Source organism: Sphingomonas sp. FG14 (assembly GCF_057809675.1).
In genome coordinates, this window is sequence record NZ_JBMDKK010000002.1 from 226,552 (window position 1) to 455,054 (window position 228,503).

A 228,503-nucleotide genomic window follows, 5' to 3' on the forward strand; every position below is an offset into this window, starting at 1 on the left:
GCCGGGTAGTCGCCGCCGGCGGCACCCGCGACCAGACTGTCGAGCGAACTGCCGTCGAAGCCAAGCTCCTTCATCAGTCCGTCGATCACCGGGGCCTGGGCACGATAACGCAGCGCCGCCGCGACCGCGCTGTTGGCAAGATTGCGGTCGCCGCCCGAACCGTCGTCACTGGCGCCGCCCACGCCCGCCGAACCGCCCTTGCCGGTCAGTCCATCGACCTGGACGATCTTGATGCTGTCGATCGCCTCCATCGGCTTCGCCGCCTCGCGCACCACTTCGGGCAGCACCTTCAGCAGCGCGAGCTTGGTCTGGAGCGAGATCTGGTTGGATGACAGCAGGTTCGCCGCTTCGTTGACGGCGCGCTGGCCTGCGGCTTCCACCTCGAAGCGCACGCGCGCCGCCTCGGCCCGCAGCTTCTCCGCTTCCGCCTCGCCGCGGGCGGCCTCGCGAACCGCCTCGGCGCGGTCGGCCGCGGCCTGCTTCTCGGCATCGGCCTGAACCTTGATGCCGATCGCCTGGCGCTCGGCTTCCTTCGACGCCTCGATCAGCTCGATCTTCTTGGTGCGCTCGGCGATCTCGGATTCTCGCGCGGTCGACACCTGTTCCTCGGCGGCGACGGCGGCGGCGCGGGCCTTGTCGGCCTCCGCCCGCGCCTGGCTTTCCTCGCGGCTCTTGTTCTGCACAGCGATCTGCTGTTCCTGGCGGGCGAGTTCGATCGCCTGCTCCTGCGCGATCCGGGCTTGCTGCACGGCGCGATCCGCCTCGATCTGCGCGGAATCGGTCACCTGCTTGGCGGCGATACGCGCCTGATCGGCCTCGCGCTGGCGCTCGGCCTGCTGGCTGGCGACGACCGAGATCTGCTCGGCCCGGCGCATCTCGACCTCACGCTCTTGCTCCAGCCGCGCGAACTCTGTGTCGCGGCCGATCAGGAAGGACTGGCGCTGCGCCTCGAGATTCTTGGTCTCGATCTGGACGCGCGTATCCTGCTCGATGTCGTTGCGCGATTTCTTGCGCATCTCGATCTGCTCGGTGAGCTTGGTCAGGCCTTCGGCGTCGAAGGCGTTGTTGGCATTGAAATGCTCGATCGAGGTCTGGTCGAGACCGGTCAGCGACACCGATTCCAGCTCAAGCCCGTTCATCGCGAGATCGGCGGACGAAACCTGCTGCACCTTCTGCACGAAATCGCTGCGCTGTTCGTGAAGCTGGTTCATCGTCATGCCCGCCGCGACCGAGCGCAGCGCATCGACGAACTTGCCTTCGACCAGCTCCTTCAGCGCTTCCGGGTTCATCGTGCGCAGGCCGAGCGTCTGTGCCGCGACCGCGATCGATCCGGCATCGGGGCGGACGCGGACGTAGAATTCGGCCTTCACGTCGATCCGCAGACGGTCGAGCGTGATGAGCGCATCGGCATTCTTGCGTTCCACCGCCAGCCGGACGGTGTTCATGTTCACAGGCATGGTCTCGTGGAAGACGGGCAGCACCAGCGCGCCGCCGTTCATCACCACCTTCTCGCCGCCGAAGCCGGTGCGGACGAACGCGATCTCCTTCGATGCGCGCTTGTAGAGCCGGGCGATGATGATGCCGAGCGTGATCAGCGCGACCAGGCCGATGCCCGCATAGATGAGGATGGGAAGCATGCCGCTGCCGCTTTCGACGATCTCGTTCATGGGGTCAGGGATCCAGTTGTGGGAGGTGGGTACGACCCGCGCTGATCGCGCGGAAAACATGGTCCTCGCGGCGGACGAGGATGATGTCCTCGCCCTCCGCGAAGCTTTGTCCGGCATTGTCGGGCTCAGCCATCACATAATGGGCCTGGCCGTGCTGGTCGAAAACGCGCGCGCGCGCCGGCGAGCCCCGCGCCGCGCGCCCGGTCACGATCACGGCGCTGCGGCCGACCAGGCTTTCGAGCGGAACCGCCGTGGTTTCGTCATGCGGCAGGATGCGTGCGATCGGGCGAGAGAGCAGGCCCGTCGCCGGCAGCGCCGCGACCGCTGCGGCGATCCCCGCCAGCCATGGCGACAATGTCTCGTCGGTCAGCGACACCGCGAGCTGCTGGAGCGACAGGCCGATCACGCCGAACATGCAGAGGAAGACGACCAGCAGCATCAGCAGCGGCAGCCGGCCGACACCCAGCCAGCCCAGCAGGTCGCCGTCCAGATCGGCGTGCGAGTCGAGATCGACCGCGCTGCCGCCCAGGCCGATCGCCTCGACGACGCCGATCAGAACCATCAGGACGAGTGCGGAGGTGAAGACGACATTGTCGCCTGCAAGCATGAACGCCAACGCCGAAGTCATCACGTCTCCCTGTTCAGGCGAGACTAGAACGCGGATGACCGATTCTCAAAACGAAACCGGACATGGGCCTGTATCATGCGCCCGTCAGTCCCGCATTCCTTCGGGGTCGCGATATTTGAGCTCCAGGAACTTGCCCTGCGTCGCCAATGAATCGAGATCGCCGGCCGCGATATTGCGGGTCATCTCGGCGATCTCCTCGTCGATCAGCTTCAGCCCCTCGGTCAATTGCTGGTCCGGGGTCTGGCCGTTCGACTGGCGTTCGCGGCGCAGCGTTTCGGGCACGCGCTTATAGCCGTTGACGAGATCGGGCAGATGCTCGGTCAGGATCTTGCGCACTTCTTGCGCGGCGGGTTCGCGCGGATCGAGCGTCTGGAGCTGCGGCCCCAGCGTCTCCAGCCGCAGCCCGATCTGGTCGAGCTGGTTGGCGGCGGGGGCGGGCAGGGCCTTGCGCTGGCTGGACAGCCAGACCTCGGTCTGCGCGGGCAGATATTTGAGGTCAGTATTGACCAGCGTTTCGGTGCTCGCCTCCGGATATTGCGGATAGATCAGCAGCAGCAGCGCAGCGGTGATGAACAGGCCCAGCGCGACCAGGAAGCCGCTGTCTCCGATCGGTCCCACGGCCAGCCCGAAGATCACCGACGCGATCAGGATCGCGCCGCCGGCCATGATGACGCGCCCGATCTTCTTGATCAGGAAGGCGCGCTTGCGCTGGCGTGCGCGATGGGCCAGCCGCTGCGCCTGAGGCGACAGGCGGTGGAGCAACTCGCTGGACCGCTCGATCTGGCGGTCGACATCGGTCATCGGCTTATCCCTCCAGCGCGGTCAGCGTCGAGTTCGATCCGCCGCCCGACGACGCCGACTGGGCGGCGCCTTCGGCCCGGGCGATATAGCCCTTCGACTTCTCGACCTCGTTCGACAGCGTGTTGACCGTCTGCTTCATCGAATCGAGCGCCTTCAGCTTGAAGGTGTCGATATTGTCCATCGTGTCGTAGATGTTCTGGAACGCGCGCTGCAGCGTCTCCAGCGGGATGGTGCTCGCCGCCGCCTGTTCGTGGATCTGGGCGGTCTGGTTCTTCAGCATCTCGCCGGTGCCGTCGATGATCCTGGCGGTGGTCGTGTTGAGCGCGGTGATCTGTTCCAGCACCAGCTTCTGGTTGGTCAGCGCCTGCGCCACCGTCACGGCGGTGCGGAGCGCGCCGACGGTGGTGGTCGACGCGCGATCGACGCCCTTCACCAGTTCGACATTGTTCTTCTTGACCAGGTCGAGCGCCAGATAGCCCTGCACCGTCACCGCCATCTGGGTCAGCAGGTCCTGGGTGCGCTGGCGGACGTAGAACAGCGCGGTCTCCTTGATCGCCTTGGCTTTCGCCGGATCGGTCGATTCCAGCTCCATCGCCTTGGCTTCCAGCTTGGCGTCCATCGTCTTGGAGATGTGGATCATCTGTTCGAGCCGGCCCATCGCCGCCCACAGATTCTGCCGTTCCACCGCGATCGCGGCATTGTCCTTCAGCAGCTCGTCCTTGCCGTTGGCCAGCTTGACCAGGATCGTCGAGATATGGCTCTGCGCCGATTTGTAGCCGTCGAAATAATTGCGGATCTTCGAACCGAACGGGATGATCCCGAACAGCTTGCGCGGCGCCATCAGGTCGCCCTTGCTGCTGGGATCGAGATCCTCGATCGTGCGGCGCAGCTCGGCCAGGTCGGCGCCGACGCCGGTTTCCTGATCCATGGCGCGCACCGGCCGGTCGAGGAAACGGTTGGACTGGCCCGCCGCCTCCATGATCTCCTTGCGGCCCATATTGGTGAGCTGGTCCACCTTCGCGCCGAATTCGGGGCTGTTCGCGTCCTGCGCGATCAGGTCGGCGATGAAACCGTCGACCTTCTCGTCGAGTTTCGATTTCTTCTCGTCCTCGATCGGAACGAGCCCCGCCGCCTTTTCGGCGGCGATGGGCGCAACGGGCTCGGGTGCGGTCAGCTTGAGCTCTTCCGCGACCAGTGTTTCGGTAGCCATTCAAAATATCTCCTGCCCTTGCGCGCCCAAGATGGAGGGAAATGCTGTGTTGTTCAAGCATGACGGTGCGTGTCGGCACGGCGATGCGCGGTCCGGGGCTTGCGGCATCCGGCCGCGCCGGGCCATAGCGCCCCCATGTCCACGGTCCGTATCCTCGTCGACGCCGATGCCTGCCCGGTGAAGGACGAGATCTATCGCGTCGCCTGGCGGCTTGAAGTGCCCGTCACGGTCGTCAGCAACGCGCATCTGCGTGTTCCCGATCATCCGCTGATCGCGCGCATCGTCGTGAGCGACGGTTTCGACGCGGCGGACGACTGGATCGCGGAGGCGGCGGATGCCCGCGCGGTGGTGGTCACCGCCGACATATTGCTCGCCGACCGCTGCCTGAAGGCGGGAGCGACGGTGATCGCGCCCAACGGCAAGCCCTTCACCACCGCCTCGATCGGCGGTGCCGTCGCGACGCGCGCGATCATGGCCGATCTGCGTGCCGGCATGGGCGCGAATATCGGCGGCCCGCCGCCCTTTTCGAAGGAAGATCGCTCACGCTTCCTCCAGTCGCTGGATACCGCGCTGGTGCGACTGAAAAGGGGATAGGGGCTTACCCCTTCCCGCAACGCAGCAAATCGGCTATGGGCCCGCGCTGAAACGCATTCCCAGCATCGGAACCATCAATGAGCCTCCGTAACGTGGCCATCATCGCGCACGTCGATCATGGCAAGACCACCCTCGTCGACCAGCTCTTCCGCCAGTCCGGCACCTTCCGCGACAACCAGCGTATCGAAGAGCGCGCGATGGATTCGAACGACCTGGAAAAAGAGCGCGGAATCACGATTCTCGCCAAGTGCACGTCGATCGAATGGGAGCATGGCAGCGAGAAGACGCGCATCAACATCGTCGACACGCCCGGCCACGCCGATTTCGGCGGCGAGGTGGAGCGCATCCTCTCGATGGTCGACGGCGTCATCCTGCTCGTCGATTCGTCCGAAGGCGCGATGCCGCAGACCAAGTTCGTCACCGGCAAGGCGCTGGCGCTGGGCCTGCGCCCGATCGTGGTGGTCAACAAGATCGATCGCGCCGACGAGCGCACCCAGGAAGTGCTGGACGAGGTGTTCGACCTGTTCGTCAGCCTGGATGCGACCGACGAACAGCTCGATTTCCCCGTGCTCTTCGCTTCGGGCCGCAACGGCTATGCGAGCGAGGATCCGTCGGCGCGCGAAGGCACGCTGACCCCGCTGTTCCAGAAGATCGTCGATCATGTTCCCGCACCGTCGGCCGATCCGAACGGTGCGTTCAAGTTCCTGGTGACCTTGCTCGATCGCGACAATTTCCTTGGCCGCATCCTGACCGGCCTGGTCTTTTCGGGCTCGGTCAAGACCAACATGCCGATCCACGCGCTCGACGCCGAGGGCAAGGTGGTCGAAACCGGCCGCGCGTCGAAGATCATGGCGTTCCGTGGCCTTGAACGCGTGCCCGTGGACGAGGCGAAGGCGGGCGACATCATCTCGATCGCCGGCCTCACCACCGCGACCGTCGCGAACACCATCGCCGATCCGTCGGTCAGCGAACCGCTCCACGCCCAGCCGATCGATCCGCCGACGCTGTCGATGCGTTTCGCGGTGAACGATTCGCCGATGGCGGGCCGCGAGGGCACCAAGGTGACGTCGCGCATGATCCGCGACCGCCTGTTCCGCGAAGCCGAATCGAACGTCGCGATCAAGGTGACCGAGGCGGAGGACAAGGACAGCTTCGAGGTCGCCGGCCGTGGCGAACTCCAGCTCGGCGTGTTGATCGAGACGATGCGCCGCGAGGGTTTCGAACTCGGCATCAGCCGCCCGCGCGTGCTGTTCCGCGAGGGTGAGACCGGTGGTCGCGAAGAGCCTTACGAGACCGTCGTGATCGACGTGGACGAGGAATATTCGGGCACCGTCGTCGAGAAGATGTCGATCCGCAAGGCGGAACTGACCGATATGCGTCCGTCGGGTGGCGGCAAGACCCGCATCACCTTCTCCGCCCCCTCGCGCGGCCTGATCGGCTATCATGGCGAATTCCTGTCCGACACGCGCGGCACCGGCATCATGAACCGGCTGTTCGAGAAATACGGCCCCTACAAGGGCAATATCGAGGGCCGCGCCAATGGCGTGCTGATCTCCAACGGCGCGGGCGAGGCCAATGCCTATGCGCTCGGCCCGCTCGAGGAGCGCGGCATCCTGATGGTGGGTGTCGGCGAGGCGCTGTACGAGGGCATGATCATCGGCGAGAACGCCAAGCCCGAAGACCTCGAAGTCAATCCGATGAAGTCCAAGCAGCTCACCAACTTCCGGGCGAGCGGCAAGGACGATGCGATCCGCCTGACCCCGCCGCGCAAGCTGACGCTGGAACAGGCGATCGCCTATATCGACGATGACGAGATGGTGGAGGTGACGCCCAAGTCGATCCGCCTGCGCAAGCGCTACCTCGATCCGCACGAGCGCAAGCGCGCCAGCCGGGCGAAGCAGGCGGCCTGAGGCCGATGCGTCGCGGTCGATGAGGCCGCGGCGCACCTTGCACGAGGATCAGTAGCGCCAGCCTTCCGGGTGCGGCGTGACCGACGCGCCCAGGTCGATCATCACTTCGTCGACATAGCACCAGCCCCACGGATCGGGCGGGTCGTAACTTTCCATGACCGGATGGCCGGTGTCGTGGAAATGTGCGGTTGCATGTTTGCCCGGCGACTGGTCGCAGCAGCCGACATGACCGCACACGCGGCAGATGCGCAGGTGAACCCAGCGCCCGCCCTGTTCCAGGCATTCGGCGCAGCCGTCGCTGCCCGGCGTGACGTCGGCGAACCGGTCGAGATGCGTGCAGCCGGACATGGCATGAGCGTCGCTTAATGCCTGCTCGATTGCAAGACGCGGGATCGTTACCTTCCGCGCCCATGACCGAATCGATCCAGCGCGACCCCAGTGATCCCCTTGCCCGCGAGGCGCAGACATTCCCGGTGCTGCCGGCCGAGATGATCGCGCGGATCGCGCCCTTCGGCACGGAGGAGGCCGTCGGCGACGGCGACTATCTGTTCCGGCGCGGCGACCGGACGAGCGAGTTCTTCGTCATCCTCGACGGTGGCGTGAACGTGTTCGATCACGACGATTGCGGCACTGTTCGCCTCGTCGTCTCGCACCGCACCGGGCAATTCACCGGTGAAGTCACCATGTTCAACGATGCCAAGGCGCTGGTTTCCGCCCGAACGGCCGGCGACACCCGCGTCCTGCGGGTGGCGCGCGCCGATTTCCGCCGGCTGATCACCGCCGAGCCCGACATTGGCGAGATCATCCTGCGCGCCTTCATCCTGCGCCGCGTCGCGCTGCTGTCGCAGGGGCAGGGCGGCGTGACCCTGGTCGGCCCCGGCCATTCGGCGCAGATGGTGCGCCTGAACGCCTTTCTCACCCGCAACGCCTATCCGCATCGTACGATTGATACCGAGGCGGATGACGAGGCGGCGGGATTCCTGGCGCATTTCGGCGTTTTGGCGGACGAATTGCCCGTGGTGATCTGCGACGGCAGGGTGCTGCGCAATCCGAGCAACCATGCGCTGGCCGATTGCATCGGCATCGCCGCGCATATCGATCCCGATCATGTCCATGACGTCGCCGTGGTCGGCGCTGGGCCGGCCGGCCTGGCGGCGGCGGTCTATGCGGCATCGGAGGGTCTGGAAACCGTCGTGATCGAGGGCACGGCCCCGGGCGGGCAGGCGGGGACCAGTTCCAAGATCGAGAATTATCTGGGTTTCCCCACCGGCATCTCGGGGCAGGCGCTGGCCGGGCGCGCGCAGGTTCAGGCGCAGAAATTCGGCGCCAGGCTCGCCGTGTCGCGGGAGGTTTCCGCGCTCGAATGCGCGGGCGCCGGAGAACCCTATCGGCTGACGCTCGCCGATGGCGCTTCGGTGCGCGCGCGTGTCGTCGTGATCGCCACCGGCGCGCGCTATCGCAAGCTCGACCTGCCCGATTATGCGCGCTTCGAGGGAGCGGGCATCCATTATGCCGCCACCGCGATGGAGGCCGGCCTGTGCGCGGACCAGCCGGTCGTGGTGGTCGGCGGCGGCAATTCCGCCGGGCAGGCGGCGATGTTCCTCTCGCGCGCGGCGTCGCATGTGCACATGCTGGTGCGCTCGCGCGGGCTGGCCGAAACCATGTCGAGCTATCTGATCGATCGGATCGCGGCGTCGGACCGGATCACCCTGCATACCCATTGCGCCATATCCGAGCTGCATGGCGATCAGTCGCTCGATGCGGTCACCTGGTGCGACAGCCGGACGGGCGAGGCGCGGGCACAGGCGCAGCCCGTTGGCGCGCTCTTCGTCATGATCGGCGCCGTCCCCAGCACGGACTGGCTCGGCGACTGCCTCGATCTGGACGATGCTGGCTTCGTCTGCACGGGAGACGGCGGCTCGCCCTATGCGACCACCCGGCCGGGCATCTTCGCGGTCGGCGACGTCCGCTCGGGGTCGGTCAAGCGCGTGGCGTCGGGCGTGGGCGAAGGATCGGTGGTCGTCCAGGCGATCCATCGCCATCTGGAATCGGTCGCGCGTTAGTCGGCCGATAGCAGCGAGACCGTGAAGCGCGCGCCGCCGCCTTCGCGATTTTCGGCGACGATCTCTCCGTCATGCGCCTCCGCGATATTGCGCGCGATCGACAGGCCCAGCCCGATTCCGCCCGTTTCCCGGCTGCGCGACGGTTCCGCGCGAACGAAGGGATCGAACAGGCTGGCCGCGAGCGTGGCGGGAATGCCTGGCCCGTCGTCCTCCACTGTCACGCAGATCCTGCCATTCCCGATCGCGGCGCCGATCCGCGCATTTCCGCCATAGCGCAGCGCGTTATCGACCAGATTGGCGAACAGGCGGCGCAGCGCGGCGGGATCACCCGTCATCGGAAGACGCGCCGCGACGTGGCGCTCGATGTGCGCCCCTGTGATCGCCATGTCGTCGGCAAGCCTCTCGAGCAGCGGGGCGAGGTCGAGCGCCATATGCGGCCTGCTTTCGCCGCGCGCGAATTCCAGCACGCTCTGGATCATCGCGCGCATCTCCTCGATATCGGCGATCGCGCGTGCTCGCTCGGCGGCGGGCAGCCGCTCGATCCGGAACGCGAGGCGCGTGAGCGGCGTGCCGAGATCGTGCGTGATCGCCGCCAGCATCGTCGTACGCTGGGCGACATGGTCGACCAGCCTTGCGCGCATCGCGTTCAGGGCCTGTGCGACGCGCGCGATCTCGGGCGGGCCGGAAATATCGGCGGGCGCGCCATGCCGGTTCACGCTGACCGCGTCCGCCGCTTCGGCGAGCCTCGCCAGGGGCCGCGTGATCGCGCGCGCGACCACCCATCCGATCAGGGTGAGCAGGATCAGCGTCGCGGTCATCGCGGTGATGGTCACGAGATGCCAGCGGGTGAGCCAGGGTTCGGGTCGCGTCGTCGCGACGCGCCATCCGGTTCCGTCCCTGATCGCGACGGTGAAGCTGCCGCGCAGATCGCGGCGGCCACCATGCCGGGTCCAGGCGCGCACGGCGTCGGCGGGTTGGTTCAGGCGCCGGGCCAGCTCGGCTTCCAGCACCGGATTGCGGAACTCGCCGTCACGGGGTGTGGGCGGCGCGGTGCTTCGCATGATCAGCGGCGGCCGCCCGGGCCCCGGCACCCGCTCGCCGGCAAGCGCGACCGCCAGATCCTCGGTGCGATAGGGGGCGGGCTTGGGCGGCGGGCCGTTGAAGGTGATCGCGAAATTGACCAGCGCGGCCAGCAGCACGCACGCGGCCACCAGCAGCACGATCCGGCCGGTGATGGCGCCGCTGGGACGAACCCCCATCGGACCTCAGCCGCGCCTGACCGCAGGGGCGAACAGATAGCCCTCGTTGCGCAGCGTGCGGATCAGATCCTCTTCACCCGCGCGCGCGAGTTTGCGCCGCAGGCGGCTGATCTGGACATCGATCGCGCGATCGAACGAGTCGCCGTCGCCCCGCCAGGCCAGATCGAGCAGCATGTCTCGGGTCAGCACGCGGCGCGGACGCTCGGCAAAGGCGAGCAACAGGCGGAACTCGCCGCTCGTCAGCGTCACCGGCGCGCCATCCGGATCGGTCAGCGTGCGGGCGGCCGGATCCATCCGCCAGCCAGCGAAGCGCAGCATCGGCGGTTCGGCCATGCCCGCGGCGCGTTCGTCCCGCCGCCGCAGGACCGCCCTGACGCGCGCCAGCAATTCGCGCGGATTGCATGGCTTGGCGAGATAATCGTCGGCGCCCAGCTCCAGCCCGACGATCCGGTCCACATCGGTGCCCATGACCGAGAGCATGATGACGGCGGGCATCGTCGCCGGATCGAGCGAGCGGAGGATCGACAGCCCGTCCTCACCCGGCATCATCATGTCGAGCACGATCAGGTCGATGGGCCGGGCGGACATCGCCGCGCGCATCGCCTTGCCATCGGCGGCCCGAGCGACGTCATACCCATGATCGGACAGGAAATCGCCGATCACCTCGCGGATGCCGGGATCGTCGTCGACCACAAGGATATGGTTGTTCGAATTCACATCTGGGCCGATCGCATGAGCAAGCGTTTCGACCATGATTCCTACCCCCCAGGCAATGGCTCCGCAATGATCCGTCCCCCACGGATCGATCGCGGATCAGGTGGCGACGCCGATCGTCGCCGTCGCGGTATAGCCAGCCGCGACGCCGCCCGTGGCGGTCAGCGTCATCGCGGTCATCTGCGCGCTGCTATTGTCGCCGAACACATTGTCCGACGCGATCGTCGTGCGCGCGTAATTGGTCGCGCTCGTCGAATAGCCGGTGCTGGCATAGACGGTGGCACAAGCGGTCGCGGGCATGGCGAGCTGTGAGATCAGCACCGCGTAGCGGCCGCCGGTGGCGTTGCCGATGCTGGAAAAGACCTCGAAATGGATATGCGGGTAGCGTCCCGAATAGCAGCCGGGGAAGATGGTGGTGAAGGTCACCTGGCCATTGGCGTCGGTCACCTGCACGCCGCGCAGATAGCTTTCGGCGGGCAGGTCGTAGAGCGAATAACGTCCGTCGCGATCACAATGCCACATATAGATCGCATAGCCGGCCAGCGGCGCGCAGCTCGCATTGGCGTTGACCACGGTCAGGGTGATCGTCAGCAGCACGCCTGCGGCCTGTGTCGTCGATCCGATGAAGCTCGACCTGATGTCGCTGCGGATCACGCCGCTGGAGGTGAGCACATTGGATGTGGCGCCGCTCGATGTGTTGGTGCCGTCCGCCGGATAGGGGCCGTTGGTTTCGACGGCGTAAGCGGTGCAGCTTCCCGCCGGGGTAGGCGTGGGAGTCGGCGTTGGCGTTGGCGTTGGTGTGGGCGTAGGTGTCGGCGTCGGCGTCGAGATGATCGTGCCCGTGCCGCTGTCCGATCCGCCGCCGCATCCCGAAACCAGCGCGGCGGTGCCCGCCGATGCGAAGAGGGACAGTGCCCGCCTGCGGCCGATCAGTTTTTCTCCGATCGTCGCCAGGTCGTGCGCCAGTCCGCGATCATGGTCCTCGACTCTTTCCATCGCCATGCCCCTTTGGCCGTTGATGGGCCGGGGATGGCAGGCTTGTCGTGCGCGCGTATGTCCGCCGCCCGTCGGGATGTTTCACTATGTTTCAGCCGGCGTTCCTGTCGGCGCGATGAATATCTCATTTGAAACCGGTTCAGGTGGCCATGCGTAGAGTCTGTCTGATCCGGGCGTTGCGTGCCGAGTCGTGCCGTGACCCCCGCGAGGCGACGGAAGGAGACACAGGATGAACTCGATGATCGTGAAGGCGACGTCGATCGCGCTGGGCGCGGCGACGCTTGCCATGGCCGCGACGCCTGCGGAGGCGCAGCGGCGTTATGACCGGTATGACCGTTATCATCACCGCGACCGTGGCGGCGCCGCGATCGCGGCGGGCGTGGCCGGGCTCGCGATCGGCGCCGCGCTGGCGTCGAACAATCGTTACGACCGCGGCTATTATTATGATCGCGGCTATTACGACGATCCCTATTATTACGACCGGCCGTACCGATATCGCGGTTATGATCGCGGTTATTACGATCGGCCCTATCGTTACCGGGGCTATGATCGCGGCTGCTACACCCGCCGGGTGTGGGATCCCTATTATGGGCGCCGCGTGCGCGTCCGCTACTGCCGTTGACGAGGCTGGGGCGGCTGTTCTGTCCGGAGCATTTTCGAGTTGACGGTCCAGGGTCGACGGCCCGGAAAATGCGACCGCGAAAGACAAGAGCGTTGCCGCTCATCGCGGAAACGATAACGCCCCGTCCTTGATCGCCGCGCCCGCCCCACTCCCTGGGCGGGCGCGGTTTCGTTCGGGCATCGACGTTTTCACTTGATGGTTTAGACGGGTATCGTCGCGATCCGGAATCGACGAGGGAGTATCGATGCAGCCTGTTCTTCAGAGCCTTGTCGCGGGCCTGCCCGTTTTCCTTCTCCACCTCGCGGTGTCGCTCGCCGTCTTCCTGTTCGCGCTCTCCACCTATTTGTGGCTGACGCCGCACAAGGAAATGGAATTGATCCGCCAGGGCAATACGGCGGCGGCGGTGTCGCTGGGCGGCGCCGCGCTTGGCCTCGCCATTCCGATGGCTTTCTGCCTGGGCAATTCGATCAATGTCTGGGATATCGTGATCTGGGGGGCGGTGACGTTGTTCCTTCAGGTGCTCGCCTTTCGGGCGGTCGATCTGGTGCTGCACCATCTGCCCAAGCGCATCGAGCATGACGAGGTGTCCGCCGCGATCTTCCTCGCATCGATGAAGATCTCCGTGGCCATGCTGATCGCGGCGGCAGTTTCCGGCTGATGGCATCCGGCCGGCGCGGCGGCTGCGCCTTTCCCATCCTGCTCGCATTGTTCATCGGCGCCGTCCTCACCTTCGATGGCGAGCGCGATGCGCCGGATGTCGAGGTGCGCCGGCCCGCGATACCGGAAGCGGGCGCGAATGGAGAGATTCCCGTGCTGCCGCCGTCGGAGATGGCGCCGCAATATGGCATCGAGGATCCGGGGCCGCCGCGCGACAGCCAGGGGACGGCCTTCGCGATCGCGCGCAACGGATTGTGGCTGACCGCCGAGCATGTCGTGAACGGGTGCAATCTGATCGGTCTGGCGACCACGCCCGACCGGGCCGAGCGTGTCGACCGCGTGGTCGCCAGCGCGGTGAGCGACGCGGCGATCATCGCGGACGGTTTGCCGAGCAGTGTCGCGTTGCCGCTGGCGCGCGAGATTCCGCGTCGCGGGGACGACGGTTATCATATGGGCTTTCCGGCCGGGCGCCCGGCCGTGATCCACAGCCGGTTCATCGGCGAAGCCAATGCGGTGCGCGCGGGCGGGACGGCGCAACCCATCCTCGCCTGGGCTGAAGTCGATCGCATGCCGGAGTTCGACCACACGCTCGGCGGCATCAGTGGCGGCCCGACGCTCGACCGGTCCGGCCGCGTCGTCGGCATCAATTCGGCGTCGAGCGACCGGCGGGGCAGGGTGCTCACCACGCATCCGGCGCAGGCGATCAACCTTGTCCGCGCGAGCCGCACCTCGGCCGCTCCCGATCCGGTCACGCCCATCGCGGATAACAATGCCGCCGTGTCGCGCTTCGTCTCGCTGGTGCGCGCGGGCGCGATCCGTCAGGTCTTCTGTGAAGTCACGGGCTGATCATCCCGGCGCGCCGCATTCAAGCTTGCCGCCATTGACGATGACGGCCGCATCCCTCTAGGGATCGCGCCATCATCTCATCGGGACAATATTCAGTGAGCGACACCCCTCCCGACCGCCTCTCGGTCGATCCGGACAGCCCTTTCCACGTTCCCGCGCTGTTGCAGCGCGGCATCGGCATCCGCTTCAAGGGCGTCGAGAAGACCAATGTCGAGGAATATTGCATTTCCGAAGGCTGGATCCGTGTCCAGGCCGGCAAGACGCTCGACCGTCGCGGCAAGCCGCTGACGATCAAGCTCAGCGGCCCGGTAGAGGCCTGGTTCGAGGCTGGCGAAGAAAACGATCAGGATTCGGCCACCGATCAGGCCTGATAGCGGGGCCTGTCTGGCCTGGCTTATCGTGACTCGTCCGGAAGAATAGCATCCGTCACCGGCGCTCGACCGGCGGTGGCGATTTGCGATGTCCGAAAAAATATCCCCGCGAAAGCGAACCTGTGCTTTGCCTTGTTAGCGGGGGCTCGGGCGAAGGGGCTCGACTTTCGCGGGGAGGACGGTCCCGATCAGTTCCGGAGGCCGTCGATCAGCGTGCCGATGCTGGCCAGCCGATTCTCGGTGAACTGCAGCTTCCTGGCCGGGGCGGGCGCGGCATCGCCATCGTCGTTATCGGCATAGATGAAACCATAAGCGGGATAGGCGGTCAGGCCGATATCGCCCATCGGCGCGTACCACACCTTCACCTTGCTCCAGTCGCCCGCCTCGGAAACGTCGATCGCGCGAACGTTCCGCTCGATCGCACCGCCGCGCGACCAATTGGCATGGGTCAGCAGCACTTCGCGCTCGGAAACGATCTTGCTGACCATCGCGACATGGCCGACGCGCATGCGACCGAATGACTTGAGCGCGAGCACCGATCCGATCTTCGGCTCGTGGCCGCGCTCATACTTGCCTGCTGCCTGGTCCCACCAGGTGTTCGCGTTGCCGCGGATCTGGATCCCGGAAACTTCGCGGGCATAGGGTGCGCACTGCCAGAATTGCGCGGAAGCGGGCGAGACCGCGGCGAACGCCGCGCCGAGAACAGCCAGTGCGCCAAGAAGCGCCTTTGCAGCTCGCGATGTCATCGAATCCCCCTTTGCGTCCCTGCCAGCTTGCTTGCCGGGAAGTTCGCCGGGGGAAAATAGGGGCAAGCGCCGAAACGAGCCGTCTTGCGGCGAGATGTTGGGAGTCCGGGATGAGCGGCCGGAACGCCGTGCGCTTAGTCACAGCCCGGCCGCCTTTCCGGGGGAATGTGTCAGCGTGGCGGGCCGCTCAACCCCGCCGCCGCGCGGAGATCGCCGGCCTTCATCAGCCGGCCGTCATGCATCACGACTTCGACATGGCGGAGGTCGCCGATCTGTTTCGACGGATCGCCCGAGACGAGGAACAGGTCCGCGCGCTTGCCCACCGTCAGCGATCCGGTTTCGGTGCCCATGCCGAATTGCGTCGCCGGAATGATGGTCGCGGTGGCGAGCGATTCCGCGGGGCTCAATCCCGCTTCGACATAGAGTTCCAGGTCGCGGACGAGCTCGATGCCATAGCCGTCCGTGCCGGCGACGATCGGAATGCCGCGATCGTGCAGTTCCTTCACCATGCGTTTGTACGCGCCGATGCCCTTTTCGATCTGTGCGGCGGAAACCTCGGGCGTGGGTGCGAGCCCGCCGCCGCGCAGCCCGCGATCGACCTGGGGCGGCAGGGTGCCGGCGAAGGGGCGATACGCGGGGGGCAGTTCGCCGCGCGGCATATAATCGCCCTCGAAGGTCGCGACGGTCGGGTCGACGGTGATCTTGCGACGCGCGAGCTCGGCCAGGAACGAGTCCATCGGCTCTGCCTTGAAGTCGAGGGCGGGGCCATAGCGATAAGGGCCGTAGAAGCGCTGCAACCCGTTCGACTGGTCGATCACCGATTGCGGCATGCCCTGCATGATCACCCAGTTGATATGGGTGATCTCGTCATAGCCGTCGGCGACAGCTTCGGCGGGACGGCGCGTGCGCTGGATATGGCCATGGACACGCAGGCCCAGCCGGTGCGCTTCCGTCGCGATCGGCTTGACCAGCCCGGGATCGAGCGTGCCGTAGAGCTTCACGCCGAAAAAGCCGAGCTGCTTGGCGCGGCGGACCGCCGCCAGCGCGCTCGCTTCGTCGGAAACCGTGACGGCGCCCTGGGCGGCGAGCGGACCGGCACCGTCGATCAGCATGGAGGGCACGCTGTGCGGCCCCAGCAGCGTGCCCGCCTCTATGCGTGCCCGCCGCGCCGATCCGGTTTCGACATCATTGCCGGGGTCACGGACATTGGTGATGCCCTGCGCCAGCAGCAACGGGCCGGTGGCGTCGTCGCCATAATGCATATGGCTGTCCCACAGCCCCGGCACGAGCGTCTTGCCCGCGCCGTCGAAGACCGTCGCACCCGCCGGGATCGTCACCGAAGCGGCCGGCCCCACCGCGACGATGCGGCCCTTGTCGGCAACCAGGCTCATGCCGTCGCGAAATGCCCGCTGCTCGGCATCGTAGAGGCGCACATTGCGGAAGGCGACGGGCGCGGTAGCCCTGGGTGCGATCCTGGCGAGCAGCGCGGGAGCCTGGGCGGCCAGCGCCTCGTCCTGCGCCTTCATCAGCGCGGGCGCGGCCGACTCCCATCCATCGGGCAGGAAGGCCAGGTAGCTCGCCATGCCGAAGAAGCGGTCGCCATCGAACCAGACGGGCATGGGTGACAGGCTGAAGCCGCCAACCGCATAGGCGGTCAGCGTCTTGCTCCCCTTCCCGTTGGAGATCGTCGCCCTGGTCAGTTCCGTGATCGTCGCGCGGCCGGAGGGGCCGAGCGGCAACGTGCCGCCGGGCGCCTTGCGCAAGGTTTCGACGGCGTGGGCGAGGATGTCGATCGTGCCGCCAAAGGGCATGTAGAGCGTGCCGGCGGGGGCGGGCGGGCCGCTGTCGATGGGCGTCCTGTATCCCGATCTCCCGGAATAGCTTTCGGCGGCATTGCCCTGCGGCGTATTGCCCCGGATCTCGATCGTCTCGAACCCGCCATCGGGCGCGAGCGTGAAGCGCTGGTCGATCTCCGTCTTGAAACCGCGCAGCAACAGGCTCTGGCGTGACCAGCGACTGCCGTCGGCCGCCGTCCACAGGCTGATCTCGCCATGCGGGCCGGCGCTGGAGGTGATGCGCCATTTGCGCGCGTCCGCCGGTGGCTTGGCGAGCGCTGCCTCGGCGAGGCCGGCTTCCGCCGTTTGTTGCTTGTCGCCATGCGCGGCGGCGGGGGAGGCGATGGCGATCAGCGCGGCCATGGTTGCGAATATGACGGGTTTCATGCGTGGCGCCCTCCGGTTCGGATATGCCGCCTTGGTCGCACGAAACAAGCGGGCGTCGCAATCGCGCCGGGGCCACAAAGAAAAACCCCGCCGGAACGATCCGGCGGGGTCTCTCGAAGCTAGTTCGGCGAGGGGCTTATCCGCGATCTCGAAGATGCTGACGCATCCTCGATCGGTTCGCTCAAGCGCCGCGCGGGCTTCGCTTTACGCCTCGGCGCCGTCCTCGCCGTTGGTGTCGGCCACGACCACGGCCAGCGGATCGTCGCCGGTATCGGCTTCGACGGGCTGACGCAGTTCCGCCTCATGCTCTTCCGCCGCCGAATTGGGGGCGATCAGGCTTTCCTGCCAGGCGCGCTGGCTGGCGCGGAGCGCGGCATCGCGGCTGGAGGCGGTGACGCGCATGCGGTTCATGCCCGCGCCGGTACCGGCCGGGATGAGGCGGCCGACGATCACGTTCTCCTTGAGGCCGATCAGCGTGTCCGACTTGCCCTGGACGGACGCCTCGGTGAGCACGCGGGTCGTTTCCTGGAAGGACGCCGCGGAGATGAACGAACGCGTCTGGAGGCTCGCCTTGGTGATGCCCAGCAGCACCGGCTTGCCCTGAGCGGGACGAAGCCCGTTCGCCAGCTTGGCGTTGATCTCGTCCATTTCCTCGCGATCCACCTGCTCGGCAGCGAGCAGGGTGGTGTCGCCACCGTCGGTGATCTCGACCTTCTGCAGCATCTGGCGAACGATCACCTCGATGTGCTTGTCGTTGATCTTCACGCCCTGGAGTCGATAGACTTCCTGGATTTCCGACACGAGATATTCCGCCAGCGCCTCGATACCGAGCACTTCGAGGATGTCGTGCGGATCGGGCGAGCCGCCGATCAGGTTGTCGCCGCGCTTGACGTAATCGCCTTCCTGCACGTCGATGACCTTGGACTTCGGCACCAGATACTCGACGACCTCGCCGCCATCCTCGGGCTGGATGCCGATCTTGCGCTTCGCCTTATAGTCCTTGCCGAAGACGACGCGGCCAGAGACCTTCGCGATGATCGCGTTTTCCTTGGGCTTGCGCGCTTCGAACAGTTCGGCGACGCGCGGCAGACCACCGGTGATGTCGCGGGTCTTGGCAGCTTCGCGGCTGGCGCGTGCGAGCACGTCACCGGCCCTCACTTCCTGGCCATCCTCCACCGAGAGCGTCGTGCCCGGCGTCAGCATGTAGCGGCCGGCCTCGCCCGACGCCGCGTCGAGCAGGGTCAGGCGCGGACGCAGATCCTCCTTCGAACGGGTCGGCGCGCGATATTCGATCACGACACGCTGGGTGATGCCGGTGGCTTCGTCGGCCTGTTCGGTCAGCGTCTTGCCGTCGATCAGATCCTGATACTTCACGATGCCCGGGTTTTCCGTGATCACCGGCATGGTGAACGGATCCCATTCGGCCAGACGATCGCCCTTCGACACCTTCGCCTTGTCCTCGACCAGCACATAGGCGCCGTAGGGCAGGCGATGCACCGCGCGTTCGCGGCCTTCGGAGTCGATGATCGCCAGTTCACCCGAACGCGCCAGGACGACGCGCCGGTTGCGCTGGTCGACGATCACGCGAAGATCGCGATACTCGACGGTGCCGTCCGAAACGGCCTCGAGGTTCGACTGCTCGTTGAGCTGCGCCGCGCCGCCGATGTGGAAGGTACGCATGGTGAGCTGCGTACCCGGCTCGCCGATGGACTGCGCCGCGATGACGCCGACGGCTTCACCGATATTGACCGGCGTACCGCGTGCGAGATCACGCCCGTAGCACTTGCCGCAGACGCCCTGCGTCGATTCGCAGACGAGTGGCGAGCGGATCTTGACCGACTGGATGCCGATCGCTTCGATCGCGGCGATCATCGGTTCGTCGAGCAGCGTGCCTTCGGGAATCAGCACCTCGTTGCTCTTGCTGTCGACGATATCCTCGGCCGTGGTGCGGCCCAGGATACGCTCGCCCAGCGACGCGATGGTGGAGCCGCCCTGAACGATGGCCTTCATCTCCAGCGCGCGCTCGGTGCCGCAATCCTCCTCAATCACGACGCAGTCCTGCGACACGTCCACGAGACGACGGGTCAGGTAACCCGAGTTCGCGGTCTTGAGCGCGGTGTCCGCCAGGCCCTTGCGGGCGCCGTGGGTCGAGTTGAAATATTCAAGGACGGTCAGGCCTTCCTTGAAGTTCGAGATGATCGGCGTCTCGATGATCTCGCCCGAAGGCTTGGCCATCAGGCCGCGCATGCCGGCGAGCTGCTTGATCTGTGCGGCCGAACCACGGGCGCCGGAGTGCGCCATCATGTAGATGGCGTTGATCGGCTTCTCGCGGCCATTCTCGTCCTTCTTGACGGCCTGGATTTCCTTCATCATCGCCGCGGCCACCTGGTCACCGCAACGGCTCCAGGCGTCGATCACCTTGTTGTACTTTTCCTGCTGGGTGATCAGGCCGTCCTGATATTGCTGCTCGTAATCCTTCACCAGATCGCGCGTCTCATCGACCAGGCCGATCTTCTCGCCCGGGATGATCATGTCGTCCTTGCCGAACGAGATGCCGGCGCGGAACGCGTGGCGGAAGCCCAGCGCCATGATGGCGTCGGCGAACAGCACGGTCTCCTTCTGGCCGGTGTGGCGATAGACGATGTCGATGACGTCGCCGATTTCCTTCTTGGTCAGCAGGCGGTTGACGGTCTCGAACGGCACCTTGTGGCTCTTCGGCAGCGTCTCGCCCAGCAACATGCGGCCCGGCGTCGTCTCGAAGCGCTTCAGATAACCATTGCCCTGCTCGTCGGTCTGCGGGACGCGGCTGATGATCTTGGTGTGCAGCGTCACCGCCTTGGCGTTCAGTGCCTGATGCACTTCCGCCATGTCGGAGAGCAGCATGCCCTCACCCGGCTCGTTCTCCTTCATCATCGAAAGATAATAGAGACCCAGCACCATGTCCTGCGACGGCACGATGATCGGCTTGCCGTTCGCGGGCGACAGGATGTTGTTGGTCGACATCATCAGGACGCGCGCCTCGAGCTGCGCTTCCAGCGACAGCGGAACGTGCACGGCCATCTGGTCGCCGTCGAAGTCGGCGTTGAACGCCGAGCAGACCAGCGGGTGAAGCTGGATCGCCTTGCCCTCGATCAGCACCGGCTCGAACGCCTGGATGCCCAGGCGGTGAAGCGTCGGCGCGCGGTTGAGCAGCACGGGATGCTCGCGGATCACCTCGTCCAGGATGTCCCAGACTTCCTTGCGCTCCTTCTCGACCCACTTCTTCGCCTGCTTCAGGGTCATGGAGAGACCCTTGGCGTCGAGACGGGCGTAGATGAAGGGCTTGAACAGCTCGAGCGCCATCTTCTTGGGCAGGCCGCACTGGTGCAGCTTCAGTTCGGGACCGGTCACGATCACCGAACGGCCCGAATAGTCGACGCGCTTGCCGAGCAGGTTCTGGCGGAAGCGGCCCTGCTTGCCCTTGAGCATGTCGGACAGCGACTTCAGCGGGCGCTTGTTGGCGCCGGTGATGGTGCGGCCGCGACGGCCATTGTCGAAAAGCGCGTCGACGGCTTCCTGAAGCATGCGCTTTTCGTTGCGGACGATGATGTCCGGCGCGCGCAGCTCCATCAGCCGCTTCAGGCGGTTGTTGCGGTTGATCACGCGGCGATACAGGTCGTTCAGGTCCGACGTCGCGAAGCGGCCGCCGTCCAGCGGCACCAGCGGGCGCAGCTCGGGCGGAATGACCGGGATCACTTCCAGGATCATCCATTCGGGGCGGTTGCCGGAATCGATGAAGCTCTCGACCACCTTCAGCCGCTTGATGATCTTCTTCGGCTTCAGTTCGGACTTGGTCTCGGCCAGTTCCTTGAGCAGGTCCTCGCGCTCGCCGACCAGGTCGAGTTCCTCGAGCATGCGGCGCACGGCCTCGGCGCCGATGCCGGCGCTGAAGGCGTCCTCGCCATATTCGTCCTGCGCGTCGAGCAGTTCGTCCTCGGTGAGGAGCTGATACTTCTCGAGCGGGGTCAGGCCGGGCTCGATGACGATATAGGCTTCGAAATAGAGGACGCGCTCAAGCTGCTTGAGCTGCATGTCGAGCAGTAGGCCGATGCGCGACGGCAGCGACTTCAGGAACCAGATGTGCGCGACGGGGGCGGCCAGTTCGATATGGCCCATGCGCTCGCGGCGGACCTTCGAAACGGTCACCTCGACGCCGCACTTCTCGCAGACGATGCCCTTGTACTTCATGCGCTTGTACTTGCCGCACAGGCACTCGTAATCCTTGATCGGGCCGAAGATGCGCGCGCAGAACAGGCCGTCACGCTCGGGCTTGAACGTGCGGTAGTTGATCGTCTCGGGCTTCTTGATCTCGCCGAACGACCAGGAACGGATGCGTTCCGGGCTGGCGATCCCGATCTGGATCTGGTCGAAAGTCTCGGGCTTCGCGACCGGATTGGCGAAATTGGTCAGTTCATTCATGTTTCAGTCCCTTACGAAGGGTCAAATCTCTGGGCGGGGGGAAGGGCGCCGTCCGTTTCCAGCCGGCGCCCGTTCCGTCATTCCGCCGCCTCGGCCAGGCCGTCGTCCTGTTCCTCGATGCTCTTCAGCTCGACGTTCAGGCCCAGCGAGCGCATTTCCTTGACGAGCACGTTGAAGCTCTCCGGAATGCCGGCCTCGAACGTGTCGTCGCCCTTGACGATCGCTTCGTACACCTTGGTGCGGCCGACCACGTCGTCGGACTTCACCGTCAGCATCTCCTGCAGCGTATAGGCGGCGCCATAGGCCTGGAGCGCCCAGACCTCCATCTCGCCGAAGCGCTGGCCGCCGAACTGCGCCTTGCCGCCCAGCGGCTGCTGGGTGACGAGCGAGTAGGGCCCGATCGAACGCGCGTGGATCTTGTCGTCGACCAGGTGGTGCAGCTTCAGCATGTAGATGTAGCCGACGGTCACCTTGCGGTCGAACGCGTCACCGGTGCGGCCGTCGAACAGCTCGACCTGGCCGGACGGATCGAGACCCGCCAGCTCCAGCATGTCGGCGACGTCGGACTCGCGGGCGCCGTCGAACACCGGGGTCGCCATCGGCACGCCGCCGGTCAGGTTGCCGGCCAACTCGATGATCTGATCGGGGTTCCGGGCTTCGATCTCGGCGACATAATGTGCGCCATAGACCGTCTTCAGCCGATCGATCACCACCTGCGGCGCATTGCCGCCGGTGCCGTTCGGATTGGCCTCACGCCATTGCTCCAGCGCGCCGGAGATCTGGCGGCCCAGGCCGCGCGCGGCCCAGCCCAGATGCGTCTCGAAGATCTGGCCGACGTTCATGCGCGAAGGCACGCCCAGCGGGTTCAGCACGATGTCGACGGGGGTGCCGTCTTCCAGGAAGGGCATGTCTTCCGCCGGCAGGATGCGGCTGATAACGCCCTTGTTGCCGTGACGGCCGGCCATCTTGTCGCCCGGTTGCAGCTTGCGCTTCACCGCGACGAACACCTTGACCATCTTGAGCACGCCCGGGGGCAGCTCGTCGCCGCGCTCCAGCTTCTCGCGGCGGTCCTCGAACTTCTCGTTGATGAGCTTGACCGCCTCGTCATACTGGGCCTTCACGGCTTCCAGATCGGCCTGGCGCTTGTCGTCCTGGACCGCGAACTTCCACCATTCGTGGCGCTCGACTTCCTCAAGCAGCGACTCGTCGATCTCGGAGCCCTTCTTGACGCCCTTGGGGGCGGCGGTCGCGACCTGGCCGAGCAGCATTTCCCTCAGGCGGCCATAGCTGGCGCGATTGAGGATGCCGCGCTCGTCGTCCGAGTCCTTCTTCAGGCGCTCGATCTCCTCGCGCTCGATCGCCATCGCGCGCTCGTCCTTGTCGATGCCGTGGCGGTTGAACACGCGGACCTCGACGATCGTGCCGGCGACGCCCGGGGGCAGGCGCAGCGACGTGTCGCGCACGTCGGACGCCTTTTCGCCGAAGATGGCGCGGAGCAGCTTCTCTTCCGGCGTCATCGGGCTTTCGCCCTTCGGCGTGATCTTGCCGACCAGGATGTCGCCCGGCTCCACCTCGGCGCCGATATAGACGATGCCGGCCTCGTCGAGGTTGCGCAGCGCTTCCTCGCCGACGTTCGGGATGTCGCGCGTGATGTCTTCAGGCCCGAGCTTGGTGTCGCGAGCCATCACCTCGAACTCCTCGATATGGATCGAGGTGAAGACGTCGTCCTTCACGATCCGCTCGGAGATCAGGATGGAGTCCTCGTAGTTGTAGCCGTTCCAGGGCATGAACGCGACGAGCGCGTTGCGGCCCAGCGCCAGTTCGCCGAACTCGGTCGACGGACCGTCGGCGATGATGTCGCCTTCGTTGACGATGTCGCCCACCTTCACCAGCGGACGCTGGTTGATGCAGGTGTTCTGGTTGGAACGCTGGAACTTCATCAGCGTGTAGATGTCGACGCCCGACTTGCCGGCCTCGACATCGCCGGTGGCGCGGATCACGATGCGGGTCGCGTCGACCTGATCGACGATACCGCCGCGCTTGGCGCCGATGGCGGCGCCGGAATCGCGCGCGACCGTCTCTTCCATGCCGGTGCCGACGAACGGCGCCTCGGCGCGGACGAGCGGCACGGCCTGACGCTGCATGTTCGATCCCATGAGCGCGCGGTTGGCGTCATCGTTTTCCAGGAACGGAATGAGCGACGCCGCGACCGATACGAGCTGCTTGGGGCTCACGTCCATCAGCGTGATGTGATCGCGCGGCGCCATCAGGAACTCGCCGGCCTCGCGGGCGGAGATCAGATCCTCGACGAAGCCGTTATCGGCATCCAGCTCGGCGTTGGCCTGCGCGATGGTGTGCTTCGCCTCTTCCATCGCCGACAGGTAGACGACTTCCGTGGTGACCTTGCCATCGATGACCTTGCGGTACGGCGTCTCGATGAAGCCGTACTTGTTGACGCGGCTGAAGCTCGCCAGCGAGTTGATCAGACCGATGTTCGGGCCTTCCGGCGTTTCGATCGGGCAGATACGGCCATAGTGCGTCGGATGGACGTCGCGAACCTCGAAGCCCGCGCGCTCGCGGGTGAGGCCGCCCGGCCCGAGCGCCGAGACGCGGCGCTTGTGCGTCACTTCGGAGAGCGGGTTGGTCTGGTCCATGAACTGCGAGAGCTGCGACGAACCGAAGAATTCGCGCACCGCGGCGACCGCGGGCTTCGCGTTGATCAGGTCGTTGGGCATGACGGTCGAGACGTCGACCGAGCTCATGCGCTCCTTCACCGCGCGCTCCATGCGGAGCAGGCCGATGCGGTACTGGTTCTCCAGCAGCTCGCCGACCGAACGGACGCGGCGGTTGCCGAGATTGTCGATATCGTCGATTTCGCCCTTGCCGTCCTTCAGGTCGACGAGCGTCTTGACGACGGCCAGGATATCCTCGGTGCGCAGCGTCGTCACCGTGTCCTCGGCGTCGAGGTCGAGGCGCATGTTGAGCTTGACGCGGCCGACGGCCGACAGGTCGTAGCGCTCCGGATCGAAGAAGAGGCCGGCGAACAGCGCTTCGGCGGTCTCGCGCGTCGGCGGTTCGCCGGGGCGCATGACGCGATAGATGTCGCTGAGCGCGTGGTCGCGATCCTCGGCCTTGTCGGCCTTCAGCGTGTTGCGGATCCAGGGGCCGGTGTTGACGTGGTCGATGTCGAGCAGTTCGATGCGATCGACGCCGGCCTTGTCGAGCTTTTCGAGATTGTCGGGCGACACTTCGTCGCCGGCCTCGATATAGATCTCGCCGGTCGCCTCGTTGATCAGGTCGAACGCCGAATAGCGGCCGAAGATCTCCTCGGTCGGGATCAGGAGCTGCTCAAGCCCGTCCTTCTGCGCCTTGTTGGCGGAACGCGGGCTGATCTTCTGGCCGGCGGGGAAGACGACCTCGCCGGTCTTGGAATCGACGACGTCGAATGCAGGCTTCTGGCCGCGCCACTGTTCCGGCGTGAAGGGGATCACCCAGCCGCCTTCGCCGCGAACGAACGTCACCTTGTTGTAGAAATAGCCGAGGATGTCCTCGGAATTCAGGCCGAGCGCATAGAGCAGGGCGGTGACGGGCAGCTTGCGCTTGCGGTCGATGCGGACGTTGACGATGTCCTTGGCGTCGAACTCGAAGTCCAGCCACGAGCCGCGATACGGGATGACGCGCGCGGCGAAGAGATATTTGCCCGAGGCGTGGGTCTTGCCGCGGTCATGGTCGAACAGCACACCCGGCGAACGGTGCATCTGGCTGACGATGACGCGCTCGGTGCCGTTGATGAAGAAGGTGCCGTTCTCGGTCATGAGCGGCATGTCGCCCATGTAGACGTCCTGCTCCTTGATATCGAGCACCGAGCGGGTTTCCGTGTCGGCATCCACCTCGAACACGATCAGGCGCAGCGTCACGCGCATCGGCGCCGCATAGGTGATGCCGCGCTGACGGCATTCCTCGACGTCGAACTTGGGATCTTCCAGTTCGTAATTGACGAAATCGAGCTCGGCGGTGCCGGCGAAGTCACGGATCGGGAAAACCGAGCGCAGCGTCTTCTCAAGGCCGGAGACATAGCCGATCTTGGGATCGGAGCGCAGGAACTGCTCGTAGGATTCGCGCTGAACCTCGATCAGGTTCGGCATCTGCACCACTTCGTGGATGTTGCCGAAAACCTTGCGGATGCGCTTCTTCGCGGTGCTCGGGAGGGGAGCTGCCTTGGTCGCCATGTCGGTTTTGCCCTATCGGTCGGTTGCGTCAGTCAGAATTCTTGGGCGCAAAAACGCCAAAAGCCGCAGTCTTTCCTTCTGGAAAAACAGCAGCTTCGGCGTCCTGAAACCCCAGCCAATCCATTCGTCCGATGCACTGCGCGACGGCGCATCATTTCCCGAGAGGCTGTGGTGAAGAGGCGCGATATAGGAGTGCGTGTCCGCCATGTCAAACCACGATGGTTTTTCAGCCGGGCCTCGTGACGGAACGATCCACCGCAGTTTGTGCGACGAGCGGAGCCCGGACCTCCACGAAAATCGTTGTCAGCCTGTCATGAAACAGCATTCGAACCCCCATCGCCACGCGATTGCCATGCTGTTGGCGGCCGTCGCGCTCCCCGCAACCCCGTCTTTCGCGCAGGATATCCAGCCCTTGCCGGTGCCCGCGCAGACCGTGCCTCCGCCGGTGGCCACGTCGATGCCCGCGCCCGCGCTGCGCGTCACGCCGCCGCCCATAGTCTCGGTCGCGCCCACCCAGGCGCCTGTCGCCGAGGCCGAGCAGCCGGCGGCGGCGCCGCCGCGCCGTTCGGTCGAACGCCCCGCTCCGCGTCCGCGCGTGCGTGAGGTTACGCCCACGGCGCCTGTCGCGGCAGCCACGGTCGCCGCCCCGGCTGCCGCCGCACCCGCGCTCACGCCTGTTCCGGTACCAGCGGCGCCGGCCGCCGAGATCGCGCCGCAGCCGATCGAGCCGGTAGCGACCGGCCCGGTGGCCGCCGACCCCGTCGTTCCAGCACCGGTCGAAACCGGAAATGCGCCGTGGCTCTGGCTGGTGCTGGGGCTCGCGGTGATCGGCGCGATTGCCGGGCTGCTCGCCTGGCGCCGCCGTCGTGAGGCCGAATATGAAGGCGTCGAGGGCTATTTCGACGGGGAATATGAGGAGCCCGTGCCGCAGCCTGTCGCCGCGCCCTTTGTCGAGCCCGTGCCCGATGCGATGACGGCGGCCGCGCCGGTCGTGCCGGCGGCGGCGCTGCATGTTCCTGCCGCTACCAGGCCGGATCTGGTCGTCGCTGAAACGCGTTCGACCGATCCGATCGGCGAGATCGACAAGGTCTCGGTTGGTGAACCCGACAGCGCGGATATCGACGCGATGGTCGCGGCATCGGATGCCCCGGTGGGCCGGCCCTGGCTGGAACTGATGATGCGCCCGATGCGCGCGGGCACCAATCGTGACGACGCCGTGGTCGAATTCGAGCTGACCGTCAGCAATGCCGGCGACGTCCCCGCCCGCGACGTGCGCATCTCGACATGGATGTTCGCCGCCGGCTCGGCGCAGGAATCGGAGATGGAGCAACTGCTGATCGATCCGCCCGCCGGGGCGAAACTGTCCGAAGTCACGCTCGCGCCGGGCGACGGCACCCGCATCGAGGCGGCGATCGCGCTCCCCACTGATCACGGCGTCGATGGCAGCGTGCTCCCGGTGCTGGTCGCCGATGCGCGTTACAGGCTGCCGGGTGGCGGGGAAGGGCGCACATCGGCATCCTTCGAAATCGGGCTGGCGCGCGGTGAAGCGATCGAGGGTTTTTCGACCGACCGCCCCACCGGCATGCACGAGGACATTGATGCACGCCTTCATGCGGAGCCACAGCACGCCTGAGGATCCTGGACGGCGTGACGCACAAGAAAGGGGCGGCCCCTTGCGGAGCCGCCCCTTCCATGTCCGTTCCAGCCGAAACTGGAGGCGTACGTGCGAACTTACTTCAGTTCGACAGTCGCGCCGGCCTCTTCGAGCTGCTTCTTCAGCTTCTCGGCTTCGTCCTTGCCGATGCCTTCCTTGATCGCCTTCGGAGCCGACTCAACCAGCGCCTTGGCTTCGGTCAGGCCCAGGTTGGTGATCGCGCGGACTTCCTTGATGACGTTGATCTTCTTGCCACCGTCGCTGACGAGGACGACGTCGAACTCGGTCTTCTCTTCAGCAGCCGGGGCGGCGGGGCCACCAGCAGCCGGCGCGGCCGCAACAGCAGCAGCGGCCGAAACGCCCCACTTTTCTTCGAGGAGCTTCGAGAGCTCGGCGGCTTCGAGAACGGTGAGGGCCGAGAGATCGTCAACGAGCTTGTTCAGGTCTGCCATGTGTAGTCTCCATATGCGGGCATCTGCCCGCCATTCGGGTTTCAGTCAGGTGATCAGGCGGCTTCCTTTTCCGCATGCGCGGAAAGGACGCGGGCGATCTGAGCCGCCGGTGCCTGAGTGATGGTCGCGAGCTTGGTCGCGGGCGCAACGATGAGGCCCACGATCTTGGCGCGCAGTTCGTCAAGCGAGGGCAGCGCTGCGAGCGCCTTGATTCCCTCTGCATCGAGAAGCGTCTCGCCCATCGCGCCGCCCACGATTTCCAACTTGTCGTTGGTCTTCGCGAACTCCACGATCACCTTCGCAGGTGCCACCGGATCGGCGGAGGTGCCGAGCGCCGTCGGGCCCGTCAGCAGGTCGCTGATGGGGGCGTAGGCGGTGCCCTCGATTGCGAGCTTGGCAAGCTTGTTCTTCGCGACCTTGTAGCTGGCGCCAGCGTCGCGCATCTTCGTCCTGAGCGCCGTGGACTGTGCCACGGTGAGGCCGAGATTGCGGGTGACAACCACCACGCTGGTCTCGGTGAAGGTGCGGTTCAGCGTTGCGACCAGCTCGGCTTTTTGAGCACGATCCATGCCATTCTCCACTATGCCCGCCGGAAATCCGGCAAGCGGCTAAACCCGCGGCAAGCCACGGGCGGTACAAGTCCGAGGGGAATGGTCACCTGCCTGTCGGCAGAAGCCCGGCGGGCGCATATGCGCGACGCGGGCGGAAAACTGTTCCCCGTCTAGGCTGGATATTAAGAAGGCCGAATCGCCTTCACCAACTGTCTCGGACGGCATGACCATCGGGCAAGCCCAACGATCAAGGCGCGGCGCATAGCAGATTCGGGGGCAGGGTCAAGGAGAAGCGGCCCGATTCCGCGAAGTCGGGCTTCTGCGGGGCCTCGACAGGCTCAGCTCAAACGGCGTGGGGATCATGTGCCATGCCCATGGCGCGCGCGATGAGAGGCTGTCCCCACCAACAAAAAAGGCCGGAGCTTGCGCCCCGGCCTTCTTGTTCCTGGCATGGTCGCCGGCTTACGCCGCAGCGACTTCCGCCGTGTCGACCTTGACGCCGGGGCCCATCGAGGAGCTCAGCGCGATCTTGCGAACATATTTGCCCTTGGCGCCCGAGGGCTTGGACTTGATCACCGCATCGACCAGCGCGTCGAAGTTCGCGCGCAGGTCCTCGGCGGGGAAGCTCGCCTTGCCGATGCCGGAATGGATGATGCCGGCCTTCTCGACGCGATACTCGACCTGACCGCCCTTGGCGGCCTTCACGGCCTCGCCGACATTGGGGGTCACGGTGCCGAGCTTCGGGTTGGGCATCAGGCCCTTGGGGCCCAGCACCTTACCGAGGCGGCCGACCAGGCCCATCATGTCCGGGGTGGCGATGCAGCGATCGAACTCGATCTTGCCGCCCTGGACGATCTCGAGCAGGTCTTCCGCGCCGACGACATCGGCGCCGGCGGCCTTGGCTTCCTCGGCCTTGTCGCCACGGGCGAACACGCCGACGCGAACGGTCTTGCCGGTGCCCTTGGGCAGGGTGACGACGCCACGGACCATCTGGTCCGCATGGCGGGGATCGACGCCCAGGTTCAGCGCGAGCTCGATGGTCTCGTCGAACTTGGCGTTCGCGTTCGCCTTCACCAGCGCGATCGCCTCGTCGACGCCGTGCAGCTTGTCACGGTCGATGGTCTCGGCGAGCTTCTTCGCCTTCTTGCTCTGAAATGCCATTGGTTCAGCCCTCCACCACTTCGAGGCCCATCGCGCGGGCGGAGCCTTCGATGATCTTGGTCGCTGCCTCGATGTCGTTGGCGTTCAGGTCCTTCATCTTCACTTCGGCGATCTCGGCCAGCTTGGAGCGCGCGATCTTTCCGGCGGAAACCTTGCCCGGCTCCTTCGAACCCGACTTGAGGCCCGCGGCCTTCTTGATCAGGTACGTCGCCGGCGGGGTCTTGGTCTCGAAGCTGAAGCTGCGATCCGCATAGACGGTGATGATCGTCGGGATCGGCATGCTCTTTTCGAGATCGCCGGTCGCCGCGTTGAACGCCTTGCAGAATTCCATGATGTTCACGCCGCGCTGACCCAGGGCAGGGCCGATCGGCGGGGAGGGGTTGGCGGCGCCCGCGGGCACCTGGAGCTTGATATAGCCCGTTATCTTCTTAGCCATTGTCCATTCTCACTCTGTGATAGGGTTCGGCGCGACGGCCTTGCCCTGTTTCAAGCTTAGCGGTTCGACGGGACGCCGAAGCGCCCCTCCCGCAGGCATTCGGGGGCAGGCCCCCAAATTCTTACTTGGCGCGCTCGACCTGCTCGAAATCGAGCTCGACCGGGGTGGCGCGGCCGAAGATCGAGACCGAAACCTTGACGCGGTTCTTCTCGAAATCCAGTTCCTCGACAATGCCGTTGAAGCTGGCGAAGGGGCCGTCGAGCACCTTGACGCTGTCGCCGATCTCGTAATCGACCTTGATCTGGTGCTTCGGCGCCGCGGCGGCTTCCTCCTTGGTGTTGAGGATGCGCGCGGCTTCCGCCTCGCTGATCGGCTGCGGCTTGCCCGACGATCCGAGGAAGCCGGTCACCTTCGGCGTGTTCTTCACCAGGTGATAGACGTCGTCGTTCATCGACAGCTTCGCCAGCACATAGCCGGGGAAGAACTTGCGTTCCGACTGGATCTTCTTGCCGCGGCGAACCTCGGTCACGGTCTCGGTCGGCACCTCGACGGATTCGACGAGCGCTTCGAGCCCCATGCGCGTCGCTTCGGCCATGATCGAGTCACGGACCTTGTTCTCGAAGCCCGAATAGGCGTGGATGATGTACCAGCGCGACATGCGTTTCCCTATTAGCTCCGGCTCAGCCGATCAGGCTGAGCAATGCGCGGACGATGGCGCTGAACGCCGAATCGATCCCGAAGAAGAACAGCGCGAGGATCGTCGTCATGATCAGGACCATGACCGCCGTCATCACGGTTTCCTTGCCGGTCGGCCAGACGACCTTCGCCGTTTCGGCCCGTACCTGCCGGATGAACTCGCCGGGATTGACCTTCGCCACTATTCGAGCCTTCGAAAAAGTTCATCGATACCAACGACAAATGGCCACCAAGCGCTTTCCGTGTCTTTCGACCGGAGCGCCCCGTGACCTCTCTGTCGCATCCCGGGCCATTATACCGCGCCGCCAATCGTGGCAAGCGTGGCAGGGGCAGAGGGACTCGAACCCACGACCCTCGGTTTTGGAGACCGATGCTCTACCAGCTGAGCTATACCCCTAGGACCGGGAAGACGGGCGACATAGCGAGGGACACGGGCGGACGCAAGGGCTGGAAACACCTGTAAGCAGATCAGGCGGCGGCGCGGCGCTGCTGCGCGCGCGTCATCAGCTTGCGGGCTTCTTCCGCGACCATCGGCTTGCCGAACAGATAGCCCTGTACCTTGGTGCAGCCGAGCTCGCGGATCATCTCGAACTCCTCCTCGGTCTCGGCGCCCTCGGCGGTGGTGGTCATGCCAAGGCTGTCGGCCATGGCGACGACCGCGCGGATAATCGCCAGGCTCTCCGCGCTTTTCTTGGCGGCGCCCTGAACGAAGCTGCGATCGATCTTGATCGTCGAGAACTGCGTCTTGCGGAGATAGCCGAGCGAGGAATAGCCGGTGCCGAAATCGTCGAGCGCCAGCCGGACGCCCAGGCCCAGTATCTGGTCGAGGATCGCGATCGCCCCGGTCCCTTCGCGCAGGAACACGCTTTCGGTCACCTCCAGCTCCAGGCGGTGCGGCGGCAGGCCGCTGTGCGACAGGGCGGAGATCACGGCGGTCACGAAATTGGGATCGCTGAGTTGTTCGGCCGAGACGTTGACCGCGACGCGGACGGTGGGCGGCCAATTGACCGCTTCGTCGCACGCGGTGCGCAGCACCCATTCGCCGATCGGCGCGATCAGGCGCGCATCCTCGGCCACGGTGATGAACTTGTAGGGCGGGATCACGCCCATTTCGGGATGCGTCCAGCGCAGCAGCGTCTCGAAGCCCTCGATCGCCGAATCGTCGGCGGAAACGACCGGCTGGTAGACGAGGTGGAATTCGCCCTTTTCGAGCGCGCTGCGCAGCGCGATCTCAAGCGTGCGGCGTTCCTCGGCATTGGCGTGAAGCTGCGGCTCATAACAATTATGCTTGCCGCCGCCCGCATCTTTGGAGCGGTAGAGCGCGAGATCGGCGCTGCGGATGAGCATTTCGGCGGTGCGCCCGTCACGCGGGCCGATGGCGCTGCCCACGCTCGCGCCGATATAAAGCGTGTGCTGATCCACCTCATAGGGGCGCGTCAGCGCCTCGATGATCGCATGGGCCAACGTATCGACGCGATTCTGGTCGCGCACGTCGAGCAGCACCACCGCGAATTCGTCGCCGCCCAGCCGGCCGCACAGTTCATTCTCGGTCATCAACTGGCGCAGCCGCTCCGCGACGCGGCTGAGCAGCCGGTCCCCGACCGGATGGCCGAGCGTGTCGTTGACCGCCTTGAAGCGATCGAGGTCGATCATCATGAAACCGCACTGGCTGCGCCATTGCTCGGCATGCTGCATCGCGCGCGCCAGCGTCTCGTTGATCATCATCCGGTTGGGCAGGCCGGTCAGCGTGTCGTAGCGCGCCAGGCGATTGATCTTGTCGGCCGAATCGCGTTGCGCGGTCACGTCGGATCCAACGCCGCGGAAGCCCAGGAACGCGCCGCGATCGTCGAAGCGCGGCGAGGCGGACAATTCCCACCAGCGCGTCGCGCCCGCGATCTTCACCGGCAGGATCAGATCGGCGAAGCTCTCGCGCCGTTTCAGTTTCTCGGCCAGTTCGCGCAAGCCCGATGCGAAATTGCCGGCTTCCCAGCTTTCGCCCGCCAGGATGCGGAGCAACTGCTTGCCTTCCAGTTCGGCGAGATCGACGCCCAGGGCGGAGGCGAAGCGGGGCGAGACATGGGTCAGGCAGCGCGCGGCATCGGTCTGCCACAGCCAGTCGGCGCCCGTATCCTCGAATTCGCGCAGCAACAGGCTGACCACTTCCTTCTTCTCGGTCAGCGCCTGATCGGACACCAGCGATTCGATGAAGCGCTTGCCGCTCAGAAAGGCCATGCCGGCCAGCATCACCGTGAACAGCAGGTTCGCGCCGGCGAGCATCGTCAGGCCGAGGTTGAGCGCCATCGCGCTGAGTGCTCCGCCCGCCACGGCGATGAACAGCATCGTTCCCAAGGGCGCGACCGTCAGCACCAGCGCCGATGCCGCCGCGAGGCTGCTGAGCACCGACCAGACTACCAGCACCTCGTTGATCCCGCCCTTCACGAAGAACAGGGGCGGCACAGCCCAGAGCATGCCCGACGCGAACAGGGCGATGGTCTCGCGGTGCAGTTCGGTGCGCGTCGCCGTTCGCAGTTCCCAGCCGCGCACGCGCCATTTGCGCGATGCGATGTGCAGGCCCAGCGCGACGATGGCGAAACCCCAGCCATACAGGATAACCGGCCGAACCACCGTGGCATGCGCCACGCAGATCAGCGTCGCACCGCCCAGCACCGCCAGGAAGCGGATCAGCGCGCATTTATACAGGGCGTTGAGCTGGGCGGCGCGAATCGCGCCCCAGTCCAGCCGCTTGTCCTCGGTCAGGCCAAGCGCTGCCGCCCAGCCGATCCGTGGCGCCGTCTCATCGATCTGCGTATTCTGGTCCACGCCAACCGGTTAACCGGCAACTGGTTAGCGATCGGTTGAGAAACGCCAAAAAATCGCCCGACGGGCGCTTTTCCGGCCGCCAGGGTTCAGGCGGCGATATCGAGCGGCTGGATCTCGCCGGAAAGATAGAGGTTGCGGGCCTTGGCGCGGCTGAGCTTGCCCGAGCTGGTGCGGGGCAGGGTGCGCGGCGGCACGAGTTCGACGACGCAGTTCATGCCGGTGATCGAGCGGACCTTGTCGCGGATCTCGTCGCGCAGGCGCGCGCGCTCGCCATTGTCCGAGGTGCGGCACTGGACGAGCACCGCGGGCGTTTCCTCGCCGCCCGGCGTGGTGATCGCGAAGGCGGCGATGTCGCCGGACTTGAAGCCGGGAAGCTGCTCCACGGCCCATTCGATGTCCTGCGGCCAGTGGTTCTTGCCGTTGATGATGATCATGTCCTTCGCCCGGCCGACGATATAGACATAGCCGTTCGACATGTAGCCCATGTCACCGGTATCCAGCCATCCGTCCTTCAGGCAGGCGTCGGTCGCTTCCTGATCGCGGAAATAGCCGACCATCACCGACGACCCGCGACACCAGACCTTGCCGATCGCGCGATCGGGAAGCGGCGTGCCGTCTTCCTCGCGGATCTGCACTTCCATGTCGCGGCACGGCTTGCCGCAATTGACGACGGCGCGATACCGCTGCGGGCGATCGGCATTGCCGATCGCGCCCGAAAGCTCGGTCTCCTCGACCAGCTCGACGACGATGCCTTCGCCCGGCGGCATGATCGAGACTGCGAGGGTCGCTTCGGCAAGGCCATAGCTTGGCACGAAGGCGGATGCCTTGAAACCGGCGCTCGCGAATGCGTCGACGAAGCTCTGCATCACGTCCGGACGGATCATGTCGGCGCCATTGCCCGCGATCCGCCAGCGCGACAGGTCGAACCGGTCGGTGTTGGTCTGGCTCGAGATGCGGCGCGCGCAGATGTCGTAGCCGAAGGTCGGCGAATAGCTCATCGAGGTGCCGGGATTGCGGCTGATCAGATCAAGCCAGGCGAGCGGACGGCGCGCGAAATCCTCGGTCTTCAGATAATCGGTCGAGACCTGGTTGGCGATGGGCGACAGGAAGCAGCCCACCAGTCCCATATCGTGATACCAGGGCAGCCACGAGACGCAGCGATCGCTGTCCTGCAACTCCATGCCATGCGAATGGGCGGCCAGATTGTCGAGCAGGGCGCGATGCGTGATCGCGACGCCATGCGGGAAGCGCGTCGATCCGCTCGAATATTGGAGATAGGCGATATCGCCCTCGTTCGCCTGCGGCAGCGTGACGGGCTCGGCGGCGGCGCCGCCGAAGCTTTCCCAGTCCACGCCCTCGACCTCGCAAGCCGTGGCGGCGTCACCGGCCATGCCCGCCAGTTCCGCGGGATAGAGCAGCATCTTCGCATCGGCGCTGCGGAGCTGGACGCTGAGCTGGTCGACATAGGAATCGCGGCCACCGAACGATGTCGGCAACGGCAGCGGCACCGGCCACGCGCCGGCATAGATGGTGCCGAAGAACAGCGCCGCGAATTCGGCGCCGGTTTCGGCGACCAGGGCGATGCGGTCTTCCGGTTTCACGCCATGCGCGATCAGGCGATAGGCGCAGTCGAGGGCATCGCGGCGCAGCTCGGAAAACCGATAGGCGCGCACCAATGTGCCGCGCGCATCGTGGAAGTTCAGTCCGCGCACGCCCTGGGCGGCATAATCGAGCGCTTCGCCCAGAGTATCGAAATCGGAATAGCGGCGCGCGAGATTGTCCTCGATCGGCGTCGGCTCAAGCATATTCATTCCTGCGACCTTAACAGCGGAAATCCTGGGTTCGGCGAGCTCCAGCATCTTCCTTGCTCTCATTCTTCCCGGCTTCGCGCGCATTACTCGCGCCGTCCGCACAGGATTTCCCCACCATGAACCTGCTTTCTTAGCGCAGTGGACGCGTTCAAAATCCGGCTCGACTGTGGCATAAACATGGCGGTGACCAAAGAGAAGCGCAGAGCCCCAAGACCGCTGGATGCCGAAATGCTGCGACAGCTTGCGCTCAGCCATGTCGCGCGATACGCCACGACCCGCGCGAAACTGCGATCCTATCTGGCGCGCAAGCTGCGTGAACGGGGCTGGCAGGGCGACGATGCCCCGTCGGTCGAGGCGATCGTGGAGCGGATGGCGGCGCTCGGCTATGTCGATGATCGCGCCTTTGCCGAGACGCGAGCGGCCGGGCTGGCGCGCAGGGGATATGGGCCGCGCCGGATCGCGGACGCGCTCAGAATGGCGGGTATCGACGAGGCGGACGGGGAGGCGGCACGCGAAGCAGCCGGCGCGGCGGCCTGGGATGCTGCGCTCGCCTTTGCCCGCCGCCGCCGGATCGGGCCCTTCGCCACCGATTCGCTTGTGCCTGGTCTCGCGCGCGACAAGGCGCTCGCCGCATTGATCCGGGCCGGACACGCATTTGAAATCGCAAGGATTCTCGTCGATTCCGAGCCTGGAGAAGTCCCCGAAGCCCCGAATTGAAACAATTGTGCTTCCCCGGTTTCGGAAACGAACGGAATTGTGTTACGCCATGGGTTGGAGACTCATTCTTGGGGGAGATGGGCTCGCGTGCAAGAGTCCGGAGCTATGCACAGTGAAGCGCAGGGCGCGGACCCGCCGATCGAGGAGATCGGGGGGAGCATTGTCGCAACCGAAGTGCTGGAAAAGCATGACGGCACGATGAAATGGTTCGATTCGACGCGAGGCTTCGGCTTCATGGTGTCGGATGACGGCGCGGGCGACGTGCTGATCCACTTTTCGGTATTGCGAGATCACGGGCGGCGCAGCCTGCCTGAAGGGACGCGGGTGAGTTGCCTGGCCGCGCGCCGCAATCGCGGCCTGCAGGCGCGGGAGATCCTGTCCTTCGATCTGGATACGGCGGTCGTGCCCGATCCGGAGCGCGTGGCGCCGGAACGGCGCGACCGTCTCGATCCGGCCGACATGATCGACCAGGCGGGGCCGTTCGAGCCGGTGCAGGTCAAATGGTTCAACCGCGTGAAGGGCTATGGCTTTCTGCTGCGCGCGGACGGGGAAACCGACATCTTCGTCCATATGGAAACGCTGCGCCGCGCCGGGCTCGCGGAGGTCGAACCGGGCCAGCCGCTCCGCGCGCGTTGCGTGAGCGGCAACAAGGGGCTGCTGGCCGTTCTGGTCGAGCCGATCGAATAGCGATGAGAGCGGCGTTTCTGGCGGCGGCCTTGCTGGCCGTGACGGCGCTATGCGGCTGCCGGGGCGGGGCGGAGAATGGCCAGGAATCGGGCGGGACCGCGCAAGCCGAGGCGGCGGAACTGCTGCCGCTCTCGATCCGTACCGCGGCGGGTGTTCACAATTTCCGCGTCGAGGTGGCGCGCACGGAGGCCGAGCAGGCGCGGGGGCTGATGTATCGCACCTCGCTGCCGGACGATGGCGGCATGTTGTTTCCTTCCGCGCAGCCGGAACCGAAATCCTTCTGGATGAAGAATACGGTGATCGCGCTCGACATGATCTTCATTCGCCAGGACGGCAGCATCGCGCGGATCGCCGAGGAGACGGTGCCGCAATCGCTCGATCAGGTTTCCTCGGGCGAACCGGTGATCGCGGTGTTCGAAATCGCGGGCGGTCGCGCCGCCGCGCTGGGCATCGCCGAGGGCGATCATGTGAGCTGGCCCGGCGGGCCGGCCGCGAAATAAAGGCGGGCGACGCAAAACGGTTTTCTCCGGCGGCGCCATCGGGTAACGGGAACGCGCAATGGGCATCTTCAAGAACATCTTCACCTGGTGGGAAGGCGCGACCTTCGGCACCGCGATGGGCACCATCTTCGGCGGCGAGCGTGTCGGCGAGGATGCGCTGGGCAATATCTATTATGAGGCGAAAAAGGCTGAAAACGGCCGCAAACGCCGCTGGGTGATCTACAAGGGCGCGAACGACGCGAGCCGCGTGCCGCCCGAATGGCATGGCTGGCTGCACGGCACGCTCGATGCCGTCCCGTCCGAAGCGCTGCCGGCGCCACGGCCCTGGCAGCGTGAGGCGACTCCGAATCTGACCGGAACCGGAAGCGCCTATCGCCCGGCTGGCGCGCTTGAGGCCGGTGGCCGCCGCGCGCAGGCGACCGGGGACTATGAGGCATGGGCGCCCGACGCATGAATCGTCGGCTCGTCGCCGGTCTGGGCGTTGCCGGGTTGATCCTGGCCGGCTGGGGCGCGGCGATGGCATTGCAGAATCAGGCCGAGCCCGCCGCCACAGGCGCCGAAGCGGCCAACGCCGGAACCACGGCCGAGGTGCCTGCCGCGCCCGCACGGGCGAACGCCGGGCCGGCAGCGCCGCCACCTTCGCGCGGAACGACGCCCATGGCCGAGCGCGAGGCGGTGATCGGGCTGCTCAACAAGCGCAATGGCCTGTCGCGCGATCTGCGCATGAAGCCTGGACAGGCATTGCGCGTCGGCGATGTGATCGTGCGGCTGCGCGCCTGCGAACAGACCGCGCCCTGGGAACCCGAGCAGTTGACCGGCGCCTTCGTCCAGCTCGACGTGCGCGGCACGGACGATAAATGGCGCCGTGCCTTTTCAGGCTGGCTCTACAAGGAATCGCCATCGCTCAACATGGTCGAGCACCCGGTCTATGATGTCTGGGCCAAGGCCTGCACGATGCGCTTCCCCGATATCGGAGCGGACACCGAAACCGTTTCGGCCGGCGATTCGGGCGCGAGCCGGTCGAGCGCGCGGAAATCGGGCGGCGGAGCGGCTGAGGAACCGGCGGAAAGCGCGCCGTCCAGCAACGCGACATAATCGTCCCGTGGAATTTCGATCGCCCCCAGCGAGGCGAGGTGATCGGTTATGAACTGGCAATCGAGCAAGCTGTAGCCGCCGACGCGCAGGCGCGCGACGAGATGGGCGAGCGCGATCTTGGACGCGTCGCGCATGCGGCTGAACATGCTTTCCCCGAAAAAGGCACGGCCCAGCGTGATTCCATAGAGTCCGCCGACCAGCACGCCATCATGCCAGGTCTCCACCGAATGGGCATGGCCGCGCATATGGAGCTCGTGGCAGGCGGCCTCGATCTGGGCATTGATCCAGGTGCCGGGGCGATCCGCTGTCTCCTCCGCGCAGGCGGCGATCACCTGATCGAAGGCGGTGTTTACGGTCACCTGGAAACGATCGGATTTCAGCGTCTTGGCCAGCGAGCGCGACAGGTGGAAGCCGTCGAGCGGCAGCACGCCGCGCTTCTTGGGTTCCACCCAGAAGACGCGATCGGCGGCGCGATCGTCCGCCATGGGAAACACGCCGCACCCATAGGCGCGCAGCAGCATGGTCGTATCGAGCGGTTGCACGATTCAAATATGGCGTCCCCCGTCGCGGCAATCAACGGCGAGGTTGAAGCGGGGCGATCAATTCGCCTTGGTCAGCCGGCGCTCTATGCCCTTCCATAGCGTGGAGAAGGCCTGCGCGGCGGGGGAGGAGGGCGCGAAACCGCCGATCGCCGAACGGTGGATCGCCATCTGCTCGACTGCGCTCGCCATCGGGATCACCGGCCAGTCCGGGTGCCTTTCCATCGCGGCACGGTGCAGCGCGCGGCGACGGTCCACCATCGAGAAGACAGGCAGGATCGGTGCGTGACGCCCGCTCTGGCGATCGAGGAAGGACAGGATCTCGTCGAGCGCGCGTTCGGACAGCGGGGAGGGGATGACGGGGGACAGGATGATGTCCGCCGCGCGCATCACCTGCTCGCTGGTCTCGGTCAGGCCCGGCGGGCAATCCAGGATGATGCGATCATAATGTTTCGCCAGCGATTCAAGCAGCTTCGCCAGCCGCTTCTTCTTGTCGAGCGTGAAGAACAGTCGATCGAGGCCGCGCAGCGACGTATCGGCCGCCAGCAGGTCCAGCCGCTCGATGGTCGAAGGGCGGATGAGTTTTTCGGGTTCGACGTCCTTGGCGAAAACGGCCTGGGCGCGATCCTTCATCGCCTTGCCGTCGCCGATCAGATAGCTGGCGCCGCCCTGCGGATCGAGATCCCAGAGCAGGGTCCGCCGCGAGGACTGGATCGCGGAGGACCAGGCGAGATTGACCGCAAGCGTGGTCTTACCGACGCCACCCTTCAGGCTGTACACCGCGATCGTCGCCATTTCCCGCTCTGTCCCCATTCGTCCTCCATCGCTCTAGACGGAAGAAATGTGACAGCTTCGTTGCGGTTGGCAATGCCGCGCGTTGTCTTCAGAGGATTTCGTTGACCGTCTCGATCGGGCGGCAGACGCGGACGCCCTTTTCGGTCTCGACGATCGGACGTTCGATCAGGATCGGATCGGAAATCATCGCGTCGAGCACCGCCGCTTCGCTGACATGGGCGAGATCGAGGTCGCGGGCCAGCGGCTCCTTGCCGCGCAACCCTTGATGCGGCGTGATGCCGGCGCGCTTGTAGAGCGCGGCGAGCGTCTCGCGGCTTGGCGGGGTCTTCAGATATTCGATCACCTCGACGTCGACGCCGGCGGTGTTCTGAAGAATCTCCAGCGTCTTGCGCGACGTGCTGCAACGCGGATTATGCCAGATGGTCGCTTTCATCAGCTTCTCTCTCGTCGTGCCAGCAGAGGCTGGCCTTTCACAGGATATGACGCGATCTGGTCGGCAGACCCCGGCTTTCGCCAGGATGACGATCAAGGGGCGGTGGTGGTTCCATCCTGTTTCGCCAGCCATTCTTCCAGCCATTTGATCGTATAATCGCCCGACTGGAACTCGGGATCCTCGATCAGCGCCTGGTGCAGCGGAATCGTCGTCTTCATGCCGTCAACGACGAATTCCTCCAGCGCGCGGCGCAGGCGGCGGATCGCGCCGGCGCGCGTGGTGCCGTAAACGATCAGCTTGGCGATCATGCTGTCATAATAGGGCGGCACGCGATAGCCGGCATACAGGCCGCTATCGACCCGCACGTTCATGCCGCCAGGTGCATGATAGCTTTTCACCAGGCCCGGTGAGGGCGCGAAGGTCCGGGGATCCTCGGCATTGATGCGGCATTCGATCGCATGTCCGCGGAAGATCACGTCTTCCTGGCGCAAGGTCAGCGGGTGACCCTCGGCGATGCGGATCTGTTCGCGGACGAGATCGAGGCCGGTGATCGCCTCGGTCACCGGATGCTCCACCTGCAGGCGGGTGTTCATCTCGATGAAGTAGAATTCGCCGTCCTCGTACAGGAACTCGATCGTGCCGGCGCCGCGATAGCCCATGTCCGCCATCGCCTTGGCGACGAGCCCGCCCATATGTTCGCGCACTTCGGTGCTGATGACGGGGGAGGGGGCTTCCTCGAGCACCTTCTGGTGGCGGCGCTGCAGCGAACAGTCGCGCTCGCCCAGATGGATCGCATTGCCGTTGCCGTCGCCGAAGATCTGGAACTCGATATGGCGCGGATTGCCGAGATATTTCTCCATATAGACGGTCGCATCGCCGAACGCCGCCTTCGCCTCGCTGCCGGCCTGGGCCATCAGCGTTTCGAGCTGCGACTCGTCGGGAACCACCTTCATGCCGCGTCCGCCGCCGCCAGAGGCGGCCTTGATGAGCACGGGATAGCCGATCTCGGCCGCGATCGCCTTGGCTTCGGCGAGGCTTTCCAGCGGGCCGGGCGAACCCGGCACCAGCGGCAGCCCCAGCGCGCCGGCGGTGCGCTTGGCCTCCACCTTGTCGCCCATCACCCGGATATGTTCGGGCTTCGGGCCGACGAAGATCATGTTGTGGAGTTCGACGATCTCAGCGAAGCGCGCGTTTTCCGACAGGAAGCCGTAACCGGGATGAATCGCGTCGGCATGCGTGATCTCCGCCGCCGAGATGATGTTCGGGATGTTCAGATAGCTTTCGCCGGCGGGCGGCGGGCCAATGCAGACCGCCTCGTCCGCCAGGCGGACATGCATCGCGTCGGCATCCGCCGTTGAATGCACCGCGACCGTCTTGATTCCCATCTCGTGGGCCGCGCGATGGATGCGCAGCGCGATCTCGCCGCGATTGGCGATCAGGAGTTTCTGAATGGCCATGGGATGGCCTACTCGACGACGATCAGCGGCTGGTCGAATTCGACCGGCTGGCCATTGCCCACCAGGATCGCCTTCACCGTGCCGGCGGCCGGTGCGGTGATCGGGTTCATCACCTTCATCGCTTCGACGATGAGCAGCGTGTCGCCGGCTTTCACGGTGCCGCCGACCGAAACGAACTGGGAGGCGCCCGGTTCGGGAGAGAGATAGGCGGTGCCCACCATCGGCGATCGGATGGCATTGGCATGCTCGGCCCCGGCTGGCGCCGCTTCCGCCGCCGGGGTGGCCGCCGGCGCGCTTGCGGCAATCGCAGCCATCGGCGCGGCACTGACGGTCACGGTCCGTGCAACGCGGATCCGGCGGTCGCCGTCCTGAACTTCAATCTCGGTGAGCTTCGTTTCATCGAGCAATTCGGCGAGCTGGCGAACCAGCCCCGCGTCAACCTGCATCGAGCCCCCGTTGGTGGTATCGGTCATGCGACCCTCTTTTTATCCAACATAAGCGCCGCTCCTTGTCAGAAGCGTGCGATGGCGTCCAGCGCCAGGGTGTAGGAAAGCGCGCCAAATCCGGCGATTGTTCCCCTGGCAGCCGAAGCGACGAAGCTTTTGTGGCGGAATTCCTCGCGTTTATGCGGATTCGACAAATGCACTTCGATCACCGGAACCTTGATCGCCTTGATCGCGTCGTGGAGCGCCACCGACGTGTGCGTGAAGGCGGCGGCGTTCAGGATCACCCCTTTTGCCCCCTCGGCATTCGCTTCGTGCAGCCAGTCGATCAGATGGCCCTCGTGATTGGACTGGCGCAGATCGATCTCCAGCCCAAGCCCGCGCGCCTGGTCCTCGAGCGCCGCCGCGATGTCGTCGAGCGTGTCGGATCCATAGATTTCGGGCTCGCGCAGGCCGAGCAGGTTGAGATTGGGTCCGTTGAGGACATAGACGGTGAAGGTTTCGGCCATGGTCGCCTTTCGGGTCAGAAGTCGTAGACGACGCTGGCGCGCGTGACGGTGTCGGTGCCGACCGAACCGGGCAGCGGCTGGCTTTCGTAACGCAGCGAATAGGAGAAGCGCGCCGACAGCTTCGACATCAGCTTGGCGTCGAGCGCGGTGGTGGACTGGATGCTGGTCGCGCCGCTTTCGGTATAGATCGACGCGTCCTGCTTGGCGCGCAGCCCTTCGCGCAGGCGCCAGTCGATGCCGATGGCGCCGCGCCCTGAAAAATTGGCTTCCTCGTTACCGTCGGTGAAGCCGGTATGGCGGAATGCCGGGCCGCCCTCGATGCGCAGGTTGAACGTTTCGCTCTTTGCGAGCTGTATGCCGACGCCCGAACCGACCGACCAGCGCTGGTCGAAGCCGGCGAGGTGGTCGCTTTCGAACTGGGCAAGGCCGAAGGCATAGGCGCGGTCGCTCAGCTTCAGATCGCCCTTGTAGCCGAGCTGATAGAATTCGCGGGTGACCTTGTCGTTCGCCTCTTGATAATCGGCGCGGCCCGTCAGGTTGTGTTTCCAGCGCCCCATGTCGCGCGTCAGCTTGATGCCGGCGGTGATTCCGAACGAATCGGAATTGCCGGTCGTCAGGAAGCCGCCCAGTTCACCTTCGCCATCCCAGATCGCCTCGGGCGGCGCGGCCGCCATGGCGAGCGGGGGAAGCTGCGGTGCGGCCAGGCTGAGTGTGGCGGCCTGCGGCGCGGGCCTGAGCAACCGGGAATCGGACCAGGCGATCAGTTCGATCTCGGCGGCGTCTTGCGGGTTGGTCTGGCGGGCGAGGCGGATGACGGCGGCCAGCGTCTCCGCATTGCCGTCGTCGCGCGCCGCCTCGATCATGGCGCGGACGCCGTCGGGCAATTTGGCCTGGGCGGGCGCCGCCAGGATCAGGCCGCAGAGCAGCGCGGCAGATATATATGGCTTGTGCTTGTCAGGCATCGGTACGGCTTCCTATATGCGCGACCTTCCCGACGCGCAAATCCAGGCGACAATCATGAGCATAGACGGCACCATTTCGATCCGCGTCAATGGCGAACATCGCCGCGTCGCGGGTGGGCTGACGCTTGCCGGCCTCGCCGCCGAGCTTGGCCTCAATCCCGAAAAGGTGGCGGTTGAGCGCAACCTGGAAGTGGTGCCGCGCTCGACGCTCGGCACGGTGCCGGTCGAGGATGGCGACGAGCTCGAGATCGTGCATTTCGTCGGTGGCGGCGATCATGCCGCATCGACCGAGTCGACCAACGACACCTGGACGGTGGCGGGCAAGACCTTCCGGTCGCGCCTGATCGTCGGCACCGGCAAATACAAGGATTTCGAGCAGAACGCGGCGGCGGTCGCGGCATCGGGCGCGGAGATCGTCACCGTCGCGGTGCGCCGCGTCAATGTCGCCGATCCCAACGCGCCGATGCTGACTGACTATATCGATCCGAAGAAGATCACCTATCTGCCCAATACCGCCGGCTGCTTCACCGGCGAGGATGCGATCCGCACGCTCCGCCTGGCGCGAGAGGCCGGTGGCTGGGATCTGGTGAAGCTGGAAGTGCTGGGCGAAGCGCGGACGCTGTATCCCGACATGGTCGAAACGCTGCGCGCGACCGAGGTGCTGGCCAATGAGGGCTTCAAGCCGATGGTCTATTGCGTCGACGATCCGATCGCCGCGAAGCGGCTGGAGGATGCGGGCGCGGTCGCGGTCATGCCGCTGGGCGCGCCGATCGGATCGGGCCTGGGCATCCAGAACCGCGTGACGATCCGGCTGATCGTGGAGGGGGCGAAGGTGCCCGTGCTGGTCGATGCCGGCGTCGGCAGCGCGTCCGATGCCGCGATCGCGATGGAGCTCGGTTGCGACGGCGTGCTGATGAACACCGCGATCGCCGAAGCCAAGGATCCGGTGATGATGGCGCGCGCGATGAAGGCGGCGGTTGAGGGTGGCCGGCTCTCCTATCGCGCCGGGCGTATGCCCGTGCGGCGCTATGCCGATCCGTCGAGTCCGCTGGCCGGGCTGATCTGAACGCGCATCAGGCGGCCGCCGTGGCCACCTGCTGGCTATCGGGCGCACGGCCGTGGATGCGGGCGCGATTCCGGCCCGCGGCCTTGGCCTCATACAGGGCGACATCCGCCGCCTTGTAGAGCGCGGTCCAGTCGTCGGCGGTGGCGAGGTTCGCTTCGGCCACGCCGATCGAGGCCGTGATCCGCAAGCCGCCCGCGCAATCCAGCGCGCGCAGGGCGGTCAGGAAATCGGCGGCGAAGTCCGACGGCCGGCCGGTGGCGGCCATCAGCACCGCGAATTCCTCGCCGCCCAGGCGGCCGACACGGGTGCCCGCTGGCGCGAGAGCCGTGAGCAGCAGCGCGAAATCCTTGAGCACCACGTCCCCGGTCAAATGACCGTGACGATCGTTGACCCGTTTGAAATGATCGATGTCGAGCAGGATCAGGCGATTGGGTTTGCCGTTGCTCGCTTCGATCGCGCCGTCGAGAAAGGCGCGGCGGTTGAGCAGGCCGGTCAGCGGATCGGTATCGGCCAACCGCCGCAAGTCGCTGCGTTCCGCGTTGGCGGCATCCCGCTCACGCTGGATCTGCCGGATACGATAGGCGATTCCCAACGTGCTCACGAGCGATTCGAAGCACATCGAATAGAAAGTGCTGTTGCCCAGCGAGATGCTGCCGGGGATCAGGTCGTAGCCGTTGAGCAATCGCAGCAGCGCGGCGGCGACCGGCACCGCCCAGGCGGCGGCGAAGACCCAGGCCACGGCACTGCCGCGCCGCCAGGCCAGCACGCAAAGCAGCGGCAGGATCGGGATCGCGATCGCGAATGTGCCGTAATAGATGCGGTCCAGCAGCGCGATATGGTTCACCGGGCCCAACGCGAACAGCGCCCCGGCGCCGATCAGCAGCAGGGCGACGTGCGTGGCGATGCGCCGCGCGATCGGCGGCAGGGCCTCGTCCTCGAAGAAGCTGGTGGCGAACCAGAGCACCGCACCGCCCAGGCATGACAGCAGGAAGAAATTGGCACGAACCGCGTCGGTTCCGGACAAGCCCGGGTCGATCAGGAAGATGCCGCCCGACCAGGTCGCGCCATAAAGCAGGATGGTGGCGACGGAGACGCAATAGAGCAGCAGGAAGCGGAAACGGAGCACCGTCCACAGCATCAGGTTATAGGCGAGCATCGCCAGGGCGACGCCGGCGAACAGGCCCCACATCAGCAGATCGATCTTGGCGTCGCGCGCGATACGGCTTTGCCGCGCCATCGAGAAGGAATCCGCCTGGTCGCGGTTGATCCGGCCGCCATCGATGCGGATTGCGATATCGGTGATCGGCGTCGCCCGGACCGGCAACGCGCGGGTCACCATCGCGTTGATCGAGATATGGCGGCCCACCTCGCCGTCATCGACGCTGACCCTGGCGGTCGCGCCGTCGGCATAGCGTGCCACCACGGTCACCCGATCGGCGAAGAAATTCTGCCAGCGAATGGCCCAGGGGTCCTCTGGCGTTCCGGCGAGCGACAGCCCGGAAACGATCCGCCAGCGCGGTGAATCGATGCGGACCTTGCCATAGGGGCCGCATTGCGGCCGCGCCGCCGGCGAAAAGATCGCGTCGATCGGCGTGTCGGCGGGCAGCGCGCAGACGGGGCGCCTGGCGATGACGTCCTCGTCCGCCGCGAGCGCGATCTGCGGGACGAGCACCATGCTCGCCAGCGCAACGATCGCGCGCAGCAGGATCCTGGACATCCCCATCCGCAATGGCTCCCCACAGCCGTTCCCAGCCTCCGGCCTTTAAGGCCGAAACCCTTCGTGGCGGTTAATCGGGCGTGACTCTGCCGATCGATGCCGCGCTTCGTCGCAATCCAGGGAACATCCGCACGTCCATCATTGTTGATGGTTCGGAGTATCGCGGCTGCCTTTCGTGGCCGCCGACAACCGAAGGAGCTCGAAATGGGTGAACTGGTCGACAAGATCAAAGGCAATGCCAACGAAGCCGTCGGCAAGGTGAAACAGGCGATCGGCCGCGACAAGGGCGACGAGCGCCTTGTCGAGGAAGGCGCGCGTCAGGAAGGCAAGGGCAAGGGCCAGCAATTCGTCGGCAAGGTGAAGGGCGCCCTGGGCGACGATATCTGACCAGGTCCGGCTTGATCCCGAAAGGGTCGCGGAAGGCTTCGCTCCATGACGGGGCGGAGCCTTTCGCTTATTCGCCGCGCGATTTGCGGCCGGCCGCCTGAACCTTTTCGAGCGTGTTGCCGCCCGCGCCGATATGCTGGACGTCGGTTTTCAGATGGAGCAGCCGAACGCCCTTCATCGCGCGGGCCTTTTCGAGAGCGGGCGCGAATTGTTCGGTCGTCTCGACAGTGTCCGCCCATGCGCCGAACGCGCGGGCGAACGCGGCGAAGTCGGGATTGACGAGCTGCGTGGCGGAGATGCGATCGGGATATTCGCGTTCCTGATGCATGCGGATGGTGCCATAGGCGCCATTGTCGATCACCAGCACCAGCATGTCGCAGCCATAGCGGACCGCCGTCGACAGTTCCTGGCCGTTCATCAGGAAATCGCCGTCGCCGGCCAGCACGATCACCTGGCGATCGGGGTGGCGCAACGCCGCCGCCACGCCGGCGGGCAGGCCGTAGCCCATGGCACCCGCCGTCGGCGCAAGCTGGCAGACCGGTCCCGCATAATGCCAATAGCGATGCCACCAGCCCGAAAAATTGCCCGCGCCGTTGCAGATGATCGAATCACCAGGCAGCGTCTCGCGCATCGTCCTGACGCACTGGCCAAGATCGAGCGCGGCGCCGTTGGGCTGAACGGTCGACCATTCGAGCCATTCGGCATGCGCCTGCTTGCCGGCGTCGAAATCGAGCAGGTCGTCTTCCCATTGCGCGGCGAGTTCGGCGAATTCGCGCATGTCCGCGCAGATCGGCAGGCAGGTCTTGTAGACGCTGTTGAGCTCGTTGGGGTCCGGATGGACATGGACGAGGGTCTGGTCGGGATGATCGGGGGTGATCAGCGTATAGCCATCGGTCGTCGCCTCCCCCAGTCGCGGACCGACGACGATCAGCAGATCGGCTTCCCTGATCCTCTGGAGCAATTTGGGATTGGGACCATAGCCGAGATTGCCCGCCCAGACGCTGCAATCATTGGGGATCGCATCCTGCCGCCGAAACGCGCTGGCGACGGGCAGGCCGATCCGTTCCGCCCATTGCCGGAAATAGTGCGAGGCGCCCTCGTCCCAGCCCGCGCCGCCGACGATCGCGACGGGCGAGCACGCGTCCTTCAGCAGATCGACCAGCGCCATCATCGCTTCGGGATCGGCGGGCTGGGCGGGGGGCACGACGCGCGGGCGGTCGACCGCCTCCACCACGTCCGTCAGCATATCCTCGGGCAGCGCGATCACGACGGGGCCGGGCCTGCCCGACATCGCCACCGCATAGGCGCGCGCGAGATATTCGGGGATGCGCCGCGCATCGTCGATCCGCGTCGCCCATTTGGCGAGCGGCGAGAACATCGCGGTGAAATCGACTTCCTGGAACGCCTCGCGGTCACGATCGCCGCGTGAGACGTCGCCGATGAACAGGATCATCGGCGTCGAATCCTGCATCGCGACATGGACGCCGATCGAGGCGTTCGTGGCGCCCGGCCCGCGCGTGACGAAGGCGATGCCGGGGCGCTTGCACAGCGCGCCGTCCGCTTCCGCCATGAAGGTGACGCCGCCTTCCTGACGGCAGACCACCGTCTCGATCTCCGGCGTGTCGTGCAGCGCATCGAGCACGGCCAGGAAGCTTTCGCCGGGAACGGTGAAGATGCGATCGCAGCCCTGGGCCACGAGTTGATCGACCAGGATGCGGCCGCCGGTGCGTTGATCTGTCATGTTCCGGTCTTAGCGAGTCGTTCGCTTTCCCTAAAGCCGCAAAAATGGATCTACCTTTGCTTCCAATAGCCTGATCATGATGTAGTCTGGCGCCATGGGGAACACGATCATTGTCATCTTCGGCGCCTTGCTCGCCATTGGGCTGCAACTGCTGTTGATGCGCTTGCTGTGGCGTCGCATGAGATCGGTCAAGGCGCAGGCTTCAAGACCGCGCGGAGGAACTGCCGCAGCAACAGCCCTGGTCCGAACCCATGGACAGCTATGGAGATCATCGCTTTCAACGTAGCTTCACGGTGAATGACGACCTGATCGAGCAAGGTAGCGCGGCGCGAGAGACGCGTTGGCCGATCGACAGGATGTAGCAACGAAAGACTATCGAGCGAGGGAATTGCCGATGCGGATCGTCGCGGACGGATTGCGTTTCCCCGAAGGACCGGTGGCGTTGCCCGACGGCAGCGTCGTGCTGGTCGAGATCGCGGCCGGGCGCATCACGCGGATCATGCCGGACGGCGGCAAGCGCATCGTCGCGGAGCCGGGCGGCGGGCCCAACGGGTTGGCGATGGGGCCGGACGGCAAGCTTTACTGTTGCAACAATGGCGGCTTCGGCTGGGTCGAGGCGGAGGGGTTGCTGATGCCGCACGGCACGCCGCCGGATTATGAAGGCGGGCGGATCGAGCGGATCGACCTTGAGACGGGCGCGGTCGAGACGCTCTATCGCGACGGCGATTTCGGCTGCACCCTGCGCGGCCCCAACGATATCGTCTTCGATGCGCATGGTGGCTTCTGGTTCACCGATCACGGCAAGACCGGCGCGCGTGCCCGCGATGTCACCGGCGTCTTCTATGCGAAGGCCGACGGGAGCCATCTGGAGGAAGTGATCTTCCCGCTGGAGAACCCCAATGGCATCGGCCTCTCGCCCGACGGGGCGACGCTCTATGTCGCCGAAACCTATACCTGCAAGCTCTGGGCGTTCGAGGTGATGGCGCCGGGCATGATCGCGAAGGCGCCGGGGCTTTCGGGCGGCGGCGGACATTTCCTCCATTCGCCCGGCGGCTACACCTATTTCGACAGTCTGGGCGTCGAGGCGGGCGGCAATATCTGCGTCGCGACGATCGGCGCGAGCGGCATCACCATCGTCTCGCCGGCGGGCGAGCCGGTCGATTTCGTGGCGACCGACGATCCATTCACCACCAATATCTGCTGGGGCGGCCCCGACATGCGCACCGCTTATGTCTGCATGTCGGCGACCGGGCGGCTCGCGGCGATCGACTGGCCGCGTCCCGGCCTGAAGCTCAATTTCCAGAGGTGACGATGCTGATCATCGGCAATCATGTATCCCCCTATGTCCGCAAGGTGCTGGTGGCGCTGGCGCTGAAGGGCGTCGATTACGAGATCGATCCGATCGTCCCCTTCTTCGGCGATGACCGGTTCGGCGAGATCAGCCCGCTCCGCCGCATTCCGGTGATGATCGACGGAGACCTGACGCTCTGCGATTCCACGGTGATCTGCGAATATCTCGACGACGCCTATCCGGGCCATCCGCTCAAGCCTGCCGATCCGGCCGATCGGGCGCGGGCGCGCTGGATCGAGGAGTTCGCGGACAGCCGGCTGGGCGACCTGATGATCTGGCGGCTGTTCTTCCAGAAGCGCGTCAAGCCCTTCGTCTTCCGCGAGCCTACCAACGAAGCGCTGGTCGCGCGGACGATCGAGACCGATCTGCCGGTGGCGCTCGACTATCTCGAAGGTCTGATGCCCACGAACGGCTGGCTGTTCGAGGATCGGCCCGGTATCGCCGAGATCAGCCTGGCTGCATTCTTCCGTAATGCTGAGCTCGCGGGCTGGGAGAGCGATGCCGCGCGCTGGCCGCTGCTCACCGCGCTTGTCGAGAAGACGACGGCTTTGCCGGCGTTTCAGGCGCTACGCCCTTGCGAAGACGTGCTGCTGCGGACCCGGCCGTCGGAACAGCGCGCGGCGCTGGCGGAACTCGGCGTGTCGATCGCGGTGGAAACCCATGGCGGCGAGCGGCCAAGGCTGGGGATCATGCCGATCTGAGCGGGGAATTTGCGATTGCATTTTCTGCAATCGTGGTTGCACAGCCGTCCAATTGACCGGTCCCCGGCGGCCCGCCTATGGCGGGCGCCAGGGAAAAATCTCTGGAGAGGCGCACATGAAGAAGCTCTATTCCGACGCGGCCGCGGCACTTGACGGCCTGCTGTTCGATGGCATGACCCTGTGCGCGGGCGGCTTCGGCCTTTGCGGCATCCCGGAGCGTCTGATAGACGCGATCCAGGCATCGGGCGTCAAGGATCTCACCATCGCCTCGAACAATGCGGGCATCGACAATGAAGGCCTCGGCAAGCTGCTGCGCAGCCGCCAGGTCAAGAAGATGATCGCCTCCTATGTGGGCGAGAACAAGGAATTCGAACGACAATATCTGTCGGGCGAACTCGAAGTCGAATTCTGCCCGCAGGGCACGCTGGCCGAGCGCTGCCGCGCCGGTGGCGCGGGTATCCCCGGCTTCTATACCAGGACCGGCGTGGGCACGCTCGTCGCCGAGGGCAAGGAAGTGAAGAGCTTCGACGGCGAAGACTATGTTCTCGAACGCGGCATCCGCGCCGATCTGTCGATCATCAAGGGCTGGAAGGCTGATGAGGCAGGCAACCTGATCTTCCGCAAGACCGCGCGCAACTTCAACCAGCCGATGGCGACCGCAGGCAAGATCTGCGTCGCCGAAGTCGAGGAAGTGGTGCCCGTCGGCAGCCTCGATCCGGACAGCATCCACCTGCCCGGCATCTATGTGAAGCGTCTGATCATCGGCGCGCCGTACGACAAGAAAATCGAGTTCCGCACGGTTCGCGAGCGCGAAGCGGCGTGAAACGGGCGCCGGCCGCGGCGATGCTGGCCTGCGTAGCCGCGCTTGGCGGCTGCGCGACCGCCGGCCCGCCGTCCTCGGCGCCGGTCGCGGCGGCCAGACCGTCGACGCCCGCGCCGGGCTTCCAGTATCTCTACGGCTCCGGCGAGGCGGGCGCGCTTTCGATCCAGGCGTTCCGCGCCTTGCTCGATCACGTCTCCGTGCAGGCGAAGGCCCGGCCGAAGGACAGCGTCGTGCTGGCCGATGGCGCGACGCTGGAGTCGCCGGCTTTCGTGCCGTGCGGTGACAAGCCCTTCGCCGTCGTGTTCGACGTCGACGAGACGCTCGTGCTCAATCTCGGTTTCGAGGAATGGGATGCGCGGCGTGGTGGCGGGCCTTTCGACAGCGCGATGTGGGATCGCTGGGAAAAGACCGGAGCAGGCGCGGTTTCGCCGGTGCCCGGCGCGGTGTTCGCGGTCAATGCGCTGCGTGCGCAGGGCGTTGCGGTGGTCTTCAATACCAATCGCGCCGCCGTCAACGCGGCGGGCACGGTGGCGGCGATCAGGGCGGCCGGACTGGGCGACGCCGTTCATGGCGAAACGCTGTTCCTGTCGGGCGACGACGCCATGGGATCGCGCAAGGATGGCCGCCGCCGGACGATCTCCGCACGCTATTGCGTCTTGGCGCTGGGCGGCGACCAGCTCGGCGATTTTTCCGATCTGTTCAATGCGATCAAATCTGTGCCCGATCGGCGCATGGCGGCGATCCGGGGCCGGATCGCGCAACTCTGGGGGGGCGGCTGGTTCGCCTTGCCCAATCCCGTTTACGGAAGCGGCCTGAAGGGTGGCTTCGAAGACATATTCCCTGCGGACAAGAGGTGGGCCGAGCCCGCCGAAAAGGAGAAGTGAGAATGGCCTGGACCCGTGACGAAATGGCCGCGCGTGCCGCCAAGGAGCTGAAGGACGGCTTTTACGTCAATCTCGGCATCGGCATCCCGACGCTGGTGGCGAACCACATTCCCGAGGGCGTGGAAGTGACGCTCCAGTCGGAGAACGGCATGCTCGGCATCGGGCCGTTCCCCTATGAGGACGAAGTCGACCCCGACCTGATCAACGCCGGCAAGCAGACGATCAGCGAATTGCCCTCGTCGGTCTATTTCTCGTCGTCGGACAGCTTCGCGATGATCCGCGGCGGCCATATCGACCTGACCGTGCTCGGCGCGATGGAGATCTCCCAGACCGGCGACATCGCCAACTGGATGATCCCCGGCAAGATGATCAAGGGCATGGGCGGCGCGATGGATCTCGTGGCCGGCGTCAAGAAGATCATCGTGGTGATGGAGCATAACTCCAAGGCCGGCGATCCCAAGTTCATCCCCGAATGCACGCTGCCGCTGACCGGCAAGAATGTCGTCGATATGATCATCACCGATCTGGCGGTGTTCCAGCGCCCCGATCACGACAGCCCGTTCAAGCTGATCGAACTGGCGCCCGGCGTGACCGCCGAGGACGTGGCCGCGAAGACCACCGCCAACTACGTCCAGTAAAATGGGCGGGCAGTAAAAGAGCGCGCCGGGTTCCGCCCGAACGAAGACACGGTTAGGAGAGCGCCATGCGCATTCTCCTGACCGGATCGTCGGGCTGGCTCGGCCGCTTCCTCGCGCCCCGGCTGCGTGCGGCGGGGCATCGCGTGACGGGCCTGGATGTCGCGCCCGGCGCGGATACCGATATTGTCGGCTCGGTCGCCGATCGCGCGACAGTCGATCGTGCCTTCGCCGATCACGGCATCGAGGCGGTGATCCATGGCGGCGCGCTCCACAAGCCCGATATCGTCCGCTATCCCGCCCAGGCGTTCGTCGACGTCAACGTCACCGGCACGCTCAACCTGCTCCAGGCGGCGGCAGCGGCGGGCAATGACCGTTTCGTCTTCACCTCCACCACATCGCTGATGATCTCCGCGTCGATCCGCGCGGGCAGGGGCGGCGGCACCCGCGAAGCCGCGTGGCTGACCGAGGAGATGGCGCCGCTGCTGCCGCGCAACATCTATGGCGTCACCAAGCTTTCGGCTGAACATCTCTGTCGGCTCCATCATCTGGAGCACGGGCTGAACATCGTCGTGCTGCGCACCGGTCGTTTCTTTCCCGAAGACGACGACATGGCGCACGAGATCGCCGAGAACGGCCCCAACACCAAGGCGAACGAGTTTCTCAACCGCCGGCTGACCGTCGAGGACGCCGCCGAGGCGCATGTCGCGGCGCTCGATCGTGCACCGGCCCTGGGCTTCGAGACCTTCATCGTCGCGGCGCCGACGCCGTTCCGGCACGGGGACTGCGCGGCGCTGATCGCGGATGCGCCATCGGTCGTCGCGCGTTATTTTCCCGAGGCGGCCGCGCTTTACGCCACGCGGGGCTGGACGCTGCCGGCGCATATCGATCGGGTCTATGCGGCGGAAAAGGCGGAACGGCTGCTGGGCTTCCGCTGCCGGACCGATTTTGCCGCGATCCTGGCCGCGCTGGCGGACGGTGCGCCGCTGCCGTTCGGCCACGATCCCGACTATCTGTCCCCGAAGGAGCCGGCATGCGCTACACGCTGATCACCGCGAACCGCAATTATTCGAGCTGGTCGCTCAGGCCCTGGCTGCTGATGCGTATGCTCGGCATCGCGTTCGACGACCGGATCGCGCCCTTCACCAGGCCCGACAATTTCGAGGAATTCAGGCACTTCTCGCCGACCGGGCAGGTACCCGTGCTGATCGATGGCGATCGCACGATCTGGGACTCGTTCGGCATCGCGCTCTACCTTGCCGAGCGGCATGATGGCGTGTGGCCCGCCGACGAGGCCGCGCGCGCCTGGGCGATCTGCGCGACGGCGGAAATGCATGGCGGTTTCGGCGCGCTGCGCAACGATTGCACGATGAATGTCGGTGTCCGCGTCGTTCCCAAGCCGATGAGCGACGCGCTCGCGCGCAATGTCGCCCGGATCGGTGAACTCTGGGCGGAGGGGCTGGAGCGTTTCGGCGGCCCCTGGCTCGCCGGCGATGTCTTCACCGTCGTAGATGCCTTTTACGCGCCGGTCGCCTATCGCGTGCGGACCTATGATCTCGATGTCGGCGCGGCGGGCCGCGCCTGGACCGATCGCATCATCGCGTTGCCGGCGATGCGGGAATGGGAAGCGCAGGCGCTGGCCGAAGCATGGCGTGAGGAAGGTCATGAGGCCGAACTGGCCGCCTGTGGCGCCATCGTCGCGGATCATCGGACCGGCGCATGATCGTGCCCGGCCGCAAGTCGCTCGGCGATGCTGCGCTGGGCGCGCTCGAGGCCGAACTGCTCAACGAGAAGGTGGAGGCGCTGGGACGCGCCGGGCGCGCGGCGCAGGATGCGCTGAAGGCGCTTTCCAATGGCGATCCCGATATGCGCGAAGCACTGCTCGATGCGGCGGCCGGCAAGGTCTGGAGCTTCGTGGTCCAGCGCGAGCTCTGCGGCCTCGCCAATGCCGATGCGGTGATCGCCGATCTCCAGGTTCCACCAGAGGTGGTCGCACGGCTCGGCATTGCGCAGCGAAAGCCCCCGCTATAGCATCGTGCCCGCAATCCGGGGGGAGGGCGACATGGCGACGATGGCGGGCAAGCCGCGCGGAGGGATGACCGCGGAACGGCGCTTCTTCACGATCATGGCCGGGATCACGTTGATCTCGACCTTTATCGGCTTCATGCCGAGCTATTATCTGCGCGGCATCGCGCCGCCCTATTTCCCGTTCCCGCCGATGACGCCGCTCGTCCATGCCCATGGTCTGGTCTTTTCGGCGTGGGTGATGCTCTTCATGGTCCAGACCACGCTGGTCGCGGCCGGGCGCGTCGATATCCACCGCCGGCTTGGCGTGCTCGGCATGGTGCTCGTCGCGCTCATGATCCCGCTGGGCATATGGGTGGGGCTGGCGGGCGTCGGTCGCCCGACCGCGCCGCCGGGAATCGATCCGCTTTCCTGGGCGGCGATGCCGTTGATGGACGTGCCGGTATTCGGCGGACTGATCGTCGCGGCGCTCGTCAACCGCCGCGATCCGCAGATGCATAAAAGGCTGATGCTGATCGCGATGGTCAACATGCTTCAGCCGTCGATGGGGCGGATGCCCTTTCCGCATCCCGTGATCGGCATGTTCCTGCCGATCCTGTTCCTGCTGCCGCTGTTCGTGTGGGACTGGAAGACGCGTGGGCGCATCCATCCCGCGACGCTTTGGGGCAGCCTGATCGTCGTGTCGGTGATGATCGTCCGGCCGATGATCTGGACGACGCAGCCCTGGATGGAGTTCGTGCGCTGGGCGTCCGCCTTCGCGATTTGAGCGCTAAAGCGATGAGCCGAGTCGATTGCGCGGTGAAGCGGGCTGTCATCGGGACGATCCCTGCGCGCCGCGCTTGGCAAGTCTGTGGATAAAAGCTTAGGATTCGAGCCGTCTGATAGAGCCGCAAAGGGCCAGGGTGTCGCTTGATTGATAGGAAGGTCGCCGGGGGGCGCCGCTTGAGATACGGATTACCGCTCATTCTGGGCGTCGTCGCGTGTGGCGCGGTCTACAGCTTCGTCAATGGCGGGCCGACCCGCGCGGCGGATGACGCCGATGTCCAGCCGCCCTCATTCTCCTACACCGCCGCGCTTTCGCCTGCCGCCGCGATCGTCTCCGGGCCTCAGCGCATCGACTATCGTCATATCGACCAGCGGCTTTCTCGCCTCGTCGATAGCAAGGACATGGTCGGGGTGGCGGTCGCGATCGTCGAGAATGGCCAGATCAGCTTCGTCAAAGGCTATGGCGTCACGCAGATCGGCACGTCCGATCCTGTGACGCCGACCACGGTTTTTCGCTGGGCGTCGCTTTCCAAGGGGGTCGCCGGCACGCTCGTTGCCGAGCTGGCGCGTGAAGGCCGGCTGTCGCTCGATACGCCCGTTTCGCAGTTCCAGACGACATTGCGCCTGCCGGGCGGCGGTGAGGATCGCGTAACGGTGCGCGACTTGCTGTCGCAGCGCACCGGCGTCGTCCGCAACGCCTATGACGAAAAGCTGGAGGAAGGGCAGGATCCCAAGCTGATCCGCGCTTCGCTGGCGCAATTGCCGGCATTCTGTTCACCCGGCCAATGCTATACCTATCAGAATGTCGCGTTCGACGCCGCGAGCGAGGTCGTCCAGCGTGTCACCGGACGGCCCTATGGCGATGTCGTGCGCGACAAGCTGTTCCTGCCGCTGGGCATGACCAATGCCAGTGTCGGGCGGGCGGGGCTGGAATCCGCGATCAGCTGGGCGCGGCCGCATCGCAGTCGCGGCCAGATGCTCCAGACCAAGGACGCCTATTATCGCGTGCCGGCGGCGGGCGGCGTCAATTCCTCGATCTTCGATCTCGCGAAATGGATGCGCGCGCAGATGGGTGGGGCGACGTCCGTGCTGCCATCGGCGCTGCTCGACGAAATCCATGCGCCTCTGGTCGCGACGCCGCCGCACGGCCCGCGCGGCGAAGCGGATCGCGCGCTCAACGCCCATGCCTATGGCCTGGGCTGGCGGGACTTCTCCTATGCCGGGCACCGTCAGGTCGGCCATCGCGGCGCGGTTGATGGCTATCGCTCGCTGATCCTGTTCGATCCGGTCGAACGGACGGGGATCGCGATGCTGTGGAATTCGCACAGCAGCAAGCCGGTGGGTCTGCAGCTCGAACTGCTCGACATGTTGTATGGTCTGCCGCGTCACGACTGGATGAAGCTGGACGAAAAATCGTCAGGTCCGGCAGTCACCGTCGCGGCGGCATCGGTCTCGACCTCGCCCGGGCGGACCGGCGGAGGCCGGTGATCCGGCGCACTGGCCACTTGCCCATGCGGCAAAGCGCGCTATGGCCGGACGCATGACCCAAGCCCGCACATTGTACGAGAAGATCTGGGACGCCCATGTCGTGGAACGCCGCGACGACGGCACGTGCCTGATCTATATCGACCGCCATCTGGTTCATGAAGTGACCAGTCCGCAGGCCTTTGAGGGGCTGCGCGCCGCCGGGCGCCCCGTCCGCCGGCCGGACCTTACGCTTGCGGTGCCCGATCACAATCTGCCGACCACCGCACGCCTCGACGCGGCTGGCAATCGCCTTCCCATCGCGGACGCTGAATCGGCCGGGCAGCTCGCCGCGCTCGAACGCAACACCGCCGAGTTCGGCGTGCCCTATATCGACGCGGTCGCCGATCGCCAGGGCATCGTCCATGTCGTCGGCCCCGAACAGGGCTTCACCTTGCCGGGCTGCACCCTGGTGTGCGGCGACAGCCATACCGCCGCGCATGGCGCGCTGGGCGCGCTCGCCTTCGGTATCGGCACCAGCGAGGTCGAACATGTGCTGGCGACGCAGACGCTGCTGCTGAAACAGTCCAAGAGCATGGAGATCCGCGTCGATGGTACGCTGGGCTTCGGCGTCAGCCCCAAGGATGTGATCCTGGCGATCGTTGGCCGCGTCGGCGCGGCGGGCGGCACCGGCTATGTCGTCGAATATACCGGATCGGTGATCCGCGACATGTCGATCGAGGGACGGCTGAGCGTTTCGAACATGGCGATCGAGCATGGCGCCCGTTCGGGCCTGATCGCGCCGGACGAAAAGACCTTCGCCTATCTGAAGGGGCGGCCGATGGCGCCGACCGGCGCGGACTGGGACGCGGCCGTTGCCTGGTGGAAGACACTGCCGACCGATCAGGGCGCGCGCTACGATCGTGTCGTCATCCTCGACGCTGCGGAGATCGCGCCCAACGTCACCTGGGGCACCAGCCCGGAGGATGTCGTGCCGGTGACGGGGATCGTTCCCGACCCCGAGAGCTTCGCCGACGCGTCGAAGCGCGAGGCGGCGCAGAAATCGCTCGACTATATGGGGCTGTCCGCCGGGCAGCGCATGCAGGACGTCGCGGTCGAGAACATCTTCATCGGAAGCTGCACCAACAGTCGGATCGAGGATCTGCGCGCGGCCGCCGCGATCATACGCGGGCGGCATATCGCGTCGGGCATCAAGCAGGCGCTGGTCGTTCCCGGATCGGGACTGGTCAAGCGTCAGGCCGAGGCCGAAGGGCTCGACCGCGTCTTCACCGAAGCGGGCTTCGAATGGCGCGAACCGGGCTGTTCGGCGTGCCTGGGCATGAATCCGGACAAGGTGCCGGCGGGCGAGCGCTGCGCCTCCACCTCTAACCGCAACTTCATGGGGCGACAGGGGCCGGGCGCCAGGACGCATCTGGTTTCGCCGGCGATGGCGGCGGCGGCGGCGGTCACCGGCCGGTTGACCGATGTGCGCGAGTTGATGGGATGATGCCGATATGGCATCTGAACGGGCAAGGGCGGCATGCCGAGACCCGTCGAACAGGGGACGGATGATGAAGCGTGTGATGATCTTGTTGTTCGGCGGCGCATTGCTGAGCGGCATCGCGGCCTATGCGGCCATGGCGAAAACCGAGCCGCGCAAGCCGATCGAGAAGGTGCCGGCCGTTCCAGGGACGCCGAACTGAACATGAACCCGGTATCCACGATCGAGGGGCGGGCCTATCCGCTGGGCCTGAAGAATGTCGACACCGACATGATCATCGCGGCGGCATGGCTGAAGACGATCAGCCGGGCGGGGCTGGGCGAGGGCGCGTTCGAAGCCCTGCGCCGCGAGCCGGGCAACGTGTTCGACGATCCCGAATATGCGGGCGCGCCGATCCTGATCGCCGGCGACAATTTCGGCTGCGGGTCGAGCCGCGAACATGCGGCCTGGGCGATGCTCGATCGTGGTATCACCGCAGTGATCGCACCAAGCTTTTCGGATATTTTCTCGAGTAACGCGTTCAAGAACGGCATGCTCGCGGTTGTGTTGCCACAGGACGCGATCGACCGGTTGATCGAGGTCGCCAAGACCGATCCGATCCATATCGATCTGGACAGCCAGACGGTGACGACGCCTTTCCAGGATCGCTTCGTTTTCGAGATCGATCCGTTCCGCAAGCATTGCCTGAGCAACGGCCTGGACGAAGTGGGCCTGACCCTGGCGATGGACGCGAAGATATCGGCGTTCGAGCGTCAGGTTGCGGCCGATCGCCCCTGGGTGGCCGGAGCGATCGCGGCATGAAGGCGCTGCTTTCCATCGCGGTCGGCGGCCCGGAGACGCTGGTCGTCGAGGAACGCCCCGATCCCGTCGCCGGCCCCGGCCAGTTGCTGGTGGCGGTGCGCGCCTGCGCGGTGAATTATCCCGATGTGCTGATCATCGAGGATAAATATCAGTTCAAGCCGCCGCGCCCTTTCTCGCCGGGCGGCGAGATCGCCGGCGTGGTCGAGGCGGTGGGTGAGGGCGTGACCGGCTGGTCACCCGGAGATCGCGTCATTGCGGTCTGCGGATCGGGCGGCATGGCGGAGAAAATCGCCATTCCCGCCGCCAGCGCCTATCGCCTGCCCGAAGGGCGGAGCTTCGTCGATGGTTCGGCGCTGCTGCTGACCTATGCCACCACCATCCATGCGCTGAGCGATCGTGGCCGCCTGAAGGAAGGCGAGACCTTGCTGGTGCTGGGCGCCGCGGGCGGCGTCGGCCTGGCGGCGGTTGAACTGGGCAAGGCATTCGGCGCGCATGTCGTCGCGGCGGTCTCCAGCGAGGAGAAGGCTGCGGCCGCCAGGCGTGCAGGGGCGGATGATGCGCTGGTCTATGATCGCGGCCCCTTCGATCGGGACGCGTCCAAGGCGCTGGCCGATGCCTTCAAGGCGAAGGTCGGCCCCAATGGCGCGAACGTGATCTATGACGCGGTCGGCGGCGATTATTGCGAGCCGGCGCTGCGTTCGATCGCCTGGGAAGGCCGCTATCTCGTCGTCGGCTTCCCGGCCGGCATTCCCAAGCTGCCGCTCAACCTGACCCTGCTCAAGAGCTGCGACGTCTGCGGCGTCTTCTGGGGGGCCTTCGCCGCGCGCGATCCGCGCGCGAACCAGGCGCATGTCGCGCGGCTGCTGCGGCTGTGGGACAGCGGCCAGATCTCGCCGCGCGTCACCGCGACCTATCCGCTGGAAAAGGGCGGAGAAGCGATCGCGCGCATGGCCGCGCGTGACGTGATCGGCAAGGTCGTGGTCACGATCGGCGACTGATCGCCGGCTACGACGGTCGATATAATTCGATCCAGCCCGCCGTTGCGGTTGCGGCGCTCCATCCCTATGTCCGGTGGAATAGCTTACACGCCATATAAGGATCGCCCATGACCACTTTCGACGATCGCGAACGCGCCTTCGAGACCAAGTTCGCCCGCGACGAGGAAATGATGTTCCGCATCACCGCCCGCCGCAATCGCCTGGTGGGTCAGTGGGCAGCCGAGAAGATGCGCCTGACGCCCGAGGAAACCGACGCCTATGCCAAGGCCGTCGTCCAGGCGGATTTCGAGGAAGCCGGCGACGAGGACGTGATCCGCAAGCTGCTGGGCGACCTGACTTCGGCGGGGCTCGAGATCGACGAGGCCGGCGTGCGCGCGGCGCTCGAGGAAAAGACGGTCGAGGCGCGCCGCCAGTTGATGGAATCGCAGTAATCATGCCGATGGCGGCTGAAGATATCGAGGCGATGATCGTGGCCGCGATCCCCGACGCCAGCGTCGAGATCACCGATCTCGCCGGCGACGGCGATCATTATGCGGCACGGGTGGTGAGCGCGAGCTTTCGGGGAATGCCCCGGGTGAAACAGCATCAGGCCGTCTATGCCGCGCTGGGTGGCCGGATGGGCGGGGTGCTGCACGCGCTTCAACTCACCACCGTGGCGCCCGACTGAGGAGTAATGACATGACCGACGATACCCGCGCCCGCATCGACGAACTGGTGAAAGCCAATCCGGTGCTGCTGTTCATGAAGGGCACGCCGCTCTTTCCGCAATGCGGCTTTTCCAGCCGCGCGATCGCGATCCTCGATCATATCGGGGTCGATTACGAAACCGTGGACGTGCTGCAGGACCAGGGCATCCGCCAGGGCATCAAGGATTATTCGGACTGGCCGACGATCCCGCAGCTTTACGTGAACGGCGAATTCGTCGGCGGATCGGACATCATGATGGAGATGTATGAGGCCGGCGAACTGCATGCGCTGTTCGGCGGCACGGATCAGGCCGCGGCGGGCTGATCCCGTTTTACTTGTCATTCCCGCGCACGCGGGAATGACAATGAATACGCCCTATTGAAGCCCCAGGCCCCGGCTGTTGAGTGCGGCCATCGCGCGCGGATTGCCCTTCGCGGCTGAGGCGCGGAACCATTTGACGGCTTCCGCCTCGTCCTTCTCGACGCCCTGGCCGCTGGCATAGCAGATCGCCAGATTGTACATCGCGCCGGCATGGCCGCGTTCGGCGGCCAGCCGGAACCAGTGCGCGGCCTCTGTTCGGTCCTCCGCCACGCCCCTGCCGTTATAATAGCTGTTGCCCACGTTGAGCATCGCGCCCGAATGGCCGCGCTCGGCCACTTTGCGATACCAGCGCAACCCCTCTGCCTCGTCCTTGGGAACGCCGCGTCCTTCGGAATATTTGGCGCCCAGATAGAACATCGCCGCCGGATCGCCGGCCTCCGCGCGGGACAGCAGCGGCTGGATCGGCGTGTCGATCGAAAGCGCGCCTGGCTTCGCGCCGCCCTTCGGCGCGCTGGTTTGCGCGGTGGCGGGTGGCTGGACGGCCAGCATGGCGAGAATCAGGATAGGGACTGGCCGGGTCATCGAATTTCCGGCGCGATTGAAGACGCCCGCCGATGCCCTGTCAATCGTGGCGCAGGCGGCGCGGCGTTTCGGCGATCGCCACCAGCGGCATCGCGATCGTGAAGGCGAGCACGCCCATCAACGCGCCGATCAGCGGATCGCCGAGCGCGTCGCTGATCAGGAAGGCGAACAGCGCCGTGGCGGCGGCGGCGATCAGGATGCCGCTATGCGATCTGATCGCGCTCATGGCCGGATCGCTTTCACGACATAGGCGGCGAGCGCCGACAATTGACTGCGGGTATAGCCCGCCGACAAGAAGCCCGCGCGTTCGTTGTCGCTGGTCTTGCCGCCGCCGATGCGCAGCAACACCGCCATGCGGCGCAGCGCTTCCAGTCGTGGATCGGCGAGCCGGTTCGGGCGGCGGATCTTGAAGACGGCTTCGAGCAGCCGCCGCAGCCGGCCGGGCGCGGACAGGCTGGCCGCGCCATCGGCGCGCGCCAGCGCGATCACCGCCCATTCATGGCCCTGGAACGCGGCTTGCGATGCGGCGCCGGCGACGGCCGGGGAAAGGCGCGGTTGAGCGAGATCGAGAAAGGCCATCGTCGGGGTCCTGTCGGGATCGGCCCGGCCGGAAAGGGGGAACCGGCCGGGCCTCTTGGGGGCGCTTTCCCAATAGCGCCGCTCCGATCGTTTCATTAGAGGGGTATTCGGATACTTACCGTTTCGCATTCTTTCCTGATGTTGTGGCGGTTGGCATCCAAGCTGTATTATTACAATAATACACTATGGTGATAACGTCAAGCGATTACCGGGAGTTTTGGCGGCGCGCGCGCGGACGCCTATAGGGAGGCATCGAATCAGCCTGTGTTTGGGAGCGCCCGTTCATGAAATTCTTCGTCGATACCGCCGATACCAAGGAGATCGCCGATCTGGCCGCGACCGGCCTGCTCGACGGGGTTACCACCAACCCCTCGCTGATCCACAAGGCGGGCCGCGATTTCCTGGAAGTCGTCAAGGAGATTTGCGAGATCGTCCCCGGCCCGGTTTCTGCCGAAGTGGTCGCGCTCGACCATGAGACGATGATGAAAGAGGCGGAAATCCTCCGCAAGATCGCCGACAATGTCGCGGTGAAGGTGCCGCTGACCATCGATGGGCTGAAGACCTGCAAGGCGCTGACCGGCGACGGCACCATGGTCAATGTCACGCTCTGCTTCTCGGCCAATCAGGCGCTGCTGGCGGCAAAGGCGGGCGCGACCTTCATTTCGCCTTTCGTCGGCCGCCACGACGATGTCGGCTATCCCGGCATGGAATTGATCGCCGATATCCGGCTGATCTACGACAATTACGATTTCGAGACCGAGATTCTCGTCGCGAGCGTGCGCAACCCCATCCATGTGCTCGAGGCTGCGAAGATCGGCGCGGACGTGATGACCGCGCCGCCCGCCGTCATCCGCCAGCTCTTCAATCATCCGCTGACCGACAAGGGCATCGAGGGTTTCCTGGCCGACTGGGCGAAGACCGGCCAGAAGATCGGCTGACGGGCCGCCGTCACGCGAACGGCATCGACAAGTTCGGCGTGACGGCCGCGACCAGTCCGGGCATGAAGTGCATGTGGAAACCCATGCACTCATTCCCCGCTGGCGCGATCATCTGACGCATGGGCGCCGGCGTTCCGCGCATACGGTGCGTGCCTATGTGGCGACGGCCGAGCGGCTGATCGCGTTTCTCCAGGATCATCGCGGCGGTGCGGTCGATGCGGCGATGATCGCATCGCTCGAGGCCGCCGATCTGCGCGCCTTTCTCGCGCTGCGTCGCGGCGACGGGATCGGCAACGCCTCCGCCGCGCGCGAATTGTCGGCGGTGCGCGGCTTCCTCGCCTTTGTCGCCGGAGAAGGCGGTGCCGTGCCGCGCCTGAAGGGGCCGCGCGTCAAGAAAGGCATTCCAAGGCCGGTTTCTCCCGACGAGGCGGTGGCGCTCGCGGAGGATGTGGCGGGGCAGGCGCGGGAGCCCTGGATCGGCGCACGCGACTGGGCGGTGCTGATGCTGCTCTACGGTGCCGGCCTGCGCATCGGCGAGGCGATGGCGCTGACCGGCGCGGTGCTGCCGTTGGGCGAGACGCTGAGCGTCACAGGCAAGCGCGGCAAGACGCGGATCGTGCCGCTGCTCCCGCAGGTGCGGAGCGCGATCGACGCATATCTGGCGCTGTCCCCGCATATGGCGTCGAAGGACCAGCCGCTGTTTCGCGGGCGGCGCGGCGGACCGCTCTCACCCGCGCTTGTCCGCCGCGCGGTCCAAGGCGCGCGGGGGCGGCTCGGCCTTTCGGAACGCACGACGCCGCATGCGCTGCGTCACAGCTTTGCCACGCACCTGCTGGGGCGCGGCGCGGACCTGCGCGCGCTTCAGGAACTGCTCGGCCATGCCAGCCTGAGTTCGACCCAGATCTATACCGCCGTCGATGCCGCGCATCTGATGGACGTCTATCGCAATGCGCATCCGCGCGCCTGACCGGCCGCCGACGCTGGATGACGACGGCGCGGCCTTGCACGCGGGGGCGGCGGGCGACGATATCCTGGGCGCGCTGGAGCGGATCGGTGAGGCACTGCCCGCGGATCGCGCGGGGATCCGGCTGCACGGGCAGGACGGGCTGGCGGAATTGCTGGCGCCCCCGGCCAAGATCGGCGCCGTCGCGGTGGCGGCGCTTGGCGGCGGCGCCCGGCCCGTGCGTGCGATCCTGTTCGACAAGCACCGGGATGCGAACTGGTCGCTCGCCTGGCATCAGGATCGCACCGTCGTGGTCCGTCGGCGGATCGATGTGCCGGGCTATGGCCCCTGGACGGTGAAGACCGGGCTGCAGCATGTCGCGCCGCCCTTCGCGCTGCTCGAACGCATGGTGACCTTGCGCGTGCATATCGACCCGGTATCGCCCGGCAACGCGCCGTTGCTGATCGCGCCGGGTTCGCACAAGCTGGGCCGGATCGCGGAGGCTGACATTGACGCGGTCGTGGCATCATGCGGCCGGATGGCCTGCCTCGCGGATCGCGGCGATATCTGGGCCTATGTGACGCCGATCCTGCACGCATCGGATGTAGCGCGTGCGGCGGGCCGCCGCCGGGTGCTCCAGATCGACTATTCGGCGGATGAGCTCGATGGTGGTCTGGAGTGGCTCGGCGTCTGAAGCGGGTTTCGACGGGGGCTGATGCCGAAACCCGCTTCAGTCTCTGTGCCCTGTCGGATGCTTCTCAGAAATTCACGAGCAGGTTGAGCCGCAGGCGGTTGACCCAGTCGTGCGGCAGGAAGGTGGGCGTGAACAGCGTGGACTTGGGCTTGAAGCGGTAGAAGGTGCCGTTGAGCGTCACATTGGGCATCAGCATATAGTCGATCAGCGCGGTATGCTGCTTGTAGTTGGATGCGAGATCGGTGTTGTCGTGGCTGAACGCGGTCAGCACGGCGTCGACCCCCGCCTGCGCATAGCCATAGCCGACCCGCCAGTCATGCTGGCGGCTGGCGCGGCCGACGAGCAGGTCCACGCCGAAGCCGGTATCCTGGTTGGTGGTGGCGCCGAAATTATGGACATAGTCACCCACGACGCGCACCGGCCAGCGCTCGCCAAAGCCGTTGAACGTAACCGCGCCGATCACGTCGAGCAGGTCGAAATCGGAGAGATAGCGGCCGTTGAGGAAGCGGTTCGTGCGGAAGTCGCCGGCGTCACCGCCGGCCAGGCTGCGAAGCTGATAGTCGTAATAGCCTGCGGCGAGCTCGAATCGCAGCGGCGTGCCGGGCGCGGTCTCGAACTGGAGCTGGCCGCCGATCATGTCGCTGTTGGGGCCGGCGACCGACTCGTCGACGAGGAAATAAAGTCCATTGACCCTGAGCGTCGATCCGCCGCCCAGATCGAAACGATAGGTCGCGGCGACGCCCTGCGGGCTGACATCGCCGTCCCAGACGAGTTCGGTGCGCACGAAGGTCTGCGGGATCTTGCCGGCGGTCACCTGGAGATTGCCGAACGTGCCGCGGATGAAGGCCTGGTCGAGGCTGACCATCAGATCGTCGTTGAAATTGCCCAGGGTGATGTCTGAGCTGTTGGGATCGTCGGGATCGCCGGTGACGAGTTGCCCGCCCACCGAGAGCCAGTCGTTGACGGCATAGTTCGCGCGCAGCCTGGCACGCAGTACGCCGCGATGACGCGTGCGGGCGTCCTGATCGCCCCAATTCTGTTCGTAGCGGACACGGACATCGCCATTGACCGCCAGCCTTCTGGGCGCGGCGGCGGGCGGCTGGCCGGGGGAGGATCCGCCGGCCGGATTGATCGCGGCGGCGGGCGACGGCGCCAGATCGGCGCGCGCGACCTGCTGGCCGGTCGCCGCCGGAATGGGCTGGGTCGTCGATGGCGCGGGCGCCGCGGCGGCGGTCTGCACGGGTGCTGCGGACGGCCGCGCCGAAACCTCGGCAAGCGCGGATTCGAGCTGGCGGATGCGCGCGGCGGATGCTTCCTGCTGCGCCTTCAGTTCGGCGATCTGCTCGCGCAGCATCTGCAGGTCCGCGGCGCTTTGGGCGAAGCCCTGAGTGGGGACGAGGCCCAGGGCAAGCGCGATCGATGTCGCGCCGACCAACAGCCTGTGCTTCAACGTGCGATTGCCGGTCACCCGAATTCTCCCTGTTCGCGCCGCCATGCCCCGCCGGCTCCTGGATCCGGTCCGGTACGGCCGCCTCTATAGGCCGGCGATCCTGACACCAGACTGACGGCGCGAATGCGTCGCGGGGTCCGGTCGCGGATCAGAAACGGCCGGCGAGCACATCGTCGAAGAATTCGCGCGCCTTGCGGACGACGACGGTCACGTCGTGCGCGGCATCGGGCACGATATCGAGCCGGGTCCGCGCGCCATGCGCCGCGAAGGAATCGGCGAGGCTCCGGATCCGCTCACCGCGCGTGCGGCCGGCATCGTTGGCGCCGTCCATGTAGTGGCGATCTCCGGGTGAGAAGGTGATTTCCCACGTCTCCTCATCGGAAGCGCCGACAACGAAATGGACGGGCAGGTCGCGATATTCGCGCGGATCGATCCGGATCCCGAACAGTTCGGCGCAATCGCGCACGCCCACCCACCAGGATCGCTCGAAATCGATGAGCGTCACCGCGCCCGGCGCGCCGATCGATGCCGCGCGAACGCGATCGGGATGCAGGATCGTGAAACGATGGGTGAAATGCCCGCCGCCTGAAAAGCCGAACATCAGCACCTTCGCGCCCGAGACGCCGTAACGCGCCGCGACCTCCTCGATCATGCCGAGCATCACCAGATCGTAGCGGATGTCGCGTTCGGCGATGTATTTATAGCCGCTCATCTCCCCGTCCTGAAAGACGTTCGCCGGAAACAGCGGGGCGAGGACGATGCAATTATGATATTCGGCGAACTCGGCGAACATGTCGCGATAGAGTGACTGCATCCGCCCGGTGCCATGCACCGACACCAGGATCGTCGTGGCCTTGTGATCCGCCCGATCGAAACGGTGCGGCACGTAAAGCGTATAGGAGAAGCGCGGATCGATGGCGGAGGCGTAGATCGTCGTAGGGCCGCTATGATACATGGCGTGCAATCGTGCGGCCTGGCCTGCGCCGTCGTCCTGATCAGACATCGCCGTCGTTTCCCTTCTCTGCGTCCGTCATGATGTCACCGATCGCGATCCGTGTAGTTCCGATCGCGTCGATATAGACGCCCATCGCGTTCTGGCCGAACTCGCGGCGCAGCAATGTTGGAAGGTCCGCGTCGATCTCGGCGGAGTCGAGGTCGACATTGACCGCCGCGCACCGCGTGATCGGCCGCATCACGCTCGCCTGGCCATAGCCCAGGCCGATCACGTCGCCGGCCTGCCAGCCACGTTCCTGCCAGGCGGGCAGACCGGACACGTAAATGTTCGCGCGGAAGCGAAGCGGATCGATCGGGCGGCCAAGCGCGGCACCGAGCGCCGCGACGCTCGCCAGGTTGATGATCGACAGGCAATCCTCACGAACGTCGGAAAACATGTGGTTCGGCGCGGTCACGAGTCGCAGCGGTCCCTTGGCGCGATCATCGACGAACTCCGAAATGAACCGATCGAATTCAGCGATCTCGCCCGGATCATCAAGCGACACGTCGAGAACCGGATCTCCCTTGCTTGAAAGCCTGAGGCGACCCGGCGCCGATCGGAAATCGGCGGCGAGCGCCGCGAGCCTTGGGTGCGTCATCAATGTCGCGAACTTCATCTTGCTCAGATGCACCGGCGCGGCCGGGTCGAACCCGGTCGTACCCAGCGCCATCGCATAAGCGCGATCGCCCGCTATGCCTTGTCCGGCGGTGATGGTCGCATCGGCAAGCCTTTCGCTTCCCAATCCCTTGACCGGATAACGATAGATGCCCTCGATCATTGCCATGATGATTGCCTTGTCATGCCGCCATGGCGACGAGGTGGCCGGGGGCGACCTCGACATAGCGTGGAGAGCCGGATGCATCGGCGATCTCGCCGATCGCGGCCTCGTCGGGCGCGCCGAGATCGCGGTGGCCGATCGCGAAGCCGCCGTCGGCGCGGGCCTCCAGATGCGAAAGCGCCGAAAGCAAGGCACGGGTATAGGCATGGCGCGGGCGATCGAACACCGCCGCGCGCGGGCCGATTTCCACCAGTCGTCCCTTGAAAAGCACCCCGATGCGGTCGGCGAAATGCTCCACCACGCCCAGGTCGTGCGACACGAAAAGGCAGGCGAAGCCGAGCTTCGCCTTCAGATCGAGGAACAGTTCGAGGATCTGCGCCTGTACGGTCAGGTCGAGCGCCGAAACCGGTTCGTCGGCGATGATGAATTGGGGGGCGCGGACGATCGCCCTGGCGATGCTGACGCGCTGACGCTGCCCGCCGGATAGCTGATGCGGAAAACGATCTAGGAAATCGCCGCCCAGCCGCACATTGTCGAGCGCCTGCGCGACCTTGTCCCGCCGTGTCGCGGCGGTGTGGCGCGGATCGAACTTCAGCGCTTCCTCGACGATGGCGCCGATCTTCATGCGAGGGTCGAGCGAGCCGAACGGATCCTGGAAGATGAACTGCACCGGCTGTTCGCCGCGCCGCCGCGCATCGGCGATGGGGGCGCCACGGAACAGGATTTCGCCCGTTTCGACTGGTTGGAGGCCGGCGATGGCGCGGGCCAGCGTCGTCTTGCCCGATCCCGACTGTCCGATGATCGCGAGCGCTTCGCCCGGCGATATGCCGAAGGACACCGTGTCGAGCGCTCTGGCCTGCGAGCGCTGGCGACGCCACCCGGACGGTTTGCCGGGGAAGGCGACGGAAAGGTCGCGCACCTCGATCAACGGCTCGCGACCGTCGGATACGGCGGACGGAGCCTCGCTGGTGATCGGCTGGAGCGTCGCGGCCAGCAGTGCGCGGGTATAGGGATGGCGTGGCACCCGCAGGATCTCGTCGACGCGCCCTGCCTCGACGATCTCACCGCGGCTCATGACGCTCACCGTGTCCGCGAACCCGGCAACCGCGCTCAGATCGTGCGTGACCATAAGCACTGCGGTGCCCTGCGCGCGCGCGGTATCCTTGAGCAGGCCGATGACTTCACTCTGGATGATGGTGTCGAGCGCCGTCGTCGGCTCGTCGGCGATCAACAATGCGGGCTTCATGATCAGCGCGGCTGCGATCATCACGCGCTGCCGCATCCCGCCAGACAATTCGTGCGGATAGCGCTGCATCACCTGGTCGGGGGAGGCAATTCTCAGCCGTTCCAGCATGTCGAGGGCCTCGGCATGGGCGGCGTCGGCCGACAAAGCCTGATGATGCCGCAGTCCCTCGACGAGTTGGATGCCGATGCGCAATGCCGGATTCAGGCTGGAAAGCGGTTCCTGGAAGACATAGCCGACCTGTCGGCCGCGCAGCGCATGGCGGATGGAGGAATCGGCGGGCAGCACGGTCGCGCCATCGAAGGTGATCGTGCCATTGGTGATCATCGCATCCGGCGGCATCAGATCGACGATCGATCGCGCCAGCAGCGTCTTGCCTGATCCGGATTCGCCCACCAGGGCCGCCGTTTCGCCGCTTCGGATTGTCAGGTCGACATTCCTCACCACCGGCAGGTCGCCTCCGCTCGAACGGAAGGCGATCGACAGATTGTGGATCTCGATCAGAGCGGCAGCGTGAATGGGCATGCTCCCAAAGACGAGCGTGACGCGCGAAAACCAGACCTGGCACCCGATATCGGATGCTGACCTATCGCGTGAGCGACTGGGTGGAATGTTCGCCGATCAGGCGCTCGAATTCCGCGGCGTCGCGATCGCGCAAGGCCTTGAGGATCGCAAAATGTTCACGGCTGCTTTCGGTGAGGCCGGCAAAGGTGGAATAGCGTTCGAACGGGCCGCTGATGCAGCATTCGCGAAGATGCTGCACCGTCTGCATCAGCAATTTGCTGCCGCAGAAGGAATTGAGCCGGTTGTGGATGTGGTAATTGGCGAGCCTGAGATCGGCATGGCTGCCCGATGTGATCAACTCGTGAAAGGTCCGGGCGAGTTCCTCCAGCTCATCGATGCCGTCATCGGTGATGTTCGCGATGATCTTGGGCACGGCGGCGCGCTCGAGGATGGCGATCATCTCTGTGATCTCGGCGATCTCCTCGTCGCTGCGGCTGAAGACGCGGAATCCCTGGTTTTTGACATATTCGACGACGCCGCGTTCAGACAGGCTGCTGAGCGCGGCGCGCACATCGGAACGCGTGGCGTTATAGGCGGCTTCGAGTTCCGCCTGCTTGAGCCATTGCCCCGGGAAATAACGGCCTTCCAGAATATGGTCGCGCAGGCGATCGAACAGCGCTTTCGATTTGGGGCGGGTATGAACGTCCAACATCGTCGTCCTTCACTCGTTCACGCCTCACTTACAGGGCGTTGACGATTCGATCCATGATCAGGCGGGTTTGCCCGTTCGACCTTGCCTTGTCGGCGCAACCCTTTTCTTCCGGGGGCGTCGCTTGCGCAGCCACAGCCAGGCACCGGTGACGACCATGGAGAACAGGGTGGCGCCCATCAATGTCATCAAGGTTCCGCGCAGCGGGCCATAAGCCTCGCCGGTGTGGATCGCCAACGGCCATGCCAGGGCGGCGTCCCCGGAAGGGAGGCGGTTGCCATCGGCCATGACGGTGAGCTTGCCCGACCAGCGATCGACATAGCCGATATGATGCGCGCGCGGATTGACCGCATTCTCGGCGATCATGACCACGCCCAGGATGCGATCGCCATCCCCGGCCAGACGGATCTGGCGCAACTTGCCGTCGGGAAAGCGGGTCTTCAGGCGATCGAGCGCATCCTGCCAGGAAAGGATATTGGCGGGGCGGTCGATCTCGGGCCATTGGGCCTCGACCCTTGGCGATACGGTCGCGACCGCGGAGACGACGGGGCGGAGCAATGCGGGCGCGACGAGCGCCATGCCGGTCAGCGCGCTCGCGATGATCAGTATCGCGGACAGCGCGCCGGGCACGACATGCAGATCGCGCAACAGGCGCAGTGAAGGGCCGTGCCAGTGGACGGTGAGCGCGGCGACGAAGCGCCGCGCGCGGGGCCACCAGAGGATAAGGCCGGTGATCGCCATGAACAGCAGTCCCACCGCCTCGATGAACAGGATCACTTTTCCGCTCGCGCCCATCAGCAGCGCGACATGGACGCGCTCGGTGAATTGCAGCGGCGATTGCCCGAGCGAGCCCGATGAGAGGATATGAGCTGTGGCGGGGTCGACGTTCACGACGTCGAAATCGCTTTTTCCAGGCGAGACCGTTCGCACTGTCAGCGGCAGATCATAATGCTGGGGATAGATGATCCGTTCTATCCGGTCGCCCGGTCGCGCGGCATGGATGCTCGCGACGATGCGGTCGAGCGTGGCCGGCCGGCCATTGTCCGCGCGCACGGCATCGCCGAACCAATAGGCCAGCGGCTCCTTGTGCGTAAGGATCAGGCCGGTCAGGGACTGGACCAGCAGCAACAGCCCGAGGGTGAGCCCGATCCAGCGATGAAGCTTGTAGAGAGTCTTGTTCACGGGCCCTTCCGATATCGCCGCAGGTTCGAGCGTCCCGAGTGAAAGGGGCGGGCGTCAGGCCGCCATGCTGTATTCCGTAAAGGATATGCCCAGATACGGGCTGGGCGCTATCCACATCTTCTGCGCCGTCGTATCCATGATCAATGTCGCGACGGTGCCGGAAAGATTGCCACCCGGCCGCGCCTTCGGCGTGCGCAGGATCGCGTCGGGCGCGCCGAAATCGTCGGCCAGGCCCTGTTTGATCAGGTCCAGGTCTATGCTGCCGCGATGCGCGTTCAGATGGTCGAGCAGGCGCTGGTCGCGATAGAGCGATTCAGGGCAGCGCTGAAGGCCGGTATCACGCACCTTGCCCCGTGCGACGGGACATTTGAAATGATTGGCATGGACGAGGATGCCGTTTTCCGGCTGCAGCCAGAAGGCGTCGGACGGCGTTACCTCCAGGCAGACCGCCGAGCCGTCCGGATGGCTGAGCATCAGGCTGTGGGAGAAGGAGATCCGTGTGCTCAGCACCGCGTCGATCGCCGCCGCCAGCGTGTGCGACTGTAGCAGGCGGCGGCGGATCAATGGATTCGGCACGCCCATCACGCCGCAATCCTGATCGCATTGGAGGCCGTTGACCGTCAGCGCGACGCCGGCGCTGTTCATGCCGTGCCGGGCGAGCTGGCCGGCCTCGACGAAGCTCAGCATGTCTGGGCCATTGTCGTTGACGACACGCAGGACCACGGCGGAGCCGGCGCAGCGTGGGTTCCAGTCCCAGTTCTGGCCGTGGAGCAGATGGCCGTCGCTGGTGGCGCCGGGCAGGGCGAGCGCTGCGGTGCATTCCTCCTGAAGCCCAGTCGGCGCGTGATGGACATCCAGCTCGTTGTCGCGCCAGAAGATGATCTCGGTGCGCGCATTGAGAGCGACAATCGCTTCCACAGGCTGACCGCTGCCCTTCGCGATCCCCTCGATCTCGCGATACATTTCGGGGTCATAACCCTCCACCTGCTGGCGGAAGCGCTCGGCATAACCCATCGCCTCGCGCCATCCGATGCCGGCGACCTCGAACGCGTCGCGATAGATGGACAGGCCGACATCGATGCGATCGCCCGCCTGGCGGCCATAGCTGATCCCGCGTTCGAAGGCGGGGCCCTCCACATGGATCAGCGGAAACGGAGTTTGAAGGTCGGTTTGTGTCATCTGTGCTGGGCTCTTCGCGATAATCAGGTGCTTGCGCATGTGGTTGGTTAGACGGAAAGGCGGCTCTGCTTCCGGACCGGTCCGCATAATTTTTTTGATCGCGGATCGATTGCGATCGTGACTGATCCGGCGCAGTCCGGTTTTTGCGTCAGGCACTCGTCCTTCCCAGCGAAACAAGTTGGCCACGATCGGAAGGCCACATCCACAAAGGGGAAAGCGCGATGAAAAAGCTGCTCAATGGCTGTTTGCGTAAACATGTATCGATGACGGCGCTGCTGGCCGCAACGATGCTCTGGGTGCCAGCGGCAGCCTTCGCGGCCGATGACGCGCAGCAGGCGGAGGGGGCGACCGACGACAAGTCGAACGAGGATATCGTCGTCAGCGGATCGCGCCTGATCTCGAGCGTCGATGCCTATCCGGGTTCGGTCAGCCTGATCGACGAGGCCCAGATCGGCAAGCTGCTCGAAACCACGAACGATGTCGCGCAGATCCTTGCCCAATCGGTTCCCGGCCTGGCGCCGCCACAGTTCGATGCGTCGAACTTCACCGCGACGATGCGCGGCCGGCGTATCGCCTATCTGATCGACGGCTTTCCCCAGACGGTGCCGTTGCGTGGCGGTGGGCGCGACATGCGCCTGATCGATCCCGGCGCGCTGGCGACGATCGAGGTCATTCGCGGCGCGACCGCGATCTATGGTCAGGGCGGCGCTGGCGGCTATGTCAACTACATCACCAAGCGGCCCAAGGGCGATGACTGGGAATTCGCGACGGAGCTGGGTTTCGGCACTTCGCTGAGCAATCCGACGTCGGACGGTTTTTCCTATCAGGTGCGGCAATCGGCGAGCGGCAAGCTGGGCGGCGTCGATATCGTCTTCTCGGGCTCCTATGAATCGACGGGTCTGTATTATGACGCGGCGGGCGATCCAATCGCGCCCGATCCCTTCGGCCAGGGCGGGCAGGCCGAGTCCAAGACCTATGCCGCGTTCCTGAAGCTCGGTTACGATTTCGGCGCGAGTAGCCGGATCGAGGCGCTGGTCAATTATTACAAGAACGACCAGACCACCGATTATGTCGGCTGCGCCTGCGCGGTGCCCGGCGGGATGAAGTCGATCGCCACGCTGAAGACCTCGCCCCAGGCGGCCCAGTTCGGCCGTGGTCCGATCGATCCTTTCACCAGGAATGTGTTCGCCGGGCTCAGCTATATCAACGGCGACATATTGGGCAGCAAGCTGACCGTGCAGGGGCTTTACCAGTCCTATCGCGGATCGTTCGCGTTCAACCCCGCTTATGTGCCGTCGGGCGGCACCAGTTCGATCAAGGCAAGCAAATATGGCGTCCGCGCCGAGGTGAATACGCCGCTGTCGACGATATCGGAATCGCTCAAGGGCAAACTGTTGTGGGGCGCCGAATGGGTACGCGACAAGACCGGCGAGCCGCTGATGGAGGATTATAGCCGGCGTAACATGCCGTTCATCACGCTCAACACCTATTCCGCTTTCGCGCAATTGCTGCTGGAGCCGACGGACTGGCTGACGCTGCAAGGCGGCATGCGCTATGATGACGCATCGCTCGAGGTTCCCGACTTCACGATTGTCCAGCAATTCGCGGGCGCGGTCGGCGACTATACGCGGTTGCGTGGCGGCAACCGGGTGATCGGCGGACGGCGCGACTATAACTCGACTGTCTTCAACATCGGCGCGTCGGCGAAAATCGACGATATGGCGACCCTGTTCCTCGCCTTCTCGCAGGGGTTCAGCGTGGCGGATGTCGGCCGCGTGCTGCGTGTCACGACACAGCCTTCGATCGACAAGATCGTCAAGGACCTCAACGCGCAGATCATCGACAATTTCGAGGGCGGTATCCGTGGCGGCGGCGATCATATCCGCTATTCGCTGACCTTCTATTACAACAAATCCAAGCTGGGCTCGACCTTCAACCCGATCACTCTCGATCTGGTGCGCGCGCCGGAAAAGATCTGGGGCGTCGAAGGGTCGCTCGATTTCGATTTCGATCCGGTCCAGTTCGGCGGCACGATCGGCTGGGCCAACAGCAAGCAGGACGCGAACTCGGACGGCATCTACGAAACCAAGCTTGATTTCTGGCGCGTCCCGCCGCTGAAGGTGACGGGCTATGCCGAATATGAATTCGGCCCCGAGTGGCGGCTTCGCGTGCAGGGCATTTATTCGGGATCGGAGAATCGTTTCCCGACCGTGCCGAAATGGACGGTGACGGCCAAATCGCCGATCGACAGTTATTTCACCGCCGATGTTTCGGTGAGCGGCCCGGTGGGGCCTGGCAATCTGAGCGTCGGTATCCAGAATATCTTCAACAAATATTACTTCCCGGTGCTGAACCAGACGGTGGTTCCGTCGCTGGCCTATGGCTACGCCACCGCACCCGGCGCGACCGCTCTGATCAAATATCGCCTGAAATATTGAGGGCCTTCGCCCTCATCGATGCGCCCGGTCGACAAGCGGGACCGAGCGCGCGACACTGAAAAGATTAGGGAGAATAACGCGATGACGTTCCGCCAGATGTCGTGCGCCGTGGCCGCATGCCTTGCCTTCACGGGCGCGCAGCCATTGCTGGCGCAAACCATCCCCAATATCGAGCCGACCGCCGAGGAAGAGAAGACGGCGGCGTTCGAACAGCAGCCCAATGACGTGTTCGTGAAGCTGCTCAAACATCCGCAGGTCGTGGTCGACGGGCAGAAGCTTCACCCGAAATACCAATATTATCTGGAGCAGCGCGCCGGCGACGGGCGCGAGAGCGCCGAGGCCAAGCGCGTTGCGCAGGCGGCGAAGCTGCGAGATCCCGCCGCCGCCGCCAAGTCCCGCAACTCGACCGATCGTAGCTGGACCTTCCGTACCAAAGTCACCGCACCGATGGCGAAGGTGGAGGATCGTGAAGTGGCCGGGCCGAACGGCGCCGTACCCGTCCGCATCTATACGCCCAAGGTGACGGGGCAGCGCGGCCCGCTGCCGGTGCTGGTCTATCTTCATGGCGGTGGCTGGTTGTTCGGCAGCGCCGCCGCTGCCGACCGCGCGGTGCGGCTGATCGCCAACGAAGCGTCCGTGATCGTCGTCTCGGTCGATTACCGCATGGCGCCCGTCAATAAATTCCCCGTCGCCAATCAGGATTCCGAGGCCGCGTTCGATTGGGTCGTCGCGAATGCCACCGCGTTGGGCGGTGATCCCGCACGCGTGGGGATCGGGGGCGACAGTATCGGCGCGATGATGTCCGCGGCGATTTCGCTCAAGCATCTGCGCGAGGGGCGTCCGGGCCCGAGGGTCCAATTGCTCTATTATCCCGCGATCGACATGAGCGAGCGGCAATATCCGTCATATGACCTGTTCCGCATCGGTTATGGACTCGATCTGCCATTCATGGAGATGATGGTCGATCTGGCGTTCGACGATCCCAAGCTGCGCAACCATATCTATGCCTCGCCGATCAATGCCGCGAATTTCAGGGATATGCCGCCAGCGATCATCGCCACGGCGGGTTTCGACCCCATCCGCGATCATGGAAGGGCCTATGCCGAACGGCTGATCAAGGATGGCGTGAATGTGCAATACACCAACTATGCGTCGCTCATTCATGGCTTCATGCAGTTTTCCGGTACGATCGACGACGCCGAGCGCGCCTGTGTCGAAACGGCGCGGCAGTTCGGCGCGCTGATCAGGCAATCGCGCTACGAACCCGGCCGCTGAGCATCGCGCGGCGTCAGCTTCGCGAGACCCGGTAGCGCGACGGCGGCGCACCGAAATGGCGCGCAAAGGCCGTGGCGAAGTGGCTTGGGGTCGCGAAGCCGACGCCGAGAGCGATGTCCGTCACGGGCGCATCGGTTTGACGCAGCAGGCGCGCCGCTTCCTCCAGCCGCGTGCGCAGGACATATTGCCAGGGCGTCAGGCCGAATGCGTGGGTGAAGGCGGCGGTGAAGCGACGTACGTCCATATCGACAAGCGCCGCGAGCGATGACAGCGAATGACGCGCTTCCGTTCGATCCCCGATTGCCTCGACAAGGGCGTTGCGATCGGCCGGGGATAGCCGACGCTTGCCGGAACGAGCGCGTGGAGCACCATAATGTTCGCGCAGGTGCAGTTGCACCGCATCCGTGATGGCATGGGCGGTCATGCGCGCGAGATCGTCGTCAGGCCGCTCGATCAGGTCGGCCAGCCTGGCTGCCGCGCCGAACAGGAAATCGTCGCGGTGGCGCACGCGTGCCTTGATTGGAGTATCGGCAAGCATCGACGCCGGAATGGTCAGTTCGACGAACCGGGCATGTTCGCCTTGTGCCAGCGCGGCATAGCGGCATCCGGCCGGGATCATCCATATGTCGCCACGCGACGGGATGGCTCGGCCCGAGGGGCCGCTGGAGAAGGTGCAGTCCATGCGGTCGAGCCGGCCGTCGAGATGGGCGACGATGGTGTGGTGTTCCTCCTCGAAACACCAATCGGTCGCCGCGCGGAGATTCTCGGTCGCGGCGACGATGCCGATCCTGCCGATCCTGACCTCGCGGCGCCTGACCACCGCGCGCGGCAGGCGGGGGCGGCGGCCGTCCCAGACCTGCAGGGGCGTTTCGCGCAAGCACATCCTCCTCATATCGATGGAGCTGCGCCAGATTACGAAGATTCGCCGGAATACGGAAGCGAGCGCGGTGGATCCGCCCTAGTTTTCGTTGTGCCGCGCCATCGGGAATGGCCGGCGGAACGATGGAGATTGAGCGATGGTCGATCATGGCATTGGCGGAAAAACGGTTCTCATCGCCGGTGGGGGCAAGAATCTCGGTGGCCTGATCGCGCGTGACCTGGCGGAGCATGGCGCCCGCGCCGTCGCCATCCACTACAACAGCGCGGCCTCGGCCGCTGCGGCGGAGGAAACGTTGGCGGCGGTCGAGGCCGCAGGCGCTCAGGCTGTCGCGTTCCAGGCCGATCTGACATCGGCCGCCGCCATCGAGAAGCTGTTCGCCGACGCCATCGCCGCTGTCGGCCGCCCCGATATCGCGATCAACACCGTCGGCAAGGTGCTCAAGAAGCCGCTGACCGAGATCAGCGAGGCCGAATATGACGAGATGGCGGCCGTCAACGCCAAGGCGGCGTTCTTCTTCCTGCGCGAGGCCGGCCGCCATGTGAACGACAATGGCAAGATCTGTACGCTGGTGACCTCGTTGCTCGGTGCCTTCACACCCTATTATGCCGCCTATGCGGGCACCAAGGCGCCGGTCGAACATTTCACGCGGGCGGCATCGAAGGAATTCGGCGAACGCGGCATTTCGGTGACCGCGATCGGGCCGGGCCCGATGGATACGCCCTTCTTCTATCCGGCGGAGGGCGAGGATGCCGTCGCCTATCACAGGTCGGCGGCCGCGCTGTCCGCATTCTCGAAGACCGGCCTCACCGATATCGCGGATATCGTGCCGTGGATTCGGATGCTGGTGTCGGATGGCTGGTGGATGACGGGCCAGACGATCCTGGTGAATGGAGGCTACACGACCAAGTGAGTGTCGCCGGGACTGGCGGCTGATCAGCAAGGCTCGCCGACGATGACATAATCATGGCCGTGCGCGATGCCGTCTCCACGTGCGGCGGCATCGAGCGCCGCCGCCCTGATCCGCTCGCCTCTTGCCGCCAGCGCATCCGCCAGCGCACGATCGGCAAGGCTTGCCAGCCGTGGTTTGCACATGTCGATCTGGCTGTTCACGAAGCGCGCGCGGTAGCGGATCGGAAAGCGTCGCGCGGCGATGGTCCGGAAGCCCGATGCCTGGAGATGGTCGGCCACCCATTGCATGGGATATTCGCGATACGGCCGCTCTCCGGCATGCAGCAGGCAGGCGTCGCGGAACCGGCCGATCTCGCCGATCAGCCGCCCGTCTTCGCTGCCGCTTTCGATGCCGACATAAGGATCGACCCCGACGACATAGAGCCTCCGGCCGGTGATGCGCCTCAGCCGGGCGAACAGCCGGTGCTGGAAATAGGGCGCGAAGCCTTCGATCGCGCCGAGCAGATAATCGGCGAGCACGGTGTCGTAGCGCTCGTTCGCCAGCAGGGCATCGTCCGCCCAATTGCCGAGGACGATCCGGTCCTGCGGTCGGCGAAGCGCGGCGACGGCGTCGCGCACCTGGATCGCATGCCCTTCGGCGCCCGTCACCGCTGTCCAGCGCTCGGTGGCAAGCGAGGCCACCCAGCGGATCGAGTGCGTGCCCGTGCCGGCGTCGAGAAAGGATCCCCAGGGTGCATCGCCCTGAAGATCCTCGATGAAGCGGAACGGGCCGTTCGCTGTGGGTGTCATGCGGGCCTTAGAACGCCGCCCTGAGGCCGAACACGACATTGCGGCCGCGCAGTGGCGACGCGTCCTTGATGAACGACGTGTGGTTATAGGCGAGGGCGTTGGTCAGGTTGGTGCCGCGCACGAACAGTTCGGCGCTGTTGTCTGATCCCAGGTCGAGCCGATAGGCGAGCGTTGCGTTGAGCATGTCGTAACCCGCCGTGCGCGTCTCGAAAGAGGCGATCCGATCCTGACCGAAGACCCGGTAATATTCGGCATTGGCCGTGATCGGCCCCCATTGCCCGTCCACACGGCCGCCCAGTCGTCCGGCCGGGATGCGCGGCAGGTTGCCGCCGCCGTCCTTCAGCTTCGCGCGCACATAATCGCCGAAGACGGTGGCGGCGATGCCGGGTGTGATCTGGTGCCGGATCTCGCCATCGATGCCGGTGAAGGTCGCGTCCGCGCCCACATAGCGGATCAGGCGGAAATCCTCGAAGCTGTCGAGCGTCCGGGCATAGATGTAGTTGTCGAAGTCCTGATGATAGGCACCGATCGTGAAGGTCGTCGCACCCGTCGTCTTGCGCAGGGTGAGGTTGATCGATCTCGCGGTTTCCTCGTCCAGAGACACTTTCGTCGGGAGGCGCGCATTGCCTGTCACCATGCCGATTTCATAGGTGTTGGTCGCCAGATGGATGCCATAGGCGAAGAGTTCCTGCACGCTTGGCGCGCGCTGCGACCGGGCGAGCGACAGCGCCACCGAATAGCCGTCCGCCACGTCCCAGATCGCCGCGCCGGACAGGGAGAATGGGGCGTGCTTCGTCGTCGGATAGCGCGCGTCGGCGGGATCGACGCGCTGCCATTCCTTGCGCGCCGCCGCTTCCAGGCGAACCGGGCCGAGCTGGAGCGTTTCCATCAGGAACAGCGCGGTGCTGCGCGTGTCGGTGTCGATCAGGAACGCTTCCTCGCCCAGTGCGCTGAAATCGCTTTCGGAGCGTTGCACGCCGATCACGCCGCGCAGCCCGCCGATCGGCTTGTGAGTCAGTTCGAAGCGCAGGTCGTGCGCCTTGTTGCGGAATGTCGTCGCCACCTCGTCATGTTCGATCTCGTCATGCTCGTAATCGGTGAAGGACAGGCGGAAGCGGACCTTCTCGATACCGGGCAGCGGATCGTCGTAATCGCTGCGGATATCGAAACGCTCGCTCCGCAATTTCACGAAGGGGATCTCGTCGTCGTGATCATGGTCGTGGTCATGATCATGGTCGTCATGGCTATGGCTGCCGCAATGCAGGCTGGTGCCGTGCGGATGGCAGCCCTCATAATCGTGGCTGTGACCGGGCAGACCATATTCGCTGCGCTGGCGGGTATAGGCGACGCCGAGATAGCCGCGCGGCCCGATCCAGGCGCCGCCCGCGCTGAACGTGGAGGTGTCGTTGTACGATCCGGCGACGCGGCGCGATCCGAATCCGCCGGGCACGCGATAATCGTCGCTGTTGCGATGGACGCCCTCCACGCGGAAGGCGAAGGGGCCGACGCCCGCGGTGATGCCGCCCACCAGCGAGCGTTCCTTGTCGCCCGTGCCCAGCCGCCCCTCTACCACGCCCGACAGGCCGTTGGCGGGCAGGGTGGTCGGCACCTTGTCGTCGAGCAGATTGACCGCGCCGCCGATCGCGCCGCTGCCGTAGAGCAATGTCGCGGGGCCGCGCAGCACCTCGATTCCGCGCAGCAGCAACGGTTCGGTGACGATCGCGTGATCGGGCGATATGGCGGAGGCGTCCTGGATATTGGCGCTGTCCGACAGCGCCTGCACGCGCGGCGAGGTCTGGCCCCGGATCACCGGCCGGCTGGCACCGCCGCCGAAATTCTCGAAATTGATGCCCGGCTGCCCTGCCAGCGTTTCGCCCAGCGTCGCCTGGCGGCGGTGGATCAGATCTTCCCCCGTCAGAGAGAGCACCGGCGTCGCGGTCTGGTCGGCGGTCTGGTCCAGCCCGGACGCCGTGATGACGATCTCGCCGCTGTCGGCGCTGTCGGCGGCGAGCGCGATGCCCGAAGACAGCGCGAGAGTGGAGGCTGCGGAAAGGCGGAGGATGTGAAGGTGCACGATGAAGCCCCGTTTCTGTTTTCTACGGGGGTCTGCTAAGTGATGTTACAACGTAACACAACTTCCTTTGGTCGCGTGGCTAGGGCGGGTGATCGCTGTCTGTCCGGCAGCGTGGGCAACTTCCTCGACAATGATCGTCTGTTCCGGGATCGGTTCCGCCCGGTGGCAGCGGGATCGGCCCCGGATCGACATTGTCTGCTGGGCACGGGCGTCCCGCATGCCTGTGCCGCTATGAATTGAGCGCGCGCAGGTGCGAGGCGCAGTGTTTCTTGGCGCGGCTGATATTCTTTTCCACCGTGCTGATGCAGACGCCCTGCATCTGGGCGATTTCGTGATTGAGGAAACCTTCGGCCCGGCTCTGCCAGAAGATTCGCGAGCAAAGTTCGGACATGCCGCCCAACGCCGCGAAGATTCCGGATATTTCGTTGCGCATGATCAGCATGTCCTCCGGCGAAGGCTCGTCGGCCGCCATGTCGAACGCATCCTCGATCGTTGCCGTGGTCTGGCTGCAGATCTTCCCGCTCGCCGACCGGCTGTGATCGATCAGCAGATTGCGCGCCATGCGAACGACATAGTGGCCGACATTCGAGATCTGCTCGCCATTCTCCACGCCATGGAGCTTCAGGAAGACCTCTTGCGTGATGTCCTCGGCCGTTTCCCGGCAGCCTGTCCGCGCGTGAATATATGATCTCACGCGCGCCGAATGATCAATGAATGCCGAATCTACCCACCCATGCTGAACAGACACTGTTTCCCCCATCCGATAGCGTTGGTTCTTGAGATTTCTCCAACCGGTGGATCGCGGTGCGACAGGCACATCGGCGATCAACGAGAAAAGTCTGACATATAGTCACCAATTTTTCAAATCAAATTGTCTGAGATTAAGACATTGAATATCAATGATATATTTTTCTCTGTGATTTTTTCGTTGCCGGGATGATCGGTGATTCGACCCATGGATTCACCCGAGTCCCGGCGGACGAATGCGGTTGTCCGGTATTTTCGCGGGCCCTTCGTCTTTGTTCCATTGGTCGGCATGTCAGCCTGGCCCAGGGAGGCTCAGAGAATGGTTCAGCGGATGATCGTGCGCGGCATCGCTGCGCTGGGATTTTTGGGAGCGTCGCTCACATCATCGGGCAGCCTGCTCGCCGAGCCCGCGCCGCCCCCCACTCAGGCGGAAGCGGAGCGGCTGGAACTCTACAAGAAGCCGAACAAATGGTTCGAGCAACGTTTGCAGAACCCGCCCGAGATGATCGACGGCAACAGGCTGCACCCGAAGATCCAATATTATCAGGAGCAGCGCGGCCGCAAGGAAGAGGCGATCTCGGCGATGAACGCTTGGTGGGATCAGTTCCAGATTCCCCAACAGCGCCATGACGCCCGGCGCGCGGTCGATCGCACCTGGACTTATCGGACAAAGATCACCGAAGCGATGGCGAAGGTGGAAGATCGGAAGATCCGCGGTCCCGCCGGCGAGCTCAATATCCGCATCTACACACCGAAGACCGATCGGCGCGGGCCGTTGCCGGTGCTCGTATATTATCATGGTGGCGGCTGGATCATGGGCAGCCTGGAGGCCGCCGACCGCGCGACCCGGTTGATCGCCAATGAAGGTGACGTGATCGTCGTTTCGGCGGATTATCGCATGTCGCCCGAGGTGAAGCTGCCGGAGCCGCAAAGGGATGCGCAGGCGGTGTTCCAATGGACCCAGGCCAATGCCGGCAGCTTCGGCGGCGATCCGAGCCGCGTCGGTGTGGGCGGTGACAGCGCCGGCGGGCAGATGGCGATGGTCACGTCGCTGAAGCAGTGGGAGGATGGCAAGATCGTTCCCGCCTATCAGCTGCTCTATTACCCGGTCACCGATCTCAATTACAGCTACAGCTCGTTCGACAAATTCTCGAAGGGCTATGGCCTCGACAAGCATTTCGCCGACAAGATGCTGGAACTCGCGTTGGCGCAGGGCGCGGATCTCAACAATCCCCATCTGTCGCCGATCCGCGCCAGGGATCTGTCGGGCTTGCCGCCGACGATCGTGGTCACCGCCGGCTACGATATATTGCGCGATCAGGGCAGGGCGCTGGCCGACCGGCTGAAAGCCGAGGGCGTGCCGGTGATCTACAGGAACTACGGATCGCTGACCCACGGCTTCATGCAGCATTCGGGCACGATCGATGACGCGGAAACCGCCTGTGTCGAAACCGCCCAGCTCATCGGAACCGGCCTGCGCGGTCACTATCGCGGCGCCTGGTACTGAGCGCGCCGCCGATCATCGTGAAGAACAAGCAAGGGAGACCGGAATGCGTACGATGACGAAGATCTGGTATGGCATCGGCGCCTGCGCCGTGATGAGCGGGGCGGCTTCCGCCGAAACCGCCGCGCCGCCCGCCGCGGCCACGGTCGCCACCACCGCGATGCAGGCGCTGGGTGGTGCGCCCGGTGAGACGGGCAACGAGGCGGGCGCCGAGACCGGCACCGATGATTTCCCCGGCGGCTTCGATCGCGCGCTGGAAAAGGTGCTGGCCGGTGAAGGCGGCGAAGGCGGTCGTGGCTTCACCAAGATGCTGCCGAGCGTGACCTCGCCCGCGCTTCACGCATTCCAGGTGCGCAAGGCGCTGACCGGCAACACGCTTTACGCCAGCGGCGGGAGCGCGCTTCATTACGACAAGTCGGGCACGCTCTCCGGCTGGATGGGAAGCTGGGCGGTGATCTCGCCCGGTGCCTGCCCCACCGGCGTCAGGCTCGGCGAAGATCATTTCAACGGCTCCAAGGGATGCTACAAGCTGACCAAATATCCGGCCAGCGGAAGCTGGGCGATGCAGGGGGACCAGATCTGCCGGACGATCACGGCGAACGGCAAGACCGACAAGACCTGCAGCTATGTTGCGCTGCTGCTCGACAGCTTCGCGCTGTTCGATGGCGAGAAGGGGACGATGAGCGGGAAGGGATACAAGCTGCTCGCCGGCAAGCAGGTGGGGTGACCCGCGCCTGAGCACTGAATTCCGCGATGTCCGGTCGGGTGATCATATCCGATCGGACATCGCCCAGAACATTGCAGCGATGGCCGTGAAATCGTTTCGCGGCCATGGGGCGCGGTACGAACGAGCACGCCATGATCCTTTGCATTGCTGATATACTGACGTCCGACGAACTCGCCGATATCCGCAAGACGCTGGATCGCGCATCCTTCGCGTCTGGCGAAAAGACAGCGGGCTGGGCCGCGCGCGAGGTGAAGCGCAATCTTCAGCTCGAGGCCGACAAGCCTGTGCGTGACCATTTGCAGGCGCTGATCACGGACGCCCTGGCACGCAGCGAATTGTTCGCGCTTGCCGCCGGGCCCAAGACGATCAGCCCGATCCTGTTCAGCCGCTACGAGACCGGCATGGGTTATGGCGATCATGTCGACAATGCCGTGATGTCGGGCAAACCGTCGATCCGGTCGGACCTTTCCTTCACGATCTTTCTGGGCGATCCCGCCGATTATGACGGCGGTGAGCTGTCGATCGAAGATATGCAGGGCACGCAGAGCTTCAAATTGTCGGCGGGCGCGATGCTGCTCTATCCGTCGACCAGTCTGCACCGGGTGGAGACGGTGACGCGTGGCGTGCGATCGGTGGCGGTGGGCTGGGTGCAGTCGCTCATCCGCAGCACCGAACATCGCCAGATGCTGTTCGATCTGGAGACGGTGCGCCGCGAGATGTTCCTCCGCGACGGCAAGACCGCGTCGTTCGACACATTGTCGAAAACTGTATCCAATCTGTGGCGGCTATGGGTCGATCTTTGAACATCGTGCGAATGCTGCGCGATCACGCGCCGGTGATCCTGCCGCTGCTGCTGGTGGGGGGAGGCGCCCTGTGGGCGTTCGGGTCCGTCGCGCCACCCTCTACGCCGTCGGCCTCCATGGGCAGCGAGATCCGCGTCGCGATCAATTCCGACATCCTCAGCACCAATCCGGGCGTATTGCGCGACGGTAATACCGACATGGTGCTTTACCATGTCGGGGAAGCGCTGGTCGGCTATCGCGACGACCTGACGGTGGGGCCACTGCTCGCCGAGCGGATCGACGTTTCGGACGGCGGCCGCACCTATATGTTCACGCTGCGCAAGGGTGTGCACTTCCACAATGGTGCGCCGCTCACGGCGGCCGAGGTGAAATGGTCCTGGGATCGGATGCTGCGCCCCGAAACCGGCTTTCGCTGCCGCGAATTCTATGACGGTTCGGGCGCGGGAGGGTTGAAGCTCGAAGCGGTGCAGGTGCTTGCGCCCGACCGGATCGCGTTCCGGCTGAACAAGCCAAGCGTGCTGTTCCTCGACCGGATGGCCAATCTCCAGTGCCAGACCGCGATCCTGCATCCGTCCTCGGTCGCGCCCGATGGACGTTGGCGCCAGCCAGTCGGCACCGGCCCCTATATGCTTGGCGAGTGGCGCAAGGGGCGGTCGGTGACGCTGACCCGCTTTGCCGGCTATGCAGCGCGCAGCGATCCGCCCAGTGGCGTGACGGGCCGCAAGATCGCCTATGCCGATCGTCTCGTCTTCGTGGTGACGCCGGATCGGATCGCCGCCAAGTCCGCCGTCTATGCGGGCAATATCGACCTGTTGTTCGCTGTGCCGCTCAGTGCCTATCGCGAGGTGACCGCGCGCGCGAAGACGCGGGGCGACATCAACGTCTATCGTCAGCCGACGCTCGACTGGTCGGTGCTGCTGATCCAGACGCGCGATCCCCTGTTGTCCGATGTCCGGATTCGCCGCGCGATCGCCCATGCGATTTCGCCGGCGATGGTGACCACTTTCTCGACGGCGGGTCTCGCCGCCGTCAATCCTTCCGCGACCCAGCATCTCAGCCGGTATCACGGCCCGGTCGAGGATCGATGGCTTGCCTATGATCCGGCGCTCGCGCGGCGAATGGCGCGTGAGGCGGGCTATCGCGGGCAGGTGATCCGCATCCAGGCCAATCGCAAATTCTCTTACATGTATGACAGCGCGGTCGCGGTGCAGGCGATGCTGGCGGCGGCGGGCTTCAACGCGAAGATCGAGATGTATGACTGGGCAACGCAACTCCACAATTTCACGACCGGCAATTTCCAGCTCTCGACCTTCGGCTATTCGGCGCGCAGCCATCCGTCCCTGCTCTACGGCAATTTTGTCGGCTCGAAGGCCGATCGCGCCAGCGTGCAATGGGATGATCCGACGGCACGGGCGCTGGTCGCCCGGCTGGAAACCGCATCGAGCGACGCCGAGATTCAGCAATTGTTGGATACCCTCCACCTCGAAATGGAGAAGCAGGTGCCGATCATCGGCCTGTACAACGATCTTGTCGTCGATATCGCGAGCAGGAAGCTGGAGGGGTACAAGCCCTGGGCCTTTGGCCGGCCGCGACTGTGGGGTGTGAAGGTGCGGGCGCGATGACGGGTTTCCTGATACGCCGGCTGATCGGCGTCATCCCGACGCTTCTGATCACATCGATCTTCATCTTCGCGTTGCTGCGCATGGTGCCGGGCGATCCCGCCGCGCTGCTGCTGGGCGATGTCGGGGATGACGCCCAGCTTGCGGCGATCCGCGAACAGATGGGGCTCGATCGGCCATTGCCGATTCAATATCTGATCTGGCTGAAAGCGGTCGCGACCGGCGATCTCGGCACATCCTTCATGACCGGCGATCCGGTGGGGCCGGCATTGCTCGAACATTTCTGGGTGACGGCGCAGGTGGTCGGCATCGCCTTCGTTCTTGCCGCCGCGATCGCGCTGCCGGCGGGCATCTTGGCCGCCCGCCATCGCGGCCGGACGCCGGATAACGCGATCGTGGCGACCGCGACATTGTTCCTCTCGGTTCCCAGCTTCTGGGTGGGGATGCTGCTGATCATGCTTTTCGGCGAGGCGCTCGGCTGGTTGCCGACCATGGGTTTCGTCGATTTCTCGCAGCGCCCGTCCGAATGGCTGCTGCACATCGTCATGCCGGTGGTCTCGCTCGTCTTCGTCGAGGCGGCGATCCTCACCCGGCTGATGCGCGCGAGCACCATCGAGGTCCTGAGCCAGGACTATATCGCCTATGCCCGCGCCAAGGGCATTCCCGAGCGTGCTGTGCTGTGGCGGCATACGGTGAAGAACGCGCTGTCGCCGACGCTGACCATGCTCGGGCTGATCCTGGGCTCGCTGCTCAGCGGCGCGGCGGTGATCGAGACGATCTTCGGCCTGCCGGGGCTCGGCCGCTTCCTGGTCGATGCGATCTATGCGCGCGACTATCCGGTGGTGCAGGGCACGTTGCTGTTCATCGTCCTGATCTATATCGCGATCAACATCGCGGTGGACCTGATCTATCCGCTGCTCGATCCGCGCGTGAGGGCGCAATGAAGGAATTTGTCCGCCAGATCCGGCGTTCGCCGGCCTATGCGGCCAGTGCCTGCGGGCTGATCGCGATTTGCCTTCTCGCGCTGATCGGATCCTTCTGGACCCCGCTCGATCCGCTGGCGTTGTCGGTCTCCGCGCGGCTCCAGCCGCCATCCGCCACGCATTGGCTGGGGACCGATCCTTTTGGTCGGGACCTGCTGAGCCGATTGCTGGTGGGGGCGGGGGTCAGCATCAGGATCAGCCTGGCGACCGTCACCGTCTCGCTGCTGCTCGGCATATTGATCGGCACATGCGCCGGCTATTTCCGGGGCGCGACCGACAGGATCGCCTCCGCGTTCGTGGATGCGTTCCTCGCCATGCCGGGCATATTGCTGGCGCTGGCGTTGATCTCGGTACTGGGGGCGAGCGAGACAGGCGTGGTGCTGGCGCTGGGGCTTGCCTATACCCCGAACGTCGCGCGCGTCGTACGCGGCAGCGTGCTCTCGCTTCGCGAAAGCGGCTTTGTCGAGGCGGCGCGCCTGTTCGGCCATCCGCATCTGTTCATCATCCTGCGCCATATCGTGCCCAACATGGTCGGGCCGCTGACCGTTCTGGCCAGCGCCTATTTCGCGCAGGCCCTGCTGTCCGAGAGCGCGCTGAGCTTCCTCGGCCTGGGCGTGCCGCCCCCTTATCCAAGCTGGGGCGGCATCCTGGCGGAAAGCCGGCAATTCGTGGCCGACGCGCCCTGGCTGTCGCTATTCCCCGGCTTGCTGATCGTGATGTCGCTGCTCTGCATCAACCTGACGGGTGATGCGCTGCGCGACTATTTCGATCCGCGCATCGCCCGCCGCTGATCCCTCAAAGCTCGAACGGCGTGGTCTGGTAGATCTGGTTGATCCAGTTGCCGAACAGCAGATGGGCATGGCTGCGCCAGCGATTCTCGGGCGTGCGCGCCGGATCGTTTCCGGGGAAATAATTGAGCGGAACCGGCGTGCCCGGCGCGGTGATGCTGTCGCGGTGATATTCATCCGCCAGGCTGGTCGTATCATATTCGACATGGTTGAACATGTGGAGCGACCGGCGCTGCGGATCGTCGAGCAGGCACAGCCCGGTTTCCTCGCTCTCCGCCAATACGGTCATGCCGCTGTCGGCGGGAAGGTCGGCGCGGCGCACCTCCGTCCAGCGTGAGACGGGGATCGAGAAATCGTCGGAAAAGCCGCGCAGATACGGTGATGCCGGCTGGAGGTTGCGATGCCGGAAGATGCCCGATGCCTTCGCGCCCAGCTCGTATTTCGGCATGCCGTGGAAATGATGGACCGCCGCCTGCGCTGCCCAGCAGATGTTGAAGCAGCTATGGACGTGCGTCTGCGTCCAGTCGAGGATGCGGCGCATCTCGTCCCAATATGTCACGTCCTCGAAGGGCAGGCGCTCCACCGGCGCGCCGGTGATCACGAACCCGTCGAAGCGCTCGTCGTTCACGTCGGCCCAGGGGCGATAGAAGGACGCCATGTGATCGGCCGGCGTATTGCGCGCGACATGCTCGGTCAGCCGCACAAGCGTCAGTTCCACCTGAAGCGGCGTCGCGCCGATCAGGCGCGCGATCTGCGTTTCGGTGCTGATCTTGTTGGGCATCAGGTTGAGCAGCCCGATGCGGAGCGGCCGGATATCCTGCCGGATCGCGTCGGCTTCCCGCATCACCATCACGCCTTCCGACTCCAATGTGCGGAAAGCGGGCAAATCGTCGGGAATCTTGATCGGCATCGTCACGCATGTCCTTCAACTGAGAGGACAGACGCTCGTGGCTTGATCCGCTTCGTTGCCGGCTCGGCCACATCCTCCCTTGCGGGAGCGCCACCTTGCCCGGAGTGGCAGGTTGGCGTTGGGCGTCGCCCCAACTCTTGATGTTGGCGCCTATTTAGGACGGGATGCCCCGATTGGCAACGGTGGCCGCGGCGTTAATCCGCGAATGCCTGCATCCTTTCCATGCTGCGCGCGAACTCCGGCAGGAGGACCGCCATCATCGCGGCGATCACGAGCGTCAGCAGAAAAAACCCGTAGATCCAGAAGCGCACGCCGCCGTCGCGCCCACGGAATTGCGCGACATTGCGCAGGCCATGGCCGATCGATGCGAAGATTGGTTTCATGCTTCGCTTGTATCAACGGCGACGGTGCGAGGCCAGGCAAGCCTGATCCGTTCCGGACCTTAAGCCAATGCCCCGTCGAACTGCAGGCGGGCGAGGCGGGCGTAGAGGCCGCCCTGCGCGGTCAGGCTGTCATGATCGCCCTGCTCGACAATCCGCCCGTCCTCCATCACGATGATGCGATCGGCGCTGCGCACGGTGGCGAGGCGGTGTGCGATCACGATGGTCGTGCGGTTGGTCATCAGTCGCTCCAGCGCCTGTTGCACCAGCCGTTCGGATTGGGCGTCGAGCGCCGAAGTCGCCTCGTCGAGCAGCAGCACGGGCGCATCGCGCAGGATCGCGCGGGCGATCGCGACGCGCTGGCGCTGTCCGCCGGACAGTCGGGCGCCGCCTTCGCCCATGAAGGTGTCGAGTCCGTCGGGCAGCTTGCGCAGGAATTCTGCGGCATTCGCGGCCTCCGCAGCCGCCCACAGCGCCTCGTCCGAGGCATCCCAATTGCCATAGCGCAGATTGTCGCGTGCGGAGGCCGCGAAGATCACGGTTTCCTGCGGCACCATCGCGATACGCGCGCGGATATCGGCGGGATCGGCATCGGGCAGCGCCACGCCATCGAGCAGCACGCGGCCGGCATCGGGATCGTAGAAACGCTGGATGAGCTGGAACAGTGTGGATTTGCCCGCGCCCGAGGGGCCGACCACCGCCACCGTCTCGCCCGGCTTCACGGTCAGCGAGAAATCGGCGAGCGCGCTGGTTTCGCGGCGTGTGGGATAGCGGAACTCTACATGATCGAAGCGGATCTCGCCGCGCGCCGGAACCGGCAGCGGGCTTGGCGTCGCGGGGGCCGCGATCACCGGCTTCTGTGCCAGCAACTCCGCGAGCCGCCCGGCCGCCCCCGCGCCGCGCAGCAGGTCGCCATAGACTTCGGTGAGCGCGCCGAACGCGCCGGCGACAAGGCCGCCAGTCAGCACGAACGCGGCGATGGTGCCGCCGCTCATCCGTCCGGCCGCGACGTCGAGCGCGCCCTGCCACATGACGAGCGCGATCGCGCCGAAGATCAGCCCGATCACCGTCGCGGTCATCACCGCGCGCAGCATGATCCGTCGCCGGGCGGTGCCGAATACCGCCTCAACCGCCGCGCCGAAGCGGCCTGCTTCGCGATCCTGCTGGCCGAACGCCTGGACGATCTTCATCGCGCCCAGCACTTCGCTCACCATCGCGCCGACATCGGCGACGCGATCCTGGCTGCTGCGCGAGATCGTCCGCACGCGGCGGCCGAGGATCACGATCGGCATGATCACGACCGGGATGCCGACCAGCAACATGCCCGTGAGCTTGGGCGAGAGGCTGAACAGATAGGCGATGCCGCCCACGCCCATGACGAGGTTGCGCATCGCGACCGAAATGGTGGTGCCAACGAGCTGCTCGATGATCGTGGTGTCCGCCGTCAGCCGCGACGCGATCTCGGACGGGCGGTTCTCCTCGAAGAAGCTTGGCGACAGGCGCAGCAGGTTGCGCTGCACCGCCAGGCGCAGATCGGCCACCACGCGTTCGCCCAGCCAGGAGACGAAGTAGAAGCGGAACGCGGTGGCGATCGCCATCACCACGACGATCAGCAGCAGATACTGGAACCAGCGCCCGATATCGCCGCCGCCGCCCTGCACGAAACCGCGATCGATGATCAGCCGGAAGCTGCTGGGAATGGCGAGGGTCGCGCCGGCGGCGACGAGCATCGCGGCGGCGGCGGCCGCGATATGGCCGGGATAGCGAACCGCCATCCGCCAGACCATGCCGAGATCGCCGAGGTTGCGGCCCGAACGCGACTGCGTTGCGCGGTCGGTCGTGTCGGCCTTTGCTGTGTCGACTGCCCGTTCGCTGACCGTTTCGCTCATGGCGCGGCCCTAGCAGCCCGAACCGGCCCGCTCAATCGAAGCTTTGCGCTTTTGCATTGCAGCAAATGCGCCTAGGTAAAGCGGGAGACAATGTGAAAGTGGATGAATGCTCTACAACGCCTATGAGATGCAGCGCTCGTTGCTGGCCGGGGCCAGCGCGATGGCGCATATGAGCGCGGAATTCCTTCAGAACCCTGCCAACCCCTTCTCTTATTTCGGCGGCGGCCCGATCCTGGCCTCCGCGCTGGACGTTTTCGCGCACGCCTCCGCGCCGCGCGGCAAGCCCGCTTTCGGACTGATCGAAACCGAGATCGACGGGCGCAAGGTGGAGGTGAGCGAGCAGATCGTGCTGCAAAAGCCGTTCGGCCAGCTCAAGCGTTTCGTGCGCGAAGGCGTGGAGGGCGGCCCCAGGCTGCTGATCGTCGCGCCGATGTCCGGCCATTATGCGACGCTGCTGCGCGGAACGGTCCAGCGCATGCTGCCAAGCTGCGACGTCTACATCACCGACTGGCGCGACGCGAAGATGGTGCCGCTGTCGGAAGGCGCGTTCGATCTTGACGATTACATCGATTATCTGATCGCTTTCCTCGAACATATCGGGCCGGGCGCCCATGTGCTCGCGGTCTGCCAGCCTTCGGTGCCGAGCTTCGCCGCGGTCGCGCTGATGAACGCGGACAAGCATCCCTGCACGCCCAAGACGCTGACGATGATGGGCGGCCCGATCGACACGCGCGAGGCGCCGACGGCGGTGAACACGCTGGCGACGCAGCGGCCGCACGCCTGGTTCGAACAGAATGTGATCGCGACCGTGCCGATGCATTATCCGGGCGCCAACCGGCAGGTCTATCCGGGCTTCCTGCAGCTTGCCGGGTTCATGACGATGAACCTGGGCGATCACCTGATGAGCCATTGGGAGATGTTCAAGCATCTCGTTCAGGGCGACGAGGAAAGCGCGGACGCCACGAAGCGCTTTTACGACGAATATCGTTCGGTCTGCGACATGACGGCGGAATTCTATCTCCAGACCATCGATGTCGTGTTCCAGACGCACGCGCTGCCCAATGGTGCCTTCAAGCATCGCGGCAAGCTGGTTGATGCCGGCACGATCACCGACACCGCGATCCTGGCGATCGAGGGTGAGCGCGACGATATTTCGGGCCTGGGCCAGACCAAGGCGGCGCTGACCATCGCCAACAAGCTGCCCGCAGCCAAGAAGAAATATTTCATGGCGCCGGCAGTCGGCCATTACGGCATCTTCAATGGCAGCAAATGGCGCAACACCATTGCGCCGGTGCTCGAAGCCTGGATCGCCAAGTTCGATTGAATCGAAAAGGGGAAGGCGGGAGCCTTCCCCATCTTTCTGAAATCAAGGACTCCGCCGGACTGCGCCTATAGCGTCAGTTCGGCATGCTTGCCGCGCTCCTCCTCGCGGATATCGCCGCCGGTGAGCAGCTTGAACAGGCCCTTCACCGACAGGTCGGCCAGCCAGATCTCCGCATCGTCGAGATCGAAGCGCAGCATCAACAGCGATGGATCGTCGCGGCCGCCGGGATACCAGGCTTCCACCTGTTTCGACCAATAGCGATCGATCACCGCCGGATCGGTCTCCGCCACCAGCGTGCCGCGTATGCAGGCGAACAGGTCGTGCCCCTTGGCGGCGAACTGCGCCATTGCCGGGCCGCCTGGCGCCAGGCGATTGTCCCTGGCGGTATAGAACCAGAAGGCGCTGTCCGCATGTTTGTCGAGCTGGGCCGTCATCGGCACGCTGTGCCGGTGGCCGTCGTCCAGCCCGACCATCAGATAGGGGCTGGCCTCGAATTCCTTCCAGAAACGCTTGCGGATATCGCTGTCGCTGCTCATCGTCGATCTCCTTTTCCAGGCTTATCAAGCGTCTGGCATCACGGGATGTTCCCTGCGGTTGCGCGATAGCCGACGATCTCGAACTCGATGCCGTCGTGATCGAGGAAGTAGAAGCGCCGGCCGGGTTCGTAATCGCCATGCGAGAAGGGGACGAAGCCCAGCGCGATCACGCGCGCCTCGGTGGCGCCGAGATCGTCCACTTCCACGCCGACATGATTGAGCGGTTCGCCCTTGGGATAGCGGGTGTTCCCATGCATGCCGTCCGGACCGGTGTAGAAAGCCAGATAGGCGGAGGCGCTGCCGACATGGATGGTGAAGCCGCCGTCGCGCGCCGGCCCGCGCCAACGCTCCTTCCAGCCGAACAGCTCTTCGGCCATGCGGGCCGAGCGTTCGGGATCACTGACCGTCAAATTCACATGTTCGATCGTCGCTTGCGCCATTTTCCGCTCCTGTATCCGGCCGAGTCCTCGGCCGATCGGGGTTGACGCCATCTCGATGCAACCTAAACCTAAGTTCAGGTCAAGCTTTTTTGAACAGAGAAACGCGATGCGTGCGAGTGATGTGATTTCGATCGGCGACCTGGCGTCGCGCACCGGGGTCGCGGTGTCCGCGATCCGCTTCTACGAAGCGAAGGGATTGCTGCATCCCTATCGAAACGCCGGCGGCCAGCGGCGCTTCCTGCGATCGGATATCCGCCGGCTGTCCTTCATCCTGATCGCGCAGCAGCTTGGCCTCAGTATCGAGGCGATCGGGATCGAACTGGCGAAGCTGCCCGATGGGCGCACGCCCAACGCGGCGGACTGGAAACGGATCAGCAGGGCGATGCGCGTGTTGCTCGATGCCCGGATCGCGCAACTCGCGCGCACGCGCGACCGGCTGGACGACTGCATCGGGTGCGGCTGCCTGTCGCTCGCCAGTTGCGCGCTCTACAATCCCGAGGATCGCGCGGCGGCGCGCGGTGCGGGGCCGCGTTACGTGCTGGGGGACGAGGCGCCGGGCGAACCCGTTTGCCGGTCGGGCGGATAGGCTAGTCTGGACATGGATCGGCGGCGTCCTTGCTGTCGATTCTCGCGCAAGGACACCGCCGATCCGAACTTGTTTTAGAACACCTCGAACAGGCCGGCCGCACCCATGCCGCCGCCGATGCACATCGTCACCACGACATGCTTGGCGCCCCGGCGCTTGCCCTCGATCAGCGCGTGGCCGACCATGCGCGCGCCCGACATGCCATAGGGATGGCCGATCGAGATCGCGCCGCCATTGACGTTGAGCAGTTCATTGGGAATGCTCAGCTTGTCGCGGCAATAGAGCACCTGCACGGCGAACGCCTCGTTCAGTTCCCAAAGGCCGATATCGTCCATCTTCAGGTCGAAGCGTTCGAGCAGCTTGGGGATCGCGAAGACCGGGCCGATGCCCATCTCGTCGGGCTCGGTGCCGGCGACCGCCATGCCGACATAGCGACCGAGCGGATTGAGGCCCTTCTTCTCGGCGAGCCTGGCTTCCATGAGGACGCTGGCCGCCGATCCGTCCGAAAGCTGGCTGGCATTGCCGGCGGTGATGTTCATGCCGGGGCCCATCACGGGCTGGAGCGCGGCCAGGCCTTCCAGCGTGGTTTCAGGCCGGTTGCCCTCGTCCTTGGCGAGCGTCACCTCCTTGTGCGTGACCTCGCCCGTCTCCTTGTTGGTGACGGCCATGGTCGCGGTGGTGGCGACGATCTCGTCGTCGAACTTGCCCGCGGCTTGGGCGGCGGCGGTGCGCTGCTGCGACTGGAGCGAATATTCGTCCTGCGCCTCACGGCTGATGCCGTAGCGCGCGGCGACCGTCTCGGCGGTGCCGAGCATCGGCATGTAGATGTCCTTGTGCAGCGCCAGCAGTTCGCGGTCCGGGGCGACGCGCATCTCCTTGGTCTGGACGAGCGAGATCGATTCGACGCCGCCGCCGATGCACACGTCCATGCGATCGGTGATGATCTGCTTGGCGGCGGTGGCGATCGCCATCAGGCCCGACGAGCATTGCCGGTCGAGCGACATGCCGGAAACGGTGACGGGGAGGCCAGCGCGCAGCAAGGCGGTACGCGCGATATTGCCCGCCTGGCTGCCTTGCTGGAGCGCGGCGCCGAAACAGACATCGTCGACTTCGCCGCCCTCGATCCCGGCGCGTTCCACGGCCGCGCGGATCGCATGGCTACCCAGCGTGGGTGCGGCGGTGTTGTTGAACGCGCCACGATAGGCGCGGCCGATCGGGGTGCGGGCGGTGGAAACGATGACGGCGTCACGCATGGGACTCTCCTTGATCCCCCTTCACCGGATGGAAAGGGGCGGGGTTGCACGGAACATGATATGGGGCGGCGATTGCCGTCCCGCGACAGGTCACACGAAAAACTGGCTGATCCATTCGGCGATGAGCGCCGGCTTGTCCTCGCCCTCGATCTCGACGGTGAACTCGATCACCTGCTGCCACTGGCCCGGGCGCTTCTCGTCGAGTTCCAGCAGCTTGAAACGGCCGCGCACGCGCTTGCCGGAGCGGACGGGCGCCAGGAACCGCGTCTTGTTGCCCCCATAGTTCACGCCCATCTTGACGTCGGCGATCTTGGGGCCGTCCGCCTTCGCCATGAGCAGCGGCATCAGCGAGAGCGTCAGGAAACCATGGGCGATCGTGCCGCCGAAGGGCGTGAGCTTCGCCTTTTCAGGGTCGACATGGATGAACTGATGATCGCCCGTCGCCTCGGCGAACTTATCGATCATCGCCTGGGTCACCTCGACCCAATCGGACACGCCGATTTCTTCGCCGATCCTGGCCTGCAACTGCTGCGGTGTAACGGTGTTCACGCGTTTCCTTTCGTCCGCTCCCGATGGCCGGTGCGCGCGCAATCCTGCCCCGCGCATCGTGCGGCGGGAAAATAGGGTGGGGCGTGGCACAGAGTCAAAAGCGGTGGATTCCGCAACGTCATGCCGCCCGCCTGTCCGGCGGGAGCCGAGTCGAACCCCGCATGTCACTCCGACGCGCGTTAAGGGGTCTTGCGCGTACGTCCTGTCCGGCTTGGAGCCGCCTCCGGTTCGGGAGCGATCAGCTTGGTTTCGCTGGGATAGGGCATGACGAGCGTGCCGTCCGGCGCGGCGGTGAAGCTGGTCTGCGTCGGATAGGCGAATTCGATGCCTTCCGCGTTGAAGCGCTGCAATATGTCGATGCAGACCTTGCTGCGCGCCTCGAACACCTCGTCATAATTTTCGGACAGCACGTCGAACTGCGCTTCATAGTCCAGGCTCGACGCGCCGAAGCCGGTCATGCCGCAGCGGATCATCTGGCATTTGGGGTGGGCCTCGACGATCGCCTTGATCATCGCCGGGATCTCCGCGCACACGTCCGGCGGCGTCTGATAGGTGACGCCGATCGTCAGCACATGGCGGCGGCGATGCAGGCGCGCCATGTTGTGCAGTTCCTTGTTGAGCAGGTTGGCGTTGGAGATCACGACCTCCTCGCCCGAGATCGCGCGCACGCGCGTCGTCTTGAGGCCGATCTGTTCGACGGTGCCTGAAGTCGTATCCCATTTGATCGCGTCGCCGCGCCGGAAGGGTTTGTCGAACAGGATCGAAAGCGCGGCGAACAGGTCGGAGAAGATGCCCTGCGCGGCCAGGCCGATCGCGATGCCGCCGATGCCGAGGCCGGCGACCAGGCCGGTGACGTTGACGCCCAGATTGTCGAGCACGACGATGATCGCGACCGCGAACAAGACCACCGTCACCAGCAGGCGGATGATGCCCATCGCGCTGCCCAGCGCTTCGGCGCGGTGCGCGTCGGTACCCGCGCGATGCTCGATCACGCCCAGCACGATCTCGCGCGCCCAGATGGCCGCCTGGAACACGGCCGAAACGGTGAAGAGGAAAGTGATCGTCCGCGCGACCATGTCGGGCGTCTGCGCATAGCCGGAAACCAGCCGGGCGGAGACCATGATCATGAAGAAGGTGCCGGTCCGCGAGATCGCGCGGCCGATCACGCTCAACCAGCCGGTATGATCTTCCTTGTTGCACAATTTCATGCCCAGCCGGCGCAATCCGACCAGCAGGAAGAAGACACCGGTGGCGATCGCCGCCGCGATCAGGATCTGCAGGCTGTGATTGTCGAGCCAGACCATGCTGTCATGCCATAGTTGGGCGATCGATTTCTCGACATCGACATCGGGCAGAGTCGCGGGTGCGCTCTTGTTGGTGGCGGCCATCGGGGTCTCCTCTTCAGGCGGCGCGCTTGGCCGGGGCTGCCGACAGGCCGTCGAGATAGTCGATCAGCCCGCGTTCGGCGCGGCTCAGATACCGGGTGGCGCGCGGCAGATGCAAGGGCAGGGGATTGCCCTGCTTGCTGGTGGCCAGTTCGGTGAGCGCGGGGTGGACATAGGATTTTCGCGCGATAGCGGGGGTATTGCCCAGCGCGGCGCAAACGGGTTCGAGCAGCGCCTTCAACGGCAAGCGGCCGCCGCTGGCGTGAAGCGCGGCGAAGGCGAGCACGCTGGCGCCCCAGGTCCGGAAATTCTTGGCGGTGAAATCCTCGCCGGAAGCCTCGCGCAGATAGTCGTTGACGTCGGTCGAGGTGACGGCGTGGGCGACGCCGTCGGCGTCGAGATATTGGAACAGATGCTGTCCCGGCAGATCCTGGCAGCGTTTCACGAAGCGCGCCAGCGATGCGTCGGTGATCCGCATCGTCACGTCCTTGCCCGATTTCGCGCGATAGCTCAGCCGCAACGTCGCGCCCTTCACCCTGGCATGGCGGTTGCGCAGGGTGGTCGCGCCGAAGCTCCTGTTCGATCTGGCATAGGCTTCGTTGCCGACGCGCAGATGGCCAAGGTCGAGCAGGCGCACCACGGCGGCGACCGCGCGCTCCCTGCTGATCGCGGTTCGGCGCAGGTCGCTTTCCACGCGCGTGCGGATCAGCGGCAGCACGCGGCCGAAATCGGCGCAGCGATCATATTTCTCATGTTCGCGGCGGGCGCGGAAATCGGGGTGGTAGCGATATTGCTTGCGCCCCTTGTCGTCATAGGCGGTCGCCTGGATATGGCCGTGCGGCGACGGGCAGAACCATGCATCGGCATAAGCGGGCGGCAGCGCCACCGCGTTCAGGCGATCGATCTCGTCGCGATCGGTGATCCGCTTGCCCTCCGGGTCGAAATACCCCCAGGCCCGGCCGATCTTCCTGCGGGTGATGCCGGGCAGGGCATCGTCGACGTAACAGAGCTTGGGCACGCGCACTCCAGGATGGTTTCGCCTTTTTCAACCCACGGTCCGCCCGATCGTTCCGGAACGGAGTCGCGTCGCCACGGGTTCATGGTCCCGATCCATCCACAACGGGAAGACATCCATGCCCAGCATTTCCGACGCGCGAATCCTGATCCTCGCGACTGACGGATTTGAAAATTCGGAATTGTTCGACCCACGCCAGACCTTGATCGACGCGGGCGCGACCGTGCACCTCGCCTCTCCCGATATCGCTCCGATCCGCGGCGTGAAGCACGACAAGGCCGGCGACCGCATAACGCCCGACATGGCGCTCGATCAGGTCGATCCCAATGCCTATGACGCGCTGCTGCTGCCCGGCGGCGTCGCCAATCCGGACCGGCTGCGCATGGAGCGCAAGGCCATCGAGGTGATCCGCGATTTCGCCCATGCCGAAAAGCCGGTGGCGGCGATCTGCCATGGCCCCTGGCTGCTGGTGGAGGCGGACGTGATCCGCGAACGGACGGTGACAGGCTGGCCATCGATCCGGACAGACCTCAGCAACGCCGGCGGCAAGGTGGTGGACGAGCAGGTCGCGACCGACGGCTTCCTGATCACCAGCCGCAAGCCCGACGATATCCCGGCCTTCACCGATGCGCTGATCGAGGCGATCGAGGCGCGCTAGGACAAGGTCGGTACCGTCATTCCGGCTTTCGCCCATTGCTGTCCGGGATTATCTGGCGAGGGGCATGCGCAGGACCGGGGGTCGCGGGGAGAGGGCGGACAGGCTCAATGTCGAGACATGTTCTGGTGTGGCTCCACACCAGGCCAGGTTCATATCGTTGTGCCCACCAGATCCGTTCGGGCTGAGCCTGTCGAAGCCCTGCCTTTTCCTGGGTTCGAGATAGAAGAACAGGGCTTCGACAGGCTCAGCCCGAACGGTTGGGGGACCGGCGCGCTATCTTTATGCCAAGCGCATCGGATATTTCCCACTCAATCGTTCGCTTCCCAAAAATCTCCGACAGCAATGCGCGAAAGCCGGACATAGTCGACCTTAGGGCAATCCTGCGTGTCGTCAGGCGCGAGATTCCGGCTTCGCCAGAATGCCGGTGCGGGCGGGAACAGAAATTTGTTTAGGTTAACGAACTGCCTATCCTAACCAATTGGTGACTCATCTGAACTATGAGGGGCGCGATTGTGGCGATTCCGCGCCATGCCGATCTGTGGAGACCCTCGATGCGCCTGCCCGCGCTGCTCGTCCTCTCGTTCGCCCTTGCCGCGCCCGCCGCGTCGCAATCGGGCAATGCGCCCTTCACCGTCGCCGAAACCGGCCAGTCCTTCGCAACCCTCCAGGACGCGGTTTCTGCGATCGGCGACGGCACGGGCACGATCCGCATCGCGCCCGGCCGCTATCGCGATTGCGCCGTGCAGGAAGGCGGCAATGTCTCGTTCGTCGCGGCCGAGCCCGGCAAGGCGATCTTCGAAAGCGCGATCTGCGAAGGCAAGGCGACGCTGGTCCTGCGCGGGGCGCGCTCGCGCGTCGAAGGCATCGTCTTCAGGCACAATAACGTGCCCGACGGCAACGGCGCGGGCATCCGTATCGAAAAGGGCAATCTCGACGTCGTCAACGCCATGTTCCTCGACAGCCAGTGCGGGATCCTGTCCGCCTCCGATCCGTCGAGCGCGATCCGCATCGTCCATTCCACCTTCTCCGGCCTGGGCAAGGATCCGAACGGCAATGGCGCGCACGGTGTCTATATCGGGGACTATGGCTCGCTGAGCATCGAGAATTCCCGGTTCGATCGCGGCACAGGCGGCCATTACGTCAAGAGCCGCGCGCCGCGCGTCAAGATCCTGGACAGCAGCTTCGACGACAGCCTGGGCCAGCACACCAATTATTCGATCGACCTGTCGAACGGCGCGACCGGCCGTATCGCCGGCAACACCTTCGTGGTGGGGCCGAACAAGGACAATTACTCGACGATCATCACCGTCGCTCCCGAGGGGCGCGAAAGATCGTCAACCGGCCTCGTGGTTGAAGGCAACACCGCGACGGTGGCGCCGGGCTTCAAGAACCGCACCACCCTGGTCGGCAACTGGACCAACGACACGATCATGGTGCGCGGCAACACGCTGGGCGAGCAGGTCGCGGCGCAGGCGTCGCGCTGACGTTCCGGCTATCGCGCGTCCTTCGAGACGCGCGATAGCCAAACTCACCCCGCCATGCGCGATCCGAGATGCGCGGCGAGATATTCAAGGCACGCGATCCGGCGCCACATGCCGCTGTCAGTGATCGCATCCACATTGAAGAAGCGCCGCATCGCCGGAAAATCGAGATCGATCACGCGGCGCATATAATCGGGCTCCAGCAGCCCGCCATGTTCGTCGCCCATCGGGCCGAGCTTGCGGCGGATCGCATAGGTCCGCGCGCGCAGCCAGCTCGGCCGGATGCGCGACGACCATTCCTCGAACAGGTGCCTGCGATTGGGTGGCCCGGCGAAATCATGGCCATAGGCGCTCATGTGCCGCGCGAGCGCGGGATCGATCGCGTTGAGCAGCATCGCCTCGAAACGGCCGGCATGTTTCAGCCGCATCGGCAGCGTCATCGCTTCCGCGACGAGCTGGTGATCGAGGAAGGGCATCAGATAGGCTCCCAGCCGCGCCTCGACGCCGATCTCGCGGCCGAACAGCGCGCGGCAGCGGACGCGCGGATAAACCTGCTCGATCAGCGCGCGCGGCACCTTGCGGTCACGCGACGGCGCGTCGATCGCCTCGGCGATCTTGTCGCCGATCCGCGCCAGAAAGGCATCGGGCTCGAACACCGCGGTCGCGTCACCGGGTGCGAAGCGCGCGAAAAAGGTGCGCGCCACCGCGATCGGGCTGGTCGGGCGATCGGCCAGGAAGAAAAAGTCGCGAAAAATCTCTCCACAGCCGCCTGACGCCGCCAGCCGGCCGCCGGCATGGCGCGCCTGGCGGGCATCGCCATAGCCACCCTCGTCGAAGATATTGCCATAGGTGGGCAGTGCGTCGAGATCGTGGAAATTCGCCTCGACCAGCGCGGGGAACGCCTCGGGATCGGGCGCCGGGCGGCCCTTGTCGACATAGTCGACCGCGAATCCCTCTGCTTCACCGATCGCCAGCGCGATATCGACATCGGCGTCGCCGGGATCGCCATAGACATAGATATAGGGTTTCGAGCCCGCCGCGCGCAGCGAGGCGAGCAGCAGCCGCGAATCGAGCCCGCCCGACAATGGGCAGTTCACCTTGTCGCCGAATGCGCGGACATGGGCGCCGACGATCGACTGGAGACGCTCGACATGGCGCGGCAGCCGTTCCGCCGCGCTCGCGCGCGATGCGGCGCCGGGCAGGGGCTTGTCGATCGTGTGAAGCATGACGCCGTCGGGCGTCAGTTCGACCATCCGGCGCGGCGACAGCGTCTTGAGGTCGGCAAGGATCGTGTCGTCGCCGATCGGGACCACGTTGAACGCGAATTCGTAGACGCCCTGAGGATCGAAGGACAGGCGTGGCAACGCCTTCGCGGCGGCGAGGAACGAGGTGGAGAAGACCCGGTGCTCGCCGTCATGGAAAAGCTGGAATGCCGCGAAATAATCGGAGAGCAGGAAGGTTCGCCCACCCTTGCGCAGCAGCAGAGCGAATTGGCCGCCGATTCGCGACCAGTCGAGCGCGGGCGGCGTCGCGTGATCGAGCAGCGCTTCCAGCGCGGCGCGGCCCATCAGCCCATCGACGGTGATCGTGCCCGCCACGGCGACCATATCGTCGCCGCGCGCGAGGAAGGTCTCCGGGCCGCCATGAACATAGGGGCGGCGCAAGAGCCGCCAGCCAGGCAGCGTCGCTTCGCCGCCGCCCGCGAAACCGTGCAACGCGAACTGCGCGCGCGCTTCGGCCAGCGCGGCCTCGGCGAATGGGCTGCCATCCGCGCGGACAAGGAAGATGCCGGCCATCAGCTCTCCGAAACTTGGGGAAGGGCGGTGGCGCGCGCACGCTTCGCGACGGGCACGAACGCCGCCTCGCGCGCGCGCCGCGTCACATAGGTGTCGAAGCCGATCTGGATCGCGATCAGCATCCAGATGAAGGGCTGGAAGGCGATGCCGACGAACAGAGAGCCGACCAGATAGATGATCTGGGTGTGCTGGAGCGCGATCGCGAGCGGGGCGATCCAGCGCTGGTGATCGGCGGTCTTGTCCTTGTAGCGCCGGCGGAGCATCTCCATCCGGAACAGGCCGATCGCCTGGATGAGCAGCCACAGCGCCAGCCCCGGATACCCCTGTTCGCCCAGCATCTCGAAATAGGCGCTGTGGAAAGCGCGGCCCTGATCGGTCTCCTGCTTCGCCTCGACCGTGGTGTTCCCGCCCGATTCGGTCTTCTTGACGGTCTGGAACGAGATCCGGTTCTCGCGATAGGAATGGAAGCCGCCACCCATCGGATGGTCCTTGGCGTATTCCCAGGTCCAGGCCCAGACGGCGAGGCGGGTGCCCGCGCTTTCGTCGGCCTTGTATTCCTTGATCGTGTCCATGCGCTGGGTAAAGCTGCTGGGCAGCAGCGGCAGCGCGATCAGCCCTGCCAATCCCGCCAGTCCGATCCAGACCATGCGCCGTTTGCTGAAGCGCAGCAGCAGCACCGCCAGCACGCCGATGCAGACCAGCCCGGTGCGCGCCTCGGTGCCGATCGGCATCAGCAGGCAGGCGAAGCAGAGCGCGAGCCCGAACAGGGTGACGCGCCATTCGGGCGGAAAGATCGTGCCGTGCTTCATCATGTACAGGATCAGCGGGATGATCGCGATCGCGACGGTCGAGATGATGCTCGATTCGTAGAGGCCGGAATTGTTGCTGACCATCAGGTTGAGCACGCCATAGCCACCACCGGAGGTGGCGGTCTTGAGGCCGCCGACGATGATGATCGATCCGGCGCACAGGATCATGGTGAGGATCAGCGCCTCGATCCGGAGCTTGGTGTGCAGCGTCAGCGGAAGGAAGGCGGAAAAGGCAAGGCCTTTCCACACCCAGTCCCATTTCTGCGCCGCATCTATCGGGAAGTTCGACCAGGTCATGGTGATCCCGCAATAGATCAGCAGCAGGATGATCAGCCCCTGGCGCGGCGCGAAGCGGGCGTTGGCCTTGTTGTCAGCGACCAGCCAGCCCAGGATCGCGAGCGCCGCCGCGATCATCGAGATCGGAATGGAATTGAGCAGATAATAGGTCAGCCGCTGCGGCGAGACGATATCGATATAGGCATAGACGAGCACGAACAGGAACGGCCGCCGAAAGCCCAGCGCGATGAAAGCCGCGAGGAAACCCAGAAAGACGAGATCACGCACCGAAGCGTTTTCCCGATGAGGGTTTGCCGCCGAATTTCGGCGCGGACACTTCGTCCGGCGGCGGCGGCGGTTCGCTGTCGAGATCGGCGCGGAACAGCAGCCGCCATGCCAGGAGCAGCAGCAGGCCGTGGGTCAGCGCGAGGGAGAAATTGTCGATCACGAAGCCCCGCTTAGCAGAATGCGGTTGACGTCGCGTTAAACCTTGCCGTGCAAAGGAGCAGGCGAAGACGATCCGGGGACAATCAGACGCGTGCGCATCCTGCACATTCTCGACCATAGCTTGCCGATGCACAGCGGATACACCTTCCGTACGCGTGCCATATTGAAGGCGCAGATCGAACTTGGCTGGACCGTTGCCGGGGTGACCGGGCCGCGCCATAGCGCGGCCGGGCCGGATCGCGAAACCGTGGACGGGCTGGATTTCTTTCGCACCACCGCGCGGCCACAGGGGCGGAGCCCTTTGCGCGAATGGCGTGAAATCCGGCTGTTCGCCGACAATATCGATGCGGTGGTGCGCGACTGGAAACCCGATGTCCTGCACGCGCATTCGCCCGTCCTGAACGCGATCGCGGCACAGCGCGTCGCCGATCGTCACGATCTGCCGCTCATCTACGAAATTCGCGCCTTCTGGGAAGATGCCGCGGTCGGCAACGGCACCGGTCGCGAGGGATCGGCGCGCTACCGCGTCACCCGCGCGCTGGAAACGCGCGCGGTGAAGCGGGCGGATGCTGTCGCGGTCATCTGCGACGGTCTGCGCCGGGATCTGGTCGCGCGCGGCGTCGATGCCGGCAAGATCACCGTCTCGCCCAACGGCGTCGATCTCGCGCTGTTCGGCGATCCGCCGCAGCCCGATGCCGCGCTGGCCCGGGAACTGGGGCTGGAGGATGCCGAGGTCGTCGGCTTCATCGGCAGCTTCTACGATTATGAAGGGCTCGACGACCTGATCGCCGCCATGCCGATGCTGGTCGCGGCGCGGCCGCGCGCGCATCTGTTGATGGTCGGCGGCGGTCCGATGGAGGATAGCCTGCGCGCGCAGGCGGAGGCCTCGCCCGCCGCCGATCGCATCCGTTTCGTCGGGCGTGTGCCGCACCAGGAAGTGGAGCGTTATTACGGGCTTGTCGATATCCTCGCCTATCCGCGCAAGGCGATGCGCCTGACCGAACTGGTGACGCCGCTCAAGCCGCTGGAGGCGATGGCGCAGCGGCGGCTGGTCGCCGCATCGGACGTGGGCGGGCATCGCGAACTGATCGAGAATGGCGTGACGGGCACGCTGTTTCGGCCCGACGATCCGAAGGCGCTTGCCGATGCGCTGGCCGGCATGTTCGCCGACCGCGCCGATTGGGAGGCGCGCCGTGACGTGGCGCGCGCCTTTGTCGAGAGGGATCGTAACTGGTCGTCAAACATTTCGCGTTATCTCCCTGTTTACCAACGGCTCGTCGGCCGTTCGCTCTGAAGGATGACATGATGGCGAAAGCCTCTGCCAAGCGTCCGATCCTGCCCATGCCGCTATGGATGGGTATCTCCTGCGGCATCGCAGTCGGGCTGATCGTCATGATGCTGCCGGCGGCACTGCTTGAATCGCTCGTCGAGCAGACCGGCCTGGCTTCGGTGCTGCCCGCCGCCGCGCCGCCACTTGGTCAGACGGCGCGTGGGCTGCTCGCCGCGATTGCTGGTCTGGCGATGGCGGTTTCCTGCTTCGCGCTGTTGCGCGCGCTGGAAGGCTTGCCGCCGATTCGCATCGGCAAGCGTCGTTCGCGGCGCGATCCGGCCGAGGTGATTTTCGATACGGCCCAGCCCGACGACCTGCCCGAGCCGGCGCTGATCGAGGAGCCGCGACGCGGCCCGATCATGGCGGCGCGCGATCTGGGTGCGCCCTTCCATAGCATCACCGCCGACTCGATCGCGCCGAAGGCGACGCCGGAGGTCACCGAGGATCCGCCATTGCTCCTCGAAGCCGAGATGGTCGAACCGGCACCGGTGATCGTCGAGGCGCCGGAGGCGTCACTCATGGCGTCCGAGCCGGCATGGGCGGCCGATGACGCGCTCGAGGCGCCGGAGCATGAAACCGCCCATGTCGATGCCGGTCCCGACAATGGCGACCTTGAAGAGTCGTCCGCGCTTTCGCCGGAAATCGGGCCGATCCCCGTGTCGCCTGCGGCGGTGGAGATCGAGGGCAGCATTCCCTCGCTCGTTCGTCGGCTTGAGACGGGCTTCGAGCGTCGCATGGCGGGGCGCGAAACCGCGCCGGACACCGAGCCCGGCTTTGCCGATGGGCAGCCCGATATCGACGTCGCGTTGCGTGACGCACTCGGCACCTTGCAGCGCATGTCCGCCCGCTCGCGTTGATCGTGGTTCATTCCGGGCGATGAGCCTGGAAGGCCGTGGTCATTCCGCACTGGCCTCCGCTTCGCGCCGATCCATGAAGCGGGCGATTCTTTCCGTCATGCGTGGCCCCGGCTCGCGTCCGTTGCGCAGGTCGATCACCAGCCGGGGATCGCCCACCGCATCGCGTCCGAAGCGCGTTGGCGCTACATTGAAGCGTCGCAGGTGCCGTTCAATCCGTCCCAGCATATGCATTTCATCTCCCGACTCGGTCTTTATAGGAATTTTCTTAGATGATAGGGTATTTCCTACATTGCAAAGGAAACTTCCTATTGCTAAATGTCCGGAATGGAGACGATTGATCCCCGCGCCGCACTGGATGCGCTGATCCGCGAGAGGGGCGACGACATGGCGTCGCTTTCGAAGATGATCGGCCGTAACGCCGCCTATATCCAGCAGTTCATACGCCGCGGTTCGCCCAGGCGCCTGGCCGAGGACGATCGTCGCATCCTCGCGCGCTATTTCGGTGTGTCGGAGGAGCGGCTGGGCGGGCGCCCCGCCGAGGCCGCGCCGGTTCCGGTCGGAAAGGGGCGGGCGCCCCGGCGGGGGCTGGTTTCGGTGCCACGGCTGGAGATTGGCGCGTCAGCGGGGCCGGGGGCCTTTGCCGGCGACGAGCGGCCGCGCCAGCATGTCGCGTTCGAGGCGGAATGGCTGCGCGGGCTGGTCGGCGGCGGACTGGCCGATCTGTCGATCATCCAGGTCGCCGGCGATTCCATGTCGCCGACATTGTCGAACGGTGACGAGATCCTGGTCGATCGCGGCGATGCCGCGACGCGGCTGCGCGACGGCATCTATGTGCTGCGCATGGACGATGCGTTGCTCGTCAAGCGGCTGGCGATCAATCCGGCCGGCCCCAGGCTGGCGGTGCGCAGCGACAATCCGGCCTATCCGAGCTGGCCGGATTGCGCGCCCGACAATGTGGAGATCATCGGCCGCGTGGTTTGGGCCGCGCGGCGGATCACCTGACGATCAGCCTCTGTTGCGGTCAATCAGCCAGGTCGCCAGCGCGATCGCGCCGCCGGCCGCCAGGCCGGCGATCAGGCCGATCGATGCCTGGCCATAATGATTGCCGACAATGACGCCGCCCAGTGCGAGCAGCGCGATCGCTGCGCCGCCGGCGCGCGGAGGGCGTTTGGAGCCTTGCATGCGCGCCGCATGCCACGTCGCGCGGTGATACGCCAGCGCTTCCGGCGCCTCGCTTCCGTTCTCGTGCTGGAACGATCGAGTCCCGCAATGGCACGCCGATCCCGCAATGGCACATGGTAAGGCTTTGATGACCATCGCATTAGGCCTGTTTGCGTCGTGACTCATTTGGCACGGATCGTGATGAGGTGTCCCGACCAGGGAGACTTTGGGGGGAACATCGTTATGGCGTCCACGCCTTTCGTGGATCGCGCGTCGTGGGAAGACGCCGCGCGGTTGATGGCTATCTATGGCACGAACGCGGGTTTCGAGGCGGCGGCGCTCGCCAACCGCAGCCGCGATATCGGGAATGTCCGGCATTTCTGCCGCTGGCGTCAGATCGAGCGGCTGATCGTTTCGCTGTCGCGTCAGACGGCGGACGGATCGCGCCACTGACTTCGCGGCGATCCGCGCCGAACCATTGAAATCCTGCGCTGATCGCGCTGGCGAGCCTGATGCAGAAGGGCTAGGGAAGGACGATGCGTTCCGGTCCTCCGTTGCCCCGTGCCTTGGCCGTCCTGGCCTTGCTCTGTGCGGGCGGGGGCGTGCCGGCTCTTGCACAGGAAGCGGCGCAACCGGCGATAGTGCCGGTGCCGCCACCCGCCATGCCGTCATCCTCGGCCGACGTGCCGCTGGACCCCGAGGCGCCGCTCGCCAATTTTCCCGATCTGGGCGTTGATTGGCCGGATCTGAGCAAGGATGCCGATTTGCCGCCCGACCCGGCGGCCCCCGGGCCGGCGACGCAGACGGACGCGGAAGGCGAGCGCCGTTATTCGGTCAGGCTCGAAGGCCTGGAAGGCGTGACGTCGCCACAGTTGCGCGAACGTTTCGACGCGCTTTCGGCGCTGGAGCAGAATGAGGGCAAGGCGGCCAATGTCGCGCAGATCGATCGTCGCGCGCGTGAGGACGAGGACCTGCTCGCGACGTTGCTGCGCGCCGCCGGCCATTATGACGCACAGGTCGAGACGCGGGTCGAAACCCAGCCCGACGGCCGCATCGTCGTGGTGCTGGATGCCGAGCCCGGCCCCGTCTATCGCTTCACCGAGGTCGAACTGCGCGGTCTCGATCGTGCCGGAGACAAGGCGGAGGCGTTGCGCAAGGCGTTCGGCGTCAAGCCGGAGGACGCGGTGGATGCCGACAAGGTCCTGGCGGGCGAGGATGCGCTGAAGCTGAAGATCGGACGGGAAGGATTTCCCTTCGCCAAGGTTGGCGAGCCGGAGGTCGTCGTCGATCACGACGATCGAACCGCGACCCTGGTCGTGGATATCGATCCGGGTGGGCAGCGCACGTTCGGCCGCGTCACCGTCGCCGACGATCGCGTCTTCAGTGCCCGCCACGTGCAGACGATCGCGCGCTTCGATCCCGGTGACGCTTACGACGCGGCGCTGACCGACGACCTTCGCCGCGCACTGATCCAGACCGGCCTGGTATCGCAGGCCAGGGTGGAAACGGTGCCCGGGCAGACGCCCGACACGGTCGATGTCGCGGTCACGCTGGAACCGGCGCCGCCCCGGACGATCGCGGGCGAACTCGGCTATGGCACGGGCGAGGGCGCCCGTGCGGAAGTGAGCTGGACGCACCGTAATTTCTTCAAGCCGGAAGGCGCGGTCACATTTCGCGGCGTCGCGGGAACGCAGGAGCAATTGCTGAGCGCGACGCTTCGCCGCAGCAATTTCCGCGCGCGCGATCGCGTGCTCAATGCCCAGGTCGCGATCAGCCATGTCGATCGCGATGCCTATGAAGCGAAGACCTTCTCGCTTTCGGGCAGCCTGGAACGGCAGACCAACATCATTTTCCAGAAGAAATGGACCTGGTCAGTTGGCGCCGAACTGCTCGCCTCGCGCGAGAAGGGGATCATCGGCAATGGCGTGGTGCCGGTGGATCGCACCTTCTTCATCGGCGCGTTGCCGGCGACCCTGGCCTATGACGGATCGGACGATCTGCTCAATCCGACCAAGGGTTTCCGCCTGAGTGGCCGCATCTCGCCCGAAGGATCCTTCCAGGCGGGCACCTTCGCCTATTTGAAGACGCAGATCGACGCGAGTGGCTATTTCCCGGTCAGCGACCGCGTCGTCCTGGCGGGGCGCACCCGGCTGGGCACGATTTATGGCGCGTCGCGCGATCGCATCGCGCCTTCGCGTCGTTTCTATGCGGGCGGCGGCGGATCGGTGCGCGGCTATGGCTATCAATCGATCGGGCCGCGCGACCTGAACAACGATCCGATCGGCGGCAAGAGCCTGGCCGAATTCTCGCTGGAAGCGCGCGTGCGCTTCGGCGATTTCGGAGTCGTGCCCTTTATCGACGCCGGCAATATCTCGACCGGCGGCATTCCCAAGTTCAACAACCTGCGGCTCGGCGCGGGCATTGGCGGGCGTTACTACACCAATTTCGGTCCGATCCGCGTCGATGTCGGCACCCCGCTCAATCGGCAGAAGGGCGATCCGCGCATCGCCGTCTATGTTTCGCTGGGCCAGGCGTTTTGAAGCGGGTCGCCAAATGGCTGGTCGGCGGCATCGTCGCGCTGCTACTGCTTGGCGTTGTCGCGATCTGGGCGATCGATACCGGCCCGGGGCATCGTTTCCTGATCGACCGGATCGAACGGATGGCGCCGAAATCGGGGCTGCGCATCCGTATCGGCCGAATCGACGGTTCGATCTTCGGCACCGCGCGGCTGCGTGATCTGCGTGTTTATGACGCGCAGGGCCTGTTGCTCGATTCTCCCGATGTGCGGCTGGACTGGCGGCCGCTGGGCTGGATCGCCAACCGGCTCGACATCCGTTCGCTCCATGCGCCGCTGGCGACGCTGCACAAGGGGCCGAAATTCAATCCGTCGGAAAAGAAGGGCCCGATCCTTCCGGGTTTCGACATTTCGATCGGCTCGCTCAGTATCGATCGGCTGCGCTTCGAGCCCGCGATTTCGGGTCAGCGGCGGATAGGCCGGCTGGTCGGCGCGGCGGACATCCGTTCGGGCCGCGCGAAAGTGGCGCTCGATTCGATGGTCGAGGGCGGCGGCGATCGGCTGGTGCTGATGATCGACGCCGAGCCCGATCGCGATCGCTTCGATATCGAAGCCAGGCTGCGCTCGCCGGACAATGGCGTCTTCGGCGCGATACTGGGCATGAAGCGCTCCATCGCGGCGGATGTGACGGGCAACGGCACCTGGACGGCATGGAAGGGCGAGGCGCGTGCCGATCTTTCCGGCAAACGCGCGATCGACCTTGATCTGTCCGCCGACAAGGGCCTTTACGGCCTGCGCGGCTTCGTCGCGCCGTCGCTGATCAGCCAGGGCAAGGTGATGCGGCTCACCCAGCCGCGCATCTCGGTCGATGGACGGGCGACGCTGATCGATCGCAGGCTCGACGGCAGCCTGTCGCTGGGCTCGCAAGCATTGTCGATCCATGCGGACGGCGCGCTCGATCTGGCGCGATCCGGCTATGACAATGTCCGCATCACCGCCAATCTGCTGCAGCCCGCCGCGCTGTTCCCCAATATGAGCGGTCAGAATGTCCAGTTGCGCGCGATGCTCGATGGTGGCTTCGATGCCGCGCGCTTCGAATATCTGCTGACGGCGCCGCGCGTCGCGTTCGACCAGACCGGCTTCGAAGCGGTGCGTGCGGCGGGAAGTGGCCGTTTGGGCAAGCAGCCGGTCGTCGTGCCGCTCACCCTCACCGCACGGCGGGTGACGGGCGTGGGCGACGTCGCCGGCGGCATGCTCGCGAATCTGCGCGTCGACGGGCTGTTGAAGGTGACGGCCAAGGCGCTGACCGGCGATGGCCTCAAGCTGCGCTCGGACAAGCTGACCAGCACCGTCTCCGTCTTCGTCGATCTGGTGAGCGGCCGTTACGAGGTGACGGTTTCGGGCCAGCTTTCACGCTACCTGATTCCGGGGCTGGGCATCGTCGACGTCAAGACGAAGCTGAGCGTCGTGCCGGGGCCGGGTGGAAAGGGTACGCGCGTCGTCGGCCGCGCACAGGCCTGGGTCCGCCGCTTCGACAACGCGTTCCTGCGCGGGCTGGCGGGCGGGTTGCCGATGGTCGATACCGCGCTGGAGCGCACCCCCGACGGCATTCTCCATCTGCGCGATCTGCGGCTGACCGCGCCAGGCATCCGGCTGACCGGCAATGGGTATCGGCGCAAGGATGGCAGCTTCCATATCGAGGGCACGGGCACGCAATCGCAATATGGCGCGTTCCGCCTGACGCTGGACGGCGCGATCGATCGTGCGAAGATCGACCTGTTGCTGGCACGCCCGATGAATGCACTGGGCTTGCGTGATGTGCGGCTGCAGCTTGACCCCGATGCGCAGGGCTTCGCCTATCAGGCGGCGGGCGCATCGACGCTGGGGCCGTTCACCAGCCACGGCGCGATCCTGCTGCCGGCCGGTCAGCCTGCGACCATCGCGGTGGCCGAACTCAAGGTGTCCGGAACGACCGCGAAAGGCGCGCTGCGCAGCCTGCCGGGCGGGTTTGACGGGCGGCTGGACGTGTCGGGCGGCGGCCTGGACGGTTCGCTGACCTTCGATCCCGTCAACGAGATCCAGCGGATCGCCGTCATGCTCAGGGCCAATGGCGCGCGGTTCGCGGGGCCGCCCGAGCTATCGATCCGGCGCGGCCAGCTCGATGCGGTGGTGCTGCTCGATCCGGACGGCACCACGATCGACGCGACGCTGAACGCGCGCGGGCTCAGGCGCGGCAATGTCGTGCTGGCGCGCCTGGCCGGAAACGCCAAGCTCAAGGATGGCGCAGGACAAGTGCGCGCATCATTCGCCGGCGCCCGTGGCCGCGCCTTCGATCTGCAGACCGTGGCCGACATATCGCCCGATCGCATCTCGCTGATCGGCGAAGGCACGATCGACCGCCGCCCCGTCAAGCTGACCGGTCCGGCGGTGCTGACCCGTGACGGCGCGGGATGGCGGCTGGCGCGAACCGGGCTTGAGTTCGCGGGTGGTTCGGCGACCGTCGCCGGCCTGTTCGGCGAAGGCCCCAATGAAGTGAACGCGACGCTTCAGCGCATGCCCTTGTCGATCCTCGACATGGCCTGGCCCGATCTGGGGCTGAGCGGCATGGCCAGCGGTACGCTGAACTTCAGCCAGGATGCGCGCGCGAGCCTGCCGGTCGGGCGCATGGATCTGCGTATCCGCGGGCTGGCGCGGGCCGGCCTCGTCCTGTCGTCCAAGCCGATCGATGTCGGGATCGCGGCGGTCGTCAACGAACGTGGCGCGGCGGCGCGCGCCATCGCGGCGAGCGGCGGGCAGACGATCGGCCGCGCCCAGGCCCGGCTCTCGCCGCTCGGCGCGGAAGGCGGGATCATGGACCGCCTGTCCACCGCGCCGCTGTTCGGTCAGATCCGCTATAACGGCCCGGCCGATACGCTGTGGCGATTGACCGGCGTCGAGATCTTCGATCTCTCCGGCCCGGTCGCGATCGGCGCGGACGTCACCGGCAAGCTCGCCGATCCGGTGATCCGCGGATCGGTCCGCACCCAGGGCGCGCGCCTGGAAAGCGCGGTGACCGGCACGGTGCTCACCAATGTGAAGGCCAGCGGCCGGTTCGACGACAGCCGGCTCCTGCTCGACGAGTTCAGCGCCAATGCGGGCAGCGAAGGCACGGTGACCGGGCGGGGCAGCTTCAACCTGGCGGCCGCACAGGGCTTCGGCATCGATCTGGCGATGGACGCCAAGAATGCGGTGCTGATCAACCGCGACGATATCGGCGCCACCGTCACCGGCCCGATCACCATCCGCACCGACGGGCGTGGTGGCGTGATCGGCGGCGAGGTCGATCTGGTCCGCAGCCGCTATGTATTGGGCCGCGCGACCGCCGCGTCGACCATTCCGCGCCTCAATGTGAAGGAACTCAACCGGCGCGGCGAGGTCATCGAGCGTCCGGCGGCCGCCGTCCCCTGGCGGTTGGCGATCAAGGCCAATGCCCGCAACCGCCTGATCGTATCGGGATTGGGCCTCGACAGCGAATGGCGGGCGGCGCTCGATATCGGCGGCACCGTCGAATCGCCGGCGATCCTGGGTTCCGCCGAGCTGCTGCGCGGCAGCTATGAATTCGCGGGCCGCAATTTCGACCTCGAGCGTGGATCGATCCGCTTCAACGGCAACAGCCCGCCCGATCCGACCATCGACATTGCGGCGGAAGCGAGCATCCAGGGGCTGAATGCGACGATCCGGGTGACCGGCACCGGCCTGAAACCGGAAATCGCATTCACCAGCGTGCCCGCGATGCCCGAGGATGAATTATTGTCGCGCCTCCTTTTCGGAACGTCGATCACCAACCTGTCGGCGCCCGAGGCGCTGCAGCTTGCGGCGGCGGTGGCGGCGCTGCAGGGCGGCGGCAATGGACTCAATCCGATCAACGCGGTGCGCCAGGCGGCCGGGCTGGACCGGCTGCGCATCCTGCCGGCGGACACCACGACGGGACAGGGCACGTCGATCGCGGCGGGCAAATACATCACCCGGCGAACCTATGTCGAACTGATCACCGATGGGCAGGGCTATTCGGCGACGCGCGTCGAATTCCAGATCACGCGCTGGCTGTCGCTGCTGTCGAGCATCTCGACGATCGGCCGCCAAAGCGTGAACGTGCGCGTGTCGAAGGATTATTGATGACCTGGGGGCGTTCCTTGAATGAAGCCATATGCCGTGCTGGCCGCCTCTCTGCTGGTCTCGATCATGTCGGCGGATAGCTCCGCGACGACCGCCGAGCCCCGGACGGTCATGCGCTGGCCCGATCTGCTGGAGCGGCCGAGGCCCGCGCCGGACCGGACGCTGCATTATGGGGATGATCCCCTGCAAATCGTGGATCTGTGGTTGCCGGCAGGCCAGGGGCCACATCCCGTGGTGCTGATGGTCCATGGCGGCTGCTGGCAGAGCGATGTGGCGGACCGCACCATCATGAACTGGATCGCCGACGATCTGCGCGGGCAGGGAATCGCGGTGTGGAATATCGACTATCGCGGTGTCGATCGCGCGGGTGGTGGCTATCCGGGCACCTTCATGGACGTGGCGGCCGCCGCCGACATGCTCGGGCGCGATGGCGCGCGCCATGGGCTCAAGACCGGCCGGATCGTCGCGGTCGGCCATTCGGCGGGCGGGCATCTTGCACTCTGGCTTGCCGCCCGGTCCGCGCTCCCTGTCGGATCCGCCTTGCGCGGGGCCGCGCCATTGCCGATCCATGCGGCGATCAGTCAGGGCGGGTTGCCCGATCTCCGCTTCTCGTCGAACGCCATCGGCCATGGCTGTGGCACCGACGCGCCAAAGGCGATGGCGGGCGCGGCCAGTCCGGCGCGGCCGGACATCTATGCCGATACCTCGCCGATCGAAATGGCGGCGGGTGGCGCGCGCCAGATTCAGGTGAACACCACGCTCGATCGCATCGCGCCGCCCGCTTATGCGGCGGCTTATGAAGCGGCGTTGCGCGCAAGGAGAGTGGCCGTCCAGACTGTAACCGTCGCGGACGAAGGCCATGTCGAGCTGATTGCGCCCGGCACTCGTGCATGGCAGGCCACCATACCGCTGATCCGTCGTGAATTGGGGCTTTGATCGGGGCGAATTGCACCCATATTGCCGTGAATCGCGGAGCGCGGAGGGCACAAAAGGCACGCCCAGTGCGTTTCACCAACGTAACGAATTACAAAGTGGAGGTTTTTTGAGATGCGTACCCCTGAAGCCGTATCGGCAATGCTCTGCCCCGTCTGCAAGGTCGGGCTTGCGATGAGCGACCGGCAGGGAATCGAGATCGATTATTGCCCGCAATGCCGGGGCATCTGGCTCGATCGTGGGGAGCTGGACAAGATCATCGAGCGTAGCACCGCGGACGTTGCGCCGGCTGCGCGGCCGCAGCAGCAGCAATATCAACAGCCCCAGCCCCAGCCGCCCCAGCAGCGTCAGCCCTGGGGGCAGGATCGTTATTCCGACGATCGTTATCATGGTGGCAGCCACGACCAGCGCCATTACAAGAAGCGCAAATCCTGGCTCGAAGAAATCTTCGACTGAGGATGTCGGATCAAGTCGACGATAATATTGTTCGATATCAATGATAAGTGCCGCGTTGCCTTGGTTCGGCAACGCGGCTTCGAACAAAATCTCACAAAATATGTCGGTTTTGTGAAGGACCGTCGTCTTCCCAGTGACAGCCTGCGGCAACGGACCGCCGGGCCCAGCACAGGGGGTACGAATGATTCGATTTGGCAGCGTGATCGGTGCGTGCGTGGCGATCCTCGCATCGGCCGGCGTTTCGGCGCAGACGACCGACATGGCGCCGGTGGAGGACGAGGCCGAAGCCATCGTCGTGACCGGTTCGCGTATCGACCGCGCCTTCGACGCGCCGACGCCGACCCTGCAGGTGACGGCATCCGACCTCAGCGTCGCGGCGCGGACCAATGTCGCCGCCGCGCTCAACGATCTGCCGCAGTTCCGCGCGACCACCTCGCCGCAGACCACGGGCACCAACACCAGCGCCGGCCAGGCGCCGGTCGATCTGCGCGGCCTGGGGATCAGCCGCACGCTCGTGCTGGTCAATGGCCGCCGTCTTTCGAGCGATAATGATCTCAACGCCATCCCGACCGTACTGATCAAGAGCGTCGATATCGTCACCGGCGGCGCATCTGCCGCCTGGGGCTCGGGCGCCGTCGCCGGCGTCGTCAACGTTACGCTCGACGGCAAGTTCACCGGCGTGAAGCTCGGCGCGCAGGCCGGCATCTCCAGCTATGGCGATGCCGCCGAGCACCGCTTCGAGGGTGCGTTCGGCACGTCGTTTGCCGATGGGCGCGGCCATTTCGTGATCGGTGGCGAATACCTGAACAATGAAGGCGTCATTCCCAAGGTCAGTCGCCCCAATGTCGGTCGCTGGGCGACGATCTCCAACGGTGGCGGCACCTTTATCCTGTCGCCCGATGTCGGCTTCTCCAATGCCGCCTATGGCGGGATCATCCTGTCGGGCGTGCTCGCGGGCAAGGGCTTCAATCCCGATGGTTCGCTGCGTCCGATCAATTACGGCGTGGTCAGCGGCACCAACATGATCGGCGGCGAAGGTCCGTCGAACGACGATCTCAGCCCGCTCGTGACGCCGCAGCGCCGTTACAGCATGGCCGCGCAGGCGAGCTTCGACCTGACCGAAAACCTGACGGTCACCGCCGAATTCCGTCATTCGCGTATGTGGAACAACTATATCTGGTTCGGCGATCACAATCGCGGCAACCTGACCATCAAGTCCGACAACGCGTTCCTGCGGCAGGAAATCCGCGATGCGATGGCTGCGGCCGGGCAGACCAGCTTCACCATGGGCCGGTTCAATTCCGACCTGTCCTATTCGACGATCGATTTCGAGCGGAAGAACACGCAGGCGACGCTCGCGATCGACGGCAAGTCGAGCGACGGCCGCTGGCGCTATGGCGCCTATTACAGCCATGGCCAGTTCGACAACAATATCGACACGCCCGGCTTCTTGCTGACCACCCCCTATGCGCAGGCGGTGGATTCGGTCATCAGCCCCACCACCAACAAGCCGATCTGCCGAATCGCGCTGACCAATCCCAACACCAACTGCGTTCCCATCGACCTGTTCGGCCTGGGGGCGCCTTCGCAGGACGCCATCGACTACGTCACGGGCACGCCCCGGTCGCGGTCGCGCACCAAGCTGGACACGGCGGGTTTCAGCCTGCGCGGCGAGCCGTTCGATCTGTGGGCGGGCCCGGTCTCGATCGCGGTCGGTGGTGAATGGCGCAAGGAATCGATCAACGCCCGCGTCGGCGATCTCGATCTCGCCAAGGCGTTCCAGACCTTCAGCTTCTCGCCCCTGAAGGGCAGCTTCACCGTCAAGGAGGCGTTCGCCGAAATCCTCCTGCCGCTGGCGCGCGACCTGCCCGTGCTCAACAAGCTGGAGTTCAACGGCGCGGCGCGCATCTCGGACTATAACACGACGGGTTCGATCTGGTCGTGGAAGCTTGGCCTGACCAACGAGTTCTTCCCCGGGGTGAAGGGCCGCGTCACGCGTTCGCGCGATATCCGTTCGGCGAACCTGGCCGAATTGTATACCCAGTCGACGACGGGCTACAACACGCTGACCGATCCGAAGACCAACACCAGCGTCTATGTGTTGAACAATGGCGGCGGCAATCCCAATCTGCGGCCCGAAACCGCAGACACCTTTACCGCCGGTTTCGTCCTGTCGCCGCTGTCGCGCCTCAACCTGACGCTCGACTATTATGACATCCGCATCAAGGACGTGATCACGACGATCGCTGCGCAGGACCTGGTGACGCGCTGCTTCAACGGCAATCTCGACCTGTGCGCCAAGGTCGAGCGTGATGCCTCGGGTACGATCGTGCGCACCGTCGCGACCTTCATCAACCTTGCCGAATATCAGACCGATGGCGTCGACGCGGAACTGAGCTATGTCCTGCCGGTCAGCGCGGGCAACCTGACCTTCCGCCTGCTCGGCACCTGGGTTAGCCGCCTCAGCACCAACGACGGCGTCAGCAAGATCGACTATGTGAAGTCGCAGGGCTATTCGTTCGGCCTGGGCGTTCCCGAATGGCGCGTAAACGCCAGCATCGCCTATCAGGACGAGACGTTCGGCGCGCTGCTGCGGGCCCGCTATCTGTCGGCGGGCAATTACAACAGCACCGTCAACCTCGTGAACAACCACATCCCGGCCTATACCTATTTCGATCTTCAGTTGAACGCGCGCATCCCGGTGTCGAGTGGGCCGCAGCTTGAGCTTTATGCCAACGCGACCAACCTGTTCGACAAGGATCCGCCGGTCAGCGCACTCTACTCGCCCTATTACGACGTGGTCGGGCGTTACATCACCGTGGGCGCTCGCGTCCGCTTCTGACGTCAGCTCGCTGACGCCCCCGCCGCCGGCCGGTTCCCTTGCCGCGCCGGCGGCACTTTTTTGCCACCAGAGCGATTTCCAGTCAGATGAATTCATCTGACGACTCGGAAATCGCTGTGAAACAATAGCTTAGAGCGGCCGATCTGATCGCAAACCGCTCTATATCGCTTCGGGAGACGATCCATGATTGCGCGCCGCATCCTCGCCATCGCCCTGTCGACCTCCGCCACTGCCGCGCTGGCGGACGTGCCGAAGCCCGCCGCGATCGTGATCGACGGTCCGCCGCCGGTCACCGATGCGCTGGCGAACGATACGCGGCCCTATCTCGAAGCCCGCAAGGCGGTATTCCAGGGCTGGGATCCGGCCGATCGCTCGATGCTGGTCAAGACACGCTTTGGCGGCACCGACCAGTTGCATGCCGTCGCGGCGCCCCAGGCGATGCGGCGCCAGGTGAGTTTCGAGCAGGAACCCGTCCTTGCCGGCTTTCGTGCGCCGGGCAGGGACCGCACGCTGGTGATTCAGAAGGATGTCGGCGGCGGCGAATTCTATCAGCTCTATCGCCTCGAGAACGGCCGGCCGGTGCTGCTGACCGACGGCAAGAGCCGCAACTGGTTCGGTGCCTGGAGCCGGGATGGACGTCGGATCGGCTACATCTCCACGCGGCGCAATGGCGCCGACACCGATCTGTACGTCATGGATCCGCGCGATCCGAAGACCGATCGGCTGGTCGCGCAGGTCGACGGCGGCGGCTGGAGCATCACGGATTTCTCGGCGGACGGAAAGACCGCGCTGGTCCTCAACCGCAAGTCGATCAGCAACGCCATCGTCCATGAACTCGATCTCGCCACCGGCAAGCTCACGGTGATCGCGGGCGACAAGACGCCCGCATCCTATGTCGATCCGCGCTATGGACCCGACGGCACGATCTGGGTCGCCTCCAGCGTCTCGTCGGATTTCATCCAGCTCGGCAAGCTCGATCGCAAGGGGCGCTTCACGCCGGTCTCGAAGGAGCCGAGATGGGATGTCAGCGACTATGCGATCGCGCCGGACGGCAGCTTCATCGCCTATGCGATCAACGAAGCGGGCGTCAGCCGCCTGCGCGTGATGGATGTGGCGACCGGCAATGCCCGGCCCGTGACCGGATTGCCGGCCGGCGTGATCCCTTATGCCATCGGCTCCGCGATCGAGATCGCGCCCTGGGGTGCGATCGGGCTCAGCATGTCTTCGGCGCGCGTCGCGGGCGATGCCTTCTCGGTCGATCCGAAGACGCTGGCGGTCACGCGCTGGACGGAGAGCGAAATCGGCGGGCTCGATGCCGCGCGCAATATCGAACCCGAACTGGTCGAGGTGAAGAGCTTCGATGGCGAGATGGTCTCGGGCTTCCTCTATCGCCCCGATCCGGCGCGCTTCCCCGGCAAGCGACCGATGATCATGGATATCCATGGCGGACCGGAAGGGCAGGTGCGGCCCGATTATCGCGGGGCCGACAATTATCTGCTCAATGAACTGGGCATCGCATTGTTCTTCCCCAATGTCCGCGGCTCCTCGGGCTTCGGCAAGCGCTTCGTCAATCTCGACAATGGCCCGGACCTGCGCGAGAATTCGGTGAAGGATATCGGTGCGATCCTCGACGCGCTGGGCCGGGACGCTACGCTCGACGCCGGGCGCTTCGCGATCTCCGGCATGTCCTATGGCGGCTATATGTGCTATGCTTCCGCCGTCCACTATGGGGCGCGGATCAGAAGCGCGAGCTGCTATGTCGGCATCTCCAACTTCGTGACTTTCCTGGAAAGCACGCAATCCTATCGCCGCGACCTGCGCCGCGCCGAATATGGAGACGAGCGCGATCCGAAGCAGCGGGCGAAGCTGATCGCGATCTCGCCGCTCACCAGCGTCGACAGGATCAATATCCCGCTCCTCGTCGCGACCGGCGGCAACGATCCCCGCGTGCCCGCGTCCGAGGCAGAACAGATCATCGCGGCGATCCGGGGCAAGGGCGGCACCGCCTGGCATCTGCTCGCGCAGAATGAAGGCCATGGTTTCCACAAGAAGGACAATTCGGACTATTATTTCTGGACCTCGGTCCAGTTCTGGAAGCGGACCCTGCTCGGCGGCGCCGGCAAATGAACATCGCCCGCGCGCTTCTGGTCACGGCCGCCATCCTGTCGGTGGCCCCGCTGCAAGCGGCGCGCGGGCCGTCGCCCAAGGTGGCGGTGGATCACCACGTCCATGTTCATTCGCCCGCGATCCTGGCGTTCCTGCCAGCCTATTGCGCCAGCCCGGGCAGGACGAGCAAATGCGATCCGGAATTCGCCAATCCGCTGACGGTGGACGATCTGCTCGCGGCGATGGATGCGGCGGGGATCAAGCGCGCGCGGGTGATGTCGACCGGCTATCTCGCGGAAAGCCCGTTGATGTCGACCCCCGTGCCCGATCATGCGGAGATCCTGCGCGCCGCCAATGACTTCACTGTCGGCTTGGCCCGCGCCCATCCCGCCCGGCTGGAGGCCTATATCGGCGTCAATCCGGTGACCGAAACCGCCTTGCCCGAGATCGGCCGCTGGAAGGGCGACCGCCATGTCGCGGGCATCAAGCTCCATCTCGCCAATTCGCGCTTCGATTTTCACAAGGCCGAACATGTGTCGATGCTGGCCGGGATATTTCGCGCGGCGGCGTCAGCGCGGCTGCGCATCATGGTGCATATGCGCAACCAGGCGACCGGCTATGGCGCGGAGGAAGCGCGCATCTTCGTGCGGGACGTGCTGCCCGCCGCGCGCGGCGCGAGCGTCCAGATCGCACATGCGGCGGGCTGGGGCGGCGTCGATGCATCGACGCTGGCGGCGCTCGGCGTTTTCGCGGAGGCGTGCGAGCGCGACCGGTCGCTGTGCGGCCGCCTTTATTTCGACCTTGCCGCGATCAAGGTCGGCACCGTCGTGGAAGCGGACAAGACCACGTTGGTCGCGCTGATGCGGCGGATCGGGATCCGCCATTTTATTCCCGCTTCGGATTGGCCCTTCGCGCGCGATCTTTCGGCATATTATGCCGCGCTTCGCACGCTGCCGCTTTCAGATGGGGAGTGGCGCACGATCGCCCGCAACACCGCGCGCTGAGCCGGCGGACAAGAATCTTGTCGGATTCCGCCACCCGCATCGTCTAGGGGGTGAGTAGGGAGCGCGATGAGCCAACTGAGCGAAATGCTGCGACATGTCCGGGCTACTTTGCGACGTCGCGGCGTCGCGGAGCAGGATGCCGATGATCTGGTGCAGGAGGCGTTTCTGAAGGTCGAGCGCTATGAAAAGAAACATGCGGTGCGATCGCAGGAGGCGATGCTGGTCAAGGTGGCGGTGAATCTGTCGATCGACGAGGGACGTCGCGAACGCCGCGCGCCCTTCGCGGCCGCCAATGTCTTCAGCATCGCGGATGCCGCGCCCGATCCGGAACAGGTGCTGCAATCGCAGGCGCGGCTGAAACATGCCGCCGCCGGCCTGGAACGGCTACCCGAGCGCACGCGCCGTATTCTCTTGCGAAGACGGCTCGATGGCGCGAGCTATGCGACGATCGCCGCGGAAGAAGGGATGTCGGTCCCCGCCGTCGAGAAGCAGGTAGCGCGCGCGACGCTGGAGATGATGAACTGGATGGAAAAATGGTGATCCGCTCGAAGGATGAGCGCGCCCGGTTGAACGCGGAGGCATCGGCCTGGCTTGCCAGGCTGCACGGACCCGACGGCGCCAGGGCGGAAGCACCGCTTCAGGACTGGCTGCGCGGCGATCCCGCGCATCAGGAGGCGTTCGAACGCGCGACAGAATTGTGGGAATTGCTGCCGGGCGCGGTCGCCGTTGCCGATACGCGTGCGCGTGCGCCGCGACGTTTCATGCCGTTGGCGATCGCCGCGTCGCTGCTCGCGGTCGTCGTGATCGGCGCGATGACGGTGTATCTGAACCAAGCCCCGGTCTTCGATACGCGCACCGGCGAGCAGCGCAGCGCGACACTCGACGATGGCAGCCGCATCGCGCTCAATACCGACAGCCAGGTGACGGTGCGCTTCGATCGGGAAACGCGGCAGGTTTCGCTCGAACGGGGCGAAGTCTTGTTCGATGTGGCGCATGATGCGCAGCGCCCCTTCGTCGTGGTGGCGGGCGACGAACGGATCCGGGCGCTCGGCACAAGCTTCGTCGTCCGGCGCGATGGAGATCGCGTGCGCGTCACCTTGTTGCGCGGCAAGGTCGAGGTCACGCGCACGGGCACGCGTCCGCAATCGCTCGCGGTCCTGTCTCCAGGCGAGCGTGTGTCGGCCGTGGCGCAGGCGACGCCGGTGCTGGACCGGCCGGCGCTCGATGCGGTCACCGCGTGGCGCCGTGGCGAGATCCTGTTCCGTGATACCCCCTTGTCCGAGGCGGTGGCGGAGGTGAACCGCTATGGCCAGCAGCGCGTGGTGGTGAACGATGCGCGGCTTGCCGGCCTCCCGGTCTCGGGCGTCTTCGCGACCGATGAAGCGGCGGAATTCGCGGCGGCCGTCGCGCAGCTTCACGGTTTGCGGGTGCAACGTGACGGGGAGCTCTTGCTTTTGACGCTCTGAACCTGTCTCGGGATAGCGACGGCTGTTGCGATGCGCTGCCGCACAGATCGGGCGGAGCCATGGGACGGGAGGTGAATGGGTGAGCAGGGGAGGCAGGTTGATCTGGCCGTCCGCTGTCGCCTGTTTCGCGGCATCCGCCGTCACCGCCGAGGCTGCCCCCAAATTCCCGTTCTCGCTGCCGCGCCAGGCGCTTCCCCAGTCGCTCGAGACGGTCGGCACCGTCACGCGTTCGAACATCATCTTCACGCCCAGGGCCGCGAAGGGCCGTATCGCCCCACCGCTCAAGGGGAGCTACAGCGTCGCGGAGGCGTTGCGCCGGCTGCTCAAGGACTCGGGGCTGGCGTTCAGCGTCACAGCCGGCGGCTCTTATGTCATCTCCCAGCGCGCCGACATATCCGGCGGTGAGGAGGGGCCGGTGGATACGCCGGCGTCGACCGAACTCTACGAGGCCGCGCCGATCATCGTCACCGGCTCGCGCATCGATACGCCGGGCTTCGAAGCGCCCACCCCCACCCTGCATATGACCAGGGCGAACCTGGACATCGGCGCCCGGCCGAACGTCGCCGCCGCGCTCAACGATCTGCCGCAGTTCCGGGGCACGATCTCTCCGCAGACATCGGGCACCAACACCAGCGCGGGTGCGGCGCCGGTCGATCTGCGCGGCCTCGGGATCAACCGCACCCTGGTGCTGCTCGACGGGCGGCGCTTCTCGAGCGAGAATGATCTCAACACCGTGCCGACGGTGCTGATCAAGTCGGTCGACATCGTCACGGGCGGCGCGTCCGCCGCCTGGGGTTCGGGCGCGGTGGCGGGCGTCGTCAACATCGTCCTCGACGAGGATCTGGACGGGCTCAGGCTGGGCGGACAGGCGGGCATATCCTCACGCAGCGACGCCGCCGAACATCGTTTCGAAGGGGCGTTCGGGAGCGGCTTCGCGGATGGACGCGGCCATCTCACAGTGGGCGCCGAATATCTGGACAATCAGGGCGTCGTCCCGAAGGCGTCGCGCCCGACGGTGGGGCGCTGGTCGACGGTGGCGGCGGGGAACGGCAATTTCATGCTCACGCCAGACGTGGGCTTCGCGAACGCCGCGCACGGCGGGCTGATCCTGAGTGGTGTGCTCACCGGCAAGGCCTTCAACCCGGACGGATCGTTGCGCGACTTTCGCTACGGCACCGTGATCGGCAACGACATGGTCGGCGGGGAGGGACCGTCGAACGACGATCTCAGCCCGCTCGTGACGCCCCAGCGCCGTTACAGCGCGCTCGGCCGCCTGAGTTTCGCGGTCAGCGACGCCCTGAGGATAACCGCTGAACTGCGCCATTCGCGGATGTGGAACGACTATATCTGGTTCGGCGATCACAATCGCGGCAACATCACCATCTCCGCCGACAATGCGTTTCTGTCCCCCACCATCGCCGCACAACTGCTCGCGGCGGGCGAAACGAGCTTCCGCATGGGGCGGTTCAATTCCGACTTTCCCTTTCCCCGCATCGATTTCGCGCGTTCGACGACACAGGCGACGATCGCGCTCGATGGGAAGATCGGCGGCCATTGGCGCTGGAGCGGCTATTACAGCCGTGGCGAATATCACAATGACATCGACACGCCGGGCTTCATCCTCGCCACCAATTTCAACCAGGCCGTCGATGCGGTGCGCGATCCGGTGACCGGCCGGCCGGTCTGCCGGGTCACGCTCACCGATCCGTCCAGCGCCTGCGTGCCGATCAATCTGTTCGGCGAAGGCGCGCCCTCATCCGAGGCGCTCGCCTATGTCACGGGCACGCCGATGCAGCGGGCGACCACCAGGCTTGACGTCGGCGGCTTCAGCCTGCGCGGGGAGCCGTTCAGCCTCTGGGCCGGCCCGGTTTCGATCGCGGCGGGCATCGAGGCGCGCCGGGAGGCGATCCGGCAGACGGTCGGCGCGCTCGATCTGGCCAAGGCCTTCCGGACCTTCAATTTCGCCCCGATCGCGGGTGGCTTCACGGTCAAGGAGGCGTTCGGCGAAATCCTGGTGCCGGTGGCACGCGACCTGCCGCTCCTCCGGAGATTCGAGCTCAACGCGGCGGTGCGCCTGTCGGATTACGACACCACCGGATCGATCTGGTCATGGAAGCTTGGCGCCACCAACGAATTCTTTCCCGGATTCCGCGCCCGTTTCACGCGTTCGCGCGATATCCGGTCGGCCAATCTGGCCGAACTCTACACCCAGCTCCAGACCGGCTACAACACGATCATAGACCCGCTGAAGGGCGTCAACGTCTATGTGCTCAGCTATAGCGGCGGCAATCCAAACCTTCAGCCGGAGACCGCGAGCACGCTGACCGCCGGTTTCGTCTATGCGCCGCCGGCGATCCCTGGTTTTCACCTGTCGCTGGATTATTACCGCATCCGGATCGACGATGTCATCACGACGGTGCCAGCGCAGGATCTGGTCGTCCGTTGCTTCAACGGCAATCAGGCGTTGTGCGGACATGTCGAGCGCGATGCTGACGGCAATATCCTCTACACCACCTCATCCTATCTGAACCTTTCCCAATATCGGACCCGTGGGATCGATGCCGAACTGTTGCAGAGGCTGAAGCTCGACCGGATCTCCAACCTGCCAGGCGAGATCAGTTTCCGGCTGCTGGCAAGCTGGGTGGACAGCCTGACCACCGACGATGGCGTCAGCGCGATCGAATATGTCGGTTCGCAGGGGAATTCGTTCAGCTTCGGCGTTCCGCGATGGCGGGTGAACGCGAGCATCGGTTATGACAGCGACGATTTCGGCGGGCAGCTCCGCCTGCGTCATATTTCGTCGGGCAATTACAATTCGACGGTGAAGCTGCTCAATAACCGTATCCCGGCCTATAATTATGTCGATCTGCTGGCCCGTGCGCATATCCCGGCCGGACCGGACACGAAGATGGAAATCTACGCCAGCGTCACCAACGTCTTCGACAAACAGGCGCCGAACGGCTCGCTCTATTCACCCTTCTACGATGTCGTCGGACGGTATTTCTCGCTGGGGGCGAGGCTGGGTTTCTGAAGCGCCGGCGGCATCCGGAGATGCCGCCAGTCGCGATGGTTTCAGCCGAGATCGCCGATCACCGACTTGATTTCCATGAACTCGGCCAGGCCGAACTTGCCGTATTCGCGGCCGTTGCCCGACTGTTTGTAGCCGCCGAACGCGACATTGGGATCGGGATTGCCCGCGTTCACATAGACCATGCCGGCGCGCAGGCGGGGGACGAAGGCGCGGGCCTTGGCCGGATCGCCCGATACGACCGCGGACAGGCCGTAATTGGTGTCGTTGGCGATGCGGATCGCGTCCTCGTCATCCTCATAGGGAATGATGGTGACGACGGGGCCGAAAATCTCCTCGCGCGCGATCGTCATGTCGTTGCTGACATTGGCGAACAGCGTGGGGCGAACGAAATAGCCGCGCTCGACGCCGTCGGGGCGGCCGGGGCCGCCGGTGACCAGGGTCGCGCCCTCCGACAATCCCTGCTGGATCAGGCCCTGGATCTTGTCGAACTGCGCCTTGTTGACGACGGGCCCGATATGGCGGCCTTCCGCCTGCGGATCGCCGGTCGCGGTGCGGGCGAGCGCGGCCTTCGCCACTTCCACCGCCTCGTCATGCTGGGATTTGTGGACGAGCATGCGCGCAGGCGCGATGCAGCTTTGCCCCGAATTGAGCATCACGCTCATCAGGCCGGCGGGCACGGCCTTGTCGAGCGGCGCGCCTTCCAGGATGATGTTGGGGGATTTTCCGCCCAGTTCCTGGTGCACGCGCTTGACGGTGTCGGCCGCCGCCTTGGCGACCATGATGCCCGCGCGTGTCGATCCGGTGAAGCTCACCATGTCGATGCCGGGATGTTCGGAAAGCGCGGTGCCGACAGTCGGTCCGTCGCCCTGGATCAGGTTGAACACGCCTGCCGGCACGCCTGCCGCGTCCATCACCTCGGCGAAGATCGCGGCGCAGGAGGGGGCTTCCTCAGACGGTTTCAGGATCATCGTGTTGCCGGCCGCCAGCGCGGGCGCGACCTTGGCCGCGATCTGGTTCATCGGCCAGTTCCACGGCGTGATCAGCGCGACCACGCCGATCGGTTCGTGCACCACCTTGTTGCCGCCGATCGTCTCTTCGAACTCGAAGGCCTTGAGCGCGGCGATCGCCGCCATGAAATGGCCGATGCCCGATCCGACCTGCGCGGTTTGCGCCATCGAGATCGGACAACCCATTTCGGTCGCGATCGCGCGCGCGATGTCGGCGGCGCGCGCCTTGTATTCGGCCAGGATGCGTTCAAGCAAAGCGACGCGCTCGTCGACGCTGGTGCGCGAGAATCCGTCAAAGGCACGGCGCGCGGCCGCCACGGCCTTGTCCACGTCCGCGCGGCTCCCCAGCGTGATCTCGGTGCAGGGTTCCTCGGTGGCCGGATCGATCACCAGATGGCGCGTGCCGCCTTCGCTCGCGACCCATTTCCCGTCGATATACTGGTTGAGATAGCTCTGCATGCCTCGTCCTTTCGCCGCGCGTTTCCGGGTTCCGGCATGAGATGGCGCTTCGACGGGCAAAAGAAAACCCCGGAAGCGCGTGGCTTCCGGGGTCTTTTCAGCTTGACGCTACGGAAAGCGTCAGCCGCTATAGTACATGTCGTATTCGACCGGGCTCGGGGTCATCTCCCAGCGGGCGACGTCCTCGTACTTAAGCTCGATATAGGCCTCGATCTGGTCCCTGGTGAACACGTCGCCCTTCAGCAGGAAGTCCATGTCCGCGCTCAGCGACTCCAGCGCCTCGCGCAGAGACGCGCAGACGGTGGGCACTTCGGCCAGTTCCTCGGGCGGCAGGTCGTACAGATTCTTGTCCATCGGATCGCCCGGGTGGATCTTGTTCTGGATGCCGTCCAGGCCGGCCATCAGCAGCGCCGCATAGCAGAGATACGGATTGGCCAGCGCGTCGGGGAAACGGAATTCGACGCGCTTCGCCTTGCTGCCGGTGCCGTAGGGGATGCGGCACGAGGCGGAGCGGTTGCGGCTCGAATAGGCGAGCAGCACAGGCGCCTCATAACCGGGCACCAGGCGCTTGTAGCTGTTGGTGGTCGGGTTGGTGAAGGCGTTGAGCGCCTTGGCGTGCTTGATGACGCCGCCGATGAAGTACAGGCACATGTCGCTGAGGCCGGCATAGCCGTCGCCCGCGAACAGGGGCTTGCCCTTTTCCCAGATCGAGATGTGGGTGTGCATCCCCGATCCGTTGTCTTCCTTGATCGGCTTCGGCATGAACGTCGCGGTCTTGCCATAGGCATTGGCGACCATGTGGACGACGTACTTGTAGATCTGCATGCGGTCGGCCGTGGTGACCAGCGTGCCGAAGGTCAGGCCCAACTCGTGCTGCGCCGCCGCCACTTCATGGTGGTGCTTGTCGCAGGGCAGGCCCATCTCAAGCATGGTCGAAACCATCTCGCCGCGGATGTCGACCGCCGAGTCCACCGGCGCGACGGGGAAATAGCCGCCCTTGGCGCGCGGGCGATGGGCCAGGTTGCCGGCCTCGTACTTGGTGCCGCTGTTGGTCGGCAGCTCGATGTCGTCGATCTTGTAATAGCTGGTGTTGTAGCCATTCTCGAAACGAACGTCGTCGAACATGAAGAATTCGGCCTCGGGGCCGACATAGACGGTATCGCCGATCCCGATCGACTTCACATAGGCTTCGGCGCGCTTGGCGGTCGAACGCGGATCGCGCGTATAGAGCTCGCCTGTGCCCGGCTCGACGACGTCACAGAACAGGATCAGCATCGGCGTGGCCGAGAAGGGATCGACATAGACGGCGTCGAGATCGGGCTTCAGGATCATGTCCGACTCGTTGATCGCCTTCCAGCCTTCGATCGACGATCCGTCGAACATCAGGCCGTCGGTCAGTTCGTCCTCGCCGATCGCGCCGGCGACCATGGTCAGGTGCTGCCACTTGCCCTTGGGGTCCGTGAAGCGCAGGTCGATCCATTCGATCTCCTGATCCTTCACCATCTTCAAAATCGTCGCGGCGTCGTTGGCCATGTCCTTAATCACCTTCCTGCAAAGCATGTCGGGGCCGGCACGGCGCCGGTAGCCCATTTGACGTTCGGCATTGATCAGATTGCGTCGCCGTCCCGTTCGCCGGTCCGGATGCGCAGCGCGGTCTCGACCGGGATCACGAAGATCTTGCCGTCGCCGATCCGGCCCGTCTGGGCGGCGGATGCGATGGCTTCGACCACACGATCGGCCAGCGAATCCTCGACGACGACCTCCAGCTTCACCTTGGGCAGGAAATCGACGACATATTCCGCCCCGCGATAAAGTTCGGTGTGCCCTTTCTGGCGCCCGAATCCCTTCGCCTCGGTGACGGTGATGCCCGACACGCCGACTTCGTGAAGCGCTTCCTTCACCTCATCGAGCTTGAACGGCTTGATGATCGCTTCGATCTTCTTCATCGGCGCTCCCCGACCTCCCCAATGCTGAACGCAACGCGCGTCTTTCAATAACCGTGCCAATCGGCGATTCGCTCGCCTTGGCCGCATAGCCTATGTCGCACCGCACAATCGCTGCTGCAATATGCAGCATGTCTGCAATATTGCCCAAATTTTGGGCAGGGCTTGCGGATCGTGTCGTGTGCGTCGATCTTTCCGACATGCATGCCCATTGGATCAGCCCTGAAGGCATTCCCGCCGCGACCGTCGCGCAGCGCGAAATCGCGGCGGCGGCGGAGCGTGTTGACCGGATCGGCCCGATCCGGCGCATCGCCGGTGTTGATACGTCGATGAAATGGCGCGACAGCCGCGGCCCGATCCATGCCGCGGTCGCGCCCATGGCCTGGCCGCCTGCCGATCCCATCGCGCCGGCCTGCGCCACGCTGGTGCCCGATATCCCCTATGTTCCCGGCTATCTCGGCTTTCGCGAATGCCCCGCGCTGATCGCGGCATGGGAACGGCTGCCGGACAAGCCCGATCTGGTGCTGGTCGATGGTCACGGCATATCGCATCCGCGCCGCTGCGGCATCGCGACGCATCTGGGCGTGCTGCTCGACGTGCCGACGATCGGTTGCGCCAAGACGATCCTGTGCGGCCGCGTGGAGGGCGAGCTGGGTGAGGCACCTGGCAACCGGGCGCCGCTGGTCGATCGTGGCGAGGTGGTGGGCATGGCGTTGCGCATGCGGGCAAGGGCGCTGCCCATCTATGTCAGCACCGGCCACCGCGTTTCGCTCGATACCGCGATCGACTGGGTGTTGCGGTTGAGTGACGGCCGCCGCCTGCCGCTGCCGATCCGCATGGCGCATGACGCGGCCAATGCGGCGCGGCGCGGCGGCATGGATCAATAGGGCGGGCGATGCAGCCCCTTCGGGCTTTCGGTGAAGATCTCGCAGCCGGTTTCGGTGATACCGATCGAATGTTCGAACTGCGCCGACAGTGTCTTGTCACGCGTCACCGCCGTCCAGCCATCGTCGAGCATCTTCACCGAGGGCTTGCCGATATTGATCATCGGCTCGATCGTGAAGAACATGCCGGGGCGCAATTCGGGGCCGGTGCCGGGGCGGCCGGCATGGACCACCTCGGGCGCGTCGTGGAACAGCTGGCCCACGCCGTGGCCGCAGAAATCGCGGACCACGCCATAGCGGTATTTCTCGGCATGGCTCTGGATGACATGCGCGATGTCGCCCATCCGGTTGCCCGGCCTGGCCTGGTCGATTCCCAGCATCAGGCATTCATAGGTGACGTCGACAAGCCGCTTTGCCTTGATCGGCACGTCGCCGACCAGGAACATGCGGCTCGTGTCGCCATGCCAGCCGTCGACGATCGGGGTCACGTCGATATTGACGATATCGCCGTCGCGCAGCGCCCGGTCTCCCGGAATGCCATGGCAGATCACATGGTTGATCGATGTGCAGCAGCTATGCGTATAGCCACGATAATTGAGCGTCGCGGGAATGCCGCCGCCGCGCAGCGTATGTTCGCGCACGATATCGTCGATCTCGCCGGTGGTGACGCCGGGCACGACATGCGGCACCAGCGCGTCGAGGATTTCCGCGGCGAGCCGGCCCGCCTTGCGCATGCCTTCGAAGCCCGCCGGGCCATGCAGCTTGATCGCTCCGTTGCGCGAGAGCGTGCCGAGATCCTCGGCCATCACATATTCGGTCATGGGGGAGATATAGCGCGCCAGCCGCTCGAAAACAACGAAGACGGTTGTATCCCCGATCGGGTTGAATTAACTTAGTCCGGTGACTTAGTTCAATGGATGAATGGTTATGATCGTGAATGTCCATGAGGCGAAAACGCATTTGTCGCGATTGCTCGACATGGTTCGCGCCGGACAGGAAATCGTTCTGGCAAAGGCAGGCAAGCCTTATGCACGCCTCGTTCCGATCGAGGGCAAGCCGATCGTGCGCAAGCCAGGCGGGCTGAATCTCACTATCCCTGCCGGCGCCTTTTTCGATCCTTTGCCGGATGAAGAACTCGATGCCTGGGAGGGGCGATGAAGCTCCTGCTCGATACCCATGCCATACTCTGGTGGTGGTCCGACGATCCGGCGTTGCCGCCAAGCGCGCGCGCCGTAATCGAGGATGCCGGCAATGAGATTTTCGTGAGCGCGGCGAGCGCGTGGGAGGTGGCAACCAAATTCAGATTGGGCAAATTGCCTGGATATGAAGAGGCGATCGGCCAATATGATGCGTTGATGGTCGCCAACGGCTTTCACCATCTTCCGATCAGTGAGAAACACGCGATCGGTGCCGGCAGCTTTCCGCAACCGCATCGCGATCCGTTCGATCGCATGATCGCCGCACAGGCGCATATCGAAGGTATGGCGGTCGTCAGTCGCGATCCGGCGCTCGCGGAATTTGGCTGTCGACTGCTCTGGTAGCTCTTTCGTGCAAGCCGATCAGGCTCTAAGGGCAAGGCCATGAGCGACGAACGGATCTGGACCGCGGGGCTGTGCGTGATCGGGGACGAGATCCTTTCCGGCCGCACGCAGGACAAGAATGTCGCGCAGATCGGGCTATGGCTCAATCTCCAGGGCATCCGCCTGGCGGAAGTGCGCGTCGTCGCCGATCGCGAGGATGCGATCGTCGAGGCGGTGAATCAACTGCGCGCCCGCAACGATTATCTGTTCACCACCGGCGGGATCGGGCCGACGCATGACGACATCACCGTCGATGCGATCGCCGCCGCGCTCGGGGTCGGCGTGGTCATCCACCCGCGCGCCCGCGCCGCGCTGGAGGCCTATTACGAAACGCGCGGCGGGCTGACCGATGCGCGCCTGCGCATGGCGCGCGTGCCCGACGGCGCCGATCTGATCGAGAATCGCACCTCGGGCGCGCCGGGCATCCGGGTCGGCAATATCTTCATCATGGCCGGCGTGCCCGCCATTACCGCCGGCATGCTCGACGCGCTGACCGGCACGATCGAAGGTGGCCGCCCGCTATTGTCGCATGTCGTCGGGTGCTGGGTCGCCGAAAGCGAGATCGCCGACATGCTGGGCGCGACGGAGCGTGCGCATCCCGGTTGCCAGATCGGCAGCTATCCTTTTTTCCGGGAAGGGCGCACCGGATCCAATTTCGTGATCCGTTCGACCGATCCCGCTTCGCTGGCCGCCTGTGCCGGCGCCTTGACCGTCGCGCTGGCCGCGCTGGGGCGCGAGCCCGTCGATGGCGGTATCTGACCACATATTCTTGCAGGACTGACCGCATGACCGCCCAGATCGATCCGTTCCACGCCATGACGATCAGCACGCTCGCGCACCGCATGATCGCGGAGGGGCGTTCGGTGATCCATATGGAATTCGGCCAGCCCTCCACCGGCGCGCCGGCCAAGGCGATCGCGGTCGCGCATCATGTGCTCGATACCGACGGCATGGGCTATTGGGAGAATCCGGCGCTCAAGGAACGGATCGCGCGCCATTATCTCGAAACCTATGGCGTCACCATCGATCCCGCGCAGTTGATCCTCACCTGCGGCGCGTCGCCTGCCTTCGTGCTGGCGCTGAGCTGCGCCTTCGCGCCCGGTGCGCGGGTCGCGCTCGCCCGGCCCGGCTATGTCGCCTATCGTAACACGCTGAAGGCGATGCACATGGTGCCGCTGGAGATTTCCTGCGGCGCGGAAGAGCGTTTCCAGCTCTCCGCCGCCGCCATCGCCGCGATCGAACCCGCGCCCGACGGCGTGATCGTCGCGAGCCCGGCCAATCCGACCGGCACGATCATCCCCGAGGACGAGATGCGCGCGATCGTCGAGGTCTGCCGCGCGCGCGGCATCCGCATCATCTCCGACGAGATCTATCACGGGCTCACTTATGTCGGCCAGGCGCGCTCGATGCTGCAGGACGAGCCCGAGGCGCTGATCGTCAACAGCTTCTCCAAATATTTCAGCATGGCCGGCTGGCGGCTCGGATGGCTGGTGGTGCCGCCCGCGCTGATCGCGGCGGCGCGCGCGCGGATGAGCAACCTGTTCCTGACGCCGCCCTCGCTCAGCCAGCATGCCGGGCTTGCCGCCTTCGATTGCCGCGACGAGCTGGAAGGGCATATCGAGACCTATCGCCGCAATCGCGACCTGATGCTCGCGGCGCTGCCCGCGCTCGGCCTTACCAGCATCGCGCCGCCCGACGGCGCCTTCTACATCTATGCCGATATCGGCCACCTGACCGACGACAGCCTGGCCTTCTGCACGAAGCTGCTGGAGGACACGGGGGTCGCGACCGCGCCGGGCGTCGATTTCGATCCCGTAGAAGGCAACCGCTTCATGCGCTTCAGCTTCGCGGTTTCCACCGATCGCGTCGAGGATGCGATCGCGCGCATGATCCCTTGGTTCGCGGAACAGGGCGCGCGGGTGGCGGAGGCTCAGCCGGCCTGATCGCCGCGCCGGAGCCCCACGATCGGGCGACTGAGCAATCCCCCGTCGACGGGCAGCGCCGCGCCGTTGACATAGGAAGACATGCCGCTTGCCAGGAACAGGATCGTGTGTGCGATCTCGCCCGGTTGGGCGAAGCGGCCTTCGGGAATCTGCTCGATCCAGGCCTGGCGATAGGCGGGCGCCATGCCGGCGGTCATCGGCGTTTCCGCCATGCCGGGCATCACGCAATTACAGCGCAGCCGGATGCTGGAGAGGGCGGCGGCGGCCGCGACGCTCCTCGTCAGTTGCGCCACCGCCGCCTTGGACGCGCCATAGGCGCCGAGTGCGGGGCTCGGGGCCTCAGCCGCGCTCGACGCGATGTTGACGATCGCGCCCGGTCGATCACGGCCCATATGGCGCAACGCCGCCTGGCAGCCGAGCAATGTGCCCTCGACATTGACGGCGAAGACGCGGCGCCAGTGATCGAGCGAAACCGTTTCGACGCCGGGCCTGTCGCCGGCGCCCGCCGATGCGATGCCCGCCGCGTTGATGAGGATGTCGAGCCCGCCATTCTCGCGGCCGATCGTGCCGAATGCCGCATCCCAGGCGGCTGGGTCGGTCACATCCAGTGCGAGTTCGGCGGCTCCGGGCAGATCGCCGCGCCGGACCGTCGCCCCCTCGGCCTCGAACAGCGCCGCCGTCGCGGCCCCGATGCCGGATGCCGCGCCGGTGACGAGGGCTATCCGTCCAGCGAGCAGCGCCATCGGTTCAGGCACGCGCGGCAACCGGGTCATCGGGCGCGGCGTCGTCGCGCTCGATGCGTGTCGGATTGGGCAATGTCATCAGGATCACCGCGCCGGCCACCGTGCCGACGGTGGAGACGATTAGCGCCGTCGCATAGCCGCCGCCCATACCCGCGACCTTGCTGATCAGGACGGGGCTCGCCCCGGCTGAAGTGATCAGGCAGGCATAGGCCAGCGCATAGAGCCGGCCGAAACTCTCCAGCCCGAAATAGCGCGAGATGAAATAGGCCATGATGTCGAGCTCCGCGCCGATGGTGAGCCCGATGCCGAGCGCGGCGATGCCGACCAGGATCGGATCGGACTGGAGCAGCAGCACGCAACTGAGGCCGGAGATCATGAAGGCGACCGCCGCCACCCATTGCGGCGGGAAATGATCGAGCGCCCAGCCCGATCCCATGCGCCCAACCAACACCGCGACGCCGATCAGCGACTGGATCTGGGCTGCGCCCTCGGGCGAGAAGCCGCGCTCGCGCAGGAGCGTGATCATGTGGAGGAGGTAGCCGCCGCTGAAGAAGGCGGGGGCGAGGAAACCGAGCAGCATCATCCAGAACAGCGGACGGCGCAGCGCGGAGAAGTTTCCGGTCTTGAGCGAAGAACGCGCACTCTCGCCATGTGCGGCGCCGTCGCTGCGGATCAGCAGCACGCCGGCCCCCCCGAGCAGCAGCACCAGCCCGGCCATCACCAGATAGCCGCCACGCCAGCCGAACTGGTCGATCACCCAGGTCGCCCAGATCGGGCCGGTGATCGCCATGATGCCCAGCCCGCTGATCATCAGCCCCAGCGCCAGGCCGCGCGATCGGTCGAACCGCGTCGTCACCATGCGCGCGAAGCCGGGCGGCGTGGTGCCGACGCCCAATATCGCGAGCAGCAATATGCCGGCGGCATAGAAGCCGAAATCGGCGGGGATCAGCCCGAGCAGCGCGAAGGCCAGGGCTTCGCCGATCACCGCGATCGAGACGATGCGCAGCGCGCCATAACGATCCATCAGCACGCCGGCGAAGGGCGCGCAGATCGCGACGCTGGCCGACAGGATTAGCGTCGCGAGCGACATCTGGTCGCGCGTGAAGCCGGCATCGGTGGTCAGCGCATGGACGAACGCGCCGCTGGTATAGGCGTGCAGGCCGATCGTGCCGATCGAAGCGGCGATGGTGCATCCCGCCAGCGTACGCCAATGCTGCCGGAATTCCTGCGACCCCGCCATCCTGTTCTCCTTTCTCGCGCCGTCAGAATTTGAAGGCGGCCGATGCGCCGATCACGCGCGGCTTGTTCAGGCCCACTTGCGGGTAACTGAACGTCACCGCCGCCGTGTTGATGATGCGGGCATTGGCCAGATTGGTCCCGAAGATCGAGAATGACCAGCGTTCGTCGTTCGGTTTCACCGTCAGCCGTGCGCCGATCTCGCCATTGGCCGGATCCTGCCATGGCTGCGCGGTCTGGTCGGTGAAGAAGAAATAGATGCGGTCGCGCCAGCGATAATTGGCCTCGGCGGTCAGCATCAGGTCCCCGCCCAGCGCGAAATCCTGTTCGGCCTGCACGAAGAACTGCCAGTCGGGCGTGCGCGGCAGCTTGTTGCCCGTCGCGTCGACCGGGCGATCGAGCGTGTCGCGCGCCGTCGGGAAGCTGGTGAACTTGGCGTCGGTATAGGCAAGATTGCCGGTCAGCCGCGTCATCGGGCCGGGGCGGGCGACCAGTTCCAGTTCGATGCCCTTGATTCGTGCTTCCGCCGCGTTGGTGATGATCGCGCCGCCGGTCGGCACGCCCGCGCGAAGCTGAAGGTTCGAATAGTCCGACAGGAAGGCCGCGAAGGAGAAGTTGAGCGCCCGGTCGAGCAGGCTGCCCTTGGCGCCTACCTCCCAGCTCTTGTTGACTTCCGGTTGGTAGGACGGCTGCACCGCGAACGGGTTGTAGCCGCCGGCGCGGAAGCCACGGCCATAGCCGGCGAAGAACATCAGGTCGCGCGAGGGCTGGTACACGAGCTTCGCGCGATAGGATGTGTCGGTCCACGTCTCGCTGGGCGGCGCATAGATCGTCGTGGTCGTCACCTTGGTGTCGAGATTGGTCGGCTGGATGATCGCATCGAGCGTCTTCTTGTCGTGCGTGTAGCGGATGCCGCCGATGATCGAGAGTTGCTCGGTCACGCGGAAGGTGGCGTCGGCAAAGGCGGCATAGGATGTGGTGTCGAGATCGCCGCGATATTTGGTGACGGTATTGGTCGGCAGCGAGAAGCGCAGATTGTAGATATCGTCGTCGTAGAACTGGTTCTCGTCGAAGAAATACAGGCCGAGTATCCACGAGAGGCGCTGCTTGTCGGACGATTGCAGGCGGAGTTCCTGGCTGAACTGGCTGCTGCGCGCGTCGTTGTGGTTATAGCCCATGCGCGCGGTGGCGAGCCCGTCGGAATCGTTGGTCCCTTCGACCAGCGCGCGGCGCCAGCCGGTGACCGAGACGAGGTCCACGCCGCCGAACGAATATTGCAGCTTCGCCGAGAACCCGCCGGTGCGCACCGTCGTATCGGTGCCCGGATCGAGCGCGATGATGTCGTCCTTGAAGATCGCCTTGCGATCGGCGGGCAGCAGGGGGGCATTCGGTGTCGCGGTGCCCGCCGGCACCAGCGCGCCTGTCGGCAAGGTGCTGAAATTGGTGTTGGCGTAGCGGAAGATCGCGGGCTGGTTGTTGGTCCAGCTATAGTCGCCGACGATGCGCGCATCGAAATCGCCGGATTCATAGGTGAGGACAAGGCGCGACTGCACGCTTTCCGCTCCGCCGATATGCTTGTCTGTGACGGGATTATAGGCCCAGCCGCGATCATTGACATATCCGGCCGCAAGGCGGGCGGCGAAGCCACCGCCAAGCGCGCCCGATACCGCGCCCTGCGCGCGGAATTCCATGGGGTCGGCGATGCTGGCGTTGACATAGCCGCTGAGCGCGTCGGTCGGATCGGCGCTGCGGATCAGGATCGCGCCGGCGGTCGCGTTGCGGCCCTGCAAGGTGCCCTGCGGCCCGCGCACGATCTCGATGCCGCCAAGGTCGAGCAGGTCGGACATGCCGACCGTCACGCCGCGCGCGATATAGATGTCGTCGACATAGACGGCGACCGGCTCGTCACCGGTGTTGAGCGCGAGGCCCGTCGCGCCGCGCAAGGTGATATAGGTGCGGCCGCCGCCGGAATTGCCGTGGAAGAAGACGCCCGGCACCACACCCTGGAGCTCGGCGAAATTGCGCGCGTTGGTGCTTTCGAGCAGCTCGGGATTGACCACGGTGATCGAGATCGGAACGTCCTGAAGGCGTTCGGAGCGCTTCTGCGCGGTCACGACGATCTCGGCCTCGCGCGGTGCGTTCTCGTCGGCCGGCCGGTCCTGCGCCAGCGCGGGCGCGGCCGCGAACCCGATCGCCAGTGCCGAGGCGGCGCCGATCATCCGGCTGCGCGTCGTCGTGACTTGAAGTGCCATCTTCCCCTCCATGCGTCGCTTTATTTGATCGTGCTTTTGGACAGGGGCGGGAGTGGACAAAAGTGAAACTTGTGCGCGGAGCAATAATCTGAGGTTATCGATGGTTGCCGAAGGCTCCACTTCCTCTCATTATTCGCATGGCTGAAACGAGGGGCGGGAGGATAGGATGGATCTGAGATTGCTGCGCTATTTCATGGCATGCGTCGAGAACAAGACGATGCACGCCGCCGCCGAAGCCGTGCATGTCTCGCAGCCCGCGCTGAGCAAGGCGATCCACAGCCTGGAGGCGCAACTGGGTGTGCCGCTGCTTGATCGGCGGCCACGCGGCGTCGAGCCGACGCGCTTCGGCGAGACGCTGTTCCGCTATGCCAAGCTGATCGACAGCGAGGTGCGCCGCGCCGTGGCGGAGATCGACGCGATGCGCGGCCTGACGCGCGGCACGATCGTGATCGGCGTGATCCCGACGATGAGTACGGTGATGGCCGATGTCGCCCGCACGGTGATGGCGACATTGCCCGGTTTGCGGCTGAAGCTGAAGATCGCCTTCTCCGCCGAACTGACCGCGGCGTTGCTCGATGGCGAGCTGGATACCGCCCTGCTGCTGCTGCCGGCGAACAATGATCCGCTCGGCCTCGCCTTCGAGCCCCTGGTCCAGACCGGGCCGCGCGTGGCGACCCGGCCCGGCCATCCGCTGGTCGGGCGCAAGGATCTTTCGCTGGCCGATCTCGCCGCCTTCCCTTGGCTGATCCCCGATTATCCGCCGTCGCATCGCGAGATCATCAATCGCGCCTTTCTCGACGCCGGGGTGCCGCCGCCGCAGAGCGCGATCGACGTCAGCACCGTGATCCTGTTCGATTCGGTGGTACAGGACAGCGATCTCATCACCGTTGTGCCGTCCACCCTGCTCAGCACCCGTCCGACCAACCTGACCGCGCTGGAGGTGGATTTCGCCTTTCCGCCCGAACAGGTGGGGCTCGCCTATCGCCAGCACAGCTCTTTGCTGCCCGGCGCGCGCGCCGTCATGCAACTGATCCGCGACGCCTGCGCGGCGCTTCCAGGGGCGGTTTTGTCCGTGCGATAATTTCTGGTTATCGAAATTGGCCTCAACGGTCTTTGTCCCTTAAGTCGCGCACCGATAGCCCTCGCCGAAACGGCATCGTCGATCGGGACGATACGGCAGGGGTTGATCGACGGGCATGACGAGTTCCGACGTGTACGACATCGCGATCATCGGCATGGGGCCGGTGGGGGCGGCCGCCGCGAACCTCGCGGGGCAGGCGGGGCTCCGCACACTCGTGATCGAGCGCGGCGACGCACCCTATCGTCAGCCGCGCGCGATCGTGTTCGATGCGGAGGTGATGCGAATCTTCGCGTCGGTCGGGCTGGCGGAGCGCATCGCGGCGGTGACGCGGCCGCTGGGTGGCTCGGTTTATCTCGGCGCCGATCTTCAGCCCATCCGCAAATTTCGCGCGCCACCGCCCGTCGATCCGCTGGCCTGGCATCCGAGCAACCTGTTCTATCAGCCTGAGCTCGAAGCGCTTTTGCGCGAGGGGCTCGATCGCTTCGCGTATGTCGACGTTCGCACCGGACATGATGTCGTGGCGATTGAGGATGGCGCGATCCGGATGCGCGGTCCGGACGGAGACGAGGCGACCGCGCGTGCGCGCTTCATCCTGGCGTGCGACGGCGCGAGCAGCACGGTGCGCAAGAGCCTGGGTATCCCACTCGACGATATCGGGTTCGAGGAACGCTGGCTGGTGGTCGATACGCTTGTCGACGGGCCGATGCGCTGGCCCGAAAGCCACGGCATTCCGACCGAGGTGCGCGACGGCCGGTTCTCGCTGATGGTCTGCGATCCGGCGCGGCCGGCCACGCTGATCCCGGGGGCGGGGCGCCATCGCCGCTGGGAATATATGCTGCTGGACGGCGAGAGCGACGACCAGGCGGTGTCCGATGCCTGGCTGCGCGGCCGGATCGGCGACTGGATAGATCCCGACGACGTCGAGATCGTGCGGGCGGCGGTTTACCGTTTCCGGGCGTTGCTCGCCGCGCGCTGGCGTGTCGGCAATGTTTTCCTGCTGGGTGACGCCGCCCACCAGACCCCGCCTTTCTATGGCCAGGGCATGTGCCATGGCATCCGCGACGCGGCGCAACTGGTCTGGCGGCTGACGCTGGTGCTGCGCGGCGCGGCCGGCGATGCGCTGCTCGACAGCTACCAGCCCGAACGCGAGCCGCACGTCCGCGCGATCATTTCCGCATCGGTCGCCGCCGGAGCGGCGGTCTGCACGCGCGATCCCGAAGAGGCGGCGCAGCGCGATGCCGCGTTCCGCGAGGCGGAGCGCACCCGCAACGGAACGGTGGCGATGACCGACATCGTTCCGCCGATCCGTTCGGGCGTGGTCGACGCACCGAGCGGCGGCATGCGGTTGCCGGAATTCGTGGTGGATACGCCCGATGGCCGCCGCCATCTCGATCGCCTGCTCGACGGGCGGTTCACGCTGATCACGATCGGGGAGAGCGAGCCGGCGCATGATGATCCGCGCTGGCTGGCCATCGGCGGACAGACCTGCGCGATATCGGACGCGCGCATCGCGAACTGGCTTGGCGAACGCGCGGCGGATTGGGTGCTTGTCCGGCCTGACCGCTATGTTTTCGCGCTTGGTCGCGGGCAGGCCGCATTCGAGGCCGTCTGCTTGGCGCTTTTCGATCAACTGCATATCCAGCCGGACGGCGCCGTCGCGCCGACGGCGCCCACGGAGACCGCCCAGCCATGACGCGCATCAACTTCTCGCTCAACCATGTCGGCATCTATGTGATCGACATCGATCGGATGACCGATTTCTACACGAGCTTCTTCGGTTTCATCGTCACCGACGAGCGTACGGACGTGAACCCGATCCGCTTCATGACGATGTCGCCCGACGAGCATCACCAGTTGCTGCTGGCATCGGGCCGCGCGCCGGACAGCCCGTCGACCGTGGCGCAAATCTCCTTCCTGCTCGACGATTTCGGCCAGTTGCGCGCGGTGCATGATCGGGCGCAGGCCGACCCCCGGATCACCAGGATCTGGACGCTCGACCATGGCAATAGCTGGACCGTCTATTTCCGCGATCCCGAGGACAATATCATCGAGACCTATGTCCATACGCCCTGGCACATCAGCCAGCCCTATGGGACGCCGATCGACTTCTCGCTGTCCGACGAAGAAATCTTCGCTGCCACCGAACGCGCGGTGAAGGCCAATCCCAGCTACATGCCGGCGGGCGATTTCCGCGAAACGCTCGCCGAGCGGCTGGGGCAATGAGGCTGGCCACCTATCTCAGCGGATCGGCGCAGCGTGTCGGCGTGGTGCGGGAAGATCGCGTCTTCGCGGTCGACGTGCCGTCGATGGAGGACCTGCTGGCCGAAGGGGAGGCAGGCATGGCGCGTGCCGCCCGCGCCGCCGAGACCGGACCGGGCGAGGCACTGGCCGATGTCCGGCTGTGCGCGCCGGTGCTGCGTCCGCGCAAGTTCCTGGGGATCGCCGCCAATTACCAGAGCCATATCGACGAGGTGAAGGCCGCCAATCCCGATTATGTCCCGCCCGTCCATCAACGCTGGTTCGTCAAGCTGCCGACTGCAATCAACGGCCCCTATGATCCGATCCTGTTGCCGCCGGAGGGCAGTGAGCTCGATTGGGAAGTGGAACTGGCGATCGTGATCGGCCGCCGTTGCCGGCGCGTCTCCGCCGATCGCGCGCACGAAATGGTGGCGGGCTACACGATCTGCAACGATGTCAGCGTGCGCGACTGGCAGCGGCGCAGCCCGACAATCATGCTGGGCAAGTCGTTCGACAGCCACGGCCCGCTCGGGCCATGGATCGTGACGCCCGACGAACTGGGTGATCCGCATGCGTTGCGCCTGCGCTGCCTGGTCAATGGCGAGGTGGTGCAGGACGGATCGACGCGCGAGATGCTCAACGATTGCTGGGAACAGATCGCCTATCTGTCGACGGTCTGCACGCTGGAGCCGGGCGATGTGCTGGCGACGGGCACGCCCAAGGGCACGGGCGGATCGATGAAGCCGCCGCGTTTCCTGAAGCCCGGCGACCGGGTGCGGTGCGAGATAGACGGAATCGGCGCGATCGAGGCCGAAGTGGAGAAGGAGCGGGTCGAGTGAGTGCGGTCGAGCGATACAAGATCAAGCAGGAGATACTGGACCTGCTCCATTCGCGCGCGCGCGGCGCGGACCGTTACGATCCCGCGCTGATGAAGGCGTGCCATCCCGTCGACGGAACCGACAATCACGGCACCTATCAGGGGCTGATGCACGGTTTCATCGACAGCCTGGAAGCGGCGCGGCTGAAGGGGCCGGAATGCATTTCCAAGCTCCACGTCATCGGCAATGCGCTGTTCGATTTCCGCGACGACGGTGACGTGTTCGTCGAAAGCTATCATGTCGCGCACGAGACGTTCGTGGAGGGGGACGCCACCGTCTTCTTCCATATCGGCGGGCGCTATCTGGACACCTTCAGGCATGTGGACGGGCGCTGGCTGATCCAGCATCGCGACATCGTCTATGATTGGTCGCGGGTGATGCCCGGCACCGCGCCCTTCTGGAAACCCGAAACCCAGCCCGCGCATCTGATGGGCACGCGGACCACCGCGGATCCGCTTTACACGGCGGGCGGCGCGACGCGCGGCACGCTTCTTCCCACTCCCGGCATCAAGGAACCGATCGATATGGACGCAGCCATCCAGCAGCTTCTCGACAAGCAGGCCATCGCCGAAGTGCTTTATCGCCGCGCGCGGGCGGGTGACCGTTCGGATGCGGAACTCGCGCATGGCTGCTATCATCCGGGGGCGACCGAACGGCATGGCGAGTTTGACGGGCTGGCGACCGAGTTCATCGATGTCGTATCGTTCACCCGGCCCAAGCCCGGATCGCCGATCAAGGGCATGATGCACATGATCACCAACATCCTCTGCGAATTCAGCGATGCCGATCATGCCTTTGTCGAAAGCTATCATGTCGCCTGGTGCCAGATGACCGACGGCACCGACGCAGAGATCGGCGGCCGCTATCTCGACCGGTTCGAACGGCGCGACGGGCGCTGGGCGATCACACATCGCGACGTGATCTTCGACTGGAGCCGCATGGAGCCCGAGACCGCGAAATTCTGGGAACGCCATCCGGCCAAGCCGTTCCTGTTCGGCAAGCGCGGCGCGGACGATCCGCTCTACGCCTATGTCCAGCGGGCGGCCTGATCATGGGCCGGCGCTTCGTCGATATCTCGGTACCGCTGGAAAATGACGTCGCCTCCGATCCGGCGCCCTATCGCCCGAAGATCGACTATTTCAGCCACCGCGATCAGGTCGGCGAACTGGCGCGGTTCTTTCCGGGGCTGACGGCGGAGGATCTGCCCGACCAGGAAGCCTGGTCGTACGAGAAGATCGAGCTGATCACGCACAACGGCACCCATCTCGACGCGCCTTATCATTTCGCTTCGACGATGAACGGCGGCGAGCGTGCGATCACGATCGACGAAGTGCCGCTCGACTGGTGTTTCCGGCCGGGCGTGAAGCTGGATTTTCGCGGCCTTCCGGACGGCCATGTCGTGACCGCGGCAGAGGTGGCGGCGGAACTGGAGAGGATCGGCCATGATCTCCAGCCGCTCGACATCGTGCTGGTGAACACGCGCGCCGGCAGCCGCTATGGTGAAGACGACTATCTTTCGGCGGGCGCCGGCATGGGGCGCGAAGCGACCCTGTACCTGCTCGAACGCGGCGTACGCGTGACCGGCACCGACGCCTGGAGCTGGGATGCGCCGTTCAGCCATACCGCCGAGCGTTATGCCGAAAGCGGCGATGCGAGTCTGATCTGGGAAGGCCACAAGGTGGGCCGCGACATCGGATATTGCCATCTCGAAAAGCTGCACAATCTTGAAGCCTTGCCGCCCAATGGCTTCACCATTTCCTGCTTCCCGGTGAAGATCCGGGCGGCTTCGGCCGGCTGGACGCGCGCTGTCGCCATTTTCGAGGATGCATCATGAAACTCGCGACGCTTCGAACCGGTGGTGACGGACGGTTGCTGATCGTCTCCCGCGATCTCGCTTATGCCGAATTCGCGCTTGCCGCGCCGACATTGCAGGCCGCGCTGGATGACTGGGCCGGTGTCGAGCCCGAATTGCGCGCCCAGGCGATGCGGCTCGACATGGACGGCGCGGGGGATGCGATCACCGTCGATCCATCCGCGCTCGATGCGGTGCTGCCGCGCGGCTATCAGTTTCTCGATGCCTCCGCTTTCCTGGCGCACAACCACATCCTGGCCGATGCCTGGGGGTTCGAGAAGCGCGGCGAGCACGAGCCGCCGCTGATGTACCAGGGCATTTCGCATCGCTATCTGGCGCCGCACGAGGATGTGGTTTTTCCCGATACGCGCCACGACGTCGATTTCGAGGCGGAGATCGGCGTGATCACCGATGCGGTGCCGATGGGCGTCACGCCGGAGGCCGCGCTCGGCCATGTCCGGCTGATCGTGATCATCAACGACTGGAGCCTGCGCGCCTTCGGTCCGGCGGAGATGAAGGGCGGCTTCGGCTTCATCCATGCCAAGCCGCCGAGCACGCTTTCGGCCTTCGCCGTCACGCCCGACGAACTCGGCGACGCCTGGCGCGACGGGCGCGTGCACCTGCCGCTGCGCCTGTGGCGGGGCGATGCGCTGTTCGGCGAACCGCTGGGGGGAGCGATGCATTTCGGTTTCGGGGATCTCATCGCCCACGCCGCCGCGACCCGCGATCTGTGCGCCGGCACCGTGATCGGATCGGGCACCGTCTCCAACTATGACGCCGATCGGGTCGGCTCCGCCTGCATCGCCGAACGCCGCGCGCTCGACGCGCTCGCCGGCCGGGAAGTGACACCGTTCCTGCGCGATGGCGAGCGGGTGCGGCTGGAACTGGGCGAGGCGAGCATCGCGGGTTTTATCGACCAGAGGGTCCGGATAATCGCGGGTGGCTGACTGATGCCGCTCTCAAAAGCGGGGAAAAGCGGGAATCGGCTCGAACATCAGCGCCACCAGCCCGTAGAAGCTGGTCGCGATCAGCACAGCGCCGACAAGCTGCATCAGCGGTTTTGCCGGGATGTTCTTCGCGAGATAGGCGCCGAGCGGCGCCGCGACGACGCCACCGATCAGCAGGCCCGACGCCGCGATGGTGAAGGATGCGAGTCCGAGGGTACCGATCAGTGCGGCGAGCACGGTCACGGTGATGAAGAATTCGGATGCGTTGACGGTGCCGATCGCCATGCGCGGCGTCATGCCCTGGGCCAGCAGGTTGCCCGTGACCAGCGGGCCCCAGCCGCCGCCGCCCGAGGCATCGAAGAAGCCGCCGGCGAACCCCAGCGGACCGACGAATTGCATGCGGCGATAGGCCTGGGGCCGTCGTGGCCCGCGCCAGATCAGATAGGCGCCGATCGCGGCCAGATAGACCAGCACCACCGGCCGGGCGATCTCGGCATCGACGACGGTGAGCACCCAGACGCCCAGGATCGCGCCAACGATGCCGGGAACCACGAGGCGCGCGAACAGCGGCCAGTCGACATTGCGCTGCATCACATGGCTCAGCCCCGATACGCCGCTGGTGAAGCTCTCGGCGGTATGGATCGCCGCCGATGCCGTCACCGGCGGAAGGCCGAACATCACCAGCAGCGAATTGGAGAAGACGCCGAAGGCCATGCCCAATGTGCTGTCCATCAATTGGGCGAGGAAGCCGATCAGGATGAAGGGAAGCAGGTCGGCCCAGGGGAGCGCGGAGAGTTCGATCATCGCGCGGTTCCGGGTGAGGATTTGCGCCTGCGCGGTCGCCGGCCGGGTGCGGTCAGCACGAACAGGATCGGGAACAGCAGCGCCAGCACCGAAAGCGCACCGCTGACGATGGGGGCGGCGCCCGCCAGCCAGGGCAGCACGGCCGCCCAGATCGAGACCGCCAGTATGATGACGAGCGTGCGTTCCTGTTCGCTGTCGTCGAATGCGGCCAGATCGGTGCGGACGCGGCCTTCGAACAGGGTGCGCAGGCTCAGGCTGGTGCGGCCGCGTTCGTCGGCGAGCGGCGGCGGCGTGGCCGCATGCGCCAGGCAGGCGATGCCCGCGCCGATCATGCGGACGCCGACGGCGCTGGCGAAGCGCGGATAGCTGGTGGCGCGGTCGCTCAGTGCGCGCAGCCCGGCGCGGCCGCCAAAGGCGAGATCGGCAAGCGCGGTGCTTTCCGCCGCGACCGGGGCGGGCGCGGTCTCGGGCGCACTCTGGGTGGAGGCGATCCATTCGAGAATGGCGGCGGGAATGTCGAGCCCGCTCGCCCGCTCCAGCCCCTGGAAACCGGGCGCCGAATTGGCTTCGCAGATCCGGTATCCGTCCTCGTCGAACAGGATATCGATGCCCGTCACGTCGAGTTCCAATATATCGGCCGCGCGCACCGCGAGCTCCGCCATTTCGGGCGGCGGGTTATAGGCGATGCCGACGCCGCCAAGCGAGACGTTGGACTTGAACCCGCCGGTCAGCGAACGGCGCTCCATCGCCGCGACCACGCGCCCGCCCACCACCAGCACGCGCACGTCGCGCCCATGGCTGGCGCGAACATAATGCTGCAGGATGAAGTCGGCCTGGGCGTCGGCGCTTTCGAGCAGGCCGGCCAGATCCTCGAACTGGCTGCGATCCTCGCATTTGAGCACGCCCGCCCCCCTCGTGCCCTTCAGCGTCTTGACGATGACGGGGAAGCCCAGCTCACGCTCGACCAGGTCGACATCCATCGGAAAGGTGCCGAGGATCGTGCGCGGGATCGGCAATCCGGCGCGGATCAGCCGTTGCAGGGTATGAAGCTTGTCCGCGACCATCTCGATCGCGGTGGCGTCGTTGACCAGGCGTACGCCGCGTCGTTCGAAATGGCGCAGCAGCGCCAGCGTGAAATAATCGGTCTCGGCGCCCGTTCGGCACAGGATGAAGTCCGGACGGTCGAGCGGGCGGCCCTGATAGCTCGCCGTCCAGTCGTCATCGGCGCCCACGACGAGATCGAAGCTGTGGGGATTGAGGATGTCGAGCGCGATTCCCATCGTCCGCGCAGTCTCCTGGAAACGGAGCACTTCCGGCACTTCAGGAAGCGCGGGGTCCAGTTCGCGCTGAAACAGGATCCAGCCTCGCAAGATCGTCTCCTTCTCACCTCGGGCGGGGAACATAGCATGCGGGCCGATGCCGGTCGCCGGGTCATTGCCGTCATACGCATGAAGACGATGATGCGTTGCGCTTGATCGATGATCCGTATCGTCGGCGGCTAAAGCAAAACTACGGCTGGAATCCGCTAAATATCCGTATTTTAGCGTAGGTGCCCCGCCCAGCTACAGGATATCTCAGTCTTCGGGCCAGTATTACTGGTTTGCGCGCATTGCGTGATCGGACGATCTGACGGGGGAACCAATCGCCAGCCTGCCCCATCGAGAAGGGCGGGCGGGATCGGCAGGCATGCAGCAGAGGACCGCGCAATGAAGCTCCCGCAGACACTCGTCGACGAATTCCACCAGAACGGATTCCTGGTGATTCCGAACCTCTTTTCCGCCGGGGAAGTGGCGGAGATCCGCGACGCGATGAAGCGGGTTTTCGGACAGGACGATCCCGGCAATGTCCGCGAGAAGAAGAGCGGCGTGGTGCGCACCGCGATGGGCCTGCATCTGCGCGACGAGATCTTCGCACGCCTCGTGCGGCACCCGCGCCTGGTGGAGCCCGCCCAGCAGATCGCCGGACCCGATCTTTACGTCCAGCAGGTCAAGATCAACGTCAAGGCCGCGTTCGAGGGCGAGCAGTGGCAGTGGCACCAGGATTTTTCGACGCATCATCAGGATGATGGCGTGCCCGAGCCGATGGCGCTCAACCTGCACATCTTCCTGGACGATGTGACAGAGTTCAACGGTCCGCTCTATTTCCTCCAGGGTTCGCAGAAGTTCGGCAGCGTCGCCACCCGGCACGATACCGTTTCCACCAGCTATCCGCTCTGGGTGGTCGAGGACGACAAGGTGCGCGAGATCGCGGACAGCTCGCCGATGGTCTCCGCGACGGGGCCGGCGGGAACCGCGCTGATCTTCGGCGACTGCCTGGTCCATGGCTCGCCGCCGAACATCTCGCCGTGGAACCGCGCGATCTTCTCGCTGATCCTCAACCCGGTCGCCAATGCCTATACCAAGGAAAGCCGCGAGGATTTCCGCCACCACCGCGATCTGACGCCGGTGCGCCCGCTGGCCGATGGCTGCCTGCTGGAACCGGTGGCCTGATCATCTTCGGCGAAGGAAAATCAGATTATGAACATGTTGGCGCGTCGGTCCTGGGTGGGCAGCGAAAGCGACGATCTCGTCCAGTCCATCGCGACCGCGATCTCCGGCAAATCGTCGGATGTGGTCGATGAGGAGATCAATCGGCTGATCGAGGAGAACCGCCGGATCCACGAAGTCGAGTGCGTGAACCTCAATCCCGCGACGAATGTGATGAACCCGCGCGCCGAACGGGTGCTGGCGAGCGGGTTGGGCAGCCGCCCCTCGCTTGGCTATCCCGGCGCCAAGTACGAGATGGGGCTGGAAGCGATTGAGCGGATCGAGGCGATCACCGCGCAGCTCGCGGCCGAGGTCTTCGGCGCAAGCCATGTCGAATTCAGGCTGGCATCGGGCGCGCTCGCCAATCTTTACGCGTTCATGGCGACGTGCCAGCCCGGCGACAGCATCATCGCCCCGCCGGATACGATCGGCGGACATGTGACGCATCACCGCCCGGGCGCGGCGGGTTTTTACGGACTGGACATCCATCCCGCGCCGATCGATGCCGATGGCTATACCGTCGATGTCGGCGCGCTCGCCGAACTCGCCAGGCGCGTCCGGCCCAAGCTGATCACCATCGGCGGCAGCCTGAACCTGTGGCGGCATCCGCTGCGCGAAATCCGTGCGATCGCCGATGAGGTGGGCGCCTATGTGCTGTTCGACGCGGCGCATCTGTGCGGCGTGATCGCGGGCCATGAATGGCAGCAGCCACTGCGCGAAGGTGCGCATCTGATGAGCTGCAGCACGTACAAGAGCCTTGGCGGCCCGCCTTCCGGACTGCTGATGACCGACGATGCCGAACTGGCGGAGAAGATCGAGCGGATCGCCTATCCCGGCCTGACCGCGAATTTCGACGTGGCGAAGACCGCCTCGCTCGCGATCGCCTTGCTCGACTGGAAGGAGCATGGCCGGGCCTATGCTCAAGAAATGCGCGCGACCGCATCGCGGCTTGCGCAGGAACTGAGCGATCGCGGCGTTCCGGTCTTCGGGAACGCGCGCGGTTTCACCCAATCGCATCAAATCGCCGTGCGCGCCGCATCCTATGGCGGTGGCCATCAGGCGGCGAAGCATCTGCGCGGCGCCAATATCCTCGCCTCCGGCATCGGGCTTCCGATCGATCCGGTGGAAGGCGATTTCAACGGCCTGCGTTTCGGCACGCCTGAGATCGTCCGCTGGGGGATGACGGCCGTCGACATGCCGGAATTGGCCGATCTGGTGGCCGGGGCGCTTGCCGCAGAAGACCCTGCTTCCCTGGGCGACCGCGTCACCGCGTTCCGGTCGCGTTTCCGGACGCTGCATTTTGTGCGGAGCTAACGCTCCCCCGCATTGAAAAGGCGGCAGGACGGCTGGCCGGGGTGGTTGCGATCGGGTCGACCACCCCGGCCTTTTTCGTATTCGGTCAGTCCTCTGGCGGTCTCGCCTGATCGAGGATCCAGTCCACGAAGGTCTCGGCGGCGTCGGGCAGCGGCACCGCCGCCTTGGTCAGCAGGTAGAATTGGTTGTTGGCGGTCACGCGGCGGTACGACAGCGTCTGCAGTTTGCCCTGCTCGAGCAGGCTGCCGATCAGCGAGGTGTGGCCGATCATGAAGCCGCGTCCGTTCACCGTCGCGTCGACCGCCATCGAATAAAGCGAGAAAGTCTGCGTGATAAGTGCGCCGGGCCGGCTCTGGCCCGTGCTCGCCAGCCAGTCGTCGAAATCATTCTGCCAATAGGTATCGGACATCAGCGGCGCGCCGACCGGCAGCCCGCGCTGGTCCAGTTCGGAGGCTTCCACCAGCGCCGGACTGGCGACGGGCACGAGTTCGTCGAAGAAGAGTTCGCGATAATCGCAGCCCGGAAATGGCGGTCTGCCATAGCGGATCGCGAAATCGAAATTCGAAGTTCGCAGATCGACGATCGCGGCATCCGCCCAGATCTCCACCGTCGCATTCGTATCCAGCTTGTGGAAATGATCCATGCGCGGGCCGAGCCACAATTGGGCGAGCGCCGGCAATATAGTCACGCGCACCGTCTTGCTGATCTGGGTGGAGGTGATCTCCTGGGTCGCGAGGGTGAGTTGTTCCAGCGGCGGCCTGACGCGTTGCGCATAGCGTTTTCCCGCTTCGGTGAGCTTCACCCCCTGCGGATAGCGCTGGAACAGGGCGACGCCCAGAAAGGCTTCGAGCGCCTTGATGCGCTGGCTGACCGCACCGGGCGTGACGCCCAGCCGCAACGCCGCGAGCGCGAAACTCTCGGTCGCGGCGGTGGCGGAAAAGACGCGAAGCCAGTCGAGATTGGGGAGGTCACGTGACATGGGCATACTCCGCCCAGGCTTAGGAATCATCATTCGGATATGCGGCCGGTCACCGGCTCAGCCTGGCTATGAACGCGGTAAAGCAGGTGGGGTGAATGACAAGCGGGATTCCGTTATCTCGATAGAATTTCTAAGTGTGGCGCTTCGGCGTGAAGCCGATATTCCCGTCCATCGTCCCTTCAGTTCAGGATCCGAGTCATGCGTGCCGATCGTCAATGGATCACCACTCCCATCAATCAGTCGCTTCTGCACGGTGCCATCGAGCTGGAGGCGACGTCGCATGGCCTGTTGCCGCATCGGTTGCCGGGCTGGGCGCGCGCGCAATGCGCCGATCCGCTGCTGGCGATGGTCGAAAGCCAGCCTTCGGGCGTGCGGCTGATTTTTCGCACGCGCGCGACCGCGATCGAGCTGGATGTCTTGCCGACCCGCCGCATCTATGCCGGCTTCCCGCCACGCCCCGATGGCGTCTACGATCTGCGCGTCGATGGCCGGCTGGTCCACCAGTTCAGCGTTGCAGGCGGCAATGTCATGCATGTCGATATGGCGACCGGCTCGGTCAGGCGCGAAGCCGGCGCGCCGGGAACCCTGCGCTTCGATGGCCTGACGGCAGGCGACAAGCGGGTCGAGATCTGGTTGCCGCATAATGAGATGGCCGAACTGGTGGCGTTGCGCACCGACGCGCCCGTCTCCGTTGCCGAAGATCACGGCCTCAAGACCTGGCTCCATCATGGCAGCTCGATCAGCCACGGTTCCGATGCGGCGAGCCCGACGGGCACCTGGCCGGCCGTCGCCGCCGCGCGTGCTGGCGTCTCGCTGATCAATCTCGGGCTTGGTGGCAATGCGCTGCTCGATCCCTTCACCGCGCGCACCATGCGGGACACGCCGGCCGACCTGATCAGCGTCAAGTTCGGCATCAATCTGGTCAATACCGACGCGATGCGGCTGCGCGCCTTTGGCCCCGCGATGCACGGCTTTCTTGATACGATCCGCGAGGGACATCCGACCGCGCGGCTGCTCGTGGTCTCGCCGATTCTCTGCCCCATTCACGAGGATACGCCCGGGCCGACCGCACCCGATCTGGCCGATGGGCAATTGCTATACCGTGCGGCGGGCGATCCGCGCGAGGTGGCGGGCGGCAAGCTGACCTTGAACGTCATCCGCGATCACCTCGCGCGAATCGTCGATCAGCGCGCGGCGGTCGATCCGAACATCCATTATCTCGACGGGCGCGCGCTGTATGGGGAGGCCGATCATGCCGCCTTGCCGTTGCCCGACAGGCTGCATCCCGATGCGGCGACGCACCGGCTGATCGGCGAGCGTTTCGCCGAACTGGCCTTTGCGCGCTGCGCGCCGCTGGATCCGACTTAAGGCAAAGTCAATCTGGCCCTGATTTGAGGCACAAGCCTCTGTGCGAGCCATCCAGCATGAGAATGTCTTGGGCTGCGAGTCAGCAATACTCGTTTGCGCCATCGGCCTGATTTCCGCCAGATTGCCGGCGCGCCAGGAACCGCACGACAAGGATGCGGGCGCGCGATCGAACAAAAAAGGGGCGGGCCGAAAGATGAACCGGAGAGAGTATCTGTGCGCCGCCATGGGCGCGGCGGCGGCCGGGGCGCTCGCTGGTCCCGCGATCGGCCGGACGGTCGACAGGAAAGAAGCGCGGCGGCTGCAGGACACGACATTGCTGGTCGACGGTCTCGACCCTTCCGGTCTGACCGAGAAATATCTGGGCATGATCGAGGCCGCCGGCGTCGATTGCTGGCACCAGAGCATGAGCGGGTTCGACAGCTTCGTGAACCTGCTGCATTTCTGCGACAAATATGCCAGCCGCATCGTCCAGGTTGGCACCGTGCGCGAGATACGCGCGGCGCAAAAGGCGGGCAAGGTCGGCCATCTCTCGGGCTGGCAATCGGCTGAAACGCTGATCCGCGACGCCGATACGGTGATGCCCGCGATCCGGAACCTGCGCGCCTATCGCGAACTGGGCCTCAGGATCTGCGGGCTCGTCTACAACACCGCCAGCGCCTTTGGCGGCGGCGCGCTCGATCCGGACGTCGGCCTGACGCGCGCGGGCAAGCGTTTGGTGGAGGAGGTCCACAAGCAGCGCATCGTCCTGGATGTCGGCGGACATTCGGGCGAGCGGACCTCGTTCGACGCGATCGAGATCTCGCAGGGCGTGCCGGTCATCTGTTCGCACACCAATCTGCGCGCGCTGGTCGACAATCCGCGCAACATGACCGACCGGCTGATCGAGAAGATCGCGAGCACCGGGGGTGTCATCGGCCTGACCAGCGTCAATGATTTCCATGCGCGCAGCGTGAAGGACGAGAAGATCCCGGTCACGCCCCAGGTCGGCCTGGAAAGGCATCTCGACCAATATGACTATCTGAAGCGCCTGGTGGGCGTCGATCATATCGGACTGGGGCCGGACTTCATGTTCGATCGGCCCGATCTGGTCGCGATCATCCCCGAACTCTGGCCGCCCGACGTCTACAGCAACAATCCGCCATGGTTCATGGTGAAGGATTTCGGGACGATCAGCGAACTGCCCAACGTCACCCAGGGACTGATGCAGCGCGGCTGGACCGACGCCGAGATCCGAAAGGTGCTCGGGGAGAATTGGCTGCGCGTCTACGAAAAGGTCTGGGGCGCCTGAACGCGGCCGGGCAATTCGACGATTCAAGACAAGAAGAATTGGGAGATGACACAGCGGCCGCGGACCTGGGGAGTGACCGCCGGTTACCGCTTCTGACGATCCACCTGGATCATCAAGCACCGGCCGGGCGACGATCTTCATGATCGCCGTCCGGCCCGATGCGCAGGGTGAGATTGGCTCAGCCTCTGCCGCAAGAATAATCGTTTGCGCGTCAACGGGGTTCGGAAGACTAGTCGCCTCTCAGAGGGGGCATGATCATTGCCGGCGCGACCGCTCTGTCCGCCGAGGTTCCGGACGAACTTCGAACATCATCCAGACATGATCGTCCATCCGTTCAGCGGCGGACGCTCAGAAAAGAACCGGCGTCAGATCGGCCGGACATAATCCTTGGGAGGAAGTAAAGTGTATCGATCCATCCATATTCGCGCCGCACGGCTTGGCACGTATCTGGCCGCCGGTTCCGCGCTGGCGATGGCGTGTGCCGCAAACGCGCAGGACGTCGATATGTCGACCGACGAGGCCCGCGCCAATGACGCCGAAATCGTGGTGACCGCCCGGAAATCGAACGAGCGGATCCAGGATGTGCCGGTTTCGCTCACCGCCGTTTCCGCCGACAGCTTGCGCGATCGCGGCGCGGTGGATGTGAAGGACGTGCTGCGCAGCGTGCCGGGCCTCGCCAATTCGGGTACGGAGCGCGGCCTGTCGCGCTACAGCATCCGTGGTCTCAGCACCTATGCGTCCTCGCCCACGGTCGGCATCTATCTCGACGACGTCTCGCTTGTGACGATCTCGACAACGTTCAGCGGCGGCTATGATCCGATGTTCTTCGACGTGCAGCGGCTTGAAGTGCTGAAGGGGCCGCAGGGTACGCTCTATGGCGGCAGCGCGATGGGCGGCGCGATCAAATATGTGAGCGCGACACCCGATCCGACCCGCTTCAGCGTCGATACCGCGATCGGTGCCGCGATGACCGCGCATGGCGGTCCGTCCTATAATGGCGAAGTGGTGGTGAATGCGCCGATCGTCCAGGATGTGCTCGCGGTGCGCGCGGGCTTCTACTATCGCCACGATGGCGGCTATGTCGATAATGTGCCGGGCGACATGCGGGATACGCTCAGGTCCAGCACCGCTTTCCCCGTCTTCACGCCGTTCCGTCAGGATGCGCTGTCCAGCCGGCGGACCAAGAACCAGAATTTCGGCGACACCTATGTCGGCCGGCTTTCGCTGGAATGGCGGCCGGACCCAAGCTGGGTGATCCGCCCGCAGATCTTCTACCAGGATTACAAGCAGGCGGACACAGGACAGATCTTCCTGGGGCGCTCCGGCATGAGCTCGTCCTATCGGATTGCCCAGCCCAGCTTCGACAGTTCGGGCATCTACAGCCTGAATGTCGAGAAGGATTTCGGCGGCGTGAAGGCGACCTCGCTCACCGCCTATTTCGACCGCAAATTCAGCTATGTCCGCGATTACAGCTTCTTCATCGGTGGCCTGGTTCCCGCACTGTATCCCAATATCAGCCGCAATGTTTCGGACAGCGATACCGGCACGTTCAGCCAGGAAGTGCGGCTGGCATCGAACGGCGGCAAGGGCGCGCGCTTCAACTGGCAGGTCGGCGCCTATTATTCGGACCAGGATGATCGCCTGATCCAGTCGGTCAACACTGCCGGTGCAGTGCCGATCGTCGGCACCGAACTGGTCTATTTCGGCGACACCTTCACCAACACGAAGCAATATGCGCTGTTCGGCGAGGCCAGCTACACGCTGTTCGACGGTTTTGACGTGATCGCTGGCGTTCGCGTGTTCAAGATCGACCAGCGCGTCGACATATTGGGAGACGGCCCGTTCAACGGCGGCCTGACCGAGATCAAGAACCGGCGCAGCAAGGAAGACGGCGTCAATCCCAAGGTCGGCCTGTCGTACAAGCTGGCGCCCGACAATATGGTCTATGCGTCCGCCGCCAAGGGTTTCCGTCCCGGCGGACCCAACCGGTTCCGGATCAATCCCGACCTTTGCCGGGTCGACCTGGACGAACTGGGCATCGACAATGCGCCCGACAGCTTCGGGTCCGACAATCTGTGGACCTATGAGGCTGGGACCAAGAACATGTTCGGCGGCGGCAAGGTGATGGTGAATGCCTCCGCCTATTTCACCGACTGGAAGAAGATCCAGCAGGCGATCGGCCTGGCGAGCTGCGGCTTCGGCTTTACCGACAATATCGGTAGCGCCGAGGTGAAGGGGTTCGAGCTTGAAGCTCGTGTCGAGCCGTTGCGCGGTTTCCAGATCGGCGGCACCGCCGCCTATACCAAGGCGACCGTGACCGAGGCGGTGCCAGGCACCTCTGCCCATGTTGGCGATCCACTGCCCAATGTGCCCAAATGGATGGCGACGGCCTATGCGGGATATGCGGTCGAACTGCCGGGCATGTGGAATTTCGATGTCCGTGGCGAATATCAATATCAGGGCAAGGCGCGTTACTCGTTCGATCCCGACCTGCCGGTGACCTTTCCGGGCGGCGTCGCTGGCAATATTCCCAATCCGATCGAGTTTCGCGAAAGCTATCAGGTCGTGAACCTGTTCGCGTCGCTCAGCCACAATGAGACGGCGATCCGGCTTTACGCCAACAATCTGTTCGATGTCCGGCCACAGCTCGATGTCGAACTTGGCGGCGGCGTGGACCGTTTCTCGACGATCCGGCCGCGCACCATCGGCATCGAATTGCGTCAGGGCTTCTGATCTTCTGCGCGTTCGCCTGCGGGCGGGCGCGCCATTCTCGCAATCGAAACGGCAGGACCGCGATCATGCATATGATGAACCGGACTTTTCGACGCCTGACGCCAGCGATTGGCCTGATCTCGGCGCTGCTTGCCGGCTGCAACGGTACCGGGGCGGGGAGCGGTCAGATGGCTGGCCCTGCCTGGCAGCAGGAAACCGCCCAATATTATCCTGCGACGCAGATCGACGCGTCGAACGCGCCCAAATTGGGCGTCGCCTGGGAATTCAGCGATTTCGTGGTGCGTGGTCGCACCAATCGCGGTGTCGAGGCGACGCCGGTGGTGGTCGACGGGGTGATGTACACCAGCGGCCCGTGGAGCGTGGTCTATGCGCTCGATGCGAAGACCGGGAAGCTGATCTGGCAATATGATCCCGAGGTCGACGGCCAGTTCGCGCGGCGGACCTGCTGTGATGTCGTCAATCGCGGCGTCGCGGTGGCCGAGGGTGTGGTCTATGTCGCGACGCTTGACGGCTATCTGGCGGCGGTCGATGCGAAGACCGGCAAGGAGCTGTGGAAGGTCGACACGATCACCGACCGCAGCCGCAGCTATGCGATCACCGGTGCGCCGCGTGTCGCGGGCAATGTGGTGGTGATCGGCAATGGCGGCGCGGAAATGGGCGTGCGCGGCTATGTCACCGCGCTCGATCGCAAGACTGGCAAGCTCGCCTGGCGCTTCTTCATCGTGCCGGGCGATCCCGCCAAGGGGCCGGACGAACATCCCGAAGTGACCGAGGCGCGCAAGACCTGGGATCCCAAGTCGCGCTGGGACCTGGGCGGCGGCGGCACCGCCTGGGATTCGATCGTCTACGACCCTGATACCAACATCGTCTATATCGGCACCGGCAATGGCAGCCCGCATCCGGCCTGGTCGCGCAGCCCGGCAGGTGGCGACAATCTGTATCTGTCGTCGATCGTCGCGCTCGATGCCGATACCGGCCGCAAGAAATGGCATTACCAGACCACGCCGCAGGATAGCTGGGACTATACCGCGACCCAGAACATGATCCTGGCGGACATCAGGATCGGCGACCGCGTCCGCAAGGTGATCATGCAGGCGCCGAAGAACGGTTTCTTCTACGTGCTCGATCGCGTGACCGGCGAATTGCTGTCGGCGGAGAAATACACCATCGTCACCTGGGCGGACCGTGTCGACATGAAGACCGGCCGGCCGATCTTCACCGCGCAGTCGGATTACCGGGGCGGAGAAAAGCTGGTCTGGCCGAGCGAGGCGGGCGGGCACAACTGGCCGCCCATGGCGTATAATGCGGGAACGGGTCTCGTCTATATTCCCGTCCTCGAGGCGCCGATGACCTTCAAGACGGCGCCGCAGCCCTATCAGGACTATTCGGTCGTCCAGGGCGTCCAGACCTCGCTGCCGGGTCTGCTCGAAATGTTCGGGCTCGAAGCGCCGCCCGTGCCGAAGGGCCAGCCCAAGCCGAAATTCGAACAGGTGCTCAAGGCCTGGGATCCGGTGACGCAGAAGCTGGTCTGGAGTTCGAAGGTGATGCCCTTCTGGAGCGGCGGTGTGATGACCACCGCCAACGGGCTCGTCATTCAGGGATCGGCCGATGGCTATCTGACCGTCTATGACGGGCGCGACGGACGGGTGCTGCACCGGATCAATATCGGCACCGGGATCATGGCCGCGCCGATGACCTACGAGATCGACGGTACTCAGTATCTTGCGGTCGCGGCGGGGTTCGGCGGCGCCATGAACGGCGGTTATCTTCCGGGCTGGGCTGCTGCCGAGCGCGAGAATGGATCGCGGCTGCTGGTTTTCAAGCTGGGCGCCGCATCCCAACCGAAATTGCCGTCATTGCTCGCCAAGACACCGCTCGTTCCGGCGCCGGCCAGATATCGCGGCACGCCGGCCCAGGTGGCGCGCGGCGAGCAGCTTTACACGCGCAATTGCGCGCGTTGCCACGGTGGCGCGGACTTGACGGGCGGCTATCCCAATCTGTGGAAGATGACGCCGGAAACCCACGACGCCTTCACGCAGATCGTGCGCGAAGGGGCGTTCGCCCAGGCGGGCATGGCGTCGTTCGGCGATGTGCTTAGCGAGCAGGATAGCAAGGATATCCACGCCTATATCGCCGGGCCGATCGCGAAGGCGAAGCCCGAAACCAAGAGCCTGCATTGAGGGGCGGATGATGAAGCGCATATATTTCATGCCGCTCGCGGCATTGCTCGGCGTGGCGCCACCGATGGTGGCCCAGGCGCAGATCGCCGCGCCGCTTGGGCTTGATGAAGCCCTGAAGATGGGGAACGAGGCGTTGAAGGCCGCCAAGGCCAGGGGGCGCCCCGTCTCGATCGTGATCGTCAATCGCGAAGGCCGTGTCATCGCGTCGATGCGGATGGACGGCGCATCCTTCGTTTCGCTCCAGGTGGCGGAGAGCAAGGCGACGACCGCCGCCGCCGTGGGCGCGCCGACCGAAGCGCTGGAAAGTGCGATCGATGCAGGCAAGACCTCGCTGCTTTCGGTGTCGGGCCTGAGCCTGATCACGGGCGGCATCCCCGTGCTGCGCAATGGGCAGGTCGTCGCGGGCGTCGGTGTCAGCGGCGGTTCGCAGGAAGACGACCGGACGATCGCGCAGGTCGCTGCGGGCAGCTAGAAAGTCGTGCGCCCGATGCGCCCAGGCCGAAGACCTTCCCATTTTGGTTGGTAAAAAAGGTCTGTGAAACAATAAGATGGTAACCATGCTTGGGCCAACATGGCGGTGTTCGTGGAGGAGCACCCCCAATGCTCAGCTTCAAGGAGAGGGCGTATTGCGAGCGCCGCGCCATGCAGGAGCGGCAGGCCGCCCTGCATGCGCGCGATCCGGCCGCCAAGGCCGCGCATCTGAAGATGGCACGTCATTACGAACTGATGCTCGATATCGAGCATGGACTTCCAGGCGAGCGGACAGCCGGGGTTGACCGCGAGAAGCCGCGATTTTCGGTGCTTCCGCCGAATGTGGGGCTGGAGTTCGAACCGGTCCCGGTCAAGCCGCCCAAGCCGGCATAGGCCGTCAGCCTGACCGAGCTGACCTATGCAAGGATGCGAAAATTCTTGGAGAAGCTGCACCCACCGATCTCGATAGCAGCCCGCACGGTTTGAGCGAGACGGTTTCGCCAGCCGATTTTGGAGCGGGTGAGGGGAATCGAACCCCCGTCGTAAGCTTGGGAAGCTTCTGCTCTGCCATTGAGCTACACCCGCTTTGCACTTGGCTGCAGCGCTTATCGGCGAATGCAGTTCGATGCTCGATGTGTTCGCGAACTGCCAGTTTCGCGGCCGATGGTCAACGGGTGTTCGCCTGCGGGACGATGCGGACCATTGGCCCCAAACCGCACGCGATCTCACCCTGCTGCAGCATAATCGCGCCAAGCGGGGGCGGGACGGCGATTGTGCTTTGTGCGGAGCAACCGCCGGATAAGCTGGTGCCCGAATTTCCAAGGGTGATTGGCATGTCCGAAGCAAGGTCCGTCGTCGAGGTCTATCAATATAGCGGCGGCATCGTCGGCCCCGGCATCGGGAGTGCCGGCACGGTGCGCGACGGCGGCACCATCCGCACCGGCACGCCGCCGGGATGCTGGGGGCCGATGATCACGCCCAAATTCCAGGGCGGGCATGAAGTGACCTTGCCGGTGATGGTGGAAGGGGCGGAGATCGGCGACGCCATCGCGCTCAAGCTGAAAAAAGTGCAGGTGACTTCGCTCGCGACATCGTCGGGCGTGATGGAGTTCGTGGAGGGGCGCTATCTGGGCGATCCCTTCGTCGCGAAGCTGTGCCCGGCCTGCGGCCTCGCCAGTCCGCCCAGCCATGTCGAGGGCATTGGCGACGATGCGGTGCGCTGCGACGGCTGCGGCGCGGAAGTGAGCGCCTTCCGCTTCTCCAACGGCTATGTGATCGTGCTCGATCGCGAGAACAACCTGTCGCTCACCGTCAGCAAGGATGTCGCGGAAAACATCGCGGGCGACGCGCGTGCCATGGCCGCCATGCCCGGCCAGTCGGCGCAGCATTCGATCCTGGCGCTGGCGCGCGCCGATATCGCGGGGCTGCCCGCGCGGATGCGTCCGTTCCTGGGCAATATCGGCACAAGCCCGTCGCGGGATCTGCCGGATTCGCACAATGCCGGCGATTTCGGATCCTTCCTGGTCGATGCGCCGCATGATTATGCGATGACGCGCGACGAGCTGCATCGCCACAAGACCGATGGCCATATGGACACCAATTCGGTGCGCGAGGGCGCGATCCTGATCTGCCCGGTCAAGATCCCCGGCGGCGGCATCTATATGGGCGACATGCACGCCCAGCAGGGCAATGGCGAGATCGCCGGCCATGCCACCGACGTGTCGGGGGAGGTCGAGCTAGAGGTGGAAGTGATCAAGGGGCTGGCGCTCGACGGCCCGATCCTGTTGCAGCGCGCCGAGGATCTGCCGTTGCTCGCCCAGCCGCTGACCGCCGCCGAGCGCGCCTCGGTCGCGGCGCTGGCCGATCGTTATGGGCAGAAGACCATCGAGGAGAATGCGCCGATCACCTTTATCGGATCGGGCGTGACGCTCAACGAGGCGACGCATAACGGCCTCGATCGTGCGGCTGCGGCCACCGGCCTGCCGCTCGACGAGATCCTCAACCGCGCGACCATCGCCGGTTCGATCGAGATCAGCCGTCTGCCCGGTGTGGTACGGGTCACTTTCCTCTGCCCCACTTATATCCTGCAGCGCATGGGCATCGCCCATCTTGTCGAGCAGCAATATCGCCGCGACTGAGGGCCTTTAGGCGAGAAAACCGGTCACCGCCTCGGTGAAGCGTTCGGGCAGCTCGCAATTGGAGAGATGCGCGGCGGGCAGTTCGACCAACTGGCTGCCGTCGATGCCGGCGGCCAGCGCACGCGCATGGTCGGGCGGGGTCGCGGGGTCGCGCAGGCCGCCGATCACCAGAGCCGGCGGGGCGATGCGCGGCAGCAGCGGACGCATGTCCATCGCCGCGATCGCGGCGCAGGCGCCGCAATAGCCGTCGGGTTCGGTGGTCAGCAGCATCGTCCGGATCGCATCGACGACATCGGGGGATGTTGCGCGGAATTCGGGCGTGAACCAGCGTTCGGTCACAGCATCGGCGATCGCGGCCATGCCCTGCGCGTGGACCAGCGCGATGCGGTCGTGCCAGGCGGAGGGCGGGCCCATATAGGCGCTGCTGTTGGCGATGATCAGCCGGCCGATCCGTTCGGGCTGGTTCACGCCCAGCCATTGGCCGACCATGCCGCCGAGCGACAGGCCGCAAAAATAGGCGGTCGCGATGTCCAGCTTGTCGAGCAGCTCCACGGCGTCGCGACCGAGCCGGTCGAGGCTGTAGTCGCCCTTTGGCGCACCCGAGCTGCCATGGCCGCGACTGTCGTAGCGCAGCACGCGATGCTGGGCGGTGAAGGCGGCAAGCTGCGGCGCCCACATGTCCATCGTGGTGCCCAGCGAGTTCGAGAGCAGCAGGATTGGCGCATCGTCTGGGCCGTCGAGCCGCCAGGCGATCGGGCAGCCGTCGCTCATCGGCGCGATGCCCTCGGTCATGCGTCCACCGTCTCCGGGCGCTGGCGTGTCGTCAGCTTCTCGATGCGTTTTTCGTAGGGCGCACCCATGACGATGCGATCGACATAGATGCCGGGCGTATGGATGTGATCGGGATCGATCGAGCCGGCGGGCACGATCTCCTCGACTTCGGCCACCGTCACCTTGCCGGCCGTCGCCATCACCGGATTGAAGTTCCGCGCGGTCTTTCGGTAGATCAGGTTGCCGGCGGTATCCGCCTTCCATGCCTTGATGATCGACAGGTCGGCCTTCAGCCAGGTCTCCCGCACATATTCGACGCCGTCGAAAATCTCCGTTGGCTTGCCCTCCGCGACGATCGTACCGACGCCGGTACGCGTGTAGAAGGCGGGAATGCCCGCGCCGCCCGCGCGGATGCGTTCGGCCAAGGTGCCCTGCGGGTTCAGTTCCAGCGCTAGCCTGCCGTCGAGATAAAGCTGTTCGAACAATTTGTTCTCGCCGACATAGGACGAGATCATCCTGGCGATCTGGCCGTTGTTGAGCAGCATCCACAGGCCGAAGCCGTCGGCGCCGCAATTGTTGGAGATGACGGTCAGGCCTTTGGTGCCCGCCGCCATGATCGCGGGGATCAGCCGTTCGGGATTGCCCGACAGGCCGAAGCCGCCCGACATGATCGTCATGCCGTCGAACAACAGCCCGTCGAGCGCGCGGGCCGCGTCGGGATAGATTTTGTCGACCATCGGCCCGCCGCTCCACTCAGGCGTCGACCGACGCGCGCGCGCGGGTCATCAACTCGGTCTCGTCCCCGCTCTCCGCCCGGTTGAGGCGGAAATCGAAGGCGATTTCGGCGAAGGGAACGTTCAGCCCTTCGGCGTGGATAGCCTCGGCTTCGGTGCGGCGCGTCACGTCCGGGATCAGATCGTCATGCGTGGCGAAGGCGAAATCGTCGTGGAGATAAGGATCGCCGGGAATATTGATCTGCGTTGTCAGATGACGATGGCCCGGGGCCGACACGAAGAAATGGATATGCGCCGGGCGGTTGCCGTGGCGTCCGATCGCACCGAGCAGTTGCTCGGTGGAGCCCTGCGGCGGCACACTGTAGCCAGAGGGGACGATGCTGTGGAAACGATAGCGGCCCTCGGCATCGGTCTCGATGCGGCGGCGGTTGTTATAGGCGGTCTGGCCGGGATCGAACACCGAATAGGCGCCCAGCGTGTTGGCGTGCCAGACATCGACGATCGCGCCGGCGATCGGCGTGCCGTCGGTCTCGCGGACGGTGCCGTGCATCACCAGCACCTCGCCCTTGTCCGATCCGTCGTCGAGCCGTGCGAACCCCTGCGACAGCGGCGCCCCCGCCACGTAAAGCGGACCTTCGATCGTGCGCGGGGTGCCGCCGGCGATGCCCGCCGCCTTGTCCTGCAGGTCCATGCGCACGTCCAGGAAATGATCGAAACCCAGGCCCGGCGCGATCAGGCCGAATTCAGGAGCGGCCTGCTGCATGAAGTGCAGCGCGTGCCAGAATTCCTCCGCCGAGACGTCGAATTCGTCGATCGTCGAGAACAGGTCGCTCACGATCCGGCGGATGATCGCCTTGGTGCGCGGATCGCCCTGGGGATCGGCGGTGCCGGCGATCCGGTCGAGATAGGCCTGCATCTCTGCGCTCTGGACGAGGGGCGAAGTCATGATGTTTCTCCTGTGCTGACCGGGCTGTCTGGCGCCCGGCACTTATCGGTCGTCGGAATGGATCGAGGAAGGGTGGCGGCAGAGCGGGGTGACGCTGATCTCCATGAAGGGGAACAGCGGCAGGCTCATCAACAGGTCGTGGAGCGCGGCATTGTCGGCGACGTCGAAGATGCTGACGTTGCGATAGGCGCCGGCGACGCGCCACAGATGCCGCCATGTGCCGGCCTGCTGGAGCGCCTGCGCGCGTGCCTTCTCCTCGGCTTTCAGCCCTTCGATATAAGCGGGATCGGCGTCGTGCGGGATGCGGACGTCCATGGTGACGTGGAACAGCATGTCAGGCCTTTGCGATGGCGGGAACGGAAAGCGGTGCGGACCGCGTGCGATCGCGGCGGAAGTGGGCGATCTTGTCGGGATCGAGGCGGATGCCGAGCCCCGGCGCGTCGGGCACGTCGAGCGCGAAATCATGATAGGCCAGCGGCGTGGTCAGGATTTCCTCGGTCAGCAGCAGCGGGCCGAACAATTCGGTGCCCCATTCCAGCCGGGGTAGGGTGGCGCACAGATGCGCCGCCGCCGCCGTGCCGATGCCGGCTTCCAGCATGGTGCCGCCATAGACGGTGACGCCCGCCGCACCCGCGATCGCCGCCAGCTTCCCCGCGGCGAACAGGCCGCCGGCCTGGGCAGGCTTGATCGAGAAGATGTGGGCGGCGGCCTGCGCGGCGAAGTCGAAGCCGTCGGCGGGGCCGCGCAGCGCCTCGTCCGCCATGATCGGAATTTGCGCGGTTGCGGTCAGCCGCCGCATTGCCCCGCGATTCCAGGCCGGCACCGGCTGTTCGACCAGATCGGCGCCGGCGCCGGCCAGCCGTGCGATGCCGTCGCGCGCGGTCGGCTCGTCCCAAGCCTGGTTGATATCGACGCGGATGCTCACCGTGTCGCCCAGCGCCTGCTTGATCGCGGCGACATGCGCGACATCCTCGGCGACGGGGCGCTTGCCGATCTTGAGCTTGAAGGCGTTGTGGCGGCGGCGCGCCACCATCTCGGCGGCCTCGTCGATATCGCGCCCGGTGTCGCCGCTTGCCAAGGTCCACAGCACCGGCACGCTGTCTCGCACCCGGCCGCCGAGCAGCATCGAGAGCGACAGGCCCAGCCGTCGGCCGAGCGCATCGAGCAGCGCCGTCTCGATCGCATTCTTGGCGAAGTGATTGCCGACGATATGCCTGTCGAGCAGCGCCATCGCCGCCGCCGGGCGATCGGCGTCGCACCCGGCGAGCAGCGGCGCGAAATAGGTGTCGATGGCGAGCTTGATGCCCTCGGGGCTTTCCGGGCCATAAGCAAGGCCGCCGATCGTCGTGCCCTCGCCGATGCCCCTGCTGCCGTCGTCGCAGTGGATCTCGACCACGGCCAGCGTCTGGCGGCTGATCGTCGTCATCGACAGGATATGAGGGCGGATCGTCGGCAAATCTACCAAATAGGTATCGATCTTCTCAATCTTGATCACGACGCCGTCATCTTTCAAATCGCTTTTTCAAGGCATTTTTTAGGTGTAAGCGAACCCGTCCGCCAAGATTTTCTCGGTCTGGTTCGATACTTCTGGGGTATGATATGGAACTCCGGCATCTCCGCTATTTCCTGGCGGTCGCGCAAGAGCGCAATTTTTCGCGCGCGGCGGAGCGGCTCAACATCGCGCAGCCGCCGCTCAGCCGCCAGATCCGTCAGCTCGAGTTGGAAGTGGGCGCCGAGCTGTTCGATCGCGGCAGCCGGCCGCTGCGGCTGACCGAGGCGGGGCGGCTGCTGCACCAGCATGCGCAGCAGGTGCTTTCGGGCTTCGATCAGATGCGCACGATGATGACGCGCTATGCCGGCGCCCAGTCGCGGCGCTTCATCATCGGGTTCGTCGGATCGGTGATCTATGGGCGGCTGCCCCGGATCGTCCGCCTGCTCCGCGCCGCGCTCGGCGATGCGGTGGAGGTGACGCTCACCGAACTGTCGACGCTCGACCAGATCGCTGCGCTGCGCGAAGGCCGGATCGATGCCGGTTTCGGCCGGCTGCGGATTGACGATCCTGCCGTGCGCCGCATCGTCATGCTGGAGGAGCCGCTGGTCGCGGCGCTGCCCGCCGATCATATATTGGCTGAGGGCGATGATCCGCTCGAACTGGCGGCGCTCGCCGCGGAGCCGCTGATCCTCTATCCGCGCCCGTCGCGGCCGAGCTATGCCGATCAGCTGCTGTCGCTGTTCCAGGATCACGGGCTCGTGCCCGAATCGCGGCAGGAAGTCCGCGAGTTGCAGACCGCGCTGGGCATGGTCGCGGCGGGGGCGGGGCTTTGCGTCGTGCCGGCGTCGGTGCAGAGCCTGCATCGCGACGATCTCGTCTATCGCCCGATCGCCGAAGCCGACGCGGTCTCACCGATCATCCTCAGCCACCGGGCGGGCGACGAGGCCAGCGATCTGCTGGAGCTGATCGCGATCAGCCGCGACATCTATGGCGACGCCGGGAGTTGACGGGCGATCACGCCAGCCCCCGCACGCAGCGATCGACGCCGTTGCCGAGATGGCGCACCAGCATTTCCTCGTCCTGGAAATGAATGACCGGCTTTGCGCCCGATTTGAGCTGTGCCGCGATCAGCTCGTGCGTGAAGCAATCCTCCATCATCGGATCGCGCAGCCCAACCTTGGAATATTCGCGGGCGAACAATTCCCCGGCGGTCTTCACCGGCGGATAATAGCCCCGGATCTCCCAGATGCTGCGGTCGACGGCGACGGGCCAGATGTTGAAGGTGAAGAACAGGCCATCGAGCAGGCCGACGAAGAAATTGGGGAAGATGTGCCAGAAATCGAACGATCCTCGGAACTGATAGCCCTCATCGCCCTTGTCGGCCTTCGACCCGAAGGCCTGAACGGTGCCGGTGCCGAAGCGGCTCGCGAGCATCGCGGTGGGCGGGGGAGTGAAGCTGTCGGGCGGGGGTGAGCCCAGCACGCCGTGCAGGCCGTGAAGCTCGATCGCGCTGTGGCGATATTGCCGACCCTCGACCTTGACCGCGCGGGCGAGCGTCTTTTCGTGGAGATAGGGCAGGTGCCAGCCTTCGAGCTGCGCTTCCTGCAGCGTCTTCCAATTGACGTTCTCGTCGATCCGGTATGAGAAGGCGGGGGTGAAGCCCTCGAAATCATAGCGGCCGATATGGTCGGCGACGGGGGCGAGATGCTGTTCCAGGCTCTCTTCCGGCTCCTTCGCCAGATTGATGAAGATGAAACCCTGCCACACCGCGCAATGCACAGCGCTGAGGCCATTGGCGGCGGGGTCGACGCTCGGGAAATTCTCGGCGTCGCTGACATGCACCAGCTTTCCGGCGGTGTCGTAGACCCAGCCGTGGAAGCGGCACGACAGGAAGCCGCGGCAACTGCCCTGCGCGTCCCACGCCAGCGGCGCGCCGCGATGCGAGCACATGTTGTGGAAGGCGCGGATCACCCCGTCCTTGCCATGGATGACGAGGATCGCGGTCTCGGCGATTTTGAGATCGACGACGACATAGTCGCCGGGCTTGGCGACCTGGAGGACATGGCCGACATTCAGCCATTTGCGACGGAAGACCGCATCCTTCTCCCGGTCGAAATAGGCCTGGCTGGTATAGCGCTCGACGGGGATCGGGCCATCGCCTTCCTCGGGATAGCGCCGCATGAACCGGCGGGCGCCGTCCTCGGCTGTGCTTGCCGCGCCGCTCATCGTGCGCTCCTCGCAACCGGGCCGGAGGCGCCGAGCGGCCAGGCATCGTGCAGCGGCACGAACCGGTCGATGGGGAAGACATATTTGGGGCTGGGCTCGCCATACATCTCCACCGTCACCGCGACTTCGGTGAGCGACAGGCACATGTTGAGCAGCGCCTGCTGGCGTTCGTCGAGCTCGGTGAGCGGGGTCTGGTCGAGATAGCTGAGCGCATCGCCGCAGCGCGCCTGCATCACGTCGTAAAATGCCTGGCTTTCCGCCATCGATGCCGACCAGCGCTTGCGGTTGCGCGCATATTCGGTGGGCAATGCCCAGTCGATCCAGCGTTCGAGATCGGCAAATCCGTCGGGCAATGATGATTGCACGCCACTCTCCCTGTCGCATTGTCCGATGCCCCGCTATCCGGGGCTTGTTTGGTGGCGTGGACTGTCGGCGCGGCCATGCTTCGCGCTCTATCCCGCTGGTGCAGCCGATGCGCTGAAACGGCAGCATTGCGGCGGCCCGGATGATGTGCGCCGCGACCACCTGCATTATACCTGTCAGGTATTGAATTTGCGAGAATGGGTATTTGACACCAAGTGCTCATGGGGATGAACTTCGGGCTTTCACCATGATCATGCCTGCGGAGTATCGTCGATGGCGCGACGGATTAAGATGATCATCCCGGTTCCGGTGCCTGCCGCGGCACTTGCCGGCTTCGCCGCGCAATATCCCGAGACGCGCGCCGATCTGTCGATCGAATTCTGCTGCGCGGCGCGCGGCGGCGGCGCGCTCGATTCCTATTATGAAGGGGTGATGGCGGACGCCTATTGCCTCGATGCCGGGCTGCGCGCGGAGGCGGAGGGGTTCGACGCGGTCTGCGTCAATTCGATGAGCGATTCCGGCGTTGCCGGGCTGCGCTCGCGGCTGTCGATCCCCGTGCTGGGCACCGCGGCGCCGACCTATCACCTGGCTAGCCAGCTCGGCCGCAGCTTCTCGATCCTCAGCATGTGGGACAATTGGCGCTGGCTGTACGACAAGGTGCTGGGCGAGACCGGACTGCGCCACCGGCTCGCTTCGATCCGTACGATCGGCGTCGCGCCCGATACCGCCGAACTGCTCGCCGGCAAGGAGGATATGGTGTTCCCGCTGCTGCTGGATGCCGCGCGCCAGGCGATCGAGGTCGACGGCGCCGACGTGCTCGTCCTCGGTTCGACGACGATGCACCGGAGCCATGAATTCCTGCGGTCCCGGCTCGATATCCCCGTGCTCAATCCGGGCTTGATTGCCTTCAAGACCTGCGAGACATTGCTCGATCTTGGATTGAGCCACAGCAAGCGCGCCTATCCCTCGCCAAGAGGATTGAACGACACGGTGTTTCGTTTCGATCCTTCGGCCGGGATCGTCGGCGCCGGAAAGGCAGTGTGATGACGACATCCTCTTCGCCATGGCCCTTCGCGCTGAGCGCCGATGCGTGGAACGGCGCCGGCATGCCGCTGGCGCATTGCAACAAGCTGCTGAGCAACGATATCGACATGGTCCATGCGCATATGAGCGCGATGTTCTGCCGGCACAGCCTGCATATCGAGGGCGGGGTGCCGCCGATCGCCTTTTGCCACAACCAGGCGCCGTTGCGCGCGCTGACCTTCAACGCCACCGATTATGGCAATCCCTATGGCCGGGTGGTGGTCACGATCCCGCCGATGGAGGAGCTTTATCTCGTCCAGTTCTCGCTGAGCGGCCGGGCGGAGATCTCGCAGGGCGACGAAAGCTTCGTGCTCGATCCCGGCGAGATGTGCGTGCTCGGCTCCGGGCAGCGCATCCGCCAGGTCTTCGACCAGGGCTACAAGCATTTCACGGTGAAGGTGCCCAAGGCCGATCTGGAGACCCTGCTGGCGCAGGAACTCGGCTTCCGGCCGGGCGAACTTCATTTCTCGTCACGCCCGGTACGGCTGGAGGGGGCCGCCGCGTCGTTCGCGGGCATGGTCCGCACGGTCTGCGACGATATCGATCTGGGCCTCACCGCCTATAGCCATCCGCGCACTTGCGGTTCGGTGGAGGACACGCTCAAGCGCCTGTTGCTGGCGGCGGTGCCGCACAATCACAGCGACCTGTTCAATGGATCGGTTTCGGGCCTTGCTCCCTTCTATGTGCGGCGGGCGGAGGAGTATATCCGTGCCCATGCCGAGGAGCCGATCAGCCTGACCGACCTGATCGAGGTTTCGGGCGTCAGCGCGCGATCGCTCCATGCCGGTTTCCGCCGCTTCCGCGACAGCACGCCGATGGGCTATCTCAAGAACCACCGACTGTCGCTGGCGCGCAGCGCGTTGCAGAAGGGCGCGGAAAAGGGGGTTTCGGTGACCGACGTGGCGCTGGCCTGCGGCTTCACCCATCTCAGCAAATTCGCGCGCGATTATTTCGAACGCTATGGCGAACGCCCTTCAACCACGCTGCGCGCCTGCGATTTCGCGCGGGTGTGAGGCAGGCTCTGCGGCAATCCAGGAGCGCTGGATTGAGTGTGGAAATGTAAAGTCCGTCGAGGCTGAGCCTGTCGAAGCCCTTGTCCTTCTTGGACACGGTGCCGAAGAAAAACAGGACTTCGACAAGCTCAGTCCGAACGGCGGTGATGGCCAATCTGAACTGAGGGCTTGTGCTTCAGATCAGATGGATCGCGTCGTCGCGTTCGATGACAGTGTATATGCGCAGCGCGATCGAGCAGGGGGCGCCGGTCGCCTCGCCGGTGCGGATGTCGAACTTGCCCATATGATAGGGGCAGACGATATCGCCATTCTCGATCTCGCCCTCGGCCAGCGAGGCGTCGCCATGGGTGCAGAGATCGTCGGTCGCATAGACCTGGCCGTCGACACGATAGACCGCGAGCACCCGGCCGTCGCCGAGATCGACCTGGAAGACCTCGCCTTCGGGAACGTCGGCGGATGCACAGAGCCGTTCCATCAGGCCTGAACCGGTTTCCTGAGCGACCAGGGCGGGGAGGCTTCGCCCTGCAAGCGGACATCCAGGATGATCCTGCTGAATTTCCATCCGTCATTCCCCATTCGGGCGCTGCCGTCATACCAGCCGCCCAGCCATTGATCGCGCGGGCCGTCGTCGGTCCGCATCGTGCAGAGTTCCCAGAGATACCATTGGCAGTCCGCGCTCATGCCGTCTTCGGCGAGCACCACCAGCGGCGGCGTCATGTAATGGATCGACCACAGCACGCGCTCCGCCGCGATCGCGGCCAGGCCCCTCGTGATCGCGTCGCGCCCTTGCAGCGCGGCGAAACCCTCGGACGACCAGGTCGCGTCGTTGGCGAACAGCGGCGCCATCATCGCGGGATCGTTGCGGCGATCGGCGGCCGCCGCATAGCGCGCGACGAGATCGCCGATCGCGTGCCGCGCCTCGATGCGGTGCAGCCGCTGTTCGATGCTATGGGTCATGACGCGCCGGTCGGCGGCAGGCCGAGCGCGGTATCCTGCGCGCCATGCGCCGCGACGAAGCGCGTCTCCTCGAACGCATAGGGCACGCCCGGCGCGCCGCCATAAAGTTCGACATGCGGGGCGACCTCGGCCAGCGCCAGCGCCAGATAATAAAGCGGACGCATCTCCTCGGGCAGCTTGCCCAGCGGATGGGCATCCACGGCCGCCAGCATCGCCTCGGTGCGCGGCAGCACCGCATCGTAAAAGGCCCTGATCTCCTGGCGCGTCGCGGTTCGGCGACGGGTCTGGCGCGCATCGGCGCTGGGCAGCGCCCAGTCGAGAAAGGGCGCCAGCTCGGCAAAAGCATCGGGCAGGGGGGTATGGGGCATTGTCGGTTCCTTGTGCGCGGTCGCGGTCACGCGTTGACGAAACGGTCGACGATCACCGCGCCGTGGCGGATCAGGATCTCGTCGTCCTGCAGGTGCTGGAGCGTCTTCGCGCGCGACTGCATGGCGCGCTGCGTGTCCTCCATCGTCGCGGTGTCCTCCAGCCAGGCGTTGCGCTGCAAGGTCATCGCATGCTCGGTCGCCCAGCGCTGGCCGTTGGTTTTCGGCGCCTTCACATAATAGCGGCCTTCCCAAAGCGTCTTGTTGTGCGCGATCGGCCAGAACTGGTGGGTGAACCAGATGCCTTCCGCCACATGGATCAGCGTGTTGGGAAACAGCACGCTCAGCTCGAACGCGAAATCGGCGCGCTTGTCGGGATTGATCGTCGGCGGCAACATCGATTCCGCGCGAGTCGAGACCAGCGACGCACCGGCCATGGCGTTGGCGATCGCGGCGACGGGCGTGGGCTTCGCATTGAGCGTCAGGCACACCGCGCAGGTGCGGTGCGGCCCCATCAGCTTCACATTCTGCAGCCCCGTCGAGAAGACATTGGGAAAGGATCCGGCATGGATGGTATCGACATGATAGGCCTCGGCGAATGCGTCGTGCGCGACCTTCCAGTTGCAGTCGAGATAGGTGTGATAGGTGAAGCCGTAATCGAGCGCATCGAAGGGATAGCCCGCGAAATGCGTGGCATAGTCGCCCAGGAACTCGGCCAGGCTGTTCTCCGGCGTCTCGGCCAGGTTGACGAACAGGAAACCTTCCCATGTGTCGAGATGGATCGGCGCCAGGCCGTTGTCCGCCTTTGAGAAGCAGCCATAGAAGCGCTGCTCGCTCGGCACCTGCTTCAGCGTGCCTTCGGCATCATAGACCCAGCCGTGGAAGCGGCAGGTGACGATGCCCGCCTTGTTGCGGCCGAAGGTCTCCTCGCCGGTTTCGTTGACCACGGTATTGCCGCGATGGGCGCAGGCATTGTGGAAGGCGCGGACCTTGCCGTCCTTGCCGCGGATCAGGATCGCCGACGTGTCGGCGGCGGCGAGGCGCTTGACCTTATAGTCGCCCACTCTGGGGATCTCGTTCTCGCGCCCGACGCACAGCCAGACCTTGCGGAAGATCTTCTCCTTTTCCCGCTCGTACCATTCGGGCGAGATATAGGGTTCGGTCGATATCGGGCCGGAGCCGAGTTCGGGATATTGTTCGATCCAGCGATGCGCGGTCTCGGACATGATAAGCTCCTTCTGCTGCCCGACGATCTGATGGCATGATCATGTCCGCGGCGGCGGGAAGGCGGCTAGCCCGTCCCTGTCCGGCTTAGCCTGCGCGCGCACTGAAACGTCCTCGCGATCGCCCGGAAACGCTGGCGATGCCGGTGCAGTCGATAGCAGCGACGGGATGGCGGCAGCGGGATCAGGCTAGCGGCAAAAGGCGCGCGGCGCTCAATTGCGAACGATCATGGGGCACTGAGCCGCCATGAATGCCACGCGGCGGAAACGAACGGTTGGAGCCCGAAAACGGGGCCGATCCGTCCAGCGGTTCCGCCGATCAGGGTGAGGGGAGAAGCAATAATGACCCAATATGGTTTCGGCCGCGCGGCCCATATGCGCGCAGCTTTCGGCAAATGCCTGCTCGCTGGCGCGTCGCTTTCCGCGATGCTGGTCGGCGCGCCGGTGCTTCATGCGCAGGACGCGCCAGCGCAGGCGGCGGCAGAGGAGAGCGCGGGCATCGAGGAAATCACCGTCACCGCCCGGCGGCGCGCGGAATCGCTGCAGGACACGCCGATCGCGATCTCCGCGGTTTCGGGCGAAGGCATCGCGGCGCGCGGCCTCGACAATGTCACGCAGATCGGTGATTTCACCCCCAATGTGAAATTCAACAGCTCGGTTCCGGTCTCGGCGAGCAATGCGACCGCGGCGATCTTCATCCGCGGCATCGGCCAGAACGACTATCAGCTGTCCGCAGATCCTGGCGTCGGTCTCTATCTCGACGGCGTCTATATCTCGCGCGGAGTCGGCAATGTGCTCGATGTGCTCAATGTCGAGCGGATCGAGGTGCTGCGCGGGCCACAGGGCACGCTGTTCGGCCGCAACACGATCGGCGGCGCGGTCAGCGTCGTCACCAAGAAGCCTGGAAGCACGCCGGGCGGCAGCCTCGACGTCACGACCGGGCGCTTCAATCGTGTCCAGATCAAGGGATCGATCGACGTGCCGCTGGCCGAGGGCGTCTATACCAGCCTGTCTGCCTTCTATCACAATCGCGACGGCTATGTGAAAGGCGTGGTGCCCGGCGCCCCCGATCTGGGCGATACCAACCAGCTTGCCGGCCGTTTCGCGCTGCGGCTGGAGCCGTCGAGCGACGTCAGCATCGACATCGCGGTGGATGGCACCCGTTCGCGCGAGCAATCCGCGCCCAATGTGCTGATTGCGCAGGACGAGAACGCGCCCGCCGCCGCGACGTGGAACGCCGCCTATTCTGGCGCGGCCGCGATCTGCGCGAGCACGACCAATCCGGCGCGCTTCACCGATCAGCGCTGCTTCAACAGCCAATGGGCGCTGGCACCCTATCGCCATGGCGGCACCTTCACCACCATCTCCCAGGTGTTCAATTCGGCCAGCCGGCGGCCCTATCAATCGGCGTCCGACCTCAACATCTGGGGCGTCTCCGGCGTGCTCGAATGGCGGCTGTCGGATGCGGTCACGCTCAAATCGATCACCGCCTACCGCAAGGTCACCGGCTTCTGGACGCGCGATTCCGATCACAGCCCGGCGACGATCATCCAGACCAACAGCGACTGGCGCCAGGATCAGTTCAGCCAGGAGATCCAGCTTGGCGGCGATGCGCTCGACAAACGTTTCAACTGGCTGGTCGGCGCCTATTATTCGAGCGAGAGCGGCAACCACAGGGATCTGGTCAACATCATCGACGCCGTGTTCCTGAGCGGCGCGGTGCTCGACGGCAAAAGCTATGCGGTGTTCGGCCAGGCGACCTACGAGATCGTCGAGAATCTGAACCTCACCGCCGGCATCCGCTGGACCGAGGACCAGAAGACCTTCAACAATGCCAACCAATATGTCGTCGAGGCCGGCTTCCTGACCGGCGCGCCCTTCAATCCCGACGGATCGGGTCTGCAGGACGGCGATCCGCTGATGGGGCCGCTGGGGCAAAGCTCGACGATCAAGGACCGCGCCTGGACGCCGATGGCCAGCCTGTCCTATCGCTGGAGCCCGGAAGTGCTGACCTATCTGTCCTATTCCAAGGGCTTCAAGGGCGGCGGCTTCACCCAGCGCGTCTTCCCGCCCTTCGCCTTCATCCCGTCCTTCGCGCCGGAGACGAGCGAAACCTTCGAAGCGGGCTTCAAGACCGATCTGCTCGATCGCAGGCTGCGGCTGAACGGCGCCGCATTCATCAACAATTACAGCAATCTCCAGATCACCGTGAACGATCCGACGCTGGGCTTCGCACCGATCATCCAGAATGCGGCGAAGGCGCGGATCAAGGGGCTGGAACTCGAGCTGCTCGCCCAGCCGATCGACGGGCTGCGGATCGAGGCGGGCTTGGGTTATCTCGACGCGCGCTACCGCGAAGTCGATATTCGCGCGCTTAACGCGGGCGTCACCAAGGACACGCATCTCCAGAACGCGCCGAAATGGACGTTGAGCGCGGGCATGTCCTATGCCGTCGACCTGGGCGACAGCGGCACGATCACGCCGCGCATCGACTGGTCTTATCGCTCGCGCGTCTATAACGACGCGGTCAATACGCCCGAACTGGTCCAAGACGGCTATCATCTGGTCAACGCCGCGATCGCCTATGCCGACAAGGATGCGCGCTGGAGCCTGTCGCTCGGCGTCCGCAACCTCACCAAGCAGGTCTATCTGGGCTCGGGCTATGCCGACTCGTTCGGCGGCATTTTCGAGGGCGTCTATGGCCGCCCGCGCGAATGGTATCTGACCGCCGGCTACAAGTTCTGACCATGGCGGCGGACATGTCGCTGGAGGCGCGTATCGCCCGGCTGGAGGCGCATCGGGCGATCGAACGCCTGATCGCCGACCTCGGGCACGGCTTCGACAGCGGTCCTTCCGCCGAGCTGCTGCGCGGGCTGTTCACCACCGATGCGGTGTTCACGATCAACGGTTATGGCGTGCTGGCCGGCGCCGACGCCATCGCCGACGGCGTTGCCGGCAATGCCGACAAGGGCTTTCGCTGGACGCTCCATTATCTGGTGTCGCCGCGCATCGACCTGTCGGCTGATGGCTTGTCGGCGGCGGTCGCGTTCATGCTGTGGGAAGCGGCGACCGCCGCCAGCGGCCGCGCCTATTGGATCGGCGGCAGCTATGTCGCGACGGCGGTGGCGGCGGACGACCGCTGGCGCTTCGCCAGACTGACGCTCGCCGCCGATCTCATCTCTCATTATCCCGAGGGCTGGCACGACAAGCCTGCCGCCCTCGATCAGGCCTGAACCCTGAACGGGAAGGATCAATACGCATGTCTCATCCAGCCGCATCGCTCGACCATATCAGGCGCTCCGTGCCGCAGATCCGCGACGAACTGGGTGTCGCCCCCGTTTCGGTGCGCGCCATCCGCGATCCCGCCATCTATGCGCTCGAAAAGGAAAGGCTGTTCAAGAAGGTCTGGCTGAAGGTCGCGACCGCATGGGAATTGCCCAACCCCGGCGACTACAAGGTCAAGGAGATGCCGGTCGCCGACACATCGGTGCTGATCGTGCGCGGCAAGGACGGGCGCATCCGCGCCTTCCATAATGTCTGCACGCATCGCGGCAACAAGGTGGTGCCCAACAGCGATTTCGAGAGCTTCGGCCGCGCGCGCGCCAATGTCCTGTCCTGCCGTTTCCATGGCTGGGTGTTCAGCACCGAAGGGCCGCTCAAATCGGTGCCGCTCCAGGATCATTTCGGCCAGATCGACACCGCCTGCCTGGGGCTGCGCCCGATCGCGTGCGACGAATGGGAAGGCTTCGTCTTCATCAATTTCGACGCCGAGCACGCCCAGTCGCTGGCCGATTATCTCGGCGATTTCGCGAACCTGTTCGGCGGCTATCCCTATCATGAATCGACCACGGCCTTCCGCTATTCGACGGTGCTGGAATGCAACTGGAAGGTTGCGCTTTACGCCTTTTCGGAAGGCTATCATGTGCCGACCATCCATGCCGGTTCGCTCCCCGGCTTTCGTGGCATCGAACATAGCGATTTCAAGCTGATGGGGCCGCACGCATCCTCCACCATCTATGGCGCGGGCATGGATGCGGCGCCGTCGACGCAATCCTTCGCGGGCATATTGCACGGCAGCGACGTGCATCGTCCGCGCCCCGATCTCCTGCCGCCCGCGATCAACCCGGAACGTCGCGCCGATTTCCAGTTCGAACTGCCCAATATATTCCCCAATTTGCTGATCCATCTGGCATCGGGCTGCGGCTATCCGGGCATGTCCTATTTCACGCACCAGTTCTGGCCGCTCGATCACGGCCGGACCTTGTGGGAGGGGATCAACTATTTCCGCCCGGCGGAGACCGCGGCGGAACGCGCCGCGCAGATCCATGTCAACGCGCTGCACCGCAATGCGTGGCTCGAGGACACCGCGACGATGGAGGACACGTTCACGGGCATCATGTCCGGTGCGATCGACGAGATGCAGTTGATGGATCAGGAATTCCTGATCCGCCACGCCGCGCTGACGCTCGATCACCATCTTGAGACTGGAAACTGAACCACCATGACCGACACCGCATTGCCTGCCGGCTTTCAGGAACTCGAACCTCTGGTGGCGCGTTGGGCCAGACCCACGGAGAATGAACGCAACGCGATCCGGCTCTCGGCGGCGCCCAGGGATTTCGTCGATTTCGACGCGCTGATGGCGCCTCGGCTCGATGCCTTGTTGGCGCATCTCGCGACGCTACCCGCACGACCGGAGGGTCGGGCGGACTATAACGCGCTGCTGCTGGCCTCCGCCTTTGCCGAGGCTGCGCCGCATCACGAGCTATACGGCGACAGCGCGCAGGTGCCCTTCAGCTTCGATGCGCGCCGTTTCGTGCCCGATCATGGCAAGGACGCGTTGTAGCCCTCAGTCCGCGCGTACGAAGTGCAGCGAGATGCGTGAGGTGTCGAGCGTGAAGCCGCGCGCATCGTCGTCAGGCGTGATGCTGAACGGGCCGCTCTTGAACGCGCCTTCGCCATTACGCTTAAGCGCCAGCGGGCCGGTCCTGCCGCCGGTCGCGGTTTCGAGCGTCAGGTTGATCGTGTCCCCCTTGGCGTCGACCACATAGGTCGCCGCGATATTGGGATTGCGATAGCGGCCGTTGAGCGCCGATCCGTCGGACGAGGGTTCTGTGATCGCCGGCAGGCCTTCGTTCAGCGCCGTGATCACCTCGTCGGCCTTCCTGGCGGGATCGACCGCTCCGTTGTTGCAGAGCAAGGCGATGCCCATCCGTTTTTCGGGCAGGCGGCCATAGAGCGTCTTGTATCCGGCCGCACCACCGGTGTGATGGAACCAGTGCGGCCCGATGATCAGCCCGTTGCCATAGGCGATGCCTCGGCCCGATCGCACCACCGGTGCGCCGTTGGTGAACTGGCCGGGCGTGACCATCAGTCGCGTGATTTCCGGCGTCCACACCTTGTGCCCGTTGTCGATATCGCGATCCCATTTGGCGAGATCGTTGACGGTGGTGATCAGGCCGCCCGATCCGCCGAACAGCGGATATTCGTCGGCGGAGGTGACCTTGCCGTCGGCGGCGGCGATATAGCCATGCGTCGCATTGGCGTCTGCGGTGCGCTTGCCCAGCATCATGAAGCTGCGCGTCATGCCCAAAGGCTTCAGCACGTTCGCGTTCACATAGGTTTCGAAGGGCTGTTTCGAGACGCGCTCGATGATTTCGGACAGCAGCAGATAGCCGCCATTGGTGTAATCATATTGGGTGCCGGGTGTGAAGTTGGTCTCCTTCTGCCTGAGCACGCCCGCCAGCGCCTCTGCACGGCTCGGCTCGGAGATCTTGAGCTTGCCTTCCAGCGCCAGCAGCGCCAGCGAATCCCGGATGCCGCCGGTCATGTTGAGCAGCATCTGGACGGTGACGACGGTGCCGTAATCGGCCAGCTCCGGGATGTATGTGCGAACGTCGTCGGTGAGCTTGACCTTGCCCGCGACGACGAGTTGCATCAGCGCGACGGCGGTGAACTGTTTCGAGACCGAGGCGGCATAGAATTGGGTATCGGACCCGATGGCGCGGCCCGTCGCGATATCGGCAGCGCCGGCATTGGCCAGTTCGGTCGTCTTGCCGTCGCGGAAAATGCCGACCGCGCAGCCCGGCGCGGTGGGGGAGGGGACGCCGAGCGCCGCCGTGATGCGGTCCGGGGCGCCCGGATCGGCATGAACAGGCGTCGCGGCCAGGGCGACGAGCGGCAGCCAGGCGAAACGGATCATCGCATTACCCCAATATGGTTTGTCGCATCGCGCGCGATGCCCAAAAATGGTCCGGGCCGCAGATGCGGCCCGGACTGTCTTCGTCAGATCATTCTCAGAACTTGAAGCGGACGCCCGCGGTGAACATCCGGCCCAGCGTGTCGTACAGCGCACGGGTGGTGCCGTAGCCGCCAACGCCGGTGATCGGTGGCGTCTTGTTGAAGACGTTCTGGATCGATCCGAACAGGGCGACGCGGTTGTCGTCATTCTCGATCAGCGTCACTTCACCCTGAAGGTCGAAATACACGCGACCGTTGACGCTCAGCACGTTCAGGTCCTTCAGGGTATAGGCCCGGTTGATGGCGCCGCCGCCGATATAGCGCGCTGCAACGCTCAGCGTGAAGCCCGGGTTCACATAGCTGACATGCGTGTTGACCTTCCAGTGCGGGTTGCCGCCCACCGCCGCGACCGTCGGCTGCTCGACGCTGCCGCCCAGATTGGTGAGCGTGATGCCGTCGAAGATCGAGGTGTTGTCGATATAGGTGACCAGCGCCTGCAGGTTGATCCGGTCGGCGCCGACCGGGAACCAGTATTGGGCCTCCACGTCGATGCCGCTCGTCTTGACCGAGGTCAGGTTGACCGGGCCGTTGAGCACGCGGGTGATGCGGTTGTCTGTGCCGCCGCGGATGATCAGCGGGCAGGCCTGGGGCGACGTGCCGCTGTAGCAGCGATCGACGATCGTCGCGGGGGTGAGCGCGATGATCGCGTCGTTGAGCTCGATCTTGTAATAGTCGACCGAGAGCTTGAGGCGCGGGATGAAGGTGGGCGTCAGCACCACGCCCGCGGTGAACGTATCGGCTTTTTCAGGCGTCAGGTTGGGATTGCCCTGGTTCGCCGCGGTGACGAGATAGGTGTCGTTGACGATCGGATCGAAGACGCTGAGCGCTGAGGTCGATCCGGCCTGGAACAATTCCTCCAGGCCCGGCGCGCGAATGTCGCGCGAGCGCGTGGCGCGCAACCGGATCGAATCGTTGATCGCATAGCTGATGCCGCCCTTCCAGGTGACGACCGTACCGGAGGTGCTGTAGTCGGTGACGCGCACGGCGGCGTCGACGCTCAGATCCTTCGCCCAGCTCGTATCCTTCGCAAGCGGGACCATGACTTCGCCGAAGCCTTCCTTCACCGTCACCTTGCCCGAATAGGGAATGGTGCCGCCGCCGAAAAAGGCCTGTGCGGTGGAGATGGGATCGGACGTCGTCTTGACGCTGAGCTCGCGATATTCGCCGCCGGCCGCGATCGAGACGGGCCCGGCCCAGGTGTCGAACGGCGAGCCGCGCACCGTCATGATCGCCGATTTCTGCTTGATGTCCCACAGGCGGAAGCCCGTGCCGTTCACATAGGCGAGCGCGGCGGCCGAATAGCGGTTCTCGCCGATCAGGTTGAGCGGAACGCAGCCATTGGTCGGATCGGTCAGCGTCGAGCGGCAGATCGGATCGACCACGCCCGGCGTGCGCGGATCGTCAATCGCGTCGACCGCCAGATTGTAGCGCGCGGTGATGCGGTTGTTGCTCACATCCGCGCGGTTCTTGGTGCGGCCGTAGCTGAAGCTGCCGTCAAGCGTCCAGCCGCTGCCCAGCTTGGCGTTGAAGCCGCCAAGCGCGTTGATCGTCTCGATGTCGAGGTTGGAGACGGTGCGGGCATTGTCGAGCACGCTGCGGCCGACGGTGATCGTCGCGACATTGTTCGCGGCAAGCGTCTGGCGCAATGCGGCGGGCAGGAACACGTTGTCCGACCGGATGCTCATCTGGTGCGCGGAGGCGAGGCCGAGATATTCCGACGTGACCTTGTTGTACGAAACTTCGCCGAACAGGGTGATCGCATCGCTCGCGTCGAAGGTCAGGCGGCCGAAGCCGGTATAGCGGTTGACGGGAACCGCGCCCAGGCTGTCGGCGATGCCATTGGCGCCGTCGCCGCCGACCTGCGTCGAGGAGGTGACGAGCGTTCCGAACGCGAAGGGGACGGCGTTGCCGCTCGTGTCGAACTGAATGCCCTTGAGATAGGAGGGGAGCGCCAGGATGTTGGTGATCGCGCTTCCGTTGCCCGGGGTGAAGCTGACGCCGGTGATGACGCCGCCATAAGTGACGTTGGTCTGGCGGATATTGTCGGTCAGGATCAGCCGCGACTCGCCGTTGGTCGCGGTATAGGCGGGATTGGAGACGGTGCCGGGGTTCTTCGCGCTCCACGGACGGTCGCGCAGCCAGCGGATGCCGCCATTCTGAGATGCTTCGGCCGCGACCACCAGGTGCAGGCGATCGTCCATGAAGCTGGTGCCATAGCTGACCGAGGCGAGGAAATTCTCGTAATCGCCATAGTTGGAGATGCCGCCCTGGACGCTGCCCTTCAGCCCCTTGAACCGCGAATCGATACGCAGGTTGACGACGCCGGCGACGGCATCCGAACCATAGGCGGCCGAAGCTCCGCCGGTGACGATGTCGATGCCGTTGACCATCGCCTGTGGGATCGAGGAGATGCTGACACCGCCCGCGGGCGTGGTCGGCACATAGCGGCGGCCGTCGACCTGGACCTGGGTGCGCTGATAGCCCAGGCCGCGCAGATCGATATAGTTGCCGGCGGCGAGGCTGCCGAGATTGACCGTGCTGGTCGGGGTCAGCGACGGACGGACCGAAGGCATCTGGTTGATGACGTCGGCGATATTGGGTGCGGCGACGCGGCTGAGCGTCTCGGCGCCGATCACGGTGACGGGGGTGGGGGTGTCGAAACCGTTGCGCTGGACGAGAGACCCGGTGACGATGATGTCGGCTTCGGGTTCAGCCTCTGCCGCCTGGGGCGCTTGCGGCGCGGTTTGGGCGAGCGCGGGATGCGCCATGCACAGCAGTGCGCTGCCGCTGGCGAGGAGCAGGAGCTTCGCGCGACGCGTGCTCCCCGAAAAAGAGTGTGAAGCAACGGCCGTCATAATCGAATCCCCCTGATTTTCTTTCGCAACGCAACATCCCTGCGAGACCTGTCACAAATCCAGCACAAAGGGTTCATAGAGCCATAGCGGATAGTTATATCGATGATCGCGTCGATCCGCTGTCGGTTGGGCCGGATTGGCTCGATCCGTTGCATGAAGCGGATCGTTCGCTTCTCCGTTCGTGTGTTGAACCGCGCTGTTTGTGCGGTATCGGCGATGGATATGTCGGCCTGGATCGGTTAGTATATTTGCACCCGAAAGCGCGCGGAGTCGCGGCGGGGCCATTGTTTTAGCCGTGATCGACCGCAGGCTGGCCAGCCGCGCGAGCGGGTGCATGTTGCGCCGCAAAATGGATTACTTCAAGCATAGCCAAAGGCTATGTATCGCATCAAATCAGCGATGGTGCGTGGACGATGCCGGCCTGGCAGGGTGTTTGTAATCCGCCGGCACCATCCTATTCAGTCCATCCGCGTCGCCGGAGGGAACCCGTCCATGTCCATGATCCGCAGTCTGCCGCTGTCGATAGCCGTGCTTGTCGCCGCACCCGCCTTCGCCGCGCCGGTCAAGGCCGATCCGGTTCGTCAGTATCGCGCTGCCCATGAGTGGGAGATCGTGCGCGAACTCGCCGATTTCGTCGCCATTCCCAATGCCGGCCGGACGGCCGCCGAAATGGAACCCAATGTCCGTGCGCTCGATGCGATGCTCAAGCGGCGCGGCTTCACGGTCACGCGGATACAGACCGATGGCGGAAAGCCCTCGGTCATCGCGCGGCTCGATGTGGCGGGCGCACGACGCACCCTGGGCTTCTACGCGCATTTCGACGGCCAGCCCGTCAGCCAGCCGGACTGGCGGACGCCGCCTTTCGAGCCCGTTCTGCGTGCGGGCGCGGCCGCCGATGCCGCCGTCATCGACCTCGCCGGCAAGCCGGTGGCACTCTCGCCCGAAGCGCGGCTTTATGGCCGCTCGGCGAGCGACGACAAGGCACCGATCGTCGCGATCCTGCGCGCCGTCGATGCGCTTCGTGCCAGCAGGCAGGCCCCCGCCGCCAATGTGATCCTGTTCCTCGATGGCGACGAGGAGGCCGGTTCGCCCGATATCGCCGCCCAGCTTCGCGACCATGCCGATGCGCTCAAGGCGGATCTGTGGATCCTGTGCGACGGCCCCGTCCATTCGAGCGGCGCGCAGCAGGTGATCCTGGGCGCGCGCGGCGTCGCCTCGCTCGAACTCACCGCTTATGGCCCCGCGCGCGGCCTGCATTCGGGCCATTATGGCAACTGGGTGCCCAATCCCGCGCTGGCATTGGCGCGCCTGCTGGCATCGATGCGCGACGAGGACGGGGTGGTCACCATTCCCGGCTTCGAGGATGGCGTGAAGCTGGCCGATGCCGGGGAACAGCGCCTGCTCGACACGCTGCCGGCCGTGGAGGATGGACTGCGCCGCGATCTGCGGATCGGCCGGACGATCGGCGTGCCCCGGCTGATGGACGGTGTCATGCGCCCGGCGCTCAACATCCGGGGCATTTCGGCGGGTGCGGTCGGCGACAAGGCGGCGAATGTGATCCCGACCCGTGCGATGGCTTCGATCGACATGCGGCTGGTGCCCGGTCAGACGCCCGATCATGTTCGTACTGTCACCGAACGCTTCTTCAGCGATCAGGGCTGGTTCGTCACGGCCGGCGAACCCGACGCGGAGACGTTGCTGAACCATGCCAAGGTGCTGCGCGCCGAATGGGGGCCGGGCTATCCAGGATATCGCGCCGCCGCTTCCGCGCCGGGCACCCAGGCGGTGATCCGCGCGGTGACGCGGGCGCTGGGCAAGCCTCCGCTGGTGACGCCGATGCTTGGCGGCAGCATCCCGATGTCCGTTATAGCGGACGGGCTGGCGACGCCGGCGGTGTTGTTGCCGACCGTCAACGCTGACAACGCCCAGCATGCCGCGAACGAGAATCTCCGTCTCCAGAATCTCTGGGACGGGATCGACATGTTCGCCGCGATCCTGCGCGATTTCGATGGCGGCGGCCGATGAGCGACAAGCGTGTTGCCGCTTGCTATGGCGCGACTATGTCATGCGATGTTTCATGCACCCCGGGGGAGCGCCGCCATCATGCCTAGCGGGGGATCGCCGCAGATCGGCCCCTATATCCATCAGCTCCGCCGACGTCAGGGGCTGACGCTCGACGGGCTCGCAAAGATCTCGGGCGTGTCGAAATCGATGCTGTCGCAGATCGAGCGCGGGCAGACCAATCCGACCCTGGCGACGGTCTGGGCGCTGGCGGAGGCGTTGAAGGTCGACGTGTCCGAGCTGATCGGCTTCCGCCAGCCCGAAAAGCGCGTTCGCATCGACATCGCTTCCGCTTCGTTCACGCCCGAGATCCGCACCGAGGACGGGCGCTGCCTGCTGCGCATCCTGAGCCCGGCCGATCGCGCCGACAGCCTGGAATGGTACGAACTGACCTTCGCGCCGGGCGGGACATTGGTCTCCTCTCCGCACGCGCGCGGCACACGCGAGCATCTGACGGTGCTTGAGGGATCGCTTGAGGTCATCGCGGCGAGCGAGCGCCAGACCGTGCCGCTGGGCGCGACCGCGCGTTACCCGGCCGATGTCGAGCATGAGATCCGCAATGACGGACCGGGGGACGCGAAGGCGCTTTTGGTGGTGACAAGCTAAAATCCTGTTTCCGGGATACTAGACTCTTAATCCGTTATATTGTACTCGCCTGCCTCCAGCAGAGGAGGCGGGATTGGCGAACGACGCATTTTACGAGCGAATCGGACAGGAGCTGGCCGATATCGACGCGCAAGGGCTGACCAAGCGCGAGCGTGTCCTGCTCTCGCCGCAGGGTGCGCAGGTGCGCGTGGCCACGCCGGATGGCGAACGTGACGTGCTCAATCTGTGCGCGAACAATTATCTCGGGCTGGCCTCTGATCAGCGCGTGATCGACGCCGCGATCCAGGCGACGCGCGATTGGGGGGCGGGGCTGGCCTCGGTCCGTTTCATCTGCGGCACGCAATTGCCGCACAAGCAGCTCGAGGCGCAGATCGCGGATTATCTGGGCTTCGAGGATGCGATCCTGTTCGCCGCGGCCTTCGACGCCAATGGCGCGGTGTTCGAGCCGTTGTTCGGCCCCGACGACGCGATCGTCTCGGATTCGCTCAACCATGCCTCGCTGATCGACGGCATCCGGCTCGCCAAGGCGCGCCGCTATCGCTTCGCCACCAACGACATGGCGGCGCTCGAGGAGGCGCTGCAACAGGCGCGGCGTGAGGGATCGGGCCAGATCCTGATCGTCACCGACGGCGTCTTCTCGATGGACGGCACCGTCGCCAATCTGGCCGGCATCGCCGATCTTGCCGAGCGCTATGGCGCACTGACCCTGGTTGACGATTGTCATGCCACTGGGTTCCTGGGGCAGGGCGGACGCGGCTCAGCGGCGTTTCGCGGCGTCGAGGGGCGGATCGATATCGTCACCGGCACCTTCGGCAAGGCTTTGGGGGGCGCGATGGGCGGCTTTGTCGCTGCACGCCGGCCGCTGGTCGAGCTGCTGCGCCAGCGCGGCCGGCCCTATCTCTTCTCCAACGCGCTCGCGCCTTCGGTGTGCGGTGCGGCGGCGGCGGCGATCGACATCGCCCGTTCGGACGAGGGCGAGGCGCTGCGGACGCGGCTGACGGCCAATGCGACGCGTTTCCGCGCCGGGCTGGAAGGGCTGGGTTTCACGCTGTTGCCCGGGGAACATCCGATCATCCCGGTGATGCTCCACGATGCGCCGCGCGCGGTGGCGCTGGCCGAGCGCCTGCTCGACCATGGCGTCTATGTCACCGCCTTTTCCTTCCCCGTCGTACCCAAGGGGCTGGCGCGGATCCGGACGCAGATGTCGGCCGCCTTCACGCCCGAACAGGTCGATCGGGCGGTCGCTGCCTTCGGCGCGGCCGGTCGCGAACTGAGGATCGTGGCATGAGCGTCGCCATTCTCGACCGCCGCGCGGTCTCCGCGACCACGATGTTCGGCCTCGCCAAGCTGGAGGCGGCGGAGGGCGTGTGGGGCACTACCGCGCCGGTGCCGACCCCGGCGGCGGACGAGGTGCTGATCCGCGTCCAGCGCACCGCGATCTGCGGCACCGACGTCCATATCTATAATTGGGACGAATGGGCGGCGCGCACCGTGCCGGTGCCGATGATCTTCGGCCATGAATTCGCCGGCGAGATCGTCGAGATCGGCGCTGCCGTCACCCGGCCACTTCATATCGGCCAGCGCGTCTCAGGTGAGGGGCATCTGATCGATATCGACAGCGCGGCCGCGCGCGCCGGGCGTTTCCATCTCGATCCCGGCACCAAGGGCGTCGGCGTCAATCGCCAGGGGGCCTTCGCCGAATATCTGGCGATCCCGGCCTTCAACGTCGTACCGCTGCCCGAGGATGTCAGCCTGGACATCGGCGCGCTGCTCGATCCGTTCGGCAATGCCGTCCACACCGCCCAGCAATTCGATCTGCTGGGGGAAGATGTGCTCGTTACCGGCGCCGGGCCGATCGGCATCATGGCCGCAGCCGTCGCCCGCCGCGCCGGCGCGCGCTCGGTGATCCTGACCGACGTCAACGACTATCGGCTGGATCTCGCCGCGCGCATCGCCGATATCCGGCCGGTCAATGTCTCGCGCGAGGATCTGCGCGACGTGATGGCGCAGGAGGGGATCGCCGACGGCTTCGGCGTCGCGCTGGAGATGTCGGGCGCGCAGCCCGCGATCGCGCAGGCGATCGACGCGCTGATGATGGGCGGCCGGCTGGCGATGCTCGGCATCCCGTCGAGCGCGATGCATGTTGCCTGGGCGGACATCATCCTGAAGGCGATCACGATTCGCGGCGTCTATGGCCGCGAGATGTTCGAAACCTGGCGCAAGATGTTCGGCCTGATCCGCAATGGCCTCGACCTCGAGCCGCTGATCACCCACCGCTTCGCCGCGCAGGATTTCCAGCAGGGTTTCGACGCGATGCGATCCGGCCAGTCGGGCAAGGTCGTGTTGAGCTGGTGAACGCCGGGCGGATCGAAGATCCGCCCGGACGCCATTTCACCCTGGAGCGGGGGCGCCCTCCGGCCGTGTCCGCGCTCGCAGCAGCAGCCGGCTGATCGCGGGCAGCACGAACAGGGTCAGCAGCGTGGAGGTGATCAGACCGCCGATCACGACGATGGCGAGCGGCTTCTGCACCTCCGCGCCGGTGCCCGTCGCGATCGCCATCGGCACGAAACCGATGGCGGGGACGATGCCCGTCATCAGCACCGCGCGCACGCGTTCCATCGTGCCGTCGATCACCGCACGGTCGACGGGCTTGCCCGTCGCGATCTGCTGGCCGATGCTCGTCATCACCACCAGCCCGTTGAGCACGGTCACGCCCGAGAGCACGATGAAACCGACGGCGGCGGAGACCGAGAAGGGCAGGCCGGTCAGCGCCAGCGCGAAGACTCCACCCGCCAGCGCCAGCGGGATCGCCGAATAGACCGCGGCCGCCGGCCGCACGCCGCCCAGCGCCAGAAACAATATGCCGAATATCGCGGCGAAGATGGTCGGGATCACCAGTGACAGCCGTGCCGAGGCTGCCTGGAGATTTTCGAACTGGCCGCCCCATTCGATAAAGGCGCCCGAAGGCAGCTTCACCTGTTCCGCCACCCTGGCGCGCGCTTGCGACACGAAGCTGCCGAGATCGCTGCCACGGACATTGGCCTGGACGACGATGCGCCGTTTGCCGTTTTCGCGGCTGACCTGATTGAGCCCCTCCGAGAAGGAGAAGCGCGCCAGTTCGCGCAGCGGCACCGATGTTCGCGCACCGCCCTCGCCGGGCAAGAGCACCGGCAAGGCGCCGACCGCGTCGAGATCGTCGCGCGTGGCCGCATCGAGCCGGACGACGATATCGAAACGGCGATCCCCTTCGAAGACGATGCCGGCCTCACGCCCGCCCAAAGCCGCCGCCACGGTATCGCTGACCTCCTGCACCGACAGGCCGTAACGCGCGATCGCGTCGCGATCGAACTGGACGTCGAGCGTCGGGAAGCCCTCTGTCTGCTCCACCTTGACGTCGGCGGCGCCCGGCACGGTGTTGAGGATGCCGGCGACCTGCTGGGCGACGCGGCCCATCTCCTCCAGATCGTCGCCATAGAGCTTGATCGCGATATCGCCGCGCACGCCCGCGATCAACTCGTTGAAGCGGAGCTGGATCGGCTGGCTGATCTCGAACGCATTGCCGACCAGCGGCGCGACCTTTTGCTCGACACGCTCGATCACATCGGCCTGGTTCCTTACACCTGCCGGCCATTGGTCGCGGGGCTTGAGGATGACGAAGGTGTCCGATGCGTTGGGCGGCATCGGATCGCTCGCCACCTCGGCGGTGCCGGTCTTCGAATAGATGAACGACACTTCGGGCAGCGTCGCCACCGCGCGTTCGACCTGTGCCTGCAGCTTGGTCGACTGGTCGAGCGAGGTTGACGGGATGCGTAGCGCCTGCATGGCGAGATTGCCTTCGCCCAGCACCGGCATGAACTCGCTGCCCAATGTGGCGAACAGCAATGCGGCCGCGGCGAAGACGCCAGTGCCCGCGCCGATCCACGGCCAGGGCCTCGCCACCGCCCGTTCGAGCAGCGGAGCGTAGCGATGCTTGGTCCAGGCGATCGCCTTCACATCCTTTTCGGCGACCTTGCCGCGGATCAGGATCGCGACCATCGCCGGCACGAAGGTGAGCGAGGCGATGAAGGCGCCCGCCAGCGCGAGCAGCACGGTGATCGCCATCGGCGAGAAGGTTTTGCCCTCCACGCCGGTGAAGGTGAGCAGCGGCACGAACACGAGGACAATGATCGCCTGGCCGAACAAGGTGGGCCGCACCATCTCGCGTGAGGCTTCGAACACCTCGTGCAGTCGTTCGGGCAATGTCAGCAATCGCCCCTCATGATGCTGGCGTTCGGCCAGCCGCCTCAGGCAATTTTCGATGATGATGATCGATCCGTCGACGATCAGTCCGAAATCGAGCGCACCCAGGCTCATCAGATTGCCCGAGACCCCGAGCATGTTCATGCCCGTGCCCATGAACAGGAAGGAAAGCGGAATGACCAGCGTCGCGATGATCGCGGCGCGGAAATTGCCGAGCAGCCAGAACAGGATCGCGGCGACCAGGAGCGCGCCTTCGAGGAGGTTCTTCTCGACCGTGCCGATCGTCGCGTCGACCAGGGTGGACCGGTCGAGCACCGTGGTCAGTTTGATGCCGGGAGGCATCGTCTTCGCAACGCTTTCCAGCTTGTCGGCGACCGATGCCGCGACGATGCGGCTGTTGCCGTCGGCGAGCATCAGCGCGGTGCCGATCACGACCTCCCGCCCGTTCTGCGACGCCGTACCGGTGCGCAGCCCGCCGCCGATCCGGACGGTCGCGACATCGCGCACCGCCACCGCCACGCCGCCGCGTGTCGCCACGGCGGCGCGGCCGATCTCGTCGACCGATCGGATGCGGCCATCGGCGCGCACGAGAAAGGCTTCGCCGCCGCGCTGGATGAAATTGGCGCCAACCGAGATATTGGCGCGCTCCAGCGCCTCGGCCAGCTCGCTGAACGAGATGCCGTAGGTCGCCAGTTTTGCGGGATCGGGCTGGACGACGAACTGCTTTTCATAGCCGCCGATCGAATCGATGCCGGCGACGCCGCGCACCGAGCGGAGCTGCGGACGGATCCCCCAGTCCTGCACGCTACGCAGATAGCCGAGCTTCGCCACATCGTCGGTCAGCCGTTCGCCCGATATGGTGAGATAGGATCCGTCGGGCTGAAAACCGGGCTTGCCGGCGACGCGCGGCGCTTTTGTGTCGAAATCGACGACATACATCAGGACTTCGCCGAGCCCGGTCGAAACCGGCCCCATTTGGGGTTCCACGCCCGTGGGCAAGGTCCCTTTGGCCTGGTTGAGTCGTTCGGCGACCTGAGCGCGTGCGAAATAGAGGTCGCTATGATCCTCGAAGACCACGGTGACCTGGCTGAATCCGTTGCGCGAGATCGATCGCGTGCTTTGCAGCCCCGGTATGCCCGCCATCGCGGTTTCGACCGGGAAGGTGACGAGCCGTTCGATATCGAGCGGGCCTAGCGCCGGATCGACCGTGTTGATCTGGACCTGTTTGTTGGTGATGTCGGGAACGGCGTCGATCGGCAGCTTCACGAGCTGGAAAACGCCATAGACCGCGACGAGCAGGGTGATGAACACCACCGACCAGCGAAAGCGGATCGCGGCGTCGAGAAGATGGTGGATCATGGCATCAATGCTCCGCTTCGCCCTTGCCGAGCTCGGCCTTGAGCAGGAAGGCGCCGCGCGTCGCGACGCTCTGGCCGGGCTTCAACCCTGCGACGATCTCGATCCGCCCGCCGCCGCGCTGGCCGGCGGTGACGGGAACCGCCTGAAACCCCTTCGGGCTGGCGACGAACACGACATCGCGTCCGCCGACCGATTGCACCGCCTCTTCGGGCAGGACGATGCCGCTTGTGCTTCCGGCCTTATGCGGGGTGATGCGGACGCGTGCGCCCTGGCCGGGGATCAACCGGCTCGCCGCCACGGGATCGAGCAGCACCGTCGCCGAACGGCTTTGCTGGTCGAGGCTCGGCGTTGTCGAATGCACGGTGGCATCGACGACATTGCCGTCGGCCAGTTCGATGACCGCGCGATCGCCGCGCATGATCCGTCCGGCGTCCGATGCCGGGATCGCGGCTTCGACCTGGATGCGATCCGGATCGGAGACGCGGAACAGCTCCGTGCCCGCCGTCACATAATTTCCAAGCTTCGCATCGCTTTTCGTGATCCGGCCGGAAATCAGGCTGGTGACCGCGAGATGGCGGCCACCAGCCGCGCCAGCGGCCGATGCGGTCGATCGCGCGCGCTGCAATTCGGCTTCCGCCTCCGCCAGTGCGGTTTGCGCCGCCTCCAGATCCTGCCGCGCGGTCACCCGCGCGTCGAACAGGCGCTTTTCGCGGGCATAGGCAAGCCGGGCCGCGTTGGCGCGGGCGGCGGCGCTGGCGCTGTCGGCGGTGAAGGTCGCTGCGTCGCGGCTTTCGAGCAGCGCCACGGTTTCGCCGGCGCGCACGCTGTCGCCCAGATGCTTGGTGATGCGGGTGATCGCGCCGTCGGCGCGCGCGGTGAGCGCGGCTTCGCCATCGGGCGTCGCCACCACCATCGCCTGCGCCAGGATCTCGGCGCCGAACGCGCCGTCGACGGTGCGCTGGGTGACGATGCCGGCGGCGTTGGAGCGTGCCGCGTCCATCTCGACGAAGCCTTCGGGGCCGTGATCCTCTTCGGGTGGGGCCACCGACGGTGTGGCGGGCGTGTCGGTTGCGGGCATCGTGCGGCCGAGCATGAGGCCGCCCGCGCCCGCGATCAGGGCGAGGCAGGCTGCACCGGCGATCAGCCGGGTGTGGTTCTGAGTGATATCCATCTGAATGAGATCCTTATTGGGCGGCGGCGCGCACCAGCACGGCGCGCGCCTCCACCAGCGCGAGATGCGCATCGATGAGCTGGGTCTGCGCGGCGGCGAACGCCTCCTGCGCGTCGAACAGTTCGGTGAGCGGGATACGGCCCGCGCGATAGGCGAGATCGGCCAGCCGCACGGCTTCCTCCGCCTGTGGTGCCGCGACGTCCTGCAACGCCTTGACCCGGGTCAGCGCCGCGTCGAACGCGGTTTCGGCATTGCCGATGCGCGCCGCCGCCTGCGTGATCGCCGCGTCTCGCCCGGCTTGCGCCGCACTGATATCGGCGCGCGCGGCGGCGATATTGCCCTGGTTGCGATCGAACAGCGCGATCGGCATCGAAAGGCTGGCGAGCAGTGCGCGATCGCCGGTCTCCTCGATCCGGCGCGCGCCGATGCCGATCGAGGGATCGATCCGCCCCTCCGCCCGGGCCTGGCGCAATCCGGCCTCGGCCATTGCCAGTTCCGCCGCGGCGAGCCGGGCGTCGAGCGTCATGGCGGGCGCTATGCCTGGTGGCCTGGCCAGATCGAGCGCACCGATGACGCGGCCCACCGCCATGTCGCTGCCCAGCAATGCGCCGAGCGACCGCCGGGCCGTTTCGTCCTCCGCCGTGGCCGTCTTCAGCGCGGCATCGGCCTGCGCGGCATTGGCGCGGGCGCGATAGGCGCGCAACGGTGGTTCGCGGCCCGCCGCGACCAGCTCGTCGGCGATGCGCGCCAATTCGGTGGCACGCACAAGGCCGGCGCGCGCGACGGCCAGCCGCGCTTCCGCGGCAAGCGCGGCACCGAACTGACTGCGCACCGATTGAGCGAGATCGGCCTTGGCGATGGCGAGCCGGATCTCCTCCGCGCGAACCGCCGTTTCCGCCCCGCCGATCCGCGCGGCCCTGCGTCCGCCCAGATCGAGCCGCTGGCTGAGCTGGACGCTGGTTTCGGTACCATCGAAGCCGGCATAGGGGCCGCTGCCCGCGAAATTCTCGACCGTGACGTCGAGCTGCGGGTTGGCGCGAAGGCCAGCCTGACGTAGCCGGGCATGGCTCGCCTCGAGCGCGGCGCGGGCGGCGGCGATGGCAGGTGCTCGTGCTTCGGATTCATCCAGCGCGCGTTCGAGCGAGAGCGCGGCGGGCAGGGGACCGGTGCGCAAGGCGGGGAGAGGGGCGGCCGTCGCGGGTGACGGATCGCCGGGGCCGTAGGTCTTGGCCGCCGCCATCGAACAGGCGAGCAGCATCGGGGCGACGCAAAGGGCGCCGCCCAATCGGGCGAGAGCATTCGGCCCGCGGGCCGAACGCGAAAGGATAGGCATTGGGAATGCTCCTGATCAGCGTGAACGGCATGGTCGCCAGGGGGCGTCTCATGCGTGCGGCTGGATCAGGCGGCGGGCGGTTGGAGCGGAGGGGCCAAAGCGCGCGAGGGCAGGGTGGGTGATATGGCAGGCATCAGCGCAGTGCGCGCGGACAGGCCGGTATCGGCGGCATCCACGCAATCGACCGCGATATCGGCGCCGCAATGGTGATGATGCCCGACATGCGAAGGCTGGTCGCCCGGCCTGGGTTTGGGGGCGTCGGATTTGTCCTCGGCCTCCGCCGCGTCTCCGCCGTCATGTTCGAAGGCGTGCGCCCCAAGCCCTTGATGGATATGCGCGAGCGCGGGCGCGCCACTGCCTGCCACGAGGACGGCCAGCAGCAGGACAAGGCTCAGCGCGCGACGGAACATCTGCCGGCCGCTATCATGACGCGGATTGCCGGGCAAGCGATCGACCGGACGACAGCTCGGCCAGTGCCGCGCGTATCACCTGCCAGCCGCCGCTGATGCCGAGCGCCGCCATCAGAAGCGCGACGACCAGGTCGGGCAGGGCGCTGCCGGTGGCGGCCACGCCAAGCGCGGCGGCGAGCACCGCGATATTGCCGATGGCGTCGTTGCGCGAGCAGATCCAGACGGACCGCATATTCGCGTCGCCGGTGCGGTAGCGATAGAGCATCGCTGCGACGGCGAGGTTCACGATCAGCGCCAGCGTGCCGATCACGCCCATGGCGACGGGTTCCGGGGCGGCGCCCGTCAGGAAGGCCCAGATCGCCGAACCGAGCACCCACAGGCCGAAGGCCAGGATGGTGACGCCCTTGAGCAGGGCGGTGCACGCACGCCAGGCCAATGCCATGCCCGCGACGCCCAGGCTGATCGCGTAATTGGCGGCGTCACCCAGGAAATCGAGCGCATCAGCCTGGAGCGCGCGTGAATCCGCGGACGCGCCCGCGCCGAATTCGACAAGGAACATCACCGCATTGAGCAGCAGCGCGATCCACAGCACGCGCCGCCACCTTGGATCGTTCAACGCCGTCTTGCCCGCTTTCGCGCCGCAGCAACAGTCAGCCATGGCCACTCGACTCCTTGATGGGACTCGGCTTATGCACCCTGTAGCAACTATAGGGTCAAGCGATGAAGATCGGCGAACTCGCGCGGGCGACGGCGACCAAGGTTGAAACCGTCCGCTTTTACGAAAAGTCGGGACTGCTGCCGGCTCCGGGGCGGACGGCCGGCAATTATCGCGCTTATGGCGCCGGCCATCTCGCGCGATTGTCCTTTATCCGCCGTGCGCGTGACCTGGGCTTCTCGCTCGATCAGGTCCGTGCGCTGCTCGATCTCTCCGACGACCGCGCACGTCCCTGCGGCGCCGTCGACGAAATCGCCAGCGCGCAACTCGCGGCGGTCGATCGCAAGATCGCCGACCTGACGGCGCTGCGGCGCGAACTCGCCAGCCTGCTTGATCAATGCAGCCGCGGAACGATCGCGGATTGCCGCATCATCGACGCGCTCGCGCCTGGTTGACGGGTCTCGCGGCGGCTTGTGACGCAGCGGGAACGGATTGTCGTGATCGCCGTTGAACGAGGATGGCATCGCGTATCTTCCATGTCAGCGATCTTCATTTCGGACGTCAGGATCAGGCCGCGCTCGATTGGTTCGCCACGCGGGTGGAGGCGGAGAAGCCCGATGCCATCGTCATCACCGGCGACCTGACATATCGGGCACGCAGCGCCGAGTTCGCCGCGGCCACCGAATGGCTGCAGCGGCTGAAGCTGCCCGTCACGATCGAACCGGGCAATCATGATTTGCCGTATTTCAATCCGATCGCACGGTTCTTCTCGCCCTATCGCCGCTATCGCCGGGTCGAGCGCGCGATCGAGGACAGATTGGAAGTGGCGGGTATCTGCACCGTGCCACTGCGCACGACCGCGCGCGCGCAGTGGCGGAGCAACTGGTCATGGGGTGTGGTGCGGCCGGTCAGCCTGGCGCTGGCGTTGAAGGCGTTGGCCGATTGTCCCCCCGATCGGCTCAAGATCGTCACCTGTCATCATCCGTTGATCGATACGCAAGCGATGAGCAAGCGTAGCCGTACCCTGGGCGGCGAAAAGGCGTTGGCGGCCTTGTCGGCGGCTGGCGCCGATGTCGTGCTGAGCGGGCATGTCCATGATCCCTTCGACGTTCGTCATCCCGTGGGCGGTCGCGCCGTGCGCCTGATCGGCGCAGGCACCTTGTCCGAACGCGTGCGGACGACGGCGCCCAGCTTTAATGAACTGGTGTTGGCGCACGGCACGCTCGACGTGGCGGTGCATGTGATGCCCGCTTCAGGCGCGCCATCGCCGGATATTGGGGAAACGGCCGGGTAATGACAGGCTATCTCTTTAATATATTTGCGTTATCATGAGTTCGTATCGGACGGGCGGCGGGGCGCGGACAGTCGCCTCCTCCCATCGGAATGGTGGCGTGATGGAAACGACCCCGGGCGAGGAAAAGCTGAGCGTTGCGCTCGATGCCGGCGGCATGGGCTGGTGGGAGCTCGATATTCCGACGCTGACGCTGGACGCGTCACCCAATTGCAAGGCCAATTACGGCCGCACCCCTGGCGAACTTTTTACCTACGACATGCTGCTGGCGCAGATTCACCCCGACGATGTCGCGCGCATGCGGGCCGCCGCGCGGCGCTCGCTGGAAACGGGCGAGGATTACGACATCGAATATCGCTGCGTATGGCCCGATCAGAGCGTGCACATCCTGCAAATCCGTGGCCGGCTCCGCCGCGACGCACAGGGCGCCTTGTCGCGGATGATCGGGGTAAGCTGGGAGGTGACGGCGCAGCGCGCCATCGAGGCTGCCTTGCGCATGAGCGAGGCGGCCTTGCGCGAGCAGACCGAGCGGGTGCGTCTGGCTCAGGAGGCGGGCCAGGTCGGTGTGTTCGAATGGTTTCCGGAGTCCGGCGGGCTCAGTGTTTCCAACGCCTTTCGACATCTATGGGGGCTTTCCGCTGACGCCCCGGTGACGGACGCCCTGCTTGTCTCGCAGATCCATCCTGACGACCGGCGGCTGGCCGGTACGGCGCGGATCGAGACCGAGGCCAACCCGCTGCAATATTCGGAATATCGCATTTTTCGCGCGGATACCGGCGAGGAACGCTGGCTCGCGCGTCGCGGTGAAGTGCGGACGCGTGAAGGGGACCGGGTGCGCCGCTTCATCGGAGTGGTCATCGACATCACCGAGCGCAAACATGCGGAAGCGGCCTTGCGCGAGAGCGAGGAGCGGTTCCGGCTGATCGCGGATTCCTCGCCGGTGCCGATGTGGGTCAGCAAGCTTGGCGGCAAGCGGGAATTCGTCAACAAGGCCTATTGCGAGATGTTGGGCGCGTCATACGAGGTCGCCGTCGATTATGACTGGCGCGACCTGCTCCACCCCGACGATCTGCCGCGCATTCTGAAGGAACAGATCGCGGGCGAAAGCTCGCACAAGCCGTTCACGCTGGAGGCGCGCTTTCGCCTGTCGGATGGCGAGTTCCACTGGCTGCGATCGCAGAGCCAGCCGCGCTGGGGCCCGGATGGCGCGCATATCGGCTTCATCGGGGTCGCGCACGACGTGACCGTCGCCAAGCTGGCGGAGGCCGAGTTACGCGGCCTCAACGATCGGCTGGAAGAGCGCGTGGCGGCGGCATTGTCCGCGCAGGCGGAAACCGAGGCGGCATTGCGCCAGGCCCAGAAAATGGAAGCTGTTGGCCAATTGACCGGCGGGATCGCCCATGACTTCAATAATCTGCTGACCCCGGTGATCGGCGGGCTCGAGATCGTCGCGGCCGGGGTGACCGATCCGCGCCACAAGAGACTGGCGGAAGGCGCGCTGGAGGCGGCGCGGCGCGCGGCGAAGCTGACGGGGCAGTTGTTGGCCTTTTCGCGCATCCAGAAATTGAGCGTGAAGCCCGTCGATGTCGGTGCGCAGATCGGCCAGGTGTTGGATATGATGCGGCGCACCCTTGGGCCGGGGATCACGATCCGTTCGGAGCTCGATGGCGCGGCGGGATTTGCGATGTGCGATCCGCACCAGTTGGAAAACGCGGTGCTCAATCTCGCGATCAATGCGCGCGATGCGATGCCGAATGGCGGAACGCTTACGCTTTCGGCGCGGCGTACCAGGCTGGAAGGCGGCATCGATCATGAGGCCGGCGATTATGTCGCGGTTTCGGTGGAAGATACCGGCACCGGCATGGCGCCGGAGATATTGCAGCGTGCGACCGAGCCATTCTTCACCACCAAGCCGTTCGGGCAAGGCACCGGGCTCGGGCTCGCCCAGGTCTACGGCGTCGCACATCAATCCGGTGGCACCGTGATGATCGACAGCGCTGTGGACATGGGCACCACTGTGTCGATCTACCTGCCCGCAGCCGATCTGGTGGTGGTCGCCGAACCGGTCCTGCCGGCCCGGGGACGCCGGATCGTGTCGCGAAGTGGAGGGCGCATCGTGCTTGTCGATGATGACGACGATGTGCGTGGCTTCCTTCAGGATGTGCTCGGCGCGTCGGGCTATGTCGTCACCGCGCTCGCCGATGGCGAGACCTGTCTCGCCGATCTGGAGCAGCAGGCGCCCGATCTGTTGATGCTCGATTTCGCGATGCCGGGCCTCAACGGCGCCGAAACCGCGTTGATGGCGCGCCGCCGCCATCCCGATCTGCCGATCATCCTGGTGACGGGCTATGCCGACAGCGACGCGCTGGATGTCGCAGCGGGATATGGCGCCGTCATTCTGCGCAAGCCGTTCGAACAGGCCGAACTGATGGCCGCGATCGAAGCGGCGATGAAGCCGCGCACCAGCGCCGCGCCGATCTGAACATCCGGATTCATGCCGGTTTTTTCGTCTGGAACCGGATGGACAGCGCACCGCCGCGCATGACACAAGCCTTTGGCAACAAGAAGGGGGAGGGGCATGGCCGATCCGGTCGCCGACATGTTGGAGCAGGATCCTCGCTATGCGGCGCTGTTGCGCGATCGCTCGCGCTTCGCGTGGTTGCTCTCGATCCTGATGTTCGCGGCGTTCCTCGGCTATATCGGCCTGATCGCCTTCGACAAGGCGGCGCTGGCGCGGCCGATCGGCGGCGGAGTGACCTCGCTCGGCATTCCCGCCGGCATCGGCCTGATCCTTTTCGCGATCCTGTTGACCGGGCTTTACGTGTGGCGCGCCAATCGCGTCTATGACCGGCGCATGGCCGAGATCCTGGCGGCGCAGCAGGCATGAATCCGCGTCTCCTGATCGTGCTGGCGCTGCTCGTCGCGGCGCCCGCTTCCGCCGCCGCCCTGGAAGGGCAGGCCGAACGCCAGCCCATCAACTGGGTGGCGATCGCGATGTTCCTGGCGTTCGTGACGCTGACATTGGGGATCACCCGGCGCGCGGCGCAGCGCACGCGCACCGCATCCGATTTCTACACGGCTGGCGGCGGCATCAGCGGTTTCCAGAACGGGCTGGCGATGGCGGGCGACTATATGTCGGCAGCGTCCTTCCTCGGCATTTCCGCGCAGATCTTCGCGGACGGTTATGACGGACTGATCTATTCCACCGGCTTCATCGTCGGCTGGCCGATCCTGTTGTTCCTGATGGCCGAGAAGCTGCGCAACCTTGGCAAATACACCTTTGCCGACGTCGCATCCTATCGCTTTGCCCAGCCGCCGGTGCGCAGCTTCGCCGCGGGCAGCACCTTGCTCGTCGTCTGTTTCTATCTGATCGCGCAGATGGTCGGCGCCGGGCAGCTCATCAAATTGCTGTTCGGGCTCCCCTATGGCTATGCCGTGATCGTCGTCGGCATGCTGATGATGGCCTATGTGCTGTTCGGCGGCATGCGCGCCACCACCTGGGTCCAGATCATCAAGGCGGTGATGCTGCTTTCCGGCGCGACCTTCATGGCGGTGATGGTGCTGGCGCAATTCGGCTTCTCGCCCGAAGCCTTGTTCCGCCGCGCCGTGGAGGTGAAGACCGATATGGCGCTGGTGAAGGGCGCTTCCCCTGAAGAAGCCGCAGCCAAGGGTCTGTCGATCATGGCGCCCGGCAATTTCATCAAGGATCCGATCAGCGCGATATCGTTCGGGCTGGCGCTGATGCTCGGCACGGCAGGCCTGCCGCATATCCTGATGCGCTTCTTCACCGTTCCGGATGCGCAGGCGGCGCGCAAATCGGTGCTGTGGGCGACCACCTGGATCGGCTATTTCTACATCCTCACCTTCATCATCGGTTTCGGCGCGATCGTGCTGGTGGCGACCAATCCCGCCTATCTGGATGGAGAGGCGCTGCGCGGCGGCGGCAACATGGCGGCGATCCATCTGGCGCATGCGATCGGCGGCAACGCCTTTCTCGGCTTCATCTCCGCCGTCGCGTTCGCGACGATCCTGGCGGTTGTGGCGGGCCTGACTCTGTCCGCCGCGTCGGCGGTGAGCCATGATCTCTATGCGACGGTGATCAAGCATGGCGAGGCGAGTTCCGCCGACGAACTGCGGGTGTCGCGTATCACCACGCTGGCGCTGGGGGCGCTCGCCATCCTGCTCGGCATCGCGTTCGAGAAGCAGAATGTCGCTTTCATGGTCAGCCTGGCCTTCGCGCTGGCGGCGTCCGGCAATTTCCCGGTCCTCGTCATGTCGCTGCTGTGGAGCGGCTGCACGACGCGCGGCGCGGCGATCGGCGGTACGATCGGATTGCTGACCGCATTCGTCCTCACCGTGCTGTCGCCCGCGATCTGGGTGAACGTGCTTGGCTTCGCCGCCGCACCGTTTCCGTACAGTTCGCCTGCGATCTTCTCGGTGCCCGCCGGCTTCCTCGCGATCTGGCTGATCTCGCTGGTCGACAACAGCCCACGCGCGGCGATCGACAAGGCTGGCTATCCCGCGCAACGCCTGCGCGCGGAGACCGGAATCGGGGCCTCTGGAGCGAGCGATCACTAGAGTGATTATAGTTCGATGGAATCATCGAACGACTCGAGCCGCAGGTCAGCGAAGCCAAAATCGCGGTAAAACCTGACTCTCGAGCATGTGATCCGCTTCCAGTGGATCACATGCTCTAGGAGCGCCGGCGCGCGTTCGGGCTGAGGCTTCGGGATTTTCGCATCATCCAACTCCCGCTCGGGCTGAGCTCCTCGAAGCCCTGTCCTTCTTCTCCGCCGGAGCAGCAGCGGTACAGGGGCTTCGACAAGCTCAGCCCGAACGTTTTGCTGGTTGCGATGCCCCCCAACATCGCGCTTGACTCCTGCTCCGAAATATCAGAAATTTCTGTCATGACAGAAATAGCCGAAAATTCTGAAACGCTTCCCGCCGCAGTACGACAGTTCGTGCTGCATTGGGGGGAGATGGGCGGGCAATGGGGCGTCAACCGCTCCGTCGCGCAGATCCATGCCTTGCTCTATCTGAGCGACCGCCCGTTGAATGCCGACGAGATCGGTGAGAAGCTGGGGATCGCGCGTAGCAACATCTCCAATTCGCTCAAGGAACTGCTTGGCTGGAAGCTGATCCGCCGCGTGCCGGTGATGGGTGATCGGCGCGAGCATTTCGAAGCCGAGGTCGATCTGTGGCAGATGCTCACGCGCATCGCCCAGGGCCGCAAGGAGCGCGAGGTCGATCCCGCCGTCGCGGCGCTCAAGCTATGCCGCGCCGAGGCGCAGGACGATCCGCGCATCTCGCGTGTCGCGCGCGAGCGGATCGAGGCAATGCACGATTTCGTGACGACGATGGACGACTGGCACCGGGAGATGATCACCATTCCGCCGGCCCGGCTGATGCTGCTCATCAAGATGGGCCGCAAGGTGCTCAATTTCCTGCCACTCGGGCGGAGCAAGGCGAAGCCCGATGTGTAGCGCCAACTCCCTGTCCACCCCGCACGTCATGCCAGCGAAAGCCGGCATCTCCCTCGCGATGAGGCGCGATCTGGTTGGCAGGCCCCAGCTTTCGCTGGGGTGATCGGACTGGGGCGGGTGGAAAAGGACCACTCAATTCACGACTATATATTTCTCTCCATACAGAAATAATCGAAGGAGGTGAAAATGGAACTGATGGCGGCACGGGGTGTGAGGGCCCGCTATCATTTGTGGCGGCGGACATGCGCCATGCCCATGGACGACGCCATCCATCCATTTCGCAGCCTGTTGGGTGTGGAGCGTTGGGGCGCCTTGCCAACGGCGGTGCGCGCGCGTTTCCGTCGGCGGATCGCGGCGGGCGCCTGCGTCACCTATGTCGGCGAAGTCGCCGAATGCCGGATGAGCCGGCTCGGCTGGCTGCTCGCCAACCTCGCGCGGCTGGTGGGGGCGCCGCTGCCGCTTCACCGCGATACCGGGGTGCCTGCCTGCGTGACCGTGACCGAGGATATCGCGGGCGGCGGTCAGTTCTGGACGCGACAATATGGACGCCGCGACGGTTTTCCGCAGGTGATCTTCAGCGCCAAGCGGTTCACCGGCCCGACGGGAATCGAGGAATATCTCGGGCTCGGCGTGGGCATCGCGCTCCGCCTTGCTGCGGAGGACGGCGTCCTGTGGTTCCTGAGCGATCATTATTTCCTGCGGCTCGGGCGGTTCCGGCTGCGTTTCCCGCGCTGGCTGGCGCCTGGCCATCTCGCCATCGGCCATGTCGATTGCGGCGGCGGCCGTTTCGCCTTCACGCTCGACCTCGTCCACCCCATCGCGGGCGAACTGATCCATCAACTGGCGGTCTTCGCGGACCCCGATGAAGGAGATGCGGCATGATCGACACGACATTGGGGCTTTTGCTGATCGCGCAGATCGCAATGGGCGGCTTCGACACGCTTTATCACCATGAGCTCACGCAACGGCTTGCCTGGCGTCCCGGCCAGGCGACCGAGCTTCGGCTGCATGGTGTCCGCAATCTCGTCTATGCGATCGTCTTCCTGGCGCTGGGGCTCAGCGCGCCGCAGGGCGGTTGGGCGACAGTGCTGATGGTGCTGCTCGGCGGCGAGGCGATCGTGACATTGTGGGATTTCGTCGAGGAGGACCGGACCCGGCTGTTGCCCTGGACCGAGCGGGTGACGCACACATTGCTGACGCTCAATTACGGCCTCATCCTCGCGCTGCTCCTCCCCGCGCTTTGGACGGCCGCCGATGGCGCGAGCGCGCTTCCGTTCCGTTGGAACGGCGTCTTCTCCATCCTGTTCGCCCTGGCCGCGATCGGCGTGGCGGTCAGCGGCCTGCGCGATCTGGCCGCTGCCCGGCGCAGCGCGCGGCTCGTCGAAGCGGATGGCGCGGCGCTGGCGGAGCCGCTCGGCGCGCGACAGGCGATCCTGGTGACGGGCGGAACCGGCTTGGTGGGCACGCGGCTGATCGGGGCGCTGGCCGGGGCCGGACATGATGTGACGGTGCTGACGCGCGACGTGGCGCATGCCCGGCATCTGCCGGCGCCATTGCGCGTCGTCACCAGCCTGGATCAGATCGGCAATGCCGACCGGATCGACGCGGTCGTCAATCTGGCGGGCGAGAGCATCGCCGGTGGATTATGGACCCGCCGCCGTCGCGCCGCGATCCTCGCCAGCCGGATCGATACGACGCGCGCCCTGCATGCACTGTGTGCCCGGCTCGATCGCCGGCCGGTGGTGCTGGTCAACGCTTCCGCGATCGGTTTCTACGGCGATGCCGGTGATGAGATACTTGATGAAGGTGGCGCGCGCGGCACTGGATTCTGCGCCGATATCTGTGCCGCTTGGGAGGCTGAGGCCGATGCGATGGCCGCGCTTGGCCTGCGCGTCGTGCGGCTGCGCATCGGGCTTGTCCTGGCGAGCGCTGGCGGGTTTCTTGGCAATCTGCTCTTTCCGTTCGAAGCGGGGCTGGGCGGCCGTATCGGTGACGGCCGGCAATGGCTGAGCTGGATCCATCGCGACGATCTGGTCCGGCTGATCGCGTTTGCCATCGCAACGCCCGATCTGCACGGCGCGGTCAACGCCGTCGCGCCCAATCCGGTGCGCAATATCGACTTTGCCAGGGCGCTGGGCCGTGCGCTCCGCCGGCCGGCTCTGGCCACGTTGCCCGCCATGCCGCTCCGGATGGTGTTGCGCGATTTCGCCGACGAACTGTTCCTGGCGAGCCAGCGCGTGTTGCCGGTGAAAGCGGTGTTCCACGGTTTCGGCTTCCGCCACGCGAGGATGGAAACGGCATTGGCGCGGATCGTGGGCGCCCCCGAACCGCGCTCCCGGCGAGACAGGGACAGGCCACTTGCCGATGCGCGGCTGCTGCACTGATGGCGGTGAAGATGCACTCGTCGTCAATAGGGGCGGGGAGGCGATCGACGATGGAAAAGGGGGGAGGGACCCCGCCGCTGGTCATTGGAGGCCATGGCAGGGAGCAGGCCGGTTTCTCACTCCGCCGCCTGGCGCATCCAATGGGTCATCACCGGATAGGCGGGCATGCCGAAATTCTCGGCCTGATGCGGCTCCGCCGTCATGCCGTACCATTGCAGCATCGGCGCGCCGATATATTTTCCCGTGCTGAAATGATGGAGCACGGCTGCACCACCACCGACCTGGCGATAGCCGCCCTCATGAAAAATGATCGCAGGATCGATGCCGATTTCCAGCGCCGCCGCATAGGACCAGGCGATTGCCGCCATTTCCGCGCCCGGATCCGGATCGACGTCGCCCACCTCATCGCGCAGCGCAGGATCGGCGATCGCGATATGCCCGGCCTCGTGCAGCAAATCGCCGGGCCAGGCCAATTGCTCTGGATCGAACAGCAGCGTGCCGCCTTGCACCGCCAGCCCGGGCAGCAGCGTTTCCTCTTCGATCGGGCCGGCGACGGCCGGAATGCCGATCTTGTCCAGAAAGGCCGTGATCTTCGCGATGATGGGGTCGGTGGAGTTCATGGCGCTTCCTAACAAGTCACGGAGCAACAAAAAAGGCGGCCCGTTTCCGGACCGCCTTTTCTGTGTTCGGTGAGAACCGCTTCTTAGCGCTTCGAGAACTGGAAGCTGCGGCGGGCCTTGGCCTTGCCGTACTTCTTACGCTCCACGGTGCGGCTGTCGCGGGTCAGGAAGCCGGCGGCCTTGACGGGCGCGCGCAGGATCGGCTCGAACTTGGTCAGCGCCTGGCTGATACCATGCTTGACCGCGCCAGCCTGGCCCGAAAGCCCGCCGCCCTTGACGGTGGCGATCACGTCATACTGGCCCTCGCGCCCGGCGACACCGAACGGCTGGTTGATGACGAGGCGCAGCGTCGGACGCGCGAAATAGACTTCCTGGTCACGACCGTTGACCGTGATCTTGCCCGAGCCGGGCTTGATCCAGACGCGGGCGACCGCGTCCTTGCGGCGGCCGGTGGCATAAGCGCGGCCCTGGGCGTCGACTTCGCGGTCGCGCAGCGGCATGGTCGGGCGGACGGGCTCGGGCGCAGCCGCAACGGGCTCGCTTTCGGCCGAAACCGGGGCCGAGGCGCTAGCGGCGGGCGCCGCGGCGGCAGGCGCTTCGCCGCTGGTCAACTGAGCCAGATCGGAAAGCGATTGACGGGTATCGGACATCAGGCACCCACCTTGTTCTTGCGGTTCATGGCAGCGACGTCGAGCGTCTCGGGCTGAAGGCCCTCATGCGGATGCTCGGTGCCGTTATAGACGCGCAGGTTGCGCATCTGCTGGCGGCCCAGCGGGCCGCGCGGGATCATGCGCTCAACGGCCTTTTCGAGGACGCGCTCCGGGAAGCGGCCTTCAAGCACCTTGGCGGCGGTGATCGCCTTGATGCCGCCGGCATAGCCGGTGTGCTTGTAGTAGATCTTGTCCTGCAGCTTCTTGCCCGTGAAGCGGACCTTGTCCGCGTTGATCACGATGACATTGTCGCCGCAATCGACGTGCGGGGTGTAGCTCGGCTTGTTCTTGCCGCGCAGGATATCGGCGATCACGACGGCGAGACGGCCGACGACGAGGCCCTCCGCATCGATCAGGTGCCATTTCTTCTCCACCTCGGTCGGCTTTACCGAACGGGTGGTCTTCGCAAGCGCCTTCATGGGCCTGGACCTCTTTGGTTGAAACGAGCAACGCCGCCCTGGCGGACGGCGTCGTTGGAGCGGGCTAATGATCGATGATGCCTGTCAAGTCAAGTGAAACCGGGCTTTTCCAAACGGGTATCTGGATACCGTTGATTTAATCCCGCCTCTTCAATCGACTGTCTCTGCCTCGATCCAGTCGCGATAGGGCGCGAAAACCGTGCTTGTCGGCCATGCGACGATGGCCGGCACGTCATAGTCGTGCAGCGCGGCGATCCGGGCGATCAATCGGTCGATAAGCGTTTCCCGCGTCTTGAACAGCGCTGGCACTTCGCTCGCGCTCTCGATCTCGCCCTGCCAGCGATAGATGGAACTGCAGGGAGCCAGGATATTGACACAGGCGGCGAGCCGTTCCTCGACGACGATGCGGCCGATCCGCTCGGCATCTTCGACGCTGCCGAAGACCGCGTAGACCGTCGCGGCCGTCACCGCGCACGGCGCCCGACGACGTGCAGCCCCCAGGTCGTGCTCGCGACGACGAGCGCGCCCACCGCCTGATGGAGTACGGCAAGCCAGAAATTCATACCGGTGACAACGGTGGCGATGCCGAGCAGCACCTGGAGGCCGACGCTCGCATGGATGGCGACGGCGGCACGACGCTCGCCGGCCTGCTTCGCCTTGAGCGCGAGCATCACCAGCGCGATCACGACCACCCATGCCCACCAGCGGTGTATGAAATGGATCAGGAAGGGATCGTTGCCGATGGTGGCGAGCGCGGAGCCGAGCCAGGTGACGCCTTCGGGGAAGAAATGGTCGTTCATCAGTGGCCAGGTGCTTGAGACATAGCCCGCATCGAGCCCGGCGGTGAAGGCCCCGAACAGCAATTGCACCAGCAGGATAATGGCGACGAGCAGACCGAAGCCGGTCAGCCGCGCGGGTTGCGTGCCGCGGGCGAGCGTTTTCAGGTCCCATGCGGTCCAGAGCAGGCCGGCGATGATGAAGAGGGCGACGAGCAGATGTGTGGCGAGCCGGAAATGGCTGACGTCGGTGCGCAGCACCAGCCCGGAGGTCACCATCCACCAGCCCACCGCGCCCTGCAGGGCGCCGAGAAAGAGCAGGGCCACCAGGCGTGGGCCGTAGCCCGCCGGAATCTGGCGCTTCCACCAGAACCAGGCGAGCGGCAGCGCGAAGGCCAGGCCGATCACCCGGCCGAGCAGCCGGTGCATATATTCCCAGAAGAAGATGAACTTGAACGCCGCCAGATCCATGCCGCGATTGATCTGCTGATATTCGGGGATCTGCTGATATTTCGCGAACTCGGCGAGCCATTGCGCTTCGGTGAGCGGTGGAATCGCGCCGGTGATCGGCTTCCATTCGGTGATGGAAAGACCCGACTCGGTCAGCCGCGTGATGCCGCCGACGACGACCATCGCGAAGACCAGCGCGGCGACGATGCGGAGCCAGGCGATCAGCCGCGAAGGCGCGGGGGCGGGCGATGCAGGACGTGCGAGTGCCATGCGGCGCGCTATGCCGCGCGGCGCGGCGCGGTACAAGCGCCGAACGCCTGGAGACAGCTCCAAATGATATGTTGTAACTTTCCGCCGTCCATGCCAAATGGAAAGCGCAATCGGAGTCGTCGTGAACAATATCGTGTCTCGCCTGGGGTCGCTCGACCGGCTGGCTATTGGCCTGTCGGGTCTGTGCGTCGTGCATTGCGTGGCGAGCGCGATCGCGGTGGTGCTGCTCACCTCCGCCGGCGGCGTGCTCGTCGATCATCGCATCCATGAAGCCGGCCTGGTCCTGGCGATCGGCCTTGGTATCGTCGCGCTGGGCTTCGGCATTCGCGAACATGGCTTCATCCTGCCCGCCGCCGTCGGCGCGCTGGGCATCGGCATGATGATGGGCGCGATCACGCTGAACCATGACGGCAGTGAGATCATGTATACGATCCTCGGCGTCGCGGTGCTTGCGCTGGGCCATGATCTCAACCGGCGGGCGACGAACTAGGGCGGATACTCCCTCACTCACGCTTGCCGCAGGGCCCTGCCGCGCCTAGATTAAGGCATGGCTCAGCATCACCACCATCACGAGCATGAGGGCGTCGCGCTTGCCGACGCCGCCAAGGTTGCGCTTGAGAAATCGGGCGAACAATGGACTGACATGCGCGCAGCGATCTTCGACGTGCTCGCCGGCTTCGAAAAGCCAGCATCCGCCTATGATATCGCCGAAGCGGTTTCCAAGGCGCGCGGACGCCGCGTTGCCGCCAACAGCGTCTATCGTATCCTCGACCTGTTCGTCGGCGCCAATCTGGCGCGCCGGGTGGAAAGCGTGAACGCCTATGTCGCCAACGCGCATCCTGACTGCCTGCACGATTGCATCTTCCTGGTGTGTGACAATTGCGGGCAGGCGACACATCTCGACGACGACAGTCTCTCGACGGGGGTTCGCGCCGCCGCGCGCAAGGCGGGCTTTTCGCCTGAGCGGCCGGTTATAGAAGTGCACGGTCGCTGCGCCGACTGCGACTAGGATCGGGCGAAATTCGGGCTATGCCGGCCTGCAAACGGCATTCTTCTGCGCTTCCGGTGCTCACGTACTGAAGTACGCTGTGCGCCGGTTCTCGAAGAACACCATTTTCGGCTCGGCCTGACCCGAATTTCACCCGATCCCGATGCGTTTTAAGCGCTCTGCATCGATCCTGCACTGCATCGCCATGACGGTTCCGTTCGACAGTTTGTCGTGGCAGCGCTAGACCTTGATCACTTCAGTCCGAAGTGGCCTGAAGTGTGAATCAAGGTCTCAACCATATGATAAGAGCCTGATTCACGGCATCGGCGGAAGCGCAAAGCGCTTCCACCTCAACCGATCAGGCTCTATGAGTTGTGCCCGCAAAGAGGGAATATATGTCCGATTCACCCGCGACGCCGCTGCTCGATGCCGTCGCTTCTCCGGCCGATCTCCGGAAGCTCGCGCCCGATCAGCTTCGCCAGCTTGCCGACGAACTGCGCGCGGAGATGATCTCCGCGGTTTCGGTCACCGGCGGGCATCTCGGCGCCGGGCTCGGCGTGGTCGAACTGACGACCGCGATCCATTATGTGTTCAACACGCCCGACGATCGCCTGATCTGGGATGTCGGCCATCAGGCCTATCCGCACAAGATCCTCACCGGGCGGCGCGATCGCATCCGCACACTGCGCCAAGGCGGCGGGCTTTCGGGGTTCACCAAGCGTAGCGAGAGCGAATACGACCCCTTTGGCGCGGCGCACAGCTCGACATCGATTTCGGCCGCGCTCGGCTTCGCTGTCGCCAACAAGCTGGCGGGCCGGCCCGGCAAGGGTATCGCCGTGATCGGCGACGGCGCGATGAGTGCTGGCATGGCCTATGAGGCGATGAACAATGCCGAGCAGGCGGGCAACCGGCTGGTCGTCATCCTCAACGACAACGACATGTCGATCGCGCCGCCGGTCGGCGGGCTTTCGGCCTATCTGTCGCGCATCGTCTCCTCGCGCAGCTTCCTGGGGCTGCGCGATCTCGCGCGCCGCTTTGCGCGCCGTCTGCCACGTCCGCTTCATGATGCCGCGCGCAAGACCGACGAGTTCGCGCGGGGCATGACGATGGGCGGCACGCTGTTCGAGGAACTCGGCTTCTATTATGTCGGCCCGATCGACGGCCATAATCTCGACCATCTGATCCCGGTTCTCGAAAATGTCCGCGATGCGGAAGAGGGGCCGATCCTGGTTCATGTCGTCACCAAGAAGGGCAAGGGCTATGCCCCCGCCGAGGCGGCGGCGGACAAATATCACGGCGTCCAGAAGTTCGACGTGGTTTCCGGCGAGCAGGCCAAATCGCCGCCCGGACCGCCGAGCTATACCGCGGTCTTCGCAAAGGCGCTGATGGCCGAGGCCGCGCGCGACGAAAAGGTGGTGGCGATCACCGCCGCGATGCCCTCCGGCACCGGGCTCGACAAGTTCCAGCAGGCCTATCCCGATCGCACCTTCGATGTCGGCATCGCCGAGCAGCATGCCGTGACCTTCGCGGCGGGGATGGCGGCACAGGGTATGCGGCCCTTCTGCGCGATCTATTCCACATTCCTGCAGCGCGCTTACGATCAGGTGGTCCACGACGTCGCGATCCAGAATTTGCCGGTGCGCTTCGCGATCGATCGCGCCGGACTGGTCGGCGCCGACGGTGCTACCCATGCCGGTAGCTTCGACGTCACCTATCTGGCGTCTTTGCCCAATTTCGTCGTGATGGCGGCGGCCGACGAGGCTGAACTGGTCCATATGGTCCATACCTGTGCCTGCCATGATAATGGCCCGATCGCGGTCCGTTATCCGCGCGGCAATGGCACTGGCGTGGCGCTTCCCGAGGTTCCGCAATTGCTGGAGATCGGCAAGGGGCGCATCGTCCGCCAGGGCAAGAAGGTCGCGATCCTCTCGCTTGGCACCCGGCTGGAAGAGGCGCTGAAGGCTGCCGACCAGCTCGACGCGCGGGGGCTCAGCACCACCGTCGCCGATCTGCGCTTCGCTAAGCCGCTGGACGAGGCGCTGATCCGCAAACTGCTGGCAACACATGAAGTCGCCGTGACGATCGAGGAGAACAGCGTCGGCGGCCTTGGCGCGCATGTGCTGACGCTCGCCAGCGACGAAGGGCTGATCGATACCGGCCTGAAACTGCGGACGATGCGCCTGCCCGATATCTTCCAGGATCACGAAAAGCCCGAAAAACAGTATGACGAGGCCGGGCTCAATGCGCCGCACATCGTCGATACCGTGCTGAAGGCGCTGCGCCACAACAGCAGCGGCGTGATTGAGGGCGCACGCGCCTGAGGTCGTGCCGCGGGGCGGTGGGCGATCACCGCCTGGTGCCTCGGCTCGTCTCGATCAACCCAAGTCGAACTCGTCTGGAACTGGAAACGCGATCATGCGTTTCCAGTCCTGAGGCGATGTGTCGCCCGACGGTTGTCGGAGCACAAAGATCGCTGGAAAATGGTGCCTGGGCGAGCGGTCCGGTTCTATTCGACCGCATGTCCGGTCTGGCTGATCAGGTTTCGGGAGCTGCTTTCGGACGGCTGCCCGGATTTGTCGCGCGCCGTCCCTGGTACACGAAATTTCGTTACGTATCCAGTCCATTTTGGTGTTTTCTAACGAAAACGGCCATGTCGTTTCTCTTGAGACTATAGAAAATCGCGATCATCACTGATGTGAAGCGCGATATAATGTTCCATGGACTTGGACACTCGTCTTGCATGGCATGGCAGGCGCATTGTACGTTTTCGACATCTCTCCGGAAAATCGCTGTGTGCCCGCCGTTCGCGAGTGCGGCTTGTACCCTTTTTCGAGCAAAAATACTTCCAAAATGGATGCATATCATTTTCGTTATGGGTGGATGTTTGGTAATAATTAAGATAGATGAACGTCAATTATCGCCGGGATATGGGGACTATCTTAGGGGCGTCGGGATATGGAGCAGGACCGTTCATTTTTACCTCTGCAGCGAGCGCTTCGAATTTATCAGGCGCGCCGTAGCCGGCGAGCGCTGTTCGCGCCGGACTCGGATATATTCGGCGAGCCCGCCTGGGACATTTTGCTAGATCTTTTCATCGCGCATGAGCGCCGCCAACCGATCTGCCTTTCGGATGCCAGTCTTGGCGCGGGAGTGCCGTTGTCGACCGCGCAGCGTTGGGTGAAGCAATTGCTCGATCGCGGCCTGCTTGTACGGCACAGCGACGGCAGGGATCATCGGCGCGTACTGGTCTCGCTCAGCGAGCATGCGGTCAAGCTCATGCGCAGCTATCTGGAAAAGCACGACGGCGGCTGAGGCGGCAAGCGGGCATCGGTTTTGTCATGGTCATTGCCGCTTGGCGTCGCATGACCTTTCCGGCATTGCGGATCAGTTTCCATCGCAGGCCGCACCGTCATGATCCGTTTCCATGCCTAAATCCCGCGCCGACCAGCTTCTTGTCGATCGCGGGCTCGTGGAAAGCCGGACGCGGGCGCAGGCATTGATCCTGGCCGGCCTGGTATTCTCGGGTGAGCGCAAGATCGACAAGGCGGGGCAGGCGCTGCCGCCGGATGCGCCGATCGAAGTGCGCGGACGCGATCATCCCTGGGTTTCGCGCGGCGGCATCAAGCTGGCGCACGCCATCGCGCATTTCGGCTGGGACGTGACGGGCGCCGTCGCGATCGATGTCGGATCGTCGACGGGCGGTTTCACCGATGTGCTGCTGACCAACGGCGCGGCGCGTGTCTACGCAGTCGATAGCGGAACAAATCAGCTTGCGTGGAAACTTCGCCAGGATTCGCGCGTCATCGTCCATGAAAAGACCAGTGCCCGGATCCTGACCGCCGAACATATTCCCGAGCCTGTCGATCTGATCGTGTGTGACGCCAGTTTCATCTCGCTCGCCAAGGTGCTGGACGTGCCGCTTTCCTTCGTCCGCGCCGGTGCGCGTCTTATCGCGCTGATCAAGCCGCAATTCGAGGCGGGGCGCGAAGAGGTGGGCAAGGGTGGGGTGGTCCGCGATCCGGCCGTGCACTCCCGGGTCTGCGCGGAGGTGGTCGCATGGCTCGAGCAGAAGAGCTGGGCGATCGATGGTGTGGTCGAAAGCCCGATCACCGGGCCCGAGGGAAATATCGAATTCCTGGTCGCCGCGCATTGCTGAGATATTTCACATCTGTGACGAATTTTTCAAATTGCGACAAATTGCGACAGACTAAGGAATTGCAAAGCGCGTGACTGCACGATACCCGGCTGTGCTGCCGTTCGAGCTGGGTCGGTCGGCGGCAAGACCCCTTAATTCGGGAAATCGACACAGGCGCATGCGCATTTCAGCCGTTATCCCAGTGATATTCCTCTTGTCCGCTTGCGGCGGCGCCAAGGACTCGCATCGTGGTGACGCGCCGCTTGTGCGCGCGGATCCGACCGCGACGAAGCGTTTCACCGATCGGATCGACGCGGTCGGCACGGCCTTCGCCAACGAACAGGTGGTGCTGTCGGCCCCGGTGACCGAGCGGATCACGCGCATCAATTTCGGTGACGGCGGCTATATCGCCAAGGGCCAGATCGTCGCAGTGCTCGCCCAAGGCCAGGAAACGGCACAATTGCAGGAAGCCGGTGCCCGCGCGACCGAGGCGCGCCAGCAACTCGAGCGCCTGGACGCGCTGAAGGCGCGTGGCTTCGCCACGCGCGCCGCGGTCGATGCGCAGACCGCGCTTGCCGCCTCCGCGTCCGCCCAGGCGGCGGAAGCGCGCGCATCGATCGGTGACCGGGTTATCCGCGCGCCGTTCAGCGGCTGGGTGTCGCTGCGCAACATCTCCAGCGGCGCGGTGGTGACGGCGGGCACGGAGATCGCGACGATCAGCGATGTTTCCCGCATCAAGCTCGATTTCACCGTTCCCGAGACGCTGCTGGCGTCGCTGGCTGTCGGTCAAGGCATCGACGCCGTCGCGGCCGCCTATCCCGGCCGCGAATTCCACGGCACCATCGCCAGCATCGATCCGGTGGTGAGCCCCGAGACGCGCGCGGTGACCGTGCGTGCGCTGCTGCCCAATCCCGATCGCGCGCTCAAGCCCGGCATGCTGATGACCGTCGCGGTGGAATCCGCGGCGCGCAACTCGCTGTCGGTTCCCGAACTCGCCGTCGTGGGAGAGGGCGACAAGAGCTATGTCTTCGTCGTTGGCGACGGCAGCAAGGTCAAGCGGACCGCGGTCAAGATCGGCGCGCGTCAGAATGGCGCGGTGGAAATCCTGCAAGGCCTGAAGCCCGGGCAGCGGGTGGTGACCGAAGGCGTGGTGAAACTCACCGACGGCATGAAGGTGGCGCTGGCGGGTGCGCGGGGCGAGCGTCCGGCGGCGGCCGGCGACTAAGGGCGCCGGCGAATGCAGCTTTCCGATCTGTCGGTCCGCAGGCCGGTCTTCGCCACGGTCATCGCGATCCTGTTGTGCGTCGTCGGCGCCGTAGCGTTCATGAGCCTGTCGGTGCGCGAATATCCCGACACCGATCCGCCCGTCGTTTCCGTGCAGACCGTCTATACCGGAGCGGCCGCCACCGTGGTCGAATCCCGTATCACCCAGGTGCTGGAAGCGCAGCTTGCCGGCATCGAGGGCATCTTGGCGATCAGCTCGCGTTCGCGTGACGGCCAGTCGGAAATCACGATCGAATTCAACCCCGGTCGCGACATCGATTCGGCGGCCAACGATGTGCGTGATCGCGTGTCGAGTTCGGTTCAGGATCTCCCGGAAGAGGCGCTGGCGCCGCAGGTGCGCAAGGCTGACTCGGATTCGCAGCCGATCCTGTTCCTCGTCGTTTCCAAGCCGGGCTGGAGCAGGCTCCAGCTCAGTGATTATGCCGATCGCAACCTGGTCGACCGCTTCTCGGCGATCGACGGTGTCGCGCGCGTTTTCCTCGCCGGCGAGGCGCGGCCTTCGATGCGTGTGTGGATGAAGCCCGAGCGTCTTGCCGCGTTCCAGCTTACGCCCGCCGATGTCGAGAACGCGCTGCGCCGCCAGAATGTCGAACTGCCCGCCGGCCGCCTGGAATCGAAGGACCAGAACGTCACGCTGCGTGTGGAGCGGCCGTTCACGACGCCGGCGCAGTTCTCGCAACTCGTCGTCGGGCGCGGCGCCAACGGTTATCTGGTTCGTCTGGGTGATGTCGCGCGCGTCGAAGAGGGCGCGGAGAATCCCTATTACCAGTTCCGTCGGAACGGTGGTCAGGCCGTCGGTCTCGGTATCGTGCGCCAGTCCGGCGCCAACACGCTCGAGGTTGCCGACCGCGCCAAGGCGGAAATGGAGCTGATCCGCCCCTCACTGCCCGACGGCATGACGATCATGGTCGGATCCGACGATTCGCAGTTTATCAGTCGCGCGATCGAGCGGGTGTGGCACACCTTGCTCGAAGCGGCGGTGCTCGTTGTCCTCGTCATCTTCCTGTTTCTTGGCAGTGCGCGCGCCACGCTGATTCCGGCGGTGACGGTGCCCATCTGCCTGCTCAGCGCTTTCACCGTGCTGTGGCTGGCGGGGTTCTCGATCAATCTTTTGACCCTGCTCGCGATGGTGCTCGCCATCGGCTTGGTGGTCGATGATGCGATCGTCGTGCTCGAGAATGTCTATCACCGCATCGAGGAAGGCGAGTCTCCGCTCGTTGCTGCGTTCAAGGGAACGCGGCAGGTGGGGTTCGCGGTGATCTCGACCACCTTGGTTGTCTGCGCGGTGTTCGTGCCGGTGATGTTCCTGGCCGGACAGACCGGTCTGCTGTTCCGTGAGCTGGCGGTCGCGATGATCGCGGCGATCGCCTTTTCCGGCTTCCTGGCGCTCAGCCTGGCGCCGATGCTGTGTTCGAAGCTGCTCAAGCATCAGACGCGTGGGCGTTTCACCCAATGGATCGACGATCGTTTCCAGCGGCTCGAAAATGCCTATGCGCGCCGGCTCGATCGCGTGATCGACAAGCCTCTGATCGCGGTTGTCACCGTGGTGCTGTTCCTTGGGGCAGCCGGTGGCCTGTTCACGCTGATGAAGTCGGAATTGATCCCGGCGGAGGACATGGGCGTCGCGCAGTTCCAGATCAACGCGCCGGAAGGCACCGGCTTCGACACGATGGACCGCTATGTCGTCGATGTGCAGAACAAGCTGCTGCCGATGGTCAAGGAAGGGACGGTGGCCAACGTCATCGCGCGAACGCCCGGCGGCTTCAACGCGACTGACGATTTCAACAATGGCGGCTTCACGATCTTCATGAAGCCTTGGGAAGAACGCGAGCAGACGACGCAGGACGTGGTCAACAAGATCAATGCGATCCTGCGCGAGACCCCCACGGTGCGCGGCAATGCGTCCGTCCGGGCGCCGATCGGCGGTCGTGGCGGTGGCGGCAACAACAATCCGATCAATTTCGTGATCGCCGGCAACACCTATGAGGGACTGGTCGCCGCGCGCGATCGCATCCTGGCGGCGGCGGCGTCCAATCCCGGCATCATCAATCTCGATTCCGACTATAAGGAAACCAAGCCGCAGCTTCGCATCGACGTCGATACCGCGCGCGCCGGCGACCTCGGCGTGTCGGTCGATGATATCAGCCAGGCATTGCAGTCCCTTCTCGGTTCGCGCCGCGTCTCGACCTATCTCGATCGTGGCGAGGAATATCGGGTCATCGTCCAGGCCGACGCGAAGGACCGATCGAACCTTCAGAATCTGTCGCAGATCTATGTGCGCAGCCGGACAGGCGCGCTGGTGCCGCTCTCCAATCTGGTGACGACGCGCGAAACGGCGGGGCCGCGCGATCTTGGCCGTTTCCAGAAGATGCGCGCGATCACGCTCAACGGCGCGCTGGCGCCCGGCTATGCGCTGGGTGAAGCGCTGACCTTCCTTGAACAACAGGCGGCCGCGTCGCCTGAAGTGACGGCAGTGGGCTATCGTGGACAGAGCCAGGCATTCAAGGAGACCGGCAGTTCGATCTGGATCGTCTTCGGCCTGACGGTGCTCATCATCTTCTTGGTGCTTGCCGCGCAGTTCGAAAGCTTCATCCATCCGATCGTCATCATCACCACTGTGCCCTTGGCGGTGGCGGGCGGCGTGATCGGGCTGGCTCTCACCGGCCAGACGATCAATCTGTACAGTCAGATCGGTATCGTCATGCTTGTCGGCCTGGCGGCGAAGAACGGCATTCTGATCGTCGAATTCGCCAACCAGATACGCGATGAAGGTGTCGAGATCGGCGAGGCGATACGTCGCGCCTCCGCCCGGCGCCTGCGTCCGATCATGATGACCTCGATCGCGACGGTGATGGGCGCGGTACCGCTGGTCACGACGGGCGGAGCGGGGGCCGCATCGCGCGTCGCGATCGGCATCGTGATCGTGTTCGGTGTCTCGATCGCGACATTCATCACATTGTTCCTCATTCCAATTCTCTACAGCCGCCTGGCGCGTTATACGGGATCGCCGGAAGCGGTCGGGCGTGCGCTTGACAGTGAACTCGGGGTGCCGGCACCCGCGCCGGCCGAATAGGGAGCAGCGGATGAGTGAAATCGCGTCGAAGGGGCAACTCCGCTGGTCCTTTGCGCGATGGGCGCTCCTTTGCGTTCCACTTGTCCTGTTGCTCGGCATCGCCTCCGGGCAACTCGCCAATTCCGGCTACGGCAATCCCTGGTTCGATGCGCTGGTGAAGCCGGCGATCATGCCGCCCGGCTGGGCCTTCGGTGCCGCATGGACGATCCTCTACGTGTTGATGGGGCTCGCGCTCGCGATGATCCTCAACGCGCGGGGCGCGGCGGGGCGCAGCCTTGCGATCGCCTTGTTCGTCGCGCAATTCCTGCTCAATCTCGCCTGGTCGCCGATCTTCTTCGCCGCGCATCAGGTGGGGACCGCATTGCTGGTGATCCTGGCGATGCTGGTGCTTGCCGTTGCGACCACGGTGGCATTCCGGCGGGTTCGGCCGGCGGCGGCGGCGCTGCTGCTGCCCTATCTTGCCTGGCTCTGCTTCGCCGCCACGCTCAATTACCAGATCGGCGCGCTGAATCCCGACGCGGCAACCCTTGCACCCTCGACCCCCAAGGCCCAGATAGACCTTTAGCAAGGGTCAATCTCCGATCTGGAGGGATAGAATGCAGTCGCAGAATCGTGTTTTCGACGATTTCGTGAAATTCGTGAACGGCGCGGCGGGAACGCTCGCCGGCGTCGGCCGGGAGGCCGAGGCGTCGGCGCGTGAGCGCGCGAAGGAATGGATCGGCGGTCTCGATTTCGTTAGCCGCGACGAGTTCGAAGCGGTGAAGGCCATGGCGGCTGCGGCGCGCGACGAGGCGGATGCCCTGCGGGCGCGGCTCGATGCGCTCGAAGGCGCGCAGGCGAAGCCCGCCGCCAAGGCAGCGGCGAAGGCGCCCGCCAAGGGCAAGCCGAAATCCACAGGCTGATCCACGGGGAAATCCCCGGCGAAATCACCATCTCGCACGGTTTTGCCTTGTCTTCGGGGCCGTGCGGTTGCACGAGTGCGTTCATGAGAATGGCGCTGGTGACACCCGCATGACCCTGGACGAGTATGAGGCGGACCGCGCGAGTGGTGCGCCGATCGAGATGCTCGAAGCCTATTATTCGGCGCATGGCTGGACGCATGAGCGTGTCAGCGACGACGAGATCGTCGCGACGATGGACGGAAGCTGGACCAAATACGAACTGCGCGCGGTGTGGCGCGAGGATGATCGCGTGCTCCAGTTCCTGGCGCTGCCGGACATCAAGGTCGCAAACGAGAAGCGATCGGAAATGTACGAGACGCTGGGGCTGATCAACGAGCAACTCTGGCTCGGCCATTTCGAACTCTGGTCGTCGAGCGGGATCGTCCTGTTCCGCCATGCCGCGTTGCTTGACGGGCAGGAGGATTATCATCTTTCGCTCGATCAGGTGGAACTGCTCGTCGAAACCGCGATCGACGAATGCGAGCGATTTTATCCGGTGTTCCAGTTCGTCCTGTGGGGCGGGAAATCGCCTACGGAAGCCATAGCGGCGGCTTTGATAGAAACGCGCGGCGAGGCCTAGGAATGGATGCCATTGGGCCCATGCCGGGCTGCGAACGGCACCGTCCTGCGCTTCCGGTGCTCACGTACTGAAGTACGCTGCGCGCCGGTTCTCGGCCGGCACCATTCTCGCTCCGGCCTGAGCCCAATGGCATCCATTCCCAGGTGCTTGATCAAACGATCCCGCGACTGGATACCGTAGTTTACGCCTTTCGCGCACATGGGCTTTGTGGTTGAACCATGGCCATGAGCACGGCCGACAAGATCCTCGTCATCGACGAAGGCACCACATCCACCCGCGCTATGCTGTTCGGTGCCGACGGCGCTGTATTGGGGAGCGTGCAGCGGCCGTTGACGCAACATTATCCGGCGCCCGGGCTGGTCGAGCATGACGCCGCCGAAATCTGGGCGGTGACGCTGGATTGCGCGCGAGAGATGGTCGCACAGGCCGGTGGGCCGGGCGCCATCGCCGGGATCGGCATCACCAACCAGCGCGAGACCGTGGTGTTCTGGAGCAGGCGGACGGGCGAGCCGCTGGCGCCCGCGATCGTATGGCAGGATCGGCGTACCGCCGATATCTGCCGCTCTCTCAAGGACGCCGGGCACGAACCCATTGTCCAGGCCAAGACCGGACTGCTGCTCGATCCCTATTTTTCCGGCAGCAAGATCGGCTGGGCGCTGGAGAACTGGCCGCAGCTTCGCGACTCCGGCGACGATCTGATGGTCGGCACTGTCGAGAGCTGGCTGGTCTTCAAGCTGACCGGCGGCGCGCATGTCAGCGATGCGACCAACGCGTCGCGCACCGCGCTCATGGCGATCGGCGCGTCCGGCTGGGACGATGGCTTGCTGGATCTGTTCGGCGTGCCCCGCGTCATCCTGCCCGAGATCGTCGACTGCGCCGGGCCGATCGCGACGACCGACGCAGAACTGTTCGGCGCGCCGATCGCGATCACGGGCATGGCGGGGGACCAGCAGGCGGCGACGATCGGCCAGGGCTGTCTCGATCCCGGCCAGACCAAGGCGACCTATGGCACCGGCGCCTTCGTGCTTTCGAGCACGGGGCGCAGCCTGCCGCAGTCGAAGAATCGGCTGCTGTCGACCATCTGCTGGCAGCTTTCGGGTGAGCGCCATTACGCTCTCGAAGGATCGGTGTTCGTCGCCGGCAGCCTGATCCAGTGGTTGCGCGACGAACTGCGCCTGATCACTTCGGCGCCCGAAAGCGAACCGCTCGCGCGATCGGTCGCCGACAATGGCGGCGTCTATCTCGTGCCCGCATTGTCCGGGCTGGGAGCACCGCACTGGGAGCCGGGCGCGCGTGCCGCGGTGACGGGGCTCAGCTTCTCGACGGGGCGAGCGCATATCGTTCGCGCCGCGCTGGAGGCGATGGCGCATCAAACCAGCGACCTGAAGGGCGCCTTCGCGGCCGATGGCTGCGACTGGCAGGAACTGCGGATCGATGGCGGCATGGTCGCCAATGACTGGATGGCGCAGGATCTGGCGGACATGCTCGACCTGACGGTCGAGCGTCCTGCCTTCGCCGAAACCACCGCGATGGGCGCGGCGATGCTGGCGGGCGTCGGCGCCGGCCTGTTCGGATCGCTTCGCGACGCGGCGGCGATGCGCGGAGCGGTGACGCGCTTCACGCCCGCGATCGACGGCGCGGTCAGAGCCGCGCGGCTGGACGGTTGGTCCGTCGCGATGAAGGCGGTTCTCTCGGGCGCCTGACATGGGGTTGACCACGATCCTGGGCTTGTTGCTCGCCGCGTCGCCGCCGCCATCGCAGGCGGATATGGAACGCGTGCAGGATGTGCGTGTCGCGAAGATCGGCTACGATCTCGTCACCGCCAATGCGCGGCATTGCGCACGGCGGGCGCCCGTGACGGGGTTGCTGCTAGGGGTGCAGGATGCCGGCCGATACCCCAGCGTGGTCGCGATCTTGCCCGGATCGCCGGCCTCCGGGGTGGATGTCGCGCCCGACGACATCATCCAGTCAATCGGCGGCGCGGCCATGCCGGCGCTCGGCGATCCGGCATTCAAGGATGCGTCGGTGTGGATGCGTGCCGTGCTCGATCGCCTCGATGCAGGATTGGCGGCCGGGCCGGCGGCGGTGACGATCAGGCGTGGCGACCGGACCCTATCGGTGAACCTGACCGGCGTGCCGGCCTGTACGACGCGGTTCGTGATCTCGAACACCAGGGCGCTGAACGCCGGGGCTGACGGGGACTATGTCCGCATCTCGCAAAGCATGTTCGCGGAATTCCGCAGCGATGACGAACTCGCGGCGATCCTCGCGCATGAACTGGCGCACAACATCCTCGGCCATCGCGCCGTGCTCGATGCGCAGGGCGTGTCGCGTGGACTGTTCGGCCGGATCGGGAAGAATGCCGCGAAGATCCGCGAGACGGAGATCTCGGCGGACCGGCTGTCGCTGACGCTGATGCGCGATGCCGGTTATCGCATGGCGGCCGCGCCCGAATTCTGGGCGCGTTTTGAAAAGAAGCACGGTTCCGGCATCTTCGCCGACGCCACCCATCTGAACGGCCGCCGCCGCGTCGACATGCTGAATGCGGAGATCGCGCGCATCGATGGGCGGTGATTGCGGATCGTCGGCGCCTTCCTATTTAAAGACGATCAGCAAGGGAGAACGGACATGGCCGATCAGGTCGCGACACTCGCGGGCGGGTGCTTCTGGTGCGTCGAAGCGGTCTTCGACGATGTGATCGGCGTTTCGGCGGTCGAAAGCGGCTATATCGGCGGGGATACCGTCAACCCGACCTATCAGCAGGTGTGCAACGGCGATACCGGCCATGCCGAGGCGATCCGCATCCATTATGATCCGGACGTCATCGGTTATGACGATCTGCTCGACATCTTCTTCCACGTTCATGATCCGACGCAGCTCAATCGCCAGGGCAACGACATCGGCACGCAATATCGTTCGGCGGTGTTTCCCCATTCACCGGAGCAGGAGGCGTCGGCGCGCGCCGCCATCGCGCGGGCGCAGGCGGACTGGAACGATCCGATCGTGACGACGGTGGAGCCGCTGGCGACCTGGTATCCTGCCGAGGATTATCATCAGGAATATTTCGTCCGTGAAGGGTCGAAAAATCCCTATTGCATGGCCGTGGTCGCGCCCAAGCTCCGCAAGTTCCGCAAAAGCTATGCCGAACGCTTGAAGAACGCGGACACGACCGCCTGAACTGGGCCCGGATTGACGGCAGGTTTCGATGAGTGAACTCATCGAGGCCTGCTAACCCAATCTTCAATCCGCGCATCGCATCCTCCCGTCCGCCCGTCGCATCAACCTCTCTTTCGGGGAAAGCCGGGCAAGGCGTAAATTGACTTGGACGCGCTGGTTTGATCAAAGCGCGGCCAGTCTTCGGGAGTGTATCCAGGCTATGAAACGCGTTCGCAAAGCAGTTTTCCCGGTCGGCGGGCTCGGCACCCGCTTCCTTCCCGCGACCAAGGCCCTGCCTAAGGAAATGCTGCCCGTCGTCGATCGGCCGCTGATCCAATATGCCGTCGATGAGGCCATCGAGGCCGGAATCGAGCAGATGATTTTCGTCACCGGGCGCGGCAAGTCCGCGATCGAGGATCATTTCGACATCGCCTATGAGCTTGAAACAACGATGCGCGATCGCGGCAAGTCGATCGAACTGCTCCACCGCACCCGGCTGAAGCCCGGCGCGGTCGCCTATGTCCGCCAGCAGGAGCCGATGGGGCTCGGCCATGCGGTATGGTGCGCGCGCGACATCGTCGATGAAGAGCCCTTCGCGGTGTTGCTGGCCGACGATTTCATGGTGGGCAGCCCCGGCTGCCTCAAGCAGATGGTCGATGCCTATGAGCGCACCGGCGGCAACCTGATCTGCGCGCAGGAAGTCCCCGACGACCAGACGCATCTCTACGGCATCATCACGCCGGGCGCGCGCGACGGCGCGCTGACCGAGGTGAAGGGGCTGGTCGAAAAACCCAAGCAGGGCACGGCGCCATCGAACCTGTCGGTGATCGGCCGCTATATCCTTCAGCCAGAGGTGATGCGCGTGCTCGAACATCAGGAAAAGGGCGCGGGCGGCGAGATCCAGTTGACCGATGCGATGGCGGCCATGATCGGCAGCCAGCCCTTTCACGGCGTCACCTTTTCGGGGCGGCGCTTCGATTGCGGCGACAAGGCCGGCTACATCCATGCCAATATGGCGCTGGCGATGGAGCGCGAGGATATCGGCCCGGCGGTGCGTGACTTCGGCGAAAAGCTTTTCGTGCGATAGCGCCGACCGCGCGGATCCTGTATGCTGCCGACTTCGCGTAAAGGAGTTCGGGCATGCGGGTCGCCATCGTCGCCCTTTTACCGCTGGCGCTGAGCGGGTGTATCGCCCGCACCGCGGTCGATATCGTCACCCTGCCGGTCAAGGCGGTCGGCGCCGGCGTCGATGCCGTCACCACCAGCCAGTCCGAGGCCGATGAGAAGCGCGGGCGGGAGATCCGCAAGCAGGAAGAGCGTGAGGGCCGCGAAGCGCGCAAGCGCGAAAAGGAGGCCCGCAAACGCGCGCGCGAGGATGATGAAGAACGTTATTAGGCTCGGTTGAAACGGGCCTTCAGATCTTCCGGACGGGCTGGCGGATCAGCGTCCTGAGTTTTTTCGGGTGCCACCTTGCGCGGATCGCCAAGATAGATTTCATGGTGGCGGCCGGCGAAGCCGTAGCCGCCCGAAACCATCACCTCGCCGTGCAACCGCGCGAGCAGCGGCCCTTCATCGTCATAGCTGCCGATATGCAATGCCTGGAGGGAGAAACCTTCTTCGAGGCTTTCGAGGCGCAGGCTGTCGGGAAGCACGCCGAGTTTTGAGCGGGTCCGATTTGTGGCCGCGGCGAACATCTCCTCATCCACATCGTCCGGCATCATGATCATCATGGTCCAGTCCCATTCGTCCTTGCGGCGCGCTGTGAAGCTTTCGGGATCGCGGGCGGACCAGAGCCCTTCCAGAGGCGCGACGACGAAATCCCGCCCGCCGGCCTTGCAGGCGAACTTGATCGCATAGGCGGTCGCATAAAGGCTCTCGACCGCCAGCTTGTAAGCCGGTGCGCTGTTCGGATCGCCTTGGCCGTCCACCATCAGGTACAAGGCGGGCGGCACTTCGATCGGCACGAAGCGATCGACTGGCGCCGTGAACAGCGCCTTTCGGACTTTCTTAAGATCGAGCTTGTCCATTCATCCTTCCAGCCATTCGATTGCGTGCGGGGTTCGGCAAGCCTCGCTCTTCCGAGAGTTCACCCTCTCAGACTTTCAGCACGCCGTCGCTTCGCATCAGGATAGCTGGAGCAGCGTCTCGATCATGTCAGCACGTGCTCAATGGAGGAAATGTCGCGCGTCGAGAATCGACGCGCAGGCGGCGGCTGGAGGGGCGGCCACGTCGCCGTCCCTCCGTCACCTCCGATCCGAAGTCGCTGGCCTTACAGGGGCGCCCCTTCGACCGGCGGGCGCTTGGTCGCATCGGCGCCCAGCATCTTGTAGACGAATCCGCCCAGCGCCGCGCCGATAATCGGCGCCACCCAGAACAGCCAGAGTTGCGACAGGGCCCAGCCGCCCTGGATCAGCGCGGGACCGGTGCTGCGCGCCGGATTGACCGAGGTGTTGGTGATCGGGATGCTGATCAGGTGGATCAACGTCAGCGTCAGGCCGATCGCGATCGGCGCGAAGCCGGCCGGTGCGCGGCTGTCGGTCGATCCCATGATCACCAGCAGGAAGAAGAAGGTCAGCAGCAATTCGATGAGCAGACCCGATTCCAGCGCATATTTGCCGGGCGAATGTTCGCCGAAGCCGTTGGCGGCGAGGCCGTTGACCGCCAGATCATAGCCCGGCGCACCGCTGGCGATGACATAGAGGGTGAAGGCGGCCGCGACGGCGCCGAGCACCTGCGCGATGATATAGGCCGGTATGTCGGCGGTGGGAAAGCGTCCGCCCGCCCAAAGTCCCACGGTCACGGCGGGATTGAGGTGACAACCGGAGATGTGGCCGACCGTATAGGCCATGGTCAGAACAGTGAGGCCGAAGGCAAGGGAAACACCGACAAAGCCGATGCCGAGTTCGGGAAAGGCGGCGGCGAAGACCGCGCTGCCGCATCCGCCGAACACCAACCAGAAAGTACCGAGAAATTCCGCGATTCCACGTTGCACGATTGTCATGATCGTCTCCCGCTTCGAGTCCTCTCATATGGAGGACGCCGAAGTCTGGACCCTGGTTACGCCTGCGTAAAGATGGTGAAGCCAGGTGGATTTACGGGTTTATCGCGCAACGCTCATCGGGATTGAACCCGCTGGAGTTTCTATTTTGCCTTTGCCTTATCGAACCGCCGCGCGGGCAAGCCGATCGTTGATCGCGCGACCCAGGCCGGTATCGGGAACGGGCGCGACCGCGATCGATGCCGCCTGGGATGCGTCGGCCTGGTGAAGCAGGTCGAACAGGCATGCCGCCGCTTCGGACAGGTCGCCGGCGGATGACAGTGTCGCGTCGCCCGTCACCGCACCGAAGCCGATCAGCCATTCCCCGGCCTGCCGGTCGGTCGCGTTCAGCCGGACCGGCTTGGAAGGGGCGTAATGGCTTGCCAACTGGCCGGGGGCTTCGATCGATCCCGAGCCGGCCGATGAAACCGGCAGGCCGGCCGCTTCGGCGATGTCTTCCGCCGTGATCGGACCGGGGCGGAGCAGGCGGACGCGGTCGGCTTCGGGCGCGACGATCGTCGATTCAAGGCCTCGGCGCGTAGGTCCGGCATCGACGATCAGCGGGATCCGGCCGTTGAGGCTCGCCAGCACATGTTCGGCGCGCGTCGGGCTGATCCGGCCGCTGGCATTGGCGGAGGGGGCGGCGAGCGGCTTTCCCGTCGCCGCGAGCAGCGCCTGCATTGCCTCGTGCGCGGGACAGCGGATCGCGATGGTGTCGAGCCCGGCGGTGGCGAGCGAAGCGACCCCGCTGTCCGTCCGGCGGGGCAGCACCATGGTGAGCGGCCCCGGCCAGAAGGCCAGCGCGAGCCGGTGCGCGATCGGGTTGAGTTCGGCGATCGCCTCTGCGGCGGCGCGATCGGCGACATGGACGATCAATGGATTGAAGCTTGGCCGGCCCTTGGCCTCGTAAATGCGTGCGACGGCCTGGGCATCGGTCGAATCAGCGGCGAGGCCATAGACCGTCTCGGTCGGAATCGCGACCGGCAGGCCTCGGCCGATCAGCGCGGCGGCCTCGTCGATCGCGGCCTTGCCGTAGCGGCGGACATGAGTGTCGAATGGCGGATTTGAGCCGGTCACAAGCCGGCGCTATAGCGCGCGCCACACACAGGCAAGAGCGGATGTCCCATGAGCTACAACCCTCCCGTTTCCGAGCAGCGCTTCGTCCTCGATCACGTCGTCGGCATCAACGAACTGACCGCACATGAACGCTATGCCGCCGCGACCTCCGACATGGTCGACGCGATACTGGAAGGGGCGGGGGCGTTCGCGGCGGGCGAATATGCGCCGCTCAACCGCGCGGGCGACGAGATCGGCGCGCGCTGGGCGGATGGCAAGGTGACGATGCCTCCCGGATTCCGTGAGGCTTATCAGGCCTTTGTCGAAGGCGGCTGGGGCACGATCAGCGCGCCTGAGGCCTATGGCGGCCAGGGGCTGCCCAATGTGCTCGGCACCGTGATCATGGAGGATCTGGGCACCGCGAACATGGGCTTTTCGCTGATCAACATGCTGACGCCGGCGGCGATCGAGTCGCTGATCGCGGTCGGCACCGATGCCCAGCGCGACACCTATCTCGCCAAGCTGATCACCGGCGAGTGGAACGGCACGATGAACCTGACCGAGCCGCAGGCCGGATCCGACGTCGGCGCGCTCCGCACCACCGCGACGCCCGCTGGCGACGGGCTGTACCGGATCAAGGGCACCAAGATCTTCATCACCTTCGGCGAGCACGACCTGACCGACAACATCGTTCACCTCGTGCTGGCGCGCACGCCCGGCGCGCCGGCGGGCACGCGCGGCATCTCGCTGTTCATCGTGCCCAAGATCCGCGCGGATGGAACGCATAATGACGTTCGCTGCGTCTCGATCGAGCACAAGATGGGCATCCATGCCTCGCCCACCTGCGTGCTGAGCTACGGCGACAACGACGATTGTCTTGGTGAACTGATCGGTCCCGAATTCGGCGGCATGGCGGCGATGTTCGTGATGATGAACAATGCCCGGCTCAATGTCGGCCTTCAGGGCATCCAGATCGCCGAACGCGCGACGCAGCAGGCGGTCGGCTATGCGATGGAGCGCATCCAGTCCGCGCGCGCGGGCGGCGCGACGCGCGATCCCGTCGCGATCATCGAGCATCCGGACGTGCGGCGCATGCTGCTGCGCATGAAGGCGCTCACCCAGGGCGCGCGCGCGCTGATCTATTACGCCTTCGGCCAGCTCGACCGCGCCCATCTGGGTGATACCGACGCGCAGGATCGCGTTGATCTGCTGACCCCGCTCGCCAAGGCCTGGGGCACCGATGTCGGCTGCGAGGTCGCCTCGCTCGGTGTGCAGGTGCATGGCGGCATGGGCTTCATCGAGGAAACCGGCGCTGCCCAGCATTATCGCGATATCCGCATCGCGCCGATCTATGAGGGCACCAACGGCATTCAGGCGGCCGATCTGGTCGGGCGGAAGCTGAGCCTTGGCGGCGGTGCGCCGCTGGCCGCGCTCATCGCGGACATGCGCGCCGAAGCACAGGATGCCGGGCTGCGCGCATTGATCGGTGATGTCGAGGCGGTCGCCGAGCATCTTTCCGGCTCGGGCGCGGACGATCGGCTGGCGGGCAGCTATCCGTTCCTGACGATGCTGTCGGTCGCGGTCGGCGGCTGGCTGATGGAGCGCCAGGGCCGCATCGCGGCGAGCATGGATGGCGATCCGGCGTTCCTGGCGATGAAGCAGGCCGCCGCGCGCTATTTCGTCGATCAGATCGTACCGGAAGCGGCGGGGCTGAAGGCATCGGCGCTGGCGGGGTCCGAATTGCTCTATTCAGTGGATGCGGCCGCGTTCGCGGCTTGAAGATATTGGGGGGGCACGCCAGATGCCCTCCATCCGCTCGTCCTGAGCTTGTCGAAGGACTGTCCTTCTTTGGCGCTAATGCAAGGAAAGAACAGGCTTCGACAGGCCCAGCCCGAACGGGATTTGGGACTTGTAGCGGGCGTTCCAGATTCGCTTGGGCCGAATCTGTTGGCCGCAGGCAAACTCCTGCCTTGTCTAATTTCGGAGGGAAGTAGCGCTTCCGATACCGCAGCGCACCCAGAAATCAGGCTTCGGTGCGTTCCAGCAGGTCCGAAGCGCGCAGGCCGAGCCGATCGATATGCTGGTGGATGCGCGGCCAGAGCTGGGTGAGGAAGCTTTCGCGTTCCTCGTCGCGCAGCCGTTCAAGCGCGCCCTCGGCCACGAACATGCCGACGCCGCGACGGACGGTGACGAAGCCGCGATCCTGCAGGCTCTGATAGGCCTTGGCGACGGTCAGTGGATTGGCGCCATGTTCGGCGGCGAAGGAGCGGACGGACGGAAGCTGCTCCCCTTCGACATAGTCTCCGTCGAGGATCATCGCCGAGATCATGCCTCTCAGCTTGAGATAGACCGGGGTGTCGTCGCCGTTGATCGCTGTCATGCTCATATAATACACAAAGACGCGAAAAAGGCAATGTTCAATCGCCCGGCGGCGTCCAGCGCGTCAGCGTCGATCCGTGGGCGGGACGGGGGCGCTCCTCCAGCGCGCGCGACGGCGAGCCGATGAAGATGAAACCCGCGATTTTCTCAGGATGCGCGCCGAACGCGTCGCGAACCGCCTCGCTATAGGCGGGCCATCCGGTCAGCCAGCCGCCGACAAAGCCGTGCGCATGAACGGCATGAAGCAGGTTCATGCATGCGGCGCCCGCCGACAATTCCTGTTCCCACGCCGGGATCGTCGCCGATTCGCGCGGACAGAACAGTGCGACCACCAGCGAGGGCGCCTGGCGTGCATATTGTTCCATCGCCTCGATCTCGAGCCGCCCGGCCTCGGGGCGTTCGGCGCGATAGGCGGCGGTGATGACCTTGGTCAGCGCGTCGCGCTGGTCCGCCGCCACGCTCACGAACCGCCAGGGCGCCAGCTTGCCGTGATCGGGCGTGCGTGAGGCCAGTTCGACGATGGCGGCGAGTTCGTCGTCGCTCGGCCCGGGCGCGACCATGTCGCGGGGCTTGCCGGAACGGCGAGTGGCGAGATGGGTGAGGAGCGACGTGCGGTCGTTGAACATGGCCGCTCCCCTATCAGGCCGTCGCATTTGCAACAATGGCTTCACAGACGCGATTTCGGCGCTAGGTTTCCCCGCACATCGCGCCGGGTTCATCGGCGTGTCCGCTCTGCAAGGGGGAGCGCCTGAAACCATGACCACCATCAACGACGAACCCGTCGAACCGGGCGCGGCGCCGATGGATCCGGCGAAGGTCGAGATCCATCGGGAGGCCGGCACGTGGTTCGGCCATCCGCGCCAGCTCGCCCGGCTGTTCACCACCGAGGCCTGGGAACGCTTCGGCTTCTACGGCATGCGCGCGCTGCTCACGCTGTATCTGACGCAGCATTTCCTGTTCAGTGATCGCGAGGCGACGGGACTGTATGGCGGCTATACCGCGCTCGTCTATCTGACGCCCTTGGTCGGCGGCTATCTGGCGGACCAGTATCTCGGGTCGAAACGCGCGGTGAAGTTCGGCGCGATCATCATGTCGCTCGGTTATCTGCTGCTGTGCTTCGGCGGTGAGACCGCCAAGCCCTACGCCAATATCGACGGGCAGCGCTACGAGATCCAGGTCGATCGCCCTGCAGGCGGCAAGGAGGTCCAGTATCTCGTCGACCAGGGCAAGCGGCTGGCCATCAAGGGCAATGAGGACGGAACCGTCTCACTGCTCGGGGAGGGCGGCGCCGTCGAGCGTACCGTCGCCAAGGGAGGCTTCGAATCCGGCGGCGATCGCAGCCCCTTCTATGTGATGATCATGCTGATCGCGCTCTCGATGGTCTCGGTGGGCAACGGCTTCTTCAAGCCCAATATCTCCACCATGGTCGGCCAGCTCTATGAGCAGGGCGACCGGAGACGCGACGCGGGCTTCACCATCTTCTACATGGGCATCAATCTCGGCTCGTTCTTCTCGCAGCTCCTGTGCCCGATCCTCGCGGTCACGATCGGCTGGTGGGCGGGCTTCGGCCTGGCGGCGCTCGGCATGTTCTGCTCGTGGATGCTCATCCAGTTCGACGGCGGCAAGCTCGCCGGGTTCGGCGAACCGCCGGAGGGTGTGCGGGATCGGTCGCTGACCATCTATGCCTGCGCGATCCTGGGCGTGCCGCTCTTCTATTTCCTCTTCACCAACCTGATGGCCTCGACCCCGCCGGAGCCGGGATCGGGCCTGATCGGCTATGTCCTGTCGCTGCCGCTGATGGGCAAGCTGCTGTTCGGCACCTTCCTCATCGCCGTACCCGGCATCCTCGTCTGGTCGGCGCTCAAGGGCAGCAAGGCCGAGTTCCAGATGATGGTCGTCGCGATGGTCCTCATCGTCTTCAATGTCGTGTTCTGGACGCTGTTCGAACAGGCGGGCTCGTCGCTCACCCTGTTCGCCGATCGCAACA

General features: G+C 65.3%; 213 protein-coding genes, 2 tRNA genes, 1 pseudogene and 1 riboswitch (2 of these 217 only partly in view). Of the genes and pseudogenes, 119 read left to right on the forward strand and 97 right to left on the reverse strand.

Going from position 1 to position 228,503, the window contains the following annotated elements; genetic code table 11:
* The 4 genes from ACODTA_RS09210 to ACODTA_RS09225 form a co-directional block, all read right to left on the reverse strand.
* Positions 1–1,667: the 5' portion of a flotillin family protein gene (locus ACODTA_RS09210; protein WP_489065609.1), read on the reverse strand. 85 nt of this gene lie to the left of the window's left edge; 1,667 of the gene's 1,752 nt are visible here — the first part of the coding sequence; its start codon is at positions 1,665–1,667; its stop codon lies off the left edge, out of view.
* Positions 1,668–1,671: 4 nt separating this feature from the next.
* Positions 1,672–2,295, reverse strand: a complete 624-nt coding sequence (locus ACODTA_RS09215; RefSeq protein WP_489065610.1) for a YqiJ family protein — start codon at positions 2,293–2,295, stop codon at positions 1,672–1,674.
* Between the two features lie 84 nt (positions 2,296–2,379).
* Positions 2,380–3,096: a DUF2721 domain-containing protein gene (locus ACODTA_RS09220; RefSeq protein ID WP_489065611.1), complete on the reverse strand. Its 717-nt coding sequence runs from the start codon at positions 3,094–3,096 to the stop codon at positions 2,380–2,382.
* Positions 3,097–3,100: 4 nt separating this feature from the next.
* Positions 3,101–4,306, reverse strand: coding sequence for a toxic anion resistance protein (locus tag ACODTA_RS09225; protein ID WP_489065612.1), 1,206 nt, complete (start codon positions 4,304–4,306; stop codon positions 3,101–3,103).
* Between the two features lie 135 nt (positions 4,307–4,441).
* On the opposite strand from ACODTA_RS09225, the gene ACODTA_RS09230 reads away from it, so the two are divergent.
* Positions 4,442–4,900 (forward strand): YaiI/YqxD family protein, encoded by a 459-nt coding sequence (locus ACODTA_RS09230; RefSeq protein WP_489065613.1) that lies wholly within the window; start codon positions 4,442–4,444, stop codon positions 4,898–4,900.
* 77 nt (positions 4,901–4,977) lie between these two features.
* The gene (gene typA / locus ACODTA_RS09235; RefSeq protein ID WP_489065614.1) at positions 4,978–6,810 is read left to right on the forward strand and encodes a translational GTPase TypA; all 1,833 of its coding nucleotides are present in this window, start codon (positions 4,978–4,980) and stop codon (positions 6,808–6,810) included.
* Between the two features lie 48 nt (positions 6,811–6,858).
* On the opposite strand, the gene ACODTA_RS09240 is transcribed toward typA, so the two are convergent.
* The gene (locus tag ACODTA_RS09240) at positions 6,859–7,158 is read right to left on the reverse strand and encodes a UBP-type zinc finger domain-containing protein (protein ID WP_489065615.1); all 300 of its coding nucleotides are present in this window, start codon (positions 7,156–7,158) and stop codon (positions 6,859–6,861) included.
* Positions 7,159–7,220: 62 nt separating this feature from the next.
* Between ACODTA_RS09240 and ACODTA_RS09245 the strand changes: the two genes are divergently transcribed.
* Positions 7,221–8,873: an FAD-dependent oxidoreductase gene (locus tag ACODTA_RS09245; RefSeq protein WP_489065616.1), complete on the forward strand. Its 1,653-nt coding sequence runs from the start codon at positions 7,221–7,223 to the stop codon at positions 8,871–8,873.
* On the opposite strand, the gene ACODTA_RS09250 is transcribed toward ACODTA_RS09245, so the two are convergent.
* Genes ACODTA_RS09250 through ACODTA_RS09260 form a run of 3 tightly spaced genes read right to left on the reverse strand, consistent with a single transcriptional unit; the run spans position 8,870 to position 11,842 of the window.
* Entirely contained in the window at positions 8,870–10,132 is a 1,263-nt protein-coding gene (locus ACODTA_RS09250; protein WP_489065617.1) for a sensor histidine kinase, read from the reverse strand. The two genes, ACODTA_RS09245 and ACODTA_RS09250, sit on opposite strands and share 4 nt — an antisense overlap.
* 6 nt (positions 10,133–10,138) lie before the next feature.
* Positions 10,139–10,885 carry a response regulator gene (locus ACODTA_RS09255; RefSeq protein WP_489065618.1) on the reverse strand — a complete coding sequence of 249 codons (747 nt, stop codon included), beginning with the start codon at positions 10,883–10,885 and terminating at the stop codon, positions 10,139–10,141.
* Positions 10,886–10,945: 60 nt separating this feature from the next.
* A complete protein-coding gene (locus ACODTA_RS09260) occupies positions 10,946–11,842 on the reverse strand; it encodes an intradiol ring-cleavage dioxygenase (protein WP_489065620.1) in 897 nt (298 codons plus the stop codon).
* A 229-nt stretch (positions 11,843–12,071) separates the two neighbouring features.
* On the opposite strand from ACODTA_RS09260, the gene ACODTA_RS09265 reads away from it, so the two are divergent.
* The 4 genes from ACODTA_RS09265 (at position 12,072) to ACODTA_RS09280 (ending at position 14,338) form a co-directional block, all read left to right on the forward strand.
* Positions 12,072–12,464: a hypothetical protein gene (locus ACODTA_RS09265; protein ID WP_489065621.1), complete on the forward strand. Its 393-nt coding sequence runs from the start codon at positions 12,072–12,074 to the stop codon at positions 12,462–12,464.
* Positions 12,465–12,708: 244 nt separating this feature from the next.
* Positions 12,709–13,122: a DUF350 domain-containing protein gene (locus tag ACODTA_RS09270; RefSeq protein WP_222992955.1), complete on the forward strand. Its 414-nt coding sequence runs from the start codon at positions 12,709–12,711 to the stop codon at positions 13,120–13,122.
* Positions 13,122–13,967, forward strand: a complete 846-nt coding sequence (locus ACODTA_RS09275) for a S1 family peptidase (RefSeq protein ID WP_489065622.1) — start codon at positions 13,122–13,124, stop codon at positions 13,965–13,967. Before ACODTA_RS09270 ends, ACODTA_RS09275 begins: the two co-directional genes overlap by 1 nt.
* 95 nt (positions 13,968–14,062) lie before the next feature.
* The gene (locus tag ACODTA_RS09280; protein WP_489065623.1) at positions 14,063–14,338 is read left to right on the forward strand and encodes a DUF3297 family protein; all 276 of its coding nucleotides are present in this window, start codon (positions 14,063–14,065) and stop codon (positions 14,336–14,338) included.
* Between the two features lie 188 nt (positions 14,339–14,526).
* On the opposite strand, the gene ACODTA_RS09285 is transcribed toward ACODTA_RS09280, so the two are convergent.
* The 4 genes from ACODTA_RS09285 to rpoB form a co-directional block, all read right to left on the reverse strand.
* Positions 14,527–15,084, reverse strand: coding sequence for a CHAP domain-containing protein (locus tag ACODTA_RS09285; protein ID WP_489065624.1), 558 nt, complete (start codon positions 15,082–15,084; stop codon positions 14,527–14,529).
* Positions 15,085–15,254: 170 nt separating this feature from the next.
* Positions 15,255–17,306 carry an amidohydrolase family protein gene (locus tag ACODTA_RS09290; protein ID WP_489065625.1) on the reverse strand — a complete coding sequence of 684 codons (2,052 nt, stop codon included), beginning with the start codon at positions 17,304–17,306 and terminating at the stop codon, positions 15,255–15,257.
* A gap of 204 nt (positions 17,307–17,510) precedes the next feature.
* A complete protein-coding gene (gene rpoC, locus ACODTA_RS09295; RefSeq protein ID WP_489065626.1) occupies positions 17,511–21,764 on the reverse strand; it encodes a DNA-directed RNA polymerase subunit beta' in 4,254 nt (1,417 codons plus the stop codon).
* Between the two features lie 77 nt (positions 21,765–21,841).
* A complete protein-coding gene (gene rpoB / locus ACODTA_RS09300; protein WP_489065627.1) occupies positions 21,842–25,993 on the reverse strand; it encodes a DNA-directed RNA polymerase subunit beta in 4,152 nt (1,383 codons plus the stop codon).
* Between the two features lie 352 nt (positions 25,994–26,345).
* On the opposite strand from rpoB, the gene ACODTA_RS09305 reads away from it, so the two are divergent.
* Positions 26,346–27,626, forward strand: a complete 1,281-nt coding sequence (locus tag ACODTA_RS09305; RefSeq protein ID WP_489065628.1) for an LPXTG cell wall anchor domain-containing protein — start codon at positions 26,346–26,348, stop codon at positions 27,624–27,626.
* 98 nt (positions 27,627–27,724) lie between these two features.
* On the opposite strand, the gene rplL is transcribed toward ACODTA_RS09305, so the two are convergent.
* From rplL to ACODTA_RS09350, 9 genes are all read right to left on the reverse strand, one after another.
* Complete coding sequence (gene rplL / locus ACODTA_RS09310) at positions 27,725–28,099, reverse strand: 50S ribosomal protein L7/L12 (protein ID WP_489065629.1); 375 nt, start codon at positions 28,097–28,099, stop codon at positions 27,725–27,727.
* A 53-nt stretch (positions 28,100–28,152) separates the two neighbouring features.
* Positions 28,153–28,668: a 50S ribosomal protein L10 gene (rplJ, locus tag ACODTA_RS09315; protein ID WP_489065630.1), complete on the reverse strand. Its 516-nt coding sequence runs from the start codon at positions 28,666–28,668 to the stop codon at positions 28,153–28,155.
* Positions 28,669–29,112: 444 nt separating this feature from the next.
* Complete coding sequence (gene rplA / locus ACODTA_RS09320) at positions 29,113–29,811, reverse strand: 50S ribosomal protein L1 (RefSeq protein ID WP_489065631.1); 699 nt, start codon at positions 29,809–29,811, stop codon at positions 29,113–29,115.
* A gap of 4 nt (positions 29,812–29,815) precedes the next feature.
* Positions 29,816–30,247, reverse strand: a complete 432-nt coding sequence (gene rplK / locus ACODTA_RS09325) for a 50S ribosomal protein L11 (RefSeq protein ID WP_222992944.1) — start codon at positions 30,245–30,247, stop codon at positions 29,816–29,818.
* 121 nt (positions 30,248–30,368) lie between these two features.
* The gene (gene nusG / locus ACODTA_RS09330; RefSeq protein ID WP_222992943.1) at positions 30,369–30,905 is read right to left on the reverse strand and encodes a transcription termination/antitermination protein NusG; all 537 of its coding nucleotides are present in this window, start codon (positions 30,903–30,905) and stop codon (positions 30,369–30,371) included.
* Positions 30,906–30,927: 22 nt separating this feature from the next.
* Positions 30,928–31,125: a preprotein translocase subunit SecE gene (secE, locus tag ACODTA_RS09335; protein ID WP_489065632.1), complete on the reverse strand. Its 198-nt coding sequence runs from the start codon at positions 31,123–31,125 to the stop codon at positions 30,928–30,930.
* 139 nt (positions 31,126–31,264) lie between these two features.
* Positions 31,265–31,340 (reverse strand) — tRNA-Trp (locus ACODTA_RS09340).
* Positions 31,341–31,411: 71 nt separating this feature from the next.
* Positions 31,412–33,763 carry a putative bifunctional diguanylate cyclase/phosphodiesterase gene (locus ACODTA_RS09345; protein ID WP_489065633.1) on the reverse strand — a complete coding sequence of 784 codons (2,352 nt, stop codon included), beginning with the start codon at positions 33,761–33,763 and terminating at the stop codon, positions 31,412–31,414.
* 86 nt (positions 33,764–33,849) lie between these two features.
* Positions 33,850–35,574 carry a fatty acyl-AMP ligase gene (locus tag ACODTA_RS09350; protein ID WP_489065634.1) on the reverse strand — a complete coding sequence of 575 codons (1,725 nt, stop codon included), beginning with the start codon at positions 35,572–35,574 and terminating at the stop codon, positions 33,850–33,852.
* A 228-nt stretch (positions 35,575–35,802) separates the two neighbouring features.
* Between ACODTA_RS09350 and ACODTA_RS09355 the strand changes: the two genes are divergently transcribed.
* The 5 genes and pseudogenes from ACODTA_RS09355 to ACODTA_RS09375 form a co-directional block, all read left to right on the forward strand.
* Positions 35,803–36,291 (forward strand): regulatory protein RecX, encoded by a 489-nt coding sequence (locus tag ACODTA_RS09355; RefSeq protein ID WP_489065635.1) that lies wholly within the window; start codon positions 35,803–35,805, stop codon positions 36,289–36,291.
* Between the two features lie 198 nt (positions 36,292–36,489).
* Positions 36,490–36,978: a cold-shock protein gene (locus tag ACODTA_RS09360; RefSeq protein WP_489066192.1), complete on the forward strand. Its 489-nt coding sequence runs from the start codon at positions 36,490–36,492 to the stop codon at positions 36,976–36,978.
* Positions 36,979–36,980: 2 nt separating this feature from the next.
* A complete protein-coding gene (locus tag ACODTA_RS09365) occupies positions 36,981–37,478 on the forward strand; it encodes a DUF192 domain-containing protein (protein WP_489065636.1) in 498 nt (165 codons plus the stop codon).
* 58 nt (positions 37,479–37,536) lie between these two features.
* Positions 37,537–37,932 (forward strand): NADH:ubiquinone oxidoreductase subunit NDUFA12, encoded by a 396-nt coding sequence (locus ACODTA_RS09370; protein WP_489065637.1) that lies wholly within the window; start codon positions 37,537–37,539, stop codon positions 37,930–37,932.
* A gap of 269 nt (positions 37,933–38,201) precedes the next feature.
* Positions 38,202–38,369, forward strand: a pseudogene (locus tag ACODTA_RS09375) (DUF2155 domain-containing protein); the annotation flags it as partial.
* Positions 38,370–38,404: 35 nt separating this feature from the next.
* On the opposite strand, the gene aat reads toward ACODTA_RS09375, so the two are convergent.
* The 7 genes from aat to ACODTA_RS09410 all read right to left on the reverse strand — a co-directional run bounded on the left by aat (position 38,405) and on the right by ACODTA_RS09410 (position 43,711).
* Positions 38,405–39,115: a leucyl/phenylalanyl-tRNA--protein transferase gene (aat, locus tag ACODTA_RS09380; protein WP_489065638.1), complete on the reverse strand. Its 711-nt coding sequence runs from the start codon at positions 39,113–39,115 to the stop codon at positions 38,405–38,407.
* A gap of 57 nt (positions 39,116–39,172) precedes the next feature.
* Positions 39,173–39,925, reverse strand: a complete 753-nt coding sequence (locus tag ACODTA_RS09385) for a ParA family protein (RefSeq protein WP_489065639.1) — start codon at positions 39,923–39,925, stop codon at positions 39,173–39,175.
* A gap of 70 nt (positions 39,926–39,995) precedes the next feature.
* Positions 39,996–40,340 (reverse strand): arsenate reductase (glutaredoxin), encoded by a 345-nt coding sequence (gene arsC / locus ACODTA_RS09390; protein WP_489065640.1) that lies wholly within the window; start codon positions 40,338–40,340, stop codon positions 39,996–39,998.
* Between the two features lie 92 nt (positions 40,341–40,432).
* Entirely contained in the window at positions 40,433–41,797 is a 1,365-nt protein-coding gene (gene accC, locus ACODTA_RS09395; protein WP_489065641.1) for an acetyl-CoA carboxylase biotin carboxylase subunit, read from the reverse strand.
* An 8-nt stretch (positions 41,798–41,805) separates the two neighbouring features.
* Complete coding sequence (accB, locus tag ACODTA_RS09400) at positions 41,806–42,270, reverse strand: acetyl-CoA carboxylase biotin carboxyl carrier protein (protein WP_489065642.1); 465 nt, start codon at positions 42,268–42,270, stop codon at positions 41,806–41,808.
* A gap of 38 nt (positions 42,271–42,308) precedes the next feature.
* Positions 42,309–42,749: a type II 3-dehydroquinate dehydratase gene (aroQ, locus tag ACODTA_RS09405; protein ID WP_489065643.1), complete on the reverse strand. Its 441-nt coding sequence runs from the start codon at positions 42,747–42,749 to the stop codon at positions 42,309–42,311.
* A gap of 14 nt (positions 42,750–42,763) precedes the next feature.
* A complete protein-coding gene (locus ACODTA_RS09410; protein ID WP_489065644.1) occupies positions 42,764–43,711 on the reverse strand; it encodes a DUF481 domain-containing protein in 948 nt (315 codons plus the stop codon).
* A 55-nt stretch (positions 43,712–43,766) separates the two neighbouring features.
* On the opposite strand from ACODTA_RS09410, the gene thiS reads away from it, so the two are divergent.
* Positions 43,767–44,777, forward strand: coding sequence for a sulfur carrier protein ThiS (gene thiS, locus ACODTA_RS09415; protein ID WP_489065645.1), 1,011 nt, complete (start codon positions 43,767–43,769; stop codon positions 44,775–44,777).
* Positions 44,778–44,784: 7 nt separating this feature from the next.
* Here thiS and ACODTA_RS09420 read toward each other — a convergent pair whose 3' ends face one another.
* Positions 44,785–46,500 carry a GGDEF domain-containing protein gene (locus ACODTA_RS09420; protein ID WP_489065646.1) on the reverse strand — a complete coding sequence of 572 codons (1,716 nt, stop codon included), beginning with the start codon at positions 46,498–46,500 and terminating at the stop codon, positions 44,785–44,787.
* Between the two features lie 198 nt (positions 46,501–46,698).
* Between ACODTA_RS09420 and ACODTA_RS09425 the strand changes: the two genes are divergently transcribed.
* The gene (locus ACODTA_RS09425) at positions 46,699–46,881 is read left to right on the forward strand and encodes a CsbD family protein (protein WP_489065647.1); all 183 of its coding nucleotides are present in this window, start codon (positions 46,699–46,701) and stop codon (positions 46,879–46,881) included.
* Between the two features lie 67 nt (positions 46,882–46,948).
* Here ACODTA_RS09425 and ACODTA_RS09430 read toward each other — a convergent pair whose 3' ends face one another.
* Positions 46,949–48,622 carry a thiamine pyrophosphate-binding protein gene (locus tag ACODTA_RS09430; RefSeq protein WP_489065648.1) on the reverse strand — a complete coding sequence of 558 codons (1,674 nt, stop codon included), beginning with the start codon at positions 48,620–48,622 and terminating at the stop codon, positions 46,949–46,951.
* A gap of 394 nt (positions 48,623–49,016) precedes the next feature.
* Here ACODTA_RS09430 and ACODTA_RS09435 point away from each other — a divergent pair, with 394 nt between their 5' ends.
* From ACODTA_RS09435 to grxD, 17 genes are all read left to right on the forward strand, one after another.
* Positions 49,017–49,931: an SMP-30/gluconolactonase/LRE family protein gene (locus ACODTA_RS09435; protein ID WP_489065649.1), complete on the forward strand. Its 915-nt coding sequence runs from the start codon at positions 49,017–49,019 to the stop codon at positions 49,929–49,931.
* Positions 49,932–49,933: 2 nt separating this feature from the next.
* Entirely contained in the window at positions 49,934–50,674 is a 741-nt protein-coding gene (locus tag ACODTA_RS09440) for a glutathione S-transferase family protein (RefSeq protein ID WP_489066193.1), read from the forward strand.
* A 115-nt stretch (positions 50,675–50,789) separates the two neighbouring features.
* Positions 50,790–51,497: a CoA transferase subunit A gene (locus tag ACODTA_RS09445; protein WP_489065650.1), complete on the forward strand. Its 708-nt coding sequence runs from the start codon at positions 50,790–50,792 to the stop codon at positions 51,495–51,497.
* A 20-nt stretch (positions 51,498–51,517) separates the two neighbouring features.
* Positions 51,518–52,381 (forward strand): 5'-nucleotidase, lipoprotein e(P4) family, encoded by an 864-nt coding sequence (locus tag ACODTA_RS09450; RefSeq protein ID WP_489066194.1) that lies wholly within the window; start codon positions 51,518–51,520, stop codon positions 52,379–52,381.
* Between the two features lie 2 nt (positions 52,382–52,383).
* Complete coding sequence (locus ACODTA_RS09455) at positions 52,384–53,019, forward strand: 3-oxoacid CoA-transferase subunit B (protein WP_489065651.1); 636 nt, start codon at positions 52,384–52,386, stop codon at positions 53,017–53,019.
* A gap of 65 nt (positions 53,020–53,084) precedes the next feature.
* On the forward strand, positions 53,085–54,065 hold the full coding sequence (locus ACODTA_RS09460; protein WP_489065652.1) for an NAD-dependent epimerase/dehydratase family protein: 981 nt from the start codon (positions 53,085–53,087) through the stop codon (positions 54,063–54,065).
* Entirely contained in the window at positions 54,050–54,739 is a 690-nt protein-coding gene (locus tag ACODTA_RS09465) for a glutathione S-transferase family protein (RefSeq protein ID WP_489065653.1), read from the forward strand. Before ACODTA_RS09460 ends, ACODTA_RS09465 begins: the two co-directional genes overlap by 16 nt.
* A complete protein-coding gene (locus ACODTA_RS09470; protein ID WP_489065654.1) occupies positions 54,736–55,047 on the forward strand; it encodes a DUF6665 family protein in 312 nt (103 codons plus the stop codon). Before ACODTA_RS09465 ends, ACODTA_RS09470 begins: the two co-directional genes overlap by 4 nt.
* Positions 55,048–55,078: 31 nt before the next feature.
* A complete protein-coding gene (locus tag ACODTA_RS09475; protein WP_489065655.1) occupies positions 55,079–55,807 on the forward strand; it encodes a hypothetical protein in 729 nt (242 codons plus the stop codon).
* A gap of 176 nt (positions 55,808–55,983) precedes the next feature.
* Positions 55,984–57,294: a serine hydrolase domain-containing protein gene (locus ACODTA_RS09480; RefSeq protein ID WP_489065656.1), complete on the forward strand. Its 1,311-nt coding sequence runs from the start codon at positions 55,984–55,986 to the stop codon at positions 57,292–57,294.
* 52 nt (positions 57,295–57,346) lie between these two features.
* Positions 57,347–58,777, forward strand: a complete 1,431-nt coding sequence (leuC, locus tag ACODTA_RS09485) for a 3-isopropylmalate dehydratase large subunit (protein ID WP_489065657.1) — start codon at positions 57,347–57,349, stop codon at positions 58,775–58,777.
* Positions 58,778–58,841: 64 nt separating this feature from the next.
* Positions 58,842–58,973, forward strand: a complete 132-nt coding sequence (locus tag ACODTA_RS09490) for a hypothetical protein (protein WP_489065658.1) — start codon at positions 58,842–58,844, stop codon at positions 58,971–58,973.
* Between the two features lie 2 nt (positions 58,974–58,975).
* Positions 58,976–59,572: a 3-isopropylmalate dehydratase small subunit gene (gene leuD / locus ACODTA_RS09495; RefSeq protein ID WP_489065659.1), complete on the forward strand. Its 597-nt coding sequence runs from the start codon at positions 58,976–58,978 to the stop codon at positions 59,570–59,572.
* Entirely contained in the window at positions 59,569–60,570 is a 1,002-nt protein-coding gene (locus ACODTA_RS09500) for an NADPH:quinone oxidoreductase family protein (RefSeq protein WP_489065660.1), read from the forward strand. The genes leuD and ACODTA_RS09500 overlap by 4 nt, the downstream gene beginning before the upstream one ends.
* A 107-nt stretch (positions 60,571–60,677) precedes the next feature.
* Positions 60,678–61,001 carry a DUF1476 domain-containing protein gene (locus tag ACODTA_RS09505; protein ID WP_489065661.1) on the forward strand — a complete coding sequence of 108 codons (324 nt, stop codon included), beginning with the start codon at positions 60,678–60,680 and terminating at the stop codon, positions 60,999–61,001.
* A gap of 2 nt (positions 61,002–61,003) precedes the next feature.
* Complete coding sequence (locus ACODTA_RS09510; RefSeq protein ID WP_489065662.1) at positions 61,004–61,237, forward strand: BolA family protein; 234 nt, start codon at positions 61,004–61,006, stop codon at positions 61,235–61,237.
* A gap of 11 nt (positions 61,238–61,248) precedes the next feature.
* Entirely contained in the window at positions 61,249–61,581 is a 333-nt protein-coding gene (gene grxD / locus ACODTA_RS09515; protein WP_489065663.1) for a Grx4 family monothiol glutaredoxin, read from the forward strand.
* A gap of 51 nt (positions 61,582–61,632) precedes the next feature.
* On the opposite strand, the gene ACODTA_RS09520 is transcribed toward grxD, so the two are convergent.
* From ACODTA_RS09520 to ACODTA_RS09530, 3 genes are read right to left on the reverse strand one after another with little or no spacing between them, the layout of a single operon-like run.
* A complete protein-coding gene (locus ACODTA_RS09520; RefSeq protein ID WP_489065664.1) occupies positions 61,633–62,160 on the reverse strand; it encodes a tetratricopeptide repeat protein in 528 nt (175 codons plus the stop codon).
* A 40-nt stretch (positions 62,161–62,200) separates the two neighbouring features.
* The gene (locus tag ACODTA_RS09525) at positions 62,201–62,386 is read right to left on the reverse strand and encodes a hypothetical protein (RefSeq protein ID WP_489065665.1); all 186 of its coding nucleotides are present in this window, start codon (positions 62,384–62,386) and stop codon (positions 62,201–62,203) included.
* Positions 62,383–62,835, reverse strand: a complete 453-nt coding sequence (locus ACODTA_RS09530; protein ID WP_489065666.1) for a hypothetical protein — start codon at positions 62,833–62,835, stop codon at positions 62,383–62,385. The genes ACODTA_RS09525 and ACODTA_RS09530 overlap by 4 nt, the downstream gene beginning before the upstream one ends.
* A 188-nt stretch (positions 62,836–63,023) precedes the next feature.
* Between ACODTA_RS09530 and fsa the strand changes: the two genes are divergently transcribed.
* The 3 genes from fsa to ACODTA_RS09545 all read left to right on the forward strand — a co-directional run bounded on the left by fsa (position 63,024) and on the right by ACODTA_RS09545 (position 65,314).
* Positions 63,024–63,677: a fructose-6-phosphate aldolase gene (gene fsa, locus ACODTA_RS09535; protein WP_222992912.1), complete on the forward strand. Its 654-nt coding sequence runs from the start codon at positions 63,024–63,026 to the stop codon at positions 63,675–63,677.
* 67 nt (positions 63,678–63,744) lie between these two features.
* Entirely contained in the window at positions 63,745–64,644 is a 900-nt protein-coding gene (locus tag ACODTA_RS09540; RefSeq protein ID WP_489065667.1) for a tyrosine recombinase XerC, read from the forward strand.
* Entirely contained in the window at positions 64,625–65,314 is a 690-nt protein-coding gene (locus ACODTA_RS09545) for a phytanoyl-CoA dioxygenase family protein (RefSeq protein ID WP_489065668.1), read from the forward strand. Before ACODTA_RS09540 ends, ACODTA_RS09545 begins: the two co-directional genes overlap by 20 nt.
* 64 nt (positions 65,315–65,378) lie before the next feature.
* Here the strand turns inward: ACODTA_RS09545 and ACODTA_RS09550 are convergent, their stop codons facing one another.
* The 7 genes from ACODTA_RS09550 to ACODTA_RS09580 form a co-directional block, all read right to left on the reverse strand.
* On the reverse strand, positions 65,379–66,782 hold the full coding sequence (locus ACODTA_RS09550) for a putative porin (protein ID WP_489065669.1): 1,404 nt from the start codon (positions 66,780–66,782) through the stop codon (positions 65,379–65,381).
* A 130-nt stretch (positions 66,783–66,912) separates the two neighbouring features.
* Positions 66,913–67,767 carry a hypothetical protein gene (locus ACODTA_RS09555; RefSeq protein WP_489065670.1) on the reverse strand — a complete coding sequence of 285 codons (855 nt, stop codon included), beginning with the start codon at positions 67,765–67,767 and terminating at the stop codon, positions 66,913–66,915.
* Positions 67,760–68,542, reverse strand: a complete 783-nt coding sequence (locus ACODTA_RS09560; RefSeq protein ID WP_489065671.1) for an MOSC domain-containing protein — start codon at positions 68,540–68,542, stop codon at positions 67,760–67,762. Before ACODTA_RS09560 ends, ACODTA_RS09555 begins: the two co-directional genes overlap by 8 nt.
* A gap of 13 nt (positions 68,543–68,555) precedes the next feature.
* On the reverse strand, positions 68,556–70,304 hold the full coding sequence (locus ACODTA_RS09565) for a dipeptide ABC transporter ATP-binding protein (RefSeq protein ID WP_489065672.1): 1,749 nt from the start codon (positions 70,302–70,304) through the stop codon (positions 68,556–68,558).
* Between the two features lie 61 nt (positions 70,305–70,365).
* A complete protein-coding gene (locus tag ACODTA_RS09570) occupies positions 70,366–70,995 on the reverse strand; it encodes a GntR family transcriptional regulator (RefSeq protein WP_489065673.1) in 630 nt (209 codons plus the stop codon).
* A 57-nt stretch (positions 70,996–71,052) separates the two neighbouring features.
* The gene (locus ACODTA_RS09575) at positions 71,053–72,174 is read right to left on the reverse strand and encodes a PepSY-associated TM helix domain-containing protein (RefSeq protein ID WP_489065674.1); all 1,122 of its coding nucleotides are present in this window, start codon (positions 72,172–72,174) and stop codon (positions 71,053–71,055) included.
* 54 nt (positions 72,175–72,228) lie between these two features.
* A complete protein-coding gene (locus ACODTA_RS09580) occupies positions 72,229–73,353 on the reverse strand; it encodes a C45 family autoproteolytic acyltransferase/hydrolase (protein ID WP_489065675.1) in 1,125 nt (374 codons plus the stop codon).
* Between the two features lie 221 nt (positions 73,354–73,574).
* Here ACODTA_RS09580 and ACODTA_RS09585 point away from each other — a divergent pair, with 221 nt between their 5' ends.
* On the forward strand, positions 73,575–75,791 hold the full coding sequence (locus ACODTA_RS09585) for a TonB-dependent receptor (RefSeq protein ID WP_489065676.1): 2,217 nt from the start codon (positions 73,575–73,577) through the stop codon (positions 75,789–75,791).
* An 81-nt stretch (positions 75,792–75,872) separates the two neighbouring features.
* A complete protein-coding gene (locus ACODTA_RS09590) occupies positions 75,873–77,066 on the forward strand; it encodes an alpha/beta hydrolase (RefSeq protein WP_489065677.1) in 1,194 nt (397 codons plus the stop codon).
* Between the two features lie 13 nt (positions 77,067–77,079).
* Here the strand turns inward: ACODTA_RS09590 and ACODTA_RS09595 are convergent, their stop codons facing one another.
* Entirely contained in the window at positions 77,080–77,943 is an 864-nt protein-coding gene (locus ACODTA_RS09595) for a helix-turn-helix domain-containing protein (RefSeq protein WP_489065678.1), read from the reverse strand.
* A gap of 139 nt (positions 77,944–78,082) precedes the next feature.
* Here ACODTA_RS09595 and ACODTA_RS09600 point away from each other — a divergent pair, with 139 nt between their 5' ends.
* On the forward strand, positions 78,083–78,856 hold the full coding sequence (locus tag ACODTA_RS09600) for an SDR family oxidoreductase (protein ID WP_489065679.1): 774 nt from the start codon (positions 78,083–78,085) through the stop codon (positions 78,854–78,856).
* A gap of 23 nt (positions 78,857–78,879) precedes the next feature.
* Here the strand turns inward: ACODTA_RS09600 and ACODTA_RS09605 are convergent, their stop codons facing one another.
* From ACODTA_RS09605 to ACODTA_RS09615, 3 genes are all read right to left on the reverse strand, one after another.
* Entirely contained in the window at positions 78,880–79,644 is a 765-nt protein-coding gene (locus ACODTA_RS09605) for a class I SAM-dependent methyltransferase (RefSeq protein WP_489065680.1), read from the reverse strand.
* Between the two features lie 7 nt (positions 79,645–79,651).
* On the reverse strand, positions 79,652–81,718 hold the full coding sequence (locus ACODTA_RS09610; RefSeq protein ID WP_489065681.1) for a TonB-dependent receptor domain-containing protein: 2,067 nt from the start codon (positions 81,716–81,718) through the stop codon (positions 79,652–79,654).
* A 229-nt stretch (positions 81,719–81,947) separates the two neighbouring features.
* The gene (locus ACODTA_RS09615; protein ID WP_489065682.1) at positions 81,948–82,547 is read right to left on the reverse strand and encodes an RNA polymerase sigma factor; all 600 of its coding nucleotides are present in this window, start codon (positions 82,545–82,547) and stop codon (positions 81,948–81,950) included.
* A 237-nt stretch (positions 82,548–82,784) separates the two neighbouring features.
* On the opposite strand from ACODTA_RS09615, the gene ACODTA_RS09620 reads away from it, so the two are divergent.
* The 6 genes from ACODTA_RS09620 (at position 82,785) to ACODTA_RS09645 (ending at position 88,892) form a co-directional block, all read left to right on the forward strand.
* Entirely contained in the window at positions 82,785–83,972 is a 1,188-nt protein-coding gene (locus tag ACODTA_RS09620) for an alpha/beta hydrolase (RefSeq protein ID WP_489065683.1), read from the forward strand.
* Positions 83,973–84,015: 43 nt separating this feature from the next.
* Positions 84,016–84,696, forward strand: a complete 681-nt coding sequence (locus ACODTA_RS09625) for a hypothetical protein (RefSeq protein ID WP_489065684.1) — start codon at positions 84,016–84,018, stop codon at positions 84,694–84,696.
* A gap of 131 nt (positions 84,697–84,827) precedes the next feature.
* A complete protein-coding gene (locus ACODTA_RS09630) occupies positions 84,828–85,499 on the forward strand; it encodes a Fe2+-dependent dioxygenase (protein WP_489065685.1) in 672 nt (223 codons plus the stop codon).
* An 11-nt stretch (positions 85,500–85,510) separates the two neighbouring features.
* Positions 85,511–87,121 (forward strand): ABC transporter substrate-binding protein, encoded by a 1,611-nt coding sequence (locus tag ACODTA_RS09635; RefSeq protein ID WP_489065686.1) that lies wholly within the window; start codon positions 85,511–85,513, stop codon positions 87,119–87,121.
* Entirely contained in the window at positions 87,118–88,062 is a 945-nt protein-coding gene (locus ACODTA_RS09640) for an ABC transporter permease (RefSeq protein WP_489065687.1), read from the forward strand. Before ACODTA_RS09635 ends, ACODTA_RS09640 begins: the two co-directional genes overlap by 4 nt.
* A complete protein-coding gene (locus ACODTA_RS09645; RefSeq protein WP_489065688.1) occupies positions 88,059–88,892 on the forward strand; it encodes an ABC transporter permease in 834 nt (277 codons plus the stop codon). Before ACODTA_RS09640 ends, ACODTA_RS09645 begins: the two co-directional genes overlap by 4 nt.
* 4 nt (positions 88,893–88,896) lie before the next feature.
* On the opposite strand, the gene ACODTA_RS09650 is transcribed toward ACODTA_RS09645, so the two are convergent.
* The 3 genes from ACODTA_RS09650 to ACODTA_RS09660 form a co-directional block, all read right to left on the reverse strand.
* A complete protein-coding gene (locus ACODTA_RS09650; protein WP_489065689.1) occupies positions 88,897–89,799 on the reverse strand; it encodes a homoserine O-succinyltransferase in 903 nt (300 codons plus the stop codon).
* A gap of 41 nt (positions 89,800–89,840) precedes the next feature.
* Positions 89,841–89,948, reverse strand: a riboswitch (SAM-I-IV-variant riboswitch).
* A 45-nt stretch (positions 89,949–89,993) separates the two neighbouring features.
* Positions 89,994–90,182, reverse strand: a complete 189-nt coding sequence (locus ACODTA_RS09655; protein WP_489065690.1) for a hypothetical protein — start codon at positions 90,180–90,182, stop codon at positions 89,994–89,996.
* Positions 90,183–90,241: 59 nt separating this feature from the next.
* Complete coding sequence (locus tag ACODTA_RS09660) at positions 90,242–92,068, reverse strand: ABC transporter transmembrane domain-containing protein (protein WP_489065691.1); 1,827 nt, start codon at positions 92,066–92,068, stop codon at positions 90,242–90,244.
* A 106-nt stretch (positions 92,069–92,174) separates the two neighbouring features.
* Between ACODTA_RS09660 and ACODTA_RS09665 the strand changes: the two genes are divergently transcribed.
* Positions 92,175–93,392 (forward strand): polyhydroxyalkanoate depolymerase, encoded by a 1,218-nt coding sequence (locus ACODTA_RS09665; RefSeq protein WP_489065692.1) that lies wholly within the window; start codon positions 92,175–92,177, stop codon positions 93,390–93,392.
* A 65-nt stretch (positions 93,393–93,457) separates the two neighbouring features.
* On the opposite strand, the gene ACODTA_RS09670 is transcribed toward ACODTA_RS09665, so the two are convergent.
* Both ACODTA_RS09670 and ACODTA_RS09675 read right to left on the reverse strand, forming a co-directional pair.
* Positions 93,458–93,928, reverse strand: coding sequence for a pyridoxamine 5'-phosphate oxidase family protein (locus tag ACODTA_RS09670; RefSeq protein WP_489065693.1), 471 nt, complete (start codon positions 93,926–93,928; stop codon positions 93,458–93,460).
* A 38-nt stretch (positions 93,929–93,966) separates the two neighbouring features.
* Entirely contained in the window at positions 93,967–94,368 is a 402-nt protein-coding gene (locus tag ACODTA_RS09675) for a VOC family protein (RefSeq protein WP_489065694.1), read from the reverse strand.
* 106 nt (positions 94,369–94,474) lie between these two features.
* Between ACODTA_RS09675 and soxR the strand changes: the two genes are divergently transcribed.
* Positions 94,475–94,954, forward strand: a complete 480-nt coding sequence (gene soxR, locus ACODTA_RS09680) for a redox-sensitive transcriptional activator SoxR (protein ID WP_489065695.1) — start codon at positions 94,475–94,477, stop codon at positions 94,952–94,954.
* Between the two features lie 74 nt (positions 94,955–95,028).
* Here the strand turns inward: soxR and ACODTA_RS09685 are convergent, their stop codons facing one another.
* The 4 genes from ACODTA_RS09685 to ACODTA_RS09700 all read right to left on the reverse strand — a co-directional run bounded on the left by ACODTA_RS09685 (position 95,029) and on the right by ACODTA_RS09700 (position 99,165).
* The gene (locus tag ACODTA_RS09685) at positions 95,029–96,207 is read right to left on the reverse strand and encodes an acetyl-CoA C-acyltransferase (RefSeq protein ID WP_489065696.1); all 1,179 of its coding nucleotides are present in this window, start codon (positions 96,205–96,207) and stop codon (positions 95,029–95,031) included.
* 90 nt (positions 96,208–96,297) lie between these two features.
* Positions 96,298–96,756, reverse strand: coding sequence for a MaoC family dehydratase (locus tag ACODTA_RS09690; RefSeq protein ID WP_489065697.1), 459 nt, complete (start codon positions 96,754–96,756; stop codon positions 96,298–96,300).
* A gap of 179 nt (positions 96,757–96,935) precedes the next feature.
* Positions 96,936–98,144, reverse strand: a complete 1,209-nt coding sequence (locus ACODTA_RS09695) for a mechanosensitive ion channel family protein (RefSeq protein ID WP_489065698.1) — start codon at positions 98,142–98,144, stop codon at positions 96,936–96,938.
* Positions 98,145–98,157: 13 nt separating this feature from the next.
* On the reverse strand, positions 98,158–99,165 hold the full coding sequence (locus tag ACODTA_RS09700; protein WP_489065700.1) for a DNA topoisomerase IB: 1,008 nt from the start codon (positions 99,163–99,165) through the stop codon (positions 98,158–98,160).
* 109 nt (positions 99,166–99,274) lie between these two features.
* On the opposite strand from ACODTA_RS09700, the gene ACODTA_RS09705 reads away from it, so the two are divergent.
* Both ACODTA_RS09705 and ACODTA_RS09710 read left to right on the forward strand, forming a co-directional pair.
* Complete coding sequence (locus ACODTA_RS09705; protein WP_489065702.1) at positions 99,275–99,814, forward strand: type 1 glutamine amidotransferase domain-containing protein; 540 nt, start codon at positions 99,275–99,277, stop codon at positions 99,812–99,814.
* 551 nt (positions 99,815–100,365) lie between these two features.
* A complete protein-coding gene (locus tag ACODTA_RS09710) occupies positions 100,366–101,298 on the forward strand; it encodes a right-handed parallel beta-helix repeat-containing protein (protein WP_489065703.1) in 933 nt (310 codons plus the stop codon).
* Between the two features lie 44 nt (positions 101,299–101,342).
* Here the strand turns inward: ACODTA_RS09710 and ACODTA_RS09715 are convergent, their stop codons facing one another.
* Genes ACODTA_RS09715 through ACODTA_RS09725 form a run of 3 tightly spaced genes read right to left on the reverse strand, consistent with a single transcriptional unit; the run spans position 101,343 to position 104,624 of the window.
* A complete protein-coding gene (locus ACODTA_RS09715) occupies positions 101,343–103,091 on the reverse strand; it encodes an asparagine synthetase B family protein (protein WP_489065704.1) in 1,749 nt (582 codons plus the stop codon).
* Positions 103,091–104,464 carry a putative O-glycosylation ligase, exosortase A system-associated gene (locus tag ACODTA_RS09720; protein WP_489065705.1) on the reverse strand — a complete coding sequence of 458 codons (1,374 nt, stop codon included), beginning with the start codon at positions 104,462–104,464 and terminating at the stop codon, positions 103,091–103,093. The genes ACODTA_RS09715 and ACODTA_RS09720 overlap by 1 nt, the downstream gene beginning before the upstream one ends.
* A complete protein-coding gene (locus ACODTA_RS09725) occupies positions 104,457–104,624 on the reverse strand; it encodes a hypothetical protein (RefSeq protein ID WP_489065706.1) in 168 nt (55 codons plus the stop codon). The genes ACODTA_RS09720 and ACODTA_RS09725 overlap by 8 nt, the downstream gene beginning before the upstream one ends.
* Before the next feature lie 90 nt (positions 104,625–104,714).
* Between ACODTA_RS09725 and ACODTA_RS09730 the strand changes: the two genes are divergently transcribed.
* On the forward strand, positions 104,715–105,917 hold the full coding sequence (locus ACODTA_RS09730; protein WP_489065707.1) for a TIGR04063 family PEP-CTERM/XrtA system glycosyltransferase: 1,203 nt from the start codon (positions 104,715–104,717) through the stop codon (positions 105,915–105,917).
* An 11-nt stretch (positions 105,918–105,928) separates the two neighbouring features.
* Positions 105,929–106,810 carry a hypothetical protein gene (locus ACODTA_RS09735; RefSeq protein ID WP_489065708.1) on the forward strand — a complete coding sequence of 294 codons (882 nt, stop codon included), beginning with the start codon at positions 105,929–105,931 and terminating at the stop codon, positions 106,808–106,810.
* 39 nt (positions 106,811–106,849) lie between these two features.
* On the opposite strand, the gene ACODTA_RS09740 is transcribed toward ACODTA_RS09735, so the two are convergent.
* On the reverse strand, positions 106,850–107,035 hold the full coding sequence (locus ACODTA_RS09740; protein ID WP_489065709.1) for a hypothetical protein: 186 nt from the start codon (positions 107,033–107,035) through the stop codon (positions 106,850–106,852).
* Between the two features lie 99 nt (positions 107,036–107,134).
* Between ACODTA_RS09740 and ACODTA_RS09745 the strand changes: the two genes are divergently transcribed.
* The gene (locus ACODTA_RS09745) at positions 107,135–107,812 is read left to right on the forward strand and encodes a S24 family peptidase (protein WP_489065710.1); all 678 of its coding nucleotides are present in this window, start codon (positions 107,135–107,137) and stop codon (positions 107,810–107,812) included.
* A gap of 3 nt (positions 107,813–107,815) precedes the next feature.
* Here ACODTA_RS09745 and ACODTA_RS09750 read toward each other — a convergent pair whose 3' ends face one another.
* A complete protein-coding gene (locus ACODTA_RS09750; RefSeq protein ID WP_489065711.1) occupies positions 107,816–107,992 on the reverse strand; it encodes a hypothetical protein in 177 nt (58 codons plus the stop codon).
* Between the two features lie 222 nt (positions 107,993–108,214).
* Here ACODTA_RS09750 and ACODTA_RS09755 point away from each other — a divergent pair, with 222 nt between their 5' ends.
* The 11 genes from ACODTA_RS09755 (at position 108,215) to ACODTA_RS09805 (ending at position 126,479) form a co-directional block, all read left to right on the forward strand.
* Positions 108,215–108,424 carry a hypothetical protein gene (locus tag ACODTA_RS09755; RefSeq protein WP_489065712.1) on the forward strand — a complete coding sequence of 70 codons (210 nt, stop codon included), beginning with the start codon at positions 108,215–108,217 and terminating at the stop codon, positions 108,422–108,424.
* Positions 108,425–108,507: 83 nt separating this feature from the next.
* Positions 108,508–110,511, forward strand: coding sequence for an autotransporter assembly complex protein TamA (locus ACODTA_RS09760; protein ID WP_489065713.1), 2,004 nt, complete (start codon positions 108,508–108,510; stop codon positions 110,509–110,511).
* Positions 110,508–114,641: a translocation/assembly module TamB domain-containing protein gene (locus ACODTA_RS09765; protein ID WP_489065714.1), complete on the forward strand. Its 4,134-nt coding sequence runs from the start codon at positions 110,508–110,510 to the stop codon at positions 114,639–114,641. Before ACODTA_RS09760 ends, ACODTA_RS09765 begins: the two co-directional genes overlap by 4 nt.
* Positions 114,642–114,662: 21 nt before the next feature.
* Positions 114,663–115,577 carry an alpha/beta hydrolase family protein gene (locus ACODTA_RS09770; protein WP_489065715.1) on the forward strand — a complete coding sequence of 305 codons (915 nt, stop codon included), beginning with the start codon at positions 114,663–114,665 and terminating at the stop codon, positions 115,575–115,577.
* 111 nt (positions 115,578–115,688) lie between these two features.
* Positions 115,689–116,030, forward strand: a complete 342-nt coding sequence (locus ACODTA_RS09775; RefSeq protein WP_489065716.1) for a TFIIB-type zinc ribbon-containing protein — start codon at positions 115,689–115,691, stop codon at positions 116,028–116,030.
* A gap of 181 nt (positions 116,031–116,211) precedes the next feature.
* Positions 116,212–118,872 carry a TonB-dependent receptor domain-containing protein gene (locus ACODTA_RS09780; RefSeq protein ID WP_489065717.1) on the forward strand — a complete coding sequence of 887 codons (2,661 nt, stop codon included), beginning with the start codon at positions 116,212–116,214 and terminating at the stop codon, positions 118,870–118,872.
* A 183-nt stretch (positions 118,873–119,055) separates the two neighbouring features.
* Complete coding sequence (locus tag ACODTA_RS09785) at positions 119,056–120,999, forward strand: S9 family peptidase (RefSeq protein ID WP_489065718.1); 1,944 nt, start codon at positions 119,056–119,058, stop codon at positions 120,997–120,999.
* Positions 120,996–121,982 carry an amidohydrolase family protein gene (locus tag ACODTA_RS09790; protein ID WP_489065719.1) on the forward strand — a complete coding sequence of 329 codons (987 nt, stop codon included), beginning with the start codon at positions 120,996–120,998 and terminating at the stop codon, positions 121,980–121,982. The genes ACODTA_RS09785 and ACODTA_RS09790 overlap by 4 nt, the downstream gene beginning before the upstream one ends.
* Before the next feature lie 66 nt (positions 121,983–122,048).
* Positions 122,049–122,522, forward strand: a complete 474-nt coding sequence (locus ACODTA_RS09795; RefSeq protein ID WP_489065720.1) for an RNA polymerase sigma factor — start codon at positions 122,049–122,051, stop codon at positions 122,520–122,522.
* Positions 122,516–123,448, forward strand: coding sequence for a FecR family protein (locus ACODTA_RS09800; protein WP_489065721.1), 933 nt, complete (start codon positions 122,516–122,518; stop codon positions 123,446–123,448). The genes ACODTA_RS09795 and ACODTA_RS09800 overlap by 7 nt, the downstream gene beginning before the upstream one ends.
* A gap of 97 nt (positions 123,449–123,545) precedes the next feature.
* On the forward strand, positions 123,546–126,479 hold the full coding sequence (locus ACODTA_RS09805; RefSeq protein WP_489065722.1) for a TonB-dependent receptor: 2,934 nt from the start codon (positions 123,546–123,548) through the stop codon (positions 126,477–126,479).
* Between the two features lie 41 nt (positions 126,480–126,520).
* Here ACODTA_RS09805 and ACODTA_RS09810 read toward each other — a convergent pair whose 3' ends face one another.
* The 3 genes from ACODTA_RS09810 to ACODTA_RS09820 all read right to left on the reverse strand — a co-directional run bounded on the left by ACODTA_RS09810 (position 126,521) and on the right by ACODTA_RS09820 (position 129,891).
* A complete protein-coding gene (locus ACODTA_RS09810) occupies positions 126,521–127,945 on the reverse strand; it encodes an aldehyde dehydrogenase family protein (protein ID WP_489065723.1) in 1,425 nt (474 codons plus the stop codon).
* A gap of 120 nt (positions 127,946–128,065) precedes the next feature.
* Positions 128,066–129,478, reverse strand: coding sequence for a type I glutamate--ammonia ligase (gene glnA / locus ACODTA_RS09815; RefSeq protein ID WP_489065724.1), 1,413 nt, complete (start codon positions 129,476–129,478; stop codon positions 128,066–128,068).
* A 74-nt stretch (positions 129,479–129,552) separates the two neighbouring features.
* Positions 129,553–129,891: a P-II family nitrogen regulator gene (locus tag ACODTA_RS09820; protein WP_222992875.1), complete on the reverse strand. Its 339-nt coding sequence runs from the start codon at positions 129,889–129,891 to the stop codon at positions 129,553–129,555.
* 197 nt (positions 129,892–130,088) lie between these two features.
* On the opposite strand from ACODTA_RS09820, the gene ACODTA_RS09825 reads away from it, so the two are divergent.
* On the forward strand, positions 130,089–130,775 hold the full coding sequence (locus ACODTA_RS09825) for an endonuclease V (RefSeq protein WP_489065725.1): 687 nt from the start codon (positions 130,089–130,091) through the stop codon (positions 130,773–130,775).
* On the opposite strand, the gene map is transcribed toward ACODTA_RS09825, so the two are convergent.
* On the reverse strand, positions 130,769–131,593 hold the full coding sequence (map, locus tag ACODTA_RS09830) for a type I methionyl aminopeptidase (RefSeq protein WP_489065726.1): 825 nt from the start codon (positions 131,591–131,593) through the stop codon (positions 130,769–130,771). The genes ACODTA_RS09825 and map overlap by 7 nt on opposite strands.
* Positions 131,594–131,693: 100 nt before the next feature.
* Between map and ACODTA_RS09835 the strand changes: the two genes are divergently transcribed.
* The 4 genes from ACODTA_RS09835 to ACODTA_RS09850 are packed head-to-tail and all read left to right on the forward strand — an operon-like array spanning position 131,694 to position 134,295.
* Positions 131,694–131,930, forward strand: a complete 237-nt coding sequence (locus ACODTA_RS09835) for a type II toxin-antitoxin system Phd/YefM family antitoxin (RefSeq protein WP_489065727.1) — start codon at positions 131,694–131,696, stop codon at positions 131,928–131,930.
* Positions 131,927–132,313, forward strand: a complete 387-nt coding sequence (locus tag ACODTA_RS09840; RefSeq protein ID WP_489065728.1) for a type II toxin-antitoxin system VapC family toxin — start codon at positions 131,927–131,929, stop codon at positions 132,311–132,313. Before ACODTA_RS09835 ends, ACODTA_RS09840 begins: the two co-directional genes overlap by 4 nt.
* Positions 132,314–132,352: 39 nt before the next feature.
* Positions 132,353–133,111: a competence/damage-inducible protein A gene (locus tag ACODTA_RS09845; RefSeq protein ID WP_489065729.1), complete on the forward strand. Its 759-nt coding sequence runs from the start codon at positions 132,353–132,355 to the stop codon at positions 133,109–133,111.
* 26 nt (positions 133,112–133,137) lie between these two features.
* A complete protein-coding gene (locus ACODTA_RS09850; RefSeq protein ID WP_489065730.1) occupies positions 133,138–134,295 on the forward strand; it encodes an aminotransferase class I/II-fold pyridoxal phosphate-dependent enzyme in 1,158 nt (385 codons plus the stop codon).
* Here ACODTA_RS09850 and ACODTA_RS09855 read toward each other — a convergent pair.
* Genes ACODTA_RS09855 through ACODTA_RS09865 form a run of 3 tightly spaced genes read right to left on the reverse strand, consistent with a single transcriptional unit; the run spans position 134,283 to position 138,526 of the window.
* Positions 134,283–135,068, reverse strand: a complete 786-nt coding sequence (locus tag ACODTA_RS09855) for an SDR family NAD(P)-dependent oxidoreductase (RefSeq protein WP_489065731.1) — start codon at positions 135,066–135,068, stop codon at positions 134,283–134,285. The two genes, ACODTA_RS09850 and ACODTA_RS09855, sit on opposite strands and share 13 nt — an antisense overlap.
* Positions 135,043–136,278 carry an MFS transporter gene (locus ACODTA_RS09860; protein ID WP_489065732.1) on the reverse strand — a complete coding sequence of 412 codons (1,236 nt, stop codon included), beginning with the start codon at positions 136,276–136,278 and terminating at the stop codon, positions 135,043–135,045. The genes ACODTA_RS09855 and ACODTA_RS09860 overlap by 26 nt, the downstream gene beginning before the upstream one ends.
* Before the next feature lie 22 nt (positions 136,279–136,300).
* Complete coding sequence (locus ACODTA_RS09865) at positions 136,301–138,526, reverse strand: TonB-dependent receptor (protein ID WP_489065733.1); 2,226 nt, start codon at positions 138,524–138,526, stop codon at positions 136,301–136,303.
* A gap of 166 nt (positions 138,527–138,692) precedes the next feature.
* On the opposite strand from ACODTA_RS09865, the gene ACODTA_RS09870 reads away from it, so the two are divergent.
* The 7 genes from ACODTA_RS09870 to ACODTA_RS09900 all read left to right on the forward strand — a co-directional run bounded on the left by ACODTA_RS09870 (position 138,693) and on the right by ACODTA_RS09900 (position 145,522).
* A complete protein-coding gene (locus ACODTA_RS09870) occupies positions 138,693–139,607 on the forward strand; it encodes a LysR family transcriptional regulator (RefSeq protein ID WP_489065734.1) in 915 nt (304 codons plus the stop codon).
* A gap of 115 nt (positions 139,608–139,722) precedes the next feature.
* Positions 139,723–141,300: a bifunctional 3-(3-hydroxy-phenyl)propionate/3-hydroxycinnamic acid hydroxylase gene (locus tag ACODTA_RS09875; protein WP_489065735.1), complete on the forward strand. Its 1,578-nt coding sequence runs from the start codon at positions 139,723–139,725 to the stop codon at positions 141,298–141,300.
* Positions 141,297–141,830 carry a VOC family protein gene (locus ACODTA_RS09880; protein ID WP_489065736.1) on the forward strand — a complete coding sequence of 178 codons (534 nt, stop codon included), beginning with the start codon at positions 141,297–141,299 and terminating at the stop codon, positions 141,828–141,830. The genes ACODTA_RS09875 and ACODTA_RS09880 overlap by 4 nt, the downstream gene beginning before the upstream one ends.
* Entirely contained in the window at positions 141,827–142,684 is an 858-nt protein-coding gene (locus ACODTA_RS09885; protein WP_489065737.1) for a fumarylacetoacetate hydrolase family protein, read from the forward strand. Before ACODTA_RS09880 ends, ACODTA_RS09885 begins: the two co-directional genes overlap by 4 nt.
* Entirely contained in the window at positions 142,681–143,772 is a 1,092-nt protein-coding gene (locus ACODTA_RS09890) for a nuclear transport factor 2 family protein (RefSeq protein WP_489065738.1), read from the forward strand. The genes ACODTA_RS09885 and ACODTA_RS09890 overlap by 4 nt, the downstream gene beginning before the upstream one ends.
* Positions 143,773–143,774: 2 nt before the next feature.
* Complete coding sequence (locus ACODTA_RS09895; RefSeq protein ID WP_489065739.1) at positions 143,775–144,557, forward strand: cyclase family protein; 783 nt, start codon at positions 143,775–143,777, stop codon at positions 144,555–144,557.
* On the forward strand, positions 144,554–145,522 hold the full coding sequence (locus tag ACODTA_RS09900) for a fumarylacetoacetate hydrolase family protein (protein ID WP_489065740.1): 969 nt from the start codon (positions 144,554–144,556) through the stop codon (positions 145,520–145,522). Before ACODTA_RS09895 ends, ACODTA_RS09900 begins: the two co-directional genes overlap by 4 nt.
* 12 nt (positions 145,523–145,534) lie before the next feature.
* On the opposite strand, the gene ACODTA_RS09905 is transcribed toward ACODTA_RS09900, so the two are convergent.
* Entirely contained in the window at positions 145,535–146,326 is a 792-nt protein-coding gene (locus ACODTA_RS09905) for a sulfite exporter TauE/SafE family protein (RefSeq protein WP_489065741.1), read from the reverse strand.
* The gene (locus ACODTA_RS09910) at positions 146,323–147,696 is read right to left on the reverse strand and encodes an ATP-grasp domain-containing protein (protein ID WP_489065742.1); all 1,374 of its coding nucleotides are present in this window, start codon (positions 147,694–147,696) and stop codon (positions 146,323–146,325) included. The genes ACODTA_RS09905 and ACODTA_RS09910 overlap by 4 nt, the downstream gene beginning before the upstream one ends.
* 336 nt (positions 147,697–148,032) lie before the next feature.
* On the opposite strand from ACODTA_RS09910, the gene ACODTA_RS09915 reads away from it, so the two are divergent.
* Entirely contained in the window at positions 148,033–148,815 is a 783-nt protein-coding gene (locus tag ACODTA_RS09915) for a phytanoyl-CoA dioxygenase family protein (RefSeq protein ID WP_489065743.1), read from the forward strand.
* A gap of 27 nt (positions 148,816–148,842) precedes the next feature.
* Entirely contained in the window at positions 148,843–150,165 is a 1,323-nt protein-coding gene (glyA, locus tag ACODTA_RS09920; protein WP_489065744.1) for a serine hydroxymethyltransferase, read from the forward strand.
* A gap of 85 nt (positions 150,166–150,250) precedes the next feature.
* Here glyA and ACODTA_RS09925 read toward each other — a convergent pair whose 3' ends face one another.
* Positions 150,251–151,144 carry a LysR substrate-binding domain-containing protein gene (locus tag ACODTA_RS09925; RefSeq protein WP_489065745.1) on the reverse strand — a complete coding sequence of 298 codons (894 nt, stop codon included), beginning with the start codon at positions 151,142–151,144 and terminating at the stop codon, positions 150,251–150,253.
* Positions 151,145–151,342: 198 nt separating this feature from the next.
* Here ACODTA_RS09925 and ACODTA_RS09930 point away from each other — a divergent pair, with 198 nt between their 5' ends.
* The 6 genes from ACODTA_RS09930 to ACODTA_RS09955 all read left to right on the forward strand — a co-directional run bounded on the left by ACODTA_RS09930 (position 151,343) and on the right by ACODTA_RS09955 (position 159,577).
* Positions 151,343–152,512 (forward strand): GDSL-type esterase/lipase family protein, encoded by a 1,170-nt coding sequence (locus tag ACODTA_RS09930; protein WP_489065746.1) that lies wholly within the window; start codon positions 151,343–151,345, stop codon positions 152,510–152,512.
* A gap of 193 nt (positions 152,513–152,705) precedes the next feature.
* On the forward strand, positions 152,706–153,800 hold the full coding sequence (locus tag ACODTA_RS09935; RefSeq protein ID WP_489065747.1) for a dipeptidase: 1,095 nt from the start codon (positions 152,706–152,708) through the stop codon (positions 153,798–153,800).
* 402 nt (positions 153,801–154,202) lie between these two features.
* Positions 154,203–156,533 carry a TonB-dependent receptor gene (locus tag ACODTA_RS09940; RefSeq protein WP_489065748.1) on the forward strand — a complete coding sequence of 777 codons (2,331 nt, stop codon included), beginning with the start codon at positions 154,203–154,205 and terminating at the stop codon, positions 156,531–156,533.
* 74 nt (positions 156,534–156,607) lie between these two features.
* Positions 156,608–158,713 carry a PQQ-dependent dehydrogenase, methanol/ethanol family gene (locus tag ACODTA_RS09945; RefSeq protein WP_489065749.1) on the forward strand — a complete coding sequence of 702 codons (2,106 nt, stop codon included), beginning with the start codon at positions 156,608–156,610 and terminating at the stop codon, positions 158,711–158,713.
* Between the two features lie 10 nt (positions 158,714–158,723).
* On the forward strand, positions 158,724–159,185 hold the full coding sequence (locus ACODTA_RS09950; protein ID WP_489065750.1) for a GlcG/HbpS family heme-binding protein: 462 nt from the start codon (positions 158,724–158,726) through the stop codon (positions 159,183–159,185).
* Between the two features lie 128 nt (positions 159,186–159,313).
* The gene (locus ACODTA_RS09955; protein ID WP_489065751.1) at positions 159,314–159,577 is read left to right on the forward strand and encodes a hypothetical protein; all 264 of its coding nucleotides are present in this window, start codon (positions 159,314–159,316) and stop codon (positions 159,575–159,577) included.
* Between the two features lie 118 nt (positions 159,578–159,695).
* On the opposite strand, the gene ACODTA_RS09960 is transcribed toward ACODTA_RS09955, so the two are convergent.
* Positions 159,696–159,769, reverse strand: a tRNA-Gly gene (locus ACODTA_RS09960).
* 248 nt (positions 159,770–160,017) lie between these two features.
* Between ACODTA_RS09960 and ACODTA_RS09965 the strand changes: the two genes are divergently transcribed.
* Positions 160,018–161,322: an acetamidase/formamidase family protein gene (locus ACODTA_RS09965; protein WP_489065752.1), complete on the forward strand. Its 1,305-nt coding sequence runs from the start codon at positions 160,018–160,020 to the stop codon at positions 161,320–161,322.
* A gap of 6 nt (positions 161,323–161,328) precedes the next feature.
* Here the strand turns inward: ACODTA_RS09965 and pcaD are convergent, their stop codons facing one another.
* Genes pcaD through ACODTA_RS09990 form a run of 5 tightly spaced genes read right to left on the reverse strand, consistent with a single transcriptional unit; the run spans position 161,329 to position 165,268 of the window.
* Positions 161,329–162,114 carry a 3-oxoadipate enol-lactonase gene (gene pcaD, locus ACODTA_RS09970; RefSeq protein WP_489065753.1) on the reverse strand — a complete coding sequence of 262 codons (786 nt, stop codon included), beginning with the start codon at positions 162,112–162,114 and terminating at the stop codon, positions 161,329–161,331.
* Positions 162,111–162,830, reverse strand: coding sequence for a CoA transferase subunit A (locus ACODTA_RS09975; protein ID WP_489065754.1), 720 nt, complete (start codon positions 162,828–162,830; stop codon positions 162,111–162,113). The genes pcaD and ACODTA_RS09975 overlap by 4 nt, the downstream gene beginning before the upstream one ends.
* A gap of 16 nt (positions 162,831–162,846) precedes the next feature.
* Positions 162,847–163,773 (reverse strand): catechol 1,2-dioxygenase, encoded by a 927-nt coding sequence (gene catA / locus ACODTA_RS09980; protein ID WP_489065755.1) that lies wholly within the window; start codon positions 163,771–163,773, stop codon positions 162,847–162,849.
* A gap of 42 nt (positions 163,774–163,815) precedes the next feature.
* Positions 163,816–164,106: a muconolactone Delta-isomerase gene (catC, locus tag ACODTA_RS09985; RefSeq protein ID WP_489065756.1), complete on the reverse strand. Its 291-nt coding sequence runs from the start codon at positions 164,104–164,106 to the stop codon at positions 163,816–163,818.
* A gap of 1 nt (position 164,107) precedes the next feature.
* Positions 164,108–165,268 carry a muconate cycloisomerase family protein gene (locus ACODTA_RS09990; RefSeq protein ID WP_489065757.1) on the reverse strand — a complete coding sequence of 387 codons (1,161 nt, stop codon included), beginning with the start codon at positions 165,266–165,268 and terminating at the stop codon, positions 164,108–164,110.
* 104 nt (positions 165,269–165,372) lie between these two features.
* Between ACODTA_RS09990 and ACODTA_RS09995 the strand changes: the two genes are divergently transcribed.
* On the forward strand, positions 165,373–166,272 hold the full coding sequence (locus ACODTA_RS09995) for a LysR family transcriptional regulator (protein WP_489065758.1): 900 nt from the start codon (positions 165,373–165,375) through the stop codon (positions 166,270–166,272).
* Positions 166,273–166,279: 7 nt separating this feature from the next.
* Here ACODTA_RS09995 and ACODTA_RS10000 read toward each other — a convergent pair whose 3' ends face one another.
* Together ACODTA_RS10000 and ACODTA_RS10005 are read right to left on the reverse strand one after the other, a co-directional pair.
* The gene (locus ACODTA_RS10000) at positions 166,280–167,491 is read right to left on the reverse strand and encodes an aromatic ring-hydroxylating oxygenase subunit alpha (RefSeq protein WP_489065759.1); all 1,212 of its coding nucleotides are present in this window, start codon (positions 167,489–167,491) and stop codon (positions 166,280–166,282) included.
* Positions 167,488–167,856 (reverse strand): hypothetical protein, encoded by a 369-nt coding sequence (locus tag ACODTA_RS10005; RefSeq protein WP_489065760.1) that lies wholly within the window; start codon positions 167,854–167,856, stop codon positions 167,488–167,490. The genes ACODTA_RS10000 and ACODTA_RS10005 overlap by 4 nt, the downstream gene beginning before the upstream one ends.
* Positions 167,857–168,127: 271 nt before the next feature.
* Here ACODTA_RS10005 and ACODTA_RS10010 point away from each other — a divergent pair, with 271 nt between their 5' ends.
* Complete coding sequence (locus ACODTA_RS10010) at positions 168,128–168,898, forward strand: aspartate/glutamate racemase family protein (RefSeq protein ID WP_489065761.1); 771 nt, start codon at positions 168,128–168,130, stop codon at positions 168,896–168,898.
* A complete protein-coding gene (locus ACODTA_RS10015; RefSeq protein WP_489065762.1) occupies positions 168,898–169,950 on the forward strand; it encodes an AraC family transcriptional regulator in 1,053 nt (350 codons plus the stop codon). Before ACODTA_RS10010 ends, ACODTA_RS10015 begins: the two co-directional genes overlap by 1 nt.
* Positions 169,951–170,125: 175 nt before the next feature.
* On the opposite strand, the gene ACODTA_RS10020 is transcribed toward ACODTA_RS10015, so the two are convergent.
* From ACODTA_RS10020 to ACODTA_RS10035, 4 genes are read right to left on the reverse strand one after another with little or no spacing between them, the layout of a single operon-like run.
* Positions 170,126–170,425, reverse strand: a complete 300-nt coding sequence (locus ACODTA_RS10020) for a non-heme iron oxygenase ferredoxin subunit (protein WP_489065763.1) — start codon at positions 170,423–170,425, stop codon at positions 170,126–170,128.
* Positions 170,425–170,907, reverse strand: a complete 483-nt coding sequence (locus ACODTA_RS10025; protein WP_489065764.1) for a nuclear transport factor 2 family protein — start codon at positions 170,905–170,907, stop codon at positions 170,425–170,427. Before ACODTA_RS10025 ends, ACODTA_RS10020 begins: the two co-directional genes overlap by 1 nt.
* Entirely contained in the window at positions 170,904–171,275 is a 372-nt protein-coding gene (locus ACODTA_RS10030; RefSeq protein WP_489065765.1) for a hypothetical protein, read from the reverse strand. Before ACODTA_RS10030 ends, ACODTA_RS10025 begins: the two co-directional genes overlap by 4 nt.
* 26 nt (positions 171,276–171,301) lie before the next feature.
* Positions 171,302–172,498 (reverse strand): aromatic ring-hydroxylating oxygenase subunit alpha, encoded by a 1,197-nt coding sequence (locus ACODTA_RS10035; protein ID WP_489065766.1) that lies wholly within the window; start codon positions 172,496–172,498, stop codon positions 171,302–171,304.
* 339 nt (positions 172,499–172,837) lie between these two features.
* Here ACODTA_RS10035 and ACODTA_RS10040 point away from each other — a divergent pair, with 339 nt between their 5' ends.
* From ACODTA_RS10040 to ACODTA_RS10055, 4 genes are read left to right on the forward strand one after another with little or no spacing between them, the layout of a single operon-like run.
* On the forward strand, positions 172,838–175,240 hold the full coding sequence (locus ACODTA_RS10040) for a TonB-dependent receptor (RefSeq protein WP_489065767.1): 2,403 nt from the start codon (positions 172,838–172,840) through the stop codon (positions 175,238–175,240).
* A 2-nt stretch (positions 175,241–175,242) separates the two neighbouring features.
* The gene (locus ACODTA_RS10045) at positions 175,243–175,728 is read left to right on the forward strand and encodes a nuclear transport factor 2 family protein (protein ID WP_489065768.1); all 486 of its coding nucleotides are present in this window, start codon (positions 175,243–175,245) and stop codon (positions 175,726–175,728) included.
* 26 nt (positions 175,729–175,754) lie between these two features.
* Positions 175,755–176,990: an aromatic ring-hydroxylating oxygenase subunit alpha gene (locus tag ACODTA_RS10050; RefSeq protein WP_489065769.1), complete on the forward strand. Its 1,236-nt coding sequence runs from the start codon at positions 175,755–175,757 to the stop codon at positions 176,988–176,990.
* Positions 176,991–176,996: 6 nt separating this feature from the next.
* Positions 176,997–177,341, forward strand: coding sequence for a hypothetical protein (locus tag ACODTA_RS10055; protein ID WP_489065770.1), 345 nt, complete (start codon positions 176,997–176,999; stop codon positions 177,339–177,341).
* Between the two features lie 3 nt (positions 177,342–177,344).
* Here ACODTA_RS10055 and ACODTA_RS10060 read toward each other — a convergent pair whose 3' ends face one another.
* Together ACODTA_RS10060 and ACODTA_RS10065 are read right to left on the reverse strand one after the other, a co-directional pair.
* Positions 177,345–178,697 (reverse strand): serine hydrolase domain-containing protein, encoded by a 1,353-nt coding sequence (locus ACODTA_RS10060; RefSeq protein ID WP_489065771.1) that lies wholly within the window; start codon positions 178,695–178,697, stop codon positions 177,345–177,347.
* A 94-nt stretch (positions 178,698–178,791) separates the two neighbouring features.
* The gene (locus tag ACODTA_RS10065; protein WP_489065772.1) at positions 178,792–181,650 is read right to left on the reverse strand and encodes a TonB-dependent receptor domain-containing protein; all 2,859 of its coding nucleotides are present in this window, start codon (positions 181,648–181,650) and stop codon (positions 178,792–178,794) included.
* A gap of 492 nt (positions 181,651–182,142) precedes the next feature.
* Between ACODTA_RS10065 and ACODTA_RS10070 the strand changes: the two genes are divergently transcribed.
* From ACODTA_RS10070 to tdh, 4 genes are all read left to right on the forward strand, one after another.
* A complete protein-coding gene (locus ACODTA_RS10070) occupies positions 182,143–183,675 on the forward strand; it encodes a M20/M25/M40 family metallo-hydrolase (RefSeq protein ID WP_489065773.1) in 1,533 nt (510 codons plus the stop codon).
* A gap of 78 nt (positions 183,676–183,753) precedes the next feature.
* Positions 183,754–184,317: a helix-turn-helix domain-containing protein gene (locus ACODTA_RS10075; RefSeq protein ID WP_489065774.1), complete on the forward strand. Its 564-nt coding sequence runs from the start codon at positions 183,754–183,756 to the stop codon at positions 184,315–184,317.
* Between the two features lie 73 nt (positions 184,318–184,390).
* Positions 184,391–185,605, forward strand: a complete 1,215-nt coding sequence (locus ACODTA_RS10080) for a glycine C-acetyltransferase (RefSeq protein WP_489065775.1) — start codon at positions 184,391–184,393, stop codon at positions 185,603–185,605.
* Positions 185,602–186,672, forward strand: coding sequence for an L-threonine 3-dehydrogenase (gene tdh / locus ACODTA_RS10085; protein WP_489065776.1), 1,071 nt, complete (start codon positions 185,602–185,604; stop codon positions 186,670–186,672). The genes ACODTA_RS10080 and tdh overlap by 4 nt, the downstream gene beginning before the upstream one ends.
* A gap of 36 nt (positions 186,673–186,708) precedes the next feature.
* Here the strand turns inward: tdh and ACODTA_RS10090 are convergent, their stop codons facing one another.
* From ACODTA_RS10090 to ACODTA_RS10110, 5 genes are all read right to left on the reverse strand, one after another.
* The gene (locus tag ACODTA_RS10090; RefSeq protein ID WP_489065777.1) at positions 186,709–189,915 is read right to left on the reverse strand and encodes an efflux RND transporter permease subunit; all 3,207 of its coding nucleotides are present in this window, start codon (positions 189,913–189,915) and stop codon (positions 186,709–186,711) included.
* A 4-nt stretch (positions 189,916–189,919) separates the two neighbouring features.
* Positions 189,920–191,086: an efflux RND transporter periplasmic adaptor subunit gene (locus ACODTA_RS10095; protein ID WP_489065778.1), complete on the reverse strand. Its 1,167-nt coding sequence runs from the start codon at positions 191,084–191,086 to the stop codon at positions 189,920–189,922.
* Between the two features lie 13 nt (positions 191,087–191,099).
* Entirely contained in the window at positions 191,100–192,344 is a 1,245-nt protein-coding gene (locus tag ACODTA_RS10100; protein ID WP_489065779.1) for a TolC family protein, read from the reverse strand.
* Between the two features lie 140 nt (positions 192,345–192,484).
* Positions 192,485–192,829 (reverse strand): hypothetical protein, encoded by a 345-nt coding sequence (locus tag ACODTA_RS10105; protein WP_489065780.1) that lies wholly within the window; start codon positions 192,827–192,829, stop codon positions 192,485–192,487.
* Between the two features lie 13 nt (positions 192,830–192,842).
* On the reverse strand, positions 192,843–193,487 hold the full coding sequence (locus tag ACODTA_RS10110) for a cation efflux transmembrane domain-containing protein (RefSeq protein WP_489065781.1): 645 nt from the start codon (positions 193,485–193,487) through the stop codon (positions 192,843–192,845).
* Positions 193,488–193,549: 62 nt separating this feature from the next.
* Here ACODTA_RS10110 and ACODTA_RS10115 point away from each other — a divergent pair, with 62 nt between their 5' ends.
* The 8 genes from ACODTA_RS10115 (at position 193,550) to ACODTA_RS10150 (ending at position 202,642) form a co-directional block, all read left to right on the forward strand.
* Positions 193,550–193,939 (forward strand): MerR family transcriptional regulator, encoded by a 390-nt coding sequence (locus ACODTA_RS10115; protein WP_489065782.1) that lies wholly within the window; start codon positions 193,550–193,552, stop codon positions 193,937–193,939.
* Between the two features lie 62 nt (positions 193,940–194,001).
* Positions 194,002–194,778, forward strand: coding sequence for a metallophosphoesterase family protein (locus ACODTA_RS10120; RefSeq protein ID WP_489065783.1), 777 nt, complete (start codon positions 194,002–194,004; stop codon positions 194,776–194,778).
* Positions 194,779–194,878: 100 nt separating this feature from the next.
* Positions 194,879–197,257 carry a PAS domain-containing protein gene (locus tag ACODTA_RS10125; RefSeq protein ID WP_489065784.1) on the forward strand — a complete coding sequence of 793 codons (2,379 nt, stop codon included), beginning with the start codon at positions 194,879–194,881 and terminating at the stop codon, positions 197,255–197,257.
* 96 nt (positions 197,258–197,353) lie between these two features.
* Complete coding sequence (locus tag ACODTA_RS10130; RefSeq protein ID WP_489065785.1) at positions 197,354–197,662, forward strand: DUF485 domain-containing protein; 309 nt, start codon at positions 197,354–197,356, stop codon at positions 197,660–197,662.
* Positions 197,659–199,353 carry a cation acetate symporter gene (locus ACODTA_RS10135; protein ID WP_489065786.1) on the forward strand — a complete coding sequence of 565 codons (1,695 nt, stop codon included), beginning with the start codon at positions 197,659–197,661 and terminating at the stop codon, positions 199,351–199,353. The genes ACODTA_RS10130 and ACODTA_RS10135 overlap by 4 nt, the downstream gene beginning before the upstream one ends.
* A gap of 329 nt (positions 199,354–199,682) precedes the next feature.
* Positions 199,683–200,258 carry a GbsR/MarR family transcriptional regulator gene (locus tag ACODTA_RS10140; protein WP_489065787.1) on the forward strand — a complete coding sequence of 192 codons (576 nt, stop codon included), beginning with the start codon at positions 199,683–199,685 and terminating at the stop codon, positions 200,256–200,258.
* Between the two features lie 186 nt (positions 200,259–200,444).
* Positions 200,445–201,140: a DUF4166 domain-containing protein gene (locus tag ACODTA_RS10145; protein ID WP_489065788.1), complete on the forward strand. Its 696-nt coding sequence runs from the start codon at positions 200,445–200,447 to the stop codon at positions 201,138–201,140.
* Entirely contained in the window at positions 201,137–202,642 is a 1,506-nt protein-coding gene (locus tag ACODTA_RS10150; RefSeq protein ID WP_489065789.1) for a TIGR01777 family oxidoreductase, read from the forward strand. The genes ACODTA_RS10145 and ACODTA_RS10150 overlap by 4 nt, the downstream gene beginning before the upstream one ends.
* 116 nt (positions 202,643–202,758) lie before the next feature.
* Here the strand turns inward: ACODTA_RS10150 and ACODTA_RS10155 are convergent, their stop codons facing one another.
* The 5 genes from ACODTA_RS10155 to ACODTA_RS10175 form a co-directional block, all read right to left on the reverse strand.
* Positions 202,759–203,262 (reverse strand): hypothetical protein, encoded by a 504-nt coding sequence (locus tag ACODTA_RS10155; RefSeq protein WP_489065790.1) that lies wholly within the window; start codon positions 203,260–203,262, stop codon positions 202,759–202,761.
* 83 nt (positions 203,263–203,345) lie between these two features.
* On the reverse strand, positions 203,346–203,912 hold the full coding sequence (rpsI, locus tag ACODTA_RS10160) for a 30S ribosomal protein S9 (RefSeq protein WP_489065791.1): 567 nt from the start codon (positions 203,910–203,912) through the stop codon (positions 203,346–203,348).
* Positions 203,912–204,391, reverse strand: a complete 480-nt coding sequence (gene rplM, locus ACODTA_RS10165) for a 50S ribosomal protein L13 (protein WP_489065792.1) — start codon at positions 204,389–204,391, stop codon at positions 203,912–203,914. Before rplM ends, rpsI begins: the two co-directional genes overlap by 1 nt.
* A gap of 150 nt (positions 204,392–204,541) precedes the next feature.
* Positions 204,542–204,859, reverse strand: coding sequence for a divalent-cation tolerance protein CutA (gene cutA / locus ACODTA_RS10170; RefSeq protein ID WP_489065793.1), 318 nt, complete (start codon positions 204,857–204,859; stop codon positions 204,542–204,544).
* Positions 204,856–205,887 carry a COX15/CtaA family protein gene (locus ACODTA_RS10175; RefSeq protein WP_489065794.1) on the reverse strand — a complete coding sequence of 344 codons (1,032 nt, stop codon included), beginning with the start codon at positions 205,885–205,887 and terminating at the stop codon, positions 204,856–204,858. Before ACODTA_RS10175 ends, cutA begins: the two co-directional genes overlap by 4 nt.
* 97 nt (positions 205,888–205,984) lie before the next feature.
* On the opposite strand from ACODTA_RS10175, the gene ACODTA_RS10180 reads away from it, so the two are divergent.
* From ACODTA_RS10180 to ACODTA_RS10250, 15 genes are all read left to right on the forward strand, one after another.
* Complete coding sequence (locus ACODTA_RS10180; protein WP_489065795.1) at positions 205,985–206,377, forward strand: MerC domain-containing protein; 393 nt, start codon at positions 205,985–205,987, stop codon at positions 206,375–206,377.
* 57 nt (positions 206,378–206,434) lie between these two features.
* Positions 206,435–206,896, forward strand: coding sequence for a Fur family transcriptional regulator (locus tag ACODTA_RS10185; RefSeq protein WP_489065796.1), 462 nt, complete (start codon positions 206,435–206,437; stop codon positions 206,894–206,896).
* Positions 206,897–207,270: 374 nt separating this feature from the next.
* Entirely contained in the window at positions 207,271–209,196 is a 1,926-nt protein-coding gene (dxs, locus tag ACODTA_RS10190; RefSeq protein ID WP_489065797.1) for a 1-deoxy-D-xylulose-5-phosphate synthase, read from the forward strand.
* A 634-nt stretch (positions 209,197–209,830) separates the two neighbouring features.
* Positions 209,831–210,187, forward strand: a complete 357-nt coding sequence (locus ACODTA_RS10195; RefSeq protein WP_489065798.1) for a hypothetical protein — start codon at positions 209,831–209,833, stop codon at positions 210,185–210,187.
* Positions 210,188–210,299: 112 nt separating this feature from the next.
* Entirely contained in the window at positions 210,300–211,031 is a 732-nt protein-coding gene (locus ACODTA_RS10200; RefSeq protein WP_489065799.1) for a TlyA family RNA methyltransferase, read from the forward strand.
* Between the two features lie 157 nt (positions 211,032–211,188).
* Positions 211,189–212,235: an efflux RND transporter periplasmic adaptor subunit gene (locus tag ACODTA_RS10205; RefSeq protein ID WP_489065800.1), complete on the forward strand. Its 1,047-nt coding sequence runs from the start codon at positions 211,189–211,191 to the stop codon at positions 212,233–212,235.
* Between the two features lie 12 nt (positions 212,236–212,247).
* Complete coding sequence (locus tag ACODTA_RS10210; RefSeq protein ID WP_489065801.1) at positions 212,248–215,367, forward strand: efflux RND transporter permease subunit; 3,120 nt, start codon at positions 212,248–212,250, stop codon at positions 215,365–215,367.
* A gap of 10 nt (positions 215,368–215,377) precedes the next feature.
* Entirely contained in the window at positions 215,378–215,932 is a 555-nt protein-coding gene (locus ACODTA_RS10215) for a TspO/MBR family protein (RefSeq protein WP_489065802.1), read from the forward strand.
* Positions 215,933–215,963: 31 nt separating this feature from the next.
* Positions 215,964–216,269, forward strand: coding sequence for an accessory factor UbiK family protein (locus ACODTA_RS10220; protein ID WP_489065803.1), 306 nt, complete (start codon positions 215,964–215,966; stop codon positions 216,267–216,269).
* A gap of 109 nt (positions 216,270–216,378) precedes the next feature.
* Positions 216,379–216,888: a type III secretion system chaperone family protein gene (locus tag ACODTA_RS10225; protein ID WP_489065804.1), complete on the forward strand. Its 510-nt coding sequence runs from the start codon at positions 216,379–216,381 to the stop codon at positions 216,886–216,888.
* 224 nt (positions 216,889–217,112) lie between these two features.
* Entirely contained in the window at positions 217,113–218,591 is a 1,479-nt protein-coding gene (locus ACODTA_RS10230) for a glycerol kinase (RefSeq protein WP_489065805.1), read from the forward strand.
* 1 nt (position 218,592) lies between these two features.
* Positions 218,593–219,462 (forward strand): M48 family metalloprotease, encoded by an 870-nt coding sequence (locus ACODTA_RS10235; protein ID WP_489065806.1) that lies wholly within the window; start codon positions 218,593–218,595, stop codon positions 219,460–219,462.
* Positions 219,463–219,516: 54 nt separating this feature from the next.
* Entirely contained in the window at positions 219,517–220,065 is a 549-nt protein-coding gene (gene msrA, locus ACODTA_RS10240; protein WP_489065807.1) for a peptide-methionine (S)-S-oxide reductase MsrA, read from the forward strand.
* Positions 220,066–220,264: 199 nt separating this feature from the next.
* Positions 220,265–221,131: a UTP--glucose-1-phosphate uridylyltransferase GalU gene (gene galU / locus ACODTA_RS10245; RefSeq protein ID WP_489065808.1), complete on the forward strand. Its 867-nt coding sequence runs from the start codon at positions 220,265–220,267 to the stop codon at positions 221,129–221,131.
* A gap of 53 nt (positions 221,132–221,184) precedes the next feature.
* Complete coding sequence (locus tag ACODTA_RS10250) at positions 221,185–221,439, forward strand: hypothetical protein (protein ID WP_489065809.1); 255 nt, start codon at positions 221,185–221,187, stop codon at positions 221,437–221,439.
* On the opposite strand, the gene ACODTA_RS10255 is transcribed toward ACODTA_RS10250, so the two are convergent.
* The 3 genes from ACODTA_RS10255 to ACODTA_RS10265 all read right to left on the reverse strand — a co-directional run bounded on the left by ACODTA_RS10255 (position 221,436) and on the right by ACODTA_RS10265 (position 224,158).
* Positions 221,436–222,071 (reverse strand): GyrI-like domain-containing protein, encoded by a 636-nt coding sequence (locus tag ACODTA_RS10255; protein ID WP_489065810.1) that lies wholly within the window; start codon positions 222,069–222,071, stop codon positions 221,436–221,438. The two genes, ACODTA_RS10250 and ACODTA_RS10255, sit on opposite strands and share 4 nt — an antisense overlap.
* 242 nt (positions 222,072–222,313) lie before the next feature.
* Positions 222,314–223,045 carry an aquaporin Z gene (aqpZ, locus tag ACODTA_RS10260; protein WP_489065811.1) on the reverse strand — a complete coding sequence of 244 codons (732 nt, stop codon included), beginning with the start codon at positions 223,043–223,045 and terminating at the stop codon, positions 222,314–222,316.
* 156 nt (positions 223,046–223,201) lie between these two features.
* Positions 223,202–224,158 carry an L-threonylcarbamoyladenylate synthase gene (locus ACODTA_RS10265; protein WP_489065812.1) on the reverse strand — a complete coding sequence of 319 codons (957 nt, stop codon included), beginning with the start codon at positions 224,156–224,158 and terminating at the stop codon, positions 223,202–223,204.
* Between the two features lie 48 nt (positions 224,159–224,206).
* Here ACODTA_RS10265 and ACODTA_RS10270 point away from each other — a divergent pair, with 48 nt between their 5' ends.
* A complete protein-coding gene (locus tag ACODTA_RS10270; RefSeq protein WP_489065813.1) occupies positions 224,207–225,916 on the forward strand; it encodes an acyl-CoA dehydrogenase family protein in 1,710 nt (569 codons plus the stop codon).
* 244 nt (positions 225,917–226,160) lie between these two features.
* Here the strand turns inward: ACODTA_RS10270 and ACODTA_RS10275 are convergent, their stop codons facing one another.
* Positions 226,161–226,517: a GntR family transcriptional regulator gene (locus tag ACODTA_RS10275; RefSeq protein ID WP_489066195.1), complete on the reverse strand. Its 357-nt coding sequence runs from the start codon at positions 226,515–226,517 to the stop codon at positions 226,161–226,163.
* Between the two features lie 37 nt (positions 226,518–226,554).
* Complete coding sequence (locus ACODTA_RS10280; protein ID WP_489065814.1) at positions 226,555–227,142, reverse strand: nitroreductase family protein; 588 nt, start codon at positions 227,140–227,142, stop codon at positions 226,555–226,557.
* Positions 227,143–227,272: 130 nt separating this feature from the next.
* Here ACODTA_RS10280 and ACODTA_RS10285 point away from each other — a divergent pair, with 130 nt between their 5' ends.
* Positions 227,273–228,503: the 5' portion of a peptide MFS transporter gene (locus ACODTA_RS10285; RefSeq protein WP_489065815.1), read on the forward strand. 575 nt of this gene lie beyond the right edge of the window; the window shows 1,231 of its 1,806 coding nt (coding positions 1–1,231); it begins with the start codon at positions 227,273–227,275; its stop codon lies beyond the right edge, outside the window.

Coding starts and splice junctions, on each gene's coding strand:
- ACODTA_RS09215 (WP_489065610.1), bottom strand. CDS start 2,295: ATGACTTCGGCGTTGGCGTTCATGCTTGCAGGCGACAATGTCGTCTTC.
- ACODTA_RS09220 (WP_489065611.1), bottom strand. CDS start 3,096: ATGACCGATGTCGACCGCCAGATCGAGCGGTCCAGCGAGTTGCTCCAC.
- ACODTA_RS09225 (WP_489065612.1), bottom strand. CDS start 4,306: ATGGCTACCGAAACACTGGTCGCGGAAGAGCTCAAGCTGACCGCACCC.
- ACODTA_RS09230 (WP_489065613.1), top strand. CDS start 4,442: ATGTCCACGGTCCGTATCCTCGTCGACGCCGATGCCTGCCCGGTGAAG.
- typA (WP_489065614.1), top strand. CDS start 4,978: ATGAGCCTCCGTAACGTGGCCATCATCGCGCACGTCGATCATGGCAAG.
- ACODTA_RS09240 (WP_489065615.1), bottom strand. CDS start 7,158: ATGTCCGGCTGCACGCATCTCGACCGGTTCGCCGACGTCACGCCGGGC.
- ACODTA_RS09245 (WP_489065616.1), top strand. CDS start 7,221: ATGACCGAATCGATCCAGCGCGACCCCAGTGATCCCCTTGCCCGCGAG.
- ACODTA_RS09250 (WP_489065617.1), bottom strand. CDS start 10,132: ATGGGGGTTCGTCCCAGCGGCGCCATCACCGGCCGGATCGTGCTGCTG.
- ACODTA_RS09255 (WP_489065618.1), bottom strand. CDS start 10,885: ATGGTCGAAACGCTTGCTCATGCGATCGGCCCAGATGTGAATTCGAAC.
- ACODTA_RS09260 (WP_489065620.1), bottom strand. CDS start 11,842: ATGGAAAGAGTCGAGGACCATGATCGCGGACTGGCGCACGACCTGGCG.
- ACODTA_RS09265 (WP_489065621.1), top strand. CDS start 12,072: ATGAACTCGATGATCGTGAAGGCGACGTCGATCGCGCTGGGCGCGGCG.
- ACODTA_RS09270 (WP_222992955.1), top strand. CDS start 12,709: ATGCAGCCTGTTCTTCAGAGCCTTGTCGCGGGCCTGCCCGTTTTCCTT.
- ACODTA_RS09275 (WP_489065622.1), top strand. CDS start 13,122: ATGGCATCCGGCCGGCGCGGCGGCTGCGCCTTTCCCATCCTGCTCGCA.
- ACODTA_RS09285 (WP_489065624.1), bottom strand. CDS start 15,084: ATGACATCGCGAGCTGCAAAGGCGCTTCTTGGCGCACTGGCTGTTCTC.
- ACODTA_RS09290 (WP_489065625.1), bottom strand. CDS start 17,306: ATGAAACCCGTCATATTCGCAACCATGGCCGCGCTGATCGCCATCGCC.
- rpoC (WP_489065626.1), bottom strand. CDS start 21,764: ATGAATGAACTGACCAATTTCGCCAATCCGGTCGCGAAGCCCGAGACT.
- rpoB (WP_489065627.1), bottom strand. CDS start 25,993: ATGGCGACCAAGGCAGCTCCCCTCCCGAGCACCGCGAAGAAGCGCATC.
- ACODTA_RS09305 (WP_489065628.1), top strand. CDS start 26,346: ATGCTGTTGGCGGCCGTCGCGCTCCCCGCAACCCCGTCTTTCGCGCAG.
- rplL (WP_489065629.1), bottom strand. CDS start 28,099: ATGGCAGACCTGAACAAGCTCGTTGACGATCTCTCGGCCCTCACCGTT.
- rplJ (WP_489065630.1), bottom strand. CDS start 28,668: ATGGATCGTGCTCAAAAAGCCGAGCTGGTCGCAACGCTGAACCGCACC.
- rplA (WP_489065631.1), bottom strand. CDS start 29,811: ATGGCATTTCAGAGCAAGAAGGCGAAGAAGCTCGCCGAGACCATCGAC.
- rplK (WP_222992944.1), bottom strand. CDS start 30,247: ATGGCTAAGAAGATAACGGGCTATATCAAGCTCCAGGTGCCCGCGGGC.
- nusG (WP_222992943.1), bottom strand. CDS start 30,905: ATGTCGCGCTGGTACATCATCCACGCCTATTCGGGCTTCGAGAACAAG.
- ACODTA_RS09350 (WP_489065634.1), bottom strand. CDS start 35,574: ATGAATATGCTTGAGCCGACGCCGATCGAGGACAATCTCGCGCGCCGC.
- ACODTA_RS09355 (WP_489065635.1), top strand. CDS start 35,803: ATGCTGCGACAGCTTGCGCTCAGCCATGTCGCGCGATACGCCACGACC.
- ACODTA_RS09360 (WP_489066192.1), top strand. CDS start 36,490: ATGAAATGGTTCGATTCGACGCGAGGCTTCGGCTTCATGGTGTCGGAT.
- ACODTA_RS09365 (WP_489065636.1), top strand. CDS start 36,981: ATGAGAGCGGCGTTTCTGGCGGCGGCCTTGCTGGCCGTGACGGCGCTA.
- ACODTA_RS09370 (WP_489065637.1), top strand. CDS start 37,537: ATGGGCATCTTCAAGAACATCTTCACCTGGTGGGAAGGCGCGACCTTC.
- ACODTA_RS09385 (WP_489065639.1), bottom strand. CDS start 39,925: ATGGGGACAGAGCGGGAAATGGCGACGATCGCGGTGTACAGCCTGAAG.
- arsC (WP_489065640.1), bottom strand. CDS start 40,340: ATGAAAGCGACCATCTGGCATAATCCGCGTTGCAGCACGTCGCGCAAG.
- accC (WP_489065641.1), bottom strand. CDS start 41,797: ATGGCCATTCAGAAACTCCTGATCGCCAATCGCGGCGAGATCGCGCTG.
- accB (WP_489065642.1), bottom strand. CDS start 42,270: ATGACCGATACCACCAACGGGGGCTCGATGCAGGTTGACGCGGGGCTG.
- aroQ (WP_489065643.1), bottom strand. CDS start 42,749: ATGGCCGAAACCTTCACCGTCTATGTCCTCAACGGACCCAATCTCAAC.
- ACODTA_RS09410 (WP_489065644.1), bottom strand. CDS start 43,711: ATGCCTGACAAGCACAAGCCATATATATCTGCCGCGCTGCTCTGCGGC.
- thiS (WP_489065645.1), top strand. CDS start 43,767: ATGAGCATAGACGGCACCATTTCGATCCGCGTCAATGGCGAACATCGC.
- ACODTA_RS09420 (WP_489065646.1), bottom strand. CDS start 46,500: ATGGGGATGTCCAGGATCCTGCTGCGCGCGATCGTTGCGCTGGCGAGC.
- ACODTA_RS09425 (WP_489065647.1), top strand. CDS start 46,699: ATGGGTGAACTGGTCGACAAGATCAAAGGCAATGCCAACGAAGCCGTC.
- ACODTA_RS09430 (WP_489065648.1), bottom strand. CDS start 48,622: ATGACAGATCAACGCACCGGCGGCCGCATCCTGGTCGATCAACTCGTG.
- ACODTA_RS09435 (WP_489065649.1), top strand. CDS start 49,017: ATGCGGATCGTCGCGGACGGATTGCGTTTCCCCGAAGGACCGGTGGCG.
- ACODTA_RS09440 (WP_489066193.1), top strand. CDS start 49,934: ATGCTGATCATCGGCAATCATGTATCCCCCTATGTCCGCAAGGTGCTG.
- ACODTA_RS09445 (WP_489065650.1), top strand. CDS start 50,790: ATGAAGAAGCTCTATTCCGACGCGGCCGCGGCACTTGACGGCCTGCTG.
- ACODTA_RS09450 (WP_489066194.1), top strand. CDS start 51,518: ATGCTGGCCTGCGTAGCCGCGCTTGGCGGCTGCGCGACCGCCGGCCCG.
- ACODTA_RS09455 (WP_489065651.1), top strand. CDS start 52,384: ATGGCCTGGACCCGTGACGAAATGGCCGCGCGTGCCGCCAAGGAGCTG.
- ACODTA_RS09460 (WP_489065652.1), top strand. CDS start 53,085: ATGCGCATTCTCCTGACCGGATCGTCGGGCTGGCTCGGCCGCTTCCTC.
- ACODTA_RS09465 (WP_489065653.1), top strand. CDS start 54,050: ATGCGCTACACGCTGATCACCGCGAACCGCAATTATTCGAGCTGGTCG.
- ACODTA_RS09470 (WP_489065654.1), top strand. CDS start 54,736: ATGATCGTGCCCGGCCGCAAGTCGCTCGGCGATGCTGCGCTGGGCGCG.
- ACODTA_RS09475 (WP_489065655.1), top strand. CDS start 55,079: ATGGCGACGATGGCGGGCAAGCCGCGCGGAGGGATGACCGCGGAACGG.
- leuC (WP_489065657.1), top strand. CDS start 57,347: ATGACCCAAGCCCGCACATTGTACGAGAAGATCTGGGACGCCCATGTC.
- ACODTA_RS09490 (WP_489065658.1), top strand. CDS start 58,842: ATGAAGCGTGTGATGATCTTGTTGTTCGGCGGCGCATTGCTGAGCGGC.
- leuD (WP_489065659.1), top strand. CDS start 58,976: ATGAACCCGGTATCCACGATCGAGGGGCGGGCCTATCCGCTGGGCCTG.
- ACODTA_RS09500 (WP_489065660.1), top strand. CDS start 59,569: ATGAAGGCGCTGCTTTCCATCGCGGTCGGCGGCCCGGAGACGCTGGTC.
- ACODTA_RS09505 (WP_489065661.1), top strand. CDS start 60,678: ATGACCACTTTCGACGATCGCGAACGCGCCTTCGAGACCAAGTTCGCC.
- ACODTA_RS09510 (WP_489065662.1), top strand. CDS start 61,004: ATGCCGATGGCGGCTGAAGATATCGAGGCGATGATCGTGGCCGCGATC.
- grxD (WP_489065663.1), top strand. CDS start 61,249: ATGACCGACGATACCCGCGCCCGCATCGACGAACTGGTGAAAGCCAAT.
- ACODTA_RS09520 (WP_489065664.1), bottom strand. CDS start 62,160: ATGACCCGGCCAGTCCCTATCCTGATTCTCGCCATGCTGGCCGTCCAG.
- ACODTA_RS09525 (WP_489065665.1), bottom strand. CDS start 62,386: ATGAGCGCGATCAGATCGCATAGCGGCATCCTGATCGCCGCCGCCGCC.
- ACODTA_RS09530 (WP_489065666.1), bottom strand. CDS start 62,835: ATGAAACGATCGGAGCGGCGCTATTGGGAAAGCGCCCCCAAGAGGCCC.
- fsa (WP_222992912.1), top strand. CDS start 63,024: ATGAAATTCTTCGTCGATACCGCCGATACCAAGGAGATCGCCGATCTG.
- ACODTA_RS09545 (WP_489065668.1), top strand. CDS start 64,625: ATGCGCATCCGCGCGCCTGACCGGCCGCCGACGCTGGATGACGACGGC.
- ACODTA_RS09555 (WP_489065670.1), bottom strand. CDS start 67,767: ATGTCTGATCAGGACGACGGCGCAGGCCAGGCCGCACGATTGCACGCC.
- ACODTA_RS09560 (WP_489065671.1), bottom strand. CDS start 68,542: ATGGCAATGATCGAGGGCATCTATCGTTATCCGGTCAAGGGATTGGGA.
- ACODTA_RS09565 (WP_489065672.1), bottom strand. CDS start 70,304: ATGCCCATTCACGCTGCCGCTCTGATCGAGATCCACAATCTGTCGATC.
- ACODTA_RS09570 (WP_489065673.1), bottom strand. CDS start 70,995: ATGTTGGACGTTCATACCCGCCCCAAATCGAAAGCGCTGTTCGATCGC.
- ACODTA_RS09580 (WP_489065675.1), bottom strand. CDS start 73,353: ATGACACAAACCGACCTTCAAACTCCGTTTCCGCTGATCCATGTGGAG.
- ACODTA_RS09585 (WP_489065676.1), top strand. CDS start 73,575: ATGAAAAAGCTGCTCAATGGCTGTTTGCGTAAACATGTATCGATGACG.
- ACODTA_RS09590 (WP_489065677.1), top strand. CDS start 75,873: ATGACGTTCCGCCAGATGTCGTGCGCCGTGGCCGCATGCCTTGCCTTC.
- ACODTA_RS09600 (WP_489065679.1), top strand. CDS start 78,083: ATGGTCGATCATGGCATTGGCGGAAAAACGGTTCTCATCGCCGGTGGG.
- ACODTA_RS09605 (WP_489065680.1), bottom strand. CDS start 79,644: ATGACACCCACAGCGAACGGCCCGTTCCGCTTCATCGAGGATCTTCAG.
- ACODTA_RS09620 (WP_489065683.1), top strand. CDS start 82,785: ATGGTTCAGCGGATGATCGTGCGCGGCATCGCTGCGCTGGGATTTTTG.
- ACODTA_RS09625 (WP_489065684.1), top strand. CDS start 84,016: ATGCGTACGATGACGAAGATCTGGTATGGCATCGGCGCCTGCGCCGTG.
- ACODTA_RS09630 (WP_489065685.1), top strand. CDS start 84,828: ATGATCCTTTGCATTGCTGATATACTGACGTCCGACGAACTCGCCGAT.
- ACODTA_RS09635 (WP_489065686.1), top strand. CDS start 85,511: ATGCTGCGCGATCACGCGCCGGTGATCCTGCCGCTGCTGCTGGTGGGG.
- ACODTA_RS09640 (WP_489065687.1), top strand. CDS start 87,118: ATGACGGGTTTCCTGATACGCCGGCTGATCGGCGTCATCCCGACGCTT.
- ACODTA_RS09645 (WP_489065688.1), top strand. CDS start 88,059: ATGAAGGAATTTGTCCGCCAGATCCGGCGTTCGCCGGCCTATGCGGCC.
- ACODTA_RS09650 (WP_489065689.1), bottom strand. CDS start 89,799: ATGCCGATCAAGATTCCCGACGATTTGCCCGCTTTCCGCACATTGGAG.
- ACODTA_RS09655 (WP_489065690.1), bottom strand. CDS start 90,182: ATGAAACCAATCTTCGCATCGATCGGCCATGGCCTGCGCAATGTCGCG.
- ACODTA_RS09660 (WP_489065691.1), bottom strand. CDS start 92,068: ATGAGCGAAACGGTCAGCGAACGGGCAGTCGACACAGCAAAGGCCGAC.
- ACODTA_RS09665 (WP_489065692.1), top strand. CDS start 92,175: ATGCTCTACAACGCCTATGAGATGCAGCGCTCGTTGCTGGCCGGGGCC.
- ACODTA_RS09670 (WP_489065693.1), bottom strand. CDS start 93,928: ATGAGCAGCGACAGCGATATCCGCAAGCGTTTCTGGAAGGAATTCGAG.
- ACODTA_RS09675 (WP_489065694.1), bottom strand. CDS start 94,368: ATGGCGCAAGCGACGATCGAACATGTGAATTTGACGGTCAGTGATCCC.
- soxR (WP_489065695.1), top strand. CDS start 94,475: ATGCGTGCGAGTGATGTGATTTCGATCGGCGACCTGGCGTCGCGCACC.
- ACODTA_RS09685 (WP_489065696.1), bottom strand. CDS start 96,207: ATGCGTGACGCCGTCATCGTTTCCACCGCCCGCACCCCGATCGGCCGC.
- ACODTA_RS09695 (WP_489065698.1), bottom strand. CDS start 98,144: ATGGCCGCCACCAACAAGAGCGCACCCGCGACTCTGCCCGATGTCGAT.
- ACODTA_RS09705 (WP_489065702.1), top strand. CDS start 99,275: ATGCCCAGCATTTCCGACGCGCGAATCCTGATCCTCGCGACTGACGGA.
- ACODTA_RS09710 (WP_489065703.1), top strand. CDS start 100,366: ATGCGCCTGCCCGCGCTGCTCGTCCTCTCGTTCGCCCTTGCCGCGCCC.
- ACODTA_RS09715 (WP_489065704.1), bottom strand. CDS start 103,091: ATGGCCGGCATCTTCCTTGTCCGCGCGGATGGCAGCCCATTCGCCGAG.
- ACODTA_RS09735 (WP_489065708.1), top strand. CDS start 105,929: ATGGCGAAAGCCTCTGCCAAGCGTCCGATCCTGCCCATGCCGCTATGG.
- ACODTA_RS09740 (WP_489065709.1), bottom strand. CDS start 107,035: ATGCTGGGACGGATTGAACGGCACCTGCGACGCTTCAATGTAGCGCCA.
- ACODTA_RS09745 (WP_489065710.1), top strand. CDS start 107,135: ATGGAGACGATTGATCCCCGCGCCGCACTGGATGCGCTGATCCGCGAG.
- ACODTA_RS09750 (WP_489065711.1), bottom strand. CDS start 107,992: ATGCAAGGCTCCAAACGCCCTCCGCGCGCCGGCGGCGCAGCGATCGCG.
- ACODTA_RS09755 (WP_489065712.1), top strand. CDS start 108,215: ATGGCGTCCACGCCTTTCGTGGATCGCGCGTCGTGGGAAGACGCCGCG.
- ACODTA_RS09760 (WP_489065713.1), top strand. CDS start 108,508: ATGCGTTCCGGTCCTCCGTTGCCCCGTGCCTTGGCCGTCCTGGCCTTG.
- ACODTA_RS09770 (WP_489065715.1), top strand. CDS start 114,663: ATGAAGCCATATGCCGTGCTGGCCGCCTCTCTGCTGGTCTCGATCATG.
- ACODTA_RS09775 (WP_489065716.1), top strand. CDS start 115,689: ATGCGTACCCCTGAAGCCGTATCGGCAATGCTCTGCCCCGTCTGCAAG.
- ACODTA_RS09780 (WP_489065717.1), top strand. CDS start 116,212: ATGATTCGATTTGGCAGCGTGATCGGTGCGTGCGTGGCGATCCTCGCA.
- ACODTA_RS09785 (WP_489065718.1), top strand. CDS start 119,056: ATGATTGCGCGCCGCATCCTCGCCATCGCCCTGTCGACCTCCGCCACT.
- ACODTA_RS09790 (WP_489065719.1), top strand. CDS start 120,996: ATGAACATCGCCCGCGCGCTTCTGGTCACGGCCGCCATCCTGTCGGTG.
- ACODTA_RS09795 (WP_489065720.1), top strand. CDS start 122,049: ATGAGCCAACTGAGCGAAATGCTGCGACATGTCCGGGCTACTTTGCGA.
- ACODTA_RS09800 (WP_489065721.1), top strand. CDS start 122,516: ATGGTGATCCGCTCGAAGGATGAGCGCGCCCGGTTGAACGCGGAGGCA.
- ACODTA_RS09810 (WP_489065723.1), bottom strand. CDS start 127,945: ATGCAGAGCTATCTCAACCAGTATATCGACGGGAAATGGGTCGCGAGC.
- glnA (WP_489065724.1), bottom strand. CDS start 129,478: ATGGCCAACGACGCCGCGACGATTTTGAAGATGGTGAAGGATCAGGAG.
- ACODTA_RS09820 (WP_222992875.1), bottom strand. CDS start 129,891: ATGAAGAAGATCGAAGCGATCATCAAGCCGTTCAAGCTCGATGAGGTG.
- ACODTA_RS09825 (WP_489065725.1), top strand. CDS start 130,089: ATGCATGCCCATTGGATCAGCCCTGAAGGCATTCCCGCCGCGACCGTC.
- map (WP_489065726.1), bottom strand. CDS start 131,593: ATGACCGAATATGTGATGGCCGAGGATCTCGGCACGCTCTCGCGCAAC.
- ACODTA_RS09835 (WP_489065727.1), top strand. CDS start 131,694: ATGGTTATGATCGTGAATGTCCATGAGGCGAAAACGCATTTGTCGCGA.
- ACODTA_RS09840 (WP_489065728.1), top strand. CDS start 131,927: ATGAAGCTCCTGCTCGATACCCATGCCATACTCTGGTGGTGGTCCGAC.
- ACODTA_RS09845 (WP_489065729.1), top strand. CDS start 132,353: ATGAGCGACGAACGGATCTGGACCGCGGGGCTGTGCGTGATCGGGGAC.
- ACODTA_RS09850 (WP_489065730.1), top strand. CDS start 133,138: ATGACCGCCCAGATCGATCCGTTCCACGCCATGACGATCAGCACGCTC.
- ACODTA_RS09855 (WP_489065731.1), bottom strand. CDS start 135,068: ATGACCCGGTTGCCGCGCGTGCCTGAACCGATGGCGCTGCTCGCTGGA.
- ACODTA_RS09860 (WP_489065732.1), bottom strand. CDS start 136,278: ATGGCGGGGTCGCAGGAATTCCGGCAGCATTGGCGTACGCTGGCGGGA.
- ACODTA_RS09865 (WP_489065733.1), bottom strand. CDS start 138,526: ATGGCACTTCAAGTCACGACGACGCGCAGCCGGATGATCGGCGCCGCC.
- ACODTA_RS09870 (WP_489065734.1), top strand. CDS start 138,693: ATGGATCTGAGATTGCTGCGCTATTTCATGGCATGCGTCGAGAACAAG.
- ACODTA_RS09875 (WP_489065735.1), top strand. CDS start 139,723: ATGACGAGTTCCGACGTGTACGACATCGCGATCATCGGCATGGGGCCG.
- ACODTA_RS09880 (WP_489065736.1), top strand. CDS start 141,297: ATGACGCGCATCAACTTCTCGCTCAACCATGTCGGCATCTATGTGATC.
- ACODTA_RS09885 (WP_489065737.1), top strand. CDS start 141,827: ATGAGGCTGGCCACCTATCTCAGCGGATCGGCGCAGCGTGTCGGCGTG.
- ACODTA_RS09895 (WP_489065739.1), top strand. CDS start 143,775: ATGGGCCGGCGCTTCGTCGATATCTCGGTACCGCTGGAAAATGACGTC.
- ACODTA_RS09900 (WP_489065740.1), top strand. CDS start 144,554: ATGAAACTCGCGACGCTTCGAACCGGTGGTGACGGACGGTTGCTGATC.
- ACODTA_RS09905 (WP_489065741.1), bottom strand. CDS start 146,326: ATGATCGAACTCTCCGCGCTCCCCTGGGCCGACCTGCTTCCCTTCATC.
- ACODTA_RS09915 (WP_489065743.1), top strand. CDS start 148,033: ATGAAGCTCCCGCAGACACTCGTCGACGAATTCCACCAGAACGGATTC.
- glyA (WP_489065744.1), top strand. CDS start 148,843: ATGAACATGTTGGCGCGTCGGTCCTGGGTGGGCAGCGAAAGCGACGAT.
- ACODTA_RS09925 (WP_489065745.1), bottom strand. CDS start 151,144: ATGTCACGTGACCTCCCCAATCTCGACTGGCTTCGCGTCTTTTCCGCC.
- ACODTA_RS09930 (WP_489065746.1), top strand. CDS start 151,343: ATGCGTGCCGATCGTCAATGGATCACCACTCCCATCAATCAGTCGCTT.
- ACODTA_RS09935 (WP_489065747.1), top strand. CDS start 152,706: ATGAACCGGAGAGAGTATCTGTGCGCCGCCATGGGCGCGGCGGCGGCC.
- ACODTA_RS09945 (WP_489065749.1), top strand. CDS start 156,608: ATGAACCGGACTTTTCGACGCCTGACGCCAGCGATTGGCCTGATCTCG.
- ACODTA_RS09950 (WP_489065750.1), top strand. CDS start 158,724: ATGAAGCGCATATATTTCATGCCGCTCGCGGCATTGCTCGGCGTGGCG.
- ACODTA_RS09955 (WP_489065751.1), top strand. CDS start 159,314: ATGCTCAGCTTCAAGGAGAGGGCGTATTGCGAGCGCCGCGCCATGCAG.
- ACODTA_RS09965 (WP_489065752.1), top strand. CDS start 160,018: ATGTCCGAAGCAAGGTCCGTCGTCGAGGTCTATCAATATAGCGGCGGC.
- pcaD (WP_489065753.1), bottom strand. CDS start 162,114: ATGACCGAGGGCATCGCGCCGATGAGCGACGGCTGCCCGATCGCCTGG.
- ACODTA_RS09975 (WP_489065754.1), bottom strand. CDS start 162,830: ATGGTCGACAAAATCTATCCCGACGCGGCCCGCGCGCTCGACGGGCTG.
- catA (WP_489065755.1), bottom strand. CDS start 163,773: ATGACTTCGCCCCTCGTCCAGAGCGCAGAGATGCAGGCCTATCTCGAC.
- catC (WP_489065756.1), bottom strand. CDS start 164,106: ATGCTGTTCCACGTCACCATGGACGTCCGCATCCCGCACGACGCCGAT.
- ACODTA_RS09995 (WP_489065758.1), top strand. CDS start 165,373: ATGGAACTCCGGCATCTCCGCTATTTCCTGGCGGTCGCGCAAGAGCGC.
- ACODTA_RS10000 (WP_489065759.1), bottom strand. CDS start 167,491: ATGAGCGGCGCGGCAAGCACAGCCGAGGACGGCGCCCGCCGGTTCATG.
- ACODTA_RS10010 (WP_489065761.1), top strand. CDS start 168,128: ATGGCGCGACGGATTAAGATGATCATCCCGGTTCCGGTGCCTGCCGCG.
- ACODTA_RS10015 (WP_489065762.1), top strand. CDS start 168,898: ATGACGACATCCTCTTCGCCATGGCCCTTCGCGCTGAGCGCCGATGCG.
- ACODTA_RS10020 (WP_489065763.1), bottom strand. CDS start 170,425: ATGGAACGGCTCTGTGCATCCGCCGACGTTCCCGAAGGCGAGGTCTTC.
- ACODTA_RS10025 (WP_489065764.1), bottom strand. CDS start 170,907: ATGACCCATAGCATCGAACAGCGGCTGCACCGCATCGAGGCGCGGCAC.
- ACODTA_RS10030 (WP_489065765.1), bottom strand. CDS start 171,275: ATGCCCCATACCCCCCTGCCCGATGCTTTTGCCGAGCTGGCGCCCTTT.
- ACODTA_RS10035 (WP_489065766.1), bottom strand. CDS start 172,498: ATGTCCGAGACCGCGCATCGCTGGATCGAACAATATCCCGAACTCGGC.
- ACODTA_RS10040 (WP_489065767.1), top strand. CDS start 172,838: ATGACCCAATATGGTTTCGGCCGCGCGGCCCATATGCGCGCAGCTTTC.
- ACODTA_RS10045 (WP_489065768.1), top strand. CDS start 175,243: ATGGCGGCGGACATGTCGCTGGAGGCGCGTATCGCCCGGCTGGAGGCG.
- ACODTA_RS10050 (WP_489065769.1), top strand. CDS start 175,755: ATGTCTCATCCAGCCGCATCGCTCGACCATATCAGGCGCTCCGTGCCG.
- ACODTA_RS10055 (WP_489065770.1), top strand. CDS start 176,997: ATGACCGACACCGCATTGCCTGCCGGCTTTCAGGAACTCGAACCTCTG.
- ACODTA_RS10060 (WP_489065771.1), bottom strand. CDS start 178,697: ATGATCCGTTTCGCCTGGCTGCCGCTCGTCGCCCTGGCCGCGACGCCT.
- ACODTA_RS10065 (WP_489065772.1), bottom strand. CDS start 181,650: ATGACGGCCGTTGCTTCACACTCTTTTTCGGGGAGCACGCGTCGCGCG.
- ACODTA_RS10070 (WP_489065773.1), top strand. CDS start 182,143: ATGTCCATGATCCGCAGTCTGCCGCTGTCGATAGCCGTGCTTGTCGCC.
- ACODTA_RS10075 (WP_489065774.1), top strand. CDS start 183,754: ATGCCTAGCGGGGGATCGCCGCAGATCGGCCCCTATATCCATCAGCTC.
- tdh (WP_489065776.1), top strand. CDS start 185,602: ATGAGCGTCGCCATTCTCGACCGCCGCGCGGTCTCCGCGACCACGATG.
- ACODTA_RS10090 (WP_489065777.1), bottom strand. CDS start 189,915: ATGATCCACCATCTTCTCGACGCCGCGATCCGCTTTCGCTGGTCGGTG.
- ACODTA_RS10095 (WP_489065778.1), bottom strand. CDS start 191,086: ATGGATATCACTCAGAACCACACCCGGCTGATCGCCGGTGCAGCCTGC.
- ACODTA_RS10100 (WP_489065779.1), bottom strand. CDS start 192,344: ATGCTGCTCGCCTGTTCGATGGCGGCGGCCAAGACCTACGGCCCCGGC.
- ACODTA_RS10105 (WP_489065780.1), bottom strand. CDS start 192,829: ATGTTCCGTCGCGCGCTGAGCCTTGTCCTGCTGCTGGCCGTCCTCGTG.
- ACODTA_RS10110 (WP_489065781.1), bottom strand. CDS start 193,487: ATGGCTGACTGTTGCTGCGGCGCGAAAGCGGGCAAGACGGCGTTGAAC.
- ACODTA_RS10115 (WP_489065782.1), top strand. CDS start 193,550: ATGAAGATCGGCGAACTCGCGCGGGCGACGGCGACCAAGGTTGAAACC.
- ACODTA_RS10120 (WP_489065783.1), top strand. CDS start 194,002: ATGGCATCGCGTATCTTCCATGTCAGCGATCTTCATTTCGGACGTCAG.
- ACODTA_RS10125 (WP_489065784.1), top strand. CDS start 194,879: ATGGAAACGACCCCGGGCGAGGAAAAGCTGAGCGTTGCGCTCGATGCC.
- ACODTA_RS10130 (WP_489065785.1), top strand. CDS start 197,354: ATGGCCGATCCGGTCGCCGACATGTTGGAGCAGGATCCTCGCTATGCG.
- ACODTA_RS10135 (WP_489065786.1), top strand. CDS start 197,659: ATGAATCCGCGTCTCCTGATCGTGCTGGCGCTGCTCGTCGCGGCGCCC.
- ACODTA_RS10140 (WP_489065787.1), top strand. CDS start 199,683: ATGACAGAAATAGCCGAAAATTCTGAAACGCTTCCCGCCGCAGTACGA.
- ACODTA_RS10145 (WP_489065788.1), top strand. CDS start 200,445: ATGGAACTGATGGCGGCACGGGGTGTGAGGGCCCGCTATCATTTGTGG.
- ACODTA_RS10150 (WP_489065789.1), top strand. CDS start 201,137: ATGATCGACACGACATTGGGGCTTTTGCTGATCGCGCAGATCGCAATG.
- ACODTA_RS10155 (WP_489065790.1), bottom strand. CDS start 203,262: ATGAACTCCACCGACCCCATCATCGCGAAGATCACGGCCTTTCTGGAC.
- rpsI (WP_489065791.1), bottom strand. CDS start 203,912: ATGTCCGATACCCGTCAATCGCTTTCCGATCTGGCTCAGTTGACCAGC.
- rplM (WP_489065792.1), bottom strand. CDS start 204,391: ATGAAGGCGCTTGCGAAGACCACCCGTTCGGTAAAGCCGACCGAGGTG.
- ACODTA_RS10175 (WP_489065794.1), bottom strand. CDS start 205,887: ATGGCACTCGCACGTCCTGCATCGCCCGCCCCCGCGCCTTCGCGGCTG.
- ACODTA_RS10180 (WP_489065795.1), top strand. CDS start 205,985: ATGGAAAGCGCAATCGGAGTCGTCGTGAACAATATCGTGTCTCGCCTG.
- ACODTA_RS10185 (WP_489065796.1), top strand. CDS start 206,435: ATGGCTCAGCATCACCACCATCACGAGCATGAGGGCGTCGCGCTTGCC.
- dxs (WP_489065797.1), top strand. CDS start 207,271: ATGTCCGATTCACCCGCGACGCCGCTGCTCGATGCCGTCGCTTCTCCG.
- ACODTA_RS10195 (WP_489065798.1), top strand. CDS start 209,831: ATGGAGCAGGACCGTTCATTTTTACCTCTGCAGCGAGCGCTTCGAATT.
- ACODTA_RS10200 (WP_489065799.1), top strand. CDS start 210,300: ATGCCTAAATCCCGCGCCGACCAGCTTCTTGTCGATCGCGGGCTCGTG.
- ACODTA_RS10205 (WP_489065800.1), top strand. CDS start 211,189: ATGCGCATTTCAGCCGTTATCCCAGTGATATTCCTCTTGTCCGCTTGC.
- ACODTA_RS10210 (WP_489065801.1), top strand. CDS start 212,248: ATGCAGCTTTCCGATCTGTCGGTCCGCAGGCCGGTCTTCGCCACGGTC.
- ACODTA_RS10215 (WP_489065802.1), top strand. CDS start 215,378: ATGAGTGAAATCGCGTCGAAGGGGCAACTCCGCTGGTCCTTTGCGCGA.
- ACODTA_RS10220 (WP_489065803.1), top strand. CDS start 215,964: ATGCAGTCGCAGAATCGTGTTTTCGACGATTTCGTGAAATTCGTGAAC.
- ACODTA_RS10225 (WP_489065804.1), top strand. CDS start 216,379: ATGACCCTGGACGAGTATGAGGCGGACCGCGCGAGTGGTGCGCCGATC.
- ACODTA_RS10230 (WP_489065805.1), top strand. CDS start 217,113: ATGAGCACGGCCGACAAGATCCTCGTCATCGACGAAGGCACCACATCC.
- ACODTA_RS10235 (WP_489065806.1), top strand. CDS start 218,593: ATGGGGTTGACCACGATCCTGGGCTTGTTGCTCGCCGCGTCGCCGCCG.
- msrA (WP_489065807.1), top strand. CDS start 219,517: ATGGCCGATCAGGTCGCGACACTCGCGGGCGGGTGCTTCTGGTGCGTC.
- galU (WP_489065808.1), top strand. CDS start 220,265: ATGAAACGCGTTCGCAAAGCAGTTTTCCCGGTCGGCGGGCTCGGCACC.
- ACODTA_RS10250 (WP_489065809.1), top strand. CDS start 221,185: ATGCGGGTCGCCATCGTCGCCCTTTTACCGCTGGCGCTGAGCGGGTGT.
- ACODTA_RS10255 (WP_489065810.1), bottom strand. CDS start 222,071: ATGGACAAGCTCGATCTTAAGAAAGTCCGAAAGGCGCTGTTCACGGCG.
- aqpZ (WP_489065811.1), bottom strand. CDS start 223,045: ATGACAATCGTGCAACGTGGAATCGCGGAATTTCTCGGTACTTTCTGG.
- ACODTA_RS10270 (WP_489065813.1), top strand. CDS start 224,207: ATGAGCTACAACCCTCCCGTTTCCGAGCAGCGCTTCGTCCTCGATCAC.
- ACODTA_RS10275 (WP_489066195.1), bottom strand. CDS start 226,517: ATGACAGCGATCAACGGCGACGACACCCCGGTCTATCTCAAGCTGAGA.
- ACODTA_RS10280 (WP_489065814.1), bottom strand. CDS start 227,142: ATGTTCAACGACCGCACGTCGCTCCTCACCCATCTCGCCACTCGCCGT.